The following is a 230,686-nucleotide window of genomic DNA, read 5'->3' as shown; positions in this document are numbered from 1 at the left end:
GAGCGCCTCGCTGTCCGAATCCGCGACGATCTGGACGAGGCCGTAATGATCGCGCAGGTCGACGAACAACACGCCGCCATGGTCGCGCTTGCGATGCACCCAGCCGGAGAGCCGGACGGTCTGCCCGACGTCGCTGGCGCGGAGCTGGGCGCAGGTGTGGGTGCGATAGGCGTGCATGATCGTGCTATCCGTATTCGGCGGGAAAAGATTGAGGGCGAGCGCTTCCGTGTCCGTACCCTCTTTGTCAAGGCGCGACGGTCTGTTTATGGAAGCATCATGGTTATTCACCCGCTTATCACCGACAGCCAGACGCTCGCCGATCTCTGCGCCCGCCTTTCGAAAAGCCCCTATGTGGCGATCGACACGGAGTTCATGCGCGAGAACAGCTACTGGCCGGAACTCTGCCTGATCCAGATCGCGGACAGCAACGAAGCCGCCGCGATCGATCCGATGGCGCCGGATTTCGACATGACCCCGCTCCTCGACCTGATGGTCAATAACGAGGATGTGCTCAAGGTCTTCCACGCCGGCGGGCAGGATCTGGAGATCATCCACAATCTGACCGGCAAGACGCCGTATCCGCTGTTCGACACCCAGATCGCCGCCATGGCGCTCGGCATGGGCGAGCAGGTCGGCTATTCGAATCTGGTCGAGAGCTGGACGGGCGTGAAGCTCGACAAGGGCGCCCGCTTCACCGACTGGGCGCGCCGCCCGCTCGACAAGCGCCAGATCGACTATGCGATCGGCGACGTTACCTATCTCATCCAGATTTTCCCGCGCCTGCTGGAGAAGCTGAAGAAGACCGGCCGCGGCGACTGGCTCGATCAGGAGATGGAGCGGCTGGGCGATCCGTCCAGCTACGTCAACGACCCGGAACAGGCATGGCAGCGCGTCAAGGTGCCGAGCCGCAAGCCCGAGGTGCTGGGCCGCCTCAAGGCGCTGGCCGCATGGCGCGAGCGCGAGGCGCAGGGCAAGGATTTGCCGCGCGGCCGCATCATGAAGGACGAGACGCTCGCCGACATCGCCAGCCATCCGCCGCGCGAGCAAAAGGATCTGGCACGCGTCCGCGGTCTTTCGGCAAGCTGGGCGTCGAACGACATCGGCAACCGCCTGATGGGCGCGCTCGAAGCCTCGACGCCGATGTCCGACGACGAACTGCCAGCCCGCGAGGATCGCAAGCCCGGCCTCGGCAAGGACGGCGCGCTGGTGGCGGACCTGCTCAAGCTGCTGCTCAAGATCCGCTCGAAGGAGACCGATGTGGCACCGCGCCTGATCGCCCGCTCCGACGAGCTGGAACTGCTCGCCGCCGGCAGGCGCGACGGGCTCGCCATCCTCGATGGATGGCGCTTCGAGCAGTTCGGCCGCGATGCGCTCGATCTGGTCGAGGGCCGGATGGGCTTCGCGGTGAAGAACGGGAAGCTGCGCATGATGCGGATGAACGATGCGGAGTGAGGCCGCCCTGCTGCTCGCGACCATCGCCCTCGCCGGCTGCACCCCGGTCGAGATGCGTGGCGAGCATGGCCCCGCCGCCCGTCATATCTGCCGGAACGAGCCGGCGCAGCATTATCTCGGCCATGGCGGCGGCGGCGGTGCGATCGAAGGCGCGCGCCGTGCGTCGGGCGCGAAGAGCGTCCGCGTCGTGCGGCCGGGCGAGGCGATGACGATGGACTTCCGCCCCGATCGCCTGACCATCACGGTCGACGAGCATCAGGTCATCAGCCGCCTCAACTGCGGCTGATCGGCCTCAGCCTTCCACCATCTCCGCCCGGAGGCCGAAGGCGGCGGCCAGCGTCTTGTGCCGCCGCTCCACCGCCTCGCCATAGAGCGCGCCATCTCCGGCTGCGAGGCGAAGGCTCAGCGTCGATCCCTTCACCTGCAGGGCGCTCGTGCGAAGTGGGGCTGCCACGCCGCCGGACAGACGCTGCCCGAGCCGCATGGCGAGGCCCCAGCGGACGGCAACCTGTCGGTCTTCCGGCGAAACGAGCATGGGCACCACCGGCGGCTCGCCGTCCGCGCCGAAGCTGCTGAACAGCGCCTGCGCCATCATCGCACGTCCCCGCGCATCGACGCCGACCCAATTGCCGTGCAGCGCCGTCTCCAGACCACGCTCGGCCCGGAACTCGGGGTGCGCGCGCCAGCCCACATCGGCCAGCAGGCAGCTCGCATGGCGCAGACGGGCGTCGGCCGCGCTCTCGCCCGAGAAGAGGGGCGCGATCCAGCGGTCGAGCAGGTCTCCATGCTCGGGGAACCGGCCAAGGCGCTGCCCTTCTTCCCGAGTCGCGCAGATCAGGGGGTCTAGATCGCGCACGTCGGGCGGCAGGTTCCTGTGCAGAACGCCCTCGCGCAGGCCGTAGGCCGACGCCACCAGATGGCTCGATCCCAGTTCCCGCGAAACCAGCGCCAGCAGCGCCGCCGCATCCGGCAGCGAGCCTGCCCGCGACGACGAAAGCTGCGGGATTTCCTTGAGCTTGGCCTTGTCGATATGCGCCAGCGCACGGACCGCCCGCTGCGCCGTGGTCACCGGCATGGTGTAGCCATGGACGATCGGCAGCGGATAGCCGGTCGTGTGCATCAACAGCCGCGCCAGAGCGCGCCACGATCCGCCGACGAGATAGAAGGGCAACCCCTTGCCGCGACCGCTCCAGCCCGTCTCCTGCAAGCGATGCTCGACGACCGTGCGGAGCGCGCGCGGGCCGCGGCCCCGGATTTCCGCCACCCGCAACACGCCGAGCGGAAAGGAGGCGCGCTCCCGCACCTTCCCGCCGGAGACGCGTGCGAGTTCGAGGCTTCCGCCCCCCAGATCGCCGACGATGCCGTCCGCGTCGGGGAAGGCCGCGATCACGCCCTCCCCCGCCATCTCGGCTTCCTCCTCGCCCGTCAGCACGCTGACATCGAGGCCGATGCCAGCCGCCCGCGCGAGGAAATCCGTGCCGTTCGTGGCGTCCCGCACGGCGGCGGTGGCGACCGTGTGGAGGCTGGCCACGCCGATCTTCTCCGCCACCAGCCGGAAACGATCGAGCGCGACGAAGGCCCGCTCCACGCTTGCCGGATCGAGCATTCCGGTGGAAGCCAGGCCCTTGCCGAGCCCCGCCATCACCTTCTCGTTGAAGAGGATCGAAGGGATGCGGATCGGCCCGTCATAGACGACGAGGCGAATTGAGTTCGAGCCGATGTCGATGATGCCGACGCGGCCGCCGCTCTGATCGGCGCCCCTGCTGGCGGTGGAGCGGAAAAGATAGCCGGGCTTCATGGCGCGCCGGCGTTAGCGGGAAACAGGCCGCCGGCAAAGGCCGCCTGCCCCGGTTTCGCATCGTTTCGCCGACGAATCATCGCGATATCAATTGGAGCCACCCCGCCGCAGCTTCAGGCGCGGCACGCTGTCCGATTTCCGCAACGCCGCCCCGCGCCCCGAAAGCGAAGGATTCGTCATGAAATAACGATGGAGATTAAATGGCTTGCCGCCGGATTCCGTGATCCGATCATAACTTCCATCGGATCGCAAAACCCAACTTTGCTCGGTATCGATGAGGTTCGCCACCATCACCTGATCGAGCACCTGCGCATGGACCGTCGGGTTCTCGATCGGCAGCATATATTCGACGCGGCGATCGAAGTTGCGCGGCATCCAGTCGGCCGAGGAGATGAACACCTTGGCCTTGCGGTTCGGCATCGGCTCGCCATTGCCGAAGCACATGATGCGGCTGTGCTCCAGGAAACGGCCGACCACGGACTTCACGCGGATATTCTCCGAGAGCCCCGGAACGCCCGGCCGCAGACAGCAGATGCCGCGCACGATGAGGTCGATCTGCACGCCCGCGGCACTCGCACGGTAGAGCTTCTCGATGAGCGCCGGGTCCACCAGCGAGTTCATCTTCGCCCAGATCGTCGCCGGGCGGCCGGCGCGGGCATGATCGATCTCCGCATCGATCAGATCGGCGAGACGCTCGCGCAGCCCATGAGGCGAGATCGTCACCAGTTCCAGATCATGCGGCTCGACATAACCGGTGATGTAGTTGAACACCTGCGCCGCATCACGCCCCACGCGAGGATCGGCCGTGAAGAAGCTGAGATCGGTGTAAATTCTCGCCGTCACCGGATGATAATTTCCGGTCCCGAAATGGCAGTATGTGCGGAAGGTGCCGTTCTCGCGGCGGACCACCATCGATATCTTGGCATGGGTCTTCCAGTCGATGAAGCCATAGACCACCTGCACGCCCGCGCGTTCGAGCTGTGCGGCCCAGAGGATGTTCTGCTCCTCGTCGAAGCGCGCTTTCAGCTCCACCACGGCCGTGACCGACTTGCCTGCCTCCGCCGCGTCGATCAGCGCGCGGATGATCGCGGATTGCTTGCCGGCGCGATACAGCGTCTGCTTGATCGCCACCACGTCCGGGTCGAGCGCCGCCTGCTTGAGGAAGGCGATCACCACCTCGAAGCTTTCATAAGGGTGGTGGACGACGATATCCTTGTCTCGGATCGCGGCGAAGCAATCGCCCCCATGTTCCCGGATTCGCTCGGGAAAACGCGGCGTGAAGGGTGGCCACTTCAAATCCGGCCGGTTCTCCTCGACCAGCATTTCGAGATCGGCGACGCCGAGGAAGCCGGAAGCCTCGGACACGAGCGCCCCCTGCCCGACCGCATCCGACACCAGCTCCTCCAGCTCCAGCGGCATTCCCGCCTGAAGGCGCAGACGGATGACGCGGCCCCGGCGGCGGCGCTTGATGGCGGAGTGGAAGAAGCGGACGAGATCCTCGGCTTCTTCCTCGATCTCGATATCGCTGTCGCGGATGATGCGGAACGCGCCGTCGCCATGCACCTCATAGCCGGGGAAGAGCAAAGCGGTGAAGCGGCGGATCAGCGTCTCGACCGCGATATAGCGCGCCGTCCCGCCCGGCAGGCGCACGAAGCGCGGCAGTGTCGGCGGGACCATCAGCAACTCGCGAATCGGCTCCCCGTCCGACAGCCGCTTGAGATCGAAGATCAGGCTGAAGCCCTTGTTCGGGATGAACGGGAAGGGATGCGCGGGGTCGAGCGCCTGCGGTGTCAGAACCGGCAGCACCTGTTCGCGGAAATGCGTTTCCAGCCAGGGCGCATCCTCGGCGGGCACGCTGTCGTTGGAGAGGACGTGGAAATCCTGCTCGGCCAGTTCATGCCGCAGCGTGCGCCACACCACCTGCTGTCGCCGCATCAGTGCATCGGCGCTCGCCTCGATCGCGTCGAGCTGCTGTGTCGGGGTGAGCCCGTCGGCGGACAATTGCTCGACGCTGTTGAGCTGCTGCCCGCGCAGGCCCGCCACGCGAACCATGAAGAACTCGTCGAGATTATTGCCCGAGATGGAGAGGAAACGCAGCCGCTCCAGCAGCGGATGGGCATGGTTGCAGGCCTCGTCCAGCACGCGTTCGTTGAAGGCCAGCCATGAAATCTCACGATTGAAATAGCGCTCGCGTGGCGCCACCGGTTCGGCGAGCTGCGCCTCCTCGTGGAGGCTCTGGGCATCGGCCACGGCCCGCGCGATATCGGCGGTCATCATCGGCTCCACCTCGGAGATCGGAGAATCGGTCTGGGTTTCAGGCAGGTCGTTCATCGCGCTCATGCGCCGCAGATTAGCCCAGCCTTCACCGGGCGTCGATAACGCCGGCCTGCATCAGCGCATCCCGTGCAAGCGGCACGGTCAGCCTGTGCTGGCGGGAAAGCGCGGCCCGATCGAGCGCGTCGATCGCGCTGACGATCCCCACATAGGTCCGCTCGATGCGCGCCGAGAGCCACGCGGTGAGCGTCGGCGGCACGGGCAGGCCGCGCCGCGCCAGCCCGCGTTCGAGCAGCGCGGTCATCAGCGCATCGTCCGGCGGCTGGATCGCCACACGCGGCGTCGCCGTGAAACGCGAGGCGAGATCGGGCAGCGAGACGGCCCATTCCGGCGGCGGCGCGTCCGCGACGATCAAAAGCGGGCGATGCGTCTCCATCGCCGCGTTCCAGGCGTGGAACAGCGTCTCCTCGTCGGCGCGCCAGGCATCGTCGAGCAGCCGCCCGCCCGTCTTGCGCGCGAACAGCCGGCCGACGAGGCTCCGGCCGGATTTGCGCGGGCCGGTCAGGATCGTCACCGGCACGGGCCACAGCGACCAATGCTCCAGATGGCGCGCAACCGCGGCATTGGCATCGGACAGGATGAATTCGTCGTCGCGCTCGCCTTCCGGCCAATCCAGCGGGAGCGCGATCTGGTTCATGGTTTCGGCTGGGCAGGCGGTGACGTGGCGGAAGCCGGCGTCGAGGACGCCCCTCCCTTCCGCATGTGCAGCGTCGCCCCCTCGCCCTCCAGCTTCCAGCCGCGCGCGGCGAGCGCCGCCCTCAGCGCCCCGATCTCGCCCGCATAGCCCACCGACAACAGAGACGTGCCCCCGAGCGCGAGGCTCGCCACCGTCGCCTGCCGCACGCCCGCGACCGCCCGCAGCGCGGCCTGTGCCTGATCCAGCGTCGCCGCGTCGGCCGTCTCGACCTGCACGGTGAACTGGGCTGCCTGCGCGGTGCTGACATCCTCCACGATCGCGGCGAGCGGATCGGCGGCATCATCGGGGATGAGATCGGCGGCGGGCGCCTCCGGCTCCTCGATCGAGAGCGACGGATCGGGCTTCAACTGGCCGTGGCCCAGCGCGTTCACATAGAGCGCATCGATCTGCTTCACGCCTTCGTCGAGCATATGGTCCAGATCGCCCGTGCCGGACGCGATCCGCGTGAAGGTGCCGAGCACCTCGCCGTCCGGCCCATGCCGCGCCACGAAGCGCGCCGCGATCGGTCCGCCCGGATAGCGACGCTCCAGATAGACTTCGGGCACAACCACGTCGGAAGCGCCATATTGATCGAGCAGCATCCGCCACCAGGTCCGCCCCGGCCTGCGGCTTTGGCCGAGGTTGAGTAGCACCGGGTCCGCCCCCGTGCCCACCGGCCGCACATAATCCACCGCGCTCGAACCCGTGCGGAAGCGCGCCCACGCCTTCTGCCACGAGGTGCGCGACTCGAAGCTCTGCTCCCCGCCGCCGCCATATTGGATCGGGATCACCAGCATCGGCGCCGAACGCGGGGTCGACGTGCCACCACCGATCAGTTCGCCAGTGCGGCCACGATCGAACAGCAGGCCCAGCGTCGCGATATAGCGATGCGGGCCGACCTGCTCGCTCTCCACTTCGATGCCTGCAACGATCGAATCGAGCGTCGAATCGGGAACGCCGGGCGCCTGATCGGGGCTCGCCCCATGCATCCGCGCCCAGAGAATCTTCCAGCCCTTGCGCTGGGCCATCCGCCACGCGGCGGTCCGCGCCTCGTCGGCGGTGCGGCCGGCCACGTCCACCTGAACGCCCGTCACCTCATAGCTCGACGAGCTGTCGATCGGCGGTACGCCGCGATCTCCGGGCGCGAGCTGGGCATAGGCGTACCAGCTCGCTCCCCCCGCCAGCACGGCGGCGAGGAGGATCGGCGGCCACGGTCGGCGGCGAAGCGAAGAGAGAGCAAGCGACGTCACGCTGGTCCTTCTGGCGGGTTGGGCATGGAAATCCAAGCGCGATGTCGCTACCGCACGCCGCATGACCGACACGCCCGATCAGACCGAGAGCTACACCTACGCCAAGGCCGGCGTTTCCATCGCAGCGGGCAATGCCCTCGTGAAAGCGATCGGGCCGCTGGCGAAATCCACCCGACGCCCCGGCGCGGACGCCGAGCTGGGTGGCTTTGGCGGCTTCTTCGATCCCAGGGCGGCAGGGTTCAAGGATCCGCTGCTGGTGGCCGCCAACGATGGCGTCGGCACCAAGCTCAAGCTCGCGATCGACAGCGGCCATCATGATGGCGTCGGCATCGATCTCGTTGCGATGTGCGCCAACGATCTGGTCGTGCAGGGCGCCGAGCCGCTTTTCTTCCTCGACTATTTCGCGACCGGCAAGCTGGAGGGCGATGTCGCCGTCCGCGTCGTCGCCTCGATCGCGGAAGGCTGCAAGCAGGCAGGCTGCGCGCTGATCGGCGGCGAGACGGCCGAGATGCCGGGCATGTATGCCGACGGTGACTATGACCTCGCGGGCTTCTGCGTCGGCGCGGTCGAGCGTGGCGAGCAGCTCACCGGCGACAAGGTGGCCGATGGCGACGTGATCCTCGGCCTTGCTTCGACGGGCGTGCACTCCAACGGCTATTCCCTGGTCCGCCGCCTTGCCGCCGACAAGGGCTGGAAGCTCGATCGCCCGGCGCCGTTCGACATCGAGACGCTGCTGATCGACGCGCTGATGGCGCCGACGCGCATCTATGTGAAATCGCTGCTCCCGGTGATCCGCGACGGCAATATCCACGCGCTGGCGCACATCACGGGCGGCGGTCTGCTGGAGAATATCCCGCGCGTCCTGCCGCAGGGTCTCCACGCCCATATCGACGCCGACGCCTGGCCGCAGAGCCCGCTGATGGCCTTCCTCCAGGCGCAGGGCCGGATCGAGCCGGAAGAGATGGCGCGCACCTTCAACTGCGGCATCGGCATGGCCGTCGTCGTGGCGGCGGCGGACGTCGAGGCCGTGACCACGGCGCTCGAAGCGGCGGGCGAGACGGTCCACCGCATCGGCCACATCGCGGCCGGCGAGAAGGGCTGCACCGTCTCGGGCGGGCAAGAGACATGGGCGAAGCGCGAAGCCTGGTCCGCCACGCACCATGGCTGATCGCAAGCGCGTCGCCGTCCTGATCTCCGGGCGCGGCTCGAACTTCAAGGCGTTGCTCGACGCTCAAAGTGCGGCGGACTGCCCCTATGAGATCGCGCTCGTCGTCTCGAACGTCGAGGACGCGGCCGGGCTCGATATCGCCCGAGCAGCCGGCGTCGCGACTTTCGCGAAGAGCCACAAGGGCCTGAAGCGCGCCGAGTTCGACGCCCTCGTCGACGCCGAACTGCGCGCGCATGACATCGAGGCCGTGGCGCTGGCGGGCTATATGCGCCTGCTCTCGCCGGGCTTCGTCGAGGGCTGGGCCGGGCGGATGGTGAATATCCATCCCTCGCTCCTGCCGCTCTACAAGGGCCTCGACACGCACGCGCGCGCCATCGAGGCGGGCGATGCGAAGCATGGCTGCTCGGTCCATCTCGTGACGGCCGGGCTGGACGAAGGCCCGGTCCTCGCGCAGGCCGAGGTGCCGATCCTGCCGGGCGACACGCCGGACACCCTTGCGGCGCGCGTGCTGGTGGAGGAACATCGCCTCTATCCGCTCGCTCTGGCGGAGCTTGTGAGGACGTTGTGAGCCCCGATCCCGACGCCGATCTCGCCCGCCTCCGCACGCTCTGCATGAGCCAGCCGCGTGGGCAGGAGAAGGTGTCGCACGGGATGCCCGTCTTCTTCATCGAGAAGGGCAAGACCTTCGCCTGGTTCATCCATAACCACCATGGCAACGGCATCACGGCGGTCGCTTTGAAGACCAGCGGACCGGAGGAGCAGGCGATGCTCGTCGAGGTGGAGCCTGATCTCTTCTATCGCCCCGCCTATCTCGCGCCCTCGGGCTGGATCGGCCTGCGCCTCGATGTCGAGGCCACCGACTGGGATCAGATCGGGGCGCGGATCGAACAAAGCTGGACACTCGCCGCCACCCCCCGCCTGAGGGAGCAATTCGGACGATGACCGACGATACGAAACGCCGCAGCCGGCTGCGCTGGGTGACGCTGGGCGAGGCGGTGGCCGTGGCGGCGGTCATCATCTCAGGGCTGGGGCTCTGGAACAATTATCAGGATCGCCGCGAGGCCCGCGCCGAAAAGGCCGCGGAGGCGAGCCGCGCCACCGCGCCCACGCCCTTCCACCTCCGGGCGGGCACGTCTGCCGACGGGTCGACGCTCGCTTTGAGCCCGGTCGGCACCGATCATGTCATCCAGGGCCAGACGCTGCGCTTCCCGCCTTCGTTCAAGCTCTCGCCGGTATCGACCACCAGCGACACGCGAATCGAAGCAAGCTGGTTCGCCAGCGCGCTCAAGGACGACCGCCACAGCCGTCAGCTTCCCGAGGAGACGCAGGGCGACGAGCGCGTGCCGGTGATGATCGAGACGGAATATCTGGCCGGAGACACCGCGCTCAAGGCGCGCGCCTTCTACGACATCGGCTATGCACTGGAGGGGCATTTCCTGCGCGGCGCTTCGGTGAAGCTGCGCGGGCTCTCGCTGATCGGGAAGGCGCCGGCATCGGATGCGGCGGCGGACCTGCGCCTGGCGGCGCTGTGGGAAGCGCGGGCGGGCAAGCCCAAGAAATAAGGGCTCCCCCGCCAGTCCGGCGCGAGAGCCCTTGGAAAATCAGCCGACGATTTCTTCCGGCTTGAAGAAGTAGGCGATCTCGATCGCCGCATTCTCCAGGCTGTCCGAACCGTGGACCGTGTTGGCCTCGATCGACTCCGCGTAAACCTTGCGGATGGTGCCCTCGTCGGCGTTCGCCGGGTTGGTGGCGCCCATCACTTCGCGGTTCCTGGCCATCGCGTTCTCGCCTTCGAGAACCTGCACGACCACCGGGCCGGAGATCATGAACGACACGAGGTCGTTGAAGAACGGACGCTCGGCGTGGACGGCGTAGAAGCCCTCGGCCTGTTCCTTGGTCATGTGGATGCGCTTGGACGCGACGACGCGCAGGCCGGCATCCTCCAGCATCTTGGTGACGCCGCCGGTCAGGTTGCGACGGGTGGCATCGGGCTTGATGATCGAGAAGGTGCGTTCGGTCGACATGGCCGAGCGGGCTCCATAAATTTACGGGGTGGAAAGTGGCGCCCCTCTAGTCGCGCGGGCGCCCGGAAGCAAGGCCGCGCCGCTATCGCCATGGTGCGCTTTTCTAGGCGACCTGGCCCCAGCGGCCATCCTCGTCCTGCTTCCAGTAGCGCGGCTCGACGCCATCGCGCCCCTTGAGGCCGCGCCATGCGCCCCGCGCCGCCTCGATCGAGCTATCGTCGAAGAAGTGGAAGGCGCGCTCGAAACCCAGCGCCTCGTCACGCCAGATGCCGTCGATCAGCGCCACATGCCGCGCCGCATTCACGGGTACGCAGTCGGCGGCGATCAGCAGGGGCTGGTCCGCCCCTTCCCGGCCATGCGGAAGGAAGCCGTCAGGCTGCGTTTCCCAGAGCGCGCGGTCGATACCATCCGCCTGCCCGTCATCCTGCGTGACGACGAGCAGCCGACCGCCCCCCGCCAGCACGCGCGTGGCGATGCTGGCGAGGACACGGTCGAGCGGGTCGCGGCCGAGATGGTAGAAATCGACCTGCATCGGCCGCGATACCCGCCCGTCTTACGCTTCGAGGTGATCGGCGACGAAGCGGTCGATCAGGCGCACGCCGAAACCGGTCGCGCCCTTGTCCCACGTTGCGCCGGGCTTGGCCGCCCAGACCATGCCGGCGATGTCGAGATGCGCCCACTTCACGCCGTCCTCGACGAAGCGCTTGATGAACTGCGCCGCCGTGATCGAGCCGCCGTAGCGCGGGCCGACATTCTTCATGTCCGCGATCGGGCTGTCGATCAGCTTGTCGTAGGCGTCGCCCATCGGGAAGCGCCACAGCGTGTCGCCCGAAGCCTTGGAGGAGGACAGGATCTTGTCGGCAAGGCCGTCGTCGTTCGAGAAGAGGCCGCCATGCTCATGGCCAAGCGAGATAATCATCGCGCCGGTCAGCGTGGCGAGATCGATGACGGTCTTCACGCCATAGGTCTTCTGCACCCATGTGATCGCGTCGCACAGGACGAGGCGGCCTTCCGCGTCGGTATTGATGACCTCGATCGTCTGGCCCGACATCGACGTCACGACGTCACCCGGACGCTGCGCATTGCCGTCGGGCATATTCTCGACGAGGCCGCAGACGCCGATGACATGGGCCTTCGCCTTGCGGCCGGCCAGCGCCATCATCGCGCCGGCGACGGCGCCCGCGCCGCCCATGTCCCACTTCATGTCTTCCATGCCGGCGGCCGGCTTGATCGATATGCCGCCGGTGTCGAAGGTCACGCCCTTGCCGACGAAGGCGACGGGCTCGGCGTCCGAGCCCTTCCAGCGCATCGCCAGCAGGCGGGCCGGGCGGCGCGATCCCTGCGCCACGCCGAGCAGCGCGCCCATGCCGAGCTTCGCCATCTCCTCAGGCCCGAGCATCGTGATCTCGACGCCCAGCTCCTTGAGCTTCTGGCAGCGCTCCACGAAGCTTTCGGGATAGATGATGTTGGCGGGCTCGGTGACGAGCTCACGGGTGAAGGCCACGCCGTCCGCGATCGCCTTGAGCGAGGCCCAGGCTGCTTCGGCGCCCTCACCCGCGCCGACGATCACGATCTCGTCGAGGCTCGGCTTCTGGCTGGGCTTCAGCCTGGTGCGATACACGTCATAGCGCCAGCTCCGCAGCAACGCGCCATAAGCGAGGCGCGCCGCGCGCTCGGCGGTGCCCTTGTGGCCGGTGAAATCGACGACGAGCGTCTTCTCACCCGACATCTGGACCTTGGCGACCAGCGCCCCGCCGGCGCGCTCATAGAGCGCATCCTGATCGGCATCGCCAAGCCCGGCGAGCAGCACGCGCCGCACGCCCGCGCCCTCGGCCGCGAAAGCCTCGACCACCGAACCGGCATCGCCCTCGAAACGCTGCGCCGTCGCGGCCTGTCGGACCAGCGCGGCGCCGTCGCCCAGAAGCGACGTGAGTCGATCGGCGTCAGCCTGGCCGGACTGCTGCGGAAGGGCGAGCGCATAGGCTCCCTCGGGGCGACGATCTGCGAAGCGCACGTTCATCGTTGTTATGAAACCTCCATATGCGGCACCAATGGGCGCCTTGACGGCGCATATGGCAAGCCTCCCCGTCCCGCGCCACCCCTGCGGGCCACCGCATCGTTACGCGGGGGACATTGCGGAGCGGCTGTGGCAATGCGATAGGCGCGAAAAAGCGTTGCCGTCCGGGCACCGGGGGACCAGTGAATTTTCTAAGCCCGACCAGATCGATTTCCCGCCAAGGGCTCGCCACCGCGCTCCCGCTCGTCCTTGCGCTGGCCTCGGCCACCGCCCATGCGCAGACCGTGGCACCGTCCGAAAACGCCCCCGCCGCGCCGGAACCGACGGTCGCCGGCGGCGCATTCGGCGCGCAGGCGGACGGAAGGCCGGCGCTGGTGCGCCCGTCGACGACTTCGAGTTTCGGCATCGCGGGCGGCAATACGCCGCTCGGCGACAATGAGGTCGCGTTCACCGCCGATACGCTGGATTATGACTACAAGTCCCATGTGGTGACGGCGTCCGGCGATGTCCGCATGATCCGGCAGGGCAACCGCCTGCGCGCCGACAAGGTGGAGTGGGACCGCGACACCGGCGAAGTCCACGCCATGGGCAACGTCGCCATCGCCAATCCGCAGGGCGACATCACCTATGGCCGCGATCTCCAGCTCACCGATACGCTGAAGGACGGCGTGATCGAGGATCTGCTGCTGGTGCTCGAAAATGGCGGGCGCATGGCGGCCACCACGGGCGGCCGGGCGAACGGCATCTACACGCTCACCCACGCGGCCTACACGCCCTGCGACGTGACCAACAACAAGGGCTGCCCCAAGGATCCGATCTGGAAGATCACCGCCGCGCGCGTGGTCTATGACCCCACCAAGCACCGCATCTCCTATCGCGACGCGCGGCTCACCTTCCTCAGTGTGCCGATCCTGTGGCTGCCCGCCTTCTCCCACCCGGACGGTTCGGGCCAGGGCGGCTCCTCGGGTCTGCTGGTGCCGGACATCAGCTATAACGGCCGCAACGGCCTCCAGGTCGCGACCCCCTATTACATCCAGTTCGCGCCCAACCGCGACCTGACGATCACGCCCTATGTCTTCACTTCGGTGCTGCCGATGCTGGAGGCGGAATATCGCTCGCTCGACAGCCATGGCGCATGGCGGGTGCAGGCCTATGCGACCGACAGCACGCGCTCGGCCAACGACACCGCGCCCGGCTCGCGCGATTTCCGCGGCTATATCGAGGCGAACGGCACCTATCAGCTCGGGCCGAACTGGACGCTGACCGGATCGATCCGCGCCGTCACCGACAAAACCTTCCTGCGCCGCTACGACATCAATTACGACGACCGCCTGCGCTCGACGCTCAAGGCCGAGAGGATCGATTCGGACAGCTATCTCTCGATCGCCGGCTGGGAATTCGAGACGATGGTGCCCGGCGTGCGCCAGAAAACCCAGCCGATCGCGCTGCCCGCGCTCGACTATCGCCTCCGCGTGCCGGAGCATCTGCTGGGCGGCACCTTCACCTTTCAGGCCAACACGCTGGCGATCACCCGCCTCGAAGGGCAGGACACCCAACGCGCCTTCGTCAGCGCGCAGTGGGAGAAGTGGCTGCTCACCCCGCTCGGCCAGCAGGTGACCTTCACCGCTTATGGCCGCGGCGACGTCTATCACAGCGACGACAATCTCGCGACGTCGACCGTGATCTATCAGGGCGAGCCCGGCTGGAAGGGCCGCGGCATCGGCGCGCTGGCGATGGACGTGCGCTGGCCGTTCATCGGGGAGTTCCTGTCGGGCACGCAGCGGATCACGCCGCGCGTGCAGGTGGTCGGCTCGCCGCCGACCCGCAACCTCGCCATCCCCAACGAGGATGCCCGCGCGATTGATCTGGAGGATTCCAACCTCTTCGCCCTCAACCGCTTCCCCGGCTATGACCGGTGGGAGGATGGCGCGCGCGTCACCTACGGCGTGGAATATGCGCTCGACCTGCCGCATTTCTCGCTGCGCTCGCAGGTCGGCGAGAGCTATCGCTTCTACACGCCATCCGACATCTCGCAGGGTTCGGGCATCACGGGGATGGGCATCCTTCCCGACGGCACCGGCCTTTCCGGCAGGACGTCCGACATCGTCGGCAGCACGACGCTGCGCTATGGCAGCTTCATCAGCCTTTCGCACCGGTTCCGCGTCGACAGGAAAAGCTTCGCGATCCGCCGCAACGAGATCGACGCGACGCTGGGCAACCAGCAGACCTATCTTCAGGTCGGCTATCTGAAGCTCAACCGCCATATCAGCAACGCCATCGAGGATCTGCGCGACCACGAGGAATTGCGGCTGGGCGCCCGCCTCCAGATCCTCAAGCGCTGGTCGCTGTTCGGTTCGACCACGCTCGACCTTAGCGGCGAGAGCAGCGATCCGGTGCTGGGGCCGACGCTGGACGCCGATGATGCCGGCATCGATCCGGTCCGTTCGCGCGTGGGCCTCGCCTATGAGGATGACTGCTTCGAGTTCAGCGTCAACTGGCGGCGCGACTATACGGCGGTCGGCGATGCGCGGCGGGGCAACACGATCCAGTTCCGGCTGGCGTTCAAGAACCTCGGACGCTAAGCCTGCATTCATAGAGGAGATGCGACATGCTCGCCGTATGCCGCGTCAGTGGCTGTGGCCGGGCTGACGCAACGGGCGGGACACTGAGGACAGCGTGATTTTCCAGACAAGGATGCTCAAGCCGCGCCTGGCGGCGCTTTGCCTGGCCGCTGGCCTGATCGTGGCGGGTGGTGGCTATGCCCTCGCGCAACAACAGGCTGACGACGACAGCACGGGCGGCGAGAACACGCCGCTGAACCTGCCCAACGACGTCGCCGTCTTCGGCAAGTTCGATCCGACGATCCGCAAGGCGACGGCGATCGTCAACGGCTTCATCATCACCGACACCGACGTGGACCAGCGCCTCAATCTGGTGCTTGCCGCGAACGGGCAGAAGGTGAGCACGGAAGAACGCGACCGGCTGCGCCTTCAGGTGCTGCGCAATCTGATCGACGAGACGCTCCAGATCCAGGAAGCGAAGTCCAACGACGTCACCGTGCCGTCGAGCGACATCGACCAGACCTTCCAGCGCGTCGCCGGCCAGTTCAAGAATACGCCCGATCAGTTCACCGCCTTCCTGAAGTCGAAGGGCTCGTCGGCCAACTCGATCCGGCGTCAGATCGAGGGCGAACTCGCCTGGCAGCGCCTGCTCGATCGCAAGGTGCAGCCCTTCGTCAACGTCGGCGACGACGAGGTGAAGCAGGTCATCGCGCGCCTCAATGCGTCCAAGGGCGCCAAGGAATATCATGTCGGCGAGATTTTCCTCTCCGCCACGCCGCAGACCGACGCGCAGGTCCACGCCAACGCGGACCGCGTGATGGACCAGATCCGTAAGGGCGGCAGCTTCGTCGCCTATGCCCGCCAATATTCGGAAGCGTCGACCGCGGCCGTCGGCGGCGATCTCGGCTGGGTCCGCGCCGAGCAGTTGCCCGACGCCATCGCCCAGATCCTGCCGGAGATGCAGCCCGGCACGGTGAGCCCGCCGATCGCGGTGCCCGGCGGTTATTCGATCATCGCCGTGCAGGATACCCGTCAGGTGCTGATGTCCGATCCGCGCGACGCCGTGCTCAGCCTGAAGCAGATGACGATCACTTTCCCGAAGGGCACCACGCAGGATCAGGCCGGCCCGCGCGTGGCCGCCTTCGCCGAGGCGACCCAGAAGATGGGTGGCTGCGGCGGCGCCAAGGATGTCGCGGCGAAGCTCGATGCCGATGTCGTCGAGAACGACAATATCCGCATCCGCGATCTTCCGCCCGTGCTCCAGACGCAGATGACCGCGATGTCCACCGGCCAGGCGACGACGCCGTTCGGCTCGGTCACCGAGGGCGTGCGCGTGCTGGTGCTCTGCGGCCGCGACGATCCCGAGGTGGCGGGCAAGCCGTCGTTCGACCAGATCTACAACCAGATGGAGCAGGAGCGCGTCGACCTGCGCGCCCGTCGCTATCTGCGCGACCTGCGCCGTGACGCGGTGATCGAATACCGATGAGCGACACGCTCCAGCCGATCGCCGTCTCCATCGGCGATCCGGCCGGGATCGGGCCTGAGGTTCTCGCCAAGGCCTGGATGCGCCGGCGCGAGGAAGGGTTGCAGCCCTTCTTCGCGATCGGCGACCCCCGCTCGATCGCGATCGTGTGGGACGGCCCGCTCCGCAAGATCGAGACGCCCGCCGATGCGCTCGGCTGCTTCGACGAAGCGCTCCCCATCATGGAGGTGGAGGATGCGGGCGAGATCGTCCCCGGCCAGCCCAACATGCCGGGCGCGCGCTGCGCCATCGTCAGCCTGGAGATCGCCGTCGGGCTCGCGCGATCGGGCGCGGCCTCCGCGATCGTCACCGGGCCGGTCTCCAAGGCCGAGCTATACGCGATCGGCTTCACCCATTCGGGCCAGACCGAGTTCGTCGCCGAGCGTTGCGGCGTGTCGCCGGCCAATGTCGCGATGATGCTGGCCGGGCCGACGCTGCGGACCGTCTGCATCACCACCCATGTGCCGCTGGCGCAGGTGCCCGAACTGCTGACGGTCGACCTCGTCACCGCCCGCGCGCGGGTGACGGCGCGGGGGTTGCAGCGGGATTTCGGCATCGAATCGCCGCGCATCGCTCTGGCCGGCTTCAACCCCCATGCCGGCGAGGGCGGCGCGCTGGGCCGCGAGGAGCTGGATATCCTCATCCCCGCCGTGGAACAGCTCCGCGAGGAAGGCATCGACATCGTCGGGCCGCTCGCCGGCGACACCATGTTCCATCCGCGCGCGCGGGCGCTGTACGATGCGGCGCTCTGCACCTTTCACGATCAGGCGCTGATCCCGCTCAAGACGCTGCATTTCGATGAGGGCGTGAACATGACGCTCGGCCTGCCGATCGTCCGCGTCGCGCCCGATCATGGCACCGCCTTCGGCATCGCGGGCCAGGACAAGGCCGAGCCCGGCGCCACCATCGCCGCCATCCGCATGGCCGGCGAAGCAGCCGCACGGCGCGCGCAGGCGGCATGACCGACCTTTCCGGGCTTCCGCCGCTGCGCGAGGTGATCGCGCGGCATGGCCTTTCCGCGTCCAAGGCGCTGGGGCAGAATTTCCTGCTCGATCCGCAACTGCTCGACCGCATCGCGCGGGTGGCGGGCAATCTGGAGGGGCAGCGCGTCTATGAGGTCGGCCCCGGCCCCGGCGGGCTGACCCGCGCCCTCCTCCGCGCCGGTGCGCAGGTGACGGCGGTGGAACGGGATCGCCGCTGCCTCCCCGCGCTTGCGGAACTGGGCGAAGCGGCGGAGGGGCGCCTGCGCGTCATCGAAGGCGATGCGCTGGAAGTGGACGAACGCGCGGAAGCCGGAGACGGCGCGCATATCGTCGCGAACCTGCCCTATAATGTCGGCACCGTGCTGCTGGTCCGCTGGCTGGAGAGCGAGGCGTGGGCGCCATGGTGGTCGTCGCTCTCGCTGATGTTCCAGAAGGAAGTGGCGGAGCGCATCGTCGCCAGGCCGGGCAGCGACGCCTATGGTCGCCTGGCCGTGCTTGCCCAGTGGCGCAGCTCGGCGACGATCGCGCTCAACGTTCACCGCTCCGCCTTCGTGCCGCCGCCCAAGGTGATGTCGGCCGTCGTCCATATCGAGCCACGCGAGATGCCCGAGGGCGTCAATCCGGCGAAGCTCTCCCAGCTTACCGGCGCCGCCTTCGGCCAGCGCCGCAAGATGCTGCGCCAGAGCCTCAAGGGCACGCCCGACGCGCTCGATGCGCTGGCGACATTGGGCATCGCGGCCGATCGGCGGCCCGAGACGCTCTCGGTGGATGAGTTCGTGGCGCTGGCCCGCGCGCTGTCCTGAAAGGGAAAGGCCCGGCTCTCGGCGGCCGAGCCTCCTTTCGCTCAGTTCTTGCCGGAAGGCGGCGTCGTCGCGGCCTGACCTTTGGTCGCGGGCGGCACCTTGTCGCTGGCTGCGGTCTGGACGAGCGGCGGCGGCCCCTTGGCGATCGCGGCGGCGAGCGTCGTCGCGGCGGTGCAGTCACCCTTGCAGAGCGTCTTGATGCGGGCGAGATTGTCCTTGGCGCGATCGACCGCGCCGCGCTGCACCAGCGCATCGCCCTCACCCGCCAGCGCGCCGATGTCGTTCGGCTCCAGCAGCAGCGCATCCTTGTAATAGCGGATCGCCTTGCCCGGAAGCTGCTGCGCCTGCGCGACGCGGCCGAGCGCGACGAACGCGCCCCGGTTGCGCGGATCGGCGACGACGGACGCCTCCAGCGCATCGTTCGCGGCGACATAATTCCCCGCCGCCAGCGCCGCCTCGCCCTGCTTCTGCATGGTCAGCGAGCGCGGGTTGATCTGGTCGTCCGGCTTCTGGCCGTAGCTACCGCTCGATACCGCGAGAAGACCCAGTGAGGCGGCAGCGGCAACGGGCAGGAAACGCATCAGCTTCTCCGATAAAGGACTTGTATCGGGGTTTAGCACGGCCGCACGAGCGTCGCGACGAAAAAGCCGTCGGTGCCGCTCGCCGCCGGCGTGAGGCGGATGCCCGGCCCTCGCGCCTCACCGGCGGGCAGCGAAACCGGCCGTGCGGTCCAGCCCGGATGGCGCGCCAGAAAGGCCTCCGCCTGCCCAGCGCCCTCCTCGTCGAGCAGCGAGCAGACGATGTGGACCAGCGTGCCGCCGGGCTTCACCAGCCCCGCCGCGACGTCCAGCAGCCGCGACTGGAGCGCCACAACGCGATCGAGCCGCGCCTGCGTCAGCCGCCAGCGCGCCTCCGGGTTGCGCCGCCATGTGCCGGTGCCAGAGCAGGGCGCATCGACGACCACGAGATCGGCGGCATCCCGGAAGTCGTCCAGAGCATCGCCTTCGCGCCCACCGTCGAGCAGGCGCGTCTCAGCGATGGTGACGCCCGCCCGCTCTGCCCGAGGCGCGAGGCGGGAGAGCCGCGCCCGATCCGCATCCGATGCGATCAGTCGCCCGCGATCCTCCATCGCCGCCGCCAGCCCAAGCGTCTTGCCGCCCGCGCCGGCGCAGAAATCGATCACCGTCATGCCAGGCTTGGCCGCGCAGGCCAACGTGACGAGCTGGCTGCCCTCGTCCTGCACCTCGATCAGGCCGCCCGCCCATTCGGGAAGCTGCTCGACCTGCACGCCTTCGGGCAGGCGCAGGCCGTCGGGCGCATGGGGCGTTGGCACCGCGCCCTCGATCGCGATATCCCCGCGCCGGGCCTTGAGGCGGTTCACCCGAAGATCGAGCGGCGCGCGGGCCTCCAGCCCGAGCCCGTCGAGCCGCCCACCCAGCCACGCCGGCGCGACACCGGCCGCCGCACGCGGCTCCTCCGCCGAGATCAGCTCAGGCCCACGCGGCGAACCATCGAACAGCGCCGCGACTTCCCCGCGCTCATCCGCCAGCGCGACCATCGCCGCACGGCCCGTCTCCGGCAGATCGCCCGCCCGGCGGATCGCCGCATAGACCAGCTCGCGCACCGCCCGCCGGTCCTTCGATCCGGCATAGCGGCGCGTCTTGAAATAGCGTTGGACGATCGTATCCGCCGCCGCCCCGGCGTCGCGGGCGGCGGCGACCACCTCGTCGAGAATCTCGATCGCCGCCTGCGCGCGTGCCTGCGGGGTCATGCGGCCTCAGCGCGTCGGATAGTTGGGCGCCTCGCGGGTGATCGCGACGTCGTGGACGTGGCTTTCCTTGAGGCCCGCATTGGTGATCCGCACGAAGCGGGCGCGCTCCTGAAGCTCGGTGATGGTGTGCGAGCCGGTATAGCCCATCGCCGCCTTCACGCCGCCGACGAGCTGGTGGATGACGTCGCGCGCCGGCCCCTTGAACGGCACCTGACCCTCGATGCCCTCGGGAACCAGCTTGAGCTGATCCTTGATGTCCTGTTGGAAGTAGCGATCAGCCGAGCCGCGCGCCATCGCGCCGACCGAGCCCATGCCACGATAGGATTTGAAGGCACGGCCCTGATAGATGAAGGTCTCGCCCGGAGCCTCTTCGGTGCCGGCCAGCAGCGAGCCGACCATCACCGTCGACGCGCCCGCCGCCAGCGCCTTGGCGATGTCGCCCGACGTGCGCAGGCCGCCGTCGCCGATCACCGGCACGCCATGCTTCCTGGCTTCGGCCGCCGCGTCCATGATCGCGGTGAGCTGCGGCACGCCGATGCCCGCCACCACGCGCGTGGTGCAGATCGAGCCCGGCCCGATGCCGACCTTGAGGCCGTCCGCGCCCGCGTCGATCAGCGCCTTGGCGGCTTCGGCGGTGGCGATGTTGCCCGCGATCACCTGCACGGTGTTGGACAGGCGCTTCACCCGATCGACCGCCTTGGCGACATCCTTGTTGTGGCCGTGGGCGGTGTCGATGACGATCAGGTCGCATTCCGCGTCGATCAGTGCCTCGGTGCGCTCGAAGCCCTTGTCGCCGACCGTGGTGGCCGCCGCGACGCGCAGGCGGCCGGCGGCGTCCTTGGTGGCCGACGGATAGGTGACCGCCTTCTCCATGTCCTTCACGGTGATGAGGCCGACGCAGCGATAGTCGCCGTCCACCACCAGCAGCTTCTCGATACGGCGGGCGTGGAGCAGGCGGCGCGCCTCGTCCTGGCTGGTGCCGAGCGGGACGGTCGCGAGGTTCTGCGCGGTCATCAGCTCGGCGACCGGCTGGTTCGGGTTCTCGGCGAAGCGGACGTCGCGGTTGGTGAGGATGCCGACCAGCTTGCCCGAAGCCTCGGTGACCGGGATGCCCGAGATGCGGTGACGCACCATCAGCTCCTGCGCCTGCGCGAGCGTGGCGTTGGGCGCGATGGTGATGGGGTTCACCACCATGCCGCTTTCATAGCGCTTCACGGCGCGGACGGCGGCGGCCTGCTCCTCGACCGTCAGATTGCGGTGGAGCACGCCGAGGCCGCCGAGCTGGGCCATGACGATCGCCATGTCGGCCTCGGTCACGGTGTCCATCGCCGCCGAGAGGATCGGGATGTTGAGGCCGATCTCCTTCGTCACGAAGGTCCGCGTGTCGGCCATGCTGGGCAGGACTTCCGATTCGGCGGGCTGGAGGAGCACGTCGTCGAAGGTGAGGCCGAGGCGGATTTCCATGGTGTGACGTCTTTCGCTGGCGAGGGGGCGGGAGTCGTCGCGCTCCTATAGGGCGGCATCCGCCAGCTTTCCAGACGCCTGAACGAATTGGGGCGCGGGGCTTGGCAGCGCTGGCCATGGGGAGCATGGTCCGCGCCGGGCGCGGCCAGCCGGTCCTCGCGCCTCCCCCTCGCCGTCCATTCGGAGGATGTTGCTTTCATGACCGTCGATCGCCGTGCGTTGATCGCTTCCGTTGCCACGCTTGCGCTCGCCGGCGCCGCGCGCGCCGAAAACCCCGCTCCGACGCCGGCCGCCGGCGATCCCTCCGCGCCGATCTGGCCGCCCGCGCACAGCATCGCGCTCTGGCCCGGCAACCCGCCGGGGATGCCCGCCACGCCGCCGGTGCTCAAGCCGACCATGAACGGCTCGACGGGCCATCGCGAGCTGTGGGTGCGCGGCGTCGCGACTCCCGCCATCCACGTCTTCCGGCCGAGCCGCCCCAACGGCGCGGCGCTGCTCTCGATCCCCGGCGGCGGTTATGAGTTCCTGTCGGTGCAGAATGAGGGGCTCGACGTCGCCCATTTCTACACCGCGCGCGGCTACACCGTGTTCGTGCTGAGCTATCGCCTGCCGGCCGAAGGCTGGGCCAACCGCGCCAACGTGCCGCTCCAGGACGCCCAGCGCGCGATGCGCCTGATCCGCGCCAACGCCACGCGCTTCGGCGTCGATCCGCGTCGGGTGGGCATCGTCGGCTTCTCGGCGGGCGGCCATCTCGCCGCCAGTCTGGTCACCGCGCATGACGAACCGGTCTACACCCCCGTCGACGAGGCGGACCGTCTCTCGGCCCGCCCGGATTTCGCGGGCCTGATCTATCCGGTGACGACGCTGGAAACGCCCGAGACGCACGCCGGCTCGCGCGATCACCTGCTCGGGCCGAACCCGTCGCCCAAGCTGGTCGCCGCGCGCTCGCCGCTGCGCCATATCGATGCGAAGACGCCGCCCTGCTTCCTCGTCCACGCGCTGGACGACGATACCGTGCCCGTCGCGTGCAGCATCGACTGGATGATGGCCTGCCGCGCCGCGAAGGTGCCGGTCGAGGCGCATCTGCTGGAGCATGGCGGCCACGGCTTCGGCCTGCACCTGCCGGACGACAATCCAGGCGCACTCTGGCCCGAGCAGTTCCTGCGCTGGGCCACCCATCATCAGGGCTGAGCGCGCCGGGCGAAGGCTCAGCTCTTGCCGAAGAGCCCCTTCGCGAAGCCGGTGATGTCGTTGAGCGGGCTGCCGTCGCCGTCACGGTCGAGCAGCCCGCTCAGCTTCGCGCCGATGCCCGAGAGACCGCCCTCGCCTTCGCCGCCGAAGGCCGACGACAGGGCCGGCAGCAGCGCCTGAAGCTTGTCGGCCGAAATCCCCGTCTCACTGGAGGCGGCCGCCGTCGCGCTGTCCGCATCATGCTCGCCGGACGCGAGCTTGGAGAGAAGCGACTCTCCGCCGTTGCGCAGTTCGTTCTCGTTCAGCCCGACCTGCTGCGCAAGCGCCCCCAGATCGATATTCCCGGCCTTGCCCAGCAGCGTATCGAACAAGCTCATGTCCTTGCCTCCCGATCAAGCGGAGCGAGTACCTCCCGCCCGCCGGCCCGGCATAGCACAAGTTGCGGGCGCGCGCCCCTTCCCCCGGCGCCTTTCCCTCTGCTACCTGTCCGGCCATGTCCGCATCGATCGCACTCGTCGACGACGACCGAAACATCCTGACCTCGGTGTCCATGGCCCTTCAGGCGGAGGGTTTCGTGGTCCGCATCTATTCGGATGGCGAGGCCGCGCTGAAGGCCTTTGCCGAGAATGCGCCGGACCTTGTCGTACTCGATATCAAGATGCCCAAGATCGACGGCATGGAGGTGCTCCGCCGGCTGCGCGAGAAGAGCCAGGTGCCGGTGATCTTCCTCACCAGCAAGGATGACGAGCTGGACGAGGCGCTGGGCCTCGCCATGGGGGCGGACGATTATATCGCCAAGCCCTTCTCGCTCCGGCTGCTGACCGCCCGCATCCGCGCCATCCTGCGCCGCACCGACGCCAGCCTCTCCTCCGCGACCGAGGAAGCGCCTCCCGCCGAGCGCATCGTCCGTGGCCGGCTCGATATGGACCCGGCGCGCCACAAGGTCCGCTGGGGCGGCGAGGAGGTGGTCCTCACCGTCACCGAGTTCATGATCCTGGAGGCGCTCGCCCAGCGGCCCGGCTTCGTGAAATCGCGCGATCAGCTCATGGACGCCGCCTATCATGACGACGTTTATGTCGACGATCGCACGATCGACAGCCATATCAAGCGTCTGCGCCGCAAATTCCGGCAGGTGGACCCGGAATTCAAGGCCATCGAAACGCTCTATGGGGTGGGATATCGCTTTGGTGAAGAATGACCGGTCCGCGCCGGAGCGCAGCGTGGCCGACGAGCAGCCCCTCTCCTGGTCCGCCCGCTGGTCGCTGACCAGCCGCATCCTCGCCGTCAACATCTTCGCCGTCGCGATGCTGGCGGGCAGCTTCTTCTATCTCGACAGCTATCGCACGCGCGTGTCCGAGGAACGCACGGAGCAGGCCGAGAGCGACGTCCAGATGATCGGCGGTGCGCTCGCCGCCGTGGCGCCGGAGGCTCGCCCCGCGCTCGCCGCGAAGATGGCGCAGGTCGATGGCGAGCGGCTGCGCATCTACGGGCCGACCGGCGCGCGCATCCTCGACACCTGGCAGATCGCGCCCGCCACCTACGAACTGCGCGATCCGTCGAGCGAGCCGTGGCAGAAGCACGCCGCCCGCTTCATGGATCGCACCTTCGACCATATCGTCGGGGCCGACAGCGTGGAGCATTTCGTCGAGCCCGCCGAGGACCGGCTCCAGTCCTGGCCCGAAGCGAGCGCTGCGGCGGCCAAACCCGGAACCGTCGTCTCGCGCCATCGCAGCGCGCCGGATCGCACGCCTGTCCTCTCCGCCGCCGTGACCCTGCCGGGCGTCGGCACGCTGCTCACCACCAACAATGTCCGCGACATCACCCGCATCGTCCGCGCCGAGCGTTTCGCCATCGGCATGGTCATCATCGGCGTGCTGATCGTCTCGGTGCTGCTGTCGCTTTTCCTCGCGCGGACGATCGCCCGGCCGCTGCGCCGGCTCGCCATCGCCGCGCATCGCGTCCGCCTCGGCCGGGCGCGGGAGGTGGTGGTGCCCCGCCTGCCCTCGCGCCGCGACGAGATCGGCCTGCTCGCCCGCGCGCTCTCCGACATGAGCCAGGCGCTCCGCCGCCGGATCGACGCCGTCGAGGCCTTCGCGGCGGACGTCAGCCACGAACTCAAGAACCCCCTCGCCTCGCTGCGTTCCGCCGTGGACAGCATGGCGGTGGTGAAAGACCCGGCCCTTCAGGCGCGTCTTCTCGACATCGTGCGCGACGACGTGATCCGGCTGGATCGCCTCATCACCGACGTGGCCGAAATCTCCCGCCTCGACGGCGAATTGTCCCGCGCCCGGCTGGAGCCGGTGGATCTCGGCCTGCTGATCGAAGGTCTGCTCGCCGCCCGCGAGGAACGGGGCCGCAACGGCGATATCCGCGTCGCCTTTGCCCGGCCCTATGTCGAGACGACGATGGTGATCGGCGACGGCGCGCGCCTCGCCCGCATGATCGAGAGCCTGATCGACAATGCCGTCTCCTTCTCGCCGCCGGCCGGCCTGGTCGAGGTGAGCGCGGTCGGCATCGAAGACATCGTGCTGGTCGCGATCGAGGATGAAGGCCCCGGCGTGCCGCCCGATATGCGCGACGCGATCTTCCGCCGCTTCCACACCGATCGCGCCGACTCCGACGACACCCAGCGTCACAGCGGCCTTGGCCTCGCCATCGCCAAGGCGATCGCGGACGGCCATGACGGCACCATCGAAGTCCGCGACCGCAGCGACGGGCGCAGCGGCGCGCATTTCCTCATCACGCTCCCCCGGGCGCCTCAGCCGTGACGCTCCCCGCGCTGATCCACGCCACCTGCGTCGCGATCGGCGGGCGGGGCGTGTTGCTGGCGGGCCGTTCCGGCGCGGGGAAATCCGATCTCGCGCTGCGTCTGATCGATCGCGGCGCGACGCTGGTATCCGACGACTATAGCGAACTGAGCGAGCGCGGGGGGCGTTTGATCGCCACCCCGCCCGAGCGGCTGGCCGGCAAGATGGAAGTGCGCGGCATCGGCGTTATCGACATGCCCTATCAGACAGAGACGGACGTGGCACTCATCATCACCCTGGACGAACCCGTCGATCGTATGCCCGAATTTGCGACCCGCCACCTCGCGGGGGTGGACGTTCCCGCGGCCACGCTCGCCGCATTGGAGCCGTCCGCGCCGATCAAGGTCGAACTGATGCTGCGGGAAATCGGCCGATGAGCGAGGACAGCCATACGCGCCGCCTGCTGCTCGTCACCGGCATGTCCGGCGCCGGCAAGAGCACCGCTGTCCGCACGCTGGAGGATCTCGGCTGGGAGGTGGTCGACAATCTCCCGCTGATGCTGCTCGACCGCCTGCTGGATGCGCCAGGTCCGGTGGATAACGGCGGCGAGGATCGTCCGCTCGCGGTGGTGATCGACAGCCGCACGCGCGGCTTCAGCGCGCACCGCATCGTCGATCGCCTCGATCAGTTGCGGGGCCGTGGCGACAATGTGGGGATGCTGTTCCTCGATTGCGCGGGCAGCGAACTGGTCCGTCGCTTCTCCGAGACGCGCCGCCGCCATCCGCTCGCGCTCGATCGCCCGGCCGAGGACGGCATCGCCCGCGAGCGCGAACTGCTCGAGCCGCTCCGACGGGCCGCAGACCATCTGATCGACACCACCGACAGCAGCACCAACACGCTCCAGCAGATGCTGCGCAACCGATTCGCGACCGCGGAGGGCGTCGGTGTGACGCTCACCATCATGTCCTTCGGCTTCGCGCGCGGCGTGCCCCGCAATGCGGACCTCGTTCTGGACATGCGCTTCCTGCGCAACCCGCACTGGGATTCCGTGCTGCGTCCGATGACCGGGCTCGACGCCCCCGTATCCGCCTATGTCGCGGAAGATCCAGCCTATTCCGAAGCGATGGAGCGCATCGAAGGGCTGCTCGCACTGTTGCTCCCGCGCTACGCGGCGGAGGGAAAAAGCTACGTCACCGTGGCATTCGGCTGCACCGGAGGCCGCCATCGCTCAGTCCACGTCGCCCAGACGATAGGCGACCGGTTGCGTGCGCAGGGATTTTCGCCCACGATCCTCCACCGCGATCTGATCCCGTAAGAAAAAGAGGGCCGGACGCTGGAGGAATGGATGTCATCGGAGAGAGGCCAAACTCGGGTGAATAGATGATCGGTTTGGTGCTGGTGACGCACGGACGCCTGGCGGCGGAATTCGTGACGGCGATGGAACATGTCGTTGGGCCACAGGAGGCGGTCGTCCCGATCTGCATCGGGCCGGAGGACGACATGGAGGGCCGCCGCAACGATATCGCCGCCGCGATCGCGAAGGTGGATGTCGGCGACGGCGCGATCCTGCTTACGGATCTGTTCGGGGGCACGCCCTCCAATCTCGCCATCTCGCTCATGAAGACGGATCGCGTGGAGGTGATCGCGGGCATCAACCTGCCCATGCTGATCCGCCTTGCCAGCGCGCGCCGCACGATGAAGATCAAGGCCGCCGTCGCCGCCGCGCGCGATGCCGGCCGCAAATATATCTCCGTCGCGTCCGACCTGCTGGGAGAGGCCGCCGCATGACCCAACATAGTCGCACCGTCCAGATCACGAACAAGCGCGGCCTTCACGCTCGCGCCAGCGCCAAGTTCGTGACGCTCGCCTCCGGGCAGAGCGCGGCCGTGGAAGTGGAGAAGGACGGGTCGAGCGTCGCCGGCACTTCCATCATGGGGCTGATGATGCTGGGCGCCGCGAAGGGCGATCATGTCACCATCCGCGCCGCCGGCGAGGGAGCGGAGGAGACGCTGGCGCTGCTGGTCGGCCTGGTCGAGAACAAGTTCGGCGAGGAATAAGGCTTCCGCCCCGGAGGCCGCCGCCGCTTGATCCAGCCCGGATCTGGTGTAACGAGCGCCATGCCCCGCGAAATCACCGCCTTTTCCAATCCGCTCGTCAAGCGCATCCGCAATCTGCGCGAGAAGCGCCATCGCCGGGAGGAAGGCCTGTTCCTCGCCGAGGGCCTGCGCATCCTGACCGAGGCGGAGGAAGCCGGCCACCTCCCGCGCTGGATCTTCCACACCCGCGAGATGCGCGACCATCCGCTGGTCCGCCGCCTCACCGCCGCTTGTGAAGCGGACGGCGGCGAGGCGATCGAGACCAATGTGGACATCCTCCACAAGCTCTCGGGCAAGGACAATCCGCAGACCGTGCTCGGCGTCTATGCCGAGTTCGACACCGCGCTAGACCGCATCGACCGCAACGCGTCCGACATCTGGATCGTCGCCCAGTCGCTGCGCGATCCGGGCAATCTCGGCACGATCCTGCGCACTGGCGATGCGGTCGGCGCGGGCGGGCTGATCCTCATCGACGATTGTGTGGATCCCTTTTCGGTCGAAGCGGTGCGCGCATCGATGGGGGCGCTGTTCACCCAGAGGATCGCGCGCGCGGCCTGGACGGATTTCGTGCCCTGGCTGCGCTCCGGCCCCGGCCAGCTCGTCGCGCTCAGCCTGCGTACCGAAGCCTATTATCGCGAGCCGTGTTACGCCGCGCCGACCTTCATCCTCGTCGGCAACGAGGCGCGCGGGCTTCCCGCCGATTATGAGGACGAATGCGACGTCCGCGTGAAGCTCCCGATGCGTGGCAAGGCGGACAGTCTCAACGCTGCGGTGGCGACAGCCGTGATGGCGTATGAGGTACTCGGCCAACGCCTCTGACGATTGTTTGTCCGAGGGTCAGCGACGCGGAAGCGGCCCGAAACTTCGTCTCGCCACCGCTACTCCGCCGCTTCCGCCTCACCCGGCCCACCGAGCAATTCCGTAGCCGCCGGCACGCGAGCCAGGGTCTCGACCGGCGGCACCGCCTCGATCTCACGGCCGCCCGTCTCGATATTGAGATCGCGGAATTTCCGCCCCGTCACCAGCACGCGCGACTCAAAGGACGATACGAAGCTGTTGTAATTGTTCACCGCAGTCGACAGGCCGCCGCCAACCTTGCGCAGATGCCCGGCAGCGGCCGAGAGGCGATCGTACATCTCCTTGCCCAGCACGCCGATCTGCCGCGCCTCCAGCGCCAGCTTCTCCTGCCGCCACACCGCCGCGACGGTGCGCGCGATCGCCACGAGGTTGGTCGGCGTCGCCAGCAGCACGCGGCGCTCGAACGCATAATCCCAGAGCGTCGGATCATTTTCGAGCGCGGCGGCGAGGAAATGCTCGCCCGGCACGAACATGATGACATAGTCCGGCGCGTCCTCGAACTGGTTCCAATAGGCCTTGGCGGCGAGCGTCGTGACGTGGGCCTTCATCGCCGCCGAATGCGCCGCGAGATGCCGCGCGCGTTCCGCCTCGTCGATCGCGCCGAACGCATCCTGATAGGCGTTGAGCGACACCTTGGCGTCGATCACCAGCGCCCGCCCGCCCGGCACGCGGATGATCGCGTCCGGGCGCATCCGCCCGTCTTCGGTATCGACCGAAACTTCGGTGGTGAAATCGGTATGCTCGACGAGGCCACAGGTTTCGAGCACGTTGCGGAGTTGCTGCTCGCCCCAGCGACCGCGCGCCTTGGGTGCGGCGCGCAGCGCGTTGACCAGCTTTGCCGCTTCGCTGCGCACGGCCTCCTGCCCGTCGCGCATCGCGCCGATCAGGCCGGTGAGGTTGCCATAGGCCTCGGTCCGCTCCTTCTCGATGCGGGAAACGCCCTCCTCGTAGCGCTTGAGCGTCGCCTCGACCGGGTTGAGCAGCGCCTTCAGCCGCTCGCCGGATTTCTCCTCGGATTGGGCGAAGCGCTGGTCGGCGCGTTCGAGAAAAGCCTTCTGCGCCTCTCCGAGCATCTTCTGGCCAACTTCGCTGAACTGGGCGGAAAGCATCTCCTTCGCCTCGCGCAACTCGACCAGTCGCGCTTCGAAGGCCTCGGCCCGCTCCGTCGCGGCGGCGCGCTCCGCCGCCAGCGAACGCTGCGCGGAATCCCGCTCGCGGGTCACTTCATCCAGCGTGGTGCGCAAGAGCCCGGCCGTCTTCGCACGCTCCTCGGCGGAGGCACGAGCCGTCTCCGCCTCGCGAGAGCGCGCATCGAGTCGATCCCGCTCCGCCTTGAAGCCGGCACCGGCGCGCGAGCCCAGGAACCAGCCGATCCCCAGCCCGATGACCAACGCCGCACAGGCGACCAGAATGGCGACGACTGGATTCACGCTTCCCCTCCACCGGAACGAAGCGCGAACGTAGCAGTGCTTTTCCTACACCGCAAGCGGCGGCGGGGCGCCCTCAGGCGGCGCGTTGCTGGCGGCGAAGCTTTTCCAGCTTCTTCAACACCATATCGCGCTTCATTCGCGACAGATGATCGGTGAAGACGATGCCTTCGAGATGATCCACCTCATGCTGGAGACAGGTGGCGAGCAGGCCGTCGAGCACCTCGTCATGCGGCTTTCCGTCGCGATCGAGCCATTTGGCGCGGATCGTCGCGGGGCGCTCGACATCAGCGAACTGGTCCGGGATCGAGAGGCAACCCTCGGTGTAAACGTTCTTCTCCTCCGAAGGCTCGGAGAATTCCGGGTTGATGAAGACGCGCGGATTCTTCACGCCCTCGCCTTCCTCCTGGAGATCGATCACCAGCACCCGCCTGGCCACGCCCACCTGGATCGCCGCGAGCCCGATGCCGGGCGCGTCGTACATCGTCTCGAACATGTCATCGATCAGTTGCTGAAGCTCGGCGTCGAACGTCTCGACCGGCTCGGAGATCTTGCGCAGGCGTGCGTCCGGGATCTCGATGATGGGAAGAATGGCCATGGCGACGAGCTATGACCGACATGCCCGTCCGTCAAGGCGAGCGTTTCGATCAGCCTAATCGATCGGCCGCCGCGCGCGGAGCGCCTGCGCCAGCGTGCCCTCGTCGAGATAGTCCAGCTCCCCGCCGACGGGCAGGCCATGGGCGAGCCGGGTCAGGCGCACGGGCAGGCCCTCCAGCCGCTCGGCGATGTAGTGGGCGGTGGTCTGCCCTTCGAGCGTGGCGTTGGTGGCGAGAACGACCTCGTCAATACCCCCGGCGCTGATCCGCGCGACGAGGCGGTCGATGCTGAGATCCTCCGGCCGCACGCCGTCCAGCGCCGACAGTCGCCCGCCCAGCACATGGAAACGCCCCGGAAACAGCCGCGAACGCTCCAGCGCCCAGAGATCGGCTACCTCCTCCACCACACACAGCGAGCGCTCGTCACGACGCGGATCGGCGCAGATCGAGCACGGGTCCGACGTATCGACATTGCCGCAAACGTGGCAGGTGGACAGCCGCTCGTCGACCAGCTCCAGCGCGCGGAGCAGCGGCGTCAGCGCGGTTTCCCGCTTCTTGAGCAGATGGAGCACCGCGCGGCGGGCCGAACGGGGGCCGAGGCCGGGGAGCCGCGCAAGCGCCTGTGTCAGCGCGTCGATTTCGGGAGATGCCATGGGAAGCATGGATATGGGCTTGCACTCCGCCTTGCCAAGCGCTTGTGAGAGCGGATGCGCATTGCCTTCATGGGAACGCCCGATTTCGCCGTGCCGACGCTCGAAGCGCTGGCCGCCGCCGGGCATGACATCGCCGCCGTCTACACCCAGCCGCCGCGTCGGGCCGGCAGGGGGAAGGCGTTGCAGCCCTCGCCCGTCCATCGTCGGGCGGAGGCGCTCGGGCTGGAGGTGCGGCATCCGCTGACCTTGCGCGATGCGGATGAGCAGGCGGCGTTCGCGGCGCTCGGCCTCGATGTGGCGGTGGTGGCGGCCTATGGGCTGCTGCTGCCGGTGCCGATCCTGGAGGCGCCGCGGCTCGGTTGCATGAACGTGCATGGCTCGCTGCTTCCGCGCTGGCGGGGGGCGGCGCCGGTGCAGCGCTCGATCCTCGCGGGCGACGCGGAGACGGGCGTCGTCATCATGCAGATGGAAAAGGGCCTCGATACCGGCCCGATGCTGCTGGAGGGCCGCACGCCGATCGCGGGCAAGACGGCGGGCGACCTGTTCGCCGAACTCGCCGATCTCGGCGCGGGGCTGATGGTGCGCGTGCTGGCCGACCCGGCCACCTACCCGCCCCAAGCCCAGCCCGAAGAGGGCGTCACCTACGCCGCCAAGATCGAGAAGGCCGAGGCCCGCCTCGACTTCACGCAGGAGGCCGCACAGGTCGAGCGGCAGGTCCGCGCATTCAACCCGGCGCCGGGCGCCTTCTTCGAGCATGGCGGCGAGCGTATCCAGATCCTCTCGGCCACGATCGAGGCGGGAAGCGGTGCGCCGGGCACGGTGCTCGACGAGGGCCTCGCCATCGCCTGCGGCTCGGGTTCGATCCGGCCGACCACCGTCAAGCGCGCCGGACGTGGCGCCATGGCGACCGCCGACCTGCTGCGCGGCTTCCCGATCCCGGTGGGGACGCTCCTCTCGTGACGCGCTTCCGGCTGACGGTGGAATATGACGGCCGCCCCTTCATGGGCTGGCAGCGGCAGGCGCATGGGCCGAGCGTGCAGGATACGATCGAGCGCGCGGCGGAACTCATCACCGGCGAGAAAGCCGCCGTCCATGCCGCCGGTCGCACCGACGCGGGCGTCCACGCGACCGGCATGGTCGCGCATGTCGAAATCGGCAAAACCATCGCCCCCTTCCGCCTGATGGAGGCCCTGAATGCCCGGATGCGGCCAGCGCCGGTCGCGATCCTCGCCTGCGACGTGGTGTCGGATGACTGGCACGCGCGCTTCTCGTGCATCGGGCGGCGCTACATCTATCGGATCGTCGATCGCCGCGCCCCGCTCGCGCTGGACGAGGGCAAGGCATGGCGGGTGGCCCCACCGCTCGATGTCGAGGCGATGCATGAGGCGGCGCAGCGACTGGTCGGGTTGCACGACTTCACCACCTTCCGCTCGGCGCATTGCCAGTCGGCGAGCCCCGTGAAGACACTCGACCGGCTCGATGTGCGCCGGGCGAGCGGCGGGATCGAGATCGAGGCGGCGGCACGCTCCTTCCTCCATCATCAGGTGCGCTCGATGGTGGGTTGCCTGGCGCTGGTCGGTCAGGGGAAATGGACGCCCGATGATGTGACCGAGGCTCTCGAAGCCAGGGATCGCGGCGAACTGGGCCTCAATGCCCCGCCTGACGGGCTCTATTTCGTCGAGGCGGTCTACCCCTAGGCGCCGAACAGCCGCGTCAGGGATTTATCGAGCATCAGCAACTGCCACAGCAACCGGCCATGGTCGCTGCGGCCGGAGCGATGCTCGTGCGCGACGCGGGCGAGTTCGTCGGGGCGAAACCAGCCCGTCGCGGCCAGCGCAGCGCCACGCGCGATCCGCTCGGCCTCTCCGGCGAGAGGCCCGCGAAACCACTGGGCGATCGGCGTGACGAAGCCCATCTTGGTGCGATGCAGGATTTCCTCCGGGAGGAAGGATCGCATGGCGTGCTTCATCAGCCATTTCCCCTGCCCGCCACGCAGCCGCATCGCCATCGGCAACGAAGCCTGAAACTGCACGAGGTCATGATCGAGCAACGGCTCGCGCGCCTCCAGCCCGACGGCCATGCTCGTGCGATCGACCTTGGTGAGGATATCTCCGGGCAACCAGATCTTGAGATCGGCATATTGCGCCCGGCCCAGCCAGTCTGCGGCGGGTGCCTCCCGCATCGTCCGCTCGATCCGTGCCTCGGCGCGATGGCCGCCGAGCGCCTGCATCGCCTCGGGCGTGAACAGCCGCGCGCGCATCTCGGGCGAGGTGAAGCCCATGGCCCGCGCATAGGCCTCCTCCGACGAGCGGGCGAGCGCCTGGAAGGTCGTCTTGGCGCGAAGCGGGCGCGGCGCCCAGTCCGCCTTGGGGTAAGCCCGGCCGAGCGCCCCGAACACCCGCTCCCGCATCTGCGTCGAGAAGAGGCCCCGTGCCCGGTTCTCCGCCACGAAGAAGCGATGGCGGCGATATCCGGCCAGCGCCTCGTCCGCGCCGTCGCCGGAGAGCGCCACCGTCACCTTCTCGCGCGCCAGTTCGCACACCCGGTAGGTCGGCAGCGCGGAGGCATCGGCGAAGGGCTCGTCAAAGGCGTCCACCAGCGTGTCGATCAGCCCGAAATCATCCGGCGAGACGATCCGCTCGCGGTGATGCGTGGCGAAGCGCCCGGCGACCAGACGCGCATGGGCGGTCTCGTCCAGATCGGGCACATCGAAGCCGATCGAACAGGTCTCGACCGCCGACCGGCTCGCCTCGGCCATGAGGGCGACCACGCTCGAACTGTCCACCCCCCCCGAAAGGAAGGCGCCGAGCGGCACATCCGCCACCATCCGGGAGCGGACGGCGCGGCGCATATGGTCGGTAAGCTGCATCTCCAGATCACGCACAGAGCCGCGCGCGTCGGCGGTGAAGGCGACGTCCCACCAGCGGCGCGGCTGAGGCAGCGGATGCCGCCGACGCAGTGTCAGATGATGGCCGGCCGGCAGCTTTTTCACGCCCGCCACGAGACAGGCGTCATCCGGCACATAACCGAGGCCGAGGAAATCCTCGACCGCCGACAGGTCCGGCGCGCGACGCAGGCGGGGATGGGCCAACAGAGCCTTCAACTCCGATCCGAACAGCACGGCGCCATCGGAAAGCTCGGCATAGAAGAGCGGCTTCACACCCATCCGGTCACGCGCGAGGAAAAGGCTCTGCTGCCCGGCGTCGAACAGCGCGAAGGCGAACATGCCCGTGAAACGATCGAGGCAGTCCGGCCCCCAGCGGCGCCAGCCGTGGAGGATCACCTCGGTGTCGCTCTGTGTGCGGAACTCGGCGCCCCACGCCTCCAGATCGACGCGCAGTTCGCGGTAATTATAGATCTCGCCGTTGAAGACGACCGCCAGCCCGCCGTCCGCCGACACCATCGGCTGGTCGCCGCCGGCCAGATCGATGATCGAGAGGCGACGATGGCCGAGCCCCACTCCGGGCGCCGTCCAGATGTCCTCCCCATCCGGCCCGCGATGCGCGATCGCATCGATCATGGTGCGGACGCGCGCCGGGTCCACCGGCTTGGGCGTGTCGAGGTGGAAGATGCCGGCAATACCGCACATGGAGGTTCAGCGCCCCGCCGCGATCTGATCGATCGCCTTGTCCGCCGGACCGAGCGCGCTCAGGAACCGCTCGATCGCCCCGCGCCCGCCGCGCCGGTCTTCCGACGAAACCAGCAACGCCGCGGCCCTCTGGCTGCCGCCCAGCAGATGATGACGCAACGTCTCCAGCTTCACCCGCGCGGCACTCCCCGTCTCCATGGCGCCGACCGTATAGAAGCTCAGCACGGTCCGCGATACGGCTCCCGGCGCAACGATGCTTTCGGCCTGTGCGCCCAATGGAGCCGGCAGGTTCGCGGCCCATGACCACGGCCCCTCGGGGTCCACCGCGCCATGGCCATAGCCCACCAGCGAACGCCCGCGTTCCTGCGTGGCATACAGCGCGACGGCGAGATCGACCTCCGCGCCGGCCGGATCGCGATAACGGCCGAGGAGCAGGCGGTCGGCGCCATCGAAGCGCGGCTTCCACAGCGTTCCGTCCGTGGCCGCGATCCGCGTCCAGCCCGCCACTTCCGGCAGATGGGCGGCGGCCGGGATCGGCTGCGCACCGGCGCGGATCGCCGCCGCGCTCCAGAGCGGAGCCACCGCCGCCACCGCCAGCACCGCCGCCCCCGCAAGCGTCAGCGGAAACGTCGAACGCTGCTTCTCCGCCTCGGCAAGGACGGCGAGCCTGTCGATCGGCGGCGCATCGGCCGGCTTGTCGAAGAAGCGCCAGCCGATGGCCAGCACGATCACGATCACGATCGCGAAGAATATCCAGCCATAGACGATGTGATCGAAGCTGCCGGCCGCCGCCGCGCCCTTATATTGCGCGACCCAGATCGTCCCGAACGCCCGGATGCCGTTCGCCAGGACCGGAGCGACGAGCGCGAGCAGCATGAACGCCGCGCGGCGACGCCAGCTTCGAAAGCCAAGATTGGCGACCAGCACGCCCAACGCCGTCATCGCGATCAGGAATTTCGCGCCCGAACAGGCTTCCGCCACCTTGAACCAGCCGCCGGGCGTGGTGATGAACACGCCGTCCAGATGCGCCGGCACCTGCACCACGCCGAGCAGCACCATGCAGATCCGCGCCGTCAGCGTCTGGAGTGGAGGCACCAGCATGTCACCCGCCGGCACGAGGAAAAGCGCATAGGAAAGCGGGAACAGCAGGGCGGCCAGCACCCCCCGCCCGAGCATCACCGCTGCCGCCCCCTGGATCATCATCACCAGCGCCAGATGCCGCACGACCGCGACGCCCGCCGCCTCGCCCAGCAGCCATCCGAACGCGCCCGCGGCCACCCAGAGCAACGGCAAGGCCCATGCTCTGGGCCGAACCTCGGCCAGCACGGGAGCGCGTTGCCACACCAGCCAGCCGACAATGGGCAGGATCACGAGGCAATGCTCATAGGTGCTGCTCGTCCACCAGATCGCGGCCATGTCGCCTGCATCACGGGCGAACAGCGCCAGCAGCCCCGCCACGACCACGCCCAGCCCGACGACATGGCGAGGCCATCCGCCCACCTTTGCGCGCACTTGGGGGGTGATCGTCGCATCCATCGTCAGAAGCGCTCCAGAAGATCGTCGAGGGCCGCGAGGCGGGCCTTCCACGCATAACGTGCCTCGACCCGCGCGCGCGCCGCCGCGCCGATCGTCTCGGCTCGCACGGGATCGGCGAGCAGTGCCAGCACGGCCTCAGCCTCGGCCCGTGCGCCCCCGGCCACGATCAGATCGCGATCGGGGGCCGCGTCGATCCCCTCGAACGCCTGCGGGCTCGCGACGACCGGGCGGGCCATCGCCATGGCCTCCAGCACCTTGTTCTGCACGCCCCGCGCGATCCGCAGCGGCGCGACGACGACATCCGCGTCCGTCAGCCAGGGCCGCACATCGGGAACTTCGCCGGTCACCTCGACGCCGTTCCGGCCGTCGAGCGCCGACAAGCACGCATCCGGCTTGCGGCCGACGATGGCGAAGCGCGCATCCGGGTGACGGGCACGGATCGACGGCATCACATCCCGCGCGAAGCCCGCCGCCGCCTCGATATTGGGCGGATAATCCATCTGCCCGGTGAAGACGATCAGCGGAGTTTCCCCCCGCCGATGCGGCGCGGGCCGGTAGCGATCGAGATCGATGCCATTCTCCAACGCCCGCGCGCGCGTGTCCGGCAGGCCTGTGCGGTCGCGGAAGAGCGCGGCCTCCGCGTCACTCACGAACAACGAGACCGCCGCCCGCGCCGCCACCTCGCGTTCGAAGGCGAACAGGCGCTCGGCCTCACGCCTCCACACCCACCGCATCGGCCCGTGCGCGGAGGCGGCATAAGCGGCGAACTTCTCGGAATCCATGTCGACGAAATCCATCGCGAACGGACGCCCCGCCGGCGCATATTGGGCCATCTGGCCGGAGAAGATGTAGGTGCCGTCGACAGTCTCCTCCTCCGCTACTGCCTTGACGAAGCGCGTCATCATCGGGCTCGCGAAGGCTGCGACCGAGATCGCCTGTCCTCTCGCCAGCCCGATCGCCGCGGCCGACGCCCTCGATCGTGCGCGCCGTTCGACATGGAGACGGCCGACCATCGGCCGAAGCGCCTCGGCCGCCGCGATGTCGGCGTCATCATCCGCGAAGGCGGCGAGATGGACGCGGCGTTTCCCGGCCAGATGCTTGAGGATGTTGTATGAACGAATCTTGTCGCCCCGATCGGGCGGGAATGGCACGCGATGCGCGAGAAACAGCAGGTCGCCCATCGTTCAGCCCAGCCCACGCGCCAGCGGCGGCCCAAGCCGGTTCGCCAGCCACAGCGGCAGCTTCTTCCACACCGCGATCTGCATTCGATAGCGCGGGCTCAGCGGATTGACCTCGCGTGCTTCCGCACCGTCGGCGGTACGGGTGGCATAAGCCAGTGGGCGCGGCTCGAAGCCCCAATTCTTCTTGTAGGCGAAGGCCCCCGTCCCGAGCTTGGAGCGGCCGAAATCAAACGCCTTGCAGCCTCGCTCGCGGGCATGACGCATCAGCGCGAAATAAAGCAGCTCGTTGGCCCTCAATCCCCGCGCCGCCCAGGTGCCGCCGCCCCAATAGGGCATGACGGTGCCGCCGTGATACAGGCTGAGCACCGAGGCCACCGGCCGGCCCTCGTGCGAGATGGTCAGGATATCGGCATCCTCACCAAACCCATCGAGCACCGCCGAAAACAGTCGCCTGGGAAAGACCGGCGTCCCGAGATTGCGAACGCTCTCGGCATAGACGGCATAATGCGCCGCCCGATCCTTCGGCCCGCGCCCCACGCTGATCGCCATATCCGCGCCGAGCGCCTTGCGGACCTCCGCCCGCTGCTTGCGCGGGACCGCCTTCAGTTCCGCCTCATCGTCGCTGGCGAGGGGGCGGGAGAAGCCCGCATAGGCATCCTCCTTCACCTGCCAGCCCTGCCCACCATCCGGCAGAGCCCCGCCGCGCAGTTCAAGGCTCGGGCAACCGAGGCGCTCGGCCAGCCGCCATCCTTCCGCCAGCAACCGTTCGCGAGCCTCCTCGCTGGTCGCCAGCACGCCGCCGCCGACCGCGAAGCCCGACGACACCAGCGCCTTGCCGAACAGCATCGACCGCATCGCCGTCAGCGGGAGAACGCCCTCGATCCGACCGTCCCGCGTCGCGATCAGTCGATGCGCGCGCTGGCCGGTGCCGGCCTCCACCGCCGCGATCCAGGCCGGGCGATGAAAAGGGCTCCCCTCGGGATGCGCGCGCACGAAGGCATCGACGCTCGCCTCGTCTCCGCCTTCCTCGATGCGAAGCGGGCGCACCGCGTCGGCAAGGTTCATGGCCATGCCTGAGCAGCGGCGATTTCATCGACCCGAGCCCACGAAAACTCGCCGAGCAGCCGTTCCAGCTTGCCCTCCATGGCGGACAGCCGGCTGTAATGCCTGAGCTTCGAACGAAGCGGTGCCTTGGCGACGCGGGGCTGATCGGGATCGATCTCCCACGGGTGGAAATAGAAGATCGCCGGGCGCTTGGCCTCGTCGTTCACCTGCCGGATCGCCCAGCGCGTGAAGCCATAGGGCAGCAGGCGGAAAAAGCCCCCGCCCCCCGCCGCCAGCGTCCGTGCGCCCAGCTTGACGGTGGTCACCGGCAGCTCGATCATCGCGCTCTCCGAGATCGGACGCCACGCGAAGCGCGGGCTCTCAGGCCAGCCATAATGATCGTGCGCCACCGGCGCGACGCTGGAAGAATAGCTGTAACCCTCCTCCGCGAGGATGGGATGCGCCCACGGCGTCCGCGTGTCGATCGAGAAGCTCGGCGCGCGATAGCCGACGACCGGCATCCCCGACGCATCCTCGATCGCAGCGCGAGCGCGGCGGAGATCGGCGCGGAACTGCTCGGGCGTGAGGGTGAAGACACGATCATGATCCCAGCCATGGCTGGCGATCTCGTGCCCCTCCGCCACGATACGGCGCATCTGCGCGGGCGCGCGCTCCGCCACCCAGCCGAGCGTGAAGAAGGTCGCCTTCACGCCCGCCCGCGCGAACAGATCGAGCACCGCATCGGTATTGCGCGCGACGCGGCTCTCCAGACGCGGCCAATCGCCCTTGTCGATCACCTTCTCGAAGGCGCCGACCTGGAACCAGTCCTCCACATCCACGGACAGCGCGTTACGCATCACGCAAATGCCCTCAGTGCGCGGTCCCGAAGCGCGGGCCGCCGACCGGCTCCTCCCGCTCGACCCAGTCGATCAGCAGGCCGAGCACGCGGCGGATCGCCGCCTCCTGCTCGTCGAGGCGCTCTTCCAGAACGGCGATGCGGTCGAGCGCTTCCGGGTCCGAAGTGCGGACGATGCGGACGGGGCCGGCCTCGGTCGGCGGGGCGGCATCGGATGCGCGGCGGTGATGATCCTCCGCCTCGGGCGACGGATCGTGTGGGCCGCGCTCGTCGTCCATGTCGGCGGCGACGAGACTCACGGTCGCGCCATCGATCCGCTCCAGCCCCTCGACCGCGCCATGCAGCAGCACCCGGCCCGCCAGCACGTTGAGCTTGCGCGGCACGCCATGGCTGTGGCGATAGAAGGCTTCCCAGGCATCGTCGGTGAACTCGGGGCGACCGTCCCAGCCGACCAGCTTCAGGCGATGCTGGATATAGGGGGCGACCTCCCCGGCTTCCATCGGCGTCAGATGGTGGGTGGCGATCACGCGCTGGCGAAGCTGCTCCAGCCGCTCCGACTTCTGGAAGCGATCGCGGAACTCGGGCTGGCCGAGCAGGAAGATCTGGAGCAGCGACTGCCCGCCATTCTGGAAGTTGGAGAGCATCCGCAGCTCCTCCAGCGCCGAAAGCGGCAGGTTCTGCGCCTCGTCGACGATCAGCAGGGTCTGGCGGCCCTCATTGGCGTGGAGGCGGAGCGTCCGCTCGATCCGTTCGAGAAGCTGCGCCTTGGCGAGCCCCTCGGTCGCGAGGCCGAGCTGGTGCGCGGTGAGACGCAGCATGTCCTCGTCCTCCACCTGCGTGGAGACGAGCCGCACGACCTGAAGCCGCTGCGGATCGATCGAGGCCATCAGATGGCCGACCAACGTCGTCTTGCCCGCACCCACATCGCCGGTGATGACGATGAAGCCCTCCCCCTGCGCGAGGCCATAGCCGAGATAGGCCATGGCCGTGCGGTGCGTCTTGCTCTCGAACCAGAAACGCGCGTCCGGCGTGAGCTGGAAGGGTCGATCGCTGAACCCGTAATGGCTGTCGTACATCTGGGCCTCCACCCGCGGCCCGAAGGCCGCCTCGCATTCCGTTAGAGTTGGTAGCGCAGCGCGAGCAGCGCCGTGCCAATCACATCGTCGTCGATATTGCCGCCGCCCCCCGACGAGACGCCCACCGAAGCGGTGCCGAGCAGCCTGCGGGAGAATTCGCGGTTGTAGGTCAGGATGCCGCCATAAGAGGTGTAGGACGTGCCGCTCACCACGCTGGCATTGTCGTCATACCAGGCGGCGAGCCCGGTCAGCGTCAGCGTCGACACGCGCGACAGGCGGCGGCCGATGCTGGCGTCCACGGTCACACTCTCCTCGTTGACGCCCGCGAAGGAGAAGACATCGGCTCCGAGGTTGGGCGCCAGATAATGGCGATGGTCGTAACCGACGCCGAAGCCGTAGTTCCAAAGCCCCTTCTGCCCCGCCAGCAGCACATAGACGCCGCGCGACCGGTAGAAGTTGGAATTGACCGAGTTGAGCGCGGTCAGGCAGCCGCCCTGCGCGCCGTTCGCTCCGAACACACAGTTGGCGAGCGGCGTCTGGATCGGCAGGCTGGAGCCGGAGAAAGACGTCGGCAGCGCGCCGATGCCCGTGGTGAGCTGGCGCCCGAAGCTGGTGATGTCGTCATAGGCGACGACCTCGATGGTCGACTTGGGCGTGATCTGATGGGTGAAGCGGCCGGTCACCACGGTCTGGCCGTAACGCTGCCCGCCGCGCACCTCCAGCGAGGTCCGCACGCTCGGCCGCCACAGCACGCCGACATCCCAGACGAGGCCATCCTGATCGTAGGAGAGCAGGCGCCGCTTGGAATGGTCCGCCTGGAGATGGCGATGCTTGTCGAGGATGGCGTTGCCGTCCGCGTCCGTCAGGATCGCCGACTGGGTGGCCCGGTCCGCCTCATAGCCGATGCCGGCTTCCAGCGCGAGCGAGGGGCTCACCGGCTGGACGACGTCGACCCGGCCGAACTTGCTCGTATAGCGCGCATCGAGGAAGTTGATGTCATCCCGCTCGATCCCGCCCGACACGGTCCAGCCGAAAGGCAGCCCGAGCCCGCCCGGCCGCGTGCCCACCGCGACATCCGCCGTGTGGCTGAACGTATCGAAATTATTCTCGAGCACCGGCTGGCCGGGGCCGAGATCGGTGCTGCCGAAACCGTTGTCCGAGCGCGTCCAACCGAAGCGATAGTCGGCGTTCAGGTTGATGTCGCCGAAATGATGATCGTAGCTCGGTCCCGCCTGAATGGCGTAGATCTGCTGCGTATTGTCGAGATCGCCGAACAGCAGACCGGAGGTGCCGGTCGCCAGCGTGCCGCGCGCGCGGGTGGCGATGCCCGCCGCCTGCAACGACAGGTCCGAATTGGGCTGATATTTCAGCGAGGCGAGGCCGTTATGCAGGTCCGTATCGCGATAGCGGTTCGACCAGGCGAAATAATGGTCATAGCGATAGTCGATCTGCCCCTGGAGCTTGGCGCTCTCGATCGTCGCGTCGACGCCGGCCGCGATGCCCGTATAGGTCACCGTATCCGGCCCCGGACGGCCGCTGAGGTCGGTCGAAATGACCTGCTGCCCCTCGACATAAGGGCTGATCGTGGTGCGCGCGCCGGCCGGCAGCGCGATCAGCGCCGTGGACAGGAACGAGCATGTAAACCAAGCGAATTTCGTCACCCGTCGATCCCGTAATATCGGCCGAAGCGGCGGTGAGAGCCGCCGAACTCGACGCCGTTCAGCAGCAACTGCGCACGCGGGCAGGCGGAAAGGAGCCCCAGCGCCTCGCGAAGGTCCGCCTCGCCCGTCCGCTCGGCACGGACGACGAAGAGAAGCTGGCCGCAATGCATCGCCAGCACCGAGGCCGGGGATGCCGCCAGCGCGGGCGGGGAGTCGAAGATGATGATCCGGCGCGGATCGCGGCTACGCAGCCGCTCCAGCACCTGCCTCGTCCGATCCGACGCCAGAAGCTCGGTCGCCTCATTGGTCTGCCGGCCGGTGGGAAGCACGATCAGGCCCGGAATATCCGTACGGATCAGGCAGGCCTCGATATCCACCGCCTCATCCGCGATCGCGTCGATCAGGCCCGGCCCGGCTTCCAGCCCGAGGGTGGAGAGGATTTCCGGCTTGGCGACATCCGCGTCGATCAGCACGACCTCGACATCCTTCTCCGCCGCGAGGCTGAGCGCGAGGTTCACAGCGCAGAACGTCTTGCCGTCGTCCGGGTGCGCCGAGCAGACCAGTATCGTCCGCCCGTTCTCCACCTCGTCGGCGCCGCGCAGAAGCTGGCGCTTCACGATGCGGAACTCCTCGGAGATCGCGCTGGGGCTCGCATCCGGCAGCACGAAGCCGCCCTCGCGCAGCTCGTCCATCGCGACCTGGCCGAAGCGGCCCAGCGGGGACGCGCTTTCCCAGTTCATATGGAAGGCGGTCGGTGCCAGCATCGTCGGCTGAACGATAGGCGCGCCGGTGGTCACGCCCGAGCCGCGCAGGCCCGCGGTGAAATCGTAAACGTTGGCGGCGCGCTCCACGAGCGAGGGGCCGCGCGGCCCCTTGGGACGGCCGGGGCCCTTGGGATCGGGGCTGATCGGGCTGTGCTTGCTCATGCCTCTTGTCCTACGCCATCAGCCCGCGCTGAACGAATTCGACCACCAGCAGAAGCACATAGGCCCCCACCAGCGCGCCACCCGCTCCCGCGAACCATTTGAGCTGCTGCGCTTCCTGCGTCTTTTGGCGAACGCCACGCACATAACTGATCGAGCCCAGCACAGGCAGACCGCTCGCCGCCGCCAGCGCGTTGGGGGTCGAATAGCTGGTCTGCAACTTCGCCCGCAGGAACGCCGCTGCGACGCCACCCGCGATCGCGACCAGCAGCACGCCGGTCAACAGCAGCGGACGCTTGGGCTTGGCCGGCACCTTCGAGAGCGTCGGCGGATCGATCACGCGGAACTGCACGCTGCCCGCCTGCGTCTGCGCGTCTGCGCGGAGCTTCACCTGCTCGCGGTCGGACAGCAGCTTGTCATATTGCGCCTGAAGCACGTCATGATCGCGCGACAGCTTCGCCTGCTGGGCGGTGATCTCGGGCTGGTCAGCCTGCTTCGCGGCGAAGTTCGCCATATCCGCCTGAAGCTGCGCACGGCGCGTGGCGAGCGCGGCGTAGGTCGCCTGCTTCTCGGCCGCCATGGAACGCAGCGAGATATAAGCGGGGTTCGGCTGGGAATTGGCGCCCAACACGGGCGCCGATGCCGCCGCGCCCTGAATATGGGCGATCTCGCGCCGCACCGCGATCACGTCGGGATGCTTGTCGGTCCAGCCCTGCGCCTGATCCTGCGCGAGCTGCGCCTGAAGCTGGGCGAGCCGCTCGCGCGGGCCGCCCGTGCCGGTCGCAGAGGGCGGCCCCGGAATGGAAGCCGGCGTCGCCGCGAGCTGCCCGTTCACCGCCGCCAGCGAGCTTTGCGCGGCGGCAAGGTTCGTCTCGACATCGGAAAGCTGCGACCGCGCTGTTTCCATGCGCTGGTCGATCGAGCCGGTGCCCGGCAGCATCCCGAGATATTTCTGGTCGAACGCCTGTTGCTTCTGTTCGGCGTCCTGAAGCTGCTGCCCACGCTGGGCAAGCTGCGCGTCAAGGAAGGTCAGCGAGCGATGCGCCTCGGCGCTGTCGCCGGCGGCGCTGGCCGTCGCGAACTGGTCGAGCAGTTTCGCCACCACCGCCTGCGCGTTCTTGGCGTTCTGCGCATCCGAGAAGCCGCCGCCCGACAGATCGGCGCTGATCTGGAAGAGATTGTCCTGCGTGCTCTTGATCGAAATCGCCGTCTGGAGCCTGGCGACCATCGCGCCCAGATCCTTGGGCGTGGTCGCCTGGCGGGCGAGATCCGTGCCCTTCACGACACTCGCCAGATTGTCGCTGGAGAGCAGCGTCTGGCGCACGGAATCGATGCCCTGTTGCTGATCGTTGCTGGTGATGCCCACCGCCTGCGGCAGGATCGACTGCGGCTCCAGGAATATCCGCGCCGTGCTCTCATAGGTATTGGGGATCAGCGAAACGCCGAGCCAGCCGACCAGCGCGATGCCCCACGCCGCCGCCAGCGCCAGCCAGCGCCTGCGCCAGACGACATGGATGCCGATCCGCACCTCTTCCAGAATGGCATTCATCGCGTCCGCCCCTACGCCTTCGTCTCAAGCAATCAGAACAGGCTCTCGGGGATGATGATGACATCGCCCGGTTCGAGCTTCACATTGGCCTTCGTGTCGCCGTGCTTCAGCAGCTTGGATATCTGAAGCGGGTATTCCGTCTGCTTACCGGTGGCCTTGTCGAAACGCACCAGCTTGGCGCGATTACCTGCCGCGTATTGGGACAGGCCGCCCACCGCGATCATCGCGTCGAGCAGCGTCATGTTCGCGCGATAAGGCAGGCTGGCCGGCTTCTCCGTCGCACCGACGATGCGGATCTGCTGCGAATAGGTGCCCGAGAAATTCTCGACGATCACCGAAACCAGCGGATCGGTGACATAGGCCGCGAGACGCGCCTTGATGTCGTCGGCGAGCTGTGACGGCGTGCGGCCCACCGCCGGGAGATCCTGGATCAGCGGCGTGGTGATGCGCCCGTCGGGGCGGACCTGCACCTTCGCGCCCAGTTCCGGGTTGCGCCATACGAAGATGGTGAGCTGGTCGAGCGGCCCGATGACATATTGCTCGCTCGGCTTGTCCTGCGGGGAGACGAAATTGGCCGGCGGCAAGGTGGGCTCTTCCGCGAACGCCGCGCTGCCCGTGGCCAGCAGGCTGGCGAGCGCCACGCCAAGAACAACCTTCGAAGCGCCGTCGAACCGCATACCACACTCCTTGCCGTCACCCGTGAAGACGTCGCGTAAAAGCGCGCCCTCCCGAGGTTTCTTGATCCTCGCCTAGACCAGAAGAGGTGAATTTTACGTTAGGACAGCCTTGCCTCCCGCGGAGACGGACATCTCGATGGCTGCAGGATGCCCGAGAAACGCCGCCGGAGAGGCACTCGCGCCATACGCACCCGCCAGAAAGACCGCAATCACATCCCCCTCTCCGGCCACCGGAAGCGCCACATCGTCGGCCAGTCTGTCCAGAGGGGTACAGAGGCAACCGACGACGCTCGCCTCTTCTTCCGGGTTAGCCCCGAAGCGGGTGGCGACGGCCACCGGATAATTGCGGCGGACGACCGTTCCGAAATTCCCCGATGCGGCAAGCTGGTGGTGCATCCCTCCGTCCGTCACGAGGAATATCTTGCCGTGGCTCTCCTTCCGATCGACGACACGGGTGAGATAGACCCCCGCTTCGGCCACCAGCCAGCGCCCCAGTTCGATCGCATGGCGATGGGCCTCGCCGCCGATCTGCCCGGCAAGCGCATCCCCGATCCGTTCGACATCGAGAGCCGCATCGCCCGCGAAATAGGGAACGCCGAAGCCTCCACCGAGGTTGACCAGCGGCGCCTCCACGCCGCTTTCCTCGGCGATACGGCGCGCGAGAGCGACCGTGTTCGCCTGTGTCTCGATGATCGCCGCCGCGTCGAGCGACTGCGAGCCCGCGAAGATGTGCAATCCGCGATAGTTCGCCCCCGCCTCGACGATACGGCGCACCAGCGGCACGACGCGCTGCTGATCCACGCCGAAGGGCTTGGCCCCGCCCCCCATCCGCATTCCAGAGCCGCGCAGGTCGAACTCGGGGTTCACCCGGATCGCGAGATGCGGCTGGATGTCCAATGCAGCGGCCACATCGAGCGCGCGCTCGACTTCCCGTTCGGATTCCAGATGAAGCGTCGCGCCCACACGGATCGCCGCCTCCAGTTCACGCGTGCGCTTGCCCGGCCCCGCAAAGCTGATGTGGCAGGCGGACATGCCCGCGCCGATCGCCCGCTCCAGTTCGCCTTCGGACGCGACGTCGAACCCGTCGACGATCCCCGCCATCATCGCCACCAGCGGGGCGAAGGGATTGGCCTTGATCGCGTAATGGATCTCCAGGCCATCCGGCATGGCCGTGCGCAGACGCGCGACGCGCCCTGCCACCATGTCATGATCGTAGACGAAGAGCGGCGTATCACCGGCCCGCTCGATCAGGCTCTCGACGTCGTGCCCCGCGATCAGGAGCCGGCCATGGGCGTCGCCTCCGTAACCGGGTGGGATGGGACCGGACGGCTTCATGCGCCATGCTCCTCGCGGACGCGCACGCGGTCCAGCTTGCCATTGGGATTGTAGGGAAGAGTGTCGACCCAGACGACTTCGCGCGGTTGCTGGAAATTGGGCAGCTCAGCCTTGAAATAGGCGAGCAGCCGCGCCTCCGCATTCTCGCCGCCGGCTCTGCGTACGATGAGGCGGATCGCCTGCCCCATCCGCTCGTCCGGCATGCCCAGCGCCACCGCTTCGGCCACAGCCCCGCTCGCCAGCGCCGCTTCCTCGATCTCTGTGGGGCTGATGCGATTGCCGGAGACCTTAATCATCTCGTCGTCCCGCCCGACGAACCGCAGCAACCCGTCCGCGTCCCGTACCACCGCATCCCCCGACCAGACGGCGATGCCCCCCAGCCGCGACGCAGCGGGCGCCGGCCGAAAGCGCAGTGCCGTCCTCTCGGCATCTCGCCAATAGCCCTGCGCCACCAGCGGCCCGACGTGGACGAGTTCACCGGGTTCCTCATCGGCGGCGATGTTGCCATCCTGCTTCACGACCAGAATTTCCGCGAAGGGAATGCCGCGACCAATGGAATCCGGGTGCCGATCCACCAGTGCCGGATCGAGATAGGTCGACCGGAAGGCCTCCGTCAGCCCGTACATCAGATAGAGGTCCGCCTGCGGGAAGATCGCGCGGAGATGACGCACGACGGGCGCCGGCATCCGCCCTCCCGTCGCCGACAGCCTCCTCAGCCGGGCGGCGGTCTCGGCCGGCCAGTTCGCCTCGGCGAGCTGTATCCAGAGCGGCGGCACGCCCGCCAGCGTAGTGACGTCATGCCGCCCCACCGCGCGCACGACGTCCGCGGCCACCAGATAATCGAGCGGCACGACCGATCCACCCGCCGCCCATGTCGACAGCAACTGGTTCAACCCCGCATCGAAGCTCAGCGGCAGCACGGCCAGCGTCCGATCATCGGGCGCAAGGCGGAGATAATGCGCGACCGAAATCGCCCCGAGCCACAGATTGGCGTGGCTCAGCATCACGCCCTTCGGCTTGCCCGTGGAGCCGGAGGTATAGAGCAGCACCGCCAGTTCGTCGGCCGACCCCTCCGAAGGCGGCAACGGCGTGTCCGAGGAAGACTCCAGATCGGCCTCATGCAACACCGCACAGCCGATCGGCACATCCCCCTCCTCAAGCAAGGCCGCGCGGGCAGGTTGGGTCACGAACAATCGCGCGCCGCTGTCCGTCAGGATATGTGCCACCTGCGCGCGCCGGAGCAGCGGATTGACCGGAACATGCACCAGCCCTGCCCGCGTGCAGGCCAGGGCCATCAGACAGGCCAGCCGCGTCTTGGGGAGCCAGCTCGCGACACGGTCGCCGCGCTCCGCCTGCCGCGCCAACGCGGCGGCCAGCCCGCCGACGGCGACCTCCAACCCTGCGAAATCGAGCGTTCCCGCCTTGTCGATGAGCGCGATATCCTGCGGAGCGCCTCTCAGCGTCAGCCGGTCCAGCCGCTCCGCATGAGGCTCCAACCCGTCCCATTCCGTCATCGCTTGCAAATCAGACCCCTTGCACGCCAATGCTTGGCGCTTGGGGGATAGCGCGATGACGGCGTTGGTGGAATGGTTCGACGATCTGGACGCGGTCGCCGCCGACGCGGCGGGCGCACTCGATCGCTCCGCTCAGCCTTGTCTGTTCGACCGGCTCGACTGGTTTCGCCTGACCCGAACGCACGTCCTGCCCGATGCCCGGCTCGCGATCGCCCGTGTGCGGAGAGGCGATGCCAGCGCGTGGCTCTTCCTGATCGATGCCGGCTCCCGCATCGCCGCACCGCTGGCAAGCTGGTATAGCCTGTGCTTCGGCCCGATCTTTTCGGGGGCCAGTGATGACGCGCTCCTCGGGAACCTCTATCAGGCGGCAGGCCGCCGGTTCGACCGGGTGGCGCTTCATCCCCTGAGGTTCGCCGAACAGGCCCCGCTCCGCGCCGCCGCCTTCCGTCCCTTTGCGAGCCGCGTCTTCACCAACTGGATCATCAACATCCCCGACGAAGGCTTCGAAGGCTATTGGTCAGCCCGCCCCGCGAAGCTGCGCAACACGATCGCGCGACGGGCTCGCAGTCATCCCGTCCGCATCTCGATCCATCGCCGCTTCGAGCCCTCGGCCTGGGCCGATTACGAAGATGTCTATCGCGCGAGCTGGAAACCGGCCGAAGGCTCCCCGGCATTCCTCCACGCCCTCGCCGAACAGGAGGGCGCCGCCGGCACCCTGCGACTCGGCATCGCTCACGACGCCGAGGGTCGTGCCGTCGCATCGCAATTCTGGCTGGTCGAAAACGGCATCGCCACGATCCACAAGCTCGCCCATCGCGAGAATGCGCGCGCCGGCTCGCCGGGGTCGCTGCTCAGTCACGCCATGTTCCGCGCCGCGATCGAGGAGGATCGGGTACGCCGCATCGATTTCGGCCTCGGCGACGAGCCTTATAAGGCGGACTGGATGGACACGCCGCGTCCCGTCTATCGCGTCGACGCCTATCGCCTCGCGAGCCTGCGCGGGATGGCGGGGTTCGGCCGCGAAGTCGCAAGCCGTCTTGCCCGGCGCCGCGCGCTCGATTAGGCGACGCGTCCACGGAGACGATGCGATGGACCGGACGGCTGACACGACAGATGACCTGCTGCGCGCGATCCTGCGCGACGTGCTGGGTCTCGATCCGGCCCGCGCGGCGGCGATTGACGCCGACACGCCGCTGTTCGGCGCGATGCCGGAACTCGATTCCATGGCCGTCGCGGGCCTGTTGACGGAGATCGAGGATCGCCTCCACGTCCTGATCGAGGATGACGAGGTGGACGGCGCCATGCTGGAAACGTTCGGCAGCCTCTCGGATTTTATCCGGGCCAAGCGCGGCGCATGAGCGGGGACGCCCCACGCGTCCTGACATACGATCTCTCGGGCTCGCCTGAATTCGTCCTCCATCATGGGCCAAACGGCGGCCCGCAGCTTCTTGTTCTGCAACCTCTTTTCGAAGAGATGAACCGGTGCCGCGCGCTCGTCTCGGCGCTGTGCCGAGGGCTCGCCCGGCGAGGTTTCGGCTGCTGGCTCCCCGATCTGCCCGGCTGCGGCGAAAGTCCACGCGCGATCGAGGATGTGCGCTGGAACGACTGGTCAGCTTCCGTCGAGGCCGTCGAAAAACGCATCCGCGCGGAAACCGCTCATGCTCCGGCCATCGTCTCGATCCGAGGCGGAAGCCTGCTGGATGGGCAGCACCCGTGCCCCCGCTGGCGCCTTTCACCGACCTCGGGCCGTTCGCTGCTCAGCGACCTGCGGCGCAGCGCGCTCATGAGCGGGAGCGATCCCTCCACGCCGTCCGGCTATCGCCTGAGCGCAGGGCTCGTCGAGGGGCTCCAGCAAGCGGACGTTTCCGTCGCCCCCAACATCAGGACGCTTCGCCTCGCCTCGGACGACCGCCCTGCGGATCGGCATATCGAGGGAAGCCCGCTTTGGCGCCGCCCTGAACCCACCTCGGACGACATTCTGGCGCAATGTCTGATCGATGATATCGCTTTGTGGGCAACATCTTGAGAAGCATTCTCTCCATCCCATGCGAGAAGAATATGCTGCTCGCGACGATAGATGGGCCTGCGGACGCACGCATCGGCTGGCTGTTCGTCGTCGGCGGAAGCCAGACGCGGGTGGGGCCGCATCGCCTCTACGAGCGGCTGGCGCATCGGCTGGCCGAAGCCGGCCATGCCGTGCTTCGTTTCGACCGGCGGGGGATCGGGGATAGCGGCGGTCAGGATCAGGGCTATCTCGGCAGCGCCCTCGATATCGACGCAGCGGCACGAGCATTGAGAGAGAATTTTCCAAAGGTAAACGAATGCCTTGCCTTTGGTCTTTGCGATGGTGCTTCAGCCATCGCATTGCATTGTGGCGGTCTCGGGCTGAGTGGTGCGGTTCTCGCCAACCCATGGGTGGTTGAGCCGCAAGGCGATCTTCCTCCGGCCGCCGCGATCAGGGGGCATTATCGGCGACGCATCCTCGATCCGCGTGCCTGGCTGCGCTTGCTGAGCGGTGGCGTGAACTTTCGCAAACTGGCGCGCGGTATCGCCAACAGCGGCAAGCGCGCCGACGACCAGCTCGTCCGCCGCTTTGCCGCGGGCTTGCCGCTCCACTCCCGGATCGTGCTCGCCGAAGGGGACGGCACCGCGCAGGCCTTCGCATCCGCCTGGAAGAATTTGGCGGCCGGGGAGCGCCCGGCCGCCAGCATCGTGCGCATCCCCACCGCCTCACACAGCTTCGCCGATCCGGCGGCGTTCGAGGCGCTGGCGGATGCCTTGCTCGGAGCGGTTATTCCGCCGCGATAGCCTCGGCCTCGAAGTCCGCCTCGGCAAGGAAGCGTTCCGCATCGAGCGCCGCCATGCAGCCCGTGCCCGCCGCCGTGATCGCCTGGCGATAGATCTTGTCCATCACGTCGCCGCACGCGAACACGCCCGGAACCGAAGTCCGCGTCGTGCCGGGCTCGACCTTGATGTAGTGATCCTCGTCGAGTTCGACATGGCCCTGGAACAGCTCGGTCGCCGGATGATGGCCGATCGCCACGAAACCACCGTCGACATCGAGATGACTGACTTCGCCCGTCCGCGTATCGCGCAGTTCGAGGCCGGTCAGGCCCTGATGCCCCTCGCCGCCCACGAACTCGGCCACTTCCGTGTTCCACAGCACCTTGATGCCGTGATGCTTGAAGAGGCGCTCCTGAAGAATCTTCTCGGCGCGCAGCGAATCGCGGCGGTGGATCAGCGTCACGTCATGGCTGTGGTTGGTGAGGTAAAGCGCCTCCTCGACCGCGGTGTTGCCGCCGCCGATCACCGCCACCTTCTTACCGCGGAAGAAGAAGCCGTCGCAGGTCGCGCAGGCCGAGACGCCCTGCCCGCGCAGCTTCTGCTCACTGTCGAGGCCCAGCCACTTCGCCTGCGCGCCCGTCGCGATCACCAGCGTGTCGCCGAGATAGACATGGCCGCCATCGCCCACGAGACGGAAGGGACGCTGGGAGAGATCGACCTCGACGATCGTATCCCACATCATCCGGGCGCCGACATGCTCAGCCTGCGCCTGCATCTCCTCCATCAGCCACGGGCCTTGGATGACCTCGCGGAAGCCGGGATAATTCTCGACATCGGTGGTGGTGGTGAGCTGGCCGCCCGGCTGGATGCCCTGCACCACGATCGGCGCAAGGCCCGCGCGGGCGCCGTAGATCGCGGCAGACAGGCCGGCCGGGCCGGACCCCAGGATGAGCATACGAGTGGAATGGGTAGCAGTCATGGAAGGATGCTTTCAGGATATCATCTTGATGCACCAGATAGGATGTGCCCTCCCCCCTGCGCAACTGCCTCGCGAAAGGCGGGACGCATAGATTTTCCTGACGCGATGGTAGCGCGAAAGGGGCAAGAGGCACCTCGCCGGCTTAAGGCAATTCCCGCACCCAAATGTTGCGGAAGCTGATCGGAGCGCTCTTGTCGCCATGCGCCTGGAGCTTGATCGGCTCCCGGCCGTGCGGCGCATAATGCGGCTGGCCGATGTAGAGCGTCGGCCCCTTCAGCACCGTATGATCCTGCACCAGCACGCCATTCATCAGCGCCGTGACCGTTGCCGGCCGCGTCACCGTCCCGTCCGCGCCGAAGATCGGCGCGTTCCAGACGACGTCGTAGCTCTGCCATTCGCCCGGCTTGCGGGCCGGATTGGCGAGCGGGGCGGTCTGCTTGTAGACGGCACCGACCTGACCGTTGACGTAGGTCTCGTTGTGGTAGCTGTCCATAATCTGGAGTTCGTAGCCCGCGTCGCCGTCACCGGTGGAAGCGAGGAACAGCCCGCTATTGCCGCGCGCCTGCCCTTCGCCGGTGATGTCGGCGGGGATGCGCCATTCGAGATGGAGTTGGTAGCTGCCGAAGCTGCGGCGCGTCTGGATGTTGCCGCTGCTCTTGTCGACCGTGATGATGCCGTCATGGACCTTCCAGCGCGCGGGCGAGCCGTCATGCACCGTGGCCCATTGCGACAGATCCTTCCCGTCGAACAGCACGATCGCGTCCGACGGCGGCGGAGCGGGCGTGTAGGCGCCCGGCGTCACGACCGGCACCTTGGGCGACCAGACCTCCGTGTCCTCGGGCTTCGGCCCGGCGGGATTCTGAGCCGCGAGTAGCGCGGTAGCGAGAGCAAGGATCATCACAATGTCCATCCTGCGCGATAATCACGCCGAAGAAAGCGGTTGGCGTCCGGCACGTTGGTGATCTGGCCAGCCGTGCCGTCATACCGGATCGGCTGGCCGGCGCGCAGCGCCACCATGCCGAGCAGCATCGTCTCGTTGAGCAAAGTCGCGTCGGCGAAGGGCGACGAGGCCTTGGTTTCGCCCCGAATGGCGGCGATCCAGTTCATCTCATGCCCGTCGCGGCCACCGGCGATGCGCGGCAGGGTCTGCGGGATGGCGGCCGCGCGCTCGGCAGTGCCCTCCCCGATCAGCATCGGCTTCTCGCCATAGGTTTCATGCATCAGCATTCCCTTGTCGCCTATGAACAGCACGCCGCCGCCGGGGTTCATCGAGACGCCGGCCGGCAGATCGGGCGGGGTCGGCGGCATCAGCCCACCGTCGTACCAGGTGAGCTTGAGCGGCCCGCCCGGCGCGTTACCGAACTCGAAATGGGTGATGGCGGCGAGCGGATAGCTGCCGAGTTCGGCGGGCGGCTTGTCGTCCCACAGATTGTCGTCGCCACCCCAGGCGGAATGGCGCGTCTCGACCCGTGTCGGCAAGCCGGGCGAGAGTGCCCAGATCGGAAAGTCGAGAAGATGCGCGCCCATGTCGCCCAGCGCCCCGGTGCCGAACGGGGTCCAGCCGCGCCAGTTGAAATGGGCGTAAGCGGGATTGTAGCCCCAGCCGACCGTCGCAGGCCCCATCCAGATATCCCAATCGAGACTGGCGGGCGCCGGCACCGCGGCCGGCCGGGCAATGCCCTGCGGCCAGACGGGCCGGTTGGTCCACGCCTGAACCTCGCGGACATTGCCGATGACGCCACCGCGGATCAGTTCGATCACGCGCCGTCCATCATCGCCGGAATGCCCCTGATTGCCCATCTGCGTCACGAGCCTGGGATTGTTCCGGGCGATTCCCGCCAGCATCCGGCTCTCGGCGATCGTATAGGTCAGCGGCTTCTGAACATAGACATGGAGCCCGCGCTCCATCGCCATCTTCGCCGCGACCGCGTGGTGGTGATCGGGCGTCGCGATCAGCACGGCGTCGAGTTCGCGATGGGCGTCGAACATCCGGCGATAGTCGGCATGGCGCGCTGCCCTGTCATAGGCGGCGCGCAACGCCACGCGATCGGGAATGGCCACGCCCTGCTTGTCGACGAAGGACTTCGCGACATGATCGAAATCGACGTCCGTCACTGCGACGATATTCTGGCTGGTGAGGCGCGACATGTTGCTGGCGCCCATGCCACCCGCGCCGATCACCGCCAGATTGACCCGATCGCTGGGCTTCCAGCGGCGGCGGCGCGCCGCCTCCGCGATGCCGGGGACTGCCAGCGCGGCTGTCGCTCCCCCCAGCCATGCGCGCCGGGTGAGGCCCTTGTCCCGAGCCTCCCCCATCAGATCGTGCCCGCCTTCACCTGCCCGACCGCATGATCTGCCGCGCGGGCGGTCATCGCCATGAAGGTCAGCGACGGGTTGACGCAGGACGTCGATGCCATCTGAGCGCCGTCGGTGACGAAGAGGTTGGCCGCATCGTGCGCCTGGCTCCAGCCGTTCAGCACCGATGCGCGCGGGTCCAGGCCCATGCGCGCACCGCCCATCTCGTGGATGGCGTCGCCGGGCACATGCTCCTTCTGCTCGCTCTGCACGTTGGTGAGGCCCGCCGCGCGCAGCATCGCCTCGCCCTGCGTCCGGGCGTCATCCATCATGCGCAGTTCATTGTCGCGGAACTTCACGTCGAAGCGCATCAGCGGCACCCCGAAGCGATCCACCTTGTCCGGGTGGAGCGAAACGCGATTATCCTCATAAGGCAAGCATTCGCCGAACGCCCCCATTCCGAAGCGCCAGCCTGCATAGCGCCGCATCCCGTGCTTCATCGAGGCGCCGAAGCCCTCCGGCGGCGCGGGATTGCGATAGGCGCCTCCCTGATAGCCATAGCCGCGATGGAAGCCGAGCCCCTCATCGCGGCCGACATTGCGGAAGCGCGGGATATAGACCCCGCCCGGCCGCCGCCCATATTCGATGAACTCGGTCATGCCGGGGATGTCGCCGCTGATATTGACGCGGAAGATATGGTCCATGACGTAGCGACCGAGCGTGCCGCTGCTATCGAAATGGCTGCGCCCGGTCTTGTCGCGCGAGTTCATCAGGATCTGCGTCGAAGCCATCGCGGACGCGCAGAGGAAGACCAGCCGCGCCGGGATCACCTCCGCCTGTCCCGTCTTGGCGTCGATCACGCGAACACCGGTCACGCGGCGGCGCCTGGCGTCATATTCGAGGTTGGTCACCACCGCGTCGGAGCGCAGCGTCAGCCGCCCGGTCGCGCGCGCGGCAGGCAGGGTCACGGCCTGCGTCGAGAAATAGGCGCCGAAGGAGCAACCCCTGCTGCACTGGTTGCGAAACTGGCATCTGGATCGCCCAGCCCCCTGATCGGGCTTGTCCTCGGTGATGTTGCTGAGCCGCGTGTGGATCAGCTTGCGATCGGGATACGCATTTTCGAGCCGGCCCTTCACCCATTTTTCGGCGATGTTCATCGACATCGGCGGCATGAATTCGCTGTCGGGCAACTGGGGCAGGCCCTCGCGCGATCCCGACACGCCGATATATTTCTCGACATAGCTGTACCAGGGCGCGACGTCCTCATAGCCGATCGGCCAGGCACCGCCGACGCCCTCGCGCTTGTTCGCCTCGAAGTCCGCCGGGCTCCAGCGGAAGGACCAGCGCCCCCAGATCAGCGATTTGCCGCCTACCGCGCCCGGACGAATCCAGTAGAACTTCTCGCCATCGTCATAGGCGTAAGGGTTCAGCCGGTCGTTGTTGTAGAACATCCGGTTGCCCGGCTTCAGATCGCCATGCGTCGCAATGAAATAGTCGCTGTCGATCAGCGGCTCCGGCATCATGGCGCGTGCGGGCACCTCGAAGGCTGGCTTCCCGTCATAGGGATAATCCTCGCCATGCTCGACCATCCGCCCGCGATCGAGCATCAGCACACGCAGGCCTTTTTCGGTCAACTCCTTGGCCGCGAAGCCGCCGGAGACGCCGGAGCCGATGACGATCGCGTCGAAGCGGTCGGTGGCTGCCATATATCCTCCTAGCGGCCGAGCAGTCGGCTCAGATTGTTGAAGCTCGTGGTGACATCGGGGATGTAGGGTGCCGGGCACTCGTCATTCTCGACGAAGAAGTGCTTCACGCCCGCGATGCTGTTCAGGCGGAAGATATCGGCGAAGTCGATCGTGCCGGAGCCCACGCTGGTCATCGAGCCGTCCGGCTTCATATCCTTGACGTGATAGGCATGGACGCGCCCGGCGAGCCTGCGGATCAGCGCCTTCGGATCCTGCTTGGCCTTCACCGCCCAGTAGAGATCGATCTCGAACTTCACGAGCGCCGGATCGGTATCGTGGATCAGCCGCTCATAGAGATTGCTGCCCGCCACCTCAGTGGTGAACTCGAAATCATGATTGTGATAGGCGAAGGTGAAGCCTTCCGAATGGAGCTGCGGTGCGATGCGGTTCATCGTCGCCACCACCTCGCGCCAGCCTTCCTCGGTGCGCAGGCGCTGATCGATGAACGGCATCACCACCGTGTCCGCGCCCAGCGTGCGCGCCATCTTCACCGACTGGTCGAAATGGTTGGCGAGCAGATCATAGGGGATATGCGCAGACGGCGCCTTGAGGCCGAGCCGGTCGGTCGTGCGGCGCAGCATGGCGTGATCCATGGCGTCATAGCCGCCGCCACCATATTCGATCTCCTGGTAGCCGATGCGGGCCACCTGGGTCAGCGTCTTCACCGGATCCGCCTGGAACAGCGTGCGCAGCGTGTAGAGCTGGAGGCCAACCGGCTTCCCGCCCTTGGCGGCCGCCTTGGCGAAGGCCGGAGCGGCGGCGAGCGCGGCAGTCGCCGCGAGGAAGGTACGACGATCCATCATGAGGAGAACACCTTGTTGACCTTGGAGTAGGGATAGGCGCCGTCATAGCTGCCCGGCACAGGGAGATATTCGCGCTCCTTCGTCATGCCGATCTCGGACGTGTAATAGCCCGCGATCACCAACTGCCGGAACGCATGGAAGAAGGCCGCGCCACCCGTCATGCGGTCCTCCATGGCGAGGGTGAGCAGCCTGTCCTGCTGCTCCGCCGTTGCGGATGCGGCGGGCACGCCGAAATCGGCGCGACTATGCGCGTCGATCTGATCGAGGCCGACGAGGATCGGCACGCGATCCGCCGGATAGGACCAGTCGGCGAGCAGTTTCTCGATGAACGCCGGCACTCCGGCGGCGATGGCGCCGGGCGTGTCGGTTGTCGGCAAAACCCGCTCGGAGAGCGCCGTCATCAGCGTGCGCTGGGCATCGGTGAAAACGGCGATGCTCGGCGCGCCGGTATTGATCGGGGGAATAGCCGCACCGATGCCCGCACCTCCTCCGTCCGCGATGCCTGCCGCGCGGGCGAGCGGCGCGAACAACGTCGCGCCGAACATCGCGACGATGCTGGCCACCGCGTCTCTGCGGTCGATCATAGTCCCTCCTCATTGTCGGTGCGATCGGAGCGGGGCCCAGATCGGGTCCGCCTCGACAGCATCAAATGCGTCCCTCCGCGGCGGCCGGCCCGGCGCGACGATCGGCCAGCCAGATGCCGCCGAAGACCAGCAACAGGATCGCCGGGAAAGCGACCAATCGTGCGAAGGACACCGATGCCGCCGCATCCTCCACGGCCCGCAGCGCGGCGCCGGTCAGATGCTCATAGGCGATCGCTCCACCCGCCAGTTCCACCTTGGCCTGATCGAACATCGCACCGAGGCGCGGCAGCACGAAGAAGCTCGCGAGCGCGCCTGCCGAGCCGACCAGCCCCATCGCCCATGCCCCACCGCGTGGATAGCGCTCGGCCACCGAGGCCAGCATGGTCGGCCACATCGCGCAGACGCCAAGGCCCCATACCGTCGAGGCGAGGATCGCCGCCGCCGGCGACTGCGCCCGCGACAGCATGAACAGGCCGATCCCGGCGAGCAGGCTGGATATCCACAACAGCCCCGGATTGGAGAAGCGCGCCGCCAGCCGCCCGGCGAAGTGCCGGAACACGAACATCAGCGCGCTCACATAGACGAGCAGCAGGATGCCGCGCATTCCGACGCGGTTGGAGAGCGCCACGTCGATCCACTGCCCCGGCGCCAGCTCCGACGACGCCGTCAGGAACATCGCGCCGAACCAGATGAAGAAGCTCGGCCGGCGGAACACCTCGGCGATCGTATCGCGAAATGTCGGGCCGGTGCCGCCGACGGTGCTCGCCGTCGGGAAGCGGGTGGTCGCGGCGATCCCGATCACGCCCGCCGCCGGCAACAGCACCAGCGCCATGATGATCTGCCAATGCACCACGTCCGCCAGCGCGAAGCCCAGCAGCCCGCCGACGATCAGCCCACCCGGATACCAGGCATGAAGCACGTTCAACCGGTGCGTCGTATCCTCGGGGTAGAGCCGTGCGGTCAGCGGGTTGATCGTCGCCTCTGCAAGGCCCCAGCCGATGCCGCTCACCAGCATCCCGGCCCAGACGAGATGATAGATGCCCATGCCGGTCGCGATATGCCCCGCGCCGACGATCAGCAGCGTGCCCACCACGAAGCAGGAGCCGCAGCCGAGCAGCATCCGTCGCATCCCGATCTGATCGAGCACCGCGCTGGTCACGAACACGGTGATGGCAAAGCCCAGAAAGGCCGACCCGAGCGCCGAACCGATCATCTCGCCCGCCCGCACAGGCGCGACGGGATCGATCCACTGCGCTTTCAGCCCGCCGGCGATCGCGGCGCGGATCGACGCACTCGAAGCGGCGGTAAACAACGCCAGCACGCCCAGCCAGAACAACCGCCCCCGGTTGACCGTCCCTTCGTCCACCCTGTGCCCTCCCCTTTGGCGCTTCGCTTATCGTGTCAGTCCCAGGAGCTTCCGGTTTGTCTGCGCATCGCTGTCGCCGCCCGCGAAATCGTCGAAGGCGCGCTCGGCGCGGCGGATCATGTGCGCGGCGATGAAAGGGGCGCCTTCACGGGCGCCGTCCTCGGGGTGCTTGAGGCAGCATTCCCATTCGAGCACTGCCCAGCCGTCATAGCCATATTGCGTCAGCTTCGAGAATATCGCCCCGAAGTCGACCTGTCCGTCCCCCAGCGAGCGGAAGCGGCCCGGCCGGTCGACCCAGTTCTGGAACCCGCCATAGACGCCTGAGCGCCCGGTCGGATTGAACTCCGCATCCTTGACGTGGAACATGCGGATGCGATCGCGATAGATGTCGATGAACTCGAGATAATCCATCGCCTGCAACACGAAGTGACTGGGATCGTAGAGGATGTTCGCCCGGGGATGCCCGTCGACCGCGTCGAGGAAACGCTCGAAGGTGATGCCGTCGTGCAAGTCCTCACCGGGATGCAATTCGAAGCAGACATCGACACCCTGCTCCTCGAAATGATCGAGGATCGGCCGCCAGCGGCGCCCGAGTTCCGCGAAGGCCTCCTCCACCAGCCCCGCCGGCCGCTGCGGCCATGGATAGAGGAACGGCCATGCGAGCGCGCCCGGAAAAGCCGCCTGCGCCTTCAGGCCAAGCCGCCGGCTGGCGATCGCGCCCAGCTTCACCTGCTCCACCGCCCAGCGCTGCCGCTCATCCGGCTTTCCGTGCAGTTCGGATGGTGCGAAAGCATCGAAAGCGGTGTCATAGGCGGGATGCACCGCCACGAGCTGGCCCTGGAGGTGGGTCGATAATTCGGTGATCTCGACGCCCGCATCTCGGCAGGTGCCGGTCAGCTCATCGCAATAATCCTGGCTTTCGGCGGCACGCGCGAGATCGATGCAACGCGCATCCCAGGTGGGAATCTGTACGCCGCGATAGCCTGCGTCGGCCATCCATTTCGCGGCACCGGTGAGCGTGTCGAATGGCGCGGCATCGCCCATGAACTGGGCGAGGAAGACACCCGGCCCCTTCATCGCCCCGCCCGTCATTTCGCCGTCTGGGCCTTCAGATAGGCAATCAGCGCCGCGCGGCGGGCGGGATCGTCCACCCGCATCACCATGCGCGTACCGGGCACGAGCTTCGATGGAGCGGAGAGGAAAGTGTCGAGGCTCTTCTCATCCCAGCGAAGGCCCGAAGCCTTCAACGCAGCACTGTAATTATAGCCGGGAGCGCCCCCCGCCTGCCGGCCGAACAGGCCGTGGAGATTGGGTCCGATTCCATTGCGCTCGCCGGCCCCCAGCGTGTGGCAGGATCGGCAGGCCGCAAAGGCCTGCGCACCAGCGGGCTGCGCGCTGTCCTGCGCGGGCAGGCGCGCGGACGTCGCTGCCGCCGCCATCGCAAGCGCAACCGGTATCAGACGAAGCTTAACCTTCATGAGGCACCTCTCCCGGCGGTTTTTCGTCCGCTCTGTCGCTACTTACCTAAATCATATTTTCTTATGTTGGCTAGGCAATTTTGTATCATATCGTCGCGTTCCATAAATTGAGAGGAAAAGCCGGGATGAGCAAGGCGGAACGAAAGGTGCGCTACGGCATGGTCGGTGGAGGCGAAGGGGCCTTCATCGGCGCCGTTCATCGCATGGCCGCCGCGCTCGACGGCGAGACGATGCTGGTCTGCGGAGCGTTCAGCACCGATGGCGACCGCAACCGCCGGACCGGCGAGGCACTCGGCCTCGCGCCGGCCCGTGTCTACGCCGATATCGAATCACTTCTGGCGGGCGAACGCACGCTCCCCGAAACCCAGCGGATGCAGGCGCTCGCGATCGTCACGCCCAATCATCTTCACGCACCGATGGCGATCGCAGCACTTGATTCGGGTTTCGACGTTTTCTCGGAAAAGCCGATGGCCGCCACGCTTGCGGAGGCGAATGCCATCGCCGATGCCGTCCGCCGCAGTGGGCGCCGTTATGCTCTGGCTTTCACCTATGCCGGCTATCCCATGATCGAGGAGGCTCGCCAACGCGTCCTGCGCGGCGATTTCGGGATGATCCGGCGGGTCGAGGTGGAATATCTGCAAGGCTGGCTCAGCCGGCCGATCGATGCCGGCGGCAACAAGCAGGCCGAGTGGCGCACCGATCCGGCACGCGCCGGCCTCGGCGGTTGCCTGGGGGACATCGGTTCGCACGCCTTTCACCTCGCCGAACATGTCTCCGGCCTGAGCGTCGAAGCGATCAGCGCGGATCTGACGACCCACGTCCCCGGCCGCCAGCTTGATGATGATGTCGCGGTGCTGCTGCGCTTCAAAGATGGTGCGCGCGGCACGATCCGCGCCAGTCAGGTCGCAGCCGGCGAGGAGAATGGCTTGCGCCTGCGCATCCACGGCACGGAAGGTGGGCTCGACTGGGCACAGATGGAGCCCAACACGTTGACCCTCCGCTGGCTCGACCGCCCGGCCGAACTGGTCCGCGCCGGCGGCCCCGGCCTGGCGCCCGCCACGACAAGCCTGCTGCGCATTCCGGCCGGGCACCCCGAGGGCTATATCGAGGCGTTCGCCAACCTGTACCGCGCCTTCGGCCGCGCAGTGGGGAGCGGCGCGGACCTCGACGCTCCGGGTCTTTCAGACGGCCTGCGCACGATGCAGTTCATCGATGCGGCCGTGCGCAACTCCACCGGAACCGAGAAGTGGACGCCCCTATGTTGAGCGGCGTGCCCAATCCCGCCCGGTTCGCATGGCAGGCGCCACCGCCGATGTCGATCATCGTCAGCCGCATCTGATCCGCACAGGAAGCCCCGCCATGATGACAGCCAATCGCCGCCAGATCCTCGCCGGAACGGGGCTTGCCGCCCTCGGCACCGCGCTCCTCCCCTCCGGCGCGTGGGCGGCAGCGCCGCAACCCGGCAAGCCCGACCTGTTCGTCGGCACCGGCGGGCATGGCCACACCTTCCCCGGCTCCTCGCTGCCCTTCGGCATGGCGCAGCTCGGGCCGGATACCAACAATGCGGGATGGGACGCCTGCTCCGGCTATCATCAGGACGACGGCTCGATCATGGGCTTCTCGCACACCCACCTGTCGGGCACGGGCGTGGGCGACATGCTCGACGTTCTGGTCGTGCCGGCGCGCGGGCCGCTGAGGCTGGAGCCCGGCCCGGTCGAGCATCCCGAGCAGGGCTATCGCCAGCGCTACTCCGACGAACGGGCCGAGCCCGGCTATTACCGCGTCCTACTGGAGTCGGGCATGCTCGCCGAGCTGACTGTCACCGAGCGCACCGGCCTCCACCGCTACAGCTTCCCCAAGGGGCCTGGGTATATCCTGATCGACTTCGCCCATTGCCAACGGGAGAAGCCCGACGAGCCGATCCGCATCGACAATGCGATGCTGCGGCTGGAGAAGGACGGCACGCTCACCGGCACGCGACAGGTGTTCCGCTGGGCGGCGGGGCGGTACATCCACTTCGCGATGGAGCTTTCGCGCAAACCGAGCCGCGTCGAGTTCTTCGCCGACGGCGACACTGCCTCTCCCAAGGGCACGAGCGAAGTGAAGGGCCACCGCCTGAAGGTCGCGCTCTTCTTCGACGACGCGGGTGGTGCTCCGATCGAGATCAAGACCGGCCTCTCCGGCGTCGACATCGCGGGCGCAAAGGCCGCCCTCGCCGCGGAGGCTCCGGGCTGGGGCTTCGACAAGGCGCGTATGGCCGCCCGTCAGCGCTGGACGAAGGAGCTGAACCGCGTGCGCGTCTCGGGCGGCACCGAAGCGCAGCGCACCATCATGGCGAGCGCGCTCTACCATGCCTTTCTCTCGCCCACCCTCTTCACCGATCGCGACGGCCGCTACATGGGCCTCGACCATCAAGTGCATCAGGCGCCAGCGGGCGAAGCGGCCTATTCGACTTATTCGCTGTGGGACACCTATCGCGCGCTGCACCCGCTGCTGACGCTGGTGATGCCCGATCAGGCGGCCCTGTTCGTGCGCGATCTCATCCGTCAGACGCAGCAGAGCCCCTATGGCCCACCCGTCTGGCCGCTTCAGGGCTATGAGACGGCCTGCATGATCGGCTGGCACGCCGTCTCGGTGCTGGCCGAGGCACAAGCGAAGGGCATCGACGCGGATTATGCCGCCGCATGGCCCAATATCCGCCGCCGCGCCTTCGACCTCTCCTTCCCGGACATCGACAGCACGCTGGGTCGCGGCTTCTATCAGAAGCTCGGCTACATCCCGGCGGATCAGGTGTGGGAGTCGGTCAGCCGCACGCAGGAATATAGCTATGACGACTGGGCGATGTCGAAGCTCGCCGACGCCATCGGCCAGCATGAGGACGCGGCGGTGCTCCGCAAGCGCAGCCTCAACTATCGCAATGTGATCGATCCCAGCATCGGCTTCGCGCGGCCGCGCTTCTCGGACGGAAGCTGGTGGGCGCCCTATGACCCCATCCAGCTCGGCCATTCCCCCGAGAAATATCGCGATTATACAGAGGCCAATGGCTGGCAGGCGACCTTCCTCAACCAGCACGACATCTACGGCCTGATCGCGATGTTCGGCGGCGACGCGGCGTTCGAGAAGAAGCTCGACGCGCTGTTCACTGCACCCTCGACGCTGCCCAAGAATGCGCCGCCGGACATTTCGGGCCTCGTCGGGCAATATGCCCACGGCAACGAGCCGGACCAGCATGTCGCCTATCTCTACGCCTACGCCGGCGCGCCATGGAAGACGCAGGCGATGGTCCGTCGCCTGCTGACCGAGATGTACAAGGCCGCGCCTGACGGCGTGATAGGCAACGACGACTGCGGCCAGATGAGCGCCTGGTTCATCCTGTCGGCACTGGGCTTCTACCCGGTCGATCCGGTGAGCGCGCTTTATGTGTTCGGTTCACCGCTGTTCGACGACGCGGAGATGGATCTGGGCGGCGGCAAGACGCTGCGCATCCGCGCCAACAATAATGGCCCGGACAAGCCCTATGTCCAGTCGGTCCGCTGGAATGGTCAGCCCTGGACGCGTAACTGGATCGCCCATGCCGATCTGGCGAAGGGCGGTGAACTGGTGTTCGAGATGGGGGCGCAGCCATCGAAATTCGGCTCGGCCCCGCAGGACCGCCCTCCCTCCTACGGCCGCCTGCCCGGCTGACGCCCACTGCTTCCCAAAGCGGCGGACGCCAGCCGGGCACCCGTTCACGAACTATGGCGTCCGAAGTGATAATTCGCCTGAATCCAGAGCTGGCGGCCATAGATGTCGTAATAGCCGATCGAGTAATAAGGCCAGCCGCCGCTCTTATCGACCGGGTAATTATCCGCCACATTGTTGACGATCACAGACAGCGACGCCTGCTTGGTGATGTCGTAGGACGCGCTCAGATTGACGACCGTATAGGGCGAGCGTTCCCCGCTATAATCGTTCTTCGGTACGCGGCCGTAGCGCTCGGCATAGGCCGTCAGCGTCAGCGCGCCGCGCTGATAGGTCAGCGTCGCGTTGGCGCGGTCCTTCCAGTCGGTCTGGTAGGCCGGATCGTTCAGATAATCGAACGCCGGATCGCCGGGGAACTGGGTGTAGCTGTGGCTCAGCACGCGGGTATATTGCCCGTTGAGCGTGAACTTGCCGACCTTCTCGATCGACCAGCGGACGTTCGCGTTGATGTCGATGCCCTGCGTCCGCTCGCTCGCCGCGTTGATCGGGCTGTTGCGGATCAGCGTCACCTGATTGGGATTGACCGTGGCGCCCGCCGGATTGCGCGTCACGCGCGCCGTATAATCCCGACAGATCGAGGAGTTGGCATCCACCGGCGAGCCCGAGACCGATTGGCCGAGGCGGCAATCCGCCTCCTGCCGGAGAAGCTGATCGACATCCAGAGACGTCACCTCGTTCTTGATATGGATGCGGTAATAATCGAACGAGATGTCGAAATGGTGGCTCGGCGTCCAGACGAAGCCCGCCGTCAGCGACTGGCCGCGCTCGGGCTTGAGCTGTTTGTTGCCGTTCTCCACATAGTTCATGTTGTAGAAGTCGGTGCAGCTCGAATAGGCCTGCCCATCCAGACGGCACTGATAATAATCCGTCTGGCTCGGATAATAGCCCTGCGTCTGCTGCTCGAAGACATAGTTCATGTCCGGCGCGCGGAAGCTCGATGACAGCGAGCCGCGAACCAGCAGCGAACGCACCGGGCGGAACTCGATGCCGCTGCCATAGGTGGCGGCCCCGATATGGTTGCCCCCATATTCGTAGCGGTCATAGCGCCCCGCCCCCGACACCGTCAGCGAACGCAGAATCGGCACGCGCACTTCGCCCGCGATCGCCTGCCGCTGGCGCTTGCCATAGCTCGGCAGCGAGGCGGCGGTGTTCCAGTAGACGCCATCGTTGATCTGCGGATCGGGATCGTTGGAGAAACTGTTGTCACCCACCTCGATCGCGCCCGCCACTTCCAGCGGGCCTGCCGGCAGGTGCAGCAGCGTGCCGTTCACCGAGAGGCTGCCGTCCTGCAACTCCGTCCGCGTCCGCGTGAGCGAGGCCTGGCTGAGCTGGCCGAACTCACCCGGCGTCAGCGCGGTGAAGAGGCGGGAAGCCGGCGCGTCATAGGCGGCGAAACCGTCGACGGTGCCCTGCTGCTGGCCGAGATAGAAAGCGTCGATCCCGCTCAGCAGGCGCACGCGCGTCTGGTCGCTGCGATATTGGGAGCGGTTGTAGGACAGATCCCAGTGCCAGCTATCGCCCAGCCGGCCGCGCAGGCCGGTGGTGATGTTCCAGGACTGCTCGTCATAGCCGCTGGCCGTGCCCATGCGGCCGCCCGTCTCCTCCGACGTCAGCGTGTGGGACCAGCTCTCCAGCCGGCTTGTCGCGAGATTGTAGAAGGTGGACGACCAGGTCAGCGAGCGCACGACATTGGCGATGTCGCTCTGCGTGTAGAGGCCGCCGGCATAGAAATCGATGTCGTCGGTCAGGTGATAGGTGGCGTGGCCATAGAAACTCTGGGAGTCCTTCTTCGTCTGGATCGTGCGGCCGTTATAATAGGCGTCGCTGCCGCAATAGCTGCCGCCCCGCGGGCTCGACACCTGGCGGACGGTGCCGCCCTGAAGACCACCCAGCGCATCGCAGGCGCCGGCGGGCGGATCGTAATAGGCGCGCGTCGATGGATTGCTGATCGAGAACATCGATGGCGGAATCTGCGGCAGATCGGGCGTCGAGTAGCGCGAGTAGGAGCTGGCGATCCTGCGATCGCCCCAGAAGATCGGATCGCGCGAGCTGATCTCGCCGCCCACCACGACATCGAGCCTGCCGATGCTGGTGCCGCCGATGAACTGGCCGCGGATGTTCTTGCCGCCGCCCTGCTTGGTGTTGCCGACGCGCAGATTGACGTCGAGCCCGTCCATCTTCTCCTTGAGCTTGAGATTAACCACCCCGGCGATCGCATCCGAGCCATAGACCGCGCCCGCGCTGCCGCTGAGCACTTCGAGCGAATCCACGAAGGCATTCGGGATGTTGGCGAGGTTCACCGCGTTGACCGCACCGTCATAGGCGACGGGATAGTCCGCGAGGCGACGTCCGTTGACCAGCACGAGGCTGTGATTGGGGCCGAGGCCGCGCAGGTTCACGAAATTGGCGGCGGGCGTGAAGGTGCTGCCGAAATCCTCGCCCTGCACATAGCCGGTGTTTTGCGGCAGCGCGGTCAGCGCGTCGAAGACGCTGCGGAAGCCGCTCTTGTCGATGGCATCGCCGGTCAGGATGGTGACCGGAGCGGCCCCCTCGGTCTGCCGCCGCGCGATACGCGAGCCGGTGATGACGATCGCCTCTGGCTGTGTGGCCGTGTCGTCTGTCTGTCCCTCTACGGTCTGCGCCTGCACCATCGATGCCTGCATCAGGCCCAGCGTCGATACCGTCAGGCAAAAAAGAAAATGGCGGGAAATCATAAGCAACACCCCCTTGAACTGATCCGGCGCCTGCATAGCGAGGCTCAGGATAATTCCCTACTCAATAAGTAGGCATTTTTCATTGAAGCCCCTCAAGCCGAGCTTCAGGCCCCGGCTTATCGCCCTCATGGAGCCCAACAGGATGGCCATGCGCCCGGACGAAACCCTCAAGCGGCGAGCCGTGTTGCCAGTCGGGCTCGTTACACCCACATTCAGCTTCGGAACTGAACGGGAGACCCAGAATGAGCCTTTCCGTCCGCTTTGACCGAGATATTCCTCTCTCTCACATCGATAATGGCGTCGTCTGGCTGAATGCGGCGGACGACAAGGGCGAGCCCCTGTCCGTCACGCTCCCGCTCGCGGACTGGAGCTATCTGAGCAACCGCCCCGGCGGTAGGCACGCAGGCGGAGATTCGCACGAATTCGCGCTCAGCCAGATCGAGGGCTTCCTCCGCTCGATCGAACTGGACACCGTGCCCAGTTCGCGGCTCGTGCGCGTCGCCATGACGGACCGAATCTGAACCGGGCGGACCTTCGGATATTGCGCCGAAGCGCCCGGAAGGCACGCCGGCCGACGATTGCGACCTGGAGGGTTTCGGCCTTATTTTCGCCTTAATCTGAAAGGCTCCGCGGAAGGGATCGCCATGGTCGCAATGGCCTGTCGCACGCCGATCTGTCTGGCCGTCCCCGATCTGGGCGGCGTGACGCCGCGCCATTGGCTTGCCCTCTGGCAGCGGCGGCACGACGATTTCCATCGGATCGACATGGGCGCCTGGGATGATCCCCTCCGCAACAGCGCGCTCAGCCATATCGACGAGAATGTCCGGCGAGCGCGTGCGCCCGTCATTCTCGTCGCGCATGGCGTCGGCGCGCTCGCGGTGGCCTGGTGGGCGGCATTGCTGGGCAAGCGTGCCGCACGGCGGGTGCAGGGCGCCCTGCTCGTCGGGCCTGTCGATGCGGAACGGGCCGATGCCGAGGAACGCGTCCGTCGATTCGGCCCCATTCCCACGGCGATGCTGCCATTCCCCTCCATCGTCGTGGCGAGCGAGAATGATCCTTATGTCGATCTCGACCGGGCACGGGATATCGCGAGCGAATGGACCAGCGATTTCGTCAATGCCGGCCCCGTCGGGCATTTCGGGACGGATGCGAGGCTCGGACACTGGCCTCTGGGCGAGCGGATGCTCGACATCCTCATGAGCGGCGGCCCCGGCCTCTCGCGCTATACCTATCGACCGGAGCCTCCCGTCCGCACCAGCGTGCGGCGGCAGATCGAGAAGGTTCCGGGAATGCATCGCGCCGGGCTTTGAACCGGGCGCCGGTGATCGAACGCGGCTCTCGTTATCTGCGATCGATCTCCACCGCGCGCTAGATCTGGGCCGCTTCGAGATTGATATGCCCCGCCGGCAATTGCGCCCCGGAAACATGCTCCCGTTCGGCGAAGGCCTGGTGGATCACGCTGCCCGGCGGCACGTCTTCGGTGAGCCAGACGTTGCCGCCGATGATCGCGCCACGACCGATCGTCACCCGCCCGAGGATGGTCGCGCCGGCATAGATGACGACATCGTCCTCCACGATGGGGTGGCGCGCGAGCCCCTTGGTCAACGCACCCGAGGCATCGGTCGGGAAGCTTCGGGCGCCGAGCGTGACCGCCTGATATATCCGCACCCGATCCCCGATCACCGCGGTCTCCCCGATCACCACACCGCTGCCGTGATCGATGAAGAAGCTGGAGCCGATATGCGCGCCGGGATGGATGTCGATCCCCGTCCCGCTATGCGCGATCTCGGAGATGATCCGCGCCACCAGCGGCACGCCCAGTTCATGGAGCCGGTGGCCGAGTCGATGATGGATGATCGCCAGCACGCCGGGATAGCAGAGCAGCACCTCATCGACGCTGCGCGCGGCCGGATCGCCGCTGTAAGCCGCCTCCACGTCATGGTCGAGCACGCGGCGCAACGACGGCAAGGCGGCCGCGAAACCGCCGATGATCCGCGCCGCCTCCCGTTCGATCTCCGATGCGGAGGCGTCCGGTCGATCACAGCCCAGTTCCAGCCGAATCTGGCCGAAAAGCCCGGTGAGAGCGCTCTGAAGCGTCTCGGCGACGAAGCTCTCTTCCGTCTCTCTGCGCACGAAGCTCGGCCCCAGCCGGAGCGGAAACAAGACACCGCAGAGCTGGGTGACGATCCGCTCAAGGCTCAGACGCGACGGGAACCTCGCCTCTTCACTCCCGCTATGGTCGCGATGTGCCGCACGCCAATCCCGCCGCGCGGCTTTCAACTCGCGAGCCAGCGCCTCGGCATCCCAATATCCACCCTCCATTTTCGGAAGCTGATCGTCGTCGCCCATCGCCAATTCCTGTCTCCGGCATCGGCCGCCATCACCCGAAACTGCGACCGATAGCGGAGAGCATCAATGGCCTGAATGGTGTTTTGTGCCGTTTGCCCGCCGTCGCATCGTGCAACCGAGGGGAGGAAATTGCGGGCTTCGATCCCGGCCCTCAAGTCCAATCGGCAATGACATCGTTCGAAGGCTCAAAATATCCAGCCGCATCTCCGCCGGATAAGGTTTGACCGACGGAGCAATACATAGGTGCAATAGCTTTGGCCGCCTTCGCACCCGAAGATCGATTGAAAGCCTCACCCCATTGCCCCGCGATCCGAGGAAAGGACATGGCCATGAAGATCCTGATGGTTTTGACCTCACACGACGAGCTCGGCGACACCGGCCGCAAGACGGGCTTCTGGCTGGAGGAGTTCGCCGCGCCTTATTTCATCTTCAAGGATGCGGGCGCGGAGATCATGATCGCCTCCCCGAAGGGCGGCCAGCCGCCACTGGACCCGAAGAGCAACGAGCCCGAATTCCAGACCGAACTCACCCACCGCTTCGAGGCCGATCCCGATGCCCAGAAGGCGCTGGCGAACAGCGTGCGGCTCGACGGCGTTTCGCATGAGGGCTTCGATACGGTCTTCTATCCCGGCGGACACGGCCCGATGTGGGATCTGGCCGAAGACATGAACTCGGTGCGGCTGATCGAAAGCACGCTCGCGGCCGGCAAGCCGCTGGCGCTGGTTTGCCACGCGCCGGTCGCCCTCCATCGCGCCCGCAAGCCAGACGGCACCCCGCTGGTACAGGGCAAGCGGGTAACCTGCTTCACCAACAGCGAGGAAGAGGCGGTCGGCCTCACCAAGGTCGTCCCCTTCCTCGTCGAGGACGCACTGCGGCGTCTGGGTGGAATATACTCCAGCGCCGACGACTGGCAGCCGCATGTCGTTTCCGACGGCCTGCTCATCACCGGCCAGAGCCCCGCCTCTTCCGGCCCGACGGCGGAGACGCTGCTCGAGCGCTTCGCACCGCGCATCCGGGCCTGATGCCCACGCCCTCGAGGCTGAGGACAAGAACATGAACCACCCGATCGACATGAAGCTCGAAGCGATCGTCCTTCCGGTCGCGGATGTGGATCGCGCCGCCGCCTTCTACGGCCAGCTTGGATGGCGGGTGGACGCCGATATCCGTACCGAAGGCGGCGGCCGTATTCTGCAATTCACGCCGCCCGGCTCGCCCTGCTCGATCCTGATCGGGACGGGGCTGACGCCGTCCGCGCCGGGCTCGACCCAATTCGTCCACCTCATCGTATCCGATATCGAGGCGGCGCGGGCCGAACTCGTCGGCAAGGGCGTGGATGCAAGCGAGGTCTTCCACGATGCCGCGGGCGGCTACAACCGCTTCGATCCCGCCGCGCGAGCCAGCGGACCGGACCCGGAACGACGCAGCTACGCCTCGTTCCTGACCTTCAGCGACCCGGACGGCAATGGCTGGGTGCTTCAGGAGATCACGACCCGTTTCGAAGGCCGGATCGACACAGGCGCGACCGGCTATGCCTCGGCGGGCGATCTCAAGGACGCACTCAAACGCGCCGCCGCCGCCCATGGCGAACATGAGGGGCGCATCGGCGCGCCGGACGCGGATTGGCCGGACTGGTATGCGGCTTATATGGTGGCGGAGCAGAGCGGCGTGCCGCTTCCGACCTGAGACGCGCTCCCGCTCAGGTCGAGGGGCTCCACCGCCTCGCCGATCAACAGCAACGTCGGCTCCTCTTCGGCAATGGCCTTGACCAGGAAGGGGAGCGCCGACAGCGTGCCGTGGATCAGTCGCTCGCGCGGCAGCGAGACGTTGACGGCCACCAGAACGGGCATGGCGGGCGACATCCCGGCTTTGATGAGCGATCGCGACACTTCGGCCGCCGCCGATCGCCCCATATAGACGCCCAGCGTGGTCGAACTGCCCACCAAAGCCTTCCAGTCCAGATCCAGCCTCTCCCCATGGCGAACATGCGCGGTGACGAGCGTCATCCCCCGCGCCAGCCCCCGCAGCGTCAGCGACACGCCGGCCGAGGCCGCCGCCGCGCTGGCCGCCGTGATGCCGGGGCAGATGCGCACGATCACACCGGCGCGGGCGAGATGCCCGATCTCTTCGGCGGAACGGCCGAAAATCGACGGGTCGCCGCCCTTGAGTCGCACCACGCGCCGCCCGGCCGATGCCGCCGCGAGAAGCAGGTCGTTGATGCTGCCCTGATCCTTCGAATGCCGCCCCGAACGTTTGCCGACGCTCACCCGCTCGACATGCGGCGGCACGCAATCGAGCACGCCATGCCCCACCAGAGCATCGTGGAACACCACATCCGCCTCGCGCAGCAGACGTTCGGCCTTGCGCGTCAGCAGCTCCGGGTCGCCCGGTCCGGCACCGACCAGCCAAACATCGCCCGGCGCGAACATGCTGTCATTGTGTGGCATGAAGAGCCTCCCTTCGGGCATGGATGATCTGCGCGATCTTCGGGCGACAGGAGCCGCAATTTGTCCCCGCCTGAAGCGCCTTGCCCACCGCGGCGACATCGGCGAGCGCCTGCGAGGCGATCGCTTCCGTCAGCGTGTTCAGCCCGACGTCGAAACAGGCACAGACGATCGGCCCACGATCCGCCTGCGCACCGGCGGCGCGCCCGGCCAACACTGCCGCACCGGCCTCGCCACCCAATTGCTCGATGAGCCAGTCGCGGGACGGCAATCCTCCGTCCCGAACGGTGAAGAGGGTCGCCTCCAGACGTCCGTCGACGAGGATGGCCGTGCGCCGCGCGCCGCGTCGCGCATCATGCACCTCGATACGCTCGCCCCTGGGCAGGCAGGCGTCGAGACGGGCGACGTCGCCGATACCGGCCAGTTCATAAAGGGTTCCGGCCGGCACCGTGACCCGCGTCGCCCAGAGACAATCGGGAGCCTGTGCCGCATATCCACGCAGCAGCAGGAAACCCCGCCATTCCACCGCCACCTTCTCGATGCGCGCGGGCGTCTGCTTGAAGCCGGGCTGGCCGGAATGCGGATCGGTGAGCGGGCGCGGCAACAGCCCGGTGCGACCGCCGGTGGATTGACGGTCGGTCCAATGGATCGGCGTGAACAGCTCGCCGCGCCGCTGCCCCTTGCTCAGCGTCACGCGGAACAGGCTTTTGCCCTGCGGAGTCCAGACGAGCGCGATGTCCCCTTCCCCGAACCCCTGCGCCTCGGCATCGCTCGGGTGGATTTCAACCATCGGCTCCTCGCGATGACGGGACAGTTTCGGCGAGAGGCCGGTCCGCGTCATCGAGTGCCACTGGTCGCGATAGCGGCCCGTGTTGAGTGTCATGGGCCATGCCTGGAGCGGACCAGCCAGCGGCGCCTGCTGCACGCGGACGAGGCGCGCCCGCCCGTCCGGCGTCGGGAAGCGACCATCCGCAAACGGGCGCCCGCCCCATTGGAACGGCCCCATCCCGTCATAGGCATGGTTGCCGATCGCCGGATGACCGCTCAGGTCGAACAGGCGCCTGCCTTCGTTCTGATAGGCGGAAAGCCGCGCATGTTCGCGCCAGATATCGGCGGGTCGATCATAGGCGAAGCCATGGCCCCAGCCCATGCGCCGGCCGACTTCGCTGATGATCCACCAGTCCGGCCGCGCCTCGCCGGGGAGCTCGAACAGAGGCCGCTGCCGGCTGATCCGGCGCTCGGAATTGGTGACCGTGCCGTCCTTCTCGCTCCATCCGGCGGCCGGCAGACGGACATGGGCATGGTGCGTCGTATCCGTCTCGGCGATCATGTCGGAGACGACGACGAAGGGACAGGCCGCCAGTGCCTCGCGCACGCGGCTCGCATCCGGCATCGAGACGGCCGGGTTGGTCGCCATGATCCACAGCGCCTTGATCCGCCCCTCACCGACCGCGCGGAACAGGTCGACCGCCTTCAGCCCCGGCTTCGTCGCCATGCGCGGCGCAGCCCAGAAGCGACCGACCCGCGCGACATTCTCGGGCGCGAAGTCCATGTGCGCGGCAAGGCTTGAGGCGAGCCCACCCACCTCGCGCCCGCCCATCGCGTTGGGCTGACCGGTGATCGAGAAGGGCGCGGCGCCCGGCTTGCCGATCCTTGCCGTGGCGAGGTGGACATTGATGATCGCGTTCACCTGATCCGTGCCGCGCAGCGACTGGTTGATGCCCTGGCTGAACAGCGTGACCGTGCGTGGGTGCGCCGCGAAGAGATCGTAGAAGCGCTGGAGATCGGCCGGCGACACGTCGCAGGCCTTCGCCACGGTCCAGAGATCCTGCTCCGTGTCCAGCGCCTCCCAGAAACCTTCCGGGACATTCACGCTGGCCGCCAGATAGGCCTGATCCACCAGCCCCTCGCGCCGACAATGTGCAAGCAGGCCGTTCATCAACGCCACGTCGGTGCCCGGACGGATGGCGAGGTGGAGGTCCGCATCCTCGCACGTCTCCGTCCGCCGCGGATCGACCACCACCAGCTTCGCGCCCCGCGCCGCCCGCGTCGCCTGCATCCGCTGATAGACGATCGGGTGGCACCAGGCGGTGTTGGAGCCGATCAGCACGAACAGATCCGCCTCGTCGAGATCGTCATAGGAGGCGGGCACCACATCCTCGCCGAAGGCGCGGACATGGCCCGACACCGCGCTCGACATGCAGAGCCGCGAGTTGGTGTCGATATTGGCCGAGCCGATGAAGCCCTTCATCAGCTTATTGGCGACATAATAGTCCTCGGTCAGCAACTGGCCCGAGACGTAGAAGGCGACGCTGTCCGGCCCATGCCGCGCGATCGCCTCCTTGAACCGGCGGGCGACGAGATCGAGCGCCTTGTCCCAGCCCGCCCGCTTCGCCCCGATCATCGGGTGGAGCAGGCGCCCCTCCAGCCCCACCGTCTCGCCGAGATGCGTGCCCTTGGAACAGAGCCGCCCGCGATTGGCGGGGTGATCGGGATCGCCCTTGATCGCGACCGAACGCTCCCCCAAAGGCGTCGCCAGGACGCCGCAGCCGACGCCGCAATAGGCGCAGGTCGTGCGGATCGCCCCGCTCACCTCAGGCGGCCGCCTTCAGCGTCGAGGCGCGGCACAGCAGCACCCGCCCGCCGCTCACCTTCACCGGGATGGTCGGCGTGCAGCCCTTGTCCTCGCCCTGCGCCTCGCCCGTCGCGAGCGCGATCCGCCAGTTGTGCAGCGGGCAGGAAACGCTGTGGCCATGGACGATGCCTTGGCTGAGCGGCCCCTTCTTGTGCGGGCAGCGGTTCGCCAGCGCGAACACCTTGTTGTCGGCGGTGCGGAAGACGGCGATCTCCTCGCCCCCCTCGACCGGCACGGTGCGCGAGCCCCGCACCGGAATCTGCTCCAGCCAACCGATATCGAGCCATTCTCCGATCATCCGATCACTCCGCTGCCAGAGGCATGAAATGCGCCATGTGCGCGTGCTGCTCGCGATCCTGACCGGCGGCGCGCTCGGCCCAGGGATCGTCTTGCGAGAAGCTCTGAGAGAGGTGGAAGCGCGCGGCCAGCGCCTCGCGGCCTTCGTCGTCGTCGACGATCCGCGCCTTGAGATAATCGAGGCCGACACGCTCGATCCATGGCGCGGTGCGCTCCAGATAGCGCGCCTCCTCGCGATAGAGCTGGATGAAGGCGGCGCAGTGCTCCATCGCCTCCGGCTCGGTCGAAACCTTGCAGAGCAGATCGGTCGCGCGGACCTTGATGCCGCCATTGCCGCCGACATGCAGCTCGTAGCCCGAGTCCACGCAGATCACGCCGAAGTCCTTGATCGTCGCCTCGGCGCAGTTCCTCGGGCAGCCGGAAACCGCGATCTTGAACTTGTGGGGCATCCACGAGCCCCAGCTCATCTTTTCGAGCTTCACGCCGAGCCCGGTCGAATCCTGCGTGCCGAAGCGACACCATTCGGAGCCGACGCAGGTCTTCACGGTCCGCAGCGCCTTGGCATAGGCATGGCCGGATACCATTCCCGCCGCGTTGAGATCGGCCCAGACGGCGGGCAGATCCTCCTTCCTGATGCCGAAGATGTCGAGCCGCTGACCGCCCGTCACCTTGACCATCGGCGCGTTATATTTCTCCACCACATCGGCGATGGCGCGCAGCTCGCGGGGGTTGGTCAGCCCGCCCCACATGCGCGGCACGACGGAATAGGTGCCGTCCTTCTGGATGTTGGCGTGGAGGCGTTCGTTGACGAAGCGGCTCTGCTGGTCGTCGCGATACTCGCCGGGCCACGCGCAAAGCAGATAATAGTTGAGTGCCGGGCGGCAGGATGAGCAACCGTCCGGCGTCGACCAGTGCAGCTTCTGCATCACCTCGGGGATCGACTTCATCCCCTGCGCGACGATCTCGCGGCGGACGTCGTCATGGCCGAAGCTGGTGCATTTGCAGAGCGTCTTCACCGCACGCTCACCGGCATATCCATCGCCCAGCGTGAGGGTGAGGAGCTTCTCCACCAGCCCGGTGCAGGAACCGCAGGAGGCCGAGGCCTTGCAGGTGCCGCGAACCGCATCGAGCGTGGTCGCTCCGCCTTCGATGCAGGCCACCACCTGCCCCTTGGACACGCCGTTGCAGCCGCAGACTTCCGCATCGTCCGCCAGCGCCGCAACGGCTTCAAGAGGGTCCGCCTGCCCACCTCCGAAGGCATAGGCCTGCCCGAAGATCAGCATGTCGCGGATGGCCGAGACGTCCTCGCCCTTCTTGAGCAGGTCGAAATACCAGCCGCCGTCCGCCGTATCGCCGTAAAGCACGGCACCGACCACGCGATCGTCCTTCACCACCACGCGCTTGTAGACGCCGCGCGAGGCGTCGCGGAGCACGATGTCCTCCGCGCCATCGCTCCCGGAAAAATCGCCCGCCGAGAAGACATCCAACCCCGCGACCTTGAGCTTGGTCGAGGTGACGGAACCGCGATAGCCGCTATGCTGCCCGACCAGCCCGTCGGCGAGGCTGCGGCACATCTCCCAGAGCGGCGCCACGAGGCCGTAGACGTTGCCGTCATGCTCGACGCATTCGCCGACCGCGAGCACGTCAGGGTCCGACGTGACCATATGATCGTCGACCTTGATGCCGCGTCCGATCTCCAGCCCGCACGCCCGCGCCAGAGCGACCGAGGGGCGGATGCCGACCGCCATCACCACGAGGCTGGCGGGTATCTCGCGCCCGTCCTTCAGGCGGATGCCCTCGACATGGCCGTTGCCGAAGATTTCAGCGGTGTCAGCGCCGGTGAGGATGGTCTGCCCGCGCGCTTCCAGTGCGGACTTGAGCAGCCATCCCGCCGCCTCGTCGAGCTGGCGCTCCATCAGCGTCGGCATGATGTGCAGCACCGTCACCTTCATGCCGCGCAGCGTGAGCCCGTGCGCTGCTTCCAGCCCGAGCAGACCGCCGCCGATCACCACCGCATCGCCGCCCTGCGCGGCCGCGGCCAGCATGGCGTCGACATCCTTCATGTCGCGGAAGCTGATGACGCCCGGCAGATCCTTGCCCGGCACCGGGATGATGAAGGGATCGGAGCCGGTGGCGATCAGCAGCTTGTCGTAGGAGACGCTCCGCCCCGACTGCGCCGTGACGCGCTTCGACCCGCGATCGATCGCCACCACCGGATCGCCGACCACCAGTTCGATGCCGTTTTCGGCATACCAGGCGCGATCGTTGATGACGATCTCGTCGAATGTCTTCTCCCCGGCGAGCACGGGCGAGAGCATGATGCGGTTATAGTTCACATGCGGCTCGGCACCGAAAATGGTGACGCGGTAGCGCCCCGCATCCCGCGCCAGAAGTTCCTCCACCGCGCGGCAGCCCGCCATGCCGTTGCCGACGACGACGAGGTGCGGGAGGCCATCGACCCGGTCGACCGCCACCTCTCCCTCGACATTGTCATGCCCATAGAAATCCATGCCCGCTGCTCCAGAAACGAAAAAGGCCGCCATCCAGACCTCGCGCGTTGCGAAGTCTGGATGGCGGCCTTGCCTGCATCGTGAACCGGCGGGAAAACCGCCGGGGCGATGTGCCGAAACCGCCCGTCGATGGAGGGTTCCGACTATGTCGGATCGAGCGCCCTTGCCCGATCGTTTTCAAGAATGCCTCGATTCCCCGTCGCGCTCAAGCCTGTTTTTGCGCTGCGGCATAAAACGGTCGATCAGATGCGAACACCTCTCCCGGCGGCTTCCCATGTCGCACGCCAGCGACGCTTGACGACGGTGATGCAGAAGGCCGCGGCCAGCGCCAGCGCGGCGAAGATCAGGAAGCCCGGCTGATAGCTGCCGGTGAACTGCCGCGCGATGCCGAGCGAGGAGGCCAGATAGAAGCCCCCGATCCCGCCGGCCATGCCGACCAGCCCGGTCATGACGCCGATCTCCGCGCGAAAGCGCTGTGGCACGAGTTGGAAGACCGCGCCGTTCCCCGTGCCGAGCGCCAGCATCGCCACCACGAACAGGCCGAGCGCGCTTCCCATCGTCGGCGCGCCACTGACGCCCGCCAGCGCCAGCGCGGCGACGAGATAGACCATCGTCAGCGTCCTGACGCCTCCGATCCTGTCCGCCAGCGCGCCGCCGAGCGGGCGCACCAGCGAGCCGGCGAACAGACAGGCCGCCGTGCAACCGCCTGCCACGACGCTGCTCACGCCGAACCGGTCGGTGAAATAGATGGGCAGCGATGCCGCCAGCCCGACAAAGCCGCCGAAGGTGACGCCGTAGAACAGCATCAGCCACCACGCGTCAGCGGTCCTCAAAAGCCCTCCATAAGCGGACAGGCGACGCGGAGCTGTCTCGCCGGGCGCGTCCTTCGCCAGGACGATATAGACCACGAACACGATCGCGAGCGGGATGCAGGCAAGGCCCAGCACCGCGTTCCAGCCGAGCATCTTCGCCAAAGCCGGCGCGAACAGCGAGGCCAGCACCGTCCCCGAGTTGCCCATGCCGGCGATCCCCATCGCCTTGCCCTGATGCTCGGGCGGATACCAGCGGCTGGCCAGCGGCAGAGCGACCGCGAAGGACGCCCCCGCAAAGCCGAGGATCACGCCGAGCGCCAGCGTTCCGCCGAAGCTGTCCACGCCGAGCAGCCAGGCGGAGAACAGCCCGCCAAGGACGATGATCTGGCCGACCGCGCCCGTGCGCTTGGGGCCGATGCGATCCACCAGCAGACCGTTCACCACTCGCAGCACCGCGCCGGCCAGCGTGGGGGTCGCGACCATCAACCCCTTCTGGGCCGGCGTCAGATGCAAGGCACGGGCGATCTCCGGCGCCAACGGGCCGAGCAGCACCCACACCATGAAGGCCATGTCGAAATAGAGGAAGGCGGCGATGAGTGTTGGCCGGTGCCCCGCCTTCCAGAAGCCGCCGACATCCCCGGTGCGCTCTTCATCCTTCCAATAGACCGTCGCCATATCGAACCCCCGATCGTCGTCCGCCGGACACGAAAAAAGCCGCCTCCGGCCCCTCGCGCTCGCGACGGCCGGACAGCGGCTCTGCTGATCTTGCGATGGAGAGCGGCCCCCGCATTGGGGCGCGTCTCCGCTAGGCGCGCATCATCGCGCGACGGGCCAAGTGTTCCGCAAAGCCGTCGCCTTCGCAAGTGCAAAAAGTGCGGCGCTCAACGCGGACGGAGCCCTTCGAGATAAGCCGCCAGATCGGCGGGATCGAAAATACGCCCGTCGAAGAAGCGGTCCGGCCCGAGCGTCAGGTCCGCGCGATGCGATCCTACGGCCGTGGGTGTCGTGAGCGCCCCCTCCACCTTCATGCTCGCGCCCGGCATCGGCGCCCCCGTCCCCGCCAAGGCCCGGCGATAGACGTCGGAGCTGAACACCGCCGCCGCCTGCCGCTCGGCTTGTTCCGAGGGTTCGGCCATCCCCCAGCGGACCATCTGCGAATAGATCCACAACGCCTGGCTCCGCCACGGGAAGGCGGCCGCCTCGCGGTGGAAGATCATCATGTCCGGCAACTCGACCGGATGATCGGCGGCACGCAGCGCCAGCCGGCCGGAAAGCGCCGGCAGGATCGTTTCCGTCGCCCGCCCGACATAGGCCGGCCGCGCCAGCAATTCGGCCAGTTCCTCCCGATTGGCGGGATCGTCGCACCATGCCGCCGCGCGATCCAGCGCCACCAGCAAGCGGTCGACCAGTTCAGGCCGTGCCTCCATCCAGTCGGTGCGGAAAGCGAGCACCTTCTCCACACCCCGCTGCCAGATGCGCGCGCCGACGGCGACGATCTCGGCCAGTCCTTCCTGCACGGCCACGCTGCTCCACGGCTCGCCCGCCATGAAGCCATCGATTTCGCCGCCGCGCATCGCCTCCACCATCAGCGAGGGCGGCAGCACGCGCAGCGCCAGATCCCGGTCGGGATCGATGCCGGCATAGCCCAGCCAGTACCGCAGCATCAGCGCATGGCTGGAATAACGATGGACGATGCCGATCACCGGCTTGCGACGATGCAGCCCGATCGCCGTGGCGAAATCGTGCGCGGCCGCGATCGGATCGGCGATGCGTCGCGCCGGATCGGGATCGAGCGCGGCGGCGAAGTCCGTCGCCATGGCCAGCGCGTTGCCGTTGACGTTGAGCTTGAACGGCGCGGACAGCGAGGCGGGATGCTGGCTCAGCCCCAACGTCACCGCGATGGCGAGTGGCGCGAGCATATGCGCGGCCTGCACCTGCCCATAGACCAGCCGATCGCGCAGCGTGGCCCAGGATTCGGTCCGCACCAATGCCAGATCGATATCATGCGCGGCGGCGAACCCCTTCTCCTTCGCGGCGACCAGCACGGCGCTGTCCGCCAAAGGGAGATAGGCGACGGAAAGCGGGGTCATGCGCGGCCTCCCAGCAGATCGCTGGCGGTGATGAGCGCCTCCGCCACCTCGACGATGCGCCGCCCCTGATTCATCGCGGTGGAACGCAGCAGGGCATAGGCATCCGGTTCGGAAAGGTTGCGACTGGTCATGAGAATATTCTTCGCCCTGTCGATGGTCTTGCGTTCGGCCAATGCGCTGCGCGCCTCGTCGAGTTCGCTCTGCATCCGCGCGAAGGCATTGAAGCGGCGGATGGCGAGATCGAGGATCGGCTTCACCCGCTCCTTGCGCAGCCCGTCGACGACATAGGCGGAGACCCCGGCGTCGATCGCGGCACCGATCATGTCGTCGTCGGACTGGTCCACGAACATCGCGATCGGCCGCGCCAGCGCACGGCTGACCACCAGCATCTCCTCCAGCGTGTCGCGGCTGGGGGAGCCGAGATCCATCAGCACCACGTCCGGCGCCATCCTCTCGATCCGAGCGACGAAGGCGCCGCGCGGCGGGACGATGTGGATATCGTCATAGCCGGCCTCGCGCAGCCCTTCCTCCAGCACGGAGGCGCGCAGGCCCGTATCGTCAACGATCATGATGCGCACGATCCGCGCCGCCCCTTTCTTCGCACTTGCGGTAGAGTGTTCGCGTCGCGGGCGATGGTCAATGGCCCTGCGCATCCTTTCTAATAGTCAGACATGAATTGGCAGGGTGCTACCGTTTACCAGGCCACCACTCGATCCGAACAAACCCATCGCCATGCTATTGCGCCAACTTGTCCGACATAATAGGCTAACTGAGAGCAGCCTGTGCGGGCGCCGGGAACAATCATATGGGAGCGGGCTAATGGCCGGGTCAGGTTGCGGGCGGCATGGGGCGGATGCCGGAAACTGGGCGAAACATGCGCGGTTGAGCCGACGGGGCTTTCTGGCGGGCACCTCCGCGCTGGCAGCGGCGTCGGCCGCGGGTGCCGTCGCTCCGCCTGCATCGCCCCGTGCCGCCAATCTCGCTCTCGTGGCGGTTCCCACCGCGTCCTTCTGCACGATGCCGTCCAAGCTGCCGCGCCTCAACGATGGGAAGGAGCCGAAGAATTCGGGCGATGCCGCGCCGATCGCCTTCGATTTCTCGCCCAGCACGGACGATCAATGGGTCCAGTATGACTGGCCGGAGCCGGTCTCCGTGGATCGGATCGACGTCTATTGGCAGGAAGGCAGCGAGGGCACTGAGCTGCCGGCCCGCTACCGGATTCTCTACTGGAACGGTTCGGGCTTCGTCCCGGTGGGCAACCCCCAAGGTTTGGGCGTGTCTCGGGATGCCTATGACAGCACGGGATTCGATCCCGTCCGCACCCCGCGACTGAGGCTGGAGATTTCCTCCAACGGGAAGAGGCCGGCCGGCATCCTGCAATGGAAAGTGTATGGGCCGGGCACGCCTCCCGCCCTCGCTCCGGCGGTAGCGGCAGGCCCGGACCGGACGGTGGTGCTTGGCGGCAAGACCTATCTGGCGGCGCAAATGAAGCAACTCGGGGCGCCGGCGAGCGCCTTCCGGTGGCGGAAGATCAGCGGGCCGGGCGATATCCTGTTCGCGAACGCAAGCACCGCCGAAACGAGCGCCATGGCGACCTCGGCCGGGGATTATGTGCTGGAGGCGAGCGCATCCGCCAACGGCAAGACCACTGCATCGCGTCTGCGGCTCCGCGCGCAGGCAGCCCCGCCGGCCGAGCGGCTGGAGGTGGTCTATACGACGCCCTACACGATCACGAGCCCCTTCTGGCGGGCGCGGGCCAAGGCGCTGATCGTCAACTGGATTCCACACTGCGTCGACTATTGCGAACGCACCGACCTCAAGGAAGGCAGAGGCGGGCTCGACAATTTCATCGAGGCGGCGAAAGCGTTGCGGGGCGAACCGCATAAGCCGCATCAGGGCTATGTCTTCTCCAACGCCTGGGTGCATCAGACGGTGGAATCGATGTGTCTCGCGCTGATGGTCGATCCGGCCGGCGATCCCGAGATCGTGGCGGCGCACGATGGGATGCGGGCCACGCTCGAACGCTGGATACCGATCATCCTCGCCGCCCAGCACCCGGACGGCTATCTCCAGACCGCCTATACGCTGGCCGATCGGAAGGAATGGCCGCAGCGCTGGGATCCTGCGCATCGCGGCAATCATGAAGGCTATGTCTCGGGATATTTCATCGAATCCGCGATCAACCATTACACGCTGACCAAAGGACAGGACCGGCGGCTCTACCATGCGGCCCGGCGACTCGCGGATTGTTGGGTGGCGAACATCGGGCCGGGCAAGAAGGCCTGGTTCGACGGTCATCAGGAGATGGAGCAGGCCCTCGTCCGCTTCGGCCGCTTCGTCAACGACATGGAGGGCGGAGGCCAGGGCGACGCCTATATCGCGCTCGCCCGCTTCCTGCTGGAATCGCGCCGGGGCGGCGATGAATATGACCAGAGCCACCTGCCGCCCAGCCGCCAATATCAGGCGGTGGGCCACGCGGTTCGCGCCGTCTATTTCTATTCCGGCATGGCGGACATCGCCGCCGAGACCGGCGATCGCGATTATCAGAGCGCCGTCGCGTCGCTTTGGGACAATATGGTCAATCGCAAATATTATGTCACCGGCGGCATCGGCAGCGGGGATTCTTCGGAGGGATTCGGCGACGACTATGCGCTGAAGAACGACGCCTATTGCGAATCCTGCTCAAGCTGTGGGCTGATTTTCTTCCAGTACAAGCTCAACCTTGCCTATCATGATGCGCGATATGCGGACCTCTATGAGGAGACCATGTATAACGCACTGCTGGGCGCGACCGATATCGACGGCCATCATTACACCTACACGAATCCGCTCATCAACACCGAGCGCTATGCGTGGCACGATTGCCCCTGCTGTGTGGGGAACATCCCCCGGACACTCCTGATGATGCCGACCTGGGCCTATGCGAAGAGCTCGCAAGGCCTGTTCGTCAATCTGTTCGCCGGCAGCCGGATCGATGTCGGCGAGGTGGCCGGCACGCGGGTGGAGATGGTGCAGGAGACGGACTATCCTTGGGCGGGCACGGTGGCGATCACCGTCAATCCGGCGGCACCGCGTCGTTTCGCGCTCCATCTCCGCGTGCCGGATCGCACGACGAGCGAGCTTTACGCCTCGACGCCCGAAGTGAGCGGGCTGCGCCGTCTGTCCGTCAACGGATCGGAAGTCAGGGCTCCCGTCGTCAACGGCTATGCGGTGATCGAGCGCGAGTGGAAGGCCGGCGACCGGGTCGATCTCGAACTGCCGATGGCCGTGCAGCGGATCGTGAGCCGGGATGTGGTGGCCGCGACAAAGGGCAAGGTCGCACTCCGCTACGGCCCCCTTATCTACAATAGCGAGGCCGCCGATCGGCAGCGGCTGGACGTTCCGCTCGGCAACGCCCCTCTGGCAACCGCGTGGCGGGGCGATCTGCTGAACGGCGTCATGACGATTACCGGCCAATGGGCGGACGGCGCTCCGATGCTGGCCGTGCCCAACTATGCGCGCATGAACCGCGCCGGGCCTTCACCCGAATTTCCCAGCCATCGGAAGGAAGGGCCGACGCTCTCGCAAGTCTGGATGTCCAGGACCACCTGAGGGCGGTGGCCTGTCAGCCCCCGATCCTGTTGGCGACATCGGGGGCATCGTGGAGGCGGAAATAGAGCGCTCCGTTGTCCGCCGGTCGCGGCACGGGCAGCGTGTCGGAGGCGTAGCCCGCCGGCACGGCCTGCGGATGCTCGAAACCGGGCGTCGCGGACAGGCTGTCGATCAGGAACAGGCCGCTTCCCGTGAGCGTACAGCCATCCGCCGGGGCGGCGGCACATTGCAACTGGGTCAGCGTCGGCAGGCGCACCAGCGTGCCGATGGGCAGCCAGTCGCTTTCCGCGCCATCGCGCACGATACGCGCCCTGAGCGCTCCGAAGGCGGACGGGCCGAGCAGCCGGCCGGGCTGGAAGGTGGCGATCAGAACATGGTCGTCGACGAAGGTAAGGCCGTTCGAGACGGTGAGCCGCGCCCCCTCCCCGCCCGACGCGGCGGCGATCTCGATGCTCTCCTGACCAGTCAGCCGGGCATTCCCGTCGGTTCGCAGCGAGAAGGTGAAGGTCGCGTTGCCGGGTATCTCGCTGTCGCTGCCGAGCGTGATCGCGACCGGCCCGCTCGCCGCCGCGCGTTGCACATTATGCGCGATCATGCTCGCGGCGAGCCGTGTCGGCGTGCGCGGCGCGGCGAGCACCACCTTGTCCGGCGACGCCCCGCCGGGGCCTGCGATCTCCACCGCCAGCGCGCCCTTTCCGTCGCCGGCGGGAAGCGCGATGCTGATCCGATCCGGGCCTTCCTTCTTCCATGTCGTCCTGACAGGCGCCGCACCGCCGATCTGGAGCGTCACGCCGGTGACGCACGCCGCCGCGCCGCCGACGAGCGTGGTCGTGCCTCCAGCCGAGGGAGGGCTGCTTGAGCCCGGCCGCCACTGGCCGGCCTGCAGGGCCTGCAAGCGCACCGTCGGGCCGTCGAACGGCTGGAAACCCCACACGCCATGTATGCGCCCTTCCAGCGGACCGGAGACCCCCGCCGGGAGCTTGCCCGCCATCATGATACGCAATCCGCCCTGCTCCACGTCCGGGATCGCCGGCAGATCGATGTCACGACCATCGGGCAGCTTCACGCGCAGGCTGAGGTCATGGGCATAATGCGTCGAATAGATGAGCGGCGCGCCGCTCATCGGCAGCAGCGGTTCGGCCGACTGGAGACAGAGCGACGGAGAAACCTCCGGCACCTGAAGCGGCGGCACATGCACGGGCGCCACCACCGGCAGGGGGGCGACCAGCACCGACTTCGGATTGTGGAAGGACGGCGGCGCGTTCAGAACCAGCCGCATCTGATCGCCGTCCATCGTCGCGAGCGCGGGGATATATTGATATTTCGCCGTGTGGATCGAACTGAAGATGCCGATGATATCTCGGATCGCCGCGATATAGGGGCTGTAATAGCCGAGCCCGCCCTGCGGCGTGGCGCTGAGCTGAAGCGCCAGATCCGCCCCCGGCCCGGCCACCGCCTCGGTGATGGCGTTGCTGTGCCCGTCGCTCAGCACCAGCGTCTCCTGGTTCTGGAGCAGGCAGGCGGATTGCAGCGACGGCATCTTGGTCAGGCAGTCGTCATTCACCTTCACCTGAAGGCTCCGCGCGAGCAGCGGCGCGATGCGCTTGAGCCGCTCCGGGTCGTCGGGCACAACCTTGCGGACCTCGCCGAGATAGGTGTCGAGCCGGCCATGGTCGAGCGAAGCCTGCGCCAGATCCTGCGCCGCTCGCACGAAGGCGCCCGGCCGGCCCTGCACGGAATTGCGCAAAGTCGAGAAGTCGCCGCCGGTTTCGGGCGCCAGGAACAGCACGACCTGCTGCGCGCCATCCGGCACGGTGAGCGAAAGGCCGGCCCGCGCCTTCTTGTTCTTCTTCCATGTTTCGGATTGGTAGAACCACTTGTCCGGTGGCGGGTTGGTCGATCCGCGCAGGAAGGCCGCGATCAGCAGATAATGCGCCGACTGATCCTTGGGCAGATCGGCCCGGATATCGAGCCTGTCGCCCGCGGAAAGCTGCGGCACCTGCGCGATGGGCAAGCTCTTGCCCTGATGCGTGACGGTGACGCGGAGCGTCGGCCCCGTCAGATCGAACGGAGCCGGATCGGCGGCGACGGCGCGGCTACCCAGCAGACCAGCGAGAAGGGAGGCGGACAGAAGAAGGCGACGATGCATGGGCGGGCTCATACACTGGAAAGGGTCTCGGATTCGCCCCCTGCCTGCCAGCGCTCGGCAAGATACAGAATGAACGGGAGCAAAGGTTCGAGATACAGACCCTTCAGCCCGGCAGCGGTTCCCAACGGAATATCGCTCCCGCGCCGGGCATTCAGGGTAGCGCTTGGCATCGCCGCAAAGCGCCCTAGGGTGCGGCGGATGGGCATTCTTCTCGAAATCTGCGTCGATGATCCGGCGGGCATCCGCGAGGCCGTCGCCGGCGGCGCCGATCGGCTCGAACTTTGCTCGGCCCTGGAGCTCGGCGGACTTACTCCATCGGCGGCCCTGATCGAGCAGGCGGTTGCCTCTGGATTGCCGGTCCACCCGATGATCCGCCTGCGTGCCGGCGGATATGTGCTGGAAGACGGCGACGTGCCTGTGATGATCGAGGAGATCCGCCTTGCACTCGCACGAGGCGCGGCCGGCGTGGTGGTGGGGGCGCTGTTGCCCGATGGCCGGCTCGATCGCGAGGCGATGGCCCGCTTCCGGGACGCGGCTCGCGATGCGACGATCGTGCTGCACCGGGCGATCGATCTCTCCGTCGACCCGGTTGCGGCCGTGGAGGAGGCCCGTGTCCTCGGCTACGACAAGATTCTGAGTTCGGGAGGGGCGGCAAGCGCGCCCGAAGGCGCCGCGACGCTGGCCCGCATGGTCGAGGTTGCGGGGCCGCATCTGTCGATCATGGCGGGGGCGGGCGTGCGTCCCGACAATGCCGCAGCGCTGGTCGCGGCCACCAGTGTGCGCGAGATTCACGGATCCGCCAGCCGGCCCGGTGCCCCGCCCGAGGAGAAGACGATATGTTTCGGCTTCGCCCAAGGCCCGCGCCGGATCACGGACCGCCGGATCGTAGCGGGAATAGCCGCCGCGATCGGACAGGCGGAAACGAGGGCATAACCCGGATCAAAGCCACCGCACGGGGCTTGGTCCGGCTGGATGATACAAGAGTGAGGAATATGCGAGAGGCAAGGCAGACGACCCGTATCCTGCTGGCGAGCCTGGTCGGCACGTCGGTCGAATTCTATGATTTCTATATCTACGCCACGGCGACCAGCCTCGTGTTCGGGCCGCTCTTCTTTCCGGCCAGTTCCGCATCCGCGCAGCTTCTGTCGTCCTATGCGAGCTTCGGCCTCGCCTTCCTCGCCCGCCCGCTGGGCGGCGCGCTGTTCGGCCATTTCGGCGATCGGATCGGCCGCAAGTCGACGCTGGTCGCCTCCTTGCTGCTGATGGGCATCTCCACGGCGGCCATCGCCTTCCTGCCAACCTATGCGATGGTCGGATGGCTCGCGCCCGCCCTGCTCTGCCTGCTGCGCTTCGGGCAGGGCATCGGTCTCGGCGGCGAGTGGAGCGGCGCCGCGTTGCTGGCGGTGGAGAACGCGCCACCGGGATGGCGGGCGCGATACGGCATGATGCCGCAGCTCGGTGCGCCGGTCGGCTTCCTTGCCGCCAATGGCTTCTTCCTGTTGCTGGGGCTTGGCCTCAGCCCGGATCAGTTCCGCGACTGGGGCTGGCGCATCCCCTTCCTCGCCAGTGCGCTGCTCGTCGGCCTCGGCCTGTGGGTGCGGCTCAAGCTGACCGAGACCGCCGCCTTCGCCGCCGCGATCGAGGAGGAGGCCCCTCCCCGCGTGCCGATCATGGAAGTCCTGCGAAGCCGTTTCGGCCCGGTGGTGGCCGCCACGCTGGGCGTCGTCGCCTGCTTCGCGCTCTATTATATCGCGACCGCCTTCACGCTCGGCTACGGCACCACCCAGCTCGGCTATCCCCGCCAGTCCTTCCTGGAGGCGCAGCTCGGCGCGATCCTGTTCATGGCGGCGGGCATCCTCTTCGCCGGCTGGCTGTCCGATCGGCTGCTGGACCCTCGGCGCGTCCTGATCTGGGGATGCCTCGGGACGATCGCGGCCGGCGCGCTGCTGGCGCCCCTCGTCGGCAGCGGGCAGATCGGCGGCGTTTTCCTGTTCCTGGCGCTGGCGCTGCTCACCATGGGCTTCGTGTACGGGCCGCTCGGCGCATGGCTGCCCGGTCTGTTTCCGCCGCAAGTCCGCTATACGGGCACCTCGCTCGCCTTCAACGTCGGCGGCATCATCGGTGGCGGCCTCACGCCCGCCATCGCGCAAGTCCTCGCCGAGCATGGCGGATTGACGTCCGTCGGCGTGTATCTGGCCGGCGCGGCGGTTCTCAGCCTGATCGGGCTGCTGCTGGCGAGCCGCTTCACCTTCTCCGCGGAGGCATTGGCCCAGCCCGGCCTCTGACCGCCCGCTCCTGCATTCGAAAGGGAACAGGATGATTATTCGTTCGGACGAAACGGTGGACGTGCCGACATCGGGCGGCGGCTCAATGCGGATACATCTGTTCCGGCCGGCCGTTCCGGGCCGCTTTCCGGGCGTCCTGCTCTTCTCCGAAATCTATCAGGTGACGGATCCGATCCGCCGGCTCGCCGCGATGATCGCGGGGCAAGGCTATGTCGTCGGCGTGCCTGAGGTCTATCATGAATATGAGCCGGCCGGGACGGTGCTGCATTACGATCAGGCCGGGACGGATCGGGGCAATTTCCTCAAGTTCGATAAGCCCGTCGCCGCCTATGACGAGGATGCGCGGATCGGACTGGAGTTCCTGCGCGGACATGACGCCTGCACGGGCAAGCTCGCGACGATGGGCGTCTGCCTCGGCGGGCATCTCGCCTATCGCGCGGCGCTCAACCCGATCGTGTCGGCGGCGGCCTGCTTCTACGCGACGGATATTCATTCCGGGACGCTCGGCGCCGGCAAATCCGACGACAGCCTTGCGCGCATGGCGGAGCTGAAAGCCGAGACGATGTTCGTCTGGGGACGGCAAGACCCGCACGTCCCCTTCGAAGGGAGGCTCGCGATCCGGGCACGGCTGGAGGAAGTCGGCGCGCGCTACGAATGGCATGAGGTGAACGCCGCCCACGCCTTCCTGCGCGACGAGGGGCCGCGTTACGATCCGGCGCTCTTCCTCCAGGCCATCGACTGGACGCTCCGTCTGTTCCACCGCACCCTTTGCTGACAGCGCCTCAGGGGAGAGCCGCCGTGGCCGGCTGGCGCACAGGCTCCCCTTCGAGCTGCTCTTCCATCCCTTCAAGCGAGATGCCCTTCGTCTCGGGGAAATAGGCCAGCACGATCACGAACTGCACCACCATCATCGCCGCGAAGAAATAGAAGGGCAGGCTGACCGACATCGCCGCAACGGTGGGGAAAGCCGCCGCGATCATCGCGTTCAGCCCCCAATGGGTCGAGGCGCCAACCGCGCTGCCGCGCCCGCGCACCGGCGTCGGGAAGACCTCGCTGATATAGACCCAGATCACCGCCCCGGTGCTGGGCGCGAAGAAGGTGATGAACCCGATCAGCGCATACAACACCATCGGCTTCGGCAGCACGCCACCCATCGCCGCTCCCGCCACGGCGAGGCAGACGGCCATGCCGGCCGAACCGATCAGGAGAAGCGTGGTCCGCCCCAGCCTGTCGATCAGCAACACGCCGACGCAGGTGAACACTGCGTTGACCACGCCGATGATGACGGCCTGCATATCCGCCGAGAAGGCTCCGCCCGACACCGCGAAGATGTCGTTCAGATAATAGAGAAGCGCGTTGATCCCCGAGAGCTGATTGAAGGCCGCGATCGCGACCGCCAGCAGGATGGGCTTCCGGTGCCGGGTCCAGGATAGCTTCTCGACCGTTCCCGTTGTCGCCAGGCCTCGCCGGAACTCATCGATGGCGGCATCGGCCCGATCGGCCCCCATGCCGATACGGGCGAGCGAGTGGCGGGCCTCATCCATCCTCCCCTTGCCGACCAGCCAGCGTGGGCTGTTCGGAATGCGGATGAGGAGAAGCATGAAGATCAGCGCCGGCACCGCGGCCACGCCGAACTTCCACCGCCATTCCGCCGCACCGAGGCCGAGCGAGCCGATGATGGCATTGGAGACATAAGCGAGCAGGATGCCGAGGATGATGTTGAACTGGAAGGTCGCGACCAGCGCCCCTCGCTTCGACGGCGGCGCGATTTCCGAGATATAGACCGGCGCCAGCACCGAGGAGCCTCCGACGGCGAGGCCGGCGAAGACGCGGAACAGAACGAGCGAGCCCCAGCTCCAGGCGAAGGCGCAGCCGAAACCGGCGATGACGTAGAAGAGCGCCAGCACCCGCAGCGTATCGCGGCTGCCGAAACGATCGCCGGGAGCGCCTGCGAACAGCGCGCCGATCAACGTGCCCCAGAGCGCGGAGGATACGGTGATGCCCAGCCATGTGGGATCGAGATCATATTGCTTCGACAGGGCATGGGTCGTGCCGGAGATCACGGCGGTGTCGAACCCGAACAGAAGTCCGGCCAGCGCCGCGGTGGCGATGCAGGCCAGCAAGCCGGGATGAAGCAGCGACGGCTCCGCGCCCGCCTCCGATCGAAATGCCGCCTGCCCCATGACGCCTCTTCCTCCACTGGTCGTTACGCTCGGGCGCAACGCTTGCTGGAGACGTGGCGTAAGGCACGGGCGGACGATCCTCAAGGACGTCCGCACGCACGCCGATCACGAACGCTCAGCCGTTCGGACATAAGGCAGGAAGAACATATACAATCCGCTCGCCAGCAGCAGCGCCAGCGGGGCGAGCGGCGCATAGACGATCGGCGGCGGTGGCGGGCCGAAGGGCATCATCACGAAGTTGGCAAGGATAGTCAGCGTCAGGATGATGCCCAGCCAGCGATGGCTCTGGCGGATCCAGCTTCGCAAGATCATAGCAGCCTCCCTTCAGGAGCACGCAGGATGGAATGAAGCACATGGGGAGCCTCAGCGGGCCTGGATCAGCTTCCAGCCGTTGCCCGACGGATCGCGGAAGCTCGCGTCGACCGAGCCGTAGCGCGCGATCGGTTCCTGCGTGAACTCGACGCCGCGCGCCCGCATCGCCTCATAGGTGGCGTGGCAATCCTCGACGACCAGCACGAGCGGCGGCATCGCCCCCTTGGCGACCGCCTCCAGAAGCCCCCGCGCCGTCTCTTCATCGACAGTCGGCGCCTGCGGCCGGAACAGGCCGAGCTGGAAATCCGGCTGATCGGGATGCTGCACCGTCAGCCAGCGATAATCCCCGTTATGCGCGTCGGTATGGACGCGGAACCCGAGCCTCTCGACATAGAACTGAAGCGCCTCGTCCTGATCGTGGACGTACAGGCCGGCGACTTGAACCCCTTGCGTCATAAGACCTCCGTTTCGGTTGCCCCGGTCCTATCGTCGGTTTCCCGGCGCCGCTTCTCCGAAACTGCGGTTTTGAGGTTGGGTCGCTGCGCCGCGCTGACGAAGCAATGCGGCACCTGCTCCAGATCATGTGCCGCGACCAGCATTCGCCGCCGCCATCCGCCCGGGCTTTCGCCGGTCACGTCGCGGAACGTGCGGCCGAAGGTTCCGAGACTGTTCCAGCCAGTCTGGAAGGCGATTTCCGTAACCGGCAGATCGGTATCGCGCAGCAGGGCCGCGGCCCGCTCGACGCGACGGGTCAGCAGATAGCGATGCGGGGGAACACCGAAGGCATCCCGGAACGATCGCGCGAAATGGGCCTCCGAGGCGCCGCTGACGCGGGCCAGCCGCGACACCGGCCATTCCTCATGCGGGGCGGCATCCATCCGATCCTTGGCGCGCAGGAGGCGGCGGAGCAGCTTCAAGTCCCTGTCGGCGGACGCTGTGGCGATCTTGGACGTCACGGTTCCCGATCAAGCTGGCGGATCGTCGGCCTGTGATGCCCAGTCCGTCCGCCGTGCGCAATGGTCCGCGACGAAGGCCCTTCGTGGTCGGTGTCCTATTCGATATCGGCCACGAACACGCCCAGAGGATCGAGGTGAACCCCGTCCGCAGACGGAAGGGCGCGATTGCTGGCGATGATATGACCGATCTTCGCGGCGCCGACGCCGGCCAGGGCGACATCGGCCGGCTTGTCGTCGAAATTGAGCAGCACGAGCACCTTATGGCCTCCGCCGCTCCGCTGGAAGGCCAGCACTTGCGGATCGTCCGGCGCGACCTGCACATAATCGCCCGACAGGGCCGGATTGGTCCGGCGGGCGGAGATCAGCGTACGGTATAGAGTCAGCACCGAATTGGGATCGTCCATCTGGGCGGCGACGTTGCGCGTCGCATAATCGGGGCCGACCGGCAGCCACGGCTTCGCGCCGTTGTTGAAGCCGGCGTTGATGCTCGCGTCCCAATGCATCGGCGAGCGCTCGCCGTCGCGGCCCTTCTCCAGCGGCCAGCCCTTCTTGCCGATGATGTCCTGCACATCCTCGACGCGGGTGGGATCGTTGTTCACCATGCCCAGCTCCTCGCCATAATAGAGGACGGGCGTGCCCCGCAGCGTCAGCAGCAGGGCGCCGGTGAGCTTGGCCATGTCGTCCGTGGAGGCACCCGGCGGCAACGGCAGGCGCCCGGCCACGCGGCGATTGTCGTGGTTCGACAGCGCGAAGCAGGGCCAGCCGCCGACCGGATTGCTCTCGACCGCCTGAATCCGCGCGCGCAGATCAGGCGCGGTCAGCGTCTTCAGCGTCATCAGGTTGAGGAACATCGGAAGCTGAAGCTCGTCGTTCTTCGGCCCGTAATAGCGGACGAGATCGGCGGCATTGTCCGTCCAGGTCTCTCCGATCAGCACGCGGCCCGGATAGCGATCGATCACCTGGGCGCGCAGCTTCTGAAGCTCGCTATGGACCTCGGGCTGGTTGTCGTTGTTGGGGCGGCTCTGGTTGGGCATCCCGAAGGCATCGGTGCCGCTGGTGAGCGGATTGTCCTTGAGATCCGGGCGCTCGAACATCGCGTCCACCGCATCGAGGCGATAGCCGTACACGCCGCGCTTCAGCCACCACGCAGCCGCATCGAACATCGCCTGCTCGACCTTCGGGTTGCGCCAGTTGAGATCGGGCTGCTGCGGGTAGAAGTAATGATAATAGGACTGGCCGGTCTTCGCGTCGGCCGTCCAGGCGGAACCGCCGAAGATCGACGTCCAGTTGTTGGGCGGGCTGCCATCCGCCTTCGCGTCGCGCCAGATGTAGAAATCGCGATAGGGGTTGGTGCGGCTGCTGCGCGACTGGACGAACCAGGGATGCGTATCCGACGTGTGGTTCACCACGAAATCGAGGATCAGCTTCACGCCGCGCGTCTTGCCGTCAGCGATCAGGTGATCCACGTCGGCAACCGTGCCGAACTGCGGATCGACGCCGTCATAATCCGCGACGTCATAGCCGAAATCGGCCTGCGGGCTCGGGAACATCGGCGTCATCCAGATCGCGTCGACGCCCAGCGCCTGGATATAATCCATGTGGCGATCGATGCCGGCGATGTCGCCAATGCCATCATTGTTGCTGTCCGCGAAGCTGCGCGGATAGACTTCGTAGACGACGGCATGTTTCCACCAGTCGAGCTGGTCCGCCGCGGGATTGGAGGGCATCGCGAAAGGCGTCGCTGCCGCCACCGGCGCCGCGCCCGTCAGCAGGGCCGCACAAGCCGTCGCCATCCGGAGCCGACGAACCCCGCGAGACTTCATCATTCCATCCACTCCTTCACGCCGAGCACCATGCCCGAGATCGCCGGCAGGCGACCGATCGCGGCGCCGCCCACTTCGGCGACCACCCGCCACGGGCCGGATTCCGGCGGGTGCCAATCAAGCACCACATCGCCGAGATTGAAGACGCAAAGAAGCCGCTCTTCCCCGTTCGACCGCTCGAACAGCAGAAGCGCTTCGCTTGCCTCGATGATCCGCATATCGCCGATCAGCAGCGCGTCGCTGGCGTTGCGCATGGCGAGAAGTTCCCGCGTGAGGGCCAGCATGGAATCCGCGCTCGCCTCCTGGCGGTCCACGGCCAGCGCATCATGGTCGTTGCCCAGCGGCAGCCAGGGCTGCGCGGTCGAGAACCCGCCATGCGGCCATGCGTGCTGCCACGGCATGGGCGTCCGCGCGCCGTCCCGGCTCAGCGTCAGCGGCCAATTGGCGATCGCCTCGGGATCCTGAAGAGCCTCGAAGGGGACGTCCACCTGCGTCAAGCCGAGTTCGTCGCCCTGATAGAGGAAGATGTTGCCGCGCAGCGTGACAAGCAGCAGCATCGCCATGCGCGCCGTGCGCGCCGCCTGTTCAGGCGCCGCCCAGCGTGAGATGGCGCGTGGCGCGTCATGGTTGGAGAAGGCCCAGCTCGGCCAGCCGATCCCCTCACCCGCCGGCCAGCGATCGAGCGACGCCTTCACGAGAGCGGGCGTGAGGCGCGGCGCATAGAGGAAGTCGAAACTGTAGGCGCTGTTCAGCCGCCGGTCGCCGCGGGTGAAGGCCTTCATCTCGTCATCGGGATCGGGGCCGCCGATCTCCGCGACGGTGAAGCGGTCGCCATAGCTGTCGAGCACGTCGCGAAGCCGCTCGATGAAGCCGGCGATGTCGGCGTGGCTCTGGTTGAACAGATGCTGTTGATAGTCGAACGGACGCGTGCGCGGGCCGCCATTCTCCGGCGCTGGCGGATTGTCGCGCAGCTCCGGGTCGTGCATCGCGAAATTGAGCGCATCGAGGCGAAAGCCGTCCACGCCGCGATCCAGCCAGAAGCGCGCCGTGTCGATCAGCGCCTGCTGCACATGCGGGTTATGGACGTTGAGATCGGGCTGCTCGGTCAGGAAATTGTGCAGATAATATTGGCGACGGCGCGCGTCCCAGGACCAGGCGGGGCCGCCGAACACCGAAGCCCAGTTGTTGGGCGGCGAGCCATCCGGCTTGGGATCGGCCCAGACATACCAGTCGGCACGCGCGTTGATGCGATCCTGCCGGCTCTCGCGGAACCAGGCGTGCTGATCGGAGGTGTGCGAATAGACTTGATCGATGATGACCTTCAGCCCCAGCGCATGGGCGCGCGCGATCAGCGCGTCGAAATCGGCCAGCGTTCCGAAGATCGGGTCGACGCCGCAATAATCCGCCACATCATAGCCGAAATCGCGCATCGGCGAGGTGAAGAAGGGCGACAACCAGATCGCGTCCACGCCGAGCGATGCGACATGGTCGAGCCGCGCGGTGATGCCCGGCAGATCGCCGACGCCATCTCCGTTGGAATCGGCGAAACTGCGCGGATAGATCTGGTAGATGGCGGCGCCGCGCCACCAAGGCCGGTACGCACGGAGGGGCTGCGTGATCTCGGGGGCCGATTGGGTTTCGATCATCATGGGGCTCTGTTGCAGATCACATAGTCGAGGGGAGCAAGCGTGACACGCACGCTGCCCGGCGCCGAGGCGACGGGTGCGCAAGCGCCATGCAGACTGACGAAGCGGGATGAAGCGGTGTCGACCTCCACCTGCGCCTCGATCGGCGCGGTGGAGGTGTTGAAGGCGATCAGCACCTCGCGATGGGTATCGGGATCGAAGCGAGAGACGGCGAGCAGGCCCGGCCTGTCGCCTGCCGCGCGGACGATCTGCGTGCCCCGGCGCAACGCGGGCGTCGCCGCGCGGATGCGGGCAAGCTCGGCGATGGCGCGGTAGATCGGGTGTTCCGTGTCGAAGCGCGCGGTGGCGTGGGTCGCATCGGTGCCGAGCAGCTTCTGATCCAGATAGAGCGGCGTGCGGCTGGCGAACTGGTCCTCGCGCGCATCCTGATCGTTGCCGGTGCCGACGAAGCCCTGCTCGTCGCCGGCATAGATGGTCGGAACCCCGCGCAGGGTGAGCAGCATGGCGTGCGCAAGGATGACGCGGCGCATCACCTCCTCGTCGCTGGCCTGCGGGAAGCCCCGCTTCACGAACCAGGCGAAGCGGCCGTTGTCATGGTTGGAGACGAAGGTCGGCAGTTCGTTGGCGGTCGCGAAACCGTGCTCGTAGAGCGGATCGGCGGCGAAGGTCCGCTCGAACAGATCGGTGCCCGCCTTGCCCGCGACGATCTCGGCCGCGGCCTTGGCGAAGGCGAAGTCCAGCACGGCAGGCAATTTGTCGACGCGGCTATGCTCGGCCAGCGTGGCGGCATCGGGCACAGCCACCTCGCCGAAGATGTGGAAGTTCGGGATGCCGGCGGCGCGGGCGCGCCGCTCCATGGCGGGCACGAAGGCCTGCCAGAATTCCGGGTTCACATGCCGCGCGGTGTCGATGCGGAAGCCGTCGACATGGAAGCGGTCGATCCAGCCGCCATAGATGTCGATGAACCCGGCCACGACGCGCGGGTTCTCGGTCATCACATCGTCAAGGCCGGAGAAGTCGCCCATCGTCGAGCTTTCGCCCGCGAAGGTCGAGTCGCCGCGATTGTGGTAGTAGATCGGGTCGTTGAGCCAGTCCGGCACCTTCTCGTGCGCCTCGGCCGCCGGGACATAAGGGGTGTAGGCATAGTCCGGCCGGGTGAGATGCGCGAAGTTGGCGAGGCTGTGATCGGCGTCGCCCGCGAAGCCGGCGTTGATCGGCTCCCCCGCCACGCCGCCGCGCCGCACATAGGGATAGTCGGCGCGCGAGCGATAGGGACAGGCCTGCCCCTCGGCGCATTCGCGATACCGGATGACGTCCGCCGTGTGGTTCACGACGATGTCCATATAGACCTTCAGCCCGCGCGCATGGGCGGCGTCGACCAGCGCCTTGAAATCGGCATCGCTGCCGAAATGCGGGTCGACATGGGTGAAATCGGTGATCCAGTATCCGTGATAGCCGGCCGATTCATGGCCCGCCGGCCCCTGCACGGCCTTGTTGCGGAAGATCGGCGCCACCCACAGCGCGGTCACGCCGAGGCCCTGGATATAGTCGAGGCGGCGAAGCACGCCCTTCAGGTCACCGCCATGGTAGAAGCCCTTGTCGGCCGGATCGAAGCCGGTGCGCAGCCGATCTCCCGTCAGGCCGCCGCGATCGTTGGATGGATCGGCGTTGTCGAACCGATCGGGCAGCAGGAAATAGATCGTCTCGTCTTCGGGCAGGCGCTGGCGATAGTCGGCGGCCGCCAGCGGGGCCGTCGACAGCAGCAGCGCCGCGAGCGCGAGGAGCCGGCGGCGCTTCATGCCACCGCCACGATGCTGATCGGATCATCCTGCATGGTCGAAATCCCGTGATGGTCGCCCTGCCCCGGCGGCCGGCCTCGCGAAGGCCGTGCCGCCGGGCGCCCGGTCAGAACTTGTAGGCAAGCCCGAGATAGTAATCCCGGCCATAGCGCTGATAGTCGATCACCTGCCGCGGATCGTTGTTCTGGTAGGTGACGAACGGACGATCGGTGAGGTTCTTCGCCTGGGCCAGGATCGACAGGCCCTTGAGCGGCCCCGAGTTGAAGTCATAGCCGATCTGCGCGTCGAGGATGCCTTCCGCCTTGGCCTCGCGATAGGTCGGCGCCGCCGACAGGCCCGCCACCTCGCCCAGGAACTTCGAGCGATAGCGATAGCTCACCCGCGCCTGGAAGCCGGATTTCTCGAAATAAAGCTCGGCGCTCGCCACCCATTTGGACAGGCCCGGCAGCGTGATCGGCTGGGTCGGGTTGCTGTCGTAGATGATGCGGCTCTTGCTGTACGACGTGCTGCCATAGAAACCGAAGCCGTCGAGGATGTGGGTCACGTCCTTGAACGGCAGCGAGAGCGTCGCCTCGAAGCCCTTGAGGTTGCCATGGCCCGCGTTCGCCGGGATGTGCGACAGGCCGATCTGCCCGCCGGTCGCCAGCGTCGCCGCCTGCTGCGCCGGGGAAAGCTGACCCAGATAGTCGGTGAAGTCGAACGCGACGCTGTTGTTCGGATCGACGAAATCGGTGAGGTGCTTGTAATAACCCGCCACCGAGACATAGCCCGAGTTGGTGAAATATTTCTCCAGGCTGATGTCGAGATTGGTCGACTTATAGGGCTTCAGATAGGTGTTGCCCGCCTGGAAGCTGAACGGGCTGTTGATCGGCCCGCCGCCGGCTCCGGCATTGGTCGCGTTGACGTCCAGTTCGCGGTTGGAGCGTTCCTGGTCGAGGCGCGGGCGCACCATCGTCTGCGACGCGCCGACCTTCACGAAGGCGCCCGGCTTCACCTCCAGCGCCAGCGCGAGGCTCGGCAGGAAGTTGGTGTAGTTGGTCTTCTCGTGGATCGGATCGATCGTGACGACGCCGTTGGTGAAACTGGAGGTCGTGCCCGACGAACTCTGCCCGGTGTGGACGATCTGCGCGCCGATCGAGCCACGCAGCGGCATGTCGGCCACGCGGCCATCGATCTTCAGCTTGGCATAGCCGGTCCAGACATTCTCATAGACCTTGTTGTCGCGCACCAGCGAGCCGGGGCGATTGTCGTAAAAAGCGTCGTAGGCATTGTTGTAGAGATACAGCGGGTTGAGCGCGAGTATCTGCGGGATGCCCAGATAGCCCAGTGACACCGAATCCCCGGTCAGCGCGCCCGCAGGCACCGGCGCAGAGGTCGGCGTGCCGGCGGCCGGCGTGATGGTGCAGCTTCCGTCGCCGCCCTTCGGGCAGAGGAAATAGGACTTGTAGGCGCTGTCCTTCTCGCGGCGGCTGTAGTTGACGCCGACTTCCCAGCCGTGGAGCAGCCCGCCGCCGAACTCGCCGTCGAGGCTGGCACGCAGCGCCTTCAGATCGTCGGTGAACACCGGCTTGTTGAGGAAGCCCGCCTGCACGACGGTCTGCGTGCCGTTATAGCCCCAGCCCTGCGGATCGGTGAGCTGGAACACGCTGTCGTCGGCATAATCGAGGCCGGTCTGGAAACCGAAGGTGCCGTCCTTGTTCTGCGTGACGGTCACCGTGTCGCCAGGGCCAGTCTTGTTATAGCCGGCGCCGGTATAGGTCTCGAGCAGGAAATCCGTTCGCTTGGCGTGCGACCAGCTCGCATCGACGACGAAATGGGTCGTGTCGTTGAAGCTGTAGACGTTGTTCCAGCCGAGCGAGATATTGTCAGCGGTGCGGCGGTTATAGTCATTGCGCTGCACGCCGTGGACATTGTCGAAGGTGGTCGACGTCTCGAGCCCGTCGACGACCGTGTTCGCGGTATAAGGGAGCGGCGAGCCGTCCGCCTGCGAGCCATAGGCGAGCGGGAACTCGATGCCGCGCAGATGCTGCGTTTCCTTGAAGTGCGAATAGAGCGCGTCGAAGGTCGAGTGGAACTTGTCGCTCGGCTGCCATTCCAGCGTGGCGACGCCGCCGACGCGGTTCAGCAGGTTCGACTGGACATAGGGCTTGGCGCCTCCGAGCACGAGATTGCCCGCCGCGTCGTTGGCGTAGCCCCATGCGTTGTAACGCTCATCCTGCGAAGGCGCGGATGTCGCCGAGATGCCGAGCGCGACGCCGAACGTGTCGTCGGCGAACTTGTCGACATAGGCGCCCGACACGCGATAGCCATACCGCGTCTGATCGGGATTGAGCGACTTGTAGTCGTTCATCTCGCCGCGCGCCTGGATCGAGACGATCCGCTCCGCCTGCGCGAGCGGACGCAACATCCGAAGGTCGACCGTGCCGGAAATGCCCGCCGCGATCAGCCCGGCGTCAGCGCTCTTGTAGACATTGACGGTCTTGAAGAATTCGGACGGATACTGGTCATATTCCACGCCGCGATTGTCGCCGACGGTCACCTGCTCGCGACCATTGAGCAAGGTGGTGCCGAAATCCGGGCCAAGGCCGCGGATCGACAGGCGCTGGTCGCGGCCTTCGAGGCGCTGGGCGGTAACGCCGGGGAGACGGGCCAGCGAGTCCGCGATCGAGACGTCCGGCAGCTTGCCGATATCCTCGGACGAAACGGAATCGACGATCGTGGTCGACAAACGCTTGATCCGGGCGGCGCTGTCGAGCGAGGCGCGGATGCCGGTCACGGTGATGGCGCTGGCGGCACTCCCATCGGCGCCATCGGTCGCGGCGGCGGCCGGCGCGACCGCGCTGCCGTTGAGAGCGATCTGCTGCGCCTGCGCGGTGCCGGCCAGAAGACCGATCAGGCTGACGCCAAGCCCGAGACGGGTGAGCGCAGGGCGAACGAAAGCGGGCGCCGAAAAGCGCTGTGCGGAATAGATCATGATCCTCCCCCTCGGAGGCGGCCGTGCGGGACCGCTCTTTTTGATTGCGCGGCGGGCACCAGCCCTGCCGTCCGCTGTCCTGTGCGACAATCGGGCGGCACCGTTAAGCAGGCCACATACGTATTCAGTACGTTCCCGCCCCCGGACGCTATATGCAACGCGCTGAAGGGGCCGCCCGTTGGCAGGGCGAGACACACCCGCATGGTGAGGGGCAAGGGCCGGCATGGCGAAGGCGACATCGTTCGATATTGCGGAGCTGGCGGGCGTCTCGCAGCCGACCGTCTCACGCGCGCTCAGCGGCAGCGGAACGGTGAGCGAAGCGACGCGGAAGCGCATCGAGGCGATCGCGCGCCAGCTCAACTACAAGGTGGACAAGAACGCCTCCAACCTGCGCCGCCGCCATTCCGAGACGCTGGCCCTGCTGCTGTTCGAAGACCCGACCTCGGATGAATCCATGATAAATCCCTTCTTCCTCTCGATGCTGGGATCGATCACGCGCACCTGCGCCAAACGAGGTTACGACCTGCTCATCTCCTTCCAGCAGATGTCCGCCAACTGGCATGTCGACTATGAGGACAGCCGCAAGGCCGATGGGCTGATCCTGCTCGGCTATGGCGACTATGAGGCCTATCGCGCGCGGATCGACCAGTTGGTCGAGCAGGGCACGCATTTCGTGCGCTGGGGTTCGGTGCAGCCCGATCAGCCCGGCATCACCATCGGCTGCGACAATGTGCAGGGCGGACGGGAGGCGACGTGCCATCTGATCGGGCTCGGACGGCGGCGCATCGCGTTCCTCGGCGAGGCCAACAGCCGCTATCCCGAATTTCTCGATCGCTATCGCGGCTACTGCCTTGCTCACCACGACGCCGGTCTGGCCCCGCCGCCGCTCACCTTGCAGGCCGACGCGATCACCACCGAGCAATCGGGGCAGGATGCCATGCGCCGCATCCTGCTGCGCGGCGATCCGCCCGATGCCGTGTTCGCGGCGAGCGACCTGATCGCGATCGGTGCGATGCACGCGCTGGCGGAAGCCGGCCTGTCGGTGCCGGGCGACGTCGCGGTGGTCGGCTTCGACGACATCACCGCCGCCAGCCTCGCCAATCCTCCACTCACCACCGTGGCGCAGGATGCGCGACGTGCCGGCGAGATGCTGGTCGATACGCTGCTCGCCCAGCTTCGTGACGAGACGGTCGAAGGCGCCACCCTCCCCGCCCGCCTCGTCGTGCGGCGTTCGACGGGCGTGCATTGAGTGGCGGAGAAACCCCGCCAGGGCTTCCGCGGGCTCTGGAACATTTCCTTCGGCTTCTTCGGGATCCAGACGGGCTTCGCGCTCCAGAACGCGAACGTCACGCGCATCTTCCAGACGCTCGGCACCTCGATCGACGCACTGCCGCTGCTCTGGATCGCCGCGCCGGTGACGGGTCTGCTGGTCCAGCCGCTCATCGGCCATTTCAGCGATCGGACCTGGGGAAGGCTGGGGCGGCGGCGCCCTTATTTCCTCGTCGGCGCATTGCTGGCGACCTTCGCGCTGCTGGCCATGCCCTCGGCGCCCGGCATCGCCGTCGCGGCCGTGCTGCTATGGCTGCTCGACGGCTCGCTCAACGTGACGATGGAGCCGTTCCGTGCGTTCGTCGGCGACATGCTCGCGCCGGAGCAGCGGACGGCAGGCTATGCGATGCAGACCGCCTTCATCGGCGCGGGCGCCGTCGCGGCCTCGCTGGCGCCTGAGATACTGAGCCATGGCTTCGGCATCGCCAGCACCGCGCCGCCCGGCGTCGTGCCGCCCTCGGTCCGTCTCGCCTTCCAGATCGGCGCGGCGGTGTTGCTCATCGCGGTGCTGTGGACGATCCTGACGACACGCGAATATTCGCCTGCCGAGCTCGCCTCCTTCGACACCGCCGCAGAGGCAGGGCCGGACGACACGCCGCTGGTCGCGCCGCGTTCCGGCCCGGTCTGGCTGGCTCTCGGGCTGCTGACCGGCGTGGGCGTGGACCTGCTCGGGCTCGACAAGCCGCTCTACATCCTCGCCGGCGGGCTCGCCGCTTTCGGGCTGGCGCAGATGATCCACCGCCGCGCGCTCCTCGGCGGACGCGGGGACAATGCACTCGGCCGCATCATCTCCGATCTCGCCACCATGCCGGACGGGATGCGCCGGCTTGCGCTGGTGCAATTCTGCACATGGTCGGCGTTGTTCATTCTCTGGGTGTTCACCACCCCCGTCGTCGCCATGGTCGCGTTCGGCACGCGCGACCCGACCAGTCAAGCCTATGCCGACGGCGCCGACTGGGTGGGCGTGCTGTTCGCCACCTATAATGGCGCGGCCGCCATCATGGCCTTTCTGCTGCCCCTCTTGGCCAAGCGGATCGGGCGGCGTGCCACGCACATCCTCTGCCTGCTGGCCGGTGCGATCGGCTTCGCCCTCATTCCGCAGGTCCACAGCGCCACCGCGCTGCTGGCGCCGATGCTGCTGGTCGGCATCGCGTGGGCATCGCTGCTCACCATGCCCTACGCGATCCTCGCCGGGCTGCTGCCGCAGCGGAAGCTCGGCGTCTATATGGGGTTGTTCAACATCTTCGTCGTGCTGCCCCAGTTGCTGGTGTCGAGCGTGATGGGAGCGATCGGCGCTCATCTTTTCCCCGGTGATCCGCGCTGGACGCTGTTCTTCGCGGCGGGCGCGCTGGTGACCGCAGCCCTCGCGATGACGAGGGTCACCGCGAAAGCCTGAGCAGCGCGGCTAGGGCCTGCCAGAAGCGCGCGGTTCGGGGCCGAGATAGGACGGGGCCAGCGGCACGGTGCTCAGGACGAGCTTCTGGGGAACGACATTGTCGTCGATGCGCCAGAGCTTCACCACATGATGTCCGGCGGCCAGCCTTCCCATCGCAGCGGAGAGCCGCGAGACATTGTCGCAAACGGCTTGGGTCCACCGTTTGCTGGCCGGAATATCGGATGCCCCGCCGGTGGGCTCCATGTCGATCTTCAGCATCTGGACCGGGCCATTGTCGATCGACACGCCTATGCGCAGACCGCCCGCCCTCATGGTGTCCAGCGTCGGCGCCAGATCAAGCGTCAGCGTCGCCGGCCCCGCTTTCCCGACGGTCACATCATATTCGAGGCAGACAGCATCCGCCGGCGACGTCGCGGGCCGCCCCTGGGGAAGCGCCAGCACCGCGCCATCGGTGCGGCTCAAATTGGGGATGCGCTGCCAATGCAGCCCCCGCCCGCCCCTCGCCCGGCTGAATGCCGTCGCTTCGATGGCGATCACGCCCTCCGGCACAGGCGCGCGTTCGACGAATTTCGGCTTCCGGTCTCTCCGATCGTTCGGCGTATCCGCCCCGACGCGCATGATGCTCGGCATCGTCTGCTGAGTGGGATCATTCCAGATGACATAGCTCATATGGACCTGCGCCATCATGCCGTCCCACTTCCCGTCGTGGATCGTGTGATAGCGCCGGGTCAGTTCGCCATCGCGCGCGAAGCTGGCCTCCACCCCGTCGGCAAAGACATTGGCGCGGGAATCGTTGCGCGCCGCCAGCAGCTTGTTCCACGCGGCCGCGTAATAGAGGCGGTAGAGGTTCGCCATGGCGGCGATCGGGAACTCGACCAGTTGATAATAGCTGTCGAGCTGATCGGGGCGCAGCCGGGTGCGCACTTCGAGCATATGCGCTTCCAGAGCATCCCATTCGGCCACCATCGCGCCGAATTCGCCACCATCCAGCCCATCGGGCGTGATGCCCCCGAGCGCGAAACTGTCCTGATCGATCAGTTCCGGCTTCCGGCGCGCCGTATATCGGCTGTAGGCGGTTATCATCTCGCCGATGGCCCCGGCCTGTTCGTGGCCGAAAACGGCCTCGGCCCAGACAGCCGGATAGGCCGCAAGCGCCGCCGGGGTCATCGCCTCCGGGTTCCACGCCATCGCCAGGAAGAAGCTCAGCGGATATTCCATCGGCTTGATGTCGCCGACATTGACGATCCACATCGCTCGCGCCCCGCGCGCATAGGCGAGGTCCATCTGTTGCCAGACCTTCTCGATCTGGTTGGTGTTGATCCACTTGTAGTTGCGCGGCCCGCCGACATAGTCGAAGTGGTAATAAATGCCGTAGCCGCCCCGGCGAGCAGGCGTGCCGGGGGCAGGCAGGCGCCTGATCTGGCCCCAGTTGTCGTCCGAAAACAGCAGGGTGACGTCGTCCGGCACCTTCATGCCGTGATCGTAATAATCCTGCACCTCCTTGTAGAGCGCCCATATCTGCGGCGTTTCGCTCGCCGGCTTGCCGGTCGCTTCCGCGATGATCTTGCGCTGATCGGCCACGATCCGCTCCAGCAGAGGAACGGCCGCGCCCTCGGTCATCGCCTCGTCGCCGTCGCCGCGCATACCGATGGTGACGACCGACTCATAAGCCTTGCCGCCGCCCTTCGACATCATGCGCTCGATCCCGCCACGCCAGAAGGTGCGGAGATTCTCGGCATTCTTCGTATAATCCCACGGGCCGCCCGTGACGCCCAGGTCCGTATGCCGATGCCACTCGTCCTGGGCGCGCATCATCACCTCATGATGCGAACTGCCCATGACGACGCCCATCGCATCCGCCAGGCGCTGATTGTCGGGATCGTCGTCGGCGAAGGCCTTGGGCGCCCACATCGCCGGCCACAGATAATTTCCCTTCATCCGTAGCAGCAATTCGAACACATGCGCGTAGAGCGCCGAGTTGATCCCGCCGAATTTCTTCTTCGCCCATCCGCTGAAGCTCGGATCCTCGTCGTTGATGAAGAAACCGCGATAGCGGACCTTCGGCTGATCGCGTCGCGCGCGCGCCGGGATCAGGACATCGCGACGCCGCGCCACCGGCACGTCGGCGAACCAGTACCAGGGCGACACCCCGATGCGCTCCGATATGTCATAGGTGCCGAATACCGCGCCACGGCGATCGGCACCGACAATCACCAATGCCTGCGACACACCGGGAAGGGGATCATCGACGACGATCTGGAGGAAAGCCTCCCATTCTCCGTGAAGGCTGGTCGCGTCGATCTTCCCCGCCTGGACGAGGCGATCGATCGTCGGGCTTTGGCCGAGGACGCCGATCATCATGACAGGCCCCTGAAGCCCATCGGGGCCGATGAAACGCCGCGGCCGCTGCCCGCTCACCCGTTCGAGGTCGCTGGAGAAGCTGTCCGCCACATGCACGATGGCGGTGTCCGCGTTGCGATCGATCAGGATCGCGGCGGGTATCGAGTTCTCGATCAGGGGGAAGGCCTTTGCACTCCCCTGCGCCGAAGACGGTATGGCCGACGCCAGCAGCGGCGCTCGCAGCGAGAACGCGGCACTGGCACACGCAGCGCTACAAAGCAGCATCCTGCGCGTCATCGCGCGCTTGCTCGGCTCGATCACCGTCTTCTCTCCTGTTTTTATGCTAGCGCTACCATCGGCGACTGAGCACGGAAGCGCAAGCACCTCCGGCCGTGACGATCGAGCCGGTGAAAGAACGATCGGCGGCAAGACGGGAATCCCACGCGGGCAAATCTTGCTCAGGTGGCGTTACCGCGGCGATGCCCCCCAACCCACATCGTCGAATAGGCGACCGCCTCCTGACCACCATGCGCCGCCGTGCCGACGAAACCGGGCATGGCAAGCCCCGTCACATCGACGGCCTCGACAGCATGGCTGAACTCGGCCGGTGGATTGGCCTCCCACCGCAGGCGACAATGATCCAGGCTCACACGATCGACATGGCGGATGTGAAAGCCCGGCGTATCGTGCGGCTCCAGAGGTTCGACCGCTTCCGTCGGGCGGTTGTCGAATATCCCTCCGGGATAGCGCGTCCAGCGCCCCAATGTCAGGTCCACCCGACGCAGGGTGATATCATGCGCCCGCGCTTGCGGGCTCCCCTCGATCCGCACGCTGTTCTCGGCGCGGCCCGTGACCCGCTCCACCGTCACATGATGCAGGCTGCCGAGCGCCGCGCCCGGCTTGCGGGGGATGGCCGTGAAGGAGATCGCCTCGCCCCGGCCCCACCATGGCGGCGAGAAATGCCGGGCCGTGAAGCGAATGTCGCGGAAGACGATGCCGAATATATTTCCCGCGTCGCGCAACTGGATGCACAGGCCGCGACAGGAGTTCACGATCGTGCATCGCTCGAAGACCACGTCGCGGATATCCTGCACCGTCTCCGTGCCGATCTTCAGGCCCGAGTCCTGCGTCTCCAGCACGCAGTCATGGACATGGATATTGCGCGAGGGGCCGAAATGCTCGCCGCCGCGCGTGGTCTTGATGACGATTCCGTCGTCGCCGCAGCGGATATGGCAGTTGCGGATCTCGACATCCTGGCAGTGATCCGGGTCGATGCCATCGCAATTGGGGACGTCGAGCTGATTGTCGATCCTCACACGATCCACCAGCACGCGCCGGCAGCCGAGCAGATGGATCGTCCATGACGGCGCCTGACGGATTTCCAGATCGCGGATCACGAGGTCCGCACAATCCTCCAGCACGAGCAATCGCGGGCGGAACGGCTTGGGCACATACCATTCGTTCTCCGCGTCATAATGATCCATGAATTGCGGGGAACGGCCATCGATCGTCCCGCTTCCCGAGAGGGTCAGACGATCCGCCCCCCTGGCATGGAGCAGCCCCGCTGCCTTGTCGGGATAATGTTCCGGGTCCGTGCTCGCGAGCAGGACGCCGTCGATGCGCAATTCGATGCCGCCGGCGAGCTTCACCGGGCCGATGACGAAACGTTGGCCGGCCGGCACCAGAACGCACCGACCTGGCCCCGCCGCATCGATCGCTCGCTGCAAGGCGGCGGTGGCGAGCGTCACGCCGTCGCCGACCGCGCCGAAATCGCGGATATCGAGGGCGGGTCGCGTGGCGGCAAGAATATCGGGCGTCATGCCCCCGGCCACCGTCAGGGCACCGGCGGCCAGCATGGTACGGCGATCGATCATCGCGCCGGATCCCCTTGAAACGAGACATCCCACACCTTGGAGAGCGTCGACTGCCCCTTCGGCCCGCTCACGCGCAGGGTCACGACGAACTTGCCCGCCGTGGCATAACGGTGGACCGGATGCTGCTCACTCGCGTGCGTGCCGTCGCCGAAATCCCAGTCCCAGCGGGTCGCCGGGCCGAGCGTGTCGTCATGGAAAGCCACCGTCCGCTGCGCCTTGTCGAGAATGACGAACGACCAGTCCGCCCTGATCGCGGGGCGCTCGGCGGGCTCGAGCGGCATCAGTCGGAAACCGCACAATTCGGATGCCTGACCGTACATGGTGTGATGGGGAGACAGGTTCCAGAAATGATGGGCGCCGCCCGGTCCATCATAGTCGATGACCGCCCAGGACATGCCGATCACCTTGTTCTCCGAAAGCTGGCTCTCGACCGAATAGGCCCCGCCACGGGCATCCGCATGATCGAACGGCGTGATCCAGAACTCGGCGACCAGCCGGCCGGACTGGCCCGGCCTGAAGCCATAGCGATAGGCGATGTTGGACCAGGGCAACCGCTTGATCCAGGCGGCCTGCGGCCCCCACGCCATCGCCCAGTCCTTGTTCAGAGCGGGCGTGAAGATATGGTAGTTCTGGGCGTCGACGTTCTGGAAGTCGAACCAGGCGGCCTGCTCGTCGACACCCGGCCCGGTGTCCGCCGGTGCCGTGGCATGGGGCGGCTTGAAGGGATGAAAGCGGGAGATCAGCGGACCGCCTGAGCGGTTGCCGTCGACGATCAACTCGAACGTATCGTTATGGAGGCCTGCCTCCCCGAAATCCCAGACATCGTCCGTCGCTTCATAGAGGAAATAGAGGCGGTTGAGGCCCTTCACCCAGCCGACCTTGACCGCGACCTGGAGGCTGCGCGGATCGGGATGGGCGCCGGATCCATCATCGGCGGTGAGGCGATCCCCGCCAATGACATAAGAGGGCGGCACCATCGCCCAATCGCTCGTGTCGCCATCGATCCGGGGAATGGCATCGGCGGGAAACTGGAAAACCGGATAGCCCTGTGGCGGACACATCGCCGCCAGGGATGGCGACGCGCACGCCAGAACCAGCACCGAGAGGCCGAAACCGCAAAGCCGCGTCTCCTTCGAAGGGCATACGTTCCGGCCGGACGCTCGTGGCCACCCCTTTCCCATGCCGCCTCCCCTCGATCAGTCATTCCATCTAATAGAACTCTATTTCATGATATGGCACTTTATTCCATCAATCATTTTCTCGGGCGTTCGTCCTCCCCGTGGGGAGCGGTACGCACCCATCCGCGCAGGCACGGCGAAGCTTCGCCGTTGACGCATAGCCAGCTTCAAATCTAACCTCCCCCTTGAGAGCGCTAACAAGAACCGCGCCACCACGAAGGCGCGTAAAGCCATGCGTATGGGAGGGAAGGATGCGGCTCACCGTCACGGGTGCGATGCTCACCGCCACAGCAGCGCTTATCTGCTGCTCGGCGATGGCCTGGGCTCAGGAGAGGAAAGCGATCCTGGGGCCGGCGGTTTTCGACTGGAACGCCATGACCGCCGTCAGAAACGGAACCGGCGAAGTCCGGTCCATCGTGAAGCAGCCGACCGCCACGTTGGACGAGTTGGAGATGCACGTCACCACGCTCAATCCGGGCGTCGCGTCGCATCCTCCGCACAGGCATCCCAATGAGGAACTGGTGATTATCGATCGCGGCACGGTCGAAACGCTGTCGAACGGCCAGTGGAAGCGGGTCGGGCCGGGTTCCGTTATCTTCAATGCCTCCAATTCGCTGCACGCACTGCGCAACGTCGGCAGCACGCCCGCGCAATATCACGTCATCAACTGGAAGAGCGCCACGACACCCGCCCACTGACATCGGGAGAATGCGATGAACCCCATCGATCGCCGCGCCCTGCTCGGGGCGGGCCTTGCCGCGGGGCTGGCCGCCGAAGGGCTCGCCCAGTCATTGTCTCAGGGGAACGCCGTTTCCGAAGTCGCCGCCCCGGTGACGGCGGAGCCGGAAGCGCGCTATCGCGTGCCCTTCGCCGTCATCGGGCTGGACCACGCGCATATCTATGCGATGACGGATGCCATGATCCGGGGCGGCGGCGTGCTGACCGCCTTCCACGCGATCGACCCCGCGCAGATCGCGACCTTCCGCAAGCGCTATGGCGCGGTGAAGCTCGCCCGCAGCGAGGCGGAGATACTCGAGGACAAGGCGATCAAGCTCGTCGCGGGCGCGCCGATCCCCGATCAGCGCGCGCCGCTCGGCATCCGCGTGATGCAGGCGGGGAAGGATTATCTGAGCGACAAGCCCGCAATCACCACGCTCGATCAGCTTGCCGAGGTGCGCCGGGCCATCCGGGCCACAGGTCGCAAGTTCGCCATCATGTATTCGGAGCGGCTCGAGGTGCGGGCCGCCGTGATGGCTGGGGAACTGGTCCGTCAGGGCGCGATCGGCAAGGTGGTGCAGACCATCAACATCGCCCCGCACCGGATCAGCGCCCCCACCCGCCCCGCCTGGTTCTGGGACAAGGCCCGCTATGGCGGCATCCTCACCGACATCGGCAGCCACCAGGCCGATCAGTTCGTCTATTATACCGGCACCACCAGGGCGCATGTCGTCGCCTCGCAGACCGGCAACCTCGCGCATCAGGATCACCCCGCCTTCGAGGATTTCGGGGACATGATGGTCTGCGGCGATGGTGGCACCGGCTATATCCGGGTCGACTGGTTCACGCCGGACGGGCTGCCGACATGGGGCGATGGCCGCCTCTTCCTGCTCGGGACGGAAGGCTATATCGAGCTGCGCAAATATGTGGACATCCTCGGACGTCCCGGCGGCGATCACCTGTTCATCGCCGACCGCAAGGGCGTGCGCTACATGGATTGCAGCAAGGTCCACCTGCCCTTCGGCCCGCAATTCGTAACCGATATCGTCGAGCGCACCTCCGTCGCGCAGGATCAGGAAGGTGCGCTTCTCGCCGCCGAACTGGTGCTGCTCGCCCAGAAGAATGCCACCCGGCCCGTCTTGTCCTGAGCAGGAGCGTAGCGATGCAGCGGATCATCTCACGACGCACCGCCATCAAGGCCACGGCGGCGATCGGGTTTCCCATCATCGTGCCGGCCAGCGTCCTCGGCGCGACGGCTCCCAGCAAGCGGATCAATGTCGGCGCGATCGGCGTCGGCCGGATCAGCCGCGGGCACGACATGAAGGAGGTGCTGAAGCACGACGATGCCCACATCGTCGCCGTGTGCGATCTGGATACGCACCGCCTCGCTGCGGGCCAGCGCCTCGTCGACGAGGCCTATGCCACCCGGACGCAGCGCCCTTATTCCGGCACGCGCGGCTATGGCGATCATCACGCGCTGCTGGCCAACAAGGATATCGATGCCGTCCTGATCTCCACGCCCGACCATCAACATGCCCGGCTGGCCATCGATGCCATCCGCGCGGGCAAGGACGTCTATCTCCAGAAGCCCGCCTCGCTCACCATCGCGGAGGGGCGCAAGATGGCCGATGTCGCCAGGGCGTCGGATCGCATCGTCCAGATCGGATCGCAGCAGCGCGGCATGGACCCGTGGCCGCAATTCCATCGCGCCTGCGAACTGGTGCGCAACGGCCGCATCGGGGCGCTCCGCCGGGTGGAGGTGGGCTTGCCGGGCGATCCCTCCGGCCCCGCCGCCCCGCCGATGCCGGTGCCGCCCAACCTCAACTATGAGGCGTGGCTGGGCTCGACGCCGGAGGTCTATTATACGGAGATGCGCGTCCACCCGCAGCATTCGCTGGAGGATCGGCCGGGCTGGCTGCGCTGCGAGCAGTTCGGCGCGGGCATGATTACCGGCTGGGGAGCGCATCACGTCGATACGGCCCATTGGGGCATGGATACCGAGCTGACCGGCCCCGTGGAGGTCTGGGGCCACGCCGAGTTCCCCAAGAGCGGGCTGTGGGACGTCCACGGCGCGTTCGAGACGCATGGGCTCTATGCCAACGGCGTGCAGATGACGATCTCCGGCGCGCTCCCGAACGGCGTGCGCTTCATCGGCGACGAAGGCTGGATCTTCGTCACGCGCAGCGGCGCGGTCACGGCATCCGACCCTTCCGGCCCACGAACCAGTCCGCCGCTGACCGCGAGCGATCCCAAGATCCTGACCAGCGTGATCGGCGCGAACGAAGTGCATCTGATGAAGAGCCCGGAGCATCATCGCAACTGGCTGGACTCGATCCACACCCGCGCGCCCAACGCCGCGCCGGCCGAGATCGGTCACCGCGCCTGCTCGACCTGCCTCCTCCACTGGATCGCGATGAAGACGGGCCGCCGCCTCCGCTGGGATCCCACCGCCGAACGCTTCATCGGCGACGACGCGGCCAACGCCATGCTGAGCAGACCACAAAGGGCACCCTACGCGATCTGAGCCTGCGACATGATCGGCCGGCCCGAAATCGTGGCCAACGGCGATGCCGTCGGTTAAGATCGGCGCGGAGAAACATGTTCATGGCAATGCCGCAAAAACCCATCGAGTGCGCCGGCCCCAACGTTCGGGCTCGGCTTCGTCCAGCCGCGCGATGGATGTTCTTCACCCTGATTGGCACCACCGGCCTCTCCGCGAGCGATCCGGCGGCCGCCCGCGACTATGCGTCACGCGATGTCGGCAGTTGGACGGTGGCGGCAAGCAAAGACGGAAAAGGATGTTTCCTGACCCGGGAATATGAGCGAAGCGGCGGAACGACGCTGCTCCTCGGTCTCGATATCGATGGCACAAACCGCCTTTCGGTGCTGAACGCCAACTGGTCGATCAAATCCAAGCAGCGGCTGAAGTTGAATTTTCGCCTCTCCAACAGCAGCTACCCCGCACATTTTGCCATCGGCATAGTATCGGACGGGAAACAGGGATTCGTGACGAGCTTCGGCGCGAAATTCCCATCCTACTTCGCTGCATCCAAGACCCTTCAGATCTCGCGCGGCGACGTGCCCGTTGAGCGGCTGAGCCTTGATGGGGGCGGCGCGGCAGTTGCCGAGCTTGGACATTGCGTCGACGCCCAGCAGGGAAAACCGGAGACCGCAGCCGCCGGGAAGGCGCGTTCAAGCGATATTCCGAAGGATCCGTTCGCAGCGTCCCCGGCGCGAGAATCGAAGAAGTAACGCACGCGGGATTTCACCATTGCGGTGAAGTGCCCGAAAAACGAGCCGGGCCACACTGCGAAGATCTGCCCGACCAGGAAAATGCACCGTTGAACAGAATGTGGATTGTAGGGAGAGCGCCGCTCGGCTTGCTTGCTCCGGTTGGTTAACAAGGAAGAAACGAATGTCCTCTATTGCGTCGAAATCCATGCTCGCCATGGTGACTTTGGCTGGTGCCGTCAGCCTCGGCGGCTGCGCCACGAAGTCCTATGTGCGTGAGCAGATCGCTCCTGTGAGCCATCGCGTCGACACGCTCGAAGCGAAATTGCAGGAGACCGACGGCACGGCCAAATCGGCACTGCAAGAGGCGCAGGCCGCATCCGGCCAGGCGCAGAACAACGGCCAACGCCTCGATCAGCTCAGCGGCCGGGTGGATGGCATCGACCAGCGACTGACCGCGCAGGAGCAGAAGCGCGCCAAGCGGCCGCGCCATTGATCGCGCACGGCGACGCATATTAATCAGTCCCCTTCTTGTGTCGGTCGTCCCCCGGTGGGACGGCCGATTCCTTTTTTGAGTGTTTCGAACAGATGATCCATGTCCTGCGGGCGCTGGCCGGGCTCGCGCTGATCGTTCCGGCTGCGGCGGGCGCACACCCGTCCAAACCCGTGAAGGCGCATCCGACGAGCCGCGCGGCCAAGCCGGCGATCATTCCCTCGGAAGACACCAGGCGCGTGGCGGAGTGGGTCATCGCATCGAAGGACAACCATTCGCTGCCCTGGGCGGTGGTCGACAAGCCGAATGCGGCCATGTTCCTGTTCGACCCGGAAGGAAAGCCGCTCGGCGCGGTGCCCGTGTTGATCGGCATCGCCGTGGGCGACGAGGCCAGCCCCGGCGTCGGCAGCAAGAAGCTGGCCGATCTCGGGCCGGCTGAGAAGACCACGCCGGCGGGGCGCTTTCTCGCGAAGTTCGGGTTGCCGGTGGCTGGGCAGCGGGTTCTCTGGGTGGATTATGCCACGTCGGTGGCGCTCCATCCGATCCCCAAAGACGTCGGCCCGAAGGAGCATCGGCGCGAGCGGATGCTGTCCCCGACGTCAGCCGACAATCGCATCACCTTCGGCTGCATCAACGTGCCCAAGGCGTTCTACAGCGGCCTCCTGAGCCCGCTGTTCCGAGAGAAGGGCGGTTATGTGTATGTGCTGCCCGATACGAAGCCGATCGAGGACGTGTTTCCACGCTTGCGGCTTCAGACTGTCGTGAACGGCAACAGCGGCTGAAAGATGCATCAAAACAGGGTTTCGGATGCTCAAGCCGACTGTTGGGCTCCGACAGGAAATACTTCGGGCGCCCCATAGGCGATCACCCGGAAAACGGCCAATATCCGCCAGACATAGAGGGCCTGGAAGGGTCCGTCGATGGTAGCGGAGGAGGGACTTGAACCCCCGACACGCGGATTATGATTCCGCTGCTCTAACCAGCTGAGCTACTCCGCCCCGATCGGGCCGGCCGGTGTGTCACCGGCTGTGGCGGGGCCTATAGGCAGGTGTAACGGCAGCGTCAACAGCCTGTCGGATTCATCGGAACCGCTACGCCCTCCTATCGTTTCGCCGGACATATCCGTCCACCAGTCAGGGGAGTCCGATGGATCTCGAAACGCCGCTCGATCTGATCTGCCGCATCATCCTCCGGGCTCGTGAGCTGGAGGCTCCGAAACCGAACACCGCGCCCGATGACGTCGACGATCTGGACGATTCGGAGGAGGATGAGTTCGATGCCCTCGAATCGGAAACGGACGCAACCGTCGAGGACGAACTGCGCACCGCGATCGAGGATCTGGCGGACGATCAGCAGGTCGAGCTTCTCGCGCTCGCGATGGTCGGCCGGGGCACCTATGACGCTTCCGAATGGGAGGATGCGCTGGAGGCCGCCGGCGATCCGAGCGGCGAATCGCCCGTCGACCAGCTTCTCGACATGCCGACGCTCGCCGAATATCTCGACTCCGGCCTCGCGACCTTCGATCTGAGCTGCGAGGGCACGGGGCAGATCGACTGAGCTTTCAGCCGGCGAAGCGATATCGCCGGATAAGCTCCCATGGCCCATCACGATAATAATGGATCGCGACGCTGGTCACAGCGAGCGGGCGCGGCCGTGGGAAATCCCGCTTGAGCGCATCATGAAGCCGTCGGGCAGTGTCGGGCTCCGCCTTGTTCTGGATGGTGACGTGAGGCCTCCATGCGGCCGCGTCCTGCGGGATCAGCGATCCGGCGAAGGCTTCCGCCCATTCCTCCCTCAGCGTCTCCAGCGCCATGCTCCTGACCCGCAGCGCGACGCCCCGGCCGAAAAGCATCGGCTCCCCGATCGTCACCGCCGGCCGGGCTGTCGCACGCATCCCGGCCCGCAGGCGGGCATCCAGCTCGGGGAGCAGGCTGGGCGGCAGATGATGGAACAGCGTCAGATGTGCGGGCAGGAGGTTGCGCTCCGACGGGAAATGCTCGCGACGCAACCGGTCGAGCCATGCGAAGTCCGCCACACCCAGTTCGGCAGCGACGATGATGGGGGCCGTCCCGGACATCAGCGGAGCCGGGGGATGCGCCGGTTCAGTGCGCCCGGCCGATCGACATCGGCGACGCAGCGACGGTCGGCAGGGAGCAGCCTCGCGCGGAAGGCCGGCGCCCTCCCCGGCCCCTCATCCCCGCGCGCAGTCGCCAGTGAGGCCAGCGCCGCGCCTCGGAGCAGCACGGGATGGCCGGGACGTCCGCGATGGACCGGCCGGACGAGATCGTCGCCTTGCTCCGCCCGTCTCAACAGATGCCGCGCCTGATCTCCGGCCAGCCATGGCATATCGGCCAGGAACAGGAACGCCTCACGATCGATCGCGCGTAACGCGCCTGAAGCCGCCCTGAGGCTCGCTCCCAGTCCTTCCCGATACGCCGCCGCGCACAGGACGATCGCCCGGCGGTCCGCGCGGCGCGCTTCCGCCGAGACCCGCAGATGCTGTGCGCCGGTCACCACGATCAGCCGCTGCACCGGCGCGGCCCTCGCGATACGGATGGCGCGCGCAAGCAGCGTCTCTCGCCCGATCCGCGCGAACAGCTTGTTGGGCGCCCCGAACCGCCGCGATGCGCCTGCCGCGAGCAGGATCGCGACGCGCATCGCTTGTCCTAGATCTCGACCTGGCTGCCGAGTTCCACCACCCGGTTGGACGGCAGCTTGAAGAACTCCATCGCGCTTTCCGCGTTGCGCAGCATCCAGGCGAACAGCTTTTCGCGCCACACCGCCATGCCCGGTCGCGAAGAGGCGATCAGCGTCTGCCGCGCGAGGAAGAAGCTCGTGTCCATCATGCGCAGCGGCGCGCCGATCCCCTGCACGCAGGCCAGTGCCGCGGGCACGTCCGGCTCCTGCATGAAACCGTAATGGACGACCATGCGATAGAAGCCCTGCCCGAACTCCTTCACCTCCGCGCGATGGGACTGGCCGACATAGGGCACGTCCTCGATCTTCACGGTCAGCAGGATCACGCGATCGTGCAGCACCTTGTTATGCTTGAGGTTGTGGAGCAGCGCGTGGGGCACGCCATCGCGCGCGGTCGTCATGAACACCGCCGTGCCCGGCACGCGCTCGGCCGAGTTGGCGGCCGACTTCACGAACACGGTGACCGGCATCGCCACCTCGCTCAGCCGCTTTATCATGAGCTGACGCCCCTTCGCCCAGGTGGTGAGCAACGTGAAGGCGATCAGGCCGATCAGCAGCGGGAACCAGCCACCATCGGGCACCTTGGTGAGGTTGGCGGAGAAATAAGCGAGGTCCACCGCGAGGAAGACGGCGATCAGCGCGCCCGCGCCGAGCTTGTTCCACTTCCACAGCGAGACGAGCAGCACCGCCAGCAGGAAGGTGTCGATCAGCATCGCCCCCGTCACCGCGATGCCGTAGGCCGCCGCGAGATTGGTCGAGGTGCGGAAGCCGAACACCAGCAGGATCACCATCACCATCAGCGTCCAGTTGATGACGGGGATATATATCTGCCCGGCCGCGCTCGCCGACGTGTGCGTGATCTTGAGGCGCGGGATGAAGCCGAGCTGGATCGCCTGCTGCGTCACCGAGAAGGCGCCCGAGATCACCGCCTGGCTGGCGATCACCGTCGCCATCGTCGCAAGGATGACCAGCGGCAGGCGCAGTTCGTCCGGCGCGAGCAGGAAGAAGGGCGAGTGGATCATCGCCATCGCGTCGGTCGGCGATGCGGAGAGGATCAGTGCCCCCTGTCCCAGATAGTTGAGCATCAGCGCCGGCAGCGCGAAGGCCAGCCACGACACGCGGATCGGCTTGCGGCCGAAATGGCCCATATCGGCATAAAGCGCCTCCGCGCCCGTCACCGCCAGCACGACCGAGCCCATGGCGAGGAAGGCATGGACCGGCTCGACCGCGAAGAAATGGAGCGCGTAGATCGGGTTCAGTGCCACCAGCACGCCCGGCCTGGCGATCAGGTTGATCGCGCCGAGCACCGCCAGCGCGGCAAAGTAGAGCATCATGATCGGGCCGAACAACGCGCCCATCCGCGCCGTGCCCCGCGCCTGAAGCGCGAACAGGCCGATCAGGATGCCGACCGCGATCGGGATGACCAGTGGCGCCATGCCGCTCTCGACGACGGTGAGGCCCTCGACCGCCGACAGCACCGAGATCGCCGGCGTAATCATGCTGTCGCCGAAGAACAGCGCCGTCGCGAACACGCCCAGCAGCACGAGGCCCCGCGTCCAGCGCTTCTCGCCCTGCACCGAGCGCGAGACGAGCGCCAGCAGCGCGAGGCTGCCGCCCTCGCCCTTGTTGTCGGCGCGCATGATGATGGTGACGTATTTCAGCGTCACCACGACCATCATCGACCAGAAGATGAGGCTCAGCACGCCGTGGATATGCATCGCATCCGGCGTCAGCGGGTGGTGCCCGGCGAACGTCTCGCGAAAGGCGTAGATCGGGCTCGTGCCGATATCGCCGAAAACGACGCCGATCGCGCCGACCGACAGCTTCAGCAGACTCTCGCCCGCATGGGAGTCGTGGCCATCCTGCGCGAGGAGCGACTCGGCGGCGGACGCGGCCGGGACGGCCTTTTCCTCCAGCGTGTCGTTCATCGGAAGATCATCGGAAGAATACGATGACGTCGAAAGGTCACTCAGCCTGTTCCCGCCACTTGCCGGCACCCCCTCCGGCTTCCCTGGGCCGAGGCCCTAGCACGCCCTCTCTCTCCCCTGCAACGCCACGCAGGTAAGGGCGTTCCCGATCCCGCACGACCGAAAGGCCGCGCGCGCCCGGAACCACCCTGTTTCTATCCTTCCGCAGGGGCCAGCGTGCGGATCGTGAATTGCGTGACGAGACGATGGACGCCCGGCAGAGCCGCGAGGATTTCCCGATGGATACGCTCATAGCTATCCTGCTCGGGCACCAGCACCTTCAGCAGATAATCCGATTCCCCGCTCATCAGATGGGCTTCGCGCACATGCGCGGTGCGGGCGAGCGCGGCCTCGAACGCCTCCATCGTCGCCCGCCTCTGATCCACCAGCGTCACCTGCACGAAGACGGTGGAAGGATTGCCTTCCGCCTGTCGCGAAAGACGGGCACGATAGCCGAGGATCATGCCCGCCTGCTCCAGCGCCTTGACCCGCCGATGCGCCGCCGAGGCGGACAGGCCGACACGGTTTCCCAATGCCTCGCTCGTCAACGCCGAGTCTCTGGCGAGCAGGCGGAGGATTTTTCGGTCTATGTCGCTCATACGGGATATTTTTGCCCTTTAGCCGCAAAAGGCACAAGATTTTCCCGATCTCGGCTCCAAAGGCGCCAAAAGATGGGAAATCCGTTGCGTCGATCTGCGCTAGAATGACGGCCTGTCAGAACAAAGGAGCGGATTCCATGCGTGTCGGTGTTCCCAAGGAAATCAAGAATCACGAGTATCGCGTCGGCCTGACGCCCCCGTCCGTCGCCGAGCTGGTCGCGGCCGGCCATGAGGTGTTCGTCGAGACGAAGGCCGGGCATGGCATCGATTTCGAGGATCAGGATTATGTGGAGGCCGGCGCCACCATCCTGCCCGACGCCGCCTCGGTGTTCGACAAGGCCGAAATGATCGTCAAGGTGAAGGAGCCGCAGCCGGGCGAGATCGCCATGCTGAAACCGCACCACCTGCTCTTCACCTATCTCCACCTCGCCGCCGACAAAGCGCAGGCGGAAGGCCTGATGAAGTCCGGCGCGACCTGCATCGCCTATGAGACGGTGACATCCGATCGCGGCGGCCTGCCGCTGCTCAAGCCGATGTCCGAGGTCGCGGGCCGCATGTCCGTGCAGGTCGGCGCGCATTATCTCGAGAAGGAGCAGGGCGGCCGTGGCGTCCTGCTCGGCGGCGTTCCGGGCGTGGCGCCGGCGAAGGTCGCGATCCTCGGCGGCGGCATCGCCGGCGTGAACGCGGCGCAGATGGCGGTCGGTATGCGCGCCGACGTCACCATCTACGACATCAACAATGATCGCTTGGCCGAGCTGGACATGTTCTTCTCCAGCCAGATCAAGACGGCTTATGCCTCGAAGGCGGCCGTCGCGGCGGCGGTGAAGCAGGCGCATCTCGTGATCGGCGCGGTGCTGATCCCCGGCGCGGCCGCCCCCAAGCTCGTCACCCGCGACATGCTGAAGACGATGAAGCGCGGCTCGGTGCTGGTCGACATCGCGATCGATCAGGGCGGCTGCTTCGAGACCAGCCATGCCACCACGCATGACAATCCGGTGTTCGAGGTGGATGGCGTGATCCATTATTGCGTCGCCAACATGCCGGGCGCGGTCGCGCGGACCTCGGCCTTCGCGCTCAACAACGCGACGCTGCCGTTTGCGCTGCGCCTCGCCAACATGGGCGCGGAGAAGGCGATGGCGGCCGACAAGCACCTCGCCAACGGCCTCAACGTCTCGGGCGGCAAGATCCGCCACGCGGCGGTGGCCGAGGCGCTGGATCTCCCGCTGAACTAAGCGGAACGGGCCGGCCGGGCGCGCGCTCCCGGCCGGTCTTCCTTACGGGTGCACGGCCTGCCGGGCGTCGGCGGCGCGGACCACCTCGAAGGCCATCAGCCGCCTGGCCAGCGGCGTCCGCCATTGCGAATCGGCCGGCAGGCTGTCGTAGAGCGACTGCCAGGTACGCTCGGCTCCGGCGAGATCGCCCGCCTCCACCTGCACCAGCCCACGGAAATAGCGTGGCGCCGGGCTCTGCGGCGCGAGCGCCTCGGCCCGATCGAAGGCGAGAGCGACGGCGGGTGTCACATTGCCCTGCGCCACCACGAACAGCGCATGGGCGTAGCCGATGCGCAGATCCACATCCTTGGGCCGCTTGCGGATCGCGTTGCGGAGCAGGCCGGCGGCGGCCTCGTCCTCGTTCATGCGGTTGAAGGCGTCGGCGGTGGCGAGAACCGCGCCCGTCTCGCCGAATTTGCTCAGGAACAACTGCCGCTCCGCCGCGAACAAGCCGTCCTGCCGCATCGGCGCCTCCCGCCCGGCGGCCGGCGCCCCCGCCTCGCCGGGGCTCCCCTGCCAGACATAGCCCGCCGCCGCCACGAACAGCGCCGCGCCGACCAGCATCAGCACCGACCTGTCGAGCCGCCCCGGCCGCCACAAAAGCAGCAGCACCAGCGCGCCCAACACGGCGAAGGCGATCCAGCCGCTCATCCGCGCCTCCGCCGCCGGAAAGCCTGCCGGGCGAGGAAGCCGCCGATCAGGAGCAGCACCAGCGGCGCTCCCCACAGCGGCCATGTCACCGGTTCGACCGTCGGCCTGTAGCTCACCCAGCGACCATAGCGTGCCACCATCCAGGCGCGGATCGCCTCCGGGCTCTCCCCCGCCGCGATCCTTTGGCGGACGATGGCGCGCATATCTCCGGCGAGATCGGCGTCGCTGTCCGCGATCGACTGGCCCTGGCAGACGACGCAGCGCAGCGTCTGCATCAACGCCTGCGCCCTGGCCTCCTGCTTCGCATCGGGAAGCTGCGTATAGGCGAGTGGCTCGGGCGCCAGCACCGGATCGGCGCGGAGCGCCGCCGGGGCCAGCAGCAGCGCCGCAAGCGCGAACCGCCGCCTCATCGTATGGCCTTGAGGGTTTCGATCAGGCCGGGCACGTCCTCGGGCCGGATCTCGCCGATATGCTGGGCGCGGATGATCCCCTTGCCGTCGATCAGGAAACTCTCCGGCACGCCCGAGGAGCCGAGCGCCACCTGCAACACCGCTTGATCGTCAAGGCCGATGCGATCGTAAGGATCACCGTTGCGCTGGAGGAACTCGCCGACGTCGCCCGGCCGATCGCGCACGGCGATGCCTTCGATGGTCACGCCCGCCTGCTTCAGCGCCATCAGTTGCGGCGCCTCGGCGATGCAGGGCACGCACCAGCTTCCGAAGATGTTGAGCAGGCGCGGCCGGCCGTCGGCAAAGCCCTTGCCCGTCACCGCCCCCTCGCCCGTCCGCGCGGAGGCCAACGTGAAGGCGGGCAGCGGCTTGCCCACCATCTGCGACACGACGGTGGTGTCGTGCGGCTTGAGCAGCCCGGACGAAACGAGCCCGAGAATGGCCAGAAAGGCGACCAGCGGCAGCCAGAGGAGGATGCGCACCGTCTTCATCAATAGGCCCTCGCATAGCCGTCTTGCTCGACCTTCGGCCGGCGTCGCGGCAAGGTCCGCCCGAGCAGCGACAGCGCCCCACCGAGCGCGATCAGCGCGCCGCCCGCCCAGATCAAGGTCACGAACGGCTTCCACCACAGGCGAAGCTGCCAGCGTCCACCGGGCACCTGTTCGCCCACCACCGCATAGAGCTGGCCGTCGAGGCGGGTGGCGATGGCGCTTTCGCTGGTCTGCTGCGGCGGATTGTCGAAGGTGCGCTGCTCAGGCTGAAGCGTGATGGGTTGCGCCGCGCCGCGCGTCGCGATCAGCGTCGCCTGCACCGCCGTGTAGTTCTCCGCCGCCACCGGATCGATCGCCGCGAAACAGACCACATAGGGGCCGACCCGCACCGTCTCCCCCGGTCGCGCGGCAACCAGCGTCTCCTTGGTGAAGGCGCTCTCCGACGCCATGCCGGCAAGGCTCACCGAGACGCCGAGATGCGCCACCACCATGCCCCAGGTGAAGAGCGGCGTGCGCCGCAGGTTGCGCTTCCAAAGCGGCGCGATGCTCGCGGCGCCCGTTCCAACCGCCAGCACGAGGCCGAGGAGCGGCAGCAACCGCATCCCCGGCGCGAGCAGCAGCACCGCGACCAGCGCCATGAGCGTGATCGCCCCCGGAACAGCTACCCGACGCGCCACGGCTGCCACGTCTTCGCGCCGCCAGCGCATCACCGGCCCGACCGCGACCAGCGCCACGAGGATCAACGCCAGCGGCCCCGCCGCGGCGTTGAAATAGGGCGGGCCGACCGACAGCTTCTCGCCGGTCATGCTCTCCACGGCGAGCGGATAGAGCGTGCCGATCAGCACGATGCCGAGGATCGCCGAGAGCAGCAGATTGTTCACCACCAGCGCGCCCTCGCGGCTCACCGGATCGAAGCGGTTGCCTTCCTTCACGGTCGCGATGCGCGCACCGAACAGCGCCAGCGCCCCACCGATGTAGAGCGCCAGCAGCACGAGGATGAACGCTCCCCGCCGCGGGTCCAGCGCGAAGGCATGGACACTCGTCAGGATGCCCGAGCGGACGAGGAACGTCCCCACCATGCTCATCGAGAAGGCGACCACCGCCAGCATCACCGTCCATGCGCGCAGGCCATCACGCGTCGCCAGCACCGTCACCGAATGGAGCAGCGCCGTCGCCGCGAGCCACGGCATCAGCGAGGCGTTCTCGGTCGGATCCCAGAACCACCAGCCGCCCCAGCCCAACTCATAATAGGCCCAGTAGCTGCCCGCCGTGATACCGATCGTCAGGAACACCCACGCGCCCAGCACCCACGGCCGCATCGCGCGGGCAAAGGCCGGCCCGACATCGCGCGTCAGCAGCGCGCCGACAGCGAAGGAGAAGGCCACCGACAGCCCGACATAGCCGACATAGAGCGTTGGCGGATGGAAGGCCAAGCCTGGGTCTTGCAGCAACGGATTGAAGCCGCTCCCCTCCACCGGCGGCACGGGAAGCCGCGCGAAGGGGTTGGACGAGAAGAGCAGGAAGGCGAAGAAACCCAGCGCGATCACGGCCTGCGCGGCGATGGTCGCGGCAAGTGTCCGCTCCGGCAGACGCCGTTCGAGCAGCGCCACCGCCGCGCCCGACAGCGCCAGGATCGTCACCCAGAGCAGCATCGAGCCCTCATGGTTCCCCCATGCGCCCGCGATCCGGTACATCGCCGGAAGCGTCGTGGCGCTTTCCTCGGCGACCAGCTTCACCGACAGGTCGGTCCGCCAGAAGACCAGCAGCAGTGCCCCGAACGCCGTCAGCGTCATCAGCGCCTGCACCACCGCCACCGGTCGCACGGCACGCATCAGCGGCGCGCCCTCGCGCCCCAGAGCGCCCAACCCCAGACACGCCTGCAACAGCGCCAGCGCGGCGGCGATCCAGAGGGCCGCGAGCCCGGTTTCGGCGATCATGGCTTCAGGCTCTTGGCTTCGTGCATCGAGCCCGCGACCTGCGGCGGCATATAGCGCTCGTCATGCTTGGCGAGGATGGTGTCGGCGACAAAGCTTCCGGGCGCGATGAAGCGCCCCTCCGCCACCACGCCCGAGCCTTCGCGGAACAGGTCCGGCACGATGCCGGTGTAGCGCGCGGCGACGCTCGCCGCGCCGTCGGTCACGCGGAAGGAAATGGTCACGCCATCGGCCTCGCGGTGGAGCGATCCCTTCTCGACCATCCCGCCCAGCCGGATCTGCTGGCCGAGCGCGACATGATCGCGCACGGCGTCTCCCGGCGTGTAGAAATAGGAAGCCTGATCCTTCAGCGCCGACATGGCGAGCAGCGCCGCTGCGACGAGAGCGCCCGTCGCCGCCAGCACGAGCACCAGCCTCTGGTTCTTGGCCTTCATCGACGCTTCAGAGCCTCCGCCGCCCGCTCGGCGCGACGCATCGACACGAAGCTCCCAATGGCGAGCGCCAGCGTGCCGGCAATGGCGACCGCATAGGCCGCGATCACGAAGGGCCACTGGCTCATGCCGCACTCCCCAGCCGCCGCAGCCGCGCCTCGACCTTGCCTCGCGCCAGCGCCGCGCGCATCCGCATCAGCACGATCGCGCCGAACAGCAGCGTGAAGCCCGCAAGCGCGATCGGCAGCGGCCAGAGGATCGCGGGATCGATGGTCGATCCGGTGAAGCCGATGCTCTGCCCCTGATGGAGCGTGCGCCACCACAGCACCGAGAAATGGATGATCGGAAGGTTCACCGCACCGACCAGCCCGAAGATCGCCGCCACCCGCGCCTGCCCGCCCCGCTCGGCGACCGCATCGGCCAGCGCGATATAGGCGATGTAGAGGAACAGCAGCACCAGCATCGAGGTCAGCCGCCCGTCCCACTCCCACCAGGTGCCCCAGGTCGGGCGCCCCCAGATCGAGCCGCTCGCAAGGCAGATCGCGGTGAACACCGCCCCCGGCAGCGCCACTGCGCGGCCCGCGACCCCGGCCAGCGGATGCCGCCAGACCAGTTCGGCCAGGCTCGCGACCGCGATGCCGCTCCAGCCCGCCATGCCGAGCCACGCGGCCGGCACATGGACATACATGATGCGGACCGTCTGGCCCTGGAGATAATCGACCGGCGTCAGGAACAGGCCCGCGCCCAAGCCCACGGCGATCAGCACCGCACCGCACCAGCCGAACCAGCCGGTCAGCGGGCGCGCGATCGAGAGAAAACGGGCGGGATTCGCGAAGACGTGCATGGCTCTGCCATAGCCTTACGCGGAGCCGAGGCGCTGGGGAAGCCGTCGACTTCCCCAGCTTCGCAGATCAGCCGCGACCGATCAGGCGCTGCGCCATGCGATCGGCGACGATCGACGACGGCTCGCTGATCGAGGCGCTCTCTTCCCACACCTTGTCGAGGCGGCCGGGGATTTCCGCGATCCGCTTCTCGACCTCGGCACGGTCGCCATGGCCCAGATATTCGAGGCCGACATTGATGATGCCGCCCGCGTTGATGACATAGTCCGGCGCGTAGGTGATGCCGCGCGCATGGAGGCGCCAGCCGTCTTCCGGCGTCGCGAGCTGGTTGTTGGCGCCGCCCGCGATGATCGGGGTCTTGAGCGCCGCGATGCTCTCGGCGGTCAGGATCGCGCCCAGCGCGCAGGGGCTGACGACGTCGGCTTCCACGGTCAGGATCGAATCCGCCGGCACGGCCTCGCCGCCCAGATCCGCCGCCAGCGCCCTGGCGCGATCGGCGTTGACGTCGGCCAGGGTCAGCTTCGCGCCGTCCTTGGCGAGCAGACGGGCAAGGCCGCCACCGACGCTGCCGACGCCCTGGATGGCGACATGCACGCCCGCCATGTCATCCCGCTTCAGCGCGCGGCGCACGGCAGCCTTCACGCCCAGATAGACACCCATCGCGGTGAACGGGCCGGGATCGCCACCCGCGTCGCCGGCGCCCGCCACCGGCAGGCCGGAGACGTGCCTGGTGTGCTTGGAGATCTGCACCATGTCGGCGTCCGAGATGCCGACATCCTCCGCCGTGATGTAACGGCCACCGAGGCTGTCGACCGCCTTGCCGAACGCCGCGAGCAGCTCAGACGACTTCGGGCGCGCGGCGTCTGCGAGGATCACCGCCTTGCCGCCGCCCATCGGCAGGCCGGCCATGGCGTTCTTGTAGCTCATGCCGCGCGACAGGCGCAGCGCATCCGTGATCGCCTCGTCCGAACGGGCGTAGGTCCAGTAACGGCAACCACCGGCCGCGGCGCCAAGAGCGGTCGAGTGGACGGCGATGATCGCCGAAAGGCCCGAGGCGGCGTCCCGGAAGAAATGGACACCTTCATGCTCGTCGAAATCGGGATATTCCCAGGGGGCCATTGCGCTCAACCTTTGGCCGGTCCTTTCAGGATGACCATGGGAGCCCGGCTCACATATCCCCTAGTCGCGCTGTCCGCTGAAGGGGAGACGATGGGGCGATCGACGGGGATTGAACCCGCAACCTCCGGTACCACAAACCGGCGCTCTAACCAATTGAGCTACGATCGCCACGAAGCCGTCGTCGGCAGCGTGGCGCCCCCTTAGGAGGGCTCAGGGGCGGCCGTCAAGGCATGTTGGCACTTGTTTGCAATTATCTTTCACGGTGCCCGCAGCGATCCGCCCCGGAGGCAGGCCGGGGACATCCCGCCTTCCGCAAGGCGATGGGTGGAGACCACATTGCACGCCCTCGGCCGAGACCGAAAGCCGCCTGCTCATCACCGTTGATGGGGAATGGATAAGGACGTGGTGGGCGCGACAGGGATTGAACCTGTGACCCCACCCGTGTGAAGGGTGTGCTCTACCGCTGAGCTACGCGCCCACGTCCTGATACCGGCTGTTACCGGGAAAACCGATGCTCCGCCGGAGAGCGACAAGGCCAGCGCCCCGTCGGTGTGGGGCGGTTAGCGCGCCTCAACCCGGCTGTCCAGCGCCTCTTTGTCACAAAAATAAAAAAGAGCGGCTGGCCCCTGCGCCAGCCGCTCTTTCGCACGTTCAGTTGACCGCGTCCTTGAGGCCCTTGCCCGCCTTGAACTTGGGCTGGGTGGAAGCGGAGATGGACATGGGTTCGCCCGTCCGGGGATTGCGCCCCGTCGATGCCTTGCGCTTGCTGACGGAGAAGGTGCCGAAACCGACAAGCCGCACTTCGTCGCCCTTCTTGAGCGCGCTGCTGATGCTGTCGAACACGCTCTCGACCGCCTTGCCGGCATCGTTCCGGGTAAGGCCGGCGGACTCCGCAACCGCGCCGATAAGCTCTTGCTTATTCATCCTTCAAGGACCCCCTGCTTCTTAGTCCGGGATCGGACCGACGTGCATATTCCCGCGGCGCACCGCCAGAATCACAGCGTGCAGAGAAAACGATGACTATTTGGGGCGAGTCAAGCAAACTCGCCCCATTCATGCGCTCAAACGACGAAATCAGTGACGAATTGCAGGGTCACCCGTCGATTCACCACGCTGAGCGATCCCCGCAGGGGGTTCGGCGGCAAGTTCATCGGCCTCGGTCCACTCGATCGGATCGATCGGGGAGACGAGCGCGCGGGCCAGCACTTCATCGAGATGCTTGACCGGCACGATCTCCAGACCATCCTTGATCGAGGCGGGAATCTCGGCGAGATCCTTCTCGTTCTCGGCCGGGATGAGCACGGTGCGGATGCCGCCGCGCAGCGCCGCCAGCAGCTTCTCCTTGAGCCCGCCGATCGGCAGCACACGGCCGCGCAGCGTCACCTCGCCCGTCATCGCCACGTCGCGGCGCACCGCGACGCCGGTCAGCGTCGAGATGATCGCGGTCGCAAGGCCGATGCCCGCCGACGGGCCATCCTTGGGCACCGCGCCTTCCGGCAGGTGGATATGGACGTCCTTGCGCGCGAACAGGCTCGGGCGGACGCCATAGGCCGGCGACCGCGCCTTGACGAAGCTGTACGCCGCCTGGACGCTTTCCTTCATCACGTCGCCGAGCTTGCCGGTGGTCTGGATCAGCCCCTTACCCGGTACGGTGACGGCCTCGATGGTCAGCAACTCGCCGCCCACCTCGGTCCAGGCGAGGCCGGTGACGGCGCCGATCTGGTCCTCTTCCTCGGATACGCCATAGCGATATTTCTGCACACCGGCGAACTCGGCGAGGTTGGTCTCGTCGATGACGACCGTCTCGGCCTTCTTCTCCAGGATGCGGCGCAGCGCCTTGCGGGCGAGACGCGCGATCTCGCGTTCCAGCGTGCGGACGCCGGCTTCCCGCGTGTAGTAGCGGATCAGTGCCAGTAGGCCGTCGTCGGTGAGCGTGAACTCGCCGGCCTTCAGGCCATGCGCCTCGATCTGCTTGCTGATGAGGTGCGCCTTGGCGATCTCCAGCTTCTCCTGCTCGGTATAGCCTTCGAGGCGGATGATCTCCATGCGATCGAGCAGTGGCTGCGGCAGGTTCAGGCTGTTCGCCGTGCAGACGAACATCACGTCCGAAAGATCGATGTCGATCTCCAGATAATGATCCTGGAACTTGGCGTTCTGCTCGGGATCGAGCACCTCCAGCAGCGCGGACGCCGGATCGCCCCGGAAATCCTGGCCCAGCTTGTCGATCTCATCGAGCAGGAAGAGCGGGTTGCTCGTGCCTGCCCGCTTGAGATTGTTGACGATCTTGCCCGGCATCGAGCCGATATAGGTCCGGCGATGGCCGCGAATCTCGGCCTCGTCGCGCACGCCGCCAAGCGAGTGGCGCACGAACTCGCGCCCCGTCGCCTTCGCGATGCTGCGGCCGAGCGAGGTCTTGCCCACGCCGGGCGGGCCGACGAGGCAGAGGATCGGCCCCTTCACCTTGTTGGTGCGCGCCTGCACCGCGAGATATTCGACGATGCGCTCCTTCACCTTCTCCAGCGCATAATGATCCTCGTCGAGGATGCGCTCGGCGGCGGGGATGTCCTGCTTGACCTTGCTCTTCTTGCCCCATGGCAGGCCGAGCAGCACGTCGAGATAATTGCGCACGACCGTCGCCTCGGCGGACATCGGCGCCATCGTCTTGAGCTTCTTCAGCTCGGCCGTCGCCTTGGCGCGGGCTTCCTTGGAGAGCTTGAGCTTGGCGATCTTCTGCGTGAGTTCGGCGACCTCGTTGCCGTCCTCCTCGCTCTCCGAACCCAGCTCGCGCTGGATCGCCTTGAGCTGCTCGTTGAGGTAATATTCGCGTTGGGTCTTCTCCATCTGGCGCTTCACGCGCGAGCGGATCTTCTTCTCGACCTTCAGCACGCCAAGCTCGCCCTCCATGAAGGCGAACGCCATCTCCAGCCGCTTGGCGGGATCGGCCTCGACCAGCAGCGCCTGCTTGTCGGACACCTTCACGCCCAGATTGGCGGCGACCATGTCGGCAAGCTTCGACGGCTCCTCGACCTGGCTGAGCTGGGTCGACGTCTCGGACGGCAGCTTCTTGTTGAGGCGGGCATAGGAATCGAACTGGTCGACCACGGAGCGCATCAGCGCCTGCGTCTCGGCGCCCTCGCCCTCCTGCTCCTCGACCAAAGCCACCGTGGCGGTGAGCTGCTTGCCGTCGGCCTCCAGCGTTTCCAGCGTGGCGCGCTGGCGCCCCTCGACCAGCACGCGGACCGTCCCGTCCGGCAGCTTCAGAAGCTGGAGGACAGTGGCCACCACGCCAAGATCATAGAGCGCCGCGCGATCGGGATCGTCCTCGGCCGGATCGAGCTGGGCCACCAGGAAAATGGACTTGTCCGCCGCCATCGCGGTTTCCAGCGCCGCCACCGACTTCTCGCGGCCGACGAACAGCGGCACGATCATGTGCGGAAACACGACGATGTCGCGCAGGGGCAGGACAGGAAGAGTCTCGGTCATGAAATCTCCAGCGGACGGCGCACGATGCCGCCCCGTTCGGATAGCAATATGGCGACGCACGCGACCCGCATCAATGCAGCGCTCAACCTTTGGCTCCGTCGGGGTGCATGAACCGTGAACGGCGCTCCCGAAAGAGCCGGCCAGCACCCCGAACGAGAAGGGGGCGTCCGGGTCTCCCCGAACGCCCCCTTCCCTACCTCATAGAAGCTCTCAGGCCGCGCCGGGAACTTCCTTCGCCTTTTTCGAGAAGACGCGGATCGGCTCCTTGCGGCCCTCCACCACGTCCTTGTCGATCATCACCTCGTCGACACCCTCCATCGAGGGCAGCTCGAACATGGTGTCGAGCAGGATGCCTTCGAGGATCGAGCGCAGGCCACGCGCGCCGGTCTTGCGGTCGATCGCCTTGCGGGCGACGGCCACCAGCGCTTCGTCGGTGAAGGAAAGCTTCACGCCCTCCATGTCGAACAGCTTCTGATACTGCTTGACCAGCGCGTTCTTCGGCTCGGACAGGATCTTGACCAGCGCGGTCTCGTCCAGATCCTCCAGCGTCGCGATGACGGGGAGACGGCCGACGAACTCGGGGATCAGGCCGAACTTCAGCAAATCCTCGGGCTCGCACTGGCGGAGCGTGTCGCCGACGCGACGTTCCTCGGGCGAAGCCACGAAGGCGCCGAAACCGATCGACTTGCCCTGCAAACGATCCGCGATGATCTTCTCCAGACCGGAGAAGGCGCCGCCGCAGATGAACAGGATGTTCGTCGTGTCGACCTGGAGGAACTCCTGCTGCGGATGCTTGCGGCCACCCTGCGGCGGAACGCTCGCGGTGGTGCCTTCCATCAGCTTCAGGAGCGCCTGCTGCACGCCCTCGCCCGACACGTCGCGCGTGATCGAGGGGTTGTCGGCCTTGCGGCTGATCTTGTCGATCTCGTCGATATAGACGATGCCGCGCTGCGCCCGCTCGACATTATAGTCGGAGGCCTGGAGCAGCTTCAGGATGATGTTCTCGACATCCTCGCCGACATAGCCCGCCTCGGTGAGCGTCGTCGCGTCCGCCATGGTGAACGGCACGTCGAGGATGCGGGCCAGCGTCTGCGCGAGCAGCGTCTTGCCGCAACCCGTCGGGCCGACGAGCAGGATGTTGGATTTGGCCAGTTCGACATCGGCACCCTTGGCGCCGTGGTTCAGCCGCTTGTAGTGGTTATGCACCGCGACCGAGAGCACGCGCTTCGCCTGCTTCTGGCCGATCACATAATCATCGAGAACGTCGCAGATTTCCTGCGGCGTGGGCACGCCGCCGTCGCGCTTGCTCACCAGCGAGGACTTGGTCTCCTCACGGATGATGTCGTTGCACAGTTCCACGCACTCGTCGCAGATGAACACGGTCGGTCCAGCAATCAGCTTACGCACCTCGTGCTGGCTCTTCCCGCAGAAGGAGCAGTAGAGGGTGCTCTTGCTATCGCCGCCGCTCAGATTTGGCATATTCGCTTCCTTGACGCCGGATAACCGGCCATCCTCAATCAATCAGTCTAGACGCTTGGGCGTGCCGGGCAATGGGCTTTTGGCCCATTTCACCGGCACAATGTCCCATTACGCCGCTGCCTTCTCCTCCGTCGGAGCCGGACGCTTGTCGAACACCTCGTCGATCAGGCCGAATTCCTTGGCCTCATCCGCTTCGAGGAACTTGTCGCGGTCCATCGCCCGCTCGATCACGTCGATCGGCTGACCCGTGTACTTCGCGTACAGCGTGTTCATCCGATGCCGGATGCGCAGGATTTCCTTGGCCTGGATCTCGATATCCGAAGCCATGCCCTGCGCGCCGCCCGACGGCTGATGGATCATCACGCGGGCGTTGGTGGTGGCGAAGCGCATACCCGGCTCACCGGAGGCGAGCAGGAAGCTGCCCATCGACGCCGCCTGGCCCACGCAGATCGTGCCGACGCGCGGGCGGATATACTGCATGGTATCGTGGATCGCCATGCCGGCCGTCACCACGCCACCCGGCGAGTTGATGTAGAGGAAGATGTCCTTCTTCGGGTTCTCGGACTCGAGGAAGAGCAACTGCGCGACGATCAGCGAGGCCATATGATCCTCGACGCCGCCGTTCACGAACACGATCCGCTCGCGGAGCAGGCGCGAATAGATGTCGAAGCTGCGCTCGCCGCGGCTCGACTGCTCGATGACGATCGGCACGAGCCCGGCCGCCGCGTCGTTGTGGAAGATGCCTTCAGGAATGGGACGGTTCATGGGAATTCGGGTTCCTTCTGCCCTCTGTCACGCCAACATCGGCGCTTCGCGGGGGGACTTCAAGGGGCCTTTCAGCCTTCGCCCACGGCGGGCAGAGCCAGATAGGCAAGCCGCCGCATCTCGCGACGCCCCCGTGTGACCGTATCGAGGATCACCCCGGAAAAGAAGCTGAGGAAGGCGAGCAACGTCAAACCGGTGGAAAGGATCGCCGTCGGCAGGCGCGGGACCAGCCCCGTGGCGAAATAGGTTTCGGCCAGCGGCTCCGCCAGCACCAGGGCCACAAGCAGCAGCAACGCCCCCGCGAGGCCGAAGAACAGCACCGGGCGCTCGATCCGATACAGGTTGAGGATCGTGCGCAGGATGCGCCAGCCGTCGCGATAGGTGGAGAGCTTGGAGACCGAGCCCTCCGGCCGCGCGGCATAATCCGTCTCGATCTCGGCGCAGGGCATCCTGAGTTCGAGGGCGTGGACGCTGATCTCCGTCTCGATCTCGAAACCCTCCGACAGGATCGGAAAGCTCTTCACGAAGCGACGGGAAAAGACGCGATACCCCGAAAGGATGTCCGAGAAACTGCGGCCGAAAAGCTGGGCGAGCATCCCGGTCAGCAGCTTGTTGCCGAGTCGGTGGCCCGGGCGATACGCCAGCTCGATCTCCGAACGGCGCGCGCCGACCACCATGTCCAGCCGCTCCTCGACCAGCCGATCGATCAGCGCGGGCGCGGCGGAGGCATCATAGGTCGCGTCGCCATCGGCCATCACATAGACGTCGGCCTCGATATCGGCGAACATCCTGCGGACGACGTGGCCCTTGCCCTGCATCCGTTCGGTGCGGACCACGGCGCCGGCGGCGCGCGCATAGTCCGCCGTCCGATCGCGGCTGTTATTGTCGTAGACATAGACCGTGGCATCCGGGAGCGTGGCCCGAAAAGCCGCGACGGTCTGCCCGATCGCCGCCTCTTCGTTGTAGCACGGCAGGATGACGGCGACGCGCAAGGGAAGCTGCGATTGGGACAAGGCATTTACCTGCTGGGGATCGTGGACGGAGGGGCAAGTCCCCTCACCCGCCCGATGTCTATGTTGCGTCCATAGCCAAGGCACCGCTTGCGCAACAAGCCCGATACCCCAGAAACAGACATGGCCCCCCGAATATCAGGGAGCCATGCGTCGCGGATCGTGCCCGCGCGAAAGAGCCGCTCCGCCCGACAGACCGGGCGGAGCCGATCTCCTTACTCGGCGTCGGCCGCCTTCTTCTTGGCCGGAGCCTTCTTGGCGGCCGGCTTCTTGGCGGGCTCGACGGCCGTGCCTTCGTCGGCGGCTGCAGCCTTCTTGGCCGGCGCCTTCTTCGCGGCCGGCTTCTTCGCCGGCTCCTCGGCCTTCACCTCTTCGGCGGCGTCGGCAGCGGCGGCCTTCTTGGCAGCCGGCTTCTTCGCCTTCGGCTTGGGAGCCTCATGATCGTGGTCATGGCCATGGTCGTGGTCATGATGATCGTGATCGTGATTGTGGACGTGCGTGCCCGACACGAAGCCGTCATCGGCCTCGATCGCCGCTTCCAGCTCCTCACGAGTCACTTCGCGATCGCTGATCTCGGCCTTCGAGAACAGGAAGTCGACGACCTTGTCCTCATAGAGCGGCGCGCGAAGCTGGGCGGCGGCCATCGCATCCTGCTGGACGTACTGGGCGAAGCGCTCGCGGTCCTTCGGCTGATACTGCGCGGCGGCCTGCGCGATCAGGCGCTGCATCTCGGCCTGGGTGACCTCGATGCCGTTCGCCTGACCGATCTCCGACAGGAGAAGGCCAAGGCGCACGCGGCGCTCGGCGATCGCGTGGTAATCGTCGCGATCCTTCTCCAGCTCGGCCTTGGCGGCCTCGACATCCGCCTCGTGGGTGGCTTCGTGCTCGAGCTGCTGCCAGATCTGGGCGAACTCGGCTTCGACCATCGACGGCGGAACCGGGAAATCATGACCCTCGGCGAGCTGATCGAGCAGCTTGCGCTTCATGTGGGTGCGGGTGAGGCCGTTCAGCTCCTGCTCCACCTGGCCCTTGATGAGCTCCTTGAGCTGGTCGAGGCCCTGGAGGCCGAGCTGCTTGGCGAACTCGTCGTCGATCACGGTTTCGGCCGGAACCTTCACCTCGGTGACGGTGACGGCGAACACCGCGTCCTTGCCCGCGAGGTTCTTGGCCGGATAGTCCTTCGGGAAGGTCACGTTCAGCTCACGGCTCTCGCCGACCTTCACGCCCTCGAGCTGCTCCTCGAAGCCGGGGATCAGGCGGCCCGAGCCGAGCTCGACCGACATGCCCTCGCCAGTGCCGCCCTCGAAGGCGACGCCGTCGACGGTGCCCTTATAGTCCATGACGACCAGATCGCCCTCGATGGCCGGATGACCTTCCGGGGCGGCGTCATGGCGCTTGGACTGGGCGGCGATGCGCGCCACCTGCTCGTCGATCTCGGCGTCGGCCGCGGCGACCGTCAGGCGCTCCAGCTTCAGCGCGTCGATCGCGGGCGCCGGCACGTCCGGCAGGACTTCGAGGCTGACGCCCAGCTCGGCATCCTTGCCTTCTTCATAATCCTTGTCGAGGTCGACCGCCGGCTGGGTCGCCGGGCGCAGCTTCTGCTCGACGAGCAGCTTCTGGATGCCTTCCTGCACGGCGTTGTTCAGCGCGTCCTGGTGCAGCGCCGGGCCGTGCATCTTCTTGACGATGTTGGCCGGCACCTTGCCGGGGCGGAAGCCGGGCATCCGAATCTGCGGGGCGGCCAGCTTCACCTGCTCGTCGACACGCGCGGCGATATCCTTGGCCGGGATCGTGAGCTTGTAAGCGCGCTTCAGCCCCTCGTTCAACGTCTCGACAGTCTGCATGGTCAGCCTTCTTTTCAGGAATCTCGTTTCAACTGCGCCTGCTCCGCGGGCCGGGAGCTGGTGCGGGCGAAGGGACTCGAACCCCCACATCTTGCGATACTGGAACCTAAATCCAGCGCGTCTACCAATTCCGCCACGCCCGCGTGCAGTCGCTGGTCGGCGCGCGTCTATAACAGCCACGCCGCCAAGGGCAAGCTGTACGGCCCTCTTAGCACGCCAACCGCGCGAAAGAAGCGTCGCCGCGATCTAGGAACATGGCCGGGAGGGTGGCATGACAGCGGATATGAGCGATCTCGTCACCCTCGCCTCGCCCGATCTCACCGTGACCGTCTCGCCGCTCGGCGCCGAGCTGCAATCGATCACGGACAGCCAAGGCGGCGAGTGGCTCTGGGACGGGGACGAGCGCTGGTGGACCGGCCGGGCGCCGATCCTGTTCCCCACCGTTGGCGCGCTGACGGGCGGAATGGCGCGTTTCTCCGGTCGCGAATACCCCATGGCGCAGCACGGATTCGCGCGGCGGCGACGCTTTGTCCCGATCGAACAGTTGACGCAGTCGGTCACCTTCCGCCTGGAGGATGATGCGGAGAGCCGGGGGCATTACCCCTTCGCCTTCCGCCTCGACGTCACGCATCGGCTCGATGGGGCGACGCTGGAGACGATCGCGACCGTCACCAATCGCGGAGGCACGCCGATGCCCGTGGGGGTCGGCTTCCATCCGGCGCTACGCTGGCCACTGCCGGGCGCGGGGGCGCTGTCACGCGAACAGCATCTGGTCCGTTTCGACAGCGCCGAGCCCGAGCCGATCCGCACCGTGGTGGCCGGCGGACTGCTCGGCCCCACCGCGCCGACGCCCGTGCAGGAGGATGAACTGCACCTCCGGGATTCCCTGTTCGAGGCGGACGCCCTGGTGCTCGACCGGCCCAACAGTCGCGGATTATGGTTCGGCGTACCGGAGAAGCCGGGCGTCCGCGTCGATTTCGCGGCGATGCCGATGCTGGGCCTCTGGACCAAGCCGGGCGCGGGCTATCTCTGCATCGAGCCGTGGCATGGCCATGCCGACGACGAGGGCTTTGCAGGCGAGTTTGCAGACAAGCCCGGTGTCGTAACGCTCGTTCCGGGGGAGAGCCGGGATTTCGCGATGGCTATGACGTTCGGGGTCAGCCTCTAGAAAGCACCCGCTCCCCGACCATCCCGGCCGGGGAGCGAGGCATCCATCAGGCGTCGAGCGCCTTCTTCAGCAGATCGTTGACGACCGCCGGGTTGGCCTTGCCGGCCATCGCGCGCATCGTCTGGCCGACGAAGAAGCCGAACAGCTTGTCCTTGCCGCCGCGATATTCGGCCACTTTGTCGGGATTGGCCTCCATCACCTTGGCGATCTCCGCCTCGATCGCGCCGGTGTCGCTGGTCTGCTTGAGCCCGCGCTCCTCGACGATCACGCCGGCGTCCTGACCGGTTTCGAGCATCACCTCGAACACCTGCTTGGCGAGGCTGCCCGAAAGCGTGCCGTCCTGCACAAGGCCGACCAGTTCCGCCGCCTGCTTCGGCGACACGGGGCTCTCGGAGATCGACTTGCCAAGGCGGTTGAGCGCGCCGAACAGCTCGGACATCACCCAGTTGGACGCAGCCTTCGCCTGCGCGCCCTCGGCCAGCATCGCCTCGAACCAGCGCGCCGTCTCGACATCGGCGGTCAGCACGTCGGCGTTATAGGCCGAGATGCCGAGCACCTCCTCGTAACGCTTGCGCTTGGCGTCCGGCAGTTCCGGGAGCGAGGCGCGCGCTTCTTCGAGGAACGCGTCGTCCAGCTCCAGCGGGAGCAGGTCCGGGTCCGGGAAGTAGCGGTAATCGTGCGCATCTTCCTTGGAGCGCATCGAGCGGGTGACGCCCTTGTCCGGGTCGAACAGGCGGGTTTCCTGCACAACGGTGCCGCCATCCTCGATCAGGTCGACCTGACGGCGCGCCTCATATTCGATCGCGGCCATCACGAAGCGGATCGAGTTGACGTTCTTCGTCTCCGTGCGCGTGCCGAACGCGTCGCCCGGCTTGCGGACCGACACGTTGACGTCGGCGCGCATGGAGCCCTGCTCCATGTTGCCGTCGCACGAGCCGACATAGCGCAGGATCGATCGCAGCTTCTTGACGTAAGCTCCTGCTTCCGCAGGCGAACGCATGTCCGGCCGCGACACGATCTCCATCAGCGCCACGCCCGAGCGGTTGAGATCGACATAGGAGCGCGTCGGGTGCTGATCGTGCATCAGCTTGCCGGCATCCTGCTCGACATGGATGCGCTCGATGCCGATCACCTTGGGCTCCGCGCCCTCGGGCTCGATCTCGATCGAGCCTTCGCCCACAAGCGGATGATAAAGCTGCGAAATCTGATAGCCCTGCGGCAGATCGGCGTAGAAGTAGTTCTTCCGGTCGAAGCGCGACCATTTGTTGATCTGGGCGTTGATCGCCATGCCGGTGCGCACCGCCTGACGGATGCACTCCTTGTTCGGCACGGGCAACATGCCGGGCATGGCCGCGTCGATCAGGCTGACCTGCGTGTTGGGCTCGGCCCCGAACGCGGTCGCCGCGCCGGAGAAGAGCTTGGATTCCGACGTGACCTGCGCGTGGACTTCAAGGCCGATCACGACCTCCCACTCGCCGGTGCCGCCCTGGATGCGATAGCTGCTCATCTTACCACCACCTTCCCGGGCGAGCGGTGAAGCCGGCCCGTTCCTCGATCGCGAGGCTGGCGTTCAAAACGCCCTGTTCGTCCAATGCCTTGCCGATGATCTGGAGACCCAGCGGCAGCCCTTGCGCGTCAAGCCCGGCCGGGACCGACATCGCCGGAAGCCCCGCGAGCGACGACGGCACGGTGAAGACGTCGTTCAGATACATGGCGATCGGATCGGCCGACTTCTCACCGAGAGCAAACGCCGCGGACGGCGCCGTCGGCGTGAGCAGCAGGTCGCACTTCTCCCAGGCCTGATCGAAGTCGCGGGCGATCAGCGCGCGGACCTTCTGCGCCTTGGTGTAATAGGCGTCGTAGAAGCCCGCCGAGAGCACATAGGTGCCGATCATGATGCGGCGCTTCACCTCGGCGCCGAAGCCGTCGGCGCGGGTCGCAGCGTACATCTCCTGAAGGTTCGCACCGTCCGGCAGATCGCGCAGGCCGTAGCGCACGCCGTCATAGCGCGCGAGGTTGGAGGAGGCCTCCGCCGGCGCGATGATGTAATAGGTCGGCAGCGCGTACTTGGTGTGCGGCAGCGAGACCTCGACGATCTCCGCACCCGCGTCCTTCAGGAACTGGATGCCCTGCTGCCACAGCGCCTCGATCTCGGCCGGCATACCGTCGACCCGATATTCCTTGGGAACACCGACCTTCTTGCCCTTGAGATCGCCCGACAATGCCTTTTCCCACTGGGGGACGGCGATATCGAGCGAGGTGGCATCCTTGGGATCGAAGCCGGACATCGCCTCCAGCATGATCGCGCAGTCGCGGACGTCGCGGGCCATCGGGCCAGCCTGATCGAGCGAGGAGGCGAACGCCACCACGCCCCAGCGCGAGCAGCGGCCATAGGTCGGCTTGATGCCCGAGATGCCGGTGAAGGCCGCTGGCTGACGGATCGAGCCGCCGGTATCGGTGCCGGTGACGCCCGGCGCCATCCGCGCGGCGACCGCCGTCGACGAACCGCCCGACGAACCGCCCGGCGCAAGCGCGGCGTTGCCGCCATCGTTGCGCCGCCACGGCGAGATCACATTGCCGAACGCAGAGGTCTCGTTGGACGAGCCCATCGCGAACTGGTCCATGTTGAGCTTGCCCAACATCCCCGCGCCCGCGCCGAACAGCTTCGACGTGATCGTCGATTCATATTCCGGCTTGAAGCCCTTGAGGATGCCGGACGCGGCCGTCGTCTCGACACCCTTGGTCGCGAACAGATCCTTGATGCCGAGCGGCACGCCCGAGAGCGGCAGCAGCTCGCCCTGCGTGCGGGCGCGGTCGGCGGCCTCGGCGGCGGCGATGGCGTGCTCGGGCGTCTCGACGAGCCACGCGTTCAACGGGCGGCCCTTCTCGACGGAGGCGATGAAAGAGTCGGCCACTTCGCGCGCGGAGAAGGTGCCGGCGGCCACGCCGTCGCGGATGGCGGCGATGCCGAGATCAGTCAGGTCAGTCATTATTCGATCACCTTGGGCACGGCGAAGAAGCCATGCTCTGCCTGGGGAGCGTTCTTGAGGACGGCGTCACGGATGCCGCCATCGGTCACGACATCGTCGCGCAGGCGCAGATGGTTGGGGATGACGGCGGCGAGCGGCTCGACGCCGTCGGTATCGACCTCGCCGAGTTGCTCGATCCAGCCGAGGATGTTGTTGAGCTCGGGCACCAGCGCCTCGGCTTCCGCCTCGCTCGTGGCGATGCGGGCGAGGCCGGCGATCTTTCGGACTGTGGCCAGGTCGACGGACATGGGAACCTTTGCGGCGGGTGGTGAAATTACGATTATCGTAGCTTCCGGCGGCTAGCATCCGCTCCGCGCCGCATCAAGCGCCCGTCCTTGCGAATGCGCCTCCCCGCTCCTAATCCGGCGCGATGATTACCGCCTCCACCCTCGACTATCGCGACCAGCTTCCAGAGGGTGGCCGCCTCGCCGGGCTCGATGTCGGCACCAAGACGATCGGCCTCGCCTTCTGTGACGCGATGTGGACTATCGCCACCCCCGCCGAGACGATCCGCCGCGTGAAGTTCAGCGTCGATCTCGCCGTGCTCCGCCAGCATGTCCAGACGCAGGCGATTCGCGGCCTCGTGCTGGGCCTGCCGCTCAACATGGACGGCACCGACAGCCCCCGCACGCAGGCCGTTCGCGCCTTCGCCCGCAACCTCGCGCCGCTCGAACTGCCGATCCTGCTCTGGGACGAACGCTGGTCCACCGCCGCCGTCACGCGCACGCTGCTCGACGCCGACGCCTCCCGCGCGCGGCGCGCCGAAGTGGTCGACAAGATGGCCGCCGCCTACATCCTTCAGGGCGCGATCGACGCGATGGCCGGGGTCTAGCTTGTAACGCTCGGGCGCCGCGACTAGAGCGCATGTTCATGTCCGACGCGCCCACCGAATTCGCTCTTCCCGACGGCGTGCATCCCTTTCCCCATCGCCATCTGACCGGCATCGCCGGCCTCCAGCCCTGGGAAATCGGCTTCCTCCTTGACGAGGCCGAGCAGTGGATCGCGCTCAACCGCAACACCAGCAAGCATGACAGCCGGCTGGCGGGGCTCACCCAGATCAACGCCTTCTTCGAGAACTCGACGCGCACGCTGCTGAGCTTCGAGATCGCGGGCAAGCGCCTCGGCGCCGACGTGGTCAACATGCACGCCGCGCAATCGAGCGTGAAGAAGGGCGAGACGCTGATCGATACGGCCGTGACGCTGAACGCGATGCGCCCCGACGTGATCGTGATCCGCCACGACAGCTCCGGCGCGACGGGCCTGATCGCCGACAAGGTGGACTGCCCCGTGCTCAACGCCGGCGATGGCCGCCACGAGCACCCGACGCAGGCGCTGCTCGACGCGCTGACCATCCGCCGCCGCGTCGGCCGGATCAACGGCACGGTCGTGGTGATCTGCGGCGACGTGCTGCATAGCCGGGTCGCGCGCTCGAACATCATCCTGCTCGGCACGCTGGGGGCAGAGGTGCGCGTGGTCGCACCGCCGACGCTGCTGCCGTCTGCGATCGAGCGGATGGGGGCGATCCCCTACACCGATTTCGACGCCGCCCTCGAAGGCGCCGAGGTGGTGATGATGCTCCGCCTCCAGCTCGAGCGGATGGATGGGGCGTTCGTCCCCTCGCCGCGCGAATATCACCATTTCTACGGGCTCACCCGCGAGCGGCTCGGCCGCGCGGCGCCGGGCGCCCTCGTCATGCATCCGGGGCCTATGAACCGCGGCATCGAAATCACCAGCGACATCGCCGACGATCTCCAGCGTTCCGCCATCACCGAGCAGGTGGAGATGGGTGTCGCCGTCCGCATGGCCTGCCTCGACGTTCTGACGCGAGCGCGGCGCGGCGTGGAGGGCTGGGCATGAGCCTCGTGGAAAAGGGCACGCTCGCCATCCGCAACGGCCGGATCGTCGATCCCGTCGCGGGCACGATCACCGAAGGCGGAATGCTGATCCGCAACGGCGTGATCGAGGCGTTCGGCGACATCGAGCATGGGCTCTTCCGCCGTTCGGACGTGGTGGCCGACGCCAAGGGCGCTTTGATCGCGCCGGGCATCATCGATGTCGGCGCCTTCGCCATCGATCCGGCGGCCGCGACGGCGGGCGGGATCACCACCAGCCTGCTGATGCCGGACCAGTCGCCCCCGCTCGACAATCCGGCGCTGATCCGACAGGCGGCTTCCTTTCCGAGCGACGCCGTCTCGATCGTCCCCATCGCCGCCGCGACGCGCGGGCTCGAAGGGCGCGAGATGGCCGAGATCGGCCTGATGCAACGCGCCGGCGCCGTCGCGGTATCGACCGGGCGAAGCTGGATCGCGGATTCCGGCCTGATGTATCGCCTGCTGGCCTATGCCTCGGCCTTCGATCTCATCGTCATGACCCATGCCGAGGACGACGGCCTCACCAAAGGCGCCGCCGCTACGGATGGCGAAATGGCGAGCCGGCTCGGCCTCCCCTCCGCCCCTGCGATCGCCGAGGCGATGGCGGTCGCGCGCGACATCGCGCTTGCGGAGGAAACCGGCGCCCGCCTCCACTTCCGCCAGCTCTCGACCGCGCGGGCCTTCGATCTCGTCCGCACGGCCAAGCGGCGCGGAGTCAGGGTGACGTGCGGCGTCACGCCGGCGCATCTGCTGCTTTCCGAACAGGGGATCGGCCCGTTCCGCACCTTCGCACGGCTCTCGCCACCGCTCCGTTCGGAGGACGATCGCAAGGCGTCGATCGAGGCGGTGCGCGACGGGACGGTGGACCTGCTCTGCTCCGCGCACGATCCGCGCGGACCGGAGGCGAAGCGCCTGCCCTATGCCTCGGCCGAGCCGGGCATGGCCGGTGCGGAGACCCTGCTCACCCTGTCGCTGACGCTGGTGAAGGACGAGGTCGTCACGCTGCCCCGTCTGTTCGAGCTGATATCGGCCGCTCCGGCGCGCCTGTTCGGGCTCGATGCAGGCCGGATCGCACAAGGCGCCGCAGCCGACCTGATCCTCGTCGACGAGGACATGCCGTGGAAGATTTCCGCGGAGGCGCTGGCCGGTCGCGCGGGCAATACCCCGTTCGACGGCCTTCCCGTGCAGGGCCGGGTGCTGAAGACGATCAAGGGCGGCCAGCCGCTCGGCTGATCGCCCTCGGCCTTAGGATCGGATCAGCGGGAGGCGATCTGGACGCGCTGGTCGCGGCGCGCCCACTGGAGCGGCGAATCGCCCGCCACCTGACGCACGAAGCACTGGCCGCCGCGCGCATGGATATGCTCGCAGAGCTGCACGGCGTCGCCACGGTTGGCGAAACCAGAGACGGACAGACGGACCAGCGATCCGCCGGCGAAGCTGAACTCGGCGCGGGCCGGCTCATAGCCGGCGAGCCTGGGCATCAGGCGCGATGCCCGCTCCCACGCCGCCTGCATCGTCGCCGCCTTGGAATAGGCCCCGAGCTGCACGACATAGCCGCCGCTCCTAAGAGCGCGGGCCGGTGCCGGCACGGACACGACCTGCCGCACCAGCATCGGCCGGGCACGCAGCAGCGGCGGCGGCGAAGGCATCACCTCTTTGGTGGACTGCTGCGCCACCAGCACGGCGGTCGCGGCCGGGGCGTCGGCATGGAGATTGGCCGGAGCCAGATCGACGAACGGCACCGTCACCGGATTGGGCGCGAGATGCGAGATGGTGGGCATCGCGATCCCGGCGGAACCCGCCATGGCGGCCGGGACCGGCGTCGACGCGGCCTGCGGAGCCGGTGCCGCCATCGCCAGCGGGACGGGCTTCTCCGCCGGCGCGGGAGTGGCGAGCGCGAGTTCGGTGGGCAGGCCGGGATCGGCCGCGGGCTGGACGCCCAGCATCGCGGCGACCTGCTGCGGCGCACCGGTCTGCGGCTTGGCGAGTTCCGCCCAGCCGGCAAGCTGATCGGCCAGACGATCCGCCGAGGTATCCTGCATCGCCATGGCGCGCGATTCCGCCCAGCGCCCCGCCAGCGCCAGCGCCAGCGCAAGATTCTGCCGGGTTCGCGCGTCCGACTTGCCGCTGCGCACCACATCGGTGAGCACCCGAATGCCGCTCTCCCGATCCCCAGCCATGGCGAGCGCGAGGCCGAGATCCGTACCCGAAACGCCGCCGTCGAGCCCGCGCAGCATGGTCAGCGCCTCGGGGCCGTTGCCCTGCGCGATCATCGCCAGCGCGAGGTCGAAGCGCGCCTTCGGCTGATCGGGCGACAGCGAAAGCGAGTCTCGGAAGCTCGTCGTCGCCGAAGCGAACCGGCCCGCCGCCAGATAGGTCTGGCCCAGCAGCATCCGATAGGACGCATCTCCCGGTCGGGCCGCGACGGCCTTCTCGGCGGCATCGACGGCGGCCGCGCCCTTGTGCGCCGCCAATGCGGCCCGCGCCTTCGCCGCCGCGCGGGAAGCGACATCGGCCCCGCCAGCATCGGCCAGTGCGGTCGGGTGGGCCATCTGCGCGGTGGGCGCGCAACCGACCGTGGCGATGCCGAGCATCAGCGACGTCGCGGCGATCCGGCTGAGCATCCTGCGGTTCATGCAATCCTCGTCCGCTCAGTCCTGGTGAGCCGCCGTGGCGGCATGGGGAAGGCTCGCCGCCATGCGTGCCACCTCCGGCAGATCATCGAGCAGCCGATCCAGCGCGGCGGTGACGAGCTGCTGCGCCGACCGGTTCTCCACCGCGCAGGCAAGACGAAGACGCAGATGACGCTCGGCATCGAGCCGCAGCGTGAAGGCCGCCTTGCGACCGGTCGCCCGATCGATCTTCGCAACGGAAGCCGCCTTGACGGCACGCGGCGCGCGGCGGACCGGCGGCGTCTTCGCCAGAGGCTCAGGCGTGGGCTCGGCGAACTCGCGGGCGATCTCCGCCTGCTGGCGAACCACCTCGGGCACCTCGACATTGGCTGCGCGCGGCGTGGCCGTCGGAGCCGAGAGGCTCACCGGCAGACGCGGGCCGGTGTTGCGCGGCGCATCATAGCCCATGTCGTTCCAGCCGAGATCCTCGGTCGAGACGCCCTGGCCGAAACCCTGCGGTCGCATGGCCGGGCGGGCCTGCCCCTTGCGGGCCAGAAGGCCCGAGGTGAGCGAAGCGAAAGCCTTGTTCTCGCGCATCCCGATAATCCTTACTGGCCGATCACGCGGCGGCCGAAGCCGCCGTTGGAACGTGGCGCCACGGCAGCCATGCCGACGCCGGGGGTGGCGAACACCGTCCGGCGGAAATTCTTCTCGAGCCGATCGGAGACATAGCTCCAGAGCTGGACGATCTCAGCGGCCGAGCGCCCCTTGGGGTCGACCTCCATCACGGTGCGGCCGTCGATCATCGAGGCGGCGAAATCGGTGCGGTGATGCACGGTGATCGGCGCCACGGTGCCATGCTGGGAGAGAGCGATCGCGGCTTCCTGCGTGATCCGAGCCTTGGGCGTGGCGGCGTTGACGATGAACAGCAGAGGCTTGCCCGAACGCTCGCAGAGATCGACCGTGGCGCCGACGGCGCGCAGATCGTGCGGACTGGGTCGCGTTGGGATGACGATCAGTTCGGCGACCTGGATCACGCTCTGGATCGCCATGGTGATCGCCGGCGGCGTATCGATGATGGCGAGCTTGAAGCCCTGCTGGCGCAGCACTTCGAGGTCGGCCGAGAGGCGCGCCACGGTCGTCTGGGCGAAAGCGGGCATCTCCGCCTCGCGCTCGTTCCACCAGTCGGCCAGCGACCCTTGCGGATCGATGTCGATCAACACGACAGGGCCGGCGCCGGCAAGCTGCGCCTGGACGGCGAGATGGCCGGAGAGCGTGGTCTTGCCCGATCCGCCCTTTTGCGATGCCAATGCGAGAACGCGCATGCTCAGCCCTTCGACGTTGGGATAATGCTCCAGAAGTCCCATACCGGCTGCTAAAAAGGGGTTAACGCCCGTAACGATGCCGCATACCCATCCTTAACGTGCCGCGATCCATAGGCGTCCGGGCGAGGCAGACCGGCTGGAGACGGAAAGACCATGCGAACCCCGGCGGCCTTGATGCTGGCCCTGTCGATCGGCGCGCCCGCGATGGCGGCAAGCGTCAAGGATGGCGTCGACGCCTGGCAGCGCGGGCACTTCGCCGATGCCGTGGCGGTGTGGCAGCCGCTGGCCAGGGCCGGCGACCCGGATGCGGCCTTCGACCTCGGGCAGGCCTACAAGCTGGGGCGCGGCGTTCCCGCCGATCTGGCGAAGGCGCGGGAGCTGTTCGGACAGGGCGCGAAGGCGGGCCATGCCGAAAGTGCCGCCAATTACGGCCTGCTCCTCTTCCAGAACAACCAGCGCGCCGCCGCCATGCCATGGATCATGCAGGCGAGCGAAGCGGGCGATCCGCGCGCGCAATATGTCTATGCGACGGCGCTCTTCAACGGCGACTTCGTGCCGCGCAACTGGCCCAAGGCCTATGCGCTGATGTCTCGCGCGGCGGCGGCGGGGCTCCCGCAGGCGACCACCAACCTCGCCATCATCGACGAGACGATCAGCGCCGACGAGCGCCGCAAGGGCGCCGAGATGGCGCAGCAAATCGCCAGCCTCCCGCTTCCGCCGATCAACCGGAGCCTCATCACCAGCCTGCCGGCGCAGGGATCCGCCTCAACGAGCCTCGATGCGCCGCCAACTCCCGCCCTTACGGCGCGCAGCCCCGCCACGCCGGGTCCGTCTGTGCCCCATCATGCACCAAGGCCGGCCACACCGCCGCTGCTCGCCTCCGCCGGAGGCCGCTGGCAGGTCCAACTCGGCGCTTATGGTTCGCAAGCGGTCGCGAAGGCGGCATGGGCCAGCCTCCGCGACAAGGCGGCGAGCCTGCGCAGGCTCACCCCCAGTTACGAGAAGGCGGGCACCTTCATCCGCCTCCGCATCGGCCCACTCGCCGATCGCGCGACAGCCGAGCGGGCCTGCGCGGCCGCACGCTCGGCCGGCAGCGCCTGCTTCACGGTCGCGCCCTAGGCTTCGACCCAGCGCGCGCGGGGATAGCCCTGCGCCCAGAGCAGCGCCGTCAGATCGCCCCGGTCGATCCGCGCGGCGGCGGCGGCGGCCGTCTTCGGCTTGGCGTGATAGGCGACACCGAGGCCGGCGGCCCGGATCATCGGGATGTCGTTGGCGCCGTCACCCACCGCCATGGTCGCGGCGACATCGAGGCCGAGCGCCACCCGCTCCGCCTCGATGGTCGCGAGCTTTGTCGCCGCATCAACGATCGGCCGCGCGACCAGTCCATCAAGCCGCCCGTCGAGAATGCCCAGCCGGTTGGCGATCGCCACGTCGAAGCCGATCTCCACCGCCACGGGCTCCGCGAACACGGTGAAGCCGCCCGAGACGAGCACGCTGCGCGCGCCATGCGCCTTCATCGTGCGGATGAGCGCGACGGCGCCCGGCATGATCCTCACCCGCTCCTGACGACAGCGATCGATCGCCGCCGCGTCGAGATCCTTGAGCAGCGCCACACGGGCGTCGAGCGCCTCGCTGAAATCCAGCTCGCCGCGCATCGCCGCCTCGGTGACGGCGGCGATCTCGGCCTTGATGCCGGCATAATCGGCCAGTTCGTCGATGCATTCGATCGTAATCATCGTCGAATCCATGTCGGCGACGAGGAGCTTCTTGGCCCGCCCCTCGCTCGGCTGGACGATAACGTCGGGGCCGAGCCCCTCCAGCGCCGCCCGCGCCGCGACCGGATCGCCGGTGAAGACGATATCCGCCGCATCGCCTTCGTCGAGCCATGTCCAGTCACCCGGAACGACGCCCGTGCCGTCCAGCGCGTCGCGCGCCTTCGAAATATCGCCGCGCTCGAGCGCGCCCGCTGCTATCAGCGTCGCCGTGAACATGAAGTCTCCTTCTGACCTGCCGCCGCTGGCGCTCATCGCAGGGCCGACCGCGAGCGGCAAGAGCGCGCTCGCCCTGGCGCTCGCCGAACGGATCGGCGGCACCGTCATCAACGCCGATGCCAGTCAGGTCTATCGCGACCTGCGCGTCGTCACCGCCCGCCCCTCTGTCGAGGAGGAAGCGCGCGCACCGCATCGGCTGTTCGGCCATGTCGATGCCGCCGTGGCGCATAACGTCGCTCTGTGGGCCGGAGAAGCGAAAGCCGCCATCGCCGAGGTCCATGCCATGGGAGGCACGCCGATCCTCGTCGGCGGGACAGGGCTCTATGTCCGCACCCTGCTCGAAGGCATCGCCCCCGTGCCCAACATCGATCCGGCCATCCGCGCCGAGGTCCGCGCGCTCTCCGTGGCCGACGCCTACGCCGCTCTCTCCCGCGAGGACGCGCCCGCCGCCGGGCGCCTGCGCCCCAGCGACACTACACGCGTCGCCCGCGCTCTGGAGGTCGTGCGCTCGACCGGCCGCCCCCTCGCGGACTGGCAGCGGGAGAAGAACGGCGGCATCGGCAACATCGTCCACCTCTCGCCGCTGCTCCTGCTGCCGGACAGCGACTGGCTCGCCACCCGTATCGACGCCCGCTTCGTCGCGATGCTGGAGAGCGGCGCGGTCGAGGAAGTGGACGCCCTCATCGCCCGCGATCTCGATCCGGCCCTCCCCGCCATGCGCGCCATCGGCGTCCCCGAGATCGCGGCCTGGCGGGCCGGCGCGCTCAGCCGGGACGAGATGGTCGATCGCGCGCAGGCCGCGAGCCGCCAATATGCCAAACGCCAGCGCACCTGGTTCCGCCATCAGCCTCCGGCAGAATGGAAGCGAGAACGACAATTTTATGACTCACATTGCATTAATATAGCAACATCATTTCTTATTGATGGGTTGACACGCTAGTTTGTTACCTTTAGCTCCGCCGCTCCCAGCCACCCTCAGAGCATGGGACGTTGAAGGGCTAGTGTGATGGCGAGTGAGAAGAGCGGCGCGGACATCCTGGTGCAGGCACTGACCGACCTCGGGGTCGAGGTTGTGTTCGGCTATCCGGGCGGCGCGGTGCTTCCGATCTATGACGCGATCTTCAAGCAGAAGAAGATCCGCCATGTGCTCGTCCGCCAGGAGGGCGGCGCGGCCCATGCGGCGGAGGGCTATGCGCGTTCCACCGGCAAGCCGGGCGTCGTTCTGGTCACCTCCGGTCCCGGCGCCACCAACGTCATCACCGGGCTGGCCGATGCTTTGCTGGATTCGATCCCGATCGTCGTCATCACCGGGCAGGTTCCGACGCATCTGATCGGCACGGACGCCTTTCAGGAAGCGGACACGGTCGGCATCACGCGCCACTGCACCAAGCACAACTATCTGGTGAAGGATCCGGCCCAGCTCGGCGCGGTCGTCCATGAGGCATTCCATATCGCGACCTCGGGCCGCCCCGGCCCGGTCGTCATCGATCTGCCCAAGGACGTCCAGATCGCCAGCGCGAGCTATACGGCGCCGACGGCCCCGCTCCAGCACAAGACCTACCGCCCGCAGGTGAAGCCCGAGCCGACGCTGATCGAGACGGCGGTGGAGATGCTGGCGGCGGCCGAGCGGCCGATCCTCTACACCGGCGGCGGCATCATCAATGCCGGCCCGCAGGCATCGGAGGCGCTGCGCACGCTCCAGAAGCTGACCGGCGCCCCCGTCACCTCGACGCTGATGGGCCTCGGTGCCTTCCCGGCGAGCGACGGCGCGTGGCTCGGGATGCTGGGTATGCACGGCACCTACGAAGCCAATATGGCGATGAACAAGGCGGACCTGATCGTCTGCCTCGGCGCCCGCTTCGACGATCGCGTGACCGGGCGACTGGACGCCTTCTCGCCCGAATCCAGGAAGATCCACGTCGATATCGATCGGTCGTCGATCAACAAGAATGTCCGCGTCGACCTGCCGATCGTGGGCGATGTCGGCCAGGCCATGGCCGACATGATCGCGGTGTGGAACGCCCGCGGGCATCAGCGCGTCAACCAGACCGAATGGTGGGCACGGATCGACGGCTGGCGCGCGCGCAAGTCGCTCGCCTTCCCGTCGTCCGATCATGAGATCATGCCGCAGCACGCGATCCGTCGCCTGTGGGAATTGTCGCGCCACCGCGATCCGATCATCACCACGGAGGTCGGCCAGCATCAGATGTGGGCGGCCCAGCATTTCCACTTCGAGCGGCCGAACCGCTGGCTGACCTCGGGGGGGCTCGGCACGATGGGCTATGGCTTGCCCGCCGCGATCGGGGCGCAGCTCGGCGCGCCGGAGCGGCTGGTGATCGACATCGCGGGCGAAGCCTCGATCCTGATGAACATCCAGGAGATGTCGACGGCGACCCAGTATCGCCTGCCGGTGAAGATCTTCATCCTCAACAACCAATATATGGGCATGGTCCGCCAGTGGCAGGAGCTGACCTACTCGTCCCGCTATTCGGAGAGCTATTCGGAGGCGCTGCCCGATTTCGTGAAACTGGCCGAGGCCTATGGCTGGACGGGCCTGCGCATCGAGAAGCCGGACGATCTGGATGACGGCATCGCCCGGATGCTTGACACGAATGGGCCGGTGATGGTCGATTGCCGTGTGGCGCAATTGGCCAACTGCTTCCCGATGATCCCGAGCGGAGCGGCGCATACCGACATGATCCTCCATTCCGAGGAAGTGACCGGTGAAGCGAGCGACGAGGCGAAGGCGCTCGTCTGATGCCGCGCACGCGCCTGATGATCCATGTCGCCGAGCCGTTCGACTTCGCGCGCCTGAACGGCGGCGGGAGCGACCTGCTCGGATGGACCGCGCAAGCGAGCCCGGCCTTCTCCGACTGGGTGGTCCATCTCGATCGCCCCGCCGTGATCGGCGAGGAGGAGTTCGACAAGGTGAAGATATCCTCCCGCTATGCCGGAGAAACGGTCTCCAAGCTGCTGGAAGGTTTCGGCTTCACCGCGGTCAACATCTGTTACCCGCGCTCCGACGAGGACGGGCGGACCTATTGGCATTTCGGCATGGTGGGCAACGTCCTGCTGGCCCCCGAAGGACAGTGAATTCCATGCATATCAAGGAAGAAGCCGCCGAGCGGCATACGCTGTCGATCGTCGTCGATAACGAGGCGGGCATCCTCGCGCGGATCGCGGGCATGTTCACCGCGCGCGGCTACAACATCTCCAGCCTCACCGTGGCGGACATCACCGAGGATCATAAGGTCAGCCGGATCACGATCGTGACCTACGGCCCGCCGGAAGTGATCGACCAGATCATCGCCCAGCTCGACCGGCTGGTGCCCGTCCACCGCGTGACCGACCTCACCGATCTCGGACCTTATGTCGAGCGCGAGCTGGCATTGGTGAAGGTCGCCGGCACGGGGGATCATCGTATCGAGGCGCTGCGGCTGGCCGAGGTCTATCGCGCCCGCGTGGTCGACTCGACGATTGCGAGCTTCGTCTTCGAAGTCACGGGAAACCCGGACAAGATCGACAAATTCTGCGAGCTGATGCGGGAAGTGGGCCTCGTCGAGGTAGCCCGCACCGGCGTCGCCGCCATCGCCCGCGGACGAGAGGCCGCCTGACAGATTGACCGACCCATTCCGCCATCCGCTCCGGGATTTCCACCGGACGTCGGCAATCGCCGCGATGGCCCAAGACCACGAAAGGGAAGACTGATGCGCGTTTACTACGACTCCGATGCTGACACCGGCCTCATCAAGACCAAGAAGGTCGCCATCGTCGGCTATGGCAGCCAGGGCCATGCCCATGCCCAGAATCTCCGGGATTCGGGCGTCGGCGAAGTCGTGATCGCGCTTCGCCCGGGTTCGGCGTCGGCGAAGAAGGCCGAAGGCGCGGGCTTCAAAGTGATGGCGACCAAGGATGCCGCCGCCTGGGCCGACATCGTGATGATCCTCGCGCCCGACGAGCATCAGGCCGCGATCTGGGACGCCGACATCAAGGATCATATCCGCGACGGCGCCGCGCTGGCCTTCGCGCATGGCCTCAACATCCATTTCGGCCTGATCGAGGCGAAGCCGGGCATCGACGTGTTCATGATCGCGCCGAAAGGCCCCGGCCACACCGTGCGCTCGGAATATGTCCGTGGCGGCGGCGTGCCTTGCCTGATCGCGATCGCGCAGGACGCCTCGGGCAACGCGCATGACGTCGCGCTGTCCTATGCCAGCGCGGTCGGCGGTGGCCGCTCGGGCATCATCGAGACGACCTTCAAGGAAGAATGCGAAACCGATCTGTTTGGCGAGCAGGCGGTTCTCTGCGGCGGCCTGACCCACCTGATCCAGGCGGGCTTCGAGACGTTGACCGAGGCCGGCTACGCGCCGGAAATGGCCTATTTCGAGTGCCTTCACGAGGTGAAGCTGATCGTCGATCTGATGTATGAGGGCGGCATCGCCAACATGCGCTATTCGATCAGCAACACCGCCGAATATGGCGACATCACCACCGGCCCGCGCATCATCACCGATGAGACCAAGGCTGAGATGAAGCGCGTCCTCGCCGACATCCAGGGTGGCCGGTTCGTCAAGAACTTCGTGCTCGACAACCGCGCCGGCCAGCCGGAGCTGAAGGCCAGCCGCAAGCTCGCCGCCGAGCATCCGATCGAGCAGGTCGGCACCAAGCTGCGCGCGATGATGCCCTGGATCGGCGCCGGCAAGCTCGTGGACAAGGACCGCAACTAAATCCTTGTCTCCATATCCGATTTGACAGGAACGGGCCGGCGCGCCAGCGTCGCGCCCGTTCCGCCTTTCGGAGTTGCATCATGCGTGTCTCGCCTGCCCTCCTCTCCCTGCTGATCGCCGTCGCACCGGCCGCGGCACAGGCCCCCGCCCAGATGCCCAAGGCACCTCCGGGCGCGCCCGACACCGCCCGCATCGTCGCCGGCAATTATGCGATCGAGCCGCACCATACGCAGGTGATGTTCGCGCTCGATCATCTCGGCTTCTCGGTGTTTCGCGGCTTCTTTTCGGGTGTCTCGGGCACGCTCAGCCTCAATCCGGCGCGGGTGACCGACGCCAAGCTCAGCGTCACGGTGCCGATCGCCTCGATTTTCACCACCAGCCCGGCGCTCAACAAGGAACTGGTCGAGCCGGACTGGTTCGACGCCGCCCAGTTCCCGACCGCCACCTTCGTGTCGACCAAGATCACGCCCGGCCCGAACAACATGGCGCTGATCGACGGCAATCTCACCCTCCACGGCCAGACCCATCCCGCCACGATCCAGGCCCGCTTCCATGGCGCCGGCAAGAGCATGATGGGCAAGGGCACGGCGATCGGCTTCGATGGCCGCCTTGCGCTCAGCCGCAGCTCCTACGGCCTCGGCAAGGGCGTGCCGCTCGTCTCCGATCACGTCGAGCTGACGATCGCCGCCGCTTTCGAGCAGCAACCGTAACGGATGTTATTTCCTGTCGCGATGGAACATCATCGCGACAGGAAAAAGCCTGCCGATCGACATTTCCAGAGAGAAATTTCTGGACAGCCCGGCCGTCCTGCGTCAGGGAAGCGCCATGATCGCGGCCACCCGCCTCCTGCTGCTTCGACTTACGCGCCCTTAGGCGCGTCGTTTCCGCGTGGGCCGCAGAGGCCCGCGCCGCCGCCTAAGGGGTTCATCGCCGCCCGACAGAACGGGCAGACGAAGACGACAGCGCCCGACGCAGGGCGCCCGGAGTGGCTGACATGACCGACACGATCCTGATTTTCGACACGACCTTGCGCGACGGCGAGCAATCTCCCGGTTGTTCGATGAACCTCGAAGAGAAGCTGAAGGTTGCCGCCCAGCTCGAGGCGATGGGCGTCGACATCATCGAGGCGGGCTTCGCCATCGCCTCCGAGGGCGATTTCGAGGCCGTCAGCGAGGTCGCCAGGCACGCCGATCGCGCCATCATCGCCAGCCTCGCCCGCGCGGCGGATGCCGACATCGATCGCGCCGGCGAAGCCGTGCGCCACGCCCGCCGCCCGCGCATCCACACCTTCATCGCGACATCCCCGTTGCATATGAAGGTGAAGCTCAACAAGTCGCCCGAGGAAGTGCTCGCCGCGATCGAGCGCTCCGTCAGCCGCGCGCGCAACCTGTGCGAGGATGTCGAGTGGTCGGCCGAGGACGCCACCCGCTCGGACCCGGATTTCCTCGCCCGCGCCATCGAGATCGCGATCAAGGCGGGCGCCACCACGATCAACCTGCCCGACACGGTGGGCTACGCCACGCCCGAAACCTACGGCGCGATGTTCCGCGACATGATCGGCCGCGTGCCGAACGCGGACAAGGCGATCTTCTCGACCCACTGCCACAACGACCTCGGCCTCGCCGTCGCGAACACGCTGGCGGCCGTGATGGGCGGCGCGCGTCAGGTGGAGTCGACCATCAACGGCATCGGCGAGCGCGCCGGCAACGCCGCGGTGGAAGAGATCGCGATGGCGATCAAGGTGCGTCACGACGTGATGCCCTTCCGCACCAACGTCATCTCCAACGAGATCGCGCGGTCGAGCCGCCTCGTTTCGGCGGTAACGGGATTCCAGGTGCAGCCGAACAAGGCGATCGTCGGCGCCAATGCCTTCGCGCACGAGAGCGGCATCCATCAGGACGGGATGCTGAAGGACTCGTCCACCTACGAGATCATGACGCCGGAGAGCGTGGGCGTCGCCACGTCCAACCTCGTGATGGGCAAGCATTCGGGCCGCGCCGCCTTCCGTTCGAAGCTGGAGCAGCTCGGCTATGAACTGGGCGATAATGGCTTCCAGGATGCCTTCATCCGCTTCAAGGCGCTCGCCGATGCGAAGAAGGCGGTGTTCGACGAGGACATCATCGCGCTCGTCGACGACGAGGTGCTGCGCGGTCACGACCATATCCAGGTGAAGGATGTGGAGATTCACTGCGGCACCGGCCCGGCCCGCGCGATCCTCACGCTGGAGATCGACGGCATAGAGAAAACCGCCGCGACGCGCGGCAACGGCCCGGTGGATGCGCTCTTCAACGCGATCCGCGAACTCGTTCCGCACGAGAAATCGGTGATGGATCGCTATGAGGTCCATGCCGTCACGGGCGGGACGGACGCGCAGGCCGAAGTCTCGGTCGTGCTCGCAGAGGATGGCCGCACCACGCGCGGCACAGGCGCGCATCACGACACGATGGTGGCCAGCGTGCGCGCCTATGTGAACGCGCTGAACAAGCTGATGGTGAAGCGCGGCAAGCGCGCGCCGGACGCTGCGGCCACCGCCTGAAACGACACCGCCGGCGTCGCGGGTGCGGCGCCGGCGGTTCGTCGTGTCGAGGGGCCGAAGCCGGAGGAGTGGCCCGGCCCCTCTCCCGCTCAGCAGCGATGGCTGCCGTTGCGCGCGATGGCGTTGCCCGCGAGCGCGCCGCCACCGGCACCGAGAACCGTGCCCAGCGTCTTGTCGCCATGGCCGGCGATGGCATTGCCCAACAGGCCGCCCGCGACGCCGCCGATGATCGCGCCGCCCGTGCCGTCGTTGCGGCAACGACGGTCGTAATAGCCGCCATGATGGCCATGACGGCCATAATAGCCACGATGATCGTAGCGGCCATGATCGTGATAATGCGCGTCCGCCGGCATCGCGGCGATCATGCCAACGGCCGCGAACGCGACGGCGAATACGGACTTCCTGAACATCGGAACCTCCCTTGTATCTGGACGGAGCGTCCTATGGCGGCTCCCGCTTGGCATCTTCCTGAACCGATCCGTCAGCCTCGGTTCAGGGTCGCGGCGATGACGGAATGCGCGCGGGATTCGCCACCCCATGGCACTGCCGGCCGCGAATGCCTATAGCGCCGGAACACGACCATTCCTCCATCTCCGGGATCTTTCGATGAGCGATCAGGGCGAAGACGATTACATCTATGACGAAGCCAGCGGCGAATGGGTCAGCCGCGCCGAAATGGCGGCCACCGCGGCGCCGACCGGCATCGAGGTTCGCGATGCCGTGGGCAATCTGCTCGCCGACGGCGATCAGGTGACGCTCATCAAGGATCTCAAGGTCAAGGGCACGAGCCAGACGCTGAAGCGGGGCACGCTCATCAAGTCGATCCGGCTGACCGGCGACGAGCAGGAAATCGATTGCCGCTTCGAGGGGATCAAGGGTCTTGTGCTGCGCGCGGAATTCGTCCGCAAGCGCTGAGTTTCACTGGAATGGAACGCGGCCGGGCACATTTCGTTCGATAGACGGACGTGGCCCTCGAGGCCCTGCCATAGCGGAGATGATCCGATGACCCGCGTTCCACTTGCATTGCTCTCCGGCGGCGCGCTGTTCGCGGCCGCCGCGAGCCTGATGGCTCCTGCCCTCGCCCAGACCGATCCTCACCAGCCGGCCAATGACGGCTCGGCCGCCGCCTCGCAGACGGTGCCGCCGGGCTCGGTCGCGCCGGGGGTCGATCCGGGTACGAGTTCGGCCAATGCCGGCGTCAACGCCAGCATCCAGTCCGTCCATGCCCAGAATGCCGCGAACCGCGCGGCCTATGATGCCGACATGAATGCCTATGACGCGGCGATGCGCGCGCATGGTCGCGCGGTCGCGCGTCAGGATGCGCATTATGCCCGGCAGCAGCGCGCCTATGCCGATGCGATGGAGGCGTGGCGCATCCAGGATGCCGCCTGCCGCCGGGGCAAGACGAAGGCCTGCAAGGCGCCCGCGCCCGATCCGGCCGATTATTATTGAGGATGGCGGAGGGGCGACGCCGGGCCGCCCCTCGCACGATCAGCGGGTGAGCTTCTTGTACGAGCCCGCACCCGGACGATCGGCCGCATCGCCGAGGCGGCGGCGCTTGTCTTCCTCATAGCTCTCGAAGTTGCCCTCGAACCACTCGACATGGCCTTCGCCCTCGAAGGCGAGGATGTGGGTCGCGAGACGATCGAGGAAGAAGCGATCGTGGCTGATGACCACGGCGCAGCCCGCGAAGTTCTCGATCGCCTCTTCCAGCGCGCCGAGCGTTTCGACGTCGAGGTCGTTGGTCGGCTCGTCGAGCAGCAGCACGTTGCCGCCGCGCTTCAGCATCTTGGCCATGTGGACGCGATTGCGTTCACCGCCCGAGAGCTTGCCGACATTCTTCTGCTGGTCCTGGCCCTTGAAGTTGAACGCGCCGACATAAGCGCGCGTCGACATGTCGTGGCCGTTGACCTTCACATAATCGAGCCCGTCCGAGATTTCCTCCCAGACATTGTGCTTGGGATCGAGATGATCGCGGCTCTGGTCGACATAGCCGAGGCGGACGGTCGAACCCATCTCGATCGTGCCGGTGTCGGGCTTTTCCTGGCCGGTGATGATCTTGAACAGGGTCGACTTGCCGGCGCCGTTCGGGCCGATCACGCCGACGATGCCGCCGGCCGGCAGCGTGAAGGTCAGATCCTCGAACAGCTTCTTGTCACCGAAGCTCTTCGAGATGCCCGCGACCTCGATCACCTTGCCGCCGAGGCGCTCGGGCACCTGGATGACGATCTGGGCCTTGCCGGGCGCGCGGTTCTGCTGCGCTTCGACGAGCTGGTCGAACTTCGCGATACGCGCCTTGGACTTGGTCTGACGGCCCTTCGGCCCCTGACGGATCCATTCGAGCTCGTCCTTGATCGCCTTCTGGCGGCCGCTTTCCTCGCGATCCTCCTGCTCGAGGCGCTTGGCCTTCTTGTCGAGATAGGTCGAGTAATTGCCCTCGTAGGGGAAGTACTTGCCGCGATCGAGCTCCAGAATCCAGTCCACCACGTTATCGAGGAAATAGCGATCGTGCGTAATCATCAGCACGGCGCCCGCATATTCCTTGAGGTGGTTCTCCAGCCACTGCACGCTCTCGGCGTCGAGGTGGTTGGTCGGTTCGTCGAGCAGCAGGATGGACGGCTTCTGGATCAGCAGGCGGGTGAGCGCGATGCGGCGCTTTTCACCGCCCGACAGCTTGTCCACCGACCAGTCGCCCGGCGGGCAGCGCAGCGCCTCCATGGCGATCTCGAGCTGGTTGTCGAGCGTCCAGCCGTCGACCGCGTCGATCTTCTCCTGAAGATGCCCCATCTCCTCCATGAGCGCATCGAAATCGGTGTCGTCCTTGGGATCGCCCATCTCGGCCGAGATCGCGTTGAAGCGATCGATCATATCGGCGACGTCACGCGCGCCGTCCTTGACGTTCTCCAGCACGGTCTTCGAAGGATCGAGCTGCGGCTCCTGCGCCAGATAGCCGACCGTGACGTTCTCGCCCGGCCACGCCTCGCCCGAAAATTCGGTGTCGATGCCGGCCATGATCTTGATGAGCGTCGACTTGCCGACGCCGTTCGGGCCGACGATGCCGATCTTGGCACCGTGATAGAATTGCAGATTGATGTTGCTCAGCACCGGCTTGGGAGCGCCGGGGAAGGACTTGGTCATGTTCTTCATGACATAGGCGTACTGGCCGGCCATGCGGATGCTCGCTCGTCTGAGGGGGTTCTAAGTGTTCGGAATTTGCCGGGCTTATCTAACGTCGTATGCCCGAAAAGCAACGGTCGGACGGCGCGCCCACGCCTCACACCATCGCGGCGACCAGTTCCTTGATCGGCACGAACGCGAAGCCCACCGCGCTGTCCGCCACGCCATAGGGCATGAACAACAGGTCGCCATGACGCAGCGCGCCGCAGGTGTAGACGACGTTGGGCACATAGCCCTCGCGATCCTCTGCGGCGGCGGAGATCAGGGGCTCGGGCGTGCGGCCGATGATCTTCTGCGGGTTCTCCTTGTCGAGCAGCACCGCGCCCAGCGAATATTTCCGCATCGCGCCCACTCCGTGGGTGAGCAGCAGCCAGCCCTCGTCCAGCTCGATCGGCGATCCGCAATTGCCGATCTGCACCATCTCCCAGGGGAATTTCGGCGTCATCAGCAGTTCGCCCTCGCCCCAATGGGTGAGCGAACGCGAGCGGATGAGATAGAGGTTCTCGCCGTCCTGCCGGCCGACCATGACGTACCAACCGCCGATCTTGCGGGGGAACAGCGCCATGCCCTTGTTGCGCGCGGCGGGGCCGCCCATCGGGCCGAGCTGGAAGGTGCGGAAGTCGCGGGTGCGGATCAGCTCGGAACGGATGCTCTCGCCATTATAGGCGGTGTAGGTGCCAAGCCATTCGGTCGAGCCGTCCTCATGGTTGAACTCGACGAGGCGGAGATCCTCCAGTCCCTTGGACTGCGCCGCCGTTATCGGAAAGATCACCGTTCCCGAGAGCGTCGAGTCCTTGTGCCGATGCACCTCGATCGCTCCGTTCTCCAGCTCCACCGCGCTGTCGGCGGCAGTGGCGAAGGGCGGCTCGGGCGCCAGCTCGAAGCGCGTGCCGGGCGAGAGGATGCCCTCGCGGAAGGCGATCGAACTGATATGCCCCTCGCCCACCGTGCGCAGCGACATGACGATGCGGGACGATCCCGGAGACAGGCCGCTCTGATCGGGGTGACGCACGATCGACGGATTCATGATCGCCGCCGCCGCATAGCTATATTCGTGGCAGAAGAAGGCGCCGATGAGTTGCCGCTTCACTTCGGGGATGGCGTCGTCGTCCAGTTGCAGGGCGCCCGCCACCTGCGCGTAACGGGTCAGGAAAACGTTGCGCGTCTGCCAGTGGCGCGCCTCGAAATCCTTGAAGACCGTGGCAAGCTCGCGCTCTGCGCAGGCCTCGTCCATGGCCAGCACCCCCTCCGCGATGCGCCTCGGGCGGCTGATATGGCCGCGCTTGGAGTCGATCGGGATGTGGAAGGGACGAACCACAACACGCGACGCATCCGCCTGTAGACGCAACGGCCAGTGCATGACGAAATCGAGCAAACTGCCTCCCACCCGGCGGCGACTGCCCGATCAGGAAGCCACGATGCCGGTCTTCAAGGTAGATCTGTCCTGCTCGGCCTTTTCCGTCATTTCACGCATTGCGCAACAGGCAAATTGAAAGGAAAGCACGGATTCCGCGCCCTGGTTCAGGTTGACGCGATCACTCATCAGTCCGTCGAAACATCCACCATCGACACTTGACCCGAGCGGCAAACCCAGATCGTTCGCGCCGAGATACCAGGCATAAGCCCGCCGCGCGGTCTCCAGCCAGCGATCGAAGCCGGTAAGCTCGGCCGCGATGCGCGCGGCGTCGATCGTCGCCCAGGCTTCGAGAGGTTGCTGATCGAACATCAACGGTAGCGCATAGCGGCGGCCGAAACTGTCGGTGCCGACGGCGCGGAACCGCCCTTCCTCGCTGGTCTGAATATGGTCGAGCCACGCCAAGGTGGTGAGGCCATCCGCCTTCAGCCCTTCGTCGCCGAGCCGCCGGCCGGCGCGCATCAGGGCTTCGGGCACACGGGCGTTATCATAGGCCAGCACCGGCTCGAACCAGTCCCAGCCCGGCCGTCGAGAGGTGGTGAGCAAGGCCTGCAACCGCCCGCCCAGATCGCGCAGCAGGGACAGTGCCAGTTCGTGGCCGGGGTGCGTCGCCAGCATGGCATCCGCCGCCAGCATCGAGAAAGCCCAGGCGCGAGGGCTTCCGAGCGCGCGGGCGTGGGGGGCGACCTGATCGAACAGCCGCGCGGCCCAGAGCCTCAGCTCATGTCCGCGCGCGGCCGAGGCCGTCACGCCCAGCGACCAGAGCGTGCGGCCGAAACTGTCCTCGGACCCCTCCTCCTCCAGCCAGCTTCGATCGAAGGACATGAAGTTGCGGAACCGCCCTCGGTCCCCATTCCACGCATGTTGCACGAAGGCTGCGTAAATGCGCGCCAACCGGTCGGCGCTGGCCGTGTCTTCCCCACCGAACCGGTGCATCAGCATGAGCGCCCGGCAATTGTCGTCGACGCAATAGCCGTGCGAACGGTCGGGCACCGAGAAGATGGAATGCTGCACGATGCCGCAGGCGTCGCTCAGCCGCTCGATCGCAGCGAGTTGCGGGGGGACCGGCTCCATGCTGCGCTCCCCGCCACGGAACAGCAGCGGAGAACCGCTCCGCACCGCCTCCTGGAAGATCGCCACATAGGCGCGGGCGAACTCGGACCAGATCATCGCCCGCCCCTTCGCCCAGCAGCGGCGAGACATCGCCTCGCGCTCCTCGGGATCGCCGAGCAGGCTCGTGATCCGCCCGGCGAACCCTGCACTGTCGCCGAAGTCGACGAGCAGGCCCCGCCCCTCGGCCAGAAGCTCCACTGCGTGCCAATAGGGGGTCGACACCACAGGCCGCCCCAGGGCGACCGCATAGCTCAGCGTCCCCGAGACGATCTGCGCCTCGTTGAGATAGGGCGTCACATAGATGTCAGCCGCCGCGATATAATCGAGCAGCCGCTCCTGTTCGACGAAACCATCGACGAAGCGGACATGAGCGCTGACGCCCAGTTCCTCGGCCAGCGCCATCAGCCGCTCGCGATAGGCCTCGCCCTCGCGCGCGACGAGATGCGGATGGGTCGCGCCCAGCACGACATAGAGTGTGTCTGAATGCGCCGCGACGATCGCCGGCATGGCGCGGATCACCGTCTCGATGCCCTTGTTCGGCGAGAGCAGCCCGAAGGTGAGCAGCACGCAATGGCCGGAAAGCCCGAACTGCGCCTTCTCCTTTGCTCCATCGCCCAGCGGCCGATCGGGAACGCCATGCAGCACGACGGCGATGCGATCATCCGCCACGCCATGGACGTCTCGCAGGATCTGGCGCCCCTTTTCCGCCATCACCACCAGCCTCGACGCCCGCCGGACGAGGCCCTCGATCACGCTGCGCTGTTCGGGCGAAGGCTGCTCCAGCACGGTATGCAGCGTCACCTCGACAGGCGCCTTCACGCGATCGAGCAGCTTCAGCAGATAGGTTCCGGCCGCCCCGCCATAGATGCCGTATTCATGCTGGACGCAAACTACGTCGGCGCCGCTGGCGTTGATGCGATGGGCGGCGCGCCCATAATCCCCGAGGTCGTCCTGATCGATCGAGAAGACGACCTCGGGCGGATAATCGTAGCGCTTGCCGCCATCGTTCATGGCGTAGATGTCGACATCGATATTCGGAAAGGCCGCCCGGAGGCCGGCGTGAACGTCCGCCGTAAATGTTGCAATGCCACAAAGTCGTGGTGGACAGTTACCGATCAAAGCAACTCTTTTAAGACCTTGTCCTGCGCGCATCACAAGCACCTCGAACGCGCGTAATGGCCAAATAAGGCGAAGCGGGAACCCGCGCAGAAACCCCGTCAGCCTTACCAATGCACGACGCTCGGCAAAGTTGCGCAACCCCTTGTGCAAACGCGAAGATATGCGACGACTGGAATGGGCCAATCTATTTTTACCGTTGACCGGAGATACGGGCGCGTTATGCCGTCATGCCGGGGACGGCAGCGGCCGGGCCCGCGAGATGTGTTATCTATCTGTATTTTGGGGAGCAGCCCGAATGAAGAAGCTTGCCTTTGTCCTTGCCGCCGCCGGACTGATGAGCGTCGCTGCATGCCACAAGACCGATCAGGCCGCTGCGGTGGAAAATGCCGGCGAGAACGCCTCCGCCGCGCTCGACAACCAGGGCGACATGCTTTCGGCGGCTGCCGATAACGCATCGAACACCGCGGTTGCGAACGCGCTCGACAACGCCGCCGACGCCGCCCACAACGCGGCCGACAATGTCTCGTCGATGGCCGACAACAAGGCCGACGCGATCAGCAACGCGGCGAAGTAATTTATCCCGCGCCTCTTCGGAGGCGCATCGGATCGACAAGAGCGGACGCTCCCAGCGGGGGCGTCCGTTTTTGCATGGGCTTCCGCAGAGTATCGTTGCATTCTCCCCACCTGCCGCGATAAGGCGACCCCGTCGGGGAGTAGCGCAGCCTGGTAGCGCATCTGCTTTGGGAGCAGAGGGTCGCAGGTTCGAATCCTGTCTCCCCGACCACCTTTCCGCGAGTATCGGGATCGCTCTTCGCGGCGGTTTGCGCGGGATCGAGGCCGTGGCGCACGGGTATCCCGTCACCCGGCGGAGTACCATCATCCCGTCTACATCTTTTTCCCCGTAAAGCGGGATCGCTAATCCTTTCGGACTAAGGGCCTCGGCAATAGCTTTTCAGCGACGTCGGGAATTACGAACCAATCCCGAATAAGAATCCGCCATTCCAGAACGTTAAGACCCTATGCGACAGATTGCCCTGCCATCCGATCATAGTTCTGCATCGATCGAGAGCTTTCCGATATCCGCGCAAATTGCGGAATGATCTCCCGGCGGCCGGCATCTTCTCCTTTTTGAACAATTGAATCCCGAAATATTCAAGATAGAGTCTCAGCCGTCGCGTATCCCATCGTTTGTGGCCGGCACCGCTCCTCCCCCGCCCCGCCGGCCCACTGGTCGCCCCCTGCCCCCGCCCCCAAGCCCGCAGGGGGCGACCGCCCCCTCACTGCGCCAACACGGTCAAAGCCCTTGCCCCTGAGCGCGGGTCCGGCCTAGCCTGCACGTCCCCCGGGGGGAGACAGGGGACCGTCATGCTCGATCGTCGTGCATTCATTCTTTCCGCGACAGCTCTTGGCGCGACCGTCGCCTTGCCCGATTGGGCGGAGGCCGCGGGCAGCACGCCGTCGCCCGAGCTTCGCGCACTGTTCGATCGCATGTTCCACGACAGCCTGCGCCTTCGCCCGGAGGCCGCGACCCAACTCGGCCTCGACAAGGGAGCGGATGCGGACCTGCGCGCCAGGCTTTCCGACGAAGGCGATGCCGGCCGCGCCGCCGCCCGTAGCGCGACGCAGGCCGATATCGCGGCGCTCGCGCGGATCGATCGGGCCGCCCTCTCGGAAGCCGACCGCATCGACTATGACACGGTGCTCTATACCCGGAAGTCAGCGGCGGCCGTGCAGGCCTTCGATTTCGGCGGCTCCTCCTTCGGCCCCTCGCCCTATGCCGTCAGCCAGCTCACCGGCGCCTATCAGTCGGTGCCCGATTTCCTCGACACCAAGCACAAGATCGAGACCCGCGAGGATGCCGACGCCTATCTGTCGCGCCTCGAGGCCTTTGCCGGCCAGCTCGACGACAACAGCGCCAGGGTGCGTCACGATGCCGGCCTTGGCATCGTCGCGCCGGACTTCCTGCTCGACACCACGCTCACCCAACTGACCCGGACCCGCGTGCCGGCCGCCGACGCGTTGGTGGTGACGTCCATCGCCCGCCGCGCCGCCGCCAAGGGCCTCGGCGATGAGTATGGCAGGAAGGCCGCCGCGATCTACGACCAGAAGATCGGCCCCGCGCTGGATCGCCAGATCGCGCTCGTCCGCGGGATGCGCGCGAAGGCGACCCACGACGCCGGCGTCTGGAAGTTCCGCGACGGCGAAGCCTATTATGCGACCGCGCTTCGCACCACGACGACGGCCGCGATGAGCCCGGAGGAGGTCCACCGCTTCGGCCTCGATCAGGCGAAGGCGATCTCCTCGCGGCTGGACGGGCTGCTGAAGGCGCAGGGCTTCACCAAGGGCACCATCGGCGAGCGCATGGCCGCGCTCTACAAGGATCCGCGCCAGCTCTATCCGAACACCGACGAGGGCAAGGTGCAGGCCATCGCCTATTGCAACGCCCGCCTCGATGCGATCCGGGCCAAGCTGCCGGGCGTGTTCAGCCGCCTGCCCGCCTACAGCTTCGAAGTCCGCCGGGTGCCACCGCAGACGGAAGCCGGCGCCCCTTCCGCCTTCTCGCAGGCGCCCGCCATCGATGGTTCGCGCCCCGGCCTCGTCTATTTCAACCTGCACGACAGCGCCGAGTGGCCGAAATTCTGCCTCGCCACGACCGTCTATCATGAGGGCCTGCCCGGACATCAGATGGAAGGCGGCCTCGCGCTCTCCAACAAGGCGCTGCCGCTGATCCGCAAGACCGGCGGCTTCTCCGGCTATGGCGAAGGCTGGGCGCTTTATGCCGAGCAGCTCGCCGACGAGATCGGCATGTATGACGACGATCCGCTGGGCCGCCTCGGCTATCTCAAGTTCCAGCTCTTCCGGGCCAATCGCTGCGTGGTGGATACGGGCATCCATCATCTGCGCTGGGGCCGTGAGCAGGCGATCGCCTATTTCGTCGAGCAGGACGGCGAGGCCCCCGGCTTCGCCACCCGCGAGGTGGAGCGCTATTGCGCCACACCCGGACAGGCCGCGAGCTACAAGATCGGCCACTCCACCTTCACCGGTATCCGCGAGAAGGCCAAGGCGAAGCTGGGCCGCCGCTTCGACATCAAGGCCTATCATGACGCCGTGCTGGCGCATGGCCGGGTGCCGCTCGAAATCCTCCAGCAGATCGGTGACCGCTGGATCGCCACGCTGGCCTGAGAAATAACGACAAGAAGAAGGGGACTATGATGTTCGATCTGCAACGCCTCCATCGTCGCGACCTGCTGGGTGCGGCCGCCTTGGGAGGCGCGTTCGCGGCGCTGCCGAATGCCGTCTGGGCGGCGGCGAAGGCCGGCGATCCGCTGTCGACGCTGCTGGCGGGCTTCGCGGACGAGCTGTTGATGCTCTCGCCCGAGAGCGCCACCTCGCTCGGCCTCGACAAGGGCGCGCACGCCGCGCTCCGGGGCCAGCTCTCGGATCTCTCGGGCGCCGGCATCTCCAAGGCGGACGCCGCCATCCGCTCGATGCACACGCGCCTGCTGAAGCTCAACCGCGCCTCGCTCTCGCCGATGGGGCAAATCCATTACGACACCGTCCGCTACGCGACCGAACGCGGCATCGACGGCACTGCCTTCCGCTATGGCGGCGGTGCGGCGGCTGGCTTCGCGGGCGGCACGAGCCCCTATGTGGTGAGCCAGCAGAGCGGCGCCGTCACCGGCATCCCCGAATTCCTCGTCTCGCAGCACAAGATCGACAGCAAGGCGAATGCCGAAGCCTATGTCGCGCGTGTCGCCGCCTTCGTCCGCCAGATCGACGAGGAGACCGCCCGCATCCGCGCGGACGCCGCGATCGGCGTCGTCCCGCCAAGCTTCATCGCCAGCAACGCGATCGGCATCCTCAAGGATTTCCGTGCCGTCGCGCCCGAGAAGCAGCGCTTCGTCACCAATCTCGCGGAGCGTGCCAAGGCGCTCGGCCTGCCCGCCACCTACGAGCAGCAGGCGGTGAAGCTCGTCCAGACCGCGATCTATCCCGCGCTGGACCGCCAGATCGAAACCTTCGCCAAGGTGACGGCCAATGCGCCCTCCATCGCGGGCGTCCAGCGTCTGCCCGATGGCGAGGCCTATTATCGCTGGGCGCTCCGCCTCGGCACGACGACCACCCAGTCGCCGGAAGAAGTCCACCGCATCGGCCTCGCCCAGAACGAGGAGATCAAGGCGCGGATGGATGGGCTGCTCAAGGCGCAGGGCATGACGCAGGGCAGCGTCGGCGAACGCGTGACGGCGCTCAACAAAGACCCGCGCTTCCTCTACCCGGATACAGACGAGGGCCGCGCACAGCTCATCGCCTATCTGAACGGACGTATCGCCGCGGTGCGCCCGCTGATGCCGAAGCTCAGCCATCTCGGCCTCAAGGCCGACGTGATCGTGAAGCGCGTGCCGCCGGATATCCAGGATGGCGCGGCGCTCGGTTATATGAACTTCGCTTCGCTCGATGGCTCGCGCCCGGCGATCTATTACGTCAACCTCAAGTCGACGTCGCTGTGGCCGCGCTACCAGCTCTCGACGCTCACCGCGCATGAGGGCATCCCCGGCCACACCTGGCAGGGCGCTTATCTCGCCGAGCATCATGCCGAGATCCCGACGATCAGCTCGCTGATGGGCTTCAACGCCTTCGTCGAAGGCTGGGCGCTCTATGCCGAACAGCTCATCGACGAGAGTGGCCTTTATGACGACGATCCCTGGAGCCGGATCGGCTATCTTCAGGCGCAGCAGTTTCGCGCCTGCCGTCTCGTCGCGGACACCGGCCTCCATTCCATGGGCTGGAGCCGCGAAAAGACGGTCGCCTTCCTCTCCGGCGAGAGCGGCAAGGGGGCCGATGCGATGACCAGCGAGACGGATCGCTACTGCGCCGCGCCGGGTCAGGCCTGCGGATACAAGACCGGGCATAACGAGATCACCCGCCTGCGTGAACATGCCAAACAGGTGCTGGGGCCGAAATTTGATCTCGCCGGTTATGACGATGCCGTGGTCAAGTCGGGCGGTGTGCCGCTCGAACTGCTCCCCAGCGTGATCGACCGCTATATCGAGACCGCGAAGAAGGCATGAGGCAAGCCTCGCACATCTTCCGTGTCGCCACCCACGGCCAGGGCCTCGTCGAGTTCACCGACACGGTGCAGGCCTGGGTGGAGGCGCAGGAGATGTGCGAGGGGCTGCTGACCCTGTTCTGCCGGCACACCTCCGCGTCGCTTCTCATTCAGGAGAATGCGGCGCGCGAGGTGCGGGCGGACTTGCAGGATTTCTTCGCCACGATCGCGCCCGAAGACCCGGATCGCTATCGACATGACGACGAAGGGCCGGATGATATGCCCGCTCATCTGCGCGCCGCGCTGACGCAGGTGCAGCTCAGCGTGCCCCTGATCGGCGGCAGGCTCTCGCTCGGTACATGGCAGGGCATCTACCTGTTCGAGCACCGCCGCATACCCCATCGCCGCGAAGTGGCGGCCCACCTGCTCGGCGACTAGGCGGGGCGCTCCATCACATAGGTGATGTGCCGGTGAAGCCGATGGCCTTCCGCGAAATGGGGATGGCCGAAGTCCATGTCCGGGCGACGGGTCATGCCGAGCCGCTCCATCAGGCCCCAGCTCGCCCTATTGCCCGGCACGGTGATCGCCACGATGCGCGGAGCATCGAGGTTCGCCCAGCCCCAGGCGAGGCTGGCGATCGCCGCCTCCTTGGCGAAACCCTGCCCCCAGGCGTCCTCACGCAGCCGCCAGCCGATCTCGATCTCACCATCGATCGGCCCGACATTGCCGATCTTCAGCCCGCAAAAGCCGAGGAAGGCGCCATCCATCTTTCGCTCGACCGCCCATAAGCAATGGCCGTTCGCGGCCTGACAGGCCCGGACGCGCGCGATCGCCTCGTCCACCTGCTCCGCCGACTGGAGGCCGCCGAGATGCTCCATGACCGCCGGTGACCGCCCCATGCCGAGGAACGGATCGCGATCCTCCGCCTGCCAGCCCCTCAGGATCAGGCGCCCGGTCTCGATCATGCGCCCATCAGCCGCGCGGCATGGGCCGCATGATAGGTGAGCACCCCCGAGCAACCCGCCCGCTTGAAGGAGAGCAGCGTCTCCATCACCAGCGCATCGCGATCGCCCATCCCGGCGGCCGCGGCGGCCTCGATCATCGCATACTCGCCCGACACCTGATAGGCGAAGACCGGCACCTCGAACCGCTCCTTCACGCGGCGGATGATGTCGAGATAGGGCAGCCCCGGCTTCACCATCACCGTGTCCGCGCCCTCGGCCAGATCGAGCGCCACCTCACGCAGCGCTTCCTCGGCATTGGCATGGTCCATCTGATAGCCCCGCTTGTCGCCCTTGAGCCGCCCGCGCGAACCGACCGCATCGCGGAACGGGCCATAGAAGGCGGAGGCATATTTGGCGGCATAGGCCATGATCTGCACATTGTGATGGCCGGTCGCCTCCAGCGCGGTGCGGATCGCGCCGACGCGACCGTCCATCATGTCGGACGGCGCGATAATGTCGGCGCCGGCCTCGGCCTGCACGAGCGCCTGCTGGACGAGCAGTTCGCTGGTCACATCGTTCAACACATAGCCACGCTCATCGACGAGGCCATCATGACCATGCTCGGTGTAGGGATCGAGCGCGACGTCGGTGAGCACGCCCACTTCCGGCGCGGCATCCTTGATCGCCTTCACCGCGCGGCAGATCAGGTTGTCGGGATTGAGCGCCTCCCGCCCGTCCGGCGTGCGCAGATGCTGCGGCGTGTTGGGGAAGAGCGCGATGCAGGGAATACCCAAGTCCCGCGCCTCCCGCGCCCGCGCCGCGATCCCGTCCAGCGACCAGCGCGATACGCCCGGCAGCGTCGAAATCGGCTCCTCGATGCCCTGACCCTCGGTGATGAACAGCGGCCAGATCAGGTCCGCCGGGGTCAGCACATTCTCGGCGACCATGCGGCGGGACCAGGGAGCGACACGAGTGCGACGCAGGCGAAGCGCGGGGTAGGAAGCGGTCATGGCCCTCATCTAGTCGCTTGGGGAGAGAGCTTCCAGCGCCGCGTCGGGCCGTGCGAGCGCGATGATGCGGACGCCCGCTTCCGCCGCCCGCTCGACCGCGAGACTGGTGGGTGCCGAGATGGCGACAAGCGTGTGGCAGAGGCTCAGCGCGGCCTTCTCGACAAGTTCATAAGAGAGACGCGCCGTCGTGAGCGCGAAGCCATCGCCCCAGCCCTCGCCCGCCCGGGCCATCGCGCCGGCCAGCTTGTCGAAGGCGTTATGGCGGCCGATATCCTCTCGGACGAGCCGGATCGTGCCGTCCGCGTCGCAGAGGGCGGCGGCATGGACGGCCCCCGTTTCCCGGCCGAGCGGCTGATGCCCGCGAAGCAGATCCAGCGCCCGGAACACCGCGTCATGCGCCACCGGCCGCAGCGGCGGGGCCACGATCGGAAGCGGGCGCAACGCCTGCTCCAGATTTTCGATACCACAAAGCCCGCAAGAACTTTCCGATACGCGATGGCGCACCCGCTCCAGCACACGCCCCCGCACCTCGGGCGCCAGCGCGAGACGCAGCAACATGCCCCGTTCAGCCTGATAGGCGTCGATATCGAGCAAGTGGTCGGCACGATCGATCAGCCGCTCGGCGAGGCAGAAGCCGGTGGCGAAATCCTCCAGCGCGTCGGGCGTCGCCATCATGACGGCATAACCGATACCGTCGATCTCGACGGCGACGGGCATCTCGACCGCCAGCGGCCGCTCGATCGTATCGAAGCGGCCGTCGGGCAGAAGCCGGCGAAACGAGGCGGAGCGCTGTGCGGCTGTCATGTCCCCATCCTGCCCCCTGCGCCCGCCGACGCGAAGGGGCTCAACGGAAGACGAAGATATAGAGCAGGATGATGATCGGGATCGGAATGCCGATCAGCCACAGCAGAATGCCCTTCATTTTCCCTTCTCCGACAATGCCTTATGACGGAGAAAGAACGATGGGTCATCGGCTCCGGTTCCTAGAAGCGCTTTCCGAAGACGAGGAACTCGCCCCGCTCGTAGCCGACCGATTCGTAGAAGGCGCTCACAGCCTCATTGTCGGCACGGACCATCAGGCGGATCACCGGAGCCCCCTGCGCGCGCAGGAAATCCTCGGCCGCCGCGACCAGCTTTCCGCCGACACCCTTGCCGCGCTGACTGTCCGCCACCGCGAGCGAATAGAGCCAGCCACGATGACCGTCGAACCCGGCCATCACCGTACCGACCAGCGCACCCGCCTCGTCATGCGCGGCGAGGATGGTCGCCGTCGCACAATCGAGCGCGAGGCGGATGTCGCGCGTCGAGTCGTTCCACGGATGGGCGAGCCCCGCCGCCTCCCACAGGGAGACGGCGGCGGGGATTTCGTCCTCGCGGAGCCGCTCGATCATCCGAGGCGCGCCAATGCGGCGCTTAGACGCTCGGCCTCGGCGGCCTTCTCGGCATGGTCTGCGCGCGCCTTCTCGACCGCCTCCGGCTTGGCACGCTCGACGAAGCTCGGGTTGGAGAGGCGGCCTGCGAGCCCGTCGCGCTCCTTCTCCGCCGCCGCCTTGCCCTTGGCGAGACGCGAGCGCTCGGCCTCGATGTCGATCACGCCTTCGAGCGGCAGCACGAAGGTCGCCTCGTCGACGACGATCTGAGCAGCGGCACCTGTAGTGGGAACGTCACCAAAACCTTGTGCGATCGACGTGGCGCGCGCGAGCCGGCAAACCACATCATGCTGCCTTTCGATCCGTGCGGAAGATGTCTTCCCCGCATTGAAGGCATTGATGGCGATCTTGGTGGACGGCGGCACGTTCAACTCGACGCGCGCGGCGCGGATTTCGCTGACCAGACGGATCAGCCAGTCGATCTCCTTCGCCGCCTCGGGATCGAGCGCGCGGGCATCCGCCTGCGGCCAGCGCGAGACGACCAGGTCGTCCTCACGCTCGCCCATCGCGTGCCACAGCTCTTCGGTGATGAAGGGCATGAAGGGGTGCAGCATCACGAGGATCTGGTCGAACGCCCAGCCGGCGACCGCCTTCGTCTCCTCGTCGACCTGCCCCTTGGTCAGCTCGATGTACCAGTCGCAGAAGCGCGACCAGACGAACTGGTAGATCGTGTTCGCCGCCTCATCGAAGCGCAGGTCCGCCAGCGCGAGGTCGAGCGCCTGCACGGTCGCGACCGTCTCGGCGATGATCCAGCGGTTGACCGGCAGCGCGGCTTCCGGCGCGTCCAGCGTCTTCGACGCCCCCACGCCGTTCGACTGGAGGAAACGCGCGGCGTTCCACAGCTTCGTCGCGAAGTTGCGATAGCCCTCGACACGGCTCTCGTTGAGCTTGATGTCGCGGCCCTGGCTCTCCATCGCGGCGAGCGTGAAGCGCAGCGCATCGGCGCCATATTTGTCGATCAGGCCCAGCGGATCGACCGTGTTGCCCTTCGACTTCGACATCTTCGCGCCGGTCGCATCGCGCACGAGGCCGTGCAGATAGAGCGTCCTGAACGGCACGTCGTTGAGGAAGTGCATCCCCTGCATCGCCATGCGCGCATCCCAGAAGAACAGGATGTCGAAGCCGGAGATGAGGACGTCGTTCGGATAGCGCTTCAGCTCGCGCGGATCGACGTCCGGCCAGCCGAGCGTGCCGAACGGCCACAGCGCGGACGAGAACCATGTGTCGAGCACATCCTCGTCGCGGGTGAGCGAGCGGCCCGGACCGGCCTTGATCGCCGCCTCTTCCTCGGTCGCGGCGACGAAGACATTGCCGTCCTCGTCATACCATGCCGGGATGCGATGGCCCCACCAGAGCTGGCGCGAGACACACCAGGGCTGGATATTCTCCAGCCAGTTGAACCAGGTCTTGGCCCAAGTCTCGGGGACGATCTTGATGCGGCCGTCGCGCACCGCCTGAATGGCAGGCTGCGCGAGCGTGTGGGCGTCGACATACCACTGATCGGTCAGCCACGGCTCGATCACCGCGCCCGAGCGATCGCCGAACGGCGTCTGGATCGTGCGATCCTCGACGTTGGTGAGCGTGCCGTCCGCCTCCAGCCGCTCGACGATGACGCGGCGCGCCTCGAAACGGTCAAGGCCCAGCAGATCGGCCGGGATCAGGCCGTCGCTCGTCTGGATGACGCGCGCTTCGGCGTCGAGCATATTGAGCATCTCGGACGGCGCGATGCCGGCACGCTTGCCCACCTCGAAATCGTTGAAGTCATGCCCCGGCGTGATCTTCACCGCGCCCGAGCCCAGCTCCGGGTCGGCATGTTCGTCGGCCACGATCGGGATCAGGCGGCCCGTGATCGGCAGGCGAACCTTCTTCCCGATCAGCGCCTTGTAGCGCTCGTCCTCGGGGTTCACGGCCACGGCCATGTCGGCGAGCATCGTCTCGGGGCGCGTAGTGGCGACCGCGATGAAGCCCGAGCCGTCCTCCAGCGGATAGCGCAGGTGCCAGAACTTGCCGGCGACTTCCTTGGTCTCGACCTCAAGGTCCGAGATCGCGGTCTTGAGGCCCGGATCCCAGTTCACCAGCCGCTTGTCGCGGTACAGCAGGCCCTGCTCGTAGAGCTTCACGAAGACGTGGATGACGGCCTTCGAGAAGCCCTCGTCCATGGTGAAGCGCTCGTTCGCCCAGTCGCAGGATGCGCCCAGACGGCGGAGCTGGCGCGTGATCTGCCCGCCGCTCTCGGCCTTCCACTCCCACACCTTGTCGATGAAGGCGTCACGCGAATAGTCGGTGCGCTTCTCGCCCTTGGCGTTCATCTGGCGCTCGACGACCATCTGGGTCGCGATGCCCGCATGATCGGTGCCGACCACCCAGAGCGAATCCTTGCCCTTCAGGCGCGCGTGGCGGACGAGGATGTCCTGAAGCGTGTTGTCGAGCGCGTGGCCGATATGCAGCGATCCCGTCACGTTGGGCGGCGGGATGACGATCGTGAAGGGGTCGGCGTCCGGCCGTTCCGGGTGGAAGCGGCCCTGCTCTTCCCAATGGGGATACCAGCGGGATTCGATGGCGGCGGGATCGAAGGTTTTGGAAAGCTCGGTCATGGCGCGCATCGCCTAGCAGGCGCGCGCGCCCTCTGCCAAGCGCTCAGCCGCGTCCGCTGAGACGCGCGACCTCGGCGGCAACCAGACGCTCGACCATAGCGGGCAACTCGCGGTCCAGCCATTCGCGCAGCATCGGGCGGAGCATATCCGCCACGAGGCCTTCCAGCGTGTTCTCCTGCCCCGCCTCGGCGCGCACCTGAAGCTGGCTGAGCGCGGCGAAGGCGTTGCGGCTGGCGACGGCCGCCGTCGTGGATGTCAGCCCGTCGAGGCCCGCCTTGGGCGCCTGAGCGGAAGGGGCGGGTTCGGCGGCAGCTTCGGGCATCGGGCTGGTCAGCTCCAGAATATCGTTGGGCGCCTCGCCGGCGTCAGAGATTTCAGCGGGCGCGGTTTCCGGCTCGGCGGACGCGGCCTCGATGTCGGGCGCGGGCTCGTCGGCGATCTCGCTCACCGGCGGGGCGGATTTAGGCCGCTTGGTGGCGAGCACGGGGCTGGCCGAAACCGCCTCCATGGCCTCGCGGCGAAGCCGTGGCGGCCTCGCCCCGGCAGCCTCGCTGTCCTCGGCGATGATTCGCTTGATGGAGGCAAGGATGTCCTCCATCGACGGTTCATGGTTAAGCTGCCCCATGAACCCAGTCTATTCCTAGTTTGAGGCCGGAGTCACGGGGGGATTTTCGGGAACGACCTGCGGGCCGTAGCTCACCTTCGCCACCGGTTTCGGCGTGGGATTCTCGGACCAGTCCCCCACGACATGCACGGCATGGCGATAATTGACCGTCGGATCGTAGAGCGCGCCGCCCTGAAGCCCCAGATGCTTGTAGTCGACGAGGCCCATCGAATTGAGCAGCGCAAACCCTGCGACATACGCATCCCGCTGGGCGGAGACGAGCGTCACCTGGCTGCCCAGCAGCTCCTGCTCGGCGTTGAGCACGTCGAGCACCTGCCGCTCGCCGACGCCCTGCTCGGCCCGCACGCCCTCCAATGCCAGCGTGTTGGCCTTGAGCGCCTCCTGGCTCGACCGGATCACCTCCAGCGCCGCCTGATAGGTGGAGAAGGCGGAACGCGCATTCGCGATCACCTGCCGCTCGGTGGCGGTCTCATGCTCCAGCGCGGCCGATTCGTATGCCTGTGCCTGACGCACCTGCGCGCTCGGCAGGCCGCCCTGATAGAGCGGAAGAGTCAGCGTCACGCCCGCCTGCGAGGCATTGCCGGAGATATTGCCGGTCGGAACGCCAAGGCCATTCCCCGCGAAACCGGAATAGCGATAATATTGGTTGCTCGCCGTCGCCGCGATGCTCGGCATCCGGCTCGCCCGGGCCGTGGACACATCGTAGCGCGCAGCCTTCACGGATTCCTTGGCCGCGGCGATGTCGGGATTGTTGTTGATCGCCGTGTCCTCCGCCTTGTCCCCGGTATCGGGGAGCGTGGGAAGCGGCGGCGGCTGGTCGAGCGACGCGGCCGCCTGCCCGATCACGCGCCGGTAATTCTCCTCGCTGCTGGTCAGATTGCTGCGTGCCGTGGTGAGCTGGCTGCGGCCATCCTCCAGACGCGCCTGTGACTGGGCGACGTCGGTGCGGGTCAGGTCGCCCGCCTGGAAGCGGTCGTTGGTGGCATCCAGATTGGTCTGGAGCACCTTCACATTGTTGGTGTTCAGCTCGACGATCGCGCGGTCGCGCACCACGTCCATATAAGCGGAGACCGCCTGGACCAGCACGTCGCCCTCGGTCGCCCGCAGCGTCTGGCGCCCCGCGTCGACACGGCTGTCGGCCGCATGGATCGCATTGCGGACGCGACCGCCCTGATAGAGCGGCACGCTGAGCTGCGCGCTCGCCGTCACCGATTCGTTCAGGCCCTGAAGCACCCTGAGGCCCCGGATGCCGTGCGTATAATCGACCCGGCCACCCAGCGTCGGGCGACCGCCGGCACGGGCGATCGCCACCTGCTCGTCGGTCGCCTGCAACTGGGCACGCTGTTCGGTCAGGGTGGGATTACTGGCGTAGGTGGCAAGCAGGGCGTCGGTGAGGGACGTCGCCTGCGCTCCGCCCCCACCAGCCAGCATGGCTGCCAGCGCGGCCGATGCCGCGCCCGCCTTCACCACTCCCACCCGCTTCATGATCCCCCCCTTGATGCCCTAGAAAGTAAAGGCCGGTGACGGCGCGAAGCCCGGCAGCGGCGCCGTCTCGACATCGGCGAAGGCCTTGTAGGCGAAGGCTCCGCCCGTGCGGCGACCCACGATCAGCCGGCTCACGCCACGCTCCACGAGCGCGCCCACCAGACGACCGCCCTCCGCCACCTGCGCGACGAGCGGCTCCGGCAACTGCTCCACACCGCCATCGATATAAACGAGGTCATAGGGAGCGCCGGCGAGCCAGCCCTCCGCCAGCGGGCCTTCCACCAGCGTCACGCCCGCCACGTCCGCCAGAGCGGTCCGCGCCCGCGCGGCCAGTGCCGCCGACTGCTCCAGAGCCGTCACCGAACAGCCCATCGACGCGAGCAGCGCCGCGACATAACCCGTGCCCGCGCCCACGACGAGCGCACGCTCGCCCGGCTGGGCCGCCGCCGCATCCAGCAGCCGGCCGGTCGCGATCGGCGGATTGAGGCCGCGCCCTTCGCCCAGCGGCACGATCGTGTCGCGATAGGCGACGCCGCCCTGATCCCCGGCCACAAAATTCTCGCGCGCCACGGCGCCGATCGCCGCCAGCACCGCCGCGTCGGTCACCTTGTTGGTGCGTAGCTGGTTCGACACCATCGCACGCCGAAGCTGATCGAAATCCCGTTCGCTCATGAGTCCTGACCTCGCACAACTGTATTAGCTTGACAATACACTATCTCACGCGAGCGATCTCTAGGCGTTCACCGCCCTGGCCGCAACGGGATGCGAGCCAAAGGCGGGACTATCCCGTTCGCCCGGAAGAAGGCCGCCCTCCTGGGTCCTTCGGAAATTAGTGCGAGCCCGGTCTTGACGCAGGATCGAAACCCGAGCATCTGCGCCGCTCTCGGCCCGATGGCGGAGTGGTTACGCAGAGGACTGCAAATCCTTGCACGCCGGTTCGATTCCGGCTCGGGCCTCCACTCTTCTCTTTGCGAATCAACGAGCTAAACGGCGCAAGGCGCCGGCCTAGAAGCGTTGCGATACGCCAAGCACCCATTCGATCCGCGGCGTAGCCCGCGATGTTCCGACATAGGCGGACAGATCGAACTGCTGGTTTCTGGTGCGCTGCCAAGCGGTGCTGAAATCCACCGACGATTGCGTGCTATGGCCGGACGGATCGTCGTCCCGCATCGCCCAGCCTTCCACGGTGAACTGCCAGTCCTCGCCGACGGAGCGCGTCACCGCCGCCGCCATCGCATAAGCGAGATGTCGGCCGTGCCGATCCTGATCCGCCGCGGCATCCACCTCCGGGTCGAGCGTGAGGCGCCAGTTCTTCGCCAGATCCGCGCCGAAGGGCGTGACGATGCCCGCGCTCCACGTCCCCGAGCCGATGGGGTTGCGCCCGACCGGCAGCGTCACGCTCGGCATGACCGCGAAGGCCGTGCCGCTGTCGTCAGGATGCCGGAGATTGCGCCGGAGCGAGAGCGTGAGATCTCCCGAGCCTTGGCCATGTTCGACCAGACCGGTCATCCGATCCCGGCTGCGGGTCCAGCCATAGCCGTCCCAGCCGATGCGCGCTTCCGTATGATCGTCGACGCCGTAGCGCAGGAGGAGATCGCCGGTCGATTCGTCATCCTCGATCGTGTCATGGTCGCGGCTGTGGGCATAATCGAACAGCCCCGCCTCGATCTGGAAGCGCCCGGGATCGAGCGTGCAACTCGGCGTCGCCTTGCCCGGCCGGTCGGCGCAGAAATCCCGCTCGTCCGCCCTCGCCTGCCCCGCGAAGCCCGCCAGCCCGCACATGGCCAGCACCGCCAGCCCCCAACGCCGCCTCATCTCGCAAATCCCCTTCGCCTTCGCTTCTATTGTAGCGGAAGGACCGGGCGGAAGAGGATATTCGCGGCGAGGCTGGCCTCAGGCCGGAACGGGCACGATCTGCTCCGGCTGGAAGCGCACGGTCTCGTCGTCGATCCGGCGCGCGCCGCGCGCGCAGACATGATCCAGCAGATGATCCAGCACCCGCTGGCCGGCCGGCCAGTGGCCCAGGCCGGACAGATCGTTGATGTGCCCCGCCTCGCCCATATCGGAGAAGGCCGCCAGCCAGTTCCCGGCCATTTCCCGCGCCCGCGTGGTCGTACACCAAGGATCGTCCCGGCTTGCGACGACCACCGTCGGGAATGGCAGCACGGAGCGCGGGGACGGCGCGAATTCGGCGATACGGGGATCCACGCTCACCCGATCGAGGTCCGGCGGCGCGACCAGCATCGCGCCCACGACCGGCCGCGACGCGCCTTCCCCCGCCAAAGCCGCCCACCATGCCACCAGATGACAGGAGAGGCTGTGCGCCACCAGCACCACAGGCCCTCGCGCCTCGGCGATCCTGCGTTCCAGGCGGGCGATCCACAGATTGCGCGAAGGCCGCGACCAGCAGCCGAGTTCCACCCGCTCCACATTGGGTCGCTGCTGCTCCCACAGCGTCTGCCAGTGATTCGGCCCGCTGCCGTCGAGACCCGGCAGGGTCAGGCAAAGCGGCGTCCGGCTCAGGCGGTCCTGGAACATGGCGGGCTCTCCTAGTTCCGATCGAATATGCCGTCGATAATTCCCTAGTGCAATCATAGGTTATTCATCTGAGCGCAAGGTTCGACCGATTCTGCGACCAAGCCCGCGACGGATGCGCCGAAGCGTATTGAGAACCCCTCTCAATAATCTTGACCCCGTGAACGACCTCGGCTTTATTGAGATCAATTCTCAAAAGGAGAGTGTCCGATGTATGATTTCGTCGATCGCCCGGTGGCCCGGCTGGGTGCGGGCGGACGCTTCCTTCTATGGGCGATGCGGGGCTGGATTCATACGGCGATGGGCGGCCAATGCCCGCCGGGTGCGATCGCACCGGCCTTTGCACGGCATGGCGTGTTGCCGGCGCTCCCCCACCTTCACAGCTTTCTGGCCGAGTTGAACCGCCGCGCGACTCGGAAGATATCCTTCTCGCCCCTCGCCCATGACAGGATCGGCGACGACGAGGCCGTGCTGCTTCAGCTCTGCCGTGACGCGGGCGAGAACCCGCCGCGCGCCCGCGCCACGCTCGCGCTGCTTCTGGAGGAAGAGGCGGTCGGCCCCGGCTTTAGCGCCCTCCTGTCGGGCGTCGCGCGGCTGAATGACGGCGGTCTCGGCCATATCAGCCTCTCCGTCGATTCGACCGTCCCCCGGCACTGAGGCGTTTGCCTGCGCCGCTCTCCGTGCCAAAATCAGCCGCGTGACCGATATCGATCGACTTCTCGCACGGGCATCCGAATGGAAGGACCAGCCGTTGGCGCTGGCGACGGTCGTCTCGACCTGGGGCTCCGCTCCCCGGCCCCGCGGGAGCCACATGCTGATCGCGGCGGACGGCCGTTTCGAGGGATCGGTATCGGGTGGCTGCGTCGAGGGGGAGGTTCTCGTCGCCGGGGCAGATGTCATCGCCGGAGGAATCCCGCGCCGCCTGCGGTATGGCGTGACCGATCCGGCCGCCTGGGAGATCGGCCTCCCCTGCGGCGGAGAGATCGAATTGCTCGTGCAGCCCGTCTCGGAAGCCGGCTTTCCCGCATATCTTTTCGACAATATCGCGGAAGCCCGCCTCGCCGGCGACACGCTGTTGCTCGCGACCGACCTCGATACGGGGCGGACGAGCGAACAGGCGCATGACGGGGCGTTCCTCAACAGCTATGCCCCGCCCCGGCGGATGCTCATCGTCGGCGCGGTGCAGATCGGCCAGTCGCTCGTCCGCATCGCGCGGGAGTTGGGCATGGCCGTCACCGTGATCGACCCGCGCGAGCGTTTCCTCACCGAAGACCGCTTTCCCGACACGATCCTCGACGATCGCTGGCCGGATGAGGCCGTCGTCGCCGCGAAGCCGGATCGGGCGACGGCGATCGTCACCCTCTCGCACGACATCAAGATCGACGATCCTGCGCTGGCCGCCGCGCTCCGCTCTCCGGCGGGCTACATCGCCGCGCTCGGCTCGCGCCGCAGCCATGCCCGACGGTTGGAGAGGCTCGCGGCGATGGGTTTCGACGAAGCGACGCTCGCCCGCATCGACGGACCAGCCGGCATCGATATCGGCGGCATCGGTCCGGCCGAGATCGCCCTGTCGATCGCGGCGGGCGCCGTGCGCGCCTTCTCCAGATAAGGCCGATCCACGCGGGAGGTTTCCCTCCACCCCGAAATCGCATTATGGCCGCGAGCATGACGACAGCCGGCGCTCCCCTCACCCTGTTCAACAGCCTCAGCCGCGCGATCGAGCCGTTCCAGCCGATCGACCCGAAGATGGTGCGGCTCTATTCCTGCGGACCGACGGTCTATTCGACCGCGCATCTCGGCAATCTGCGCGCCTATGTCTTCACCGACACGCTGCGCCGCACGCTGAACTGGAAGGGGTACGCGACCACCCACGTCATCAACATCACCGATGTCGGCCACCTCACCTCCGACGCCGATGCCGGTGACGACAAGATGGAGTTGGCCGCGCAGAAGGCCGGCACGACGATCTGGGATATCGCCGCGCGTTACACGCAGCTCTTCAAGGCCGATCTCAAGGCGCTCGGCATCATCGATCCGGCGATCTGGAGCGTGGCGACCGATCATATCCAGGACATGATCGCCTTCGCCGACGTGCTGGAGAAGCAGGGCGCGGCCTATGAGATCGAGGGCGGCCTCTATTTCGACGTCACCAAAGTGCCCGATTACGGCCGCCTCGCCCGCAGCGCGATGGACGGGCCGGAAGTCGCGCGCATCGATGCCGTGGAAGGCAAGCGCCACCCGGCCGACTTCGCGATCTGGCGCCGCTCCCCCGAGGGCGAGCAGCGGCAGATGGAGTGGCTCTCCCCCTGGGGTCCAGGCGCGCCGGGCTGGCATCTCGAATGCTCGGTGATGAGCCTCAAATATCTGGGCGAGCAGTTCGACATCCATACCGGCGGCATCGACCATCGCGAGATCCACCACTGCAACGAGATCGCGCAGAACCAGGCCTATAACGGCACCGCAAAGACGGGCGCCAACATATGGATGCACAACAATTTTCTCGTCGACCGGACGGGGAAGATGTCCAAGTCCAAGGGCGGCGTGGCGACGCTCGGCGCGCTCACCGCTCGGGGCGTGCATCCGCTCGCCTATCGTCTGCTCTGCCTTGGCGCGCATTATCGCTCGGAGCTGGAGTTTTCGCTGGAAGCGGTCGCCGCCGCGCTGACCCGCCTCAAGCGGCTGGCCATCGCCGTCGCCGCGCTCAAGGCCGAAGCGACGCTCGATCCGGCCACCCTGCGTCCTTCGCAGGAGACCGGCTATGGCAAGGGTGCGCCGTTCGACTGGCAGCGCCGCACGCTGGAAGCCGGCCTGAGCGATGAGGCCCTCGCCTTCGTCACCCGCTTCGACGAGGCGCTGTCGGCGGATCTCATGACCCCGCAAGCGCTCCCCGTGCTGGACGCGGTGATCGCCTCGGCCCTTTCGGCCGACGAGAAGCTGCGCCTGATCGCGGACTTCGATCTCGCGCTGGGTCTCGGCCTGCTCGATCTCGACCGCCGCGCGCTCTCGGTGCGCCCGGAAGAGGCGACGCTCACCGATGCGGAAGTCGACGCCCTGCTCGACGAGCGCCAGCAGGCCCGCGCCGCGAAGGACTTCGCCGCCGCCGACGCCGCCCGCGACCGTCTCAAGGCCGCCGGCGTCGATATCATGGACGGCGACGCGCTGCGCTGGGAATGGCGCCCGCTGCTCGACGACGCCTGATCCCCTTTGTTTCGTCATCGGAATGAGTCACTCTGCCCCTCGGCACATGCTGGGGGGCAGTGGCGATGGTTTCGTTCGGGGGCGAGCGTAGCGTACATCTGTTGAGCATCGTGGGCACGCGGCCGGAGGCGATCAAGATCGCTCCCGTCGCGCTCGCGGCCCGACGGCGGCGCCGGTTCCAGCATCGCATCCTCGCCACCGGCCAGCACGATATCCTGTTCGACGAGGCGCTCGCCGGGTTCCGCCTCGTGCCCGACCTGCGCCTTGGCTCCCTGATCCGGGATAGCGACCCGGATATCATGATCGAGCGTCTCTCCGGCGCGATCGAACCCGTCCTCCGCGCGGCCGTGCCGGATCTCGTTCTCGTGCAGGGCGACACCAACAGCGCGCTTGCCGGCGCGGTGGCCGCGCAGGGGCTCGGCATTCCGGTGGCGCATGTCGAGGCGGGGTTGCGGTCTTTCGATTGGCGACATCCCTGGCCCGAAGAACGCAATCGCGTGCTGATCGACCGCATGGCGACCCTGCTGTTCGCTCCGACCCGACAGGCGGCGGCCAATCTCGAAGCCGATCCCGACGTCACGGGCACCATCCACGTCACGGGCAACACCGGCATCGATGCGCTGCTCCTCACGCGCGCCGGCATCGGCCACCACCCCGCGCCATCGCCCGGTCTGCCCTCGCTGATCCTGCTCACCTGCCACCGGCGGGAGAGTATCGGCGGGGGGATGGAACGCATCTGCGATGCCGTCCTCCGCCTCGCAGCGCGCGGGGATGTCATCATCCTCTGCCCGGTTCACCCCAATCCGGCGGTCGGCGGCACGATCCGCGCACGGCTCGGCAGGCATCCCGCGATCCGCCTGCTGGGCGCGCTCCCCTATCGCGACACGGTGGCCGCGATGAGTGCCGCACGGCTGATCCTCACCGACAGCGGCGGCATCCAGGAGGAGGCCCCCGCGCTCGGCATCCCCACCCTCGTGCTGCGTGACGTCACCGAGCGGCCGGAGGGCCTCGCCACCGGCAATCTCGCGCTGGTCGGCACCGATACGGACCAGATTGTCGCAGCCGCCTCCCGCCTGCTCGACGATCCCGCCGCCCATGCCCAGATGGCCCGTCCGGCCTTTCCTTTCGGCGACGGTGACGCGGCGGAGAAGATACTCGATGGGGTTGAACAATATTTCTCGTCCAGCCCGCCCGGCGAACATCCATTGCCTTTCAGCCCCGTTTGGACCAAGGACGGCGGCCCGAAAGGAGCATGAAAATGGCCACCGCATGGGCCCCCGAAAGCTGGCGCGAACATGAAGCGCGACAGTTGCCCGACTATCCCGATCCCGCCGCGCTCGCGGCTGCCGAAGACCAGATCTCGCGCTTTCCGCCGCTCGTCTTTGCCGGCGAGGCGCGCGCGCTGACGGCCGAGCTGGCCGAAGTGGCCGCCGGCAGGGCCTTTCTGCTTCAGGGCGGCGATTGCGCGGAGAGCTTTGCGGAGTTCCATCCGAACAACATCCGCGACACCTTCCGCGTCCTTCTCCAGATGGCCGTCGTGCTCACCTTCGCGTCGAAGATGCCGGTGGTGAAGGTCGGTCGCATGGCCGGCCAGTTCGCCAAGCCGCGCTCCGCCCCGATGGAGGAGATCGATGGCGTCTCGCTGCCGAGCTATCGCGGCGACAACGTCAATGACATCGCCTTCACACCCGAGGCGCGCCGTCCCGACCCGGAGCGCATGGTCCGCGGCTATAATCAGTCCGCCTCGACGCTGAACCTGCTGCGCGCCTTCGCGCAGGGCGGCTATGCGAACCTGCTCCAGGTCCATCGCTGGACGCTCGAATTCATGGGCCGCAGCCCGTGGGCGGATCGCTATCAGGCGCTGGCCGATCGCATCGGCGACGCGCTCGACTTCATGGCCGCGTGCGGCGTCAACCCGGAGACGGTCCCCCAGCTCCAGGGCACGCATTTCTACACCAGCCATGAAGGCCTGCTGCTCCCCTATGAGCAGGCGATGACGCGTCAGGATTCGCTCACCGGCGACTGGTACGACACGTCCGCCCATATGATCTGGATCGGCGACCGGACCCGTTTCGAGGGTTCGGCCCATGTCGAGTTCCTGCGCGGCATCCAGAACCCGATCGGCATCAAGTGCGGCCCGAGCCTCGAGCCGGACGTGCTGCTGCGCCTGCTCGACATTCTCGACCCCAGGCGCACGCCGGGCCGCGTCACGCTCATCACGCGCTATGGGCACGACAAGATCGAGAAGGGCCTCCCCGCTCTCGTCCGCGCCGTGAAGCGCGAGGGGCGTCCGGTGGTGTGGTCCTGCGATCCGATGCACGGCAACGTCGTGAAGGCCGCCAACGGCTACAAGACGAGGCCTTTCGAGCGCATCCTGGGCGAAGTGCGCGGCTTCTTCGCGGTGCATCGCGCGGAAGGCACGCATGGCGGCGGCATCCACATCGAGATGACCGGCCAGAACGTCACCGAATGCACCGGCGGCGCCGTGGCGATCACCGACGAGGGTCTGGCGGCGCGCTATCACACGCACTGCGATCCGCGCCTCAACGCGGGCCAGTCGCTGGAGCTTGCTTTCCTGCTCGCCGACATGGTGAACCAGGAGCTGCGCGAGCGTGAACGGCACGCGGCCTAGAAATGTGAATTTACCTGTTGACGCGAGGCCGGCCTCCCCATAGAGGACCGGCCTCCGCCGACGGCCCCTTCGTCTAGCGGTCTAGGACGTCGCCCTCTCACGGCGAAAACACGGGTTCGAGTCCCGTAGGGGTCACCAGGCGATATGCCAGCCCTTCCAAGGGCGTGGCATTATTCCCTCGGATATTATCACAAGATTCCAATAGTCCGCGGTCCAGGTCGAAAGGACTGACGGCGCCATGGCGGGAGCCGCTCCTGAACGCCGTCCGGGAATGCCGGGACATGCTGACCGCCCTCGGGATCGATCTGGGCATCCAAGAGCGCCCCCAACGATCTTCGGTGCCGACCGCCGGGTAGATCGCGCGCATTGGATGTCGCTTAACGTTGCGCTGCCGGCATCGAGAAACGACCAATCAGCGGGATGAATACTCATTCCACCGATCGAAGCCGGCTCGGCAGAAACTCACCCTGATCCTTGAGGATGGGATAGGCGGCGGCCTCGACGAGATGGCTGTTCACGCGCTTCAGATCGCGCAAGGCATCGAGGTGCAACGCACTGGTTTCGACCGACTCGACGCTGCCCGAGCGTAACCGATCGAAATGGGCGGCGGTGGCGTCGTCGTCCATCTTCCGAAATGTCTGCTTGCGGGCCACCAGCTCGCGAGCGGCCGTTGTTTCTCCGCTCAGGAAAACGGCGACGGAGTGCCGGAGCGTCTCTCGCAATGCGTCGACCTGCCGGACGAGATCGTCCTGTCCCTCCTTCGAGAAGGCAACCCCGCGCTTGATGCGACGGGAAGCGATCCCCAGCAGTCCACGCGACACGAGGTCGCCAGCTTGCTCCATGTTGATCGAGAACATGAGGATGCGGACCAGCTTCCGCTCGTCCGTTTCATCGAGGCTGGCGGCATCGATCGCGATCAGGTTTTCCTTGATCGCCTTGTTCAGCGCATCGAGCCGGTCATCGAGCTTGCGGGTCTCCTCGATGTTCCTGCGGCTCGGGCTGACGAGGGCATTGTGGAGCCCATCGATCATTTCCTCGAGAAGTTCGGCGAGCCGCAGCGCCTCCCGCGTCGCGCCGGCAAGCGCGACCGTCGGGGAGACGTCACCGCTCACACTCTCCAGATAGCGCGGCGTACCCGGTGCATCAGGATTGATGCGCTCGGGCAACCAGCGCGTGAGGAGCTTCGCATAGGGAGTCAGCGCCGGGAAGAAGAGCAGCGCCAGCACCAGATTGAAACCTGTGTGGAAATCGGCGACCGCCCGCGCGGGATCGCGTTCGATGCTCGTCACCCACGGCGTCACCAGCGGATAGAGGGCGAGCACGAGCAGCACGCCGAACGCCCGGTTGAGCAGGTTGCCGAGCGGCACGCGCCGCGAGGCTGCGTGATGAGCCGATCCTTCAAGGACAGGGTTGATCGCGGTCCCGAGATTGGCGCCGAGCGCCAGCGCGATGGCCGCCGGGATCGGCAGGACATGGTTGGTCGCCAGCGACATGGCGAGCAACACGATCGCGACGCTCGAATGCGCGCCCCAGGTGAGGACTGCGCCAATGGCGACGATGAACACGATATGCCCCGACATGGCGGTCAGGAAGCCGCGGATCATCGGATTCGCCATCATCGGGTCGAGCAGCGTCAGGAACTGGTGGAGCGCGAAGAGCAGCAGGCCGAGGCCGATGAAGATGCGCCCCGAATCCTTGAGGCCCGCCGAGGCCTGACGGAACAGCAGAAAGCCGATCAGCACCAGGATCGGGGCGACGACTGTGACGTCGAAGGCAAGAAGCTGGACGATGAGCGTCGTGCCGACATTGGCGCCGAGCATGACGGCAAGCCCCGGCGCGAGCCCGATCAGGCCTTCCGCGGCAAAGCCGGTCACCATCAGCCCGGTCGCCGTGCTGCTCTGGAGAAGCGCGGTCACGCCGAGGCCGGCGAGGAAGGCCGTGAAGCGATTGCCGATCTGATGCGCGAGGAAAAGCCGGAGCTGCGCTCCGAACGCCCGCTGCACGCCGGTCTGCACCATGTGGACGCCCCACAGCAGCAGCGCCACCGTGCCGGCGAGATCGAAAAGGGTCAGGGTTATGCTCGTCGGTCCTACTCCGCGAAATCCGCCTGTGCCGGGGCACCACGGGATTTGTTCGCCGCCATGTCCTCCCTTCTGACGCCGGCATCCTGACGGCAGCGGATTTGCCATCGTCAGACAGCGTCAGAAAGGCCGCTGCCTTCCACCGCCGCGCCCTCATTCGAGAGCGGACAACGATACGATCCTAACCGCGCATGACGCGCCCCGTCCTCAACGCATGAGCCCAGCTTGGCCGGTTCGCCTGCTCGGCCTTCCGGGCCGAACGCTCGAAATCATACCCGACCGCGCAAAGCTCGATATTCCAGCCTGCTCCGCCCCGCTCGGCGATCAGATAACGCGCATGGGGCGTGCCTGTCTCCACGACATGATAGGAAGGGAGGTCGTCCTCGTAGGCAGGCAGCCCCACGCTTCCGGGATTGGCGACGATCCGCCCGTCCGGCAGCGTCACGGCGCGCGGCAGATGGGTGTGACCGCACAGGGTCAGAGCGACGTCGATCGCCTCATCGCCGATCTCGGTGAGCGAAGCTTCGCGCATCGCGCCACGTTGTCCCCGATGAAGCCAGTATCGATGATCGCTCGACGGCGTGCCGTGGACGAGCATGACATCGGCGGCGTAGGCGAAGGTGGACGGGAGCGATGCCATCCACCCGCGTATCCCGTCGGTGATCTCGGTGGCGGTCGCGGCGTCCGTCACGCCCATCTCGGTGATCGATTGGGTCAGGAGCTGGCGCTCGTGATTGCCCGCGATCGTCGGCCAGCCCCGCGCGATCAGATACTCCGCCGTCTCCACCGGCCAGAGCGGGCCAGACAGGCAATCGCCGAGATTGACCACATCCTCGATACCGCGCGCCGCGATGTCCGCGACGACCGCCTCCAGCGCCGGCAGATTGCCGTGAATATCCGAAACTGCCGCGAACCGCATAGGCTGCTTCTACGCCGGCTCCGGCCATGAGTGGATATCAATATCTCTTTAGGTCCGAAAACCAGCCGCACCATGAGAGCCATCAAGGGGATGAACCGGACCATTTCACTATTCCCAACGGGGCTGCCGCGATCGCCTCGCGCCCGCATACCCCGCCAAGGCGCACCCGCCACCTCAATGCCGCTCTCCGGCCGCCGCAATCGCGGCATTCGCGGCCAGAATATAGGCCGATGTCGTGCTCACCGTATATTCGTTCTCGAACCAAAGGAACGGCCAGTCCGTCTTCAGTTCGGGGAAGTCCGGCTTGACGATCAGAACACCTGGAACCATCCCTCCGGGAATGAAGGAATAGTCGGCGCGATTATGGCCATAGCCGATCAGCTTGGATGCCGTTCCCACAGTCGATACCAGCGACAGATTGTTCGCGGCATGGCGCCCCATGATATAGTCGAGCGCGTGCAGCGTATACTCCGTCCCGATCATGTCGGGAAAAGCCTTGTGCAGAAAATACATGTTCGTCCCGAAAGCGGCGACCTGGTTCGAACCGGCCCATGAGCCGTCGCTCACCGGCACGCCGAACGGATTGCGGGCGAGATCGGCATCGAGCTTGGCCTTGAAGCGGCGCACGGCGGCGGCGAGCTTGTTGCGATAATCGGCGTCCATATAGGGGACGGCACGGGCGGCCGACGCTCCCAGCCAGTCGAGATGGTCCGCGATGTCCGGCAGCAGTTCGCGAAGGCGTGCCGTGTAAAGCGGATCGCCCTTTGTCGTCAGCACCAGTTCGATTGTCGCCATCGCATTGGCGAGCTGCGGCATACGCGGCGTGAAGGGCCCGGTCGCCTTGAGCGAATGATCTTCCAACCGCGATTGCTGCTTCGTCCACATGTCTTTGGAGGCCGCCAGCGCCTTCGCGGCCAGTGCGGGATCGGTCTCGCCAAGCGCTCTGCTCGCTCCGGCAAGCGCGCCCGCGACGAAAAGGTCATTCGCCGGCAGATCGGTGGTGAACGCCCAGCGATCGTCGGGCACGCCCGAATAGAGGCCGTTATTTTCGCGCGGCCCCATCTTCGGATCGTAGATCATGCGATCCGTCTGCGAGCCGGCATCCCCCAGATGCGCATATTGCCGCAGCACGGGATCGACGATCCCGACGATAGCATGTCCGAAGACATCGTATTGCGCGAGAAGCTGCAACGTCCCGTGCCGGATCTGCTGGAGTGCATCCGGCACGCCGTCGGGTTTGCGGATTTCCACCGCGCGCCCGGCCTCGTCGACGCTCGTCTCGTCCCAGTCGAGGCCGAACTGCTCACGCGCCCATACCAGATCGCGCACCACCCAGGCATTATCGGGTGTCTGGATGTCATAATCGCCGGCGTCCTGCCATCCGCCGACATTGAGGCCCGGAATATGCTCACCGGCCTTGTAGGGGGAATCGAGATGAGGCCCCATCTTGTAGCCGTCGAAATGAACATGGTTCGGCGGCGCCTGGCGCGCATCGTCGAGGTGGGACGGCGCCTGCCAGACCCGATATTCCTCGCGAACGCCGACATGATCCATCTGCTCGGCCAGGAAGGTATCGAGCGAGGTCTGCCAGATGCGATCATAGGCATCGGGCGCGATACGAAACGGGTTTGTGATCGTGCCGGCATAGGAAATCGCATAGACGCCGGGCTCATGCACGCTCGAGAAGTCGAAAGCGGCATAATCGTACCGCATCCACCTGCCCCATGGTTTGATCTTCGCCCGAAGCACCGGCTGCCTCGTCCCGTCGGCCGCGAGCTTCACCAGTTCCGCCTCTTGCGGCGCGTGGAAATTGGGGTCGAGCTCGATCAGGGCGATCTTGCTGCGGCCGGGCGTATATCCAGACTGGTTGAAGGACACCACGGGCTGGCGCACCCAATCCTTGATGATGCTCGGGCGGACATGCCACACGATCGCATTGTCCTTGGCGCCTTGCGGGATCAGCGAACGCACCACGAACCAGCCGTTCTGCGCTCGGTTGCGCGCGTCATACAGGGCCAGTGGCGCGCCATCCGACGAGATGGTCACCCGCGTCATCGGATCTTCGGGCGCCAGCGTGATCGATCGCCCCCCGGACGCGAGCGGCAAGGGGTTGCCCGAGCCATCCTTTGCCATCGGTCCGACGGGATGACGGGGAAAAAGCCCCGGCGCCTCGTCCATCAGATAGGTCTTGCCGAAATAGGCCGTGGGCAGGAAATCCAGATTGAACCCTGCTTTCCCCGCCAGTTTCGCTGGCAGCGGCTGATCGAGATCGACGGCGATGCGGAAGCCTTCGCCTTCAGCCGTCACCTTGACGCGATAGGCGAGCCCCGCGTCGGGATAGGCTGAGCGCACGATCAACTGACCGGGTTCCGGCCCGACAGTACGATCGACAAAAGCCGGGACCGGATCCCATTGCTCCGGCGTCGGATTGAGGCGGACCTCCCCGTCCGTCGCGATCCGGTCGCCGTGCAGGATCATCTGGATGCCGGCATTTTTCTCGTCGAAAAAGATCGGACTGAACTTGTTCTGCTCGACGATAACGCTCAGGCCTCGCCCTTCCAGTGTCTGGTTGGCGCTCACGGCCAACGCGGGCGGCTGGGCGTGAGCCGCCCCGCCCGGCACCAGCAGGCACGAACCCACCAATACATGGATTCTCCAGTCCTTCCGCATTGTCGCCTCTCCCTGATTATCCTGTGGTTCCGTATAAATCCGGCGCGAGCCCCCTCCCGCCCGCCCGGAACTCTCCACGATGGCGGGCCTATTGCGGCAGCGGCGCCGACTGCCGCGCCGAGAAGTGCGCGCTCTGGACCGGAACGCCAGTGTCCGGCTGCCCCGAACCCACGCTCACCCGGTAATTGCCGGCCATCACTTCACGCACGCCATCGGATGTGACGGCGCTCAGATCCCTGGGGCTCAGGTCGAAGTGGATCGTCCGCCGCTCCCCAGGCTCCAGCGCCACGCGCTGAAAGCCCCGAAGCGCCACACGCGGCGCACCGTCCATCGCGGGAAAGTTCAGATAGAGCTGCGCGACGTCCTCGCCGGCGCGGTCGCCGGTGTTGCGGATCTCCGTCGTCACATGCAGGCCGTTGGCCGCCCCTCCTCTGGCGGGCTCCACGACGAGCGGCGCATATTCGAAATGCGTGTAGCTCAGCCCATATCCGAACGGATAGACCGGCGTGCCGGTGAAATAGCGGTAGGTCCGGCCTTTCATCGCATAGTCGTCGAAGGGCGGCAGATCCGCGAGCGAGCGATAGAAGGTGAGCGGCAGTCGTCCTCCGGGATCATTCTTCCCGGAAAGCACATGCCCGATCGCAAGCCCGCCCGCCTGGCCCGGATACCAGGCCTCGAGAATGGCCGAGGCATGGTCCTTGGCCCAACCGAGATCGATGGGGCTGCCGTTCATCGTCACCACGATCAGGGGCTTGCCGAGCGCCCGCACCTTTTCGAGCATCGCCCGCTGGTCAGCCGGCAGTTCGAGAGACGTCTTGTCTCCGCCCGAAAAGCCATCGACCTTGACCGGCATCTCCTCGCCTTCGAGGTCGGAGGTCAGTCCGACGACCGCCACCACGACATCGGCATTCGCGACGCCAACCGCCAGATCGCCATCGGGGTTGGTCGAGATATGCTTCCAGAAAAGCCCCGGAGCCGCCGACAAGCCGGACTCCGCTTCGAAGCGGAGTGGGTAGCGCCGCCCCTTTTCCAGATGAACCTCGGTGAATTTCAGCGGTTCGGCCCAGCGCGAATAGCTTTGCGTGCTGACCGCCGGTTTACCGTCCACGCTGAGCGCGCCCTTCATGCCCGCGATGGCGATACGATAGGTTCCGCTCTCCGGCGGAACCAGAAATCCGGTCCATACCACCTTGTTCTGATCGGCAACCTGTTTGAGCTGCGGCGCGTCGGAATAGATGTCCCGCTCGGTCCGTGTGACGATGGGTTGCGGATCGTATACGACCTCTCCGCCCTTCTGCGAGGCAGCATGGCCGTTGAAATATTCGGCTTGCAGGCCGGGCTTGCCGTTCGGATCGACCAAGGCATCTCCGGGGACCGGATCGCCGTCGGTGATCGACGCACCGAACGGCACCAGCGCGATGCTGGCGTCCGGCATATTTTTGCGCATTCCCTCGATCACCGACACTGGTGGAGCACTGAGCGCGGACGAATAGTTGCCGCGCAGAACGCGCGTCGCGTCCGCCAGAGGCCCAACCACGGCAATCCGGGCAGACGATTTCAGCGGGAGGATACCGTCATTCTTGAGAAGCACGAGGCTTTCGATGGCGGACTTCAACGCAAGCGCCTGATGGTCGGCCGTGCCGATCGCGCTGACGGGCACATTCTGCGGCGTGCGGCCTGGCAGACCCGTGAGATCTCCGTTGCGGTAGCGCGCCGCAAACAGACGGATCAGGGCTCGATCGATATCGCTGACCGAAATCAACCCGCGTGTCAGCGCCTCCCTGTAGCGATCGCCGAGATGCGGCGTGTCCGTGAGCGTCGCCGTGTTGCATTCATTGTCGACCCCCGCCTTCAGCGCAACCGCGACGCCGGCGGCCGGATCGGTCGCATATTTGTGATGCTCCGAAATATCCACGACGGCATCGCAGTCGGAAACCACATACCCCTTGAAGCCCCATGCTCCGCGCAGATGCTGCCTGAGAAGAAGGTCGCTGCCGCAGGCCGGTTGTCCGTCGACCCGGTTATAGGCGCACATGATCGAGCCGGCCTTGCCGTCCACGATCGCCGCCCGGAACGCCGGCAGATAGGTATCCTCGAGATCATGGGCCGAAACGAAGACGTTCGCGCGATGCCGGCTCGGCTCCGGTCCGCTATGCACCGCGAAATGCTTGGGCGTGGCGATCACGTCGGGCCGCTCTGGATCAGGCCCCTGGATCCCGCGGATGAAGGCGACACCCAGCGTCGCGGTCAGATACGGATCTTCGCCATATGTCTCCTGCCCGCGCCCCCAGCGCGGATCGCGAAAGATGTTGATGTTGGGCGACCAGGTATCGAGCCCCGTGCCGATATGGCCGAGGTGCCCCGTTTCGCGGCCGAGCGTATGGAGCGCCCGAACTTCAGTGCTGATGCCGGCGGCGACCCTGTTCACCAACGGCGCGTCGAACGTTGCCGCAAGGCCGATGGGCTCGGGATAGTTGGTCGTAGGCACGGCCCCGATCGCCCCGTGAAGCGATTCCGTCCACCAGTTATAGGCCGGTATGCCAAGGCGCGGGATGGCGGGCGCAACGTTGAGGAGCTGGCCGATCTTCTCGTCCAGCGTCATCCGGGCGACCAGCGTCCGAGCCAGGATCGAGGCGCGTGAATCCGCGGCATCGGCTGTAGGCGGTGCGCTCGGAGAGGCCGCGTCCGCCATGCTCAATGGGATGGCAGCAACCGCGCAGAGAAGCAGTGTTGCCATGCGAAACGCCTTCATTCCTTCTCTCCTGTTTTCGCGTCGCATCGCACGCGAGCCGACGGATGGGGTGATGATGAGAAGCCTCCGCGGCGCGGGCCGCCCGTCCCAAGGCTGACGGAAAATGGTCTCGGATCGGATGAAATGGGCGGTGGAGCGCCCGACGACTGACGCTCGATCAGGCGGAAGCCCTGGACGATATGCTGGGGTATGGCCCGCACACCCTGGCGCCTCTTCCTGATTTCCGTGACCAAAAGATCGAGCGCGGAGCGTGCCATGTCGGCCACAGGCTGCCGAATGGTCGTCAGTGGAGGCCAAACAGTCGTCGCGAGGGTGGTGTCGTCATAACCGCAGACAGTCAGATCGCGAGGGACGACAAGACCGCGCACATGAGCCACCGCGATCGCGGCGGCCGCCATGTCATCATTCGATGCGAAGATCGCGGTCGGCGACGGGACGCCGTCGAGGAGCATCTCCGCCGCGTCGAGCCCTGATCGATAGGTGAAGAAGCCCCGCGCCACCAGTTCCGGCCTGAAGCCGAGCCCGGCGGCCTCCAGACCATCGCGATAACCCGCCAGCCGCCGCTCACTCGCGGTCAAATTCCCGTCCCCGACGATGAAACCGATATCCTGATGCCCAAGCGACAGCAGGTAGGACGTCATCTCGAGCGCCGCCCGATAATCGTCGATGCAAACGACGGACAGACTGTCGGCCGGCCGCGCCGTAGCGACGGCGACCGCTGGAAGATCGACATGCGCGACGTGCGCGATCAGGGCATCGGAATCGCATAGAGGCGGGGGCAGAATCAGGCCGTCGATGCCACATTCGACAAGGCGATGCAGGGCGGCCATGCCATCATCGTCCGGCAGGCATCTCTGCACCGCCAGTTGGACGTTCATCCGGCTGGCCTGATCGAGGCTGCCGAACAGGAACTCGCTGAGATAGCCGGCGCTGGGATTGCTGTAGAGGAAGCCGATGCGGATTCGCGCCACCGTCGCCAGCGCCTGAGCCGAGCGGTTGGGCTGGAAACGCAACTCCCGGATCGCGGCCAGAACAGCGTCGCGCGTTTCCTTGCGCACGGCCGCAGGGCTGTTCATGACGCGCGATACCGTCATCGCCGACACACCCGCCCGCGCCGCGACATCGACGATCGTGGGCTTCCGCCGCCCCCGGAAGCGCCTGAGCCCTCTCATCGCCTCCTCCACGAGGCGGATAAGCTCCCCGTCGTCCCGATGCCGGGATGCTCAGACGGCTTGCAGGCCATGATCGACGATCCGGCGGATCAGATCCCGATGACGCGGCAGCCCGACACGCAGCCTGTCTGTCTGCACGCGGTTTTCGTGCAGGGCGCGCTCGGCGATGCGGGCATCCGCCGTGAGCGCCCCAGGCTCGACCTCGGTATGGAAACCCATGCCATAGAGCACATATTGATAGCTCGCTGGTGGGAAGACTTCTTCCACCCGGTCGAACTCGTCATGAAACCAGGGTGACTGGTATCGCCACAGGGTGAGGAGATCCCGAAGGCGGTCCGGGATCGTCTCAGGCAGCAGATTGTCCCGCCAGAAGGCGGTGTCCTCGCGTTTGGTGATGACATAATGGAGCTTCAGGAAATCGATGATCCGGCCCCAGCGATAATCGGTGGTCGCGTTAAAGCGCGACGCGATCACGTCCATGACCTCGCGACAGACCGGCATCTGTTCGGCAATCAGCTTGGCCGATAACTCGATCAACACGATGGCCGAGGATTCGAGCGGCTCCAGAAAGCCCGCGGCAAGGCCGACGGCGACGCAATTATGCTTCCAGAAGGTTTCGCGATGGCCGGACCGAATGGGGATCTTGCGGACCGGCAGATCCTTGCCGGCCGGTCCGAGATAGGTCCGCAATTCCCTCTCCGCCTCGTCGTCGGAGATATGGCGGCTGGAATAGACATGGCCGGTGCCACGCCGCGTCGGCAGGCCGATGTCCCAAATCCACCCCGCGGACTGAGCCGTTGAAATGGTGTGCGAGGCGATCGGACTGTTTTCGTGCTCATGGGGCACCTGCACCGCGAGCGCCGTGTCGCAGAACAGCACATCGCTACAGTCCTTGAACGGCACGCCCAGCGCCTGCCCGAGCAGAAGTGAGCGGAAGCCCGTGCAGTCGACGAACAAATCCCCCTCGATCTCGCCAGCCTGCGGGGTGACGATGCTCGCGATATCGCCATTCTCGGCGCGCTTCACCTCCTGCACATCGGCCAGCACATGGCGGACGCCCAGCGTCTCGCAACAATGCTTTTGAAGGAAAGGTGCGAATTTGCCCGCATCGAGATGATAAGCATAGTTGGCGACCGCTTCATATTCCGGTGTCGCCATCGTCTTGGGGGCAAGTCCGTCTTCGCAGATCGCTCCTTGTGGGCTGACCGCGTCGCAAAAGCTGCGTCCATCCTTGCCGGCCAGCCAGTGCGGCACGAGGTTGAGCTGCTGAAATCCCTGCGGCAGCATCAACGGGTGATAATAGGCGTCGTCGTCCGCCCCCGTCGTCCAGCGCGCGAATTTGGCTCCCTGCTTGAAGGAGACATCGCACTGGCGGAAAAGCTCCGTCTCAGAGACGCCCATGCGAGCGAGGGTTGCTCGCAAGGTAGGCCAGGTTCCCTCGCCCACGCCGATGATCGGCGTGTTGGGGGATTCGACCAGTGTGACGCTGAAGCCACCCGGCATCCGGGCACGGTGTTTGGCCGCAATGACACCAGCAGTCAGCCAGCCGGCGGTGCCACCGCCGACAATGACGATATGACGAACAGGCTTCATTCTCTCTCCCTGCCAGAAAAGTGGGTGCCGCCCTGCGACGGCACCCTAGTCGGAGGGAACATCAGAAGCGAACGTGCGCGCCCACCGTGAAGCGCCGCCCGTAGTGGAAGACGTCCAGCATCTGGTTCTTGAAACGACCATGCGTGCTCTGGACGGCATCGTTGAGATTCAGCGCCTCGAAGAACACGCTGATCTGCTTGGTGACATCATAGCTGCTGCTGAAGTCGACCTGCGTGCTGGCATTCACGAAGGTCGGCTCGGCACCGAAGGCCGAGTTGTTCTGGTTCTGGCCGAAAGCGGCCAGATATTCGTCGCGCCAATTGACCGCGACACGCGCCTGAAAGCCGTTCTTGTCGTAGAAGCCCACGAAATTCGCCGAGTTGGCGAGGCCGGTTACGGCGAAACCGGTCTGTGAGATGTCGTGTGCCGCATAAGGCTTGTTGGTTTCGACAAAAGTGGCGTTGGCATCGAAGCCGAAGCCGCTGTTGCCGAAGACATGCTGCAACGCGACCTCGACGCCCTTCACCGTGGCGTTCGGACCATTGAGCGACTGCGACACGGTGAAGACCGCCGGCTGCCCGGTCGCCGGATCGATGACATCGTTGATCGTCTGGCGCTGTGTGCCCGTGACGATGAAGTTCGTCACATGCTTGGCGAAGAGGTCGAGCGAGAAGTAAGAGTTGCGGTGATAATACCATTCGGCGCCGACATCGAAATTGTCGGCGAGATACGGCTTGAGCTTCGGATTGCCGCCCGTCGCCACCAGCGCGTTGACGCGCCCTCCCACTCCGGTCAGCACCGGCGTCAGCTTGTTGAGCGGCGGCCGGGTCAGCGTCCGCGACGCATCGAAGCGCAGCTTCAGCTTGTCCGTCACATCAAGGCTGAGATCGAGGCTGGGCAGGAAGTAGGAATAGGACGACTTGGTGGAAACCGGCTGCGTGCCCGAAAAGGCGATGACATAAGCCGTCGGATCGCTCGACGGGATGGTCAGGCTCAACGGAACCGTGCCGAGGCCCGAGGAGGTGATGTTCGTGATCTCCTCGCGGGCGCCCATATTGATATGAAGCGGCATACCGGCGATGTCGGTCGTCTGGCTGATCGTGACGAAGCCCGACCACGTCTTCTCGACAATGTTCTGGACGCTGCCCGGATCGGTCACCGCCGACAGGACGCCATGATAATTGTTCAGGCCGTCTGTCGAATTGGTGGGATAATTGAAACCGGGAATATTCTGGGCATAGGGATCGCCAAGGCTTTCCAGGTAATTCTGGAACGCCGCCGCGCTATAGATCGGAAGCTCCGGCGGCAGCGCGCCCGAAAAGCCCGGAATGAAGTTCTTCGTGCTGAAGGTTCCGGTAATCAGGCCCGCCGGGATAGGAACGCCGGTGGTGCGCCCCGAGGGAAGGCCATAGCCTCCGTAGGCCTGCCAGAAGTTGTTGTAGAAGGTGTTCTCGTTGTGAAGCTTGAACCGGTCCTTCACATACTGGCCGCCGAAACGGATTTTGAGATCGTTGTCGCCCGTCCATGAACCTTCGAAGCGGGCCTGTTTGATATCATCGCTGTTCCGCTGCGTGCCGTTGGTGGCGACATGGGTGCCGATCAGATCCTGATTAAGGAACTGCGAGGCGTCGCCATTCGGGCCATAGGCGGAGATGACCGGAATATGGCTGCTGCTGTTGCCGTTCACCTGAACGCCCAGCGTCGTGCCCAGCGTGCCGCCATAGCCGATATCGCCGCCCAGTGCGCCGATATTATGCCCCGGATTCAGATAGCTCTTGCTCCAACTGGCATCGACATCGAAGTGGAGATGCTCGGTCGCATCCCATTTGACGTTACCGCCGAGCTGGTTGGTCTGAAGAACCTGGGTGTTGAGCCCCGCCGTGAAGTCGAACGGGGTGCCGGCCTGGGTGAAATTGGTAACGGTCCCATTGCCATCCTGCTGAACGTTGCGCAGGTCACCCTGGTTGAACCACACGCCAAAGCCGTTGGTGGTGGTGTGAATCTTCTGACGCGAGAAATTGTCGTCCAGCGTGACCAGCAATTCCTCCGACGGATGCCACTGGAGAGCGATGCGACCATCCACACGCTCGTCCCGCACCCGCTGCCGCTCGGCACCGAACTGCTGCTGATACCAGCCCACATCGCTCTTGCGATCGCTGGCGGCCGCGGTCGTGCTGTCACTGGGCGCGCAGGTCGTGGCCGTGCTGCCGGCCAGTTGGCAAGGGGCGAAAAGGCCGCCTTCCCAGCCGGAGACGAAGACGCGGTCGGTCTGTGTATCGTGCCGCGTGTAGATGCCATCGACGAGCACACCGATGGTATCGTCAGCGAAGGTATCGCTCAGCAACAAGCCGCCGGTCGGCGCGACCTTGCCCGCCCCATCCTGGATGGAGCCCGCCCCCGTCGCAGCGAGGCGGAAGCCGGGATGGTCGAAAGGCTTGGGAAATTTGATGTTGATCGTGGCACCGATCGCGCTCGCGCTGAGCGCGTCGTCGGGCGTCTTGAGCACGTCCAGCTCGCCGACGAAATCCGCCCCGACCGTGCTGAAATCGACCTGGCGCCCACCCGTCGCGCTCGACACGCGGCGGCCGTCATAAAGCGTTGTCACGAAATCGCCGCCGAAGCCGCGCACGGTGACGCCGGTGGGTTCACCACGCGAACCGTCGCGCGAAATGGACACGCCCGGCAGACGTTGCAGCGCGGCCGCCACATTAGAGTCCGGGAATTTACCGATATCCTCCGCGGAAATCGCATCGACGATCCCCGGCGACGTCCTCTTGATATCGAGGTTGCGCTGCAACGACCCTCTGAGGCCGGTAACGATGATCTCTCCGGCCGCGTCCTTTTGCTGGCCGGGCGCCTGGTCGGTCCCTCCAGTTGTGGGAGCGCTGGCTTGGCCACCCGCCGCAGCATCCGTGCCGGCCTGCGCAAGCGCAGGCGACGCAAGCACAAGAGCCAGCACACTGGAGACTCCGATCAAAGAGCTCCATCTATAAATTGTCATATTATTGACAGAACGCTGAATCTGAGAATTTTTCGCCAATTCATCCTCCCCTTCTTATTCGCTCCGGCCAGATCGCCGGGCGTCGCAACAGCAACTCGAACAAGGCTTTATGGGACTCACGGGGAGAAGCGCCGCCTCTCGCGTGCGGCTCGCTCAGACATCCCCTGTTCCTCTTATTTCACTCTTCTTATGCGAAAGCGGTAGCGCTATCAACCGTCTTGTCCGAGTTTTAGTGAATGGTCGATAGTTGAAAGACATAGCCAATAGCGGGCAAGCCATGAGAATGGGCGACAGGCCCGCGGAGCCTCAGGAGGAGAAGCCGTGACCCGAATCGAACCGCTCAACGCCGACATGCATCATGAAGTTATCGTCAGCACCCGGCCCGATGCGCGCCATGGCGATGCGCGTCATTTCGTTCCCGTCGTCGTCAGCGAATTTCCGAAACTGGCGGCCCACTATCCCATTTTGCTTGCAAAATCGGCAGAAACCGGCGCTTTCTTCATGGGTGCGATGCTGGGAATAGAGGCGAATGAGAATCTTTTCCTCGCCGATAATGGCGATGGCCAAGCCTATCGCCCACTCGAATTACGTCGCCGGCCTTTCTACACCGTGGGCGACAGCCTCGGAATCGATATGGATCATCCGTGCGTCAACGCACCCAGCGGCGAGAGATTGTTTGATCCCGATCGCGAACCCACCCCCTTTCTGCGCGGCATTCAGGCCATGATCGGTCAGTTGAAGCAGGGCATTGATCGGACAAATGCCTTCATACAGACATTGATCCGGCTGCGACTGGTCGAACCGATCGACATATCGCTGCGTTTCGACGACGGCACGCATCATCGCCTCGACGGCCTGTACACCGTGAGCAGCGACCGGTTGTCCGAGCTGGTGGACGACGAGGTGCTCAGCCTGTTCCGAAACGATGATCTCCGTCTCGTTCACACGATGATCGGCACGCTGGAACAGATTCCGAGGCTCGCCCGGATGCACAACGAACGCCTTACGCGGAGCTTTTGAGGGAATGGCGATGCGCGCTCCTCGGGAAATATCCGTCGCGCTCATCCAGAGCCGCGAGGCCTTCATGGATGAGGTGGTCAATGGATGCGAGCCCGTGGTGTTGCGCCAATTGTGCGCAGCATGGCCACTGGTCAGGATCGGAAACCACCCTCCGGCACAAGCCGACTATCTACGGCACCTGGATAGCGGCCGCCCGGCGGAAGCGTTCATCGGCGATCCTGCCATCAGCGGCCGTTACTTCTATGGCCGCCGCGCCGACGGGTTCAATTTCGCACGCCGGACGATGCGACTGTCCGAGGCGCTGGACGCGATCATCGCGAGCGGCGACCCCGAAGAGCCATCCATTTATATGGGCTCGCTGCCCGTCGACAGTTACCTGCCTGACTTCGCCGCGACCCATTCCATCCCGGTCCTGCCGGAATGGATCGTGCCACGCGTCTGGATCGGCACGCAGTCGACGGCCGCCTGTCATTACGACACACAGGACAATCTGGCGTGCGTGGCGGCGGGTCAGCGGCGTTTCACCCTCTATCCCCCCGACGCGATCGGCGATCTCTATGTCGGGCCGATCGACCATACGATGGCCGGCCAGCCCATCAGCATCGCAGCACAAGCGCCTGACCCGGATCAGGAGTTTCCCCGCTTCGAGGCGGCCCGGCGGCGCGCCCTGACGGTCGATCTCGATCCCGGCGACGCGCTCTATCTGCCGAAACTCTGGTGGCACCAGGTCGAGGCCACCTCCTCCTTCAACATCCTCGTCAATTACTGGTGGGACGCCTTCAGCCCCGGCCCGGATCAACCCTTTACCGCAATGATGCTCGCGATGATTACCCTTGCCGAACGCCCCGCGGCCGAACGGGCGGCCTGGCGAGCCTTCTTCGACCATTATGTCTTCCGACCGGACGGCCACCCACTCGCCCATATGAGCGAAGACCAGCATGGCATTCTCGGCCCGCTTCACCCTCATAATTATCGCCGTCTGCGGGCTCAGATCATGCAACTCCTGCGCGGGTGCTAAAAACCGCCCACCTGCCGACCAGACGCATCCCAACGTCGTCGCGCCGACTCGATTACTTTCATTGTCCTTGACAGCGCAGGACATTTTATCGGACCATCGACAATCCGAACGCTGTGAACCACCGCAAATTCTCGCTTTTCGGAGATTGATAGGTGAAAATTCTTCGCGTACTCTGACGAAGCTTGACAAAGCCATTATTGTCTGAGTAGTGGTAGCGCTACCAATAACAAGGTCCGATCATCGTGGTCTCCGTTTCACAGCGGGCATAGCGTCGATTTCCTGCGAAGGCTGAGCCGGCAACGATCTCCTGCCGGCGGCCTGGGAGGCCCTCGTCCCTCCGCGCGAACGATGCTTCGCCCTCCTGTCACGGATCACCTCGGGAAATAGCCGTGGGGAGAGCATGATGCCAGCGTCCCGGTACGCATCGTGGATAGGCCGAAGCACGCGCTGCAAAGGCGACGCTTTTCGCCGCAGTCGGCCGCGCCATAGCCATGGCATCGCGCGTCGCTCCGGCGACGGGTTCCCCCGATGATCCCAGCGCTTGCCCTTCTAGTCGCCCTCGCGACGCCGCCTGCTCCTGACGGCCATTCCCTGCGCCTCGCCATTACCTTCGACGACCTACCCGCCCATGGCCCGCTGCCTGTCGGCGAGACGCGAGCCGGGATCGCGGAAACCATTGCCAAGACACTGACCGGCGCCGGAGCGCCATCGGTCTACGGCATGGTCAACGGCGTGCTGGAAGAACGCGAACCCGGCTCCGCCGAGGCCTTGGTGCGCTGGCGCGCCGAGAGCTTGCCGCTCGGCAATCACGGCTGGTCCCACACCAGCCTCGACAAGATGTCTTCCGCGCAGTTCGAAGACGAACTGATCCGCAACGAACCCCTTCTTTCCAGAACGGGCCAGAGCCTCAGCTTCCGTTGGTTTCGCTATCCCTATCTCGATGAGGGCCGTGATCCGGGCCTGCGCGATGCGGCCCGCTCCATTCTCGCACGTCATGGCTACAGCATCGCCGCGGTCACGATGAGCTTCGCCGATTATAGCTGGAACGCCCCTTATGCCCGCTGCGTCGCCCAGCATGACACCGCGTCGATCACAGGCCTGGAGCAGAGCTATCTGGCGGCGGCCGAACGCGCGATCGTGGCATCGCGCAAGGCATCGCAGGCAATCTACCACCGCGATATCCCCTATGTATTGTTGATGCATGCCGGCGCTTTCGATGCGCGCATGTTGCCTCGGCTGCTCGCCCTCTATGAGCGCCATGGCTTCCGCTACGTGACGCTGGATGAGGCGGAACAGGATCCGGCTTATCGAGCCGACCTCGATCCTTCCCTGCCATTCGACACAGCGGCTCTCCAGCATCATCTGCCCGCGCCGGACGGTCCTTTGCGTCCCGCCGGTTTCGATCCGGCTGATCTCGACAAGGTCTGCCTGCCAAAAGGGGATGGGAAATAATGCTCAACAAGACTTTGGTGACCGTCACCGCCAGCGCGGCGCTGCTCGGCGCGGCGCCCGTCACACCCAACGGCCAGCATTATCTCGCCCAACCGCTGGTGACATCCATCTTCACGGCGGACCCTTCCGCGCATGTCTTCAACGGGAAGATCTACGTCTATCCCTCGCATGACGTACCGACCGATATTCCCGACGACGATCTCGGCAGCGAATATGCGATGCACGACTATCGCGTGCTGTCGATGGACCGGATCGGCGGCAAGGTGACGATCAGCCCGCCCGTGCTCGACGTGAAGCAGGTGCCCTGGGCATCCAAACAGATGTGGGCGCCGGATGCAGCCTATCGTAACGGCACTTATTATCTCTATTTCCCGGCGCGCGATCATCAGGGGATTTTCCGCATCGGCGTCGCCACCTCCAAATCGCCGACCGGGCCGTTCAAGGCCGAACCGCAGCCGATCAAGGGCGCTTACAGCATCGATCCCGCCGTCTTCGCCGACAAGGACGGCAAGAGTTACCTGATCTTCGGCGGCATCTGGGGCGGGCAGCTCCAGCGCTGGACGAGCGGCCATTTCGATCCCCGTGGCTCCGACACCGATCTGAAGCAGGACACGAAGCCCGCGCTCTCCGCCAAGATCGCACGGCTGGGGCCGGACATGAAGCAACTGGCCGAAGCCCCCCGCGATCTCGTCCTCCTCGACGAGCATGGCAAGCCGCTGCTCGGGGGCGATCATGATCGCCGCTTCTTCGAGGGCGGATGGATGTTCCGGCGCAACGGCACCTATTATTTCACTTATTCGACCGGCGACACCCATTTCCTGGCCTATGCGACGGCCACCAATCCCTATGGCCCTTTCCATTATCGCGGGCATTTCCTGGAGCCGGTGCAGGGCTGGACCACGCATCATTCGATCGTCGAATTTCAGGGCAAGTGGTGGCTTTTCTATCACGACACCCAGCTATCGAACAAAAATCATCTGAGAAACGTCAAGGTTACCGAGCTTCATTTCAACCCGGACGGCTCCATCCGTTCGATCGATCCGTTCACGCGCTGAGCTATACTGATGTTTCTTGGCATCGATATCGGCACCTCGGGTGTGAAGGCGGTGGTGATCGCGGCTGACGGCCGGGTCGCTGGGCAAGGCACCGCCGCGCTCACCGTCTCGCGTCCCCAGCCGCTCTGGTCGGAACAGGCGCCACAGGATTGGTGGCGCGCCACCGAAGCCGCGGTGATGGCGATCGATCCGGCGGTGCGGCGCTCGGTGCGCGGCATCGGCCTCGCAGGCCAGATGCATGGCGCGACGCTGCTTGATGCCGACGACCGGCCGCTGCGCCCCGCCATCCTCTGGAACGACGGGCGCAGCCATGCCGAGTGCGAGGAGATGGAGGAAGCCGTCCCTGCCCTCCACGCCATCGCCGGCAATCTTGCCATGCCCGGCTTCACCGCGCCCAAGCTGCTCTGGGTGCGCAAGCATGAGCCGGATATCTTCGCGGCGACGCGCACGGTGTTGCTGCCCAAGGATTATATCCGGCTGTTGATGACCGGAGAGAAGGCCTCCGACATGTCGGATGCGGCCGGGACGCTCTGGCTGGACGTTGCCGGCCGGAACTGGAGCGACGCGCTGCTGGAGGCCACTGGCCTCACCCGCGACCATATGCCTCGCCTTGTCGAAGGACCGGATATGACGGGCGCTCTGCGCGCCGAGGTCGCCGCTCGCTGGGGCATGGCCACGGTGCCGGTGGTCGGCGGCGGCGGAGACAATGCGGCGGGCGCGGTCGGCGTCGGCGTGGTGTCGGATGGCGATGCCCTGCTCTCGCTCGGCACGTCGGGCGTGATCTTCGTCGCAACCGACGCCTTCCGCCCCAATCCTGGCCGCGCGGTCCACGCCTTCTGCCATTGCCTGCCCGGACTGTGGCACCAGATGGCCGTGCATCTCTCCGCCGCCGCCTGTATCGACTGGGTTGGGCGGTTGACCGGCTCGTCCGGTGCCGCCGACGTCTTCGCCCGCGCCGAAGCGGCCGGACCGGGTGCGGGCAACGAGATTTTCCTGCCCTATCTGTCAGGCGAGCGCACGCCCCATAACGACGCGCTGGTGCGTGGCGGCTTTCTTGGGCTCGATCACGATACGGACGCGGACCGTCTCTGCGAGGCCGTGCTGGAGGGCGTGGCCTTCGCCCTCGCCGACGGCGTCGACGCGCTGCGCGATGCCGGAACGCGGATCGACCGCCTTGCCGTGATCGGAGGTGGCGCGCGATCGCGCTACTGGGGCCGCATCCTGAGCGCCGCCATGGACACCTCGCTGGTCTATCTGCGCGGCGGCGAGGTTGGTCCGGCGCTCGGCGCCGCGCGGCTCGCCCAACTGGCCGTCGATGGCGGCGCGGCGCGCGATGTCTGCCTGCCGCCACCTGTCGACCGCGTGATCGATCCCGATGCCGCCGACATCGAGCGCCTCGCACCGAAAAAGGCAGCGTTCAAGGCCGCTTACCCCCGCATCACCCCCTTGAGGAGGAACCTCCCATGAGCTCGATCGAAACGATGAAACCGACCGATTATTTCGCCGATATCGCACCCGTCACCTTCAAGGGGCCGAATTCCACCGACGAACTTTCCTATCGCTTCTACGACAAGGACCGGGTCGTGCTCGGCAAGCGGATGGAGGACCATCTGCGCTTTGCCATATGCTTCTGGCACAGCTTCTGCTGGAACGGCTTCGACGTGTTCGGTGCGGGCACTTTCAACCGCCCGTGGCACGCCGGCGCCAACGACGCGGCAGCGGCCGCGTTCAAGCGCGAGGTCGCGTTCGACTTCTTCAACAAGCTAGACCTGCCTTACTATTGCTTCCACGACGTCGACGTGATGGCCGCCACCGAAACCGTGGCCGAATATCAGCACCATTTCGCCGAGGCCGTGGATCATCTCGAACGTCTTCAGACCAAGACCGGGCGCAAGCTGCTGTGGGGCACCGCCAATCTGTTCAGCCACCCGCGCTATGCCGCCGGCGGCGCAACCAATCCGAACCCGGAAGTCTTTGCCTTCGGCGCGCTTCAGGTCCGCTCGGCGCTGGAAGCCACACACCGCCTCGGCGGCTCGAACTATGTGCTGTGGGGCGGTCGCGAAGGCTATGAGACGCTGCTCAACACCGACATCGGCCGCGAACTGGACCAGCTCGGCCGGTTCCTCAGCATGGTTGTGGAGCACAAGCACAAGATCGGCTTCCAGGGCACGATCCTGATCGAGCCGAAGCCCCACGAGCCGACCAAGCATCAATATGATTTCGACACCGCCACGGTCTATGGCTTCCTCAAGCGTTACGGCCTCGAGAATGAGGTGAAGGTCAATATCGAGGCGAACCACGCGACGCTCGCCCGCCACACCTTCGAGCATGAGATCGCCACCGCCCGCGCGCTCGGCATCTTCGGCTCGATCGACGCCAATCGCGGCGACGACCAGAATGGCTGGGATACGGACCAGTTCCCCAACTCGGTCGAGGAGATGACGCTGGCGATGGTGGAAATCCTGCGCACTGGCGGCTTCACGACGGGCGGCTTCAATTTCGACGCCAAGGTGCGCCGCCAGAGCAACGATCCGGTGGACATGATCTATGGCCATGTCGGTGCCGTCGACGTGATCGCCCGCGCGTTGCTGGCGGCGGCCGCACTGATCGAGGACGGGCGCGTCGATCAGGTTCGCGCCGATCGCTACGCGGGATGGGACAGCCAGTTCGGGCAGGCGATCTCGGCAAAGGACAGCTCGCTGGCCTCAATCGCCGATCTCGCGGTCCAGAAGAACATCCAGCCGGCTCATAAATCGGGCCGGCAGGAACGCCTTGAAAATCTCGTCAATCATTTCGTCGGCAACGCGCGCTGACCGACTGCGGGGCGGAACGGCCCTCGCCGTTCCGCCCTTGACCCGCGCACCGTGCGGATGAGCCCAACGCGCGCAGAACAGCTCCGAAAAGAGAGCGCTATCATAGGGGTGGCCGGAATCGGAACGATCCGGCGACAGGGAGGATCATCATGGACAGACGCCACGGCCGAGGCGCGAAGCGCGCGCGCCCTCTGTTCGCACTGGCCGCCATCGCCGCATCGCCTGCGCTAGCGGCGGCATCCGCGCCCTCCCTCCGCGCGACGATCGACGCATCAAGGGCGCACGATGCCGTCACCCGGTGCGAATATGGCATGTTTATCGAGCCGATCGGCGACGCATCCGCCGTCACGATGGATAGTCATGCCCCCTATGTCGGCGCGCGTCTGACCGTGCCGGCCATCTCCATCTCGATCTTTGAATTCCCGCTTGGCTGAGGAGATATCCCGATGCTCTTCCCCTCCCTTTTGCGATCGACCGCCCGTCATGGCGTGCTGGCGCTGGCCGCTTGCCTGCCCGCCGCAGCCATGGCGCAGGTGACCACCAACCCTCCTCCCGCCGTGCCAGGCGCCAAGCCCGTCACGATCGAGCACATCAAGGTCCACGCGCCAACGATCGAGGGCAATCTGGAAGGCGAATCCGCCGATCGCGACGTTCTGGTGGTGCTGCCGCCAAGCTATCAAAACTCGCCCCGACGGCATTATCCCGTGCTTTACGCATTGCACGGCTATTCCATTGGCGCCGAGCAGTGGAGCCATGAAATCCACCTCGCCGATGCCAGCGCCGGTGCCTTTGCCAAGGGCGCGAAGGAGATGATTATCGTCCTGCCGGACTCGAAGACCATTCACAATGGCTCGATGTATTCGAGCTCGATGACCACCGGAGACTTCGAGACTTTCGTGTCGCGGGATCTGATCCATTATATCGATGGCCATTACCGGACGATCCCCGAACGGGAAGCCCGCGGGCTCGCCGGCCATTCGATGGGCGGCTACGGCACCGCCCGCATCGGCATGAAGCACCCGGACATGTTCGGTGCCATCTACATGATGAGCCCCTGCTGCCTCTCACCACGGGCTCCCGGCCAGTTCGATCCCAATGCGGAAGCTGCGCTTGAAGCGGTCAAGTCGCCGGCCGATTCCGCAAAGCTGCCGTTCGGCCTGCGCGCCCAGTTGGCCAGCGCCGCGGCATGGTCGCCCGATCCCAAGGCTCCCCCGCTCTATCTCGACCTTCCGGTCAAGAACGGTCAGGTGCAGCCGGATATCGTCGCCAAATGGGCGGCGAACGCGCCGCTTGCCTTCGTCGATCAATATATCGGCAATCTGAAGCGCTACCGCGCCATTGCCATCGACGTTGGCGATCAGGACGGGCTGAAGGCCGATGCCGGGAAGCTCCATGCCGTGCTGGACAATTACGGCATCGCCAACAGCTTCACCATCTATCCCGGCACGCATACCAGCAATGTCGCAACTCGCTTTCAGGAATTCGTGCTGCCCTTCTTCAGCAGGAATCTGACGACCCGCTGATCTCGAAAACCCAATCATCACAAGACAGGGGAGTGGAATGAACGGAAGAACTGCATGGGTTCGGGCGATGCGGCGTTCCGTGGCGTTTCTGGCGCTCGGCATAACCACCATGGCGTCAGCCCAGACGGTCGTGAAGATCGATCCCGGCAAATCGGGATCTCGCATCGAGCGCGATATCTTCGGGCAGTTCGCCGAACATCTGGGCACCGGAATCTATGGCGGCATCTGGGTGGGCCGGGATTCCAAAATCCCCAATGTCCGCGGCATCCGCAGCGATGTCGTGGCGGCGCTTCACGCTATCCATGTGCCGAATGTGCGTTGGCCCGGCGGTTGCTTCGCCGACGAATATCACTGGCGCAACGGCATAGGCCCCGCCGCGAAGCGCACGGTAACGGTCAACTCCAACTGGGGTGGCGTACCCGAACCCAGCACGTTTGGCACCGAGGAATATATGGATTTCCTCCAGCAGATCGGCTCGGAGGCGTTCATCTCGGTCAATATCGGTTCCGGTTCGCCCGAGGAGGCCGCCGACTGGCTGGAATATATGACCACCACACAACCGACCAGCCTGGAAAAGCAGCGGGCCGCCAACGGGCATCCCGCCCCCTACAAAGTCCACCTGCTCGGTCTCGGCAACGAGAATTGGGGATGTGGCGGCGCCATGTCGCCTGAGCATTATGTCGAGCAGATGAAGCTCTTCTCGCATTTCGTGCGGAATACCAATCCGGCCCAGAAGGGCGGCGAGCAGATGAAGCGGATCGCCGTCGGTTGGGACAGCAACTCCAAGGACTATACCGACGCCGTGATGAAGGCGTGGGCGGAGAAGACCGGCGACTGGGACATCGACGCCGTGTCGCTCCATAATTATGTGCTCGACGGCTGGCCGCCCCATCTTCCCGCCACCGGTTTCGGCGAGGCCGACTATGCGAAAGCGATCAAGGAAGCCTATGGCATGGACGACAAGATCGTCCACCAGACCGCGATCATGGATCGCTACGATCCGCAGAAGAAGGTGGCTCTCTCGGTCGATGAGTGGGGCATCTGGCTGGCGCCGACGGCGGGCAGCAATCCCGGCTTCCTCCAGCAGCAGAACTCGCTGCGCGACGCGATCCTGGCCGCCGTCACGCTCAACATCTTCATGCGCCACGCCGATCGGGTGCGGATGGCCAACATCGCGCAGATGGTCAACGTTCTTCAGGCCATGGTGCTGACGGATGGCCCGAAGATGGTCCTGACGCCGACCTACCATATCTACAAAATGTATGTGCCCTTCCAGGACGCGACCTTTGTGCCGATCAGCTACGACAGCGGCACCTATCGGTATGGCGACAAATCCATGCCACGGCTGGATGCCGTGGCGGCACGGGATAGTTCCGGCCAATTGTGGCTCTCCGTGACCAATGTCGATCCCGACAAGCCGGCGGATCTGGTTCTCGATGTCTCCGGCAAGGCGATCAGGAGCGCCGACGGCCAGTTGTTGACGGCAGATCGGGTGGATGCGGTCAACAGCTTCGCGGCACCCGATAACGTGAAGCCCAGGCCTTTTTCCGCCCAGCGTCAGGGTGACAGGCTCCGGCTGACCATGCCCCCCAAATCGGTCGCGGTGCTCGCCCTGCGTCCCTGATGATCGCAGCGCGGCATGGAGGATATCCATGCCGCGCGCTCCAGTTCATTACGAATGGAACCCACCCATGAAAGGCCGCCCGCTCTTCCTCTCCCTTGCCGTCGCGATCATGACGACAGGCCCCGCCCTGGCCCAGCCCGCGCGCTTCACGCTCAACAGCAAAGGCTATTACGAAGCGCCCGGCGCCGACATCCTGTCCTTCAGCAACGCCAATTCGGGGCTGTTTGCCGATGCGAAGATCAGCGGCGTCGAGATCATCCAGCGCGACATGCGCTCCGTGACAAACGGCGATGTGCGCCTGTCCGCGACACCAGGCCAGTGGGATCCGTCCGCCAATCTCGTCAACCGCCGGATCGATCAGGCGACGGGTACGGTGCGCACGACGCTCGAATATCCCGACTCTCATTTCCGTTACGTCGTCGTGACAAGGCCGCAGAATGACGGCGTGGAGGTGAGCGTCGAGCTTCCCGAAGCATTGCCCGCCACGCTCGTGGGCAAGGCCGGCTTCAATCTGGAATTCCTGCCGGCCGCCTATTTCCACAAGAGCTTCATGGCCGACGACAAGACCGGCATCTTTCCGCGCTATCCCGCCAGCGCGATGGAACTGACGCCCGAGCGCAACGCCGCCAGCGGACGCAGCGAAGGGCCGGGCGCCGAGCCTCTGCCCATCGCGGAAGGCAGGAGCTTCGTCCTCGCGCCCGAAGATCCCGATCATCGCATCACCATTACCGCCGAAAGCGCGCGGATCGCGCTCTATGACGGGCGCAACCAGGCGCAAAACGGCTGGTTCGTGCTGCGCTCGCTGCTCCCGGCGGGGCGATCGGGCACCGTTTTGCGCTGGACGATCAGGCCGGACACCGCACCCGGCTGGATGAGGCCGCCGTCCATCGCCCATTCTCAGCTCGGCTACACCCCTCAGGCGCCCAAGATCGCGACCGTGGAACTGGATCGCCACGCGAAGGATCGCACGCCCATCAAGCTGTTCCGCGTGGAGGGAGATGGTCGCTTCATTCCCATTCCGATCGGCCCTACGACGGAGGCCGGAGAATATCTGCGCTACCGCTATCGCCGCGCGGATTTCAGCGCGGTGCGCACACCCGGCCTCTACATCCTCGAATATGGTGCGACGCGGACGGCGCCCTTCCGAATTGCGGCGGACGTGTATGCCGACGCCTGGAAGCCGACGCTCGATGTCTATTTCCCCATCGCGATGGACCACATGCGCGTCAACGAGGCCTATCGCGTCTGGCACGGCGATTCCCATCGGGACGATGCGCGACAGGCACCGATCAACCATGAGCATATCGACCTTTATGCGCAGGGTCCGTCGACGGACGATCGCTACGCGCCGGGCGAACATATTCCGGGTCTGAATGTCGGTGGCTGGTTCGATGCCGGCGACTTCGACATCCGCACCGAGACGCATCATGCCGTCATCCAGTCGATGGTCAGAAGTTGGGAACGGTATCGACTGACCCGCGACACGACCAGCATCGACGAAGGCCTGCGCCGCACCGAAATCCATGTGCCCGACGGCAGCCCGGATCTGCTCGAACAGATACGGCACGGCACGCTCCAGCTCGTCGCCCAGTTCGATGCAGTCGGCCATGCGATCAACGGGATCGTAGAGCCGGACGTCGGCGAATATACCCATCTGGGAGACGCCGCCAGCAAGACGGACGGCCTGATCTACGATCCCGCGCTCAAGCCGGGCGAAGAGCGTGACGGGCACAGCGGCTGGCCCGACGATCGCTGGGCCTTCACGTCGAAATCGAGCGCGCTCAACTATGGCTCGGCCGCGACGCTCGCCGCCGCATCCCGCGCGCTCGCCGGGTTCGACGACGCACTTGCGAAAAAGGCGCGCCATCTCGCCGAGAAGACTTGGGCGGAAGAGCAGAGCCATCCGCCGGACCTCTTCCACCATGGCAATACCACCGGAGGCCCGCTGGTGGACGAGCAGTTCGCCGCCGCCGTCGAACTCCTCAAGACCACGGGCGACCAGCGTTATGCCGCAAGCGTGCAGACGCTGTGGCCCAAGATCGCGCCGCACTTCATGCGCAACGTCCAGATGGTGGCGGACGCGCTGCCGCTGATGCCAGCCTCCTTCCGCGCCGAGGTGGAACCCGTCGTGCGGACGTGGAAAATGGCCACCGACAAGATCGCATCGGCCAATCCGTTCGGCGTGCCGATCACCGACGGCGGTTGGGCCGGCAATGGCGCCATCATCCAATATGGCCTGGATAGCCATGCGCTGCACGAAGCGTTTCCAGACATCGTGGACGATGGCGCGTTGTTCCGCGCGATCGATTATCTGACCGGCCATCATCCCGGCTCCGACATCTCCTTCGTGTCGGCGGTGGGCACACGGTCCAAGGAAGTCGCCTATGGCAACAACCGCGCCGATTTCAGCTTCATCGCGGGCGGCGTGGTGCCGGGTGAGCTTATCCTGAAGCCCGATTTCCCGGAGAATAAGGAAAATTGGCCCTTCTTCTGGGGCGAGAATGAATATGTCATCAACGAAGGCGCGCTCTGGATCGAGTTGGTGAACGCCGCCGCCAGTGCATCGGGGAAGAGCGGAGCATGACGCCCCCCTCTCCGCTCTCGCAGACTGGCGCGGCGCGGTGAGCGGCCCGTTGCGCCCCACCCGGCGCACCCTTCTCGAAGGTGCGCTGATCGCGGCCGGAACAACCGCGCTGCCCGCCGCGACCCGGACGGGGGAGCCCGATCGCGCCGCCGCGCTTCTCTGGTATCGCCAGCCGGCCACGCGATGGACAGAGGCTCTGCCCGTCGGCAACGGGCGGATCGGGGCGATGCTGTTCGGCGGCGTCGCCCAGGAGCGTCTCCAGCTCAACGAAGACAGCCTGTGGAGCGGCGGCCCCTATGATCCGGTCAACCCATCGGCCCGCGAAACCCTGCCCGAGATCCGAAAGCTGATCTTCGCGGGCCGCTATGCCGAAGCGCAGGCGCTGGCCAACGAGCGCGTGATGGCGACGCCGCTTGCCCAGATGTCCTATCAGCCGGCGGGCGACCTGCTGCTCGACTTTCCGCATCTGCCGACCGCCATCGAAGGTTATCGCCGCGAACTCGATATCGACGCCGCGATGGCGACCACCCGCTTCATGGCGGGCGGAATTGCCTTTACGCGGCGCGTCGTTGCCTCCCCTGTGGATCAGGTGATCGCGGTCCACCTGTCGGCCGATCGGCGGGGTGCGATCGACGTGGACGTGAGCCTGCGTTCCCTTCAGGATCATCTGTCGATCGCGATCGAAAATGCCGACACGCTCTGTCTTGCCGGGGCCAACCGGGCCGAGAACGGCGTAGCCGGCGCCATCCGCTTTGCGATACGGGCTCGCGTCCTCGCGGAGGGGGGATCGGTTTCGGCAATGGCGGATCGCCTGGCCGTGCGGGGCGCCGACGGCGTGACGATCCTCCTCGCCATGGCGACCAGCTATCGCCGCTATGACGATACCGGCGGCGATCCCATACGCCTGACATCCGATCAGATCGCACGGGCCGGCACCCGTCATTTCGATACCATCGCACAGGATACCACCGCCGAACATCGGCGCCTGTTCCGACGCGTGACGCTCGATCTCGGACGGACATCCGCGGCCGACAGGCCCACCGATGAACGCATCCGCCTCAGCCCGTCGTCGGACGATCCGGCCCTCGCCGCGCTCTATTTCCAATATGGCCGATACCTGCTGATCTGCTCGTCGCGACCCGGCAGCCAGCCAGCCAATCTGCAAGGCATCTGGAACGACAGCACCAAGCCGCCCTGGGGCTCCAAATACACGATCAACATCAACACCGAGATGAACTATTGGCCCGCCGAACCTGCGGCATTGCAGGAGTGCGTGGAGCCGCTGATCGCGATGGTCAGGGATCTGGCCGAGACGGGCGCGCGAACGGCGCGGGAAATGTATGGCGCCCGGGGTTGGGTCGCGCATCACAACACGGATCTGTGGCGCGCGACGGCGCCCATCGACGGCGCTCAGTTCGGTCTTTGGCCCATGGGAGGAGCATGGCTCTGCCTCCACCTCTGGGATCATTACGATTATGGCACGGACACGGCCTATCTCGCCTCCGTTTACCCGCTGATGCGCGGCGCCGCCCTCTTCTTCCTCGACACGCTGCAAACCGATCCGGTCTCCGGCCACCTCGTCACCAACCCGTCGCTGTCGCCCGAGAATGTCCATCCCTATGGGGCGTCGCTCTGCGCGGGGCCGAGCATGGACATGCAGATCCTGCGCGATCTGTTCGACCGGACGGCAAGGGCCGCGATCCTGCTCGGGCGCGATCCCGATTTCGTGGCCGAACTACAGGCCGCCCGCGCCCGTTTGCGCCCGGACCAGATCGGCCACGAAGGGCAATTGGAGGAATGGGCAGGCGACTGGGACATGCAGGCGCCCGAACCTCATCATCGCCATGTGTCTCATCTGTTCGGCCTTTATCCCAGCCATCAGATCGACCTCGATCGGACACCCGCACTGGCTGCCGCCGCGCGCCGCTCGCTCGAGCTGCGCGGAGACGAATCGACCGGCTGGGCCACCGCATGGCGCGCGAACCTCTGGGCCAGGCTTCGTGACGGCGATCATGCCCATCGCATCCTGGCCTTCCTGCTCGGCCCCGATCGCACCTATCCCAATATGTTCGACGCCCATCCGCCCTTCCAGATCGACGGCAATTTCGGCGGTGCGGCCGCGATCCTCGAAATGCTGGTGCAGAGCCACGACGAGGACATACGGCTTCTGCCCGCCCTCCCCCGTGCATGGCCTGCCGGGTCTGTCTCGGGCGTGCGGATACGCGGCGGATGCACAATCGATCTGCACTGGAGAGCAGGGCAACTCTCGGGCGCGGTCATCTCCGCCAGCAAACGGGTCAGGCGCATCGTGCGCCTGGGGCGTCGTCACTTCGACGTGACCATCGCCCCCGGCACGCCGTTTCATCTGACGGACGCCATGATCGGCCCGGCATGACAATTCCACGCCCTCCCGAAGAGGAGAGATGATGCTGTCGACCGCTCACTTGGCACCAACCGGCTTCACCCATCGCCATGGCGTGTCCGGCCAGTGCCCACGGGCCTGTTCCATGCCAGGTCCATCACGCGGATGCCAAGTGAGCGGTCGACAGATCCTCGGCGCGCCCTCGTTCGGCATAACGCCGTGCCAGCGTCGCACAGACGAAGAGCTGAGCTTGATGAAACAGCATCAGCGGCAGCACGATCAAGCCGATCGCATGACCCGGAAACAGGATCGTCGCCATGGGAATCCCGCCTGCCATGCTCTTCTTCGATCCGCAGAAGACGGTCGCGATCTCGTCTTCCTTCGAAAAGCCGAGCAGACGGCTTGCCCAGGTCGTCGAGCCGATCACGAGCGTCAGCACGATCAGGTCGATGAGCAAGATGATGCCGATGCTCGCGGGCGAAAGCTGGTGCCAGATGCCGGCGACCATGCCGGCGCTGAATGCCGCATACACGACCACGAGAACGGAACCCCGATCGACCACGGAGGTCAGCACCGCGTGACCCAGTAGCCAGTCGCCGACCCACGGGCGCACGGCCTGCCCGATCATGAACGGCAGCAGGATCTGGAGCGCGATGTCCTCCAGCGCCTTCAACGAAAAGCCGCCGCTCGCCGCGGGCAGCAGTTGCGAAACGAGGATTGGGGTCAGGATCACGCCAAGCATGTTCGAGAGCGAGGCACTGCACAATGCCCCAGGCACGTTGCCGCGTGCGATGGAGGTGAAGGCGATCGAGGATTGCACGGTCGACGGCAGCAGGCAGAGAAACAGGAGGCCTGTGAGGATATCGTGAGGCAGGTGACCACGCAGCAGGATCGTGATGATTACGCCCAGGAGCGGAAACAGCAGATATGTGCTGGCAAAGATCAGTGATTGCAGCCGCCAGTGCGACAAGCCGGCCCAGATCGCGTCGGGCCTCAGCCGCGCACCGTACAGCAGGAACAGCAGGGCCACGGCGAGATCAACGCCGATATCGACAATCCGGGTTGCCGAACCATGCGCAGGGATGAGCGCGGCGAGCGCGACCGTTCCGATCAGCAGCAGGAGATAAGGGTCGAGGTGGATACGGGCGCGGATCGCATGGAGGGTCGGCATGGGGATACCCCTTCGTGAAGGGGGACATCTGGTCGCTGGCCCTGAATTCCGCAATTGCGATAGCAATGATATCAGTCATCATATAACTTGATGATCATGCGCGATTTGATCCCGGTCGATCTCCTCCAGACATTCGTGGCGGTGGTGGATGCCGGAAGCTTCACCGGCGCAGCGCGCAGCCTGGAGGTCCGGCAATCCACAATCAGCCAGCAGATTGCCCGACTGGAGGCCCTGGCGCATCGACGTCTGATCGATCGAGATACCCATAGCATGGCGTTGACGGTGGACGGCGAGCGGCTGCTGGACCAGGCGCGGTCCATCCTCGATGCCCACCTCCGCCTGGGGGAGAGTTTGTCGGAGGCCCCGTTGCGCGGTCGGCTGAGGCTGGGCGCATCGGAGGATTTCGTGCTCTCCGCCCTGCCGGACGTGCTGGCCACCTTCGTGCGTCGTCATCCCGAGGTCGATCTCGAACTGAGCGCCGGACTGAGCCACGATCTCTACGACGCCTTCGATGCGGGCCGGCTGGATGTCATCTTCGTCAAGCGCAAGGCCGGAGACCGTCGGGGCAGCATTGCGTGGCGAGAGCCGATCCGCTGGGTTGGCCGCCCGAACTTTCGCATCGATCCCGACGCCCCATTGCCGCTGCTGCTCTATCCGCCCCCCAGTGTAACCCGCGCTCGCGCGATCGAGACGCTGGATCGGCTCGACCGCCGTTGGCGCGTGGCGTTCACCAGCGCCAGCCTGGCCGGCCTCACCGCCGCCGCGCGCGCGGGGATCGGAATCATGCCGCATTCGGCTCGACTGATCCCGCCCGGACTCGCTGTCGTCGGCGGAGGGCCATCGCTCCCGCCCCTGCCCGACATTGAGTTCGTCGTGATTGGCCCAGGAGCGGGACATCCCGCAGCCCAGGGGCTCATTGCCACCATGCTCCAGTGGGCGGCATAGCTTGCCGTTGAAGGAAAACCCGTGACCGATATCATCATCTATCACAACCCCGCCTGCGGGACGTCGCGCAATACGCTGGCGCTGATCCGCAATTCGGGCGTCGAGCCCCACGTCATCGAGTATCTCAAGACACCACCGTCGCGCGCTCTGCTCATCGAGATGATAGGCCGCGCCGGCATGACGCCCCGCGCCCTGCTCCGCCAGAAGGACACGCCCTATGCCGAGCTCGGCCTCGACGATGCCTCGCTCACGGACGACGCGCTCGTCGACGCGATGATGGAGCATCCGATCCTCATCAACCGCCCACTCGTCGTGACCCCGCTCGGGGTGAAACTGTGCCGTCCGTCCGAGACCGTCCTCGACATCCTCCCCGATGCGCAGAAGGGCGCCTTCACCAAGGAAGATGGTGAGGCCGTCCGGCGACTATGACCGCATCGTCACCGTGATGGCGACTTCCTGAAACGCCGGCGGCAGCCGGGAGCCCGGCTACCCGCGCCACCTGTCCCGCCATCAGCCGCTCAGGGCGATTTCCGCCGGCCGGGAGCGCTGAAAGTCCGGCTCCTCCGCAGGGCAATAGGCTCTGAGGAAGTCGGGATGGCTCGGCATCGCCTCGACAAGCTCCGCAATCTCCGCGCGCATCCGGGCCAGTTCGTCGCGAAGCTGCTGCTCGGGCATCATCCGCGCGAGGTGATGATAGCCATGCGGCCGCGCGCGCTGGCCGAGCAGCACGGACGCCCAGCTATCCACACGGAACAGCTCGTGCGGCATCTGATAGGCGCGCGCATCCTCCCGCCACAGGGCAAGCCGCTCCTTGAGGCTGTCAGGCAACTCCATGGTCCGGCAATGGCGCCAGAAGTCGGAATCGTCGCGCTCGGTGATGTGATAGTGGAGGATGATGAAGTCGCGGATATTCTCATATTCCTGCCGCGATTTCTCGTTGAAGCGGTTGACCAGCGCATCGGTGCAGCCGTTGAAGGGGAAATCCTCGATCAGGCGCGTCACCGCCGCCATCATGAGATGGATGCTGGTCGATTCCAGCGGCTCGATGAAGCCGCCCGCAAGGCCCAGCCCGACGCAGTTCCTGCTCCAGGACTGAACGCGCATTCCCGTCTGGAAACGAACGAGCCAGGGATCGACCACGGGCTCCCCATCGATCTCGGCCATCAGCCGGGCCTGCGCCTCGTCGTCGGACATCGACTGGCTGCAAAAGACGAAGCCGTTGCCCTCGCGATGCTGAAGCGGAATGCGCCAGCGCCAGCCGGCCTCATGCGCGATCGCGGACGTATAGGGCTGCGGCGGATGGACCGATCTCGACTGGACGGCCACGGCGCGATCGGTCGTGATCCAGCGTCCCCAATCCTCGAAGCCGACGCCCAGCGCCTGCCCGAGCAGGAGAGAACGGAAGCCGGTGCAATCAATGAAAAGGTCGGCTTCGATCCGCGCGCCGGATTCAAGCTCGATGACCTCGATGAAGCCGCTCTCGGGGGCGAGCGCGACATGGCGGATCTTGCCTTCGACGCGCTTGACGCCGGCGGGTTCGGCAAGACCGCGCAGGAAACGCGTATAGCTGGCGGCATCGATATGATAGGCGTGGCTCGGCGCGATCGGCGGCCCCGCCGACATGCGGTTGGCTTCGCCAGCCGCCCATTCCAGACAATATTCGTTGAGTTCGCCACCGAACCCGCGGGCTCTGGCATGTAGCCAGAAATGATGGAAATCCGCCATCCAGCTCCAGCGCCGTCCGATGGTTCCGAACGGATGGATATAGCGATCGCCGATCCGCCCCCAGTTCCTGAACTCGATCCCGAGCTTGATGGTCGCCTGTGCGGCGGACATGAAGGCGTCTTCCTTGATCCCCATCAGATTGTGGAAGGTCTTGAAGGTGGGAACGGTGGATTCCCCCACGCCGATCGTGGAGATTTCATCCGATTCCACGAGCGTGATATCGATCAGAGGCCCCATATGCCGCACGAGTGCCGTCGCTGTGACCCAGCCGGCCGTGCCGCCACCGGCCACCACCACATGTTTCACGCTCCGATCCGACATAGCCCCTCCCTGCCTCCCGCGTGCGCGACAGCGTTATCAATCGCTGTCCAGCACAGGCGGATTTGAGGCCGAAGGAGGCGCAACCGGTGCCGCCGGGCAAGCGATTTCATGCGAGGCGAGCCCGGTGATCGCAGGATTTCCCGATCCGGGCGGCATGGTGTTGTAGTCACGTCACAAGGTAGGCATGTGCCTACATATTGAACCGTTGGGAATGACGCTCATCAGCGGTTTGGAGCCCGACCCCCGGCATCGCTTTGAGCGAAAAAGGCCTCGATCCGATTCGCCTGTCGACGAGATTGCCGAGCCGCATCGCCCGGAATGAACCGGGCTTGTTTCCGCGCCGCCGCTGGTTAGTCTCCCTGCAACAGCAGGGGACGACATGTGCGGATATTCAAGGGGGTGGCTGGCCTTGCGCTCGCCTTTGGCTTGGCGAACGGCGCGCAGGCGGCGGATGTTGCGATCCATGCGGGGCGGTTGATCGACGGCACCGGTTCGGCGCCCAAATCGAAGGTCACCATTCTCGTCCATGACGATCGCATCGTCTCGGTGACGCCGGGCTTCACCCAGCCGGCAGGCGCCAGCGTGATCGACCTGTCGAACGCCACGGTGCTGCCCGGCCTGATCGATTGCCACGTCCACATCACGGGCCAGTTCGACGGCGGCGACCCGATCCGCGAGATGGTCACCACCACCGATTATGACGCCGCCTACAAGACACCCGCTTATGCCCGCGCCACGCTGGAGGCCGGCTTCACCAGCGTGCGGGACGTCGGCGCCTCCACCGAACTGGTCGTCGCCATGAAGCGCGCGATCACGAACGGCACGATCGCCGGCCCGCGCATGTGGGTGGCGGGCGCACCGCTCGGCCCGACGGGCGGGCACAGCGACAGCCATTCGGGGCTTGATCCCGCGATCGAGAACCCGGAGTGGAACGAAGCGATCATCGACGGCGTGGACAGCGCCATCCGTGCCGTGCGCAAGCACCGGCAGGAAGGCGTCGACCTCATCAAGATCATGCCGTCCGGCGGCGTGCTCTCGGTCAACGACGACCCCAATCTCCAGGTGCTGAGCGACGCCGAGATCAAGGCGGTGGTCGACACTGCGCACGCGCTGGGCATGAAGGTCGCCGCTCATATCCACGGGCGCGAAGCCATTGACCATGCCATATCGCTGGGCGTCGATAGCGTCGAACATGGCAGCTATGCCGGTGCCGAAAGCTATCCCTTGTTCAAGAGCCACGGCACCTATCTCGTCCCCACCCTGCTGATCGGCCAGAAGGTCTACGAGATCGCCAGGACGCATCCCGAGCAACTTCCCCCTTCCTCGGCCGCCAAGGCGCTGGAAGTGGCGCCTCATCTGCGTCAGAATCTCGGCGCCGCCTATCGCGCCGGCGTGAAGATCGCCTTCGGCACCGACCAGGGGCTGGTTCCCCACGGCCAGAACGCCGGCGAGTTCGCGCTGATGGTGCAGGCCGGCATGACGCCGATGGACGCGATCCTCGCCGCCACCCGCAACGCCGCCGATCTGATCGGCGATGCGAAGGATATCGGTTCGGTCCAGCCCGGCCGCTTCGCCGACATCGTGGCGGTGTCCGGCGATCCGCTCACCGACGTGAGCGAACTGACCCGCGTGCAGTTCGTGATGAAGGGCGGCACGGTCTACAAGGAGAGCGGCAAGGATAGCGGTGCGGGCGGGATTGTGGATGCGGGCGGGCATTGAACGGAGGCCCGTGCCGCACCTGCCCTCCGTTCCTGTCATCCGGGATTTGATCCGGGATCAAACCCTGCCGTGAGAAGCGCCGCACGGCTTCGCACTCCAGAATCTGCCGGCGGCGGCCCCTCTTCATTTCTTTCGCCCCGGTAGGGTGCCCGCCAGCCGCTTCACCGCCGAACCCGCGCATAACCCGGTCCGGGGATCTCGACGCCGAAAGCATTCGGAAGCGTCACCGTGGAGGCCGCGGTGATGCCGATCGCATTTGGAGCAACCGTCCCCGGCGCGCCATAGCGGCCCAATTATTGATAATGCATTTGACTCGCAAAATCATAACCACCAATGAAGCGCCGATCAGGACAATTGGGGGTTAATCGATATGGCGTTTCCGTCACATGTTCGGGCTTCGGCGGGGTTTCGCCGGATGCTTCTCCTGGCCGGCGCAGGCTGCGCATCCCTGATCGCGGCCCCCGCCCTCGCCTCGGACGCCGGCAGCGAAGCGCGGGACAAGCAGGCCAACGACATCCTCGTGACGGCCGCCAAGCTGAAGCAGGCACAGCTCAATGAAAGCGCATCGGCCACCGGCCTCGATCTGACCCTGCGCGAGACGCCGCAGTCGGTCTCCGTCATCGATCGTCAGCGGATCGAGGACTTCGCGCTGACCAGCATCGCCGACGTGCTCGATCAGGCGGTGGGCGTGAACGTCAACCGCAACGAAACCGATCGGACGGACTACACCTCGCGCGGATTCGACGTGACCAACCGGCAGGTCGACGGGATCGGCGTCGCGCTTCAGGGCGGCGTGCAATTCGGCGATCTCGATACCGTGCTCTACGAGCGGGTCGATATCATCCGCGGCGCGAACGCCATCATGACGGGGGTGGGCAACCCTTCGGCGACGATCAACTATCTGCGCAAGCGGCCGACCCAAGAGTTTCAGGCGAACGCGTCGGCCTATGGGGGCTCGTTCGATATGTGGCGCCTCGAAGGCGACGTGTCGGGGCCGCTCAACGCCGCCGGAACGATCCGCGCCCGCATCATCGGCGCGCACGAGGAACGCGCCTCCTACCTCGACTATAACCACACCAACCGCGACGTCGGCGGCGCGCTGCTGTCCGTGGATTTGACACCCGATCTTACCGCGACGGCCGGCTATTCGCATCAGGACAATCGGGCGCGAGGCAATATCTGGGGGGCGCTGCCGCTGGTGTTCAGCGACGGCACCCGGATTCCGTACAAGCGCTCGGCCTCCACGGCGCAGCCATGGACCTATTGGGACAATCTCGACCAGACCGCTTTCGGCGAACTCGCCTGGAAGCTGGGCGGGGACTGGACGTTGCGCGGCGTGGCCACCTATCACGACCTCAAATCGAATGCGCGGGTTCTCTACGCATCGGGCGGCGACTTCGGGCCGGATCCGGTGACCGGCCAGGGCGTGATCGGCTACAGCGCCCTTTTCCGCGATCGTTACCGGCAATATCTGCTCGACGGCTATGCTTCGGGCAGCGTCGAGGCATTCGGCCGTCGCCACCAGCTCGCCTTCGGCGTGTCGAGCGGCTGGGCTCACGAAACCGACGCCGAGGGCGATGCCAGCGACGTCATCGACTATGGCGACATCCGCCAGCTCGCCTCGCTGCGCATCCCGCTGCCCACCTACGCGCCGATCGAACAGCAGGCTCGTATCCATGACCACCTCACGCGGATCTATGGCGCGGCCCATATCGATTTCGCCGATCGGCTGAAGGGCGTCGCCGGCGTCACCGCGATCTGGCTCGACACGACCGGCGACAATTATGGCGCGGATGCGGCCCGCAGCAACAGCGCGGTCAGCCCCTATGCCGGGCTGCTGTTCGACCTGACGAGGCACCTCACGCTCTATGGAAGCTACACCGACATCTACAATCCGCAGACCGAAGTCGCCTCATCGGGGCATCGGCTCGATCCGGCCAAGGGCACCAACATCGAGGCGGGGGTGAAAGGCGACTGGCTGGACGGCCGCCTCTACGCCACCGCCGCCGTGTTCCGCGCGCGGCAAACGGGCCTCGCGGTGTTCGCCGGCACATTCGACGGCACCAACGGCAACGGCCCGATCGGCGGGTCGTTCTATACCGGCCAGACCGTCACCGCGCGCGGCGTCGAGGCGGAGATATCGGGCCGCGTCACCGATCGCTGGCTGCTCGCCGGCGGCATCACCCATCTGCGCCTGCGCGATGATACCGGCGAAGCTGCCCGGCTGTTCGTGCCACGCGACACGCTGAAGCTGACGGCGACCTATCAGATCCCCGAATGGCACGACTTCAAGATTGGCGCCAACCTGCGCTACCAGAGCCAGGTGCGGGGCAATGATGACTCGAACGGCCTCGCGATCCGGCAGGGCAGCTATGCCACGCTCGACCTGCTCGCCGGCCTCCATCTCGCCCCGCACCTCGAAGCGAGCGTCAACGTGCGCAATGTCACCAACGTCAAATATCTCAATTCGCTGGAATGGGGGCAGGCCTTCTACGCGGCACCGCGCAGCGCGGTCGGCACGTTACGGTTCAGCTACTGAGCAGAAGGGGACGCCGCCCGGACCATGCTCCGGGCGGCGGAGTGATCTCCATTTCGCCGCAACCATCGCCACCGTCACATTCCGATCCCGCAACAGACCGACCCACCGCACTTGTGGAGCTGCATGATTGCGCTACCATCGCCATAGCGCTCCGCCCCACAGGCATGAGAAGCGAAGTCGATCTTTCAACTAGGGAGAGATTATGCCGGTATTGACCGCCCTGATGGCCGCACTCGCACTCGCGACGGCTCCCGTCGGCACGGCCGGGCCAGCCCCGTTGCCGTCCCGCGCACCATGGCCCCAGTCGATGCCGGCTCCCGTTCGCGTCTCCCTCTGGCCCGATGGGGCGCCGAATTCGAAAGGACGGCGCGACCAGCACGAAGTCGCCGAGGACTATTGGGTCAAGAACATCCATGATCCGTCCCTCACGATCTTCCCGGCGGACCCTCGCCACAACAGCGGCGCCGCCATCATCATCGTGCCCGGCGGCGGCCATAAACTGCTGGTGTGGACGACCGAAGGCATCGACGTCGCCCCCCGCCTCAACCAGATGGGCGTCACCGCCTTCGTGCTGAAATATCGCCTCGCCCGCGAGCCCGGCTCTCCTTACTCCATCGAGGGCGATGCCGCCGGCGATCTTCGTCGCGCCATCCGCTGGGTTCGCGCCCACGCCCGCCAATATGGCGTCGATCCGCACCGGGTGGGCGTGATGGGCTTTTCCGCCGGCGGCGAACTGGTGACGCTGGTGGCCGACAATCCCGAGCCGCCCGCGCCCCGTCCGGGCGATGCGATCGACGGCGAGAGCGCCCGGCCCGATTTCCAGATTTCGGTCTTCCCCGGCCCGCTCGGCCTTCCCGCGACGGCCGCGCGGACGGCGCCCCCTGCTTTCATCACCGCCGGTTCGCTGGATCAATGCTGCGCGATCCCGGCGCTGCACCTCTACGAGCAGCTTCGCGAAGCCGGTGTGCCGGCCGAACTGCATATGTATGCCGGCGCGGAGCACGCCTTCAATCTGGGCGAGCGATCCGGTCTTCTCTCCATCGTCCACTGGCCCGACCGGCTGGCGGACTGGCTGGCCGACAATGGCTGGCTGGACGGCAAGGGCGACCCGCGCCCCTGAAGCGAAAGGGTTCGGGCGATGCGATGGTTCCGAGGAGGAGGAATGCGAGCTGTGCATGAGCGCGGGCCGAGTGTCCGCCGGCGAATGTCCATGGCGGTGACGGCGTTGTGGGCCGCGTTCGCGATTTCGGCCGCCGCATCCCCTTCGGAGGCCGCGCCGCCCCGGATCGTGCCGCAAGGAAACAGCTTTCGGCTGATCGTCCAGGGCAAGCCGATGCTGATGCTGGGAGGGGAACTCGGCAATTCCAGCGCGTCGAGCGCCGACTATATGGCGCCCCATTGGCAACGGCTGCACGACATGCACCTCAATACCGTGCTGGCGCCCGTATCATGGGAGTTGATCGAACCCGTCGAGGGGCATTGGAATTTCAGCAATGTCGACCTGCTGATCGAAAACGCGCGCAAACATGATCTGCATCTCGTGCTGCTCTGGTTCGGCGCATGGAAGAACAGCATGTCGAGCTATGTTCCCGCCTGGGTGAAGCGCGACCAACGGCGCTTCCCACGCGCGCAATTGCCCAACGGACAGGGCGAGGAAATCCTGTCGGCCTTCTCCAGCGACGCCCTCGCGGCGGACGCGCGCGCATACCGCGCCCTGCTCGATCATATCCGCGCGATCGACGGCGAGCGGAACACCGTATTGATGGTGCAGGTCGAAAACGAGATGGGCATGTTGCCTGTCGCCCGGGATTATGGCCCGGCCGCCACCGCGGCTTTCCAGAGCCCCGTGCCGCAGCCGCTGGTGGACTATCTCGTGGCGCATCACGCCACTCTGACACCCCAGCTCAAATCCCTGTGGGAAGCGCATGGCGGCCTGCGTCATGGAAACTGGGCCGATCTGTTCGGGCCGGGAGACGGCGCCGAAGAAATCTTCACGGCCTGGTATTACGCCCGCTACGCCGACCAGATCGCGACCGCCGGCCAATCGGCCTACGATCTGCCCATGTATGTCAACGTGGCGCTCAACCGGCCGGGCAAGGCGCCCGGCGAATATCCGAGCGGCGGGCCGCTGCCGCACCTGATCGACATCTGGAAGGCCGGCGCGCCTCATATCGACATGCTGTCGCCCGATATCTATTTTCCGAATTTCAGCGATCTCGCGGCACAGTATCGACGGCCGGACAATCCGCTGTTCATCCCCGAAGCGAACAGAGCCGACAACCCGAACGTTCAGGCCAACGCCCTCTATGCGATCGGCACGCTCGGCGCGATGGGATACAGCCCGTTTTCCATCGAATCGGTGGACGATCGGCCCAACGCGATCACACCGCTCTACGATCTGCTCACACAGCTCACCCCGGCGATCCTGGCCGATACCGGCACCGGTCGGATGGCAGGTTTCCAGCCTCGGACGCTGTTCGACGGCACCGTCATCGCCGAGCCGCAAAGCGCCGATATTGGCGGCTATCGCTTCACCGTGCGCTTCGCCTCCCCGCAAGGCAGCGATGAGGACGGCAAGGCGCATCATGCCGCGCTCATCCTTCAGACCGGCCCGGAGGATTATCTCATCGCCGGAACCGGCGTGGTCGTGACCTTCGCACCGCTTGGAGACGGGCCGCCCCTGGCCGGAATCGACAATGCCTGGGAAGGGCATTTCGACGCGACGGGCGCCTGGAAACCAGGCCGCCTGCTCAATGGCGACCAGACCAACCAGGGCCGTTTCATCCTCCTTTCCCCCGGCGAGATGCAGATCCAGAAGATACGCCTCTACAGATATCGATAAGGGCCGGCACGGCACATCGACCACCGAATGGCATTTCGTAACCATCAATATGCTATTTGACAGGTTACATTGAATGTGAGAGACCTCGTTGCAGACAGCCGACAGGATTCATGGCTGGCGATGAGGGAAGGATCGGAAGATGAGCAACGACGAGGTAACGGTGGTGTTGGCCCATGCGGCCTGGGCCGATGGTTCGAGCTGGTCCCGCGTGATCGGCCTGCTTCGCGCGGCAGGGCTGCGCGCGATCGCGGCACCGCTGCCGTTGACCAGCCTCGCCGACGACATTTCGGCCCTCGATCGCGTGATCGCGCGCACCGAAGGTCCGGTAGTACTCGTTGGCCATGCTTATTCCGGTGCCGTCATCGGCGCCACTCGTACCGATCGGACGAAGGCCCTGGTCTATGTGAATTCGCTCGTCCCCGACGAGGGCGAGACGGTGCTCGACGTCTTCACCCGTGTGGCACCCCACCCCATGGCCCCCAAGCTCGCTCCCGACGCGGACGGCCTGATGTGGCTGCCCGATGAGGCTTTTGGCGAGGCATTCGCCCAGCAAGCGGATGAGCGCGAGCAGGCCGTTCTGGCGGCCGTGCAGCGACCGATCTCCATCGAGGCGATCACGGCTCCCGTGGAGCGCCCACGTTGGCACGATCTGCCGAGCTGGTATCTGATCGCCCAGGAGGATCGCATGATCCCGGAGGAAAATCAGCGCTTCATGGCAGAGCGGATCGGAGCGACAATCCTCTCCCGCCCCCTCGACCATTGCCCGATGATCGGCGCCCCCGAACTCGTGGCGGAGATCATCCTCTCGGCCGTTCGGGCCTGACCGAACGCAAGGAGGATGAGATGGGCACGCCACAGGCTGGATCGCACCGTATGGAAGCGTTTTCCGACGGCGTGCTGGCGGTCATCATCACGATCATGGTGCTTGAGCTGAAACCTCCGATGGGGCCGGGGCTCGCGGCTCTACTGCCGCTCTGGCCTACCGCCCTGAGCTACGCGGTCAGCTATCTGTTCATCGCCATCATCTGGATGAACCATCATCATCTGCTGCGTTTCGTGCGCCATGCCACGCCTGCGCTGCTCTGGCTGAACTTCGCGCATCTGTTCGCCGTTTCGTTGCTTCCGTTCGCGACAAACTGGATGGCGGATACTAGGCTCTCGGCCGCCTCGGTCTCGCTCTATGCTGGACTGTTCGTGGCGGTGAACCTGCTTTACCTCGCCTTCGAACGCGAGGTGATCCGTCATGCCGATGCACGGCAGTTTCCGGTCGCCACCCAGCGATTGGCGCGCAGGCGATCGATCATCACCGTTTCCACCTTCTCTCTCGCAATGGTGGTGGCGATCATTCTCCCCTGGCTCGGCTTCGGGCTGATCTGCGGATCCCTGCTGCTCTACCTGCGGCCGGAAGCACCCGTGCATGGAATAACCGCGTGACGGCAACCATATCGGTTACAATCATTCAAAGGGAGACTCCCGTGAAGAATTCGGTCGCTATCGTCACCGGAGCGAGCCAAGGCATCGGCCGCTCCACCGCAATCCGGCTAGCCAAGGATTTCACCAGTCTGGTGCTGATCGCCCGCAGCCGGGAGAAACTGGAATCCGTTGCCGAAGAGATACGCGGTCTCGGAGCGGAAGCCCTCATTTTGGTGGCCGATCTCGCCGATCCCGCAGCGCCGGCGAAAATCGTGGAGGCTGCCCTCTCGCGGTTCGGACGGATCGACGCGCTCCTCAACATCGCAGGCGCCGTACCCCAGATCGACCTGCTCGAGATGACGGACGAGCAGTGGGATGCCGGCATGGCCCTTAAATTACACGGGGCTCGTCGCCTTACGATCGCCGCCTGGCCTGCCCTCAAAGAGGCAAGAGGATCGGTTGTGCTGATCTCGGGCAACTCGGCGCAGTTCCCAAAGGCCCCTTATGCAGCCGTTGGCACGATCAATGCCGCGATCGTTGCGCTCGCGAAAGCCTTTTCCGATCGAGGCCTAGAAGACGGCGTTCAGGTGAACAGCGTGTTGCCGGGACCGGTGATGACTGGGCGCCGCCGATCGTATCTGGAGCGTTGGGCGCCCTTGCACGGCCTGTCGGTCGAGGATGCGACGGCAAAATTCCCCAGGGAAGCCGGCATCGCCCGCTACGGCGAGCCGGAAGAGATCGCGGAGCTTATGGCCTTCCTGGTATCGCCGGGTGCCAAATGGATGACGGGGTCGGCCCTCCGCATGGACGGGGGTGAGGTGAAAGCCATTTGATGCGAGCGGGTGCCGCCGACTATGGCGGCGCCCATTGCGATGTCCCGAACCGCGGGATGGCGGGGAGGCCTGCCTCGATCGCTGGAGGGGCCTAACGGCTGAGGCGGATTACGCCATATATAGTGGCGACCATGCTCCCGATCGCGGCCAAGCATAGGCTGCAATAGCGGCAAGCCGATCGTCGGCGCGAATGAACCAAAGGCCTCCTGCCGATAACAAAGAATATGCGCGCGGGGCTGGCAAGGCGTTGCGCGCGACCTATGACCGGGACGGCCCCGCAAAGCGTGAGGTAGAGTATCGTGCGACCCACCGCCCACATCCATGCCATCGGCACCGCCGTGCCCGCGCATGACGTCCATGCGCCCTTCATCGCGTGGGCGTCATCCAGGATCGCGGATCGGCGCGAACAGGCGCTGTTCCGGCGGATGGCGGCGCGATCGGGCATCGAGCATCGCTGGTCCGTCCTGCCGCGTGCATCGGATGGCGGATCGCCCGTGGGGGCCGGCGGCTTCTACGCGGGCAACCGCCTGCCTTCCACGGGGCGGCGCATGGCCTTCTACGCCGAGGCCGCACCGGCGCTGGCGCTCGATGCCATCGAGGCGCTGAAGGAGAAGACGCCGATCGAGGGCATCACCCATCTCGTGGTGGCAAGCTGCACCGGTTTCGTCGCCCCCGGCGTGGATCAGATCATCGCGGACAGGCTCGGCCTCGATCCCGGCGTCGAGCGGACGCTGGTGGGCTTCATGGGTTGTTACGCGGCCGTATCGGCGCTGCGCGTGGCGCATCATATCGCCCGATCCGAACCGCGGGCGCGCGTGCTGGTCGTCACCGTCGAGCTGTCGACCCTCCACCTGATCGAAACGGGCGAGATCGGAGCGCTGCTCGCCATGCTCCAGTTTGCCGACGGCGCGGCCGCCGCGATCGTCAGCGCCGAACCCTCCGCGCTTGCCATCGAGCGCTTCTTCGCAGCCACACTGCCCGACAGCCGCGACCTCATCCGCTGGACGATCGGCGACGAGGGCTTCGAGATGCATCTCTCCGGCGAGGTGCCCGGCCGCATCACCAGCGCGCTCCACGACCCCGACACCCGCCAGCGCATCCTCGATGGCCGACGCGCCGACGAACTGACATGGGCAGTCCATGCCGGCGGCCGCTCCATCCTCGATGCGGTGGAGACCGCGCTCGGGCTTCCCGAGGACGCGCTTGCGCCCTCGCGCTCGGTGCTTCGGCGCTTCGGCAACATGTCCTCGGCGACGCTGATGTTCGTGCTGGCCGATCTGATGGAACGCCCCGCGCCTTCGGACGGCGTGGCTCTGGCCTTCGGCCCCGGCTTGGCTGCGGAGGGCTTCGCTTTCCGGGGCGCCTGATACGCCCCGCCGCCTCAGCGGAGGCGCTCGACGGTGAGGCGGAACGGGAAGCGCCGGGCGATCGTCACCCGGCTTGGCGAGACGCCCGCTTCTTCGAGGATCGGCCGCCACTCATCCGGGCGGAAGCTCCGCGCAATGGAGAGCGTGCCATCCTCGCGGACGATCCGGTGGACCCGCATCAGCCGCGCCAGCAGGGGATAGCTGCCATGGGCGAACCGGTGGCGGTGCAGATCGGAGATCAGCCAGCCGCGCGCCGACCGCGCCTCCATATGGCGGATGAACGCATGGAGCTGCGCGTCGGTCATGTGATGCGTGACCTGGCTGCTGACGATGAAGTCGATCGGCCCCTCGACATCATGATAATCGCCCGTCCGGTAATCGATGGCGAGATCGGCGGGCGTCGCGGCGCGGGCGATGCCTTCGCTGCGCGGATTGAGATCGACGCCCACCAGATCGGCCGCGATGCCGCGCTTCTTCGCCCAAACTGCGATCGCACGCAGCATGTCGCCCGCGCCGAACCCCACATCCAGCAGGCGAAAGCGGGGCAGCCCCTTCGTCGCCCGTTCGAGATAGGCGAGCGTCGGATGGGCCGTGAATGTCCAGCGATTGACGCGCGACAGATCGCGCAGAACCTTGGCATAGGTTTCGGGATCGAGATCCAGCGCATCCATCTGCTCTTCCGTGCGGCATCGAAGTGCGAGCGTGGTCATGGCTCCTCCTGACGCTTCTTCTATGGGCATGGAAAGAGAAATGCGTGGCCTGATCCGGTGCCGACTTAACGCACGACGATCGTTCCGGTCATGCCGAAGCTGCTGTGCAGGAAGTGGGAGCAGTGGCTCTTGTAGGTGCCCGGCCGGCCGGCCATGAGCCGCACGTCGACCGTTTCCTTTCCATCCACGTCGACCCCGCCATTCCTGACCTTGGCGCGGTCCTCCGGCGCGATATTGGCCTCGGCGAAAAACTCCCTCGCGACGAAATCATGCTCGCCGGACGCGGCGTTGGAGAAGCGGAGGCGATAGACCACCCCATGTTGCAGCGTCAGCGTCGCCGGTGTGAACCTGAAGTTGGAAAGCTCCACCGAGACAGTCCGCGCGCCGGCCCATTCGGGCGGCTGCGCGTTGCTCATCGGAGCCAGCAGAGCAACGGCAAGCAAGGCCGGGGCCATCGAACGGCGCATCTGTTCCTCCAGTGTCAGTAACCGGCCCCTGGGGGGAAGGGGCCGGGCCATCGGCTCATGGCTTTGTTCTGTTCGGCGAGGGTGCGTATCGGTTCATGGAGTGACGACAGAGCGTTCTTTTTGATCGACGAAGCGAAGGCGCCATTTCGCTCTCGACAGCCCCGCACCCGCAAGAGGATAAGGATTTGAACCTTTCCCGCGCCACCGGCCACTGATGACCGTGACGCAAGGGAGCCGGGGTCTTGTCTGGATACGGCATGGCGAATGAGAAGCAGCGGGGGCCTGCGATGCCGCAGGACGAAGCCCGCCTGATGGCGCGGATCTGCGCGCAGGATCTCCCCGCCTTCGAGGAACTTTATCGCCGCTACCGTCCGCGCCTCGCCCGCTTCCTCACCCACCTGTTGCGCCGGCCGCAACTGGTCGAGGAGGTGTTCAACGACACGATGATGGTCGTCTGGAGCCGGCCGGACAGCTTCAGCGGCGCCAGCAAGCTTTCCACCTGGATATTCGCCATCGCCTATCGCAAGGCGCTGAAGGCCAGCCGTCGGGAAGATGAGCCGATCGAGGACGCCCACGCGCATGAACGCGTCAGCCCCGATGCCGGGCCGGACCAGCGGGTCGGACAGCTTCGCGTGCAGCAGGCCTTGCTCGGCGCGATCGGCCAGCTCTCGCCCAACCATCGCGCCGTGGTGGACCTCACCTATTTCCACGGCGCCGGCTATCGGGAGATCGCCGAGATCATGGATTGCCCGGTCGATACGGTAAAGACGCGCATGTTTCACGCGCGCCGCCACCTCAAGCGGATGCTCGCCGGCGAGTTCGCGGACTGGCTGTAGGTGCAGACGATGGACAACATCCTTCGCTTCAACGGCAATCCGCATCTGGAAACCGAGCGGTTGCTCCCATGGTACGTCACGGGACAGCTCGACCCGGAAGATCGCCTCCAGGTCGAGGCGCATCTGGCGGAATGCGAGGAATGCCGCGCCGAATTGCTGCTGGAGCGCAGGCTCGGCACCGAGGTCGCGCGGCTTCCGGTCGAGACCGGGCTCGATTGGGAAGCGTTCAGCCGTCGCCTCGATCCGGCTTCGCCGCCGCCCGAAGGCAAGGTTTTCCCGATGATCCGCCGCGCGCTCGCCCGGCCGGGACGGACCGGCTGGTTCCTCTCGGCTCAGGCGGCCTTCGTCGCGGCATTGGCGGTGCTGATCGTGCCCGTCCTCCGCCCGGCCCCCGCGCCCTATCACGCCCTCGGCGCGGCGCCGGCGCCGGCCAACGGCAACGCCATCGTGATCTTCCGGCCCGACACCAGCGAACAGGCGCTTCGCGAGACGCTCAACGCCAATGGCGCGCGTCTGGTGGACGGGCCGACGGCGGCCGACGCCTATGTGCTCCATCTGCCCGCCGAACGGCGCGAGGCGGCGCTTGCGCGATTGCGCGCCGACCATGACATCGTGCTTGCCGAGCCGATCAACGCGAGCGCGACACCATGAGCCGCCGCATCCGGGGGATAGGCCTGCTGCTGGCCGGGCTCTGCGGCCTCATCGCCGCCGCCTCGCCGGGCTGGAGCGCCGATACGCCTTCGCCCGGACACCAGATCCTCGTCCTGCTGCGCCTCGCGCCCGAGCATTACCGGCCGGGCGGCGACTATGGCGGCGGTTATGGAAGCTCGCCCGCCAGCGGCGCGCGGGATCGCCTCGCCCGGCACATCGCCAAGGCCCATGGCCTGACGCTGGTGACCGACTGGCCGATGCCGCTGCTCGGCCTCGACTGTTACGTCATGGCCGTGCCCAAGGGGCGGACGACCGATGCCGCCGCCGCGGAAGTCTCACATGATGCGGGCGTCGCCTGGTCCGAACCCATGCACATCTATCGCGCGCAGAGCAGCGCCGCGTGGAAGGAAGACCCGTTGTTCCGCGCCGAACCCGCCGCGCACGAATGGCGGCTGGCCGATCTCCACAAGATCGCCACGGGCCGCGGCGTCACCGTCGCGGTGATCGACAGCCGGATCGAGAGCAACCATCCCGATCTCGCAGGGCAGGTCGCGGTCCAGCAGGATTTCGTGGGGGACGGCAGCACAGCACCCGAGCAGCATGGCACCGGCGTCGCCGGGGTCATCGCCGCCATCGCGGGCAACGGCATCGGCATCGCGGGCGTAGCACCCCGCGCGAGATTGTTGGGCCTGCGCGCCTGCTGGCAGACGGCCGGGAAGACGCCTACCGCTCCTGATACCCTGTGCAACAGCCTCAGCCTCGCCAAGGCGTTGCACTTCGCGATCGATCATCGCGCTCAGATCATCAACATGAGCCTGAGCGGCCCGCCCGATCCACTTCTGGGCCGGCTGATCGACATGGGGCTTGCGCGCGGCGCGACGCTGGTCGCGGCGATCGACCCGAACCAGCCCGATGGCGGCTTTCCCGCCTCCCATCCGGGCGTCATCGCCGTGGCGGAGGAAGGCATGGTTCCGCCTTCGGCGAAGGGCTATCTTGCGCCGGGGCGTGACATCCCGACCACGCAGCCGGGGGGACGATGGTATCTGGTGAACGGCAGCTCCTACGCGGCGGCGCATGTCAGCGGGCTGGCCGCGCTGCTTCGCGAGAAGCGCGTGGCTGCGGGCGGAGCGCTGACATTGGTGTCGGCCAGGCCCGGCGGCGGTGTCATCGATGCGTGTGCCTCGCTGTTGCGTGCCGCGCGGCCCTGTGACTGCGCCTGCCCGGCCACGGCGGAACTCGCGGCGGATATCCACCGCTAGACCGATCCGCTTCCTCCTCCGCATGATGCTGGTTGCAAGCATCGGAGCGCCGGCCGCCGCACAGCTTGGCGGAACCGTCTCCTTCCAGACCGACGATTATTTCCGCGGCCATTCGCTGAGCGAGGGACGGCCCGTCGCGACGCTCGATCTCGCCTATGACGATGCTTCCGGCCTCTATCTGGCAGGCGCCGCGACCAGTGTCGCGACGCGTCATTCCGGCGTGAAGCTGCTCGGCTTCAGCGAGAATATCGGCTTCGCCCGAAAGATCGGCACCGGCCCCGTGATCGACGTCGGCCTCACCGACACCCATTACAACGCCTATTATAGCGGCGGCACCAAGGCGGATTATCGCGAGGTCTATGCGGGGTTCGTCACCGATCATGTCGCCGCGCACGTCCACTACTCGCCGCACTATTTTCGGAGCGGCGTCTCGGCGCTCTATGCTGATGCGGACGGCGTTCTGCGCCCCTTTCCCCTCTGGCGGCTGACGGGCCATGCCGGTGTGCTGACACAGCTCGACGGCCCGCGTGCGCCGGGCGAGCCGTACACCCGTTATGACTGGAAGCTGGGCGTCGGCCGTCGCCTTGGCCCGTTCGATCTGCAACTGGCCTGGACGGATGGCTCACCGGGGCCGGATTATGATGGGGAAGAGCCTCATCATCGGGGAGCCCTTGTCTTCGGCATGAGCTACGCGTTCTAAAAAGCCGTTGAACGATCCGGGCGGAAGACGGAACCAATCGGAAGCTGCCGAAGCCTGAACACCAGCCCCCGAAGGAGAAGGGGATTTGCATCATCCCCCATTATCGAACCCTCCTGCCCGGCCCGTGCGTCGCATGGATACGCTGATCGTCGGTGGCGGCCCGGCCGGCGCCGCCGCCGCGATCGGGCTGGCCCGAGGCGGGCGTTCGCCGCTGATCCTCGAACGACAGCGCGAGGGCGCGGATGCACTGTGCGGCGGATTCCTGAGCTGGACGACGATCGCCGCGCTGGAGCGACTGGGCGTGCCTGTGGAAGGTCTGGGCGGCCATCGCATCGATCGGATGAAGATGTTCGCCGGCCACCGCACCGCCTGCGCGCGCCTGCCCGCGCCCGCGATGGGCATTTCCCGGCAACGGCTCGATGCCTGCCTGCTCGCCCGCGCGGAGCTGGAAGGAGCCGCCGTGGAACGGGGCGTGGCCGCGTCCCATTTCGACGATGGTGGGATCACCACCGCCGACGGCGCCCTGCTGCGCTTCGATAGGATGGTGCTGGCCACCGGCAAGCATGAGCTGCGCGGCCTCGCCCGCCCGGCGGCAGAAGGCGATCGGATGGTGGGGTTGCGCTGGCGACTGGCGGCCTCGCCTCGGCTACTGGAGATGTTGGCCCATACCATCGAGATTCATTGCTTCCGTGGCGGCTATGCGG

200 protein-coding genes and 7 tRNA genes (2 of these 207 cut by a window edge) are annotated in these 230,686 nt (G+C 66.4%); 96 read left to right on the top strand and 111 right to left on the bottom strand.

What is annotated here, in order from left to right; all coding sequences use genetic code 11:
* Positions 1-177, bottom strand: the beginning of a protein-coding gene (gene aspS / locus FHS98_RS03760) for an aspartate--tRNA ligase (protein ID WP_167099988.1). 1,605 nt of this gene lie to the left of the window's left edge; 177 of the gene's 1,782 nt are visible here — the first part of the coding sequence; it begins with the start codon at positions 175-177; the stop codon falls past the left edge of the window.
* Positions 178-276: 99 nt separating this feature from the next.
* On the opposite strand from aspS, the gene rnd reads away from it, so the two are divergent.
* Complete coding sequence (gene rnd / locus FHS98_RS03755) at positions 277-1,452, top strand: ribonuclease D (RefSeq protein ID WP_167099985.1); 1,176 nt, start codon at positions 277-279, stop codon at positions 1,450-1,452.
* Positions 1,442-1,738, top strand: coding sequence for an I78 family peptidase inhibitor (locus FHS98_RS03750; protein ID WP_167099982.1), 297 nt, complete (start codon positions 1,442-1,444; stop codon positions 1,736-1,738). The genes rnd and FHS98_RS03750 overlap by 11 nt, the downstream gene beginning before the upstream one ends.
* Before the next feature lie 6 nt (positions 1,739-1,744).
* Here the strand turns inward: FHS98_RS03750 and FHS98_RS03745 are convergent, their stop codons facing one another.
* The 4 genes from FHS98_RS03745 to FHS98_RS03730 form a co-directional block, all read right to left on the bottom strand.
* A complete protein-coding gene (locus tag FHS98_RS03745; protein WP_167099979.1) occupies positions 1,745-3,250 on the bottom strand; it encodes a Ppx/GppA family phosphatase in 1,506 nt (501 codons plus the stop codon).
* Positions 3,251-3,337: 87 nt separating this feature from the next.
* Positions 3,338-5,590, bottom strand: coding sequence for an RNA degradosome polyphosphate kinase (locus tag FHS98_RS03740; RefSeq protein ID WP_208401928.1), 2,253 nt, complete (start codon positions 5,588-5,590; stop codon positions 3,338-3,340).
* Between the two features lie 22 nt (positions 5,591-5,612).
* Positions 5,613-6,221 (bottom strand): HdaA/DnaA family protein, encoded by a 609-nt coding sequence (locus tag FHS98_RS03735; protein WP_167099977.1) that lies wholly within the window; start codon positions 6,219-6,221, stop codon positions 5,613-5,615.
* Positions 6,218-7,510 (bottom strand): heavy-metal-associated domain-containing protein, encoded by a 1,293-nt coding sequence (locus tag FHS98_RS03730; RefSeq protein WP_167099974.1) that lies wholly within the window; start codon positions 7,508-7,510, stop codon positions 6,218-6,220. Before FHS98_RS03730 ends, FHS98_RS03735 begins: the two co-directional genes overlap by 4 nt.
* A gap of 61 nt (positions 7,511-7,571) precedes the next feature.
* On the opposite strand from FHS98_RS03730, the gene purM reads away from it, so the two are divergent.
* Genes purM through FHS98_RS03710 form a run of 4 tightly spaced genes read left to right on the top strand, consistent with a single transcriptional unit; the run spans position 7,572 to position 10,240 of the window.
* Positions 7,572-8,678: a phosphoribosylformylglycinamidine cyclo-ligase gene (gene purM, locus FHS98_RS03725; RefSeq protein WP_167099971.1), complete on the top strand. Its 1,107-nt coding sequence runs from the start codon at positions 7,572-7,574 to the stop codon at positions 8,676-8,678.
* Positions 8,671-9,246, top strand: a complete 576-nt coding sequence (gene purN, locus FHS98_RS19040; RefSeq protein ID WP_167099968.1) for a phosphoribosylglycinamide formyltransferase — start codon at positions 8,671-8,673, stop codon at positions 9,244-9,246. Before purM ends, purN begins: the two co-directional genes overlap by 8 nt.
* The gene (locus tag FHS98_RS19035) at positions 9,243-9,620 is read left to right on the top strand and encodes an MmcQ/YjbR family DNA-binding protein (protein ID WP_167099965.1); all 378 of its coding nucleotides are present in this window, start codon (positions 9,243-9,245) and stop codon (positions 9,618-9,620) included. Before purN ends, FHS98_RS19035 begins: the two co-directional genes overlap by 4 nt.
* A complete protein-coding gene (locus tag FHS98_RS03710; RefSeq protein WP_167099962.1) occupies positions 9,617-10,240 on the top strand; it encodes a hypothetical protein in 624 nt (207 codons plus the stop codon). Before FHS98_RS19035 ends, FHS98_RS03710 begins: the two co-directional genes overlap by 4 nt.
* 39 nt (positions 10,241-10,279) lie before the next feature.
* On the opposite strand, the gene ndk is transcribed toward FHS98_RS03710, so the two are convergent.
* From ndk to FHS98_RS03695, 3 genes are all read right to left on the bottom strand, one after another.
* Positions 10,280-10,702, bottom strand: coding sequence for a nucleoside-diphosphate kinase (gene ndk, locus FHS98_RS03705; protein ID WP_167099959.1), 423 nt, complete (start codon positions 10,700-10,702; stop codon positions 10,280-10,282).
* A gap of 103 nt (positions 10,703-10,805) precedes the next feature.
* Entirely contained in the window at positions 10,806-11,234 is a 429-nt protein-coding gene (locus FHS98_RS03700; protein ID WP_167099955.1) for a DNA polymerase III subunit chi, read from the bottom strand.
* A 21-nt stretch (positions 11,235-11,255) separates the two neighbouring features.
* The gene (locus FHS98_RS03695; RefSeq protein WP_167099952.1) at positions 11,256-12,722 is read right to left on the bottom strand and encodes a leucyl aminopeptidase; all 1,467 of its coding nucleotides are present in this window, start codon (positions 12,720-12,722) and stop codon (positions 11,256-11,258) included.
* Between the two features lie 281 nt (positions 12,723-13,003).
* On the opposite strand from FHS98_RS03695, the gene FHS98_RS03690 reads away from it, so the two are divergent.
* The 4 genes from FHS98_RS03690 to rsmA all read left to right on the top strand — a co-directional run bounded on the left by FHS98_RS03690 (position 13,004) and on the right by rsmA (position 18,588).
* Positions 13,004-15,301, top strand: a complete 2,298-nt coding sequence (locus tag FHS98_RS03690; protein WP_341786016.1) for an LPS-assembly protein LptD — start codon at positions 13,004-13,006, stop codon at positions 15,299-15,301.
* Between the two features lie 112 nt (positions 15,302-15,413).
* A complete protein-coding gene (locus FHS98_RS03685; RefSeq protein ID WP_167100380.1) occupies positions 15,414-16,766 on the top strand; it encodes a peptidylprolyl isomerase in 1,353 nt (450 codons plus the stop codon).
* Complete coding sequence (gene pdxA / locus FHS98_RS03680; protein ID WP_167099947.1) at positions 16,763-17,764, top strand: 4-hydroxythreonine-4-phosphate dehydrogenase PdxA; 1,002 nt, start codon at positions 16,763-16,765, stop codon at positions 17,762-17,764. The genes FHS98_RS03685 and pdxA overlap by 4 nt, the downstream gene beginning before the upstream one ends.
* On the top strand, positions 17,761-18,588 hold the full coding sequence (gene rsmA / locus FHS98_RS03675; RefSeq protein ID WP_167099944.1) for a 16S rRNA (adenine(1518)-N(6)/adenine(1519)-N(6))-dimethyltransferase RsmA: 828 nt from the start codon (positions 17,761-17,763) through the stop codon (positions 18,586-18,588). The genes pdxA and rsmA overlap by 4 nt, the downstream gene beginning before the upstream one ends.
* A gap of 41 nt (positions 18,589-18,629) precedes the next feature.
* Here rsmA and FHS98_RS03670 read toward each other — a convergent pair whose 3' ends face one another.
* The 3 genes from FHS98_RS03670 to guaB are packed head-to-tail and all read right to left on the bottom strand — an operon-like array spanning position 18,630 to position 21,823.
* Complete coding sequence (locus tag FHS98_RS03670; protein ID WP_167099941.1) at positions 18,630-19,169, bottom strand: tetratricopeptide repeat protein; 540 nt, start codon at positions 19,167-19,169, stop codon at positions 18,630-18,632.
* A 32-nt stretch (positions 19,170-19,201) separates the two neighbouring features.
* Complete coding sequence (locus FHS98_RS03665; RefSeq protein WP_167099938.1) at positions 19,202-20,359, bottom strand: RsmB/NOP family class I SAM-dependent RNA methyltransferase; 1,158 nt, start codon at positions 20,357-20,359, stop codon at positions 19,202-19,204.
* 6 nt (positions 20,360-20,365) lie between these two features.
* Complete coding sequence (guaB, locus tag FHS98_RS03660; RefSeq protein ID WP_167099935.1) at positions 20,366-21,823, bottom strand: IMP dehydrogenase; 1,458 nt, start codon at positions 21,821-21,823, stop codon at positions 20,366-20,368.
* A 198-nt stretch (positions 21,824-22,021) separates the two neighbouring features.
* On the opposite strand from guaB, the gene FHS98_RS03655 reads away from it, so the two are divergent.
* Positions 22,022-23,014 carry an alpha/beta hydrolase gene (locus tag FHS98_RS03655; RefSeq protein WP_167099932.1) on the top strand — a complete coding sequence of 331 codons (993 nt, stop codon included), beginning with the start codon at positions 22,022-22,024 and terminating at the stop codon, positions 23,012-23,014.
* Positions 23,015-23,031: 17 nt separating this feature from the next.
* On the opposite strand, the gene FHS98_RS03650 is transcribed toward FHS98_RS03655, so the two are convergent.
* Positions 23,032-23,391 (bottom strand): hypothetical protein, encoded by a 360-nt coding sequence (locus FHS98_RS03650; protein ID WP_167099930.1) that lies wholly within the window; start codon positions 23,389-23,391, stop codon positions 23,032-23,034.
* 116 nt (positions 23,392-23,507) lie between these two features.
* On the opposite strand from FHS98_RS03650, the gene FHS98_RS03645 reads away from it, so the two are divergent.
* The 7 genes from FHS98_RS03645 (at position 23,508) to FHS98_RS03615 (ending at position 28,676) form a co-directional block, all read left to right on the top strand.
* The gene (locus tag FHS98_RS03645) at positions 23,508-24,212 is read left to right on the top strand and encodes a response regulator transcription factor (protein WP_167099927.1); all 705 of its coding nucleotides are present in this window, start codon (positions 23,508-23,510) and stop codon (positions 24,210-24,212) included.
* On the top strand, positions 24,181-25,782 hold the full coding sequence (locus FHS98_RS03640; RefSeq protein WP_167099924.1) for a sensor histidine kinase: 1,602 nt from the start codon (positions 24,181-24,183) through the stop codon (positions 25,780-25,782). Before FHS98_RS03645 ends, FHS98_RS03640 begins: the two co-directional genes overlap by 32 nt.
* The gene (locus FHS98_RS03635; RefSeq protein WP_167099921.1) at positions 25,779-26,198 is read left to right on the top strand and encodes an HPr kinase/phosphatase C-terminal domain-containing protein; all 420 of its coding nucleotides are present in this window, start codon (positions 25,779-25,781) and stop codon (positions 26,196-26,198) included. The genes FHS98_RS03640 and FHS98_RS03635 overlap by 4 nt, the downstream gene beginning before the upstream one ends.
* Entirely contained in the window at positions 26,195-27,076 is an 882-nt protein-coding gene (rapZ, locus tag FHS98_RS03630; RefSeq protein ID WP_167099918.1) for an RNase adapter RapZ, read from the top strand. Before FHS98_RS03635 ends, rapZ begins: the two co-directional genes overlap by 4 nt.
* A gap of 65 nt (positions 27,077-27,141) precedes the next feature.
* The gene (locus FHS98_RS03625; RefSeq protein ID WP_019833368.1) at positions 27,142-27,549 is read left to right on the top strand and encodes a PTS sugar transporter subunit IIA; all 408 of its coding nucleotides are present in this window, start codon (positions 27,142-27,144) and stop codon (positions 27,547-27,549) included.
* Complete coding sequence (locus tag FHS98_RS03620) at positions 27,546-27,818, top strand: HPr family phosphocarrier protein (protein ID WP_167099915.1); 273 nt, start codon at positions 27,546-27,548, stop codon at positions 27,816-27,818. The genes FHS98_RS03625 and FHS98_RS03620 overlap by 4 nt, the downstream gene beginning before the upstream one ends.
* A gap of 60 nt (positions 27,819-27,878) precedes the next feature.
* Positions 27,879-28,676: a TrmH family RNA methyltransferase gene (locus FHS98_RS03615; protein WP_167099912.1), complete on the top strand. Its 798-nt coding sequence runs from the start codon at positions 27,879-27,881 to the stop codon at positions 28,674-28,676.
* Positions 28,677-28,735: 59 nt separating this feature from the next.
* On the opposite strand, the gene FHS98_RS03610 is transcribed toward FHS98_RS03615, so the two are convergent.
* The 3 genes from FHS98_RS03610 to recR all read right to left on the bottom strand — a co-directional run bounded on the left by FHS98_RS03610 (position 28,736) and on the right by recR (position 31,391).
* On the bottom strand, positions 28,736-30,145 hold the full coding sequence (locus tag FHS98_RS03610; RefSeq protein WP_167099909.1) for a DNA recombination protein RmuC: 1,410 nt from the start codon (positions 30,143-30,145) through the stop codon (positions 28,736-28,738).
* A 73-nt stretch (positions 30,146-30,218) separates the two neighbouring features.
* A complete protein-coding gene (gene def, locus FHS98_RS03605; protein WP_167099906.1) occupies positions 30,219-30,740 on the bottom strand; it encodes a peptide deformylase in 522 nt (173 codons plus the stop codon).
* A gap of 54 nt (positions 30,741-30,794) precedes the next feature.
* Positions 30,795-31,391 (bottom strand): recombination mediator RecR, encoded by a 597-nt coding sequence (gene recR / locus FHS98_RS03600; protein WP_026359685.1) that lies wholly within the window; start codon positions 31,389-31,391, stop codon positions 30,795-30,797.
* Between the two features lie 54 nt (positions 31,392-31,445).
* On the opposite strand from recR, the gene fmt reads away from it, so the two are divergent.
* Both fmt and truA read left to right on the top strand, forming a co-directional pair.
* On the top strand, positions 31,446-32,351 hold the full coding sequence (fmt, locus tag FHS98_RS03595) for a methionyl-tRNA formyltransferase (protein ID WP_167099903.1): 906 nt from the start codon (positions 31,446-31,448) through the stop codon (positions 32,349-32,351).
* On the top strand, positions 32,348-33,088 hold the full coding sequence (truA, locus tag FHS98_RS03590) for a tRNA pseudouridine(38-40) synthase TruA (RefSeq protein WP_167099900.1): 741 nt from the start codon (positions 32,348-32,350) through the stop codon (positions 33,086-33,088). Before fmt ends, truA begins: the two co-directional genes overlap by 4 nt.
* On the opposite strand, the gene FHS98_RS03585 is transcribed toward truA, so the two are convergent.
* The 12 genes from FHS98_RS03585 to FHS98_RS03530 all read right to left on the bottom strand — a co-directional run bounded on the left by FHS98_RS03585 (position 33,085) and on the right by FHS98_RS03530 (position 48,332).
* A complete protein-coding gene (locus FHS98_RS03585; RefSeq protein ID WP_167099897.1) occupies positions 33,085-34,980 on the bottom strand; it encodes an XrtA/PEP-CTERM system amidotransferase in 1,896 nt (631 codons plus the stop codon). The genes truA and FHS98_RS03585 overlap by 4 nt on opposite strands.
* A gap of 6 nt (positions 34,981-34,986) precedes the next feature.
* Entirely contained in the window at positions 34,987-36,516 is a 1,530-nt protein-coding gene (xrtA, locus tag FHS98_RS03580; RefSeq protein ID WP_208401926.1) for an exosortase A, read from the bottom strand.
* 2 nt (positions 36,517-36,518) lie between these two features.
* A complete protein-coding gene (locus FHS98_RS03575; RefSeq protein ID WP_167099894.1) occupies positions 36,519-37,697 on the bottom strand; it encodes a TIGR03087 family PEP-CTERM/XrtA system glycosyltransferase in 1,179 nt (392 codons plus the stop codon).
* A 3-nt stretch (positions 37,698-37,700) separates the two neighbouring features.
* Positions 37,701-38,762, bottom strand: a complete 1,062-nt coding sequence (locus FHS98_RS03570) for a FemAB family XrtA/PEP-CTERM system-associated protein (protein WP_167100374.1) — start codon at positions 38,760-38,762, stop codon at positions 37,701-37,703.
* The gene (locus FHS98_RS03565) at positions 38,759-39,598 is read right to left on the bottom strand and encodes an XrtA system polysaccharide deacetylase (protein ID WP_167099891.1); all 840 of its coding nucleotides are present in this window, start codon (positions 39,596-39,598) and stop codon (positions 38,759-38,761) included. The genes FHS98_RS03570 and FHS98_RS03565 overlap by 4 nt, the downstream gene beginning before the upstream one ends.
* A gap of 13 nt (positions 39,599-39,611) precedes the next feature.
* Positions 39,612-40,673: an XrtA/PEP-CTERM system-associated ATPase gene (locus FHS98_RS03560; protein WP_167099888.1), complete on the bottom strand. Its 1,062-nt coding sequence runs from the start codon at positions 40,671-40,673 to the stop codon at positions 39,612-39,614.
* Positions 40,674-40,714: 41 nt separating this feature from the next.
* Positions 40,715-42,334 carry a porin family protein gene (locus FHS98_RS03555; protein WP_167099885.1) on the bottom strand — a complete coding sequence of 540 codons (1,620 nt, stop codon included), beginning with the start codon at positions 42,332-42,334 and terminating at the stop codon, positions 40,715-40,717.
* Positions 42,331-43,260: an AAA family ATPase gene (locus tag FHS98_RS03550; RefSeq protein ID WP_167099883.1), complete on the bottom strand. Its 930-nt coding sequence runs from the start codon at positions 43,258-43,260 to the stop codon at positions 42,331-42,333. The genes FHS98_RS03555 and FHS98_RS03550 overlap by 4 nt, the downstream gene beginning before the upstream one ends.
* 10 nt (positions 43,261-43,270) lie before the next feature.
* Positions 43,271-44,806, bottom strand: coding sequence for an XrtA system polysaccharide chain length determinant (locus FHS98_RS03545; RefSeq protein ID WP_167099880.1), 1,536 nt, complete (start codon positions 44,804-44,806; stop codon positions 43,271-43,273).
* A 32-nt stretch (positions 44,807-44,838) separates the two neighbouring features.
* A complete protein-coding gene (locus FHS98_RS03540; RefSeq protein ID WP_019833386.1) occupies positions 44,839-45,483 on the bottom strand; it encodes an XrtA/PEP-CTERM system exopolysaccharide export protein in 645 nt (214 codons plus the stop codon).
* 93 nt (positions 45,484-45,576) lie between these two features.
* On the bottom strand, positions 45,577-46,818 hold the full coding sequence (locus FHS98_RS03535) for a pyridoxal-dependent decarboxylase, exosortase A system-associated (protein WP_167099877.1): 1,242 nt from the start codon (positions 46,816-46,818) through the stop codon (positions 45,577-45,579).
* On the bottom strand, positions 46,815-48,332 hold the full coding sequence (locus FHS98_RS03530) for an acyl-CoA ligase (AMP-forming), exosortase A system-associated (protein WP_167099874.1): 1,518 nt from the start codon (positions 48,330-48,332) through the stop codon (positions 46,815-46,817). Before FHS98_RS03530 ends, FHS98_RS03535 begins: the two co-directional genes overlap by 4 nt.
* Positions 48,333-48,387: 55 nt before the next feature.
* Here FHS98_RS03530 and FHS98_RS03525 point away from each other — a divergent pair, with 55 nt between their 5' ends.
* The 4 genes from FHS98_RS03525 to FHS98_RS03510 are packed head-to-tail and all read left to right on the top strand — an operon-like array spanning position 48,388 to position 51,140.
* Positions 48,388-49,395, top strand: a complete 1,008-nt coding sequence (locus FHS98_RS03525) for a GNAT family N-acetyltransferase (RefSeq protein WP_167099871.1) — start codon at positions 48,388-48,390, stop codon at positions 49,393-49,395.
* 25 nt (positions 49,396-49,420) lie between these two features.
* Positions 49,421-49,690 carry an acyl carrier protein gene (locus FHS98_RS03520; RefSeq protein ID WP_167099868.1) on the top strand — a complete coding sequence of 90 codons (270 nt, stop codon included), beginning with the start codon at positions 49,421-49,423 and terminating at the stop codon, positions 49,688-49,690.
* Positions 49,687-50,358 (top strand): alpha/beta hydrolase family protein, encoded by a 672-nt coding sequence (locus FHS98_RS03515; RefSeq protein ID WP_167099865.1) that lies wholly within the window; start codon positions 49,687-49,689, stop codon positions 50,356-50,358. The genes FHS98_RS03520 and FHS98_RS03515 overlap by 4 nt, the downstream gene beginning before the upstream one ends.
* Positions 50,343-51,140 carry a hydrolase 1, exosortase A system-associated gene (locus tag FHS98_RS03510; protein ID WP_341786015.1) on the top strand — a complete coding sequence of 266 codons (798 nt, stop codon included), beginning with the start codon at positions 50,343-50,345 and terminating at the stop codon, positions 51,138-51,140. The genes FHS98_RS03515 and FHS98_RS03510 overlap by 16 nt, the downstream gene beginning before the upstream one ends.
* Here the strand turns inward: FHS98_RS03510 and trxB are convergent.
* The 9 genes from trxB to FHS98_RS03465 all read right to left on the bottom strand — a co-directional run bounded on the left by trxB (position 51,124) and on the right by FHS98_RS03465 (position 60,327).
* Complete coding sequence (trxB, locus tag FHS98_RS03505; protein WP_167099857.1) at positions 51,124-52,095, bottom strand: thioredoxin-disulfide reductase; 972 nt, start codon at positions 52,093-52,095, stop codon at positions 51,124-51,126. The genes FHS98_RS03510 and trxB overlap by 17 nt on opposite strands.
* Positions 52,096-52,237: 142 nt before the next feature.
* Positions 52,238-52,993 carry a 3-keto-disaccharide hydrolase gene (locus FHS98_RS03500; RefSeq protein ID WP_167099854.1) on the bottom strand — a complete coding sequence of 252 codons (756 nt, stop codon included), beginning with the start codon at positions 52,991-52,993 and terminating at the stop codon, positions 52,238-52,240.
* Positions 52,993-54,411, bottom strand: coding sequence for a Gfo/Idh/MocA family protein (locus FHS98_RS03495; RefSeq protein WP_167099851.1), 1,419 nt, complete (start codon positions 54,409-54,411; stop codon positions 52,993-52,995). The genes FHS98_RS03500 and FHS98_RS03495 overlap by 1 nt, the downstream gene beginning before the upstream one ends.
* A complete protein-coding gene (locus tag FHS98_RS03490) occupies positions 54,411-56,096 on the bottom strand; it encodes a GMC oxidoreductase (protein ID WP_167099848.1) in 1,686 nt (561 codons plus the stop codon). The genes FHS98_RS03495 and FHS98_RS03490 overlap by 1 nt, the downstream gene beginning before the upstream one ends.
* A gap of 8 nt (positions 56,097-56,104) precedes the next feature.
* Positions 56,105-56,938: a sugar phosphate isomerase/epimerase family protein gene (locus tag FHS98_RS03485; RefSeq protein WP_167099828.1), complete on the bottom strand. Its 834-nt coding sequence runs from the start codon at positions 56,936-56,938 to the stop codon at positions 56,105-56,107.
* A complete protein-coding gene (locus FHS98_RS03480) occupies positions 56,935-57,522 on the bottom strand; it encodes a gluconate 2-dehydrogenase subunit 3 family protein (RefSeq protein ID WP_167099825.1) in 588 nt (195 codons plus the stop codon). The genes FHS98_RS03485 and FHS98_RS03480 overlap by 4 nt, the downstream gene beginning before the upstream one ends.
* 61 nt (positions 57,523-57,583) lie before the next feature.
* Positions 57,584-58,888 carry an MFS transporter gene (locus FHS98_RS03475; RefSeq protein ID WP_167099822.1) on the bottom strand — a complete coding sequence of 435 codons (1,305 nt, stop codon included), beginning with the start codon at positions 58,886-58,888 and terminating at the stop codon, positions 57,584-57,586.
* Positions 58,889-58,915: 27 nt separating this feature from the next.
* Positions 58,916-59,980, bottom strand: coding sequence for a sugar phosphate isomerase/epimerase family protein (locus FHS98_RS03470; RefSeq protein WP_167099819.1), 1,065 nt, complete (start codon positions 59,978-59,980; stop codon positions 58,916-58,918).
* Positions 59,977-60,327 carry a c-type cytochrome gene (locus tag FHS98_RS03465; protein ID WP_243847822.1) on the bottom strand — a complete coding sequence of 117 codons (351 nt, stop codon included), beginning with the start codon at positions 60,325-60,327 and terminating at the stop codon, positions 59,977-59,979. The genes FHS98_RS03470 and FHS98_RS03465 overlap by 4 nt, the downstream gene beginning before the upstream one ends.
* 164 nt (positions 60,328-60,491) lie before the next feature.
* On the opposite strand from FHS98_RS03465, the gene FHS98_RS03460 reads away from it, so the two are divergent.
* Together FHS98_RS03460 and FHS98_RS03455 are read left to right on the top strand one after the other, a co-directional pair.
* Positions 60,492-61,631, top strand: a complete 1,140-nt coding sequence (locus tag FHS98_RS03460; RefSeq protein ID WP_167099813.1) for a Gfo/Idh/MocA family protein — start codon at positions 60,492-60,494, stop codon at positions 61,629-61,631.
* Between the two features lie 94 nt (positions 61,632-61,725).
* Entirely contained in the window at positions 61,726-64,050 is a 2,325-nt protein-coding gene (locus FHS98_RS03455; protein ID WP_208401925.1) for a GH92 family glycosyl hydrolase, read from the top strand.
* 44 nt (positions 64,051-64,094) lie between these two features.
* On the opposite strand, the gene FHS98_RS03450 is transcribed toward FHS98_RS03455, so the two are convergent.
* Positions 64,095-66,821, bottom strand: a complete 2,727-nt coding sequence (locus FHS98_RS03450; RefSeq protein ID WP_167099807.1) for a TonB-dependent receptor plug domain-containing protein — start codon at positions 66,819-66,821, stop codon at positions 64,095-64,097.
* 242 nt (positions 66,822-67,063) lie between these two features.
* On the opposite strand from FHS98_RS03450, the gene FHS98_RS03445 reads away from it, so the two are divergent.
* Entirely contained in the window at positions 67,064-67,342 is a 279-nt protein-coding gene (locus FHS98_RS03445) for a hypothetical protein (protein ID WP_167099804.1), read from the top strand.
* A gap of 123 nt (positions 67,343-67,465) precedes the next feature.
* On the top strand, positions 67,466-68,131 hold the full coding sequence (locus FHS98_RS03440; RefSeq protein WP_167099802.1) for an RBBP9/YdeN family alpha/beta hydrolase: 666 nt from the start codon (positions 67,466-67,468) through the stop codon (positions 68,129-68,131).
* 58 nt (positions 68,132-68,189) lie between these two features.
* Here the strand turns inward: FHS98_RS03440 and epsC are convergent, their stop codons facing one another.
* The gene (gene epsC / locus FHS98_RS03435; RefSeq protein ID WP_167099799.1) at positions 68,190-69,170 is read right to left on the bottom strand and encodes a serine O-acetyltransferase EpsC; all 981 of its coding nucleotides are present in this window, start codon (positions 69,168-69,170) and stop codon (positions 68,190-68,192) included.
* A 329-nt stretch (positions 69,171-69,499) separates the two neighbouring features.
* Between epsC and FHS98_RS03430 the strand changes: the two genes are divergently transcribed.
* Together FHS98_RS03430 and FHS98_RS03425 are read left to right on the top strand one after the other, a co-directional pair.
* Positions 69,500-70,192 (top strand): type 1 glutamine amidotransferase domain-containing protein, encoded by a 693-nt coding sequence (locus FHS98_RS03430; protein WP_167100371.1) that lies wholly within the window; start codon positions 69,500-69,502, stop codon positions 70,190-70,192.
* 31 nt (positions 70,193-70,223) lie between these two features.
* Positions 70,224-70,853, top strand: coding sequence for a VOC family protein (locus FHS98_RS03425; RefSeq protein ID WP_208401924.1), 630 nt, complete (start codon positions 70,224-70,226; stop codon positions 70,851-70,853).
* On the opposite strand, the gene cobA is transcribed toward FHS98_RS03425, so the two are convergent.
* From cobA to FHS98_RS03390, 7 genes are all read right to left on the bottom strand, one after another.
* A complete protein-coding gene (cobA, locus tag FHS98_RS03420; protein WP_167099796.1) occupies positions 70,811-71,614 on the bottom strand; it encodes a uroporphyrinogen-III C-methyltransferase in 804 nt (267 codons plus the stop codon). The genes FHS98_RS03425 and cobA overlap by 43 nt on opposite strands.
* Complete coding sequence (locus tag FHS98_RS03415) at positions 71,601-74,204, bottom strand: molybdopterin-dependent oxidoreductase (RefSeq protein ID WP_167099793.1); 2,604 nt, start codon at positions 74,202-74,204, stop codon at positions 71,601-71,603. Before FHS98_RS03415 ends, cobA begins: the two co-directional genes overlap by 14 nt.
* 1 nt (position 74,205) lies before the next feature.
* Positions 74,206-74,544 carry a nitrite reductase small subunit NirD gene (nirD, locus tag FHS98_RS03410; RefSeq protein WP_208401923.1) on the bottom strand — a complete coding sequence of 113 codons (339 nt, stop codon included), beginning with the start codon at positions 74,542-74,544 and terminating at the stop codon, positions 74,206-74,208.
* A gap of 4 nt (positions 74,545-74,548) precedes the next feature.
* Complete coding sequence (nirB, locus tag FHS98_RS03405; RefSeq protein ID WP_167099790.1) at positions 74,549-77,053, bottom strand: nitrite reductase large subunit NirB; 2,505 nt, start codon at positions 77,051-77,053, stop codon at positions 74,549-74,551.
* 242 nt (positions 77,054-77,295) lie between these two features.
* A complete protein-coding gene (locus FHS98_RS03400; protein ID WP_167099787.1) occupies positions 77,296-78,540 on the bottom strand; it encodes a nitrate/nitrite transporter in 1,245 nt (414 codons plus the stop codon).
* A 206-nt stretch (positions 78,541-78,746) separates the two neighbouring features.
* Positions 78,747-79,955 (bottom strand): CmpA/NrtA family ABC transporter substrate-binding protein, encoded by a 1,209-nt coding sequence (locus FHS98_RS03395; protein ID WP_167099784.1) that lies wholly within the window; start codon positions 79,953-79,955, stop codon positions 78,747-78,749.
* On the bottom strand, positions 79,952-80,533 hold the full coding sequence (locus tag FHS98_RS03390) for an ANTAR domain-containing protein (RefSeq protein WP_167099781.1): 582 nt from the start codon (positions 80,531-80,533) through the stop codon (positions 79,952-79,954). Before FHS98_RS03390 ends, FHS98_RS03395 begins: the two co-directional genes overlap by 4 nt.
* A 439-nt stretch (positions 80,534-80,972) precedes the next feature.
* Here FHS98_RS03390 and FHS98_RS03385 point away from each other — a divergent pair, with 439 nt between their 5' ends.
* The gene (locus tag FHS98_RS03385) at positions 80,973-83,546 is read left to right on the top strand and encodes a glycoside hydrolase family 127 protein (protein ID WP_208401921.1); all 2,574 of its coding nucleotides are present in this window, start codon (positions 80,973-80,975) and stop codon (positions 83,544-83,546) included.
* 13 nt (positions 83,547-83,559) lie between these two features.
* Here the strand turns inward: FHS98_RS03385 and FHS98_RS03380 are convergent, their stop codons facing one another.
* Positions 83,560-85,695, bottom strand: a complete 2,136-nt coding sequence (locus FHS98_RS03380; protein ID WP_167099775.1) for a hypothetical protein — start codon at positions 85,693-85,695, stop codon at positions 83,560-83,562.
* Positions 85,696-85,893: 198 nt separating this feature from the next.
* Between FHS98_RS03380 and FHS98_RS03375 the strand changes: the two genes are divergently transcribed.
* Genes FHS98_RS03375 through FHS98_RS03365 form a run of 3 tightly spaced genes read left to right on the top strand, consistent with a single transcriptional unit; the run spans position 85,894 to position 88,755 of the window.
* Positions 85,894-86,628 carry a copper homeostasis protein CutC gene (locus FHS98_RS03375; protein ID WP_167099772.1) on the top strand — a complete coding sequence of 245 codons (735 nt, stop codon included), beginning with the start codon at positions 85,894-85,896 and terminating at the stop codon, positions 86,626-86,628.
* A gap of 59 nt (positions 86,629-86,687) precedes the next feature.
* On the top strand, positions 86,688-87,980 hold the full coding sequence (locus FHS98_RS03370) for an MFS transporter (RefSeq protein ID WP_167099769.1): 1,293 nt from the start codon (positions 86,688-86,690) through the stop codon (positions 87,978-87,980).
* Between the two features lie 31 nt (positions 87,981-88,011).
* Positions 88,012-88,755, top strand: coding sequence for a dienelactone hydrolase family protein (locus FHS98_RS03365; protein WP_167099766.1), 744 nt, complete (start codon positions 88,012-88,014; stop codon positions 88,753-88,755).
* 7 nt (positions 88,756-88,762) lie between these two features.
* Here the strand turns inward: FHS98_RS03365 and FHS98_RS03360 are convergent, their stop codons facing one another.
* From FHS98_RS03360 to FHS98_RS03325, 8 genes are all read right to left on the bottom strand, one after another.
* Positions 88,763-90,163 carry a sugar porter family MFS transporter gene (locus tag FHS98_RS03360; protein WP_208401920.1) on the bottom strand — a complete coding sequence of 467 codons (1,401 nt, stop codon included), beginning with the start codon at positions 90,161-90,163 and terminating at the stop codon, positions 88,763-88,765.
* 105 nt (positions 90,164-90,268) lie between these two features.
* Positions 90,269-90,475, bottom strand: a complete 207-nt coding sequence (locus FHS98_RS03355; protein WP_167099762.1) for a hypothetical protein — start codon at positions 90,473-90,475, stop codon at positions 90,269-90,271.
* Between the two features lie 51 nt (positions 90,476-90,526).
* Positions 90,527-90,931 (bottom strand): VOC family protein, encoded by a 405-nt coding sequence (locus FHS98_RS03350; RefSeq protein ID WP_167099759.1) that lies wholly within the window; start codon positions 90,929-90,931, stop codon positions 90,527-90,529.
* Positions 90,928-91,392 carry a helix-turn-helix domain-containing protein gene (locus tag FHS98_RS03345; protein ID WP_208401919.1) on the bottom strand — a complete coding sequence of 155 codons (465 nt, stop codon included), beginning with the start codon at positions 91,390-91,392 and terminating at the stop codon, positions 90,928-90,930. Before FHS98_RS03345 ends, FHS98_RS03350 begins: the two co-directional genes overlap by 4 nt.
* Before the next feature lie 134 nt (positions 91,393-91,526).
* The gene (locus FHS98_RS03340) at positions 91,527-93,224 is read right to left on the bottom strand and encodes a glycoside hydrolase family 13 protein (RefSeq protein WP_167099756.1); all 1,698 of its coding nucleotides are present in this window, start codon (positions 93,222-93,224) and stop codon (positions 91,527-91,529) included.
* A gap of 29 nt (positions 93,225-93,253) precedes the next feature.
* Entirely contained in the window at positions 93,254-94,900 is a 1,647-nt protein-coding gene (locus tag FHS98_RS03335) for an alpha-glucosidase (RefSeq protein WP_167100356.1), read from the bottom strand.
* Entirely contained in the window at positions 94,900-96,699 is a 1,800-nt protein-coding gene (locus FHS98_RS03330) for an alpha-amylase family glycosyl hydrolase (protein WP_167099753.1), read from the bottom strand. The genes FHS98_RS03335 and FHS98_RS03330 overlap by 1 nt, the downstream gene beginning before the upstream one ends.
* Positions 96,700-96,805: 106 nt before the next feature.
* Complete coding sequence (locus FHS98_RS03325) at positions 96,806-99,673, bottom strand: TonB-dependent receptor (protein WP_167099750.1); 2,868 nt, start codon at positions 99,671-99,673, stop codon at positions 96,806-96,808.
* A gap of 223 nt (positions 99,674-99,896) precedes the next feature.
* On the opposite strand from FHS98_RS03325, the gene FHS98_RS03320 reads away from it, so the two are divergent.
* Together FHS98_RS03320 and FHS98_RS03315 are read left to right on the top strand one after the other, a co-directional pair.
* Positions 99,897-100,922 carry a LacI family DNA-binding transcriptional regulator gene (locus FHS98_RS03320; RefSeq protein WP_167099747.1) on the top strand — a complete coding sequence of 342 codons (1,026 nt, stop codon included), beginning with the start codon at positions 99,897-99,899 and terminating at the stop codon, positions 100,920-100,922.
* A complete protein-coding gene (locus tag FHS98_RS03315; protein WP_167099744.1) occupies positions 100,923-102,398 on the top strand; it encodes an MFS transporter in 1,476 nt (491 codons plus the stop codon).
* A gap of 9 nt (positions 102,399-102,407) precedes the next feature.
* Here FHS98_RS03315 and FHS98_RS03310 read toward each other — a convergent pair whose 3' ends face one another.
* From FHS98_RS03310 to FHS98_RS03300, 3 genes are all read right to left on the bottom strand, one after another.
* Positions 102,408-105,059 carry a glycosyl hydrolase 115 family protein gene (locus tag FHS98_RS03310; RefSeq protein WP_341786014.1) on the bottom strand — a complete coding sequence of 884 codons (2,652 nt, stop codon included), beginning with the start codon at positions 105,057-105,059 and terminating at the stop codon, positions 102,408-102,410.
* Between the two features lie 137 nt (positions 105,060-105,196).
* A complete protein-coding gene (locus FHS98_RS03305; protein WP_167099742.1) occupies positions 105,197-106,612 on the bottom strand; it encodes a glycoside hydrolase family 28 protein in 1,416 nt (471 codons plus the stop codon).
* Complete coding sequence (locus tag FHS98_RS03300) at positions 106,609-107,673, bottom strand: PKD domain-containing protein (protein ID WP_243847821.1); 1,065 nt, start codon at positions 107,671-107,673, stop codon at positions 106,609-106,611. Before FHS98_RS03300 ends, FHS98_RS03305 begins: the two co-directional genes overlap by 4 nt.
* Before the next feature lie 368 nt (positions 107,674-108,041).
* On the opposite strand from FHS98_RS03300, the gene FHS98_RS03295 reads away from it, so the two are divergent.
* From FHS98_RS03295 to FHS98_RS03270, 6 genes are all read left to right on the top strand, one after another.
* Positions 108,042-108,488 (top strand): cupin domain-containing protein, encoded by a 447-nt coding sequence (locus tag FHS98_RS03295; protein ID WP_167099736.1) that lies wholly within the window; start codon positions 108,042-108,044, stop codon positions 108,486-108,488.
* Between the two features lie 15 nt (positions 108,489-108,503).
* Entirely contained in the window at positions 108,504-109,655 is a 1,152-nt protein-coding gene (locus FHS98_RS03290) for a Gfo/Idh/MocA family protein (protein ID WP_167099733.1), read from the top strand.
* A 14-nt stretch (positions 109,656-109,669) separates the two neighbouring features.
* On the top strand, positions 109,670-111,031 hold the full coding sequence (locus tag FHS98_RS03285) for a Gfo/Idh/MocA family protein (protein WP_167099730.1): 1,362 nt from the start codon (positions 109,670-109,672) through the stop codon (positions 111,029-111,031).
* A 155-nt stretch (positions 111,032-111,186) separates the two neighbouring features.
* Positions 111,187-111,759, top strand: coding sequence for a hypothetical protein (locus tag FHS98_RS03280; RefSeq protein WP_243847820.1), 573 nt, complete (start codon positions 111,187-111,189; stop codon positions 111,757-111,759).
* Positions 111,760-111,922: 163 nt separating this feature from the next.
* Positions 111,923-112,234 (top strand): hypothetical protein, encoded by a 312-nt coding sequence (locus FHS98_RS03275; RefSeq protein ID WP_167099724.1) that lies wholly within the window; start codon positions 111,923-111,925, stop codon positions 112,232-112,234.
* Positions 112,235-112,326: 92 nt separating this feature from the next.
* Positions 112,327-113,013 (top strand): hypothetical protein, encoded by a 687-nt coding sequence (locus FHS98_RS03270; protein WP_167099722.1) that lies wholly within the window; start codon positions 112,327-112,329, stop codon positions 113,011-113,013.
* Positions 113,014-113,152: 139 nt separating this feature from the next.
* On the opposite strand, the gene FHS98_RS03265 is transcribed toward FHS98_RS03270, so the two are convergent.
* Positions 113,153-113,229, bottom strand: a tRNA-Met gene (locus tag FHS98_RS03265).
* 148 nt (positions 113,230-113,377) lie between these two features.
* Between FHS98_RS03265 and FHS98_RS03260 the strand changes: the two genes are divergently transcribed.
* Positions 113,378-113,788 (top strand): DUF3775 domain-containing protein, encoded by a 411-nt coding sequence (locus tag FHS98_RS03260; protein ID WP_167099719.1) that lies wholly within the window; start codon positions 113,378-113,380, stop codon positions 113,786-113,788.
* 4 nt (positions 113,789-113,792) lie between these two features.
* Here FHS98_RS03260 and FHS98_RS03255 read toward each other — a convergent pair whose 3' ends face one another.
* The 4 genes from FHS98_RS03255 to FHS98_RS03240 form a co-directional block, all read right to left on the bottom strand.
* Positions 113,793-114,308 carry a 2'-5' RNA ligase family protein gene (locus FHS98_RS03255; protein ID WP_167099716.1) on the bottom strand — a complete coding sequence of 172 codons (516 nt, stop codon included), beginning with the start codon at positions 114,306-114,308 and terminating at the stop codon, positions 113,793-113,795.
* Positions 114,308-114,889: an NTP transferase domain-containing protein gene (locus FHS98_RS03250; protein ID WP_167099713.1), complete on the bottom strand. Its 582-nt coding sequence runs from the start codon at positions 114,887-114,889 to the stop codon at positions 114,308-114,310. The genes FHS98_RS03255 and FHS98_RS03250 overlap by 1 nt, the downstream gene beginning before the upstream one ends.
* 8 nt (positions 114,890-114,897) lie before the next feature.
* Positions 114,898-116,856 (bottom strand): potassium transporter Kup, encoded by a 1,959-nt coding sequence (locus tag FHS98_RS03245; protein WP_167099710.1) that lies wholly within the window; start codon positions 116,854-116,856, stop codon positions 114,898-114,900.
* Positions 116,857-117,050: 194 nt separating this feature from the next.
* Positions 117,051-117,494 (bottom strand): Lrp/AsnC family transcriptional regulator, encoded by a 444-nt coding sequence (locus FHS98_RS03240; RefSeq protein WP_167099707.1) that lies wholly within the window; start codon positions 117,492-117,494, stop codon positions 117,051-117,053.
* A gap of 137 nt (positions 117,495-117,631) precedes the next feature.
* Here FHS98_RS03240 and ald point away from each other — a divergent pair, with 137 nt between their 5' ends.
* Positions 117,632-118,726, top strand: coding sequence for an alanine dehydrogenase (ald, locus tag FHS98_RS03235; protein ID WP_167099704.1), 1,095 nt, complete (start codon positions 117,632-117,634; stop codon positions 118,724-118,726).
* A 42-nt stretch (positions 118,727-118,768) separates the two neighbouring features.
* Here ald and FHS98_RS03230 read toward each other — a convergent pair whose 3' ends face one another.
* The 17 genes from FHS98_RS03230 to FHS98_RS03155 form a co-directional block, all read right to left on the bottom strand.
* Positions 118,769-119,416: a tetratricopeptide repeat protein gene (locus FHS98_RS03230; RefSeq protein ID WP_167099701.1), complete on the bottom strand. Its 648-nt coding sequence runs from the start codon at positions 119,414-119,416 to the stop codon at positions 118,769-118,771.
* Positions 119,413-119,826, bottom strand: coding sequence for a cytochrome c-type biogenesis protein (locus FHS98_RS03225; protein WP_167099698.1), 414 nt, complete (start codon positions 119,824-119,826; stop codon positions 119,413-119,415). The genes FHS98_RS03230 and FHS98_RS03225 overlap by 4 nt, the downstream gene beginning before the upstream one ends.
* The gene (locus tag FHS98_RS03220) at positions 119,823-120,356 is read right to left on the bottom strand and encodes a redoxin family protein (RefSeq protein ID WP_167099695.1); all 534 of its coding nucleotides are present in this window, start codon (positions 120,354-120,356) and stop codon (positions 119,823-119,825) included. The genes FHS98_RS03225 and FHS98_RS03220 overlap by 4 nt, the downstream gene beginning before the upstream one ends.
* Positions 120,356-122,293, bottom strand: a complete 1,938-nt coding sequence (locus FHS98_RS03215) for a heme lyase CcmF/NrfE family subunit (protein ID WP_167099692.1) — start codon at positions 122,291-122,293, stop codon at positions 120,356-120,358. Before FHS98_RS03215 ends, FHS98_RS03220 begins: the two co-directional genes overlap by 1 nt.
* The gene (ccmE, locus tag FHS98_RS03210; protein ID WP_167099689.1) at positions 122,290-122,724 is read right to left on the bottom strand and encodes a cytochrome c maturation protein CcmE; all 435 of its coding nucleotides are present in this window, start codon (positions 122,722-122,724) and stop codon (positions 122,290-122,292) included. Before ccmE ends, FHS98_RS03215 begins: the two co-directional genes overlap by 4 nt.
* The gene (locus FHS98_RS18950) at positions 122,721-122,849 is read right to left on the bottom strand and encodes a hypothetical protein (protein ID WP_279588248.1); all 129 of its coding nucleotides are present in this window, start codon (positions 122,847-122,849) and stop codon (positions 122,721-122,723) included. The genes ccmE and FHS98_RS18950 overlap by 4 nt, the downstream gene beginning before the upstream one ends.
* Positions 122,846-123,565, bottom strand: a complete 720-nt coding sequence (gene ccmC, locus FHS98_RS03205) for a heme ABC transporter permease CcmC (protein ID WP_167099685.1) — start codon at positions 123,563-123,565, stop codon at positions 122,846-122,848. The genes FHS98_RS18950 and ccmC overlap by 4 nt, the downstream gene beginning before the upstream one ends.
* A 67-nt stretch (positions 123,566-123,632) precedes the next feature.
* Positions 123,633-124,682 (bottom strand): Glu/Leu/Phe/Val family dehydrogenase, encoded by a 1,050-nt coding sequence (locus FHS98_RS03200; protein ID WP_167100349.1) that lies wholly within the window; start codon positions 124,680-124,682, stop codon positions 123,633-123,635.
* A gap of 91 nt (positions 124,683-124,773) precedes the next feature.
* Positions 124,774-124,850 (bottom strand) — tRNA-His (locus FHS98_RS03195).
* 235 nt (positions 124,851-125,085) lie between these two features.
* Positions 125,086-125,160: transfer RNA gene (locus FHS98_RS03190), tRNA-Val, on the bottom strand.
* 173 nt (positions 125,161-125,333) lie between these two features.
* On the bottom strand, positions 125,334-125,606 hold the full coding sequence (locus FHS98_RS03185; protein WP_167099668.1) for an HU family DNA-binding protein: 273 nt from the start codon (positions 125,604-125,606) through the stop codon (positions 125,334-125,336).
* Between the two features lie 150 nt (positions 125,607-125,756).
* Positions 125,757-128,165 (bottom strand): endopeptidase La, encoded by a 2,409-nt coding sequence (gene lon, locus FHS98_RS03180; protein WP_167099665.1) that lies wholly within the window; start codon positions 128,163-128,165, stop codon positions 125,757-125,759.
* A 210-nt stretch (positions 128,166-128,375) separates the two neighbouring features.
* Positions 128,376-129,644: an ATP-dependent Clp protease ATP-binding subunit ClpX gene (gene clpX, locus FHS98_RS03175; RefSeq protein ID WP_167099662.1), complete on the bottom strand. Its 1,269-nt coding sequence runs from the start codon at positions 129,642-129,644 to the stop codon at positions 128,376-128,378.
* 108 nt (positions 129,645-129,752) lie between these two features.
* A complete protein-coding gene (locus FHS98_RS03170) occupies positions 129,753-130,409 on the bottom strand; it encodes an ATP-dependent Clp protease proteolytic subunit (protein ID WP_167099658.1) in 657 nt (218 codons plus the stop codon).
* Positions 130,410-130,480: 71 nt separating this feature from the next.
* Positions 130,481-131,422 carry a glycosyltransferase family 2 protein gene (locus FHS98_RS03165; protein ID WP_167099655.1) on the bottom strand — a complete coding sequence of 314 codons (942 nt, stop codon included), beginning with the start codon at positions 131,420-131,422 and terminating at the stop codon, positions 130,481-130,483.
* Positions 131,423-131,634: 212 nt separating this feature from the next.
* Entirely contained in the window at positions 131,635-133,263 is a 1,629-nt protein-coding gene (gene tig / locus FHS98_RS03160; protein ID WP_167099652.1) for a trigger factor, read from the bottom strand.
* Between the two features lie 58 nt (positions 133,264-133,321).
* A tRNA-Leu gene (locus FHS98_RS03155) sits at positions 133,322-133,406 on the bottom strand.
* Between the two features lie 128 nt (positions 133,407-133,534).
* Between FHS98_RS03155 and FHS98_RS03150 the strand changes: the two genes are divergently transcribed.
* Positions 133,535-134,431 carry an aldose 1-epimerase family protein gene (locus FHS98_RS03150; protein ID WP_243847819.1) on the top strand — a complete coding sequence of 299 codons (897 nt, stop codon included), beginning with the start codon at positions 133,535-133,537 and terminating at the stop codon, positions 134,429-134,431.
* A gap of 46 nt (positions 134,432-134,477) precedes the next feature.
* Here FHS98_RS03150 and gatB read toward each other — a convergent pair whose 3' ends face one another.
* From gatB to gatC, 3 genes are read right to left on the bottom strand one after another with little or no spacing between them, the layout of a single operon-like run.
* The gene (gene gatB / locus FHS98_RS03145; protein ID WP_167099649.1) at positions 134,478-135,938 is read right to left on the bottom strand and encodes an Asp-tRNA(Asn)/Glu-tRNA(Gln) amidotransferase subunit GatB; all 1,461 of its coding nucleotides are present in this window, start codon (positions 135,936-135,938) and stop codon (positions 134,478-134,480) included.
* 1 nt (position 135,939) lies between these two features.
* Entirely contained in the window at positions 135,940-137,421 is a 1,482-nt protein-coding gene (gene gatA, locus FHS98_RS03140) for an Asp-tRNA(Asn)/Glu-tRNA(Gln) amidotransferase subunit GatA (RefSeq protein ID WP_167099646.1), read from the bottom strand.
* On the bottom strand, positions 137,421-137,708 hold the full coding sequence (gene gatC, locus FHS98_RS03135) for an Asp-tRNA(Asn)/Glu-tRNA(Gln) amidotransferase subunit GatC (RefSeq protein ID WP_019833458.1): 288 nt from the start codon (positions 137,706-137,708) through the stop codon (positions 137,421-137,423). The genes gatA and gatC overlap by 1 nt, the downstream gene beginning before the upstream one ends.
* A gap of 122 nt (positions 137,709-137,830) precedes the next feature.
* Between gatC and ruvX the strand changes: the two genes are divergently transcribed.
* The 3 genes from ruvX to FHS98_RS03120 are packed head-to-tail and all read left to right on the top strand — an operon-like array spanning position 137,831 to position 140,564.
* The gene (ruvX, locus tag FHS98_RS03130; RefSeq protein ID WP_167099643.1) at positions 137,831-138,292 is read left to right on the top strand and encodes a Holliday junction resolvase RuvX; all 462 of its coding nucleotides are present in this window, start codon (positions 137,831-137,833) and stop codon (positions 138,290-138,292) included.
* 32 nt (positions 138,293-138,324) lie between these two features.
* The gene (locus FHS98_RS03125) at positions 138,325-139,317 is read left to right on the top strand and encodes an aspartate carbamoyltransferase catalytic subunit (RefSeq protein WP_167099640.1); all 993 of its coding nucleotides are present in this window, start codon (positions 138,325-138,327) and stop codon (positions 139,315-139,317) included.
* A complete protein-coding gene (locus tag FHS98_RS03120) occupies positions 139,314-140,564 on the top strand; it encodes a dihydroorotase (RefSeq protein WP_167099636.1) in 1,251 nt (416 codons plus the stop codon). Before FHS98_RS03125 ends, FHS98_RS03120 begins: the two co-directional genes overlap by 4 nt.
* A gap of 23 nt (positions 140,565-140,587) precedes the next feature.
* On the opposite strand, the gene FHS98_RS03115 is transcribed toward FHS98_RS03120, so the two are convergent.
* From FHS98_RS03115 to FHS98_RS03105, 3 genes are read right to left on the bottom strand one after another with little or no spacing between them, the layout of a single operon-like run.
* Entirely contained in the window at positions 140,588-141,967 is a 1,380-nt protein-coding gene (locus tag FHS98_RS03115) for an SPOR domain-containing protein (RefSeq protein WP_167099633.1), read from the bottom strand.
* Positions 141,968-141,982: 15 nt separating this feature from the next.
* Positions 141,983-142,540 (bottom strand): hypothetical protein, encoded by a 558-nt coding sequence (locus tag FHS98_RS03110; RefSeq protein ID WP_167099631.1) that lies wholly within the window; start codon positions 142,538-142,540, stop codon positions 141,983-141,985.
* Between the two features lie 11 nt (positions 142,541-142,551).
* Positions 142,552-143,268: a ParA family protein gene (locus FHS98_RS03105; protein WP_167099627.1), complete on the bottom strand. Its 717-nt coding sequence runs from the start codon at positions 143,266-143,268 to the stop codon at positions 142,552-142,554.
* A gap of 153 nt (positions 143,269-143,421) precedes the next feature.
* Between FHS98_RS03105 and FHS98_RS03100 the strand changes: the two genes are divergently transcribed.
* Entirely contained in the window at positions 143,422-144,387 is a 966-nt protein-coding gene (locus FHS98_RS03100) for an SPOR domain-containing protein (RefSeq protein WP_167099625.1), read from the top strand.
* On the opposite strand, the gene serB is transcribed toward FHS98_RS03100, so the two are convergent.
* Entirely contained in the window at positions 144,384-145,259 is an 876-nt protein-coding gene (serB, locus tag FHS98_RS03095; protein WP_167099622.1) for a phosphoserine phosphatase SerB, read from the bottom strand. The two genes, FHS98_RS03100 and serB, sit on opposite strands and share 4 nt — an antisense overlap.
* On the opposite strand from serB, the gene miaA reads away from it, so the two are divergent.
* The 7 genes from miaA (at position 145,258) to FHS98_RS03060 (ending at position 152,522) form a co-directional block, all read left to right on the top strand.
* Positions 145,258-146,199: a tRNA (adenosine(37)-N6)-dimethylallyltransferase MiaA gene (gene miaA, locus FHS98_RS03090; protein WP_167099619.1), complete on the top strand. Its 942-nt coding sequence runs from the start codon at positions 145,258-145,260 to the stop codon at positions 146,197-146,199. The two genes, serB and miaA, sit on opposite strands and share 2 nt — an antisense overlap.
* Positions 146,200-146,265: 66 nt before the next feature.
* Positions 146,266-148,017 carry an acetolactate synthase 3 large subunit gene (locus FHS98_RS03085; protein ID WP_167099616.1) on the top strand — a complete coding sequence of 584 codons (1,752 nt, stop codon included), beginning with the start codon at positions 146,266-146,268 and terminating at the stop codon, positions 148,015-148,017.
* Positions 148,017-148,352 carry a hypothetical protein gene (locus tag FHS98_RS03080; protein ID WP_167099613.1) on the top strand — a complete coding sequence of 112 codons (336 nt, stop codon included), beginning with the start codon at positions 148,017-148,019 and terminating at the stop codon, positions 148,350-148,352. Before FHS98_RS03085 ends, FHS98_RS03080 begins: the two co-directional genes overlap by 1 nt.
* A gap of 5 nt (positions 148,353-148,357) precedes the next feature.
* A complete protein-coding gene (ilvN, locus tag FHS98_RS03075) occupies positions 148,358-148,873 on the top strand; it encodes an acetolactate synthase small subunit (RefSeq protein ID WP_167099610.1) in 516 nt (171 codons plus the stop codon).
* A gap of 93 nt (positions 148,874-148,966) precedes the next feature.
* Positions 148,967-149,986 carry a ketol-acid reductoisomerase gene (gene ilvC, locus FHS98_RS03070; RefSeq protein WP_167099591.1) on the top strand — a complete coding sequence of 340 codons (1,020 nt, stop codon included), beginning with the start codon at positions 148,967-148,969 and terminating at the stop codon, positions 149,984-149,986.
* A gap of 80 nt (positions 149,987-150,066) precedes the next feature.
* Positions 150,067-150,696 (top strand): YceI family protein, encoded by a 630-nt coding sequence (locus FHS98_RS03065; protein WP_167099587.1) that lies wholly within the window; start codon positions 150,067-150,069, stop codon positions 150,694-150,696.
* Between the two features lie 284 nt (positions 150,697-150,980).
* The gene (locus tag FHS98_RS03060) at positions 150,981-152,522 is read left to right on the top strand and encodes a 2-isopropylmalate synthase (protein WP_167099583.1); all 1,542 of its coding nucleotides are present in this window, start codon (positions 150,981-150,983) and stop codon (positions 152,520-152,522) included.
* Between the two features lie 89 nt (positions 152,523-152,611).
* On the opposite strand, the gene FHS98_RS03055 is transcribed toward FHS98_RS03060, so the two are convergent.
* Positions 152,612-152,932: a glycine zipper 2TM domain-containing protein gene (locus FHS98_RS03055; RefSeq protein WP_167099580.1), complete on the bottom strand. Its 321-nt coding sequence runs from the start codon at positions 152,930-152,932 to the stop codon at positions 152,612-152,614.
* Positions 152,933-153,128: 196 nt separating this feature from the next.
* Here FHS98_RS03055 and FHS98_RS03050 point away from each other — a divergent pair, with 196 nt between their 5' ends.
* Positions 153,129-153,437: an alkylphosphonate utilization protein gene (locus FHS98_RS03050; protein WP_167099575.1), complete on the top strand. Its 309-nt coding sequence runs from the start codon at positions 153,129-153,131 to the stop codon at positions 153,435-153,437.
* Positions 153,438-153,524: 87 nt separating this feature from the next.
* Positions 153,525-153,974, top strand: a complete 450-nt coding sequence (locus tag FHS98_RS03045; RefSeq protein ID WP_167099571.1) for a hypothetical protein — start codon at positions 153,525-153,527, stop codon at positions 153,972-153,974.
* A 39-nt stretch (positions 153,975-154,013) separates the two neighbouring features.
* Here the strand turns inward: FHS98_RS03045 and ettA are convergent, their stop codons facing one another.
* The 3 genes from ettA to FHS98_RS03030 form a co-directional block, all read right to left on the bottom strand.
* Positions 154,014-155,693 carry an energy-dependent translational throttle protein EttA gene (ettA, locus tag FHS98_RS03040; protein WP_167099565.1) on the bottom strand — a complete coding sequence of 560 codons (1,680 nt, stop codon included), beginning with the start codon at positions 155,691-155,693 and terminating at the stop codon, positions 154,014-154,016.
* A gap of 103 nt (positions 155,694-155,796) precedes the next feature.
* Positions 155,797-157,074: a glycoside hydrolase family 130 protein gene (locus FHS98_RS03035; protein ID WP_425057329.1), complete on the bottom strand. Its 1,278-nt coding sequence runs from the start codon at positions 157,072-157,074 to the stop codon at positions 155,797-155,799.
* Positions 157,075-157,104: 30 nt separating this feature from the next.
* Entirely contained in the window at positions 157,105-159,378 is a 2,274-nt protein-coding gene (locus FHS98_RS03030; protein WP_167099560.1) for a glycosyltransferase family 4 protein, read from the bottom strand.
* A gap of 262 nt (positions 159,379-159,640) precedes the next feature.
* Between FHS98_RS03030 and FHS98_RS03025 the strand changes: the two genes are divergently transcribed.
* The 5 genes from FHS98_RS03025 to FHS98_RS03005 all read left to right on the top strand — a co-directional run bounded on the left by FHS98_RS03025 (position 159,641) and on the right by FHS98_RS03005 (position 164,830).
* A complete protein-coding gene (locus tag FHS98_RS03025; protein ID WP_167099555.1) occupies positions 159,641-159,919 on the top strand; it encodes a hypothetical protein in 279 nt (92 codons plus the stop codon).
* A 133-nt stretch (positions 159,920-160,052) separates the two neighbouring features.
* Positions 160,053-160,129, top strand: a tRNA-Pro gene (locus tag FHS98_RS03020).
* A gap of 581 nt (positions 160,130-160,710) precedes the next feature.
* Positions 160,711-162,528: a DUF885 domain-containing protein gene (locus FHS98_RS03015; protein ID WP_167099552.1), complete on the top strand. Its 1,818-nt coding sequence runs from the start codon at positions 160,711-160,713 to the stop codon at positions 162,526-162,528.
* A 26-nt stretch (positions 162,529-162,554) separates the two neighbouring features.
* Entirely contained in the window at positions 162,555-164,414 is a 1,860-nt protein-coding gene (locus FHS98_RS03010) for a DUF885 domain-containing protein (RefSeq protein ID WP_167099549.1), read from the top strand.
* The gene (locus FHS98_RS03005) at positions 164,411-164,830 is read left to right on the top strand and encodes a secondary thiamine-phosphate synthase enzyme YjbQ (RefSeq protein ID WP_167099546.1); all 420 of its coding nucleotides are present in this window, start codon (positions 164,411-164,413) and stop codon (positions 164,828-164,830) included. The genes FHS98_RS03010 and FHS98_RS03005 overlap by 4 nt, the downstream gene beginning before the upstream one ends.
* Here FHS98_RS03005 and FHS98_RS03000 read toward each other — a convergent pair.
* From FHS98_RS03000 to FHS98_RS02965, 8 genes are all read right to left on the bottom strand, one after another.
* Positions 164,827-165,357: a GNAT family N-acetyltransferase gene (locus FHS98_RS03000; protein ID WP_167099543.1), complete on the bottom strand. Its 531-nt coding sequence runs from the start codon at positions 165,355-165,357 to the stop codon at positions 164,827-164,829. The two genes, FHS98_RS03005 and FHS98_RS03000, sit on opposite strands and share 4 nt — an antisense overlap.
* Positions 165,354-166,346 (bottom strand): porphobilinogen synthase, encoded by a 993-nt coding sequence (hemB, locus tag FHS98_RS02995; RefSeq protein WP_167099540.1) that lies wholly within the window; start codon positions 166,344-166,346, stop codon positions 165,354-165,356. The genes FHS98_RS03000 and hemB overlap by 4 nt, the downstream gene beginning before the upstream one ends.
* 9 nt (positions 166,347-166,355) lie before the next feature.
* Positions 166,356-167,150, bottom strand: a complete 795-nt coding sequence (gene fdhD / locus FHS98_RS02990; RefSeq protein ID WP_167099537.1) for a formate dehydrogenase accessory sulfurtransferase FdhD — start codon at positions 167,148-167,150, stop codon at positions 166,356-166,358.
* Between the two features lie 179 nt (positions 167,151-167,329).
* The gene (locus FHS98_RS02985) at positions 167,330-167,737 is read right to left on the bottom strand and encodes a GNAT family acetyltransferase (protein ID WP_167099534.1); all 408 of its coding nucleotides are present in this window, start codon (positions 167,735-167,737) and stop codon (positions 167,330-167,332) included.
* Positions 167,734-170,370, bottom strand: coding sequence for a valine--tRNA ligase (locus tag FHS98_RS02980; RefSeq protein ID WP_167099531.1), 2,637 nt, complete (start codon positions 170,368-170,370; stop codon positions 167,734-167,736). The genes FHS98_RS02985 and FHS98_RS02980 overlap by 4 nt, the downstream gene beginning before the upstream one ends.
* Before the next feature lie 43 nt (positions 170,371-170,413).
* Positions 170,414-170,968, bottom strand: a complete 555-nt coding sequence (locus FHS98_RS02975) for a DUF2497 domain-containing protein (RefSeq protein ID WP_243847818.1) — start codon at positions 170,966-170,968, stop codon at positions 170,414-170,416.
* 42 nt (positions 170,969-171,010) lie between these two features.
* Positions 171,011-172,480, bottom strand: coding sequence for a TolC family outer membrane protein (locus FHS98_RS02970; protein WP_167099516.1), 1,470 nt, complete (start codon positions 172,478-172,480; stop codon positions 171,011-171,013).
* Positions 172,481-172,498: 18 nt separating this feature from the next.
* Positions 172,499-173,152: a protein-L-isoaspartate O-methyltransferase family protein gene (locus FHS98_RS02965; protein ID WP_167099514.1), complete on the bottom strand. Its 654-nt coding sequence runs from the start codon at positions 173,150-173,152 to the stop codon at positions 172,499-172,501.
* A 213-nt stretch (positions 173,153-173,365) separates the two neighbouring features.
* On the opposite strand from FHS98_RS02965, the gene FHS98_RS02960 reads away from it, so the two are divergent.
* Positions 173,366-173,439, top strand: a tRNA-Cys gene (locus FHS98_RS02960).
* 46 nt (positions 173,440-173,485) lie between these two features.
* Here the strand turns inward: FHS98_RS02960 and FHS98_RS02955 are convergent.
* Both FHS98_RS02955 and FHS98_RS02950 read right to left on the bottom strand, forming a co-directional pair.
* Positions 173,486-174,295 carry a transporter gene (locus FHS98_RS02955; protein ID WP_167099512.1) on the bottom strand — a complete coding sequence of 270 codons (810 nt, stop codon included), beginning with the start codon at positions 174,293-174,295 and terminating at the stop codon, positions 173,486-173,488.
* A gap of 78 nt (positions 174,296-174,373) precedes the next feature.
* Positions 174,374-175,018, bottom strand: a complete 645-nt coding sequence (locus FHS98_RS02950) for an RBBP9/YdeN family alpha/beta hydrolase (protein WP_167099510.1) — start codon at positions 175,016-175,018, stop codon at positions 174,374-174,376.
* A 207-nt stretch (positions 175,019-175,225) separates the two neighbouring features.
* Between FHS98_RS02950 and FHS98_RS02945 the strand changes: the two genes are divergently transcribed.
* The 6 genes from FHS98_RS02945 to FHS98_RS02920 all read left to right on the top strand — a co-directional run bounded on the left by FHS98_RS02945 (position 175,226) and on the right by FHS98_RS02920 (position 180,983).
* Positions 175,226-175,672: a hypothetical protein gene (locus FHS98_RS02945; RefSeq protein ID WP_167099507.1), complete on the top strand. Its 447-nt coding sequence runs from the start codon at positions 175,226-175,228 to the stop codon at positions 175,670-175,672.
* 40 nt (positions 175,673-175,712) lie between these two features.
* On the top strand, positions 175,713-176,624 hold the full coding sequence (locus FHS98_RS02940) for an XdhC family protein (RefSeq protein ID WP_167099503.1): 912 nt from the start codon (positions 175,713-175,715) through the stop codon (positions 176,622-176,624).
* 56 nt (positions 176,625-176,680) lie between these two features.
* On the top strand, positions 176,681-178,213 hold the full coding sequence (cysS, locus tag FHS98_RS02935) for a cysteine--tRNA ligase (protein ID WP_425057328.1): 1,533 nt from the start codon (positions 176,681-176,683) through the stop codon (positions 178,211-178,213).
* Positions 178,214-178,314: 101 nt separating this feature from the next.
* Positions 178,315-179,469 (top strand): non-hydrolyzing UDP-N-acetylglucosamine 2-epimerase, encoded by a 1,155-nt coding sequence (gene wecB / locus FHS98_RS02930; protein ID WP_243847817.1) that lies wholly within the window; start codon positions 178,315-178,317, stop codon positions 179,467-179,469.
* A 2-nt stretch (positions 179,470-179,471) separates the two neighbouring features.
* Complete coding sequence (locus FHS98_RS02925; protein ID WP_167099494.1) at positions 179,472-180,845, top strand: class II 3-deoxy-7-phosphoheptulonate synthase; 1,374 nt, start codon at positions 179,472-179,474, stop codon at positions 180,843-180,845.
* Positions 180,846-180,907: 62 nt separating this feature from the next.
* A tRNA-Glu gene (locus tag FHS98_RS02920) sits at positions 180,908-180,983 on the top strand.
* Between the two features lie 290 nt (positions 180,984-181,273).
* Here FHS98_RS02920 and FHS98_RS02915 read toward each other — a convergent pair.
* From FHS98_RS02915 to FHS98_RS02885, 7 genes are all read right to left on the bottom strand, one after another.
* Positions 181,274-183,034: a Na/Pi cotransporter family protein gene (locus tag FHS98_RS02915; protein ID WP_167099491.1), complete on the bottom strand. Its 1,761-nt coding sequence runs from the start codon at positions 183,032-183,034 to the stop codon at positions 181,274-181,276.
* A gap of 73 nt (positions 183,035-183,107) precedes the next feature.
* Positions 183,108-183,845, bottom strand: a complete 738-nt coding sequence (locus FHS98_RS02910) for a metallophosphoesterase family protein (protein WP_167099488.1) — start codon at positions 183,843-183,845, stop codon at positions 183,108-183,110.
* 174 nt (positions 183,846-184,019) lie between these two features.
* The gene (locus FHS98_RS02905; RefSeq protein ID WP_167099485.1) at positions 184,020-186,515 is read right to left on the bottom strand and encodes a glycoside hydrolase family 9 protein; all 2,496 of its coding nucleotides are present in this window, start codon (positions 186,513-186,515) and stop codon (positions 184,020-184,022) included.
* 88 nt (positions 186,516-186,603) lie between these two features.
* Complete coding sequence (locus FHS98_RS02900; protein ID WP_243847816.1) at positions 186,604-189,252, bottom strand: glycoside hydrolase family 3 C-terminal domain-containing protein; 2,649 nt, start codon at positions 189,250-189,252, stop codon at positions 186,604-186,606.
* A gap of 11 nt (positions 189,253-189,263) precedes the next feature.
* Positions 189,264-190,439: a LacI family DNA-binding transcriptional regulator gene (locus FHS98_RS02895; RefSeq protein WP_167099482.1), complete on the bottom strand. Its 1,176-nt coding sequence runs from the start codon at positions 190,437-190,439 to the stop codon at positions 189,264-189,266.
* Between the two features lie 51 nt (positions 190,440-190,490).
* Positions 190,491-192,032, bottom strand: coding sequence for a tryptophan halogenase family protein (locus FHS98_RS02890; protein WP_167099479.1), 1,542 nt, complete (start codon positions 192,030-192,032; stop codon positions 190,491-190,493).
* Positions 192,033-192,093: 61 nt separating this feature from the next.
* Positions 192,094-195,033: a TonB-dependent receptor gene (locus FHS98_RS02885; RefSeq protein WP_167100337.1), complete on the bottom strand. Its 2,940-nt coding sequence runs from the start codon at positions 195,031-195,033 to the stop codon at positions 192,094-192,096.
* Between the two features lie 321 nt (positions 195,034-195,354).
* On the opposite strand from FHS98_RS02885, the gene FHS98_RS02880 reads away from it, so the two are divergent.
* From FHS98_RS02880 to FHS98_RS02835, 11 genes are all read left to right on the top strand, one after another.
* The gene (locus FHS98_RS02880) at positions 195,355-196,053 is read left to right on the top strand and encodes a SapC family protein (RefSeq protein WP_167099476.1); all 699 of its coding nucleotides are present in this window, start codon (positions 195,355-195,357) and stop codon (positions 196,051-196,053) included.
* A gap of 4 nt (positions 196,054-196,057) precedes the next feature.
* Positions 196,058-197,071 carry a cupin-like domain-containing protein gene (locus FHS98_RS02875; RefSeq protein WP_167099474.1) on the top strand — a complete coding sequence of 338 codons (1,014 nt, stop codon included), beginning with the start codon at positions 196,058-196,060 and terminating at the stop codon, positions 197,069-197,071.
* Between the two features lie 528 nt (positions 197,072-197,599).
* Positions 197,600-198,523, top strand: coding sequence for a polysaccharide deacetylase family protein (locus tag FHS98_RS02870; RefSeq protein ID WP_167099470.1), 924 nt, complete (start codon positions 197,600-197,602; stop codon positions 198,521-198,523).
* The gene (locus tag FHS98_RS02865) at positions 198,523-199,578 is read left to right on the top strand and encodes a glycoside hydrolase family 43 protein (protein ID WP_167099467.1); all 1,056 of its coding nucleotides are present in this window, start codon (positions 198,523-198,525) and stop codon (positions 199,576-199,578) included. The genes FHS98_RS02870 and FHS98_RS02865 overlap by 1 nt, the downstream gene beginning before the upstream one ends.
* A gap of 9 nt (positions 199,579-199,587) precedes the next feature.
* Positions 199,588-201,045, top strand: coding sequence for a xylulokinase (gene xylB, locus FHS98_RS02860; protein ID WP_167099464.1), 1,458 nt, complete (start codon positions 199,588-199,590; stop codon positions 201,043-201,045).
* Positions 201,042-202,391 (top strand): xylose isomerase, encoded by a 1,350-nt coding sequence (xylA, locus tag FHS98_RS02855; protein ID WP_425057327.1) that lies wholly within the window; start codon positions 201,042-201,044, stop codon positions 202,389-202,391. The genes xylB and xylA overlap by 4 nt, the downstream gene beginning before the upstream one ends.
* Positions 202,392-202,702: 311 nt before the next feature.
* Positions 202,703-202,825, top strand: coding sequence for a hypothetical protein (locus FHS98_RS18945; RefSeq protein ID WP_279588247.1), 123 nt, complete (start codon positions 202,703-202,705; stop codon positions 202,823-202,825).
* 12 nt (positions 202,826-202,837) lie between these two features.
* Positions 202,838-203,914 carry an alpha/beta hydrolase gene (locus tag FHS98_RS02850; RefSeq protein ID WP_167099461.1) on the top strand — a complete coding sequence of 359 codons (1,077 nt, stop codon included), beginning with the start codon at positions 202,838-202,840 and terminating at the stop codon, positions 203,912-203,914.
* Positions 203,915-204,023: 109 nt separating this feature from the next.
* Complete coding sequence (locus FHS98_RS02845; RefSeq protein WP_243847814.1) at positions 204,024-205,538, top strand: alpha-N-arabinofuranosidase; 1,515 nt, start codon at positions 204,024-204,026, stop codon at positions 205,536-205,538.
* 67 nt (positions 205,539-205,605) lie between these two features.
* On the top strand, positions 205,606-208,122 hold the full coding sequence (locus FHS98_RS02840) for a glycoside hydrolase family 9 protein (protein ID WP_167099455.1): 2,517 nt from the start codon (positions 205,606-205,608) through the stop codon (positions 208,120-208,122).
* Entirely contained in the window at positions 208,097-210,517 is a 2,421-nt protein-coding gene (locus FHS98_RS02835) for a glycoside hydrolase family 95 protein (RefSeq protein ID WP_341786012.1), read from the top strand. Before FHS98_RS02840 ends, FHS98_RS02835 begins: the two co-directional genes overlap by 26 nt.
* Before the next feature lie 124 nt (positions 210,518-210,641).
* On the opposite strand, the gene FHS98_RS02830 is transcribed toward FHS98_RS02835, so the two are convergent.
* Positions 210,642-211,655, bottom strand: coding sequence for a bile acid:sodium symporter family protein (locus tag FHS98_RS02830; protein ID WP_167099452.1), 1,014 nt, complete (start codon positions 211,653-211,655; stop codon positions 210,642-210,644).
* Between the two features lie 90 nt (positions 211,656-211,745).
* Here FHS98_RS02830 and FHS98_RS02825 point away from each other — a divergent pair, with 90 nt between their 5' ends.
* The gene (locus tag FHS98_RS02825) at positions 211,746-212,600 is read left to right on the top strand and encodes a LysR substrate-binding domain-containing protein (RefSeq protein ID WP_167099449.1); all 855 of its coding nucleotides are present in this window, start codon (positions 211,746-211,748) and stop codon (positions 212,598-212,600) included.
* 21 nt (positions 212,601-212,621) lie between these two features.
* Positions 212,622-213,029: an arsenate reductase (glutaredoxin) gene (gene arsC, locus FHS98_RS02820; protein ID WP_167099446.1), complete on the top strand. Its 408-nt coding sequence runs from the start codon at positions 212,622-212,624 to the stop codon at positions 213,027-213,029.
* Positions 213,030-213,110: 81 nt separating this feature from the next.
* Here arsC and FHS98_RS02815 read toward each other — a convergent pair whose 3' ends face one another.
* Entirely contained in the window at positions 213,111-214,646 is a 1,536-nt protein-coding gene (locus FHS98_RS02815; RefSeq protein ID WP_167099443.1) for a tryptophan halogenase family protein, read from the bottom strand.
* A gap of 426 nt (positions 214,647-215,072) precedes the next feature.
* Here FHS98_RS02815 and FHS98_RS02810 point away from each other — a divergent pair, with 426 nt between their 5' ends.
* From FHS98_RS02810 to FHS98_RS02775, 8 genes are all read left to right on the top strand, one after another.
* A complete protein-coding gene (locus tag FHS98_RS02810; RefSeq protein ID WP_208401917.1) occupies positions 215,073-216,365 on the top strand; it encodes a metal-dependent hydrolase family protein in 1,293 nt (430 codons plus the stop codon).
* A 415-nt stretch (positions 216,366-216,780) separates the two neighbouring features.
* A complete protein-coding gene (locus tag FHS98_RS02805; RefSeq protein ID WP_167099437.1) occupies positions 216,781-218,904 on the top strand; it encodes a TonB-dependent siderophore receptor in 2,124 nt (707 codons plus the stop codon).
* Positions 218,905-219,211: 307 nt separating this feature from the next.
* Entirely contained in the window at positions 219,212-220,024 is an 813-nt protein-coding gene (locus FHS98_RS02800; RefSeq protein WP_167099433.1) for an alpha/beta hydrolase, read from the top strand.
* Between the two features lie 42 nt (positions 220,025-220,066).
* Positions 220,067-221,746, top strand: a complete 1,680-nt coding sequence (locus FHS98_RS02795) for a GH35 family beta-galactosidase (RefSeq protein ID WP_208401916.1) — start codon at positions 220,067-220,069, stop codon at positions 221,744-221,746.
* Between the two features lie 139 nt (positions 221,747-221,885).
* Positions 221,886-222,569, top strand: coding sequence for an alpha/beta fold hydrolase (locus tag FHS98_RS02790; RefSeq protein ID WP_167099430.1), 684 nt, complete (start codon positions 221,886-221,888; stop codon positions 222,567-222,569).
* Positions 222,570-222,589: 20 nt separating this feature from the next.
* Positions 222,590-223,180 (top strand): TMEM175 family protein, encoded by a 591-nt coding sequence (locus tag FHS98_RS02785; RefSeq protein ID WP_208401915.1) that lies wholly within the window; start codon positions 222,590-222,592, stop codon positions 223,178-223,180.
* 41 nt (positions 223,181-223,221) lie between these two features.
* A complete protein-coding gene (locus FHS98_RS02780; protein WP_167099427.1) occupies positions 223,222-223,992 on the top strand; it encodes an SDR family oxidoreductase in 771 nt (256 codons plus the stop codon).
* A 299-nt stretch (positions 223,993-224,291) separates the two neighbouring features.
* Positions 224,292-225,359, top strand: coding sequence for a type III polyketide synthase (locus FHS98_RS02775; protein WP_167099424.1), 1,068 nt, complete (start codon positions 224,292-224,294; stop codon positions 225,357-225,359).
* A gap of 14 nt (positions 225,360-225,373) precedes the next feature.
* Here FHS98_RS02775 and FHS98_RS02770 read toward each other — a convergent pair whose 3' ends face one another.
* Together FHS98_RS02770 and FHS98_RS02765 are read right to left on the bottom strand one after the other, a co-directional pair.
* Positions 225,374-226,069: a methyltransferase domain-containing protein gene (locus FHS98_RS02770; RefSeq protein ID WP_167099421.1), complete on the bottom strand. Its 696-nt coding sequence runs from the start codon at positions 226,067-226,069 to the stop codon at positions 225,374-225,376.
* Positions 226,070-226,134: 65 nt separating this feature from the next.
* The gene (locus FHS98_RS02765) at positions 226,135-226,524 is read right to left on the bottom strand and encodes a cupredoxin domain-containing protein (RefSeq protein WP_279588252.1); all 390 of its coding nucleotides are present in this window, start codon (positions 226,522-226,524) and stop codon (positions 226,135-226,137) included.
* Between the two features lie 269 nt (positions 226,525-226,793).
* Between FHS98_RS02765 and FHS98_RS02760 the strand changes: the two genes are divergently transcribed.
* The 5 genes from FHS98_RS02760 to FHS98_RS02740 all read left to right on the top strand — a co-directional run.
* A complete protein-coding gene (locus tag FHS98_RS02760; RefSeq protein WP_167099415.1) occupies positions 226,794-227,372 on the top strand; it encodes an RNA polymerase sigma factor in 579 nt (192 codons plus the stop codon).
* A 9-nt stretch (positions 227,373-227,381) separates the two neighbouring features.
* On the top strand, positions 227,382-228,023 hold the full coding sequence (locus FHS98_RS02755) for an anti-sigma factor family protein (RefSeq protein WP_167099412.1): 642 nt from the start codon (positions 227,382-227,384) through the stop codon (positions 228,021-228,023).
* Positions 228,020-229,282 (top strand): S8 family peptidase, encoded by a 1,263-nt coding sequence (locus FHS98_RS02750; RefSeq protein ID WP_167099409.1) that lies wholly within the window; start codon positions 228,020-228,022, stop codon positions 229,280-229,282. Before FHS98_RS02755 ends, FHS98_RS02750 begins: the two co-directional genes overlap by 4 nt.
* 22 nt (positions 229,283-229,304) lie before the next feature.
* Positions 229,305-229,982, top strand: a complete 678-nt coding sequence (locus tag FHS98_RS02745; RefSeq protein ID WP_167099406.1) for a TorF family putative porin — start codon at positions 229,305-229,307, stop codon at positions 229,980-229,982.
* Positions 229,983-230,115: 133 nt separating this feature from the next.
* Positions 230,116-230,686, top strand: the 5' portion of a protein-coding gene (locus FHS98_RS02740) for an NAD(P)/FAD-dependent oxidoreductase (protein ID WP_167100323.1). It continues 503 nt past the right edge of the window; the window shows 571 of its 1,074 coding nt (coding positions 1-571); the start codon lies at positions 230,116-230,118; the stop codon falls past the right edge of the window.

The organism is Sphingomonas oligoaromativorans (genome assembly GCF_011762195.1).
Taxonomy (GTDB): Bacteria; Pseudomonadota; Alphaproteobacteria; order Sphingomonadales; family Sphingomonadaceae; genus Solisphingomonas; species Solisphingomonas oligoaromativorans.
The sequence above is the reverse complement of the archived record's forward strand: the minus strand, read 5'-3'. Positions and strand labels throughout refer to the sequence as shown.

Excerpts from the sequence above, each read along its gene's own strand:
- rnd (WP_167099985.1), top strand. The coding sequence starts at position 277 with ATGGTTATTCACCCGCTTATCACCGACAGCCAGACGCTCGCCGATCTC.
- FHS98_RS03750 (WP_167099982.1), top strand. The coding sequence starts at position 1,442 with ATGCGGAGTGAGGCCGCCCTGCTGCTCGCGACCATCGCCCTCGCCGGC.
- FHS98_RS03745 (WP_167099979.1), bottom strand. The coding sequence starts at position 3,250 with ATGAAGCCCGGCTATCTTTTCCGCTCCACCGCCAGCAGGGGCGCCGAT.
- FHS98_RS03740 (WP_208401928.1), bottom strand. The coding sequence starts at position 5,590 with ATGAGCGCGATGAACGACCTGCCTGAAACCCAGACCGATTCTCCGATC.
- FHS98_RS03735 (WP_167099977.1), bottom strand. The coding sequence starts at position 6,221 with ATGAACCAGATCGCGCTCCCGCTGGATTGGCCGGAAGGCGAGCGCGAC.
- purM (WP_167099971.1), top strand. The coding sequence starts at position 7,572 with ATGACCGACACGCCCGATCAGACCGAGAGCTACACCTACGCCAAGGCC.
- purN (WP_167099968.1), top strand. The coding sequence starts at position 8,671 with ATGGCTGATCGCAAGCGCGTCGCCGTCCTGATCTCCGGGCGCGGCTCG.
- FHS98_RS03710 (WP_167099962.1), top strand. The coding sequence starts at position 9,617 with ATGACCGACGATACGAAACGCCGCAGCCGGCTGCGCTGGGTGACGCTG.
- ndk (WP_167099959.1), bottom strand. The coding sequence starts at position 10,702 with ATGTCGACCGAACGCACCTTCTCGATCATCAAGCCCGATGCCACCCGT.
- FHS98_RS03700 (WP_167099955.1), bottom strand. The coding sequence starts at position 11,234 with ATGCAGGTCGATTTCTACCATCTCGGCCGCGACCCGCTCGACCGTGTC.
- FHS98_RS03695 (WP_167099952.1), bottom strand. The coding sequence starts at position 12,722 with ATGAACGTGCGCTTCGCAGATCGTCGCCCCGAGGGAGCCTATGCGCTC.
- FHS98_RS03685 (WP_167100380.1), top strand. The coding sequence starts at position 15,414 with ATGCTCAAGCCGCGCCTGGCGGCGCTTTGCCTGGCCGCTGGCCTGATC.
- pdxA (WP_167099947.1), top strand. The coding sequence starts at position 16,763 with ATGAGCGACACGCTCCAGCCGATCGCCGTCTCCATCGGCGATCCGGCC.
- rsmA (WP_167099944.1), top strand. The coding sequence starts at position 17,761 with ATGACCGACCTTTCCGGGCTTCCGCCGCTGCGCGAGGTGATCGCGCGG.
- FHS98_RS03670 (WP_167099941.1), bottom strand. The coding sequence starts at position 19,169 with ATGCGTTTCCTGCCCGTTGCCGCTGCCGCCTCACTGGGTCTTCTCGCG.
- FHS98_RS03665 (WP_167099938.1), bottom strand. The coding sequence starts at position 20,359 with ATGACCCCGCAGGCACGCGCGCAGGCGGCGATCGAGATTCTCGACGAG.
- guaB (WP_167099935.1), bottom strand. The coding sequence starts at position 21,823 with ATGGAAATCCGCCTCGGCCTCACCTTCGACGACGTGCTCCTCCAGCCC.
- FHS98_RS03655 (WP_167099932.1), top strand. The coding sequence starts at position 22,022 with ATGACCGTCGATCGCCGTGCGTTGATCGCTTCCGTTGCCACGCTTGCG.
- FHS98_RS03650 (WP_167099930.1), bottom strand. The coding sequence starts at position 23,391 with ATGAGCTTGTTCGATACGCTGCTGGGCAAGGCCGGGAATATCGATCTG.
- FHS98_RS03645 (WP_167099927.1), top strand. The coding sequence starts at position 23,508 with ATGTCCGCATCGATCGCACTCGTCGACGACGACCGAAACATCCTGACC.
- FHS98_RS03640 (WP_167099924.1), top strand. The coding sequence starts at position 24,181 with ATGGGGTGGGATATCGCTTTGGTGAAGAATGACCGGTCCGCGCCGGAG.
- rapZ (WP_167099918.1), top strand. The coding sequence starts at position 26,195 with ATGAGCGAGGACAGCCATACGCGCCGCCTGCTGCTCGTCACCGGCATG.
- FHS98_RS03625 (WP_019833368.1), top strand. The coding sequence starts at position 27,142 with ATGATCGGTTTGGTGCTGGTGACGCACGGACGCCTGGCGGCGGAATTC.
- FHS98_RS03620 (WP_167099915.1), top strand. The coding sequence starts at position 27,546 with ATGACCCAACATAGTCGCACCGTCCAGATCACGAACAAGCGCGGCCTT.
- FHS98_RS03615 (WP_167099912.1), top strand. The coding sequence starts at position 27,879 with ATGCCCCGCGAAATCACCGCCTTTTCCAATCCGCTCGTCAAGCGCATC.
- def (WP_167099906.1), bottom strand. The coding sequence starts at position 30,740 with ATGGCCATTCTTCCCATCATCGAGATCCCGGACGCACGCCTGCGCAAG.
- recR (WP_026359685.1), bottom strand. The coding sequence starts at position 31,391 with ATGGCATCTCCCGAAATCGACGCGCTGACACAGGCGCTTGCGCGGCTC.
- fmt (WP_167099903.1), top strand. The coding sequence starts at position 31,446 with ATGCGCATTGCCTTCATGGGAACGCCCGATTTCGCCGTGCCGACGCTC.
- FHS98_RS03585 (WP_167099897.1), bottom strand. The coding sequence starts at position 34,980 with ATGTGCGGTATTGCCGGCATCTTCCACCTCGACACGCCCAAGCCGGTG.
- xrtA (WP_208401926.1), bottom strand. The coding sequence starts at position 36,516 with ATGGATGCGACGATCACCCCCCAAGTGCGCGCAAAGGTGGGCGGATGG.
- FHS98_RS03575 (WP_167099894.1), bottom strand. The coding sequence starts at position 37,697 with ATGGGCGACCTGCTGTTTCTCGCGCATCGCGTGCCATTCCCGCCCGAT.
- FHS98_RS03570 (WP_167100374.1), bottom strand. The coding sequence starts at position 38,762 with ATGAACCTTGCCGACGCGGTGCGCCCGCTTCGCATCGAGGAAGGCGGA.
- FHS98_RS03565 (WP_167099891.1), bottom strand. The coding sequence starts at position 39,598 with ATGCGTAACGCGCTGTCCGTGGATGTGGAGGACTGGTTCCAGGTCGGC.
- FHS98_RS03560 (WP_167099888.1), bottom strand. The coding sequence starts at position 40,673 with ATGTACGACAGCCATTACGGGTTCAGCGATCGACCCTTCCAGCTCACG.
- FHS98_RS03550 (WP_167099883.1), bottom strand. The coding sequence starts at position 43,260 with ATGAGCAAGCACAGCCCGATCAGCCCCGATCCCAAGGGCCCCGGCCGT.
- FHS98_RS03545 (WP_167099880.1), bottom strand. The coding sequence starts at position 44,806 with ATGAATGCCATTCTGGAAGAGGTGCGGATCGGCATCCATGTCGTCTGG.
- FHS98_RS03540 (WP_019833386.1), bottom strand. The coding sequence starts at position 45,483 with ATGCGGTTCGACGGCGCTTCGAAGGTTGTTCTTGGCGTGGCGCTCGCC.
- FHS98_RS03535 (WP_167099877.1), bottom strand. The coding sequence starts at position 46,818 with ATGAAGCCGTCCGGTCCCATCCCACCCGGTTACGGAGGCGACGCCCAT.
- FHS98_RS03530 (WP_167099874.1), bottom strand. The coding sequence starts at position 48,332 with ATGACGGAATGGGACGGGTTGGAGCCTCATGCGGAGCGGCTGGACCGG.
- FHS98_RS03525 (WP_167099871.1), top strand. The coding sequence starts at position 48,388 with ATGACGGCGTTGGTGGAATGGTTCGACGATCTGGACGCGGTCGCCGCC.
- FHS98_RS03520 (WP_167099868.1), top strand. The coding sequence starts at position 49,421 with ATGGACCGGACGGCTGACACGACAGATGACCTGCTGCGCGCGATCCTG.
- FHS98_RS03515 (WP_167099865.1), top strand. The coding sequence starts at position 49,687 with ATGAGCGGGGACGCCCCACGCGTCCTGACATACGATCTCTCGGGCTCG.
- trxB (WP_167099857.1), bottom strand. The coding sequence starts at position 52,095 with ATGACTGCTACCCATTCCACTCGTATGCTCATCCTGGGGTCCGGCCCG.
- FHS98_RS03500 (WP_167099854.1), bottom strand. The coding sequence starts at position 52,993 with ATGATCCTTGCTCTCGCTACCGCGCTACTCGCGGCTCAGAATCCCGCC.
- FHS98_RS03495 (WP_167099851.1), bottom strand. The coding sequence starts at position 54,411 with ATGGGGGAGGCTCGGGACAAGGGCCTCACCCGGCGCGCATGGCTGGGG.
- FHS98_RS03490 (WP_167099848.1), bottom strand. The coding sequence starts at position 56,096 with ATGGCAGCCACCGACCGCTTCGACGCGATCGTCATCGGCTCCGGCGTC.
- FHS98_RS03485 (WP_167099828.1), bottom strand. The coding sequence starts at position 56,938 with ATGATGGATCGTCGTACCTTCCTCGCGGCGACTGCCGCGCTCGCCGCC.
- FHS98_RS03480 (WP_167099825.1), bottom strand. The coding sequence starts at position 57,522 with ATGATCGACCGCAGAGACGCGGTGGCCAGCATCGTCGCGATGTTCGGC.
- FHS98_RS03470 (WP_167099819.1), bottom strand. The coding sequence starts at position 59,980 with ATGACGGGCGGGGCGATGAAGGGGCCGGGTGTCTTCCTCGCCCAGTTC.
- FHS98_RS03465 (WP_243847822.1), bottom strand. The coding sequence starts at position 60,327 with ATGGCGGCGGCAGCGACGTCCGCGCGCCTGCCCGCGCAGGACAGCGCG.
- FHS98_RS03460 (WP_167099813.1), top strand. The coding sequence starts at position 60,492 with ATGAGCAAGGCGGAACGAAAGGTGCGCTACGGCATGGTCGGTGGAGGC.
- FHS98_RS03455 (WP_208401925.1), top strand. The coding sequence starts at position 61,726 with ATGATGACAGCCAATCGCCGCCAGATCCTCGCCGGAACGGGGCTTGCC.
- FHS98_RS03450 (WP_167099807.1), bottom strand. The coding sequence starts at position 66,821 with ATGATTTCCCGCCATTTTCTTTTTTGCCTGACGGTATCGACGCTGGGC.
- FHS98_RS03445 (WP_167099804.1), top strand. The coding sequence starts at position 67,064 with ATGAGCCTTTCCGTCCGCTTTGACCGAGATATTCCTCTCTCTCACATC.
- FHS98_RS03440 (WP_167099802.1), top strand. The coding sequence starts at position 67,466 with ATGGTCGCAATGGCCTGTCGCACGCCGATCTGTCTGGCCGTCCCCGAT.
- epsC (WP_167099799.1), bottom strand. The coding sequence starts at position 69,170 with ATGGGCGACGACGATCAGCTTCCGAAAATGGAGGGTGGATATTGGGAT.
- FHS98_RS03430 (WP_167100371.1), top strand. The coding sequence starts at position 69,500 with ATGAAGATCCTGATGGTTTTGACCTCACACGACGAGCTCGGCGACACC.
- FHS98_RS03425 (WP_208401924.1), top strand. The coding sequence starts at position 70,224 with ATGAACCACCCGATCGACATGAAGCTCGAAGCGATCGTCCTTCCGGTC.
- cobA (WP_167099796.1), bottom strand. The coding sequence starts at position 71,614 with ATGCCACACAATGACAGCATGTTCGCGCCGGGCGATGTTTGGCTGGTC.
- nirD (WP_208401923.1), bottom strand. The coding sequence starts at position 74,544 with ATGATCGGAGAATGGCTCGATATCGGTTGGCTGGAGCAGATTCCGGTG.
- nirB (WP_167099790.1), bottom strand. The coding sequence starts at position 77,053 with ATGGATTTCTATGGGCATGACAATGTCGAGGGAGAGGTGGCGGTCGAC.
- FHS98_RS03400 (WP_167099787.1), bottom strand. The coding sequence starts at position 78,540 with ATGGCGACGGTCTATTGGAAGGATGAAGAGCGCACCGGGGATGTCGGC.
- FHS98_RS03395 (WP_167099784.1), bottom strand. The coding sequence starts at position 79,955 with ATGACCCCGCTTTCCGTCGCCTATCTCCCTTTGGCGGACAGCGCCGTG.
- FHS98_RS03385 (WP_208401921.1), top strand. The coding sequence starts at position 80,973 with ATGCCGTCCAAGCTGCCGCGCCTCAACGATGGGAAGGAGCCGAAGAAT.
- FHS98_RS03380 (WP_167099775.1), bottom strand. The coding sequence starts at position 85,695 with ATGCATCGTCGCCTTCTTCTGTCCGCCTCCCTTCTCGCTGGTCTGCTG.
- FHS98_RS03375 (WP_167099772.1), top strand. The coding sequence starts at position 85,894 with ATGGGCATTCTTCTCGAAATCTGCGTCGATGATCCGGCGGGCATCCGC.
- FHS98_RS03370 (WP_167099769.1), top strand. The coding sequence starts at position 86,688 with ATGCGAGAGGCAAGGCAGACGACCCGTATCCTGCTGGCGAGCCTGGTC.
- FHS98_RS03365 (WP_167099766.1), top strand. The coding sequence starts at position 88,012 with ATGATTATTCGTTCGGACGAAACGGTGGACGTGCCGACATCGGGCGGC.
- FHS98_RS03360 (WP_208401920.1), bottom strand. The coding sequence starts at position 90,163 with ATGGGGCAGGCGGCATTTCGATCGGAGGCGGGCGCGGAGCCGTCGCTG.
- FHS98_RS03355 (WP_167099762.1), bottom strand. The coding sequence starts at position 90,475 with ATGATCTTGCGAAGCTGGATCCGCCAGAGCCATCGCTGGCTGGGCATC.
- FHS98_RS03350 (WP_167099759.1), bottom strand. The coding sequence starts at position 90,931 with ATGACGCAAGGGGTTCAAGTCGCCGGCCTGTACGTCCACGATCAGGAC.
- FHS98_RS03340 (WP_167099756.1), bottom strand. The coding sequence starts at position 93,224 with ATGGCGACGGCTTGTGCGGCCCTGCTGACGGGCGCGGCGCCGGTGGCG.
- FHS98_RS03335 (WP_167100356.1), bottom strand. The coding sequence starts at position 94,900 with ATGATCGAAACCCAATCGGCCCCCGAGATCACGCAGCCCCTCCGTGCG.
- FHS98_RS03330 (WP_167099753.1), bottom strand. The coding sequence starts at position 96,699 with ATGAAGCGCCGCCGGCTCCTCGCGCTCGCGGCGCTGCTGCTGTCGACG.
- FHS98_RS03325 (WP_167099750.1), bottom strand. The coding sequence starts at position 99,673 with ATGATCTATTCCGCACAGCGCTTTTCGGCGCCCGCTTTCGTTCGCCCT.
- FHS98_RS03320 (WP_167099747.1), top strand. The coding sequence starts at position 99,897 with ATGGCGAAGGCGACATCGTTCGATATTGCGGAGCTGGCGGGCGTCTCG.
- FHS98_RS03305 (WP_167099742.1), bottom strand. The coding sequence starts at position 106,612 with ATGATCGATCGCCGTACCATGCTGGCCGCCGGTGCCCTGACGGTGGCC.
- FHS98_RS03300 (WP_243847821.1), bottom strand. The coding sequence starts at position 107,673 with ATGTGTCCGCCACAGGGCTATCCGGTTTTCCAGTTTCCCGCCGATGCC.
- FHS98_RS03295 (WP_167099736.1), top strand. The coding sequence starts at position 108,042 with ATGCGGCTCACCGTCACGGGTGCGATGCTCACCGCCACAGCAGCGCTT.
- FHS98_RS03290 (WP_167099733.1), top strand. The coding sequence starts at position 108,504 with ATGAACCCCATCGATCGCCGCGCCCTGCTCGGGGCGGGCCTTGCCGCG.
- FHS98_RS03285 (WP_167099730.1), top strand. The coding sequence starts at position 109,670 with ATGCAGCGGATCATCTCACGACGCACCGCCATCAAGGCCACGGCGGCG.
- FHS98_RS03280 (WP_243847820.1), top strand. The coding sequence starts at position 111,187 with ATGTTCTTCACCCTGATTGGCACCACCGGCCTCTCCGCGAGCGATCCG.
- FHS98_RS03275 (WP_167099724.1), top strand. The coding sequence starts at position 111,923 with ATGTCCTCTATTGCGTCGAAATCCATGCTCGCCATGGTGACTTTGGCT.
- FHS98_RS03270 (WP_167099722.1), top strand. The coding sequence starts at position 112,327 with ATGATCCATGTCCTGCGGGCGCTGGCCGGGCTCGCGCTGATCGTTCCG.
- FHS98_RS03260 (WP_167099719.1), top strand. The coding sequence starts at position 113,378 with ATGGATCTCGAAACGCCGCTCGATCTGATCTGCCGCATCATCCTCCGG.
- FHS98_RS03255 (WP_167099716.1), bottom strand. The coding sequence starts at position 114,308 with ATGTCCGGGACGGCCCCCATCATCGTCGCTGCCGAACTGGGTGTGGCG.
- FHS98_RS03250 (WP_167099713.1), bottom strand. The coding sequence starts at position 114,889 with ATGCGCGTCGCGATCCTGCTCGCGGCAGGCGCATCGCGGCGGTTCGGG.
- FHS98_RS03245 (WP_167099710.1), bottom strand. The coding sequence starts at position 116,856 with ATGAACGACACGCTGGAGGAAAAGGCCGTCCCGGCCGCGTCCGCCGCC.
- FHS98_RS03240 (WP_167099707.1), bottom strand. The coding sequence starts at position 117,494 with ATGAGCGACATAGACCGAAAAATCCTCCGCCTGCTCGCCAGAGACTCG.
- ald (WP_167099704.1), top strand. The coding sequence starts at position 117,632 with ATGCGTGTCGGTGTTCCCAAGGAAATCAAGAATCACGAGTATCGCGTC.
- FHS98_RS03230 (WP_167099701.1), bottom strand. The coding sequence starts at position 119,416 with ATGAGCGGCTGGATCGCCTTCGCCGTGTTGGGCGCGCTGGTGCTGCTG.
- FHS98_RS03225 (WP_167099698.1), bottom strand. The coding sequence starts at position 119,826 with ATGAGGCGGCGGTTCGCGCTTGCGGCGCTGCTGCTGGCCCCGGCGGCG.
- FHS98_RS03220 (WP_167099695.1), bottom strand. The coding sequence starts at position 120,356 with ATGAAGACGGTGCGCATCCTCCTCTGGCTGCCGCTGGTCGCCTTTCTG.
- FHS98_RS03215 (WP_167099692.1), bottom strand. The coding sequence starts at position 122,293 with ATGATCGCCGAAACCGGGCTCGCGGCCCTCTGGATCGCCGCCGCGCTG.
- ccmE (WP_167099689.1), bottom strand. The coding sequence starts at position 122,724 with ATGAAGGCCAAGAACCAGAGGCTGGTGCTCGTGCTGGCGGCGACGGGC.
- FHS98_RS18950 (WP_279588248.1), bottom strand. The coding sequence starts at position 122,849 with ATGAGCCAGTGGCCCTTCGTGATCGCGGCCTATGCGGTCGCCATTGCC.
- ccmC (WP_167099685.1), bottom strand. The coding sequence starts at position 123,565 with ATGCACGTCTTCGCGAATCCCGCCCGTTTTCTCTCGATCGCGCGCCCG.
- FHS98_RS03200 (WP_167100349.1), bottom strand. The coding sequence starts at position 124,682 with ATGGCCCCCTGGGAATATCCCGATTTCGACGAGCATGAAGGTGTCCAT.
- FHS98_RS03185 (WP_167099668.1), bottom strand. The coding sequence starts at position 125,606 with ATGAATAAGCAAGAGCTTATCGGCGCGGTTGCGGAGTCCGCCGGCCTT.
- lon (WP_167099665.1), bottom strand. The coding sequence starts at position 128,165 with ATGACCGAGACTCTTCCTGTCCTGCCCCTGCGCGACATCGTCGTGTTT.
- clpX (WP_167099662.1), bottom strand. The coding sequence starts at position 129,644 with ATGCCAAATCTGAGCGGCGGCGATAGCAAGAGCACCCTCTACTGCTCC.
- FHS98_RS03170 (WP_167099658.1), bottom strand. The coding sequence starts at position 130,409 with ATGAACCGTCCCATTCCTGAAGGCATCTTCCACAACGACGCGGCGGCC.
- tig (WP_167099652.1), bottom strand. The coding sequence starts at position 133,263 with ATGCAGACTGTCGAGACGTTGAACGAGGGGCTGAAGCGCGCTTACAAG.
- FHS98_RS03150 (WP_243847819.1), top strand. The coding sequence starts at position 133,535 with ATGACAGCGGATATGAGCGATCTCGTCACCCTCGCCTCGCCCGATCTC.
- gatB (WP_167099649.1), bottom strand. The coding sequence starts at position 135,938 with ATGAGCAGCTATCGCATCCAGGGCGGCACCGGCGAGTGGGAGGTCGTG.
- gatA (WP_167099646.1), bottom strand. The coding sequence starts at position 137,421 with ATGACTGACCTGACTGATCTCGGCATCGCCGCCATCCGCGACGGCGTG.
- gatC (WP_019833458.1), bottom strand. The coding sequence starts at position 137,708 with ATGTCCGTCGACCTGGCCACAGTCCGAAAGATCGCCGGCCTCGCCCGC.
- ruvX (WP_167099643.1), top strand. The coding sequence starts at position 137,831 with ATGATTACCGCCTCCACCCTCGACTATCGCGACCAGCTTCCAGAGGGT.
- FHS98_RS03125 (WP_167099640.1), top strand. The coding sequence starts at position 138,325 with ATGTTCATGTCCGACGCGCCCACCGAATTCGCTCTTCCCGACGGCGTG.
- FHS98_RS03120 (WP_167099636.1), top strand. The coding sequence starts at position 139,314 with ATGAGCCTCGTGGAAAAGGGCACGCTCGCCATCCGCAACGGCCGGATC.
- FHS98_RS03115 (WP_167099633.1), bottom strand. The coding sequence starts at position 141,967 with ATGAACCGCAGGATGCTCAGCCGGATCGCCGCGACGTCGCTGATGCTC.
- FHS98_RS03110 (WP_167099631.1), bottom strand. The coding sequence starts at position 142,540 with ATGCGCGAGAACAAGGCTTTCGCTTCGCTCACCTCGGGCCTTCTGGCC.
- FHS98_RS03105 (WP_167099627.1), bottom strand. The coding sequence starts at position 143,268 with ATGCGCGTTCTCGCATTGGCATCGCAAAAGGGCGGATCGGGCAAGACC.
- FHS98_RS03100 (WP_167099625.1), top strand. The coding sequence starts at position 143,422 with ATGCGAACCCCGGCGGCCTTGATGCTGGCCCTGTCGATCGGCGCGCCC.
- miaA (WP_167099619.1), top strand. The coding sequence starts at position 145,258 with ATGAAGTCTCCTTCTGACCTGCCGCCGCTGGCGCTCATCGCAGGGCCG.
- serB (WP_167099622.1), bottom strand. The coding sequence starts at position 145,259 with ATGTTCACGGCGACGCTGATAGCAGCGGGCGCGCTCGAGCGCGGCGAT.
- FHS98_RS03085 (WP_167099616.1), top strand. The coding sequence starts at position 146,266 with ATGGCGAGTGAGAAGAGCGGCGCGGACATCCTGGTGCAGGCACTGACC.
- FHS98_RS03080 (WP_167099613.1), top strand. The coding sequence starts at position 148,017 with ATGCCGCGCACGCGCCTGATGATCCATGTCGCCGAGCCGTTCGACTTC.
- ilvN (WP_167099610.1), top strand. The coding sequence starts at position 148,358 with ATGCATATCAAGGAAGAAGCCGCCGAGCGGCATACGCTGTCGATCGTC.
- ilvC (WP_167099591.1), top strand. The coding sequence starts at position 148,967 with ATGCGCGTTTACTACGACTCCGATGCTGACACCGGCCTCATCAAGACC.
- FHS98_RS03065 (WP_167099587.1), top strand. The coding sequence starts at position 150,067 with ATGCGTGTCTCGCCTGCCCTCCTCTCCCTGCTGATCGCCGTCGCACCG.
- FHS98_RS03060 (WP_167099583.1), top strand. The coding sequence starts at position 150,981 with ATGACCGACACGATCCTGATTTTCGACACGACCTTGCGCGACGGCGAG.
- FHS98_RS03055 (WP_167099580.1), bottom strand. The coding sequence starts at position 152,932 with ATGTTCAGGAAGTCCGTATTCGCCGTCGCGTTCGCGGCCGTTGGCATG.
- FHS98_RS03050 (WP_167099575.1), top strand. The coding sequence starts at position 153,129 with ATGAGCGATCAGGGCGAAGACGATTACATCTATGACGAAGCCAGCGGC.
- FHS98_RS03045 (WP_167099571.1), top strand. The coding sequence starts at position 153,525 with ATGACCCGCGTTCCACTTGCATTGCTCTCCGGCGGCGCGCTGTTCGCG.
- ettA (WP_167099565.1), bottom strand. The coding sequence starts at position 155,693 with ATGGCCGGCCAGTACGCCTATGTCATGAAGAACATGACCAAGTCCTTC.
- FHS98_RS03030 (WP_167099560.1), bottom strand. The coding sequence starts at position 159,378 with ATGCGCGCAGGACAAGGTCTTAAAAGAGTTGCTTTGATCGGTAACTGT.
- FHS98_RS03025 (WP_167099555.1), top strand. The coding sequence starts at position 159,641 with ATGAAGAAGCTTGCCTTTGTCCTTGCCGCCGCCGGACTGATGAGCGTC.
- FHS98_RS03015 (WP_167099552.1), top strand. The coding sequence starts at position 160,711 with ATGCTCGATCGTCGTGCATTCATTCTTTCCGCGACAGCTCTTGGCGCG.
- FHS98_RS03010 (WP_167099549.1), top strand. The coding sequence starts at position 162,555 with ATGATGTTCGATCTGCAACGCCTCCATCGTCGCGACCTGCTGGGTGCG.
- FHS98_RS03005 (WP_167099546.1), top strand. The coding sequence starts at position 164,411 with ATGAGGCAAGCCTCGCACATCTTCCGTGTCGCCACCCACGGCCAGGGC.
- FHS98_RS03000 (WP_167099543.1), bottom strand. The coding sequence starts at position 165,357 with ATGATCGAGACCGGGCGCCTGATCCTGAGGGGCTGGCAGGCGGAGGAT.
- hemB (WP_167099540.1), bottom strand. The coding sequence starts at position 166,346 with ATGACCGCTTCCTACCCCGCGCTTCGCCTGCGTCGCACTCGTGTCGCT.
- fdhD (WP_167099537.1), bottom strand. The coding sequence starts at position 167,150 with ATGACAGCCGCACAGCGCTCCGCCTCGTTTCGCCGGCTTCTGCCCGAC.
- FHS98_RS02985 (WP_167099534.1), bottom strand. The coding sequence starts at position 167,737 with ATGATCGAGCGGCTCCGCGAGGACGAAATCCCCGCCGCCGTCTCCCTG.
- FHS98_RS02980 (WP_167099531.1), bottom strand. The coding sequence starts at position 170,370 with ATGACCGAGCTTTCCAAAACCTTCGATCCCGCCGCCATCGAATCCCGC.
- FHS98_RS02975 (WP_243847818.1), bottom strand. The coding sequence starts at position 170,968 with ATGGAGGACATCCTTGCCTCCATCAAGCGAATCATCGCCGAGGACAGC.
- FHS98_RS02970 (WP_167099516.1), bottom strand. The coding sequence starts at position 172,480 with ATGAAGCGGGTGGGAGTGGTGAAGGCGGGCGCGGCATCGGCCGCGCTG.
- FHS98_RS02965 (WP_167099514.1), bottom strand. The coding sequence starts at position 173,152 with ATGAGCGAACGGGATTTCGATCAGCTTCGGCGTGCGATGGTGTCGAAC.
- FHS98_RS02955 (WP_167099512.1), bottom strand. The coding sequence starts at position 174,295 with ATGAGGCGGCGTTGGGGGCTGGCGGTGCTGGCCATGTGCGGGCTGGCG.
- FHS98_RS02950 (WP_167099510.1), bottom strand. The coding sequence starts at position 175,018 with ATGTTCCAGGACCGCCTGAGCCGGACGCCGCTTTGCCTGACCCTGCCG.
- FHS98_RS02945 (WP_167099507.1), top strand. The coding sequence starts at position 175,226 with ATGTATGATTTCGTCGATCGCCCGGTGGCCCGGCTGGGTGCGGGCGGA.
- cysS (WP_425057328.1), top strand. The coding sequence starts at position 176,681 with ATGACGACAGCCGGCGCTCCCCTCACCCTGTTCAACAGCCTCAGCCGC.
- FHS98_RS02925 (WP_167099494.1), top strand. The coding sequence starts at position 179,472 with ATGGCCACCGCATGGGCCCCCGAAAGCTGGCGCGAACATGAAGCGCGA.
- FHS98_RS02915 (WP_167099491.1), bottom strand. The coding sequence starts at position 183,034 with ATGGCAAATCCGCTGCCGTCAGGATGCCGGCGTCAGAAGGGAGGACAT.
- FHS98_RS02910 (WP_167099488.1), bottom strand. The coding sequence starts at position 183,845 with ATGCGGTTCGCGGCAGTTTCGGATATTCACGGCAATCTGCCGGCGCTG.
- FHS98_RS02905 (WP_167099485.1), bottom strand. The coding sequence starts at position 186,515 with ATGCGGAAGGACTGGAGAATCCATGTATTGGTGGGTTCGTGCCTGCTG.
- FHS98_RS02900 (WP_243847816.1), bottom strand. The coding sequence starts at position 189,252 with ATGGCAACACTGCTTCTCTGCGCGGTTGCTGCCATCCCATTGAGCATG.
- FHS98_RS02895 (WP_167099482.1), bottom strand. The coding sequence starts at position 190,439 with ATGAGAGGGCTCAGGCGCTTCCGGGGGCGGCGGAAGCCCACGATCGTC.
- FHS98_RS02890 (WP_167099479.1), bottom strand. The coding sequence starts at position 192,032 with ATGAAGCCTGTTCGTCATATCGTCATTGTCGGCGGTGGCACCGCCGGC.
- FHS98_RS02885 (WP_167100337.1), bottom strand. The coding sequence starts at position 195,033 with ATGACAATTTATAGATGGAGCTCTTTGATCGGAGTCTCCAGTGTGCTG.
- FHS98_RS02875 (WP_167099474.1), top strand. The coding sequence starts at position 196,058 with ATGGCGATGCGCGCTCCTCGGGAAATATCCGTCGCGCTCATCCAGAGC.
- FHS98_RS02870 (WP_167099470.1), top strand. The coding sequence starts at position 197,600 with ATGATCCCAGCGCTTGCCCTTCTAGTCGCCCTCGCGACGCCGCCTGCT.
- FHS98_RS02865 (WP_167099467.1), top strand. The coding sequence starts at position 198,523 with ATGCTCAACAAGACTTTGGTGACCGTCACCGCCAGCGCGGCGCTGCTC.
- xylB (WP_167099464.1), top strand. The coding sequence starts at position 199,588 with ATGTTTCTTGGCATCGATATCGGCACCTCGGGTGTGAAGGCGGTGGTG.
- xylA (WP_425057327.1), top strand. The coding sequence starts at position 201,042 with ATGAGCTCGATCGAAACGATGAAACCGACCGATTATTTCGCCGATATC.
- FHS98_RS18945 (WP_279588247.1), top strand. The coding sequence starts at position 202,703 with ATGTTTATCGAGCCGATCGGCGACGCATCCGCCGTCACGATGGATAGT.
- FHS98_RS02850 (WP_167099461.1), top strand. The coding sequence starts at position 202,838 with ATGCTCTTCCCCTCCCTTTTGCGATCGACCGCCCGTCATGGCGTGCTG.
- FHS98_RS02845 (WP_243847814.1), top strand. The coding sequence starts at position 204,024 with ATGGCGTCAGCCCAGACGGTCGTGAAGATCGATCCCGGCAAATCGGGA.
- FHS98_RS02840 (WP_167099455.1), top strand. The coding sequence starts at position 205,606 with ATGAAAGGCCGCCCGCTCTTCCTCTCCCTTGCCGTCGCGATCATGACG.
- FHS98_RS02830 (WP_167099452.1), bottom strand. The coding sequence starts at position 211,655 with ATGCCGACCCTCCATGCGATCCGCGCCCGTATCCACCTCGACCCTTAT.
- FHS98_RS02825 (WP_167099449.1), top strand. The coding sequence starts at position 211,746 with ATGATCATGCGCGATTTGATCCCGGTCGATCTCCTCCAGACATTCGTG.
- FHS98_RS02815 (WP_167099443.1), bottom strand. The coding sequence starts at position 214,646 with ATGTCGGATCGGAGCGTGAAACATGTGGTGGTGGCCGGTGGCGGCACG.
- FHS98_RS02805 (WP_167099437.1), top strand. The coding sequence starts at position 216,781 with ATGCTTCTCCTGGCCGGCGCAGGCTGCGCATCCCTGATCGCGGCCCCC.
- FHS98_RS02800 (WP_167099433.1), top strand. The coding sequence starts at position 219,212 with ATGCCGGCTCCCGTTCGCGTCTCCCTCTGGCCCGATGGGGCGCCGAAT.
- FHS98_RS02795 (WP_208401916.1), top strand. The coding sequence starts at position 220,067 with ATGCGAGCTGTGCATGAGCGCGGGCCGAGTGTCCGCCGGCGAATGTCC.
- FHS98_RS02790 (WP_167099430.1), top strand. The coding sequence starts at position 221,886 with ATGAGCAACGACGAGGTAACGGTGGTGTTGGCCCATGCGGCCTGGGCC.
- FHS98_RS02785 (WP_208401915.1), top strand. The coding sequence starts at position 222,590 with ATGGGCACGCCACAGGCTGGATCGCACCGTATGGAAGCGTTTTCCGAC.
- FHS98_RS02770 (WP_167099421.1), bottom strand. The coding sequence starts at position 226,069 with ATGACCACGCTCGCACTTCGATGCCGCACGGAAGAGCAGATGGATGCG.
- FHS98_RS02765 (WP_279588252.1), bottom strand. The coding sequence starts at position 226,524 with ATGGCCCCGGCCTTGCTTGCCGTTGCTCTGCTGGCTCCGATGAGCAAC.
- FHS98_RS02760 (WP_167099415.1), top strand. The coding sequence starts at position 226,794 with ATGGCGAATGAGAAGCAGCGGGGGCCTGCGATGCCGCAGGACGAAGCC.
- FHS98_RS02755 (WP_167099412.1), top strand. The coding sequence starts at position 227,382 with ATGGACAACATCCTTCGCTTCAACGGCAATCCGCATCTGGAAACCGAG.
- FHS98_RS02750 (WP_167099409.1), top strand. The coding sequence starts at position 228,020 with ATGAGCCGCCGCATCCGGGGGATAGGCCTGCTGCTGGCCGGGCTCTGC.
- FHS98_RS02745 (WP_167099406.1), top strand. The coding sequence starts at position 229,305 with ATGATGCTGGTTGCAAGCATCGGAGCGCCGGCCGCCGCACAGCTTGGC.